185 protein-coding genes, 6 tRNA genes and 5 pseudogenes (2 of these 196 only partly in view) are annotated in these 230,686 nt (G+C 62.3%); 109 read left to right on the top strand and 87 right to left on the bottom strand.

What is annotated here, in order from left to right; genetic code table 11:
* On the top strand, positions 1-1,260 hold the 3' portion of the coding sequence (locus N4T19_RS11315; protein ID WP_260720231.1) for an MFS transporter. 24 nt of this gene lie to the left of the window's left edge; 1,260 of the gene's 1,284 nt are visible here — the last part of the coding sequence; its start codon lies beyond the left edge, outside the window; it ends in the stop codon at positions 1,258-1,260.
* Positions 1,261-1,285: 25 nt separating this feature from the next.
* Here the strand turns inward: N4T19_RS11315 and N4T19_RS11310 are convergent, their stop codons facing one another.
* From N4T19_RS11310 to N4T19_RS11300, 3 genes are read right to left on the bottom strand one after another with little or no spacing between them, the layout of a single operon-like run.
* The gene (locus N4T19_RS11310; RefSeq protein WP_260720230.1) at positions 1,286-2,299 is read right to left on the bottom strand and encodes a Bug family tripartite tricarboxylate transporter substrate binding protein; all 1,014 of its coding nucleotides are present in this window, start codon (positions 2,297-2,299) and stop codon (positions 1,286-1,288) included.
* Positions 2,296-3,312, bottom strand: coding sequence for an NADPH:quinone oxidoreductase family protein (locus N4T19_RS11305; RefSeq protein ID WP_260720229.1), 1,017 nt, complete (start codon positions 3,310-3,312; stop codon positions 2,296-2,298). Before N4T19_RS11305 ends, N4T19_RS11310 begins: the two co-directional genes overlap by 4 nt.
* A 14-nt stretch (positions 3,313-3,326) precedes the next feature.
* Positions 3,327-4,511, bottom strand: coding sequence for a CaiB/BaiF CoA transferase family protein (locus tag N4T19_RS11300; RefSeq protein ID WP_260720228.1), 1,185 nt, complete (start codon positions 4,509-4,511; stop codon positions 3,327-3,329).
* A gap of 150 nt (positions 4,512-4,661) precedes the next feature.
* Here N4T19_RS11300 and N4T19_RS11295 point away from each other — a divergent pair, with 150 nt between their 5' ends.
* Complete coding sequence (locus N4T19_RS11295; RefSeq protein WP_260720227.1) at positions 4,662-5,585, top strand: LysR family transcriptional regulator; 924 nt, start codon at positions 4,662-4,664, stop codon at positions 5,583-5,585.
* Between the two features lie 34 nt (positions 5,586-5,619).
* On the opposite strand, the gene N4T19_RS11290 is transcribed toward N4T19_RS11295, so the two are convergent.
* Both N4T19_RS11290 and N4T19_RS11285 read right to left on the bottom strand, forming a co-directional pair.
* Positions 5,620-5,925 (bottom strand): hypothetical protein, encoded by a 306-nt coding sequence (locus N4T19_RS11290; RefSeq protein ID WP_133248193.1) that lies wholly within the window; start codon positions 5,923-5,925, stop codon positions 5,620-5,622.
* Between the two features lie 159 nt (positions 5,926-6,084).
* Positions 6,085-8,592 (bottom strand): IPTL-CTERM sorting domain-containing protein, encoded by a 2,508-nt coding sequence (locus tag N4T19_RS11285; protein ID WP_260720226.1) that lies wholly within the window; start codon positions 8,590-8,592, stop codon positions 6,085-6,087.
* 349 nt (positions 8,593-8,941) lie between these two features.
* On the opposite strand from N4T19_RS11285, the gene N4T19_RS11280 reads away from it, so the two are divergent.
* The 3 genes from N4T19_RS11280 to N4T19_RS11270 all read left to right on the top strand — a co-directional run bounded on the left by N4T19_RS11280 (position 8,942) and on the right by N4T19_RS11270 (position 13,085).
* A complete protein-coding gene (locus N4T19_RS11280) occupies positions 8,942-9,430 on the top strand; it encodes a sigma-70 family RNA polymerase sigma factor (protein WP_260720225.1) in 489 nt (162 codons plus the stop codon).
* Positions 9,427-10,401, top strand: a complete 975-nt coding sequence (locus tag N4T19_RS11275; protein ID WP_182343390.1) for a FecR domain-containing protein — start codon at positions 9,427-9,429, stop codon at positions 10,399-10,401. Before N4T19_RS11280 ends, N4T19_RS11275 begins: the two co-directional genes overlap by 4 nt.
* A gap of 116 nt (positions 10,402-10,517) precedes the next feature.
* Positions 10,518-13,085 (top strand): TonB-dependent siderophore receptor, encoded by a 2,568-nt coding sequence (locus tag N4T19_RS11270; RefSeq protein ID WP_260720224.1) that lies wholly within the window; start codon positions 10,518-10,520, stop codon positions 13,083-13,085.
* Positions 13,086-13,147: 62 nt separating this feature from the next.
* Here the strand turns inward: N4T19_RS11270 and N4T19_RS11265 are convergent.
* The 5 genes from N4T19_RS11265 to N4T19_RS11245 all read right to left on the bottom strand — a co-directional run bounded on the left by N4T19_RS11265 (position 13,148) and on the right by N4T19_RS11245 (position 19,729).
* Positions 13,148-13,235: transfer RNA gene (locus N4T19_RS11265), tRNA-Ser, on the bottom strand.
* A gap of 68 nt (positions 13,236-13,303) precedes the next feature.
* Positions 13,304-14,962: a Na/Pi cotransporter family protein gene (locus N4T19_RS11260; protein WP_116927008.1), complete on the bottom strand. Its 1,659-nt coding sequence runs from the start codon at positions 14,960-14,962 to the stop codon at positions 13,304-13,306.
* A gap of 203 nt (positions 14,963-15,165) precedes the next feature.
* Positions 15,166-15,684, bottom strand: a complete 519-nt coding sequence (gene lspA, locus N4T19_RS11255) for a signal peptidase II (protein ID WP_116927007.1) — start codon at positions 15,682-15,684, stop codon at positions 15,166-15,168.
* Positions 15,684-18,539, bottom strand: a complete 2,856-nt coding sequence (gene ileS, locus N4T19_RS11250) for an isoleucine--tRNA ligase (RefSeq protein ID WP_260720223.1) — start codon at positions 18,537-18,539, stop codon at positions 15,684-15,686. Before ileS ends, lspA begins: the two co-directional genes overlap by 1 nt.
* A 149-nt stretch (positions 18,540-18,688) precedes the next feature.
* A complete protein-coding gene (locus tag N4T19_RS11245) occupies positions 18,689-19,729 on the bottom strand; it encodes a bifunctional riboflavin kinase/FAD synthetase (RefSeq protein WP_116927005.1) in 1,041 nt (346 codons plus the stop codon).
* Positions 19,730-19,931: 202 nt separating this feature from the next.
* On the opposite strand from N4T19_RS11245, the gene N4T19_RS11240 reads away from it, so the two are divergent.
* Positions 19,932-20,489, top strand: a complete 558-nt coding sequence (locus N4T19_RS11240; RefSeq protein WP_260720222.1) for an HNH endonuclease — start codon at positions 19,932-19,934, stop codon at positions 20,487-20,489.
* A gap of 84 nt (positions 20,490-20,573) precedes the next feature.
* On the opposite strand, the gene N4T19_RS11235 is transcribed toward N4T19_RS11240, so the two are convergent.
* On the bottom strand, positions 20,574-21,893 hold the full coding sequence (locus N4T19_RS11235; protein WP_116927004.1) for a methyltransferase: 1,320 nt from the start codon (positions 21,891-21,893) through the stop codon (positions 20,574-20,576).
* A gap of 120 nt (positions 21,894-22,013) precedes the next feature.
* On the opposite strand from N4T19_RS11235, the gene purN reads away from it, so the two are divergent.
* Positions 22,014-22,595, top strand: coding sequence for a phosphoribosylglycinamide formyltransferase (gene purN / locus N4T19_RS11230; protein ID WP_116927003.1), 582 nt, complete (start codon positions 22,014-22,016; stop codon positions 22,593-22,595).
* A gap of 16 nt (positions 22,596-22,611) precedes the next feature.
* Here purN and N4T19_RS11225 read toward each other — a convergent pair whose 3' ends face one another.
* Positions 22,612-22,857, bottom strand: a complete 246-nt coding sequence (locus tag N4T19_RS11225) for a DUF1653 domain-containing protein (protein WP_260720221.1) — start codon at positions 22,855-22,857, stop codon at positions 22,612-22,614.
* A gap of 125 nt (positions 22,858-22,982) precedes the next feature.
* On the opposite strand from N4T19_RS11225, the gene N4T19_RS11220 reads away from it, so the two are divergent.
* On the top strand, positions 22,983-24,947 hold the full coding sequence (locus N4T19_RS11220) for a M48 family metallopeptidase (protein WP_182343285.1): 1,965 nt from the start codon (positions 22,983-22,985) through the stop codon (positions 24,945-24,947).
* 45 nt (positions 24,948-24,992) lie between these two features.
* Positions 24,993-26,264 (top strand): RsmB/NOP family class I SAM-dependent RNA methyltransferase, encoded by a 1,272-nt coding sequence (locus tag N4T19_RS11215; RefSeq protein WP_182343283.1) that lies wholly within the window; start codon positions 24,993-24,995, stop codon positions 26,262-26,264.
* 64 nt (positions 26,265-26,328) lie between these two features.
* Here N4T19_RS11215 and N4T19_RS11210 read toward each other — a convergent pair whose 3' ends face one another.
* Positions 26,329-26,709, bottom strand: coding sequence for a hypothetical protein (locus tag N4T19_RS11210; RefSeq protein ID WP_260720220.1), 381 nt, complete (start codon positions 26,707-26,709; stop codon positions 26,329-26,331).
* A gap of 258 nt (positions 26,710-26,967) precedes the next feature.
* Here N4T19_RS11210 and N4T19_RS11205 point away from each other — a divergent pair, with 258 nt between their 5' ends.
* Positions 26,968-28,503: an aminotransferase-like domain-containing protein gene (locus N4T19_RS11205; RefSeq protein WP_409935188.1), complete on the top strand. Its 1,536-nt coding sequence runs from the start codon at positions 26,968-26,970 to the stop codon at positions 28,501-28,503.
* Positions 28,504-28,621: 118 nt separating this feature from the next.
* On the opposite strand, the gene rpmG is transcribed toward N4T19_RS11205, so the two are convergent.
* The 3 genes from rpmG to trxB form a co-directional block, all read right to left on the bottom strand.
* Positions 28,622-28,792, bottom strand: a complete 171-nt coding sequence (gene rpmG / locus N4T19_RS11200; RefSeq protein WP_021026858.1) for a 50S ribosomal protein L33 — start codon at positions 28,790-28,792, stop codon at positions 28,622-28,624.
* An 11-nt stretch (positions 28,793-28,803) separates the two neighbouring features.
* A complete protein-coding gene (gene rpmB, locus N4T19_RS11195) occupies positions 28,804-29,037 on the bottom strand; it encodes a 50S ribosomal protein L28 (protein ID WP_021026859.1) in 234 nt (77 codons plus the stop codon).
* 265 nt (positions 29,038-29,302) lie between these two features.
* Positions 29,303-30,256 carry a thioredoxin-disulfide reductase gene (trxB, locus tag N4T19_RS11190; protein WP_021026860.1) on the bottom strand — a complete coding sequence of 318 codons (954 nt, stop codon included), beginning with the start codon at positions 30,254-30,256 and terminating at the stop codon, positions 29,303-29,305.
* Positions 30,257-30,771: 515 nt separating this feature from the next.
* Here trxB and N4T19_RS11180 point away from each other — a divergent pair.
* Together N4T19_RS11180 and N4T19_RS11175 are read left to right on the top strand one after the other, a co-directional pair.
* Positions 30,772-33,180 carry a DNA translocase FtsK gene (locus tag N4T19_RS11180; protein WP_409935187.1) on the top strand — a complete coding sequence of 803 codons (2,409 nt, stop codon included), beginning with the start codon at positions 30,772-30,774 and terminating at the stop codon, positions 33,178-33,180.
* A gap of 145 nt (positions 33,181-33,325) precedes the next feature.
* Positions 33,326-33,958 carry a LolA family protein gene (locus N4T19_RS11175; RefSeq protein WP_260720219.1) on the top strand — a complete coding sequence of 211 codons (633 nt, stop codon included), beginning with the start codon at positions 33,326-33,328 and terminating at the stop codon, positions 33,956-33,958.
* A 113-nt stretch (positions 33,959-34,071) separates the two neighbouring features.
* Here N4T19_RS11175 and mqo read toward each other — a convergent pair whose 3' ends face one another.
* Both mqo and brnQ read right to left on the bottom strand, forming a co-directional pair.
* Positions 34,072-35,799: a malate dehydrogenase (quinone) gene (gene mqo, locus N4T19_RS11170; protein WP_260720218.1), complete on the bottom strand. Its 1,728-nt coding sequence runs from the start codon at positions 35,797-35,799 to the stop codon at positions 34,072-34,074.
* A 225-nt stretch (positions 35,800-36,024) separates the two neighbouring features.
* On the bottom strand, positions 36,025-37,344 hold the full coding sequence (gene brnQ, locus N4T19_RS11165) for a branched-chain amino acid transport system II carrier protein (protein WP_260720217.1): 1,320 nt from the start codon (positions 37,342-37,344) through the stop codon (positions 36,025-36,027).
* A 392-nt stretch (positions 37,345-37,736) separates the two neighbouring features.
* Between brnQ and N4T19_RS11160 the strand changes: the two genes are divergently transcribed.
* The 5 genes from N4T19_RS11160 (at position 37,737) to N4T19_RS11140 (ending at position 44,070) form a co-directional block, all read left to right on the top strand.
* On the top strand, positions 37,737-39,044 hold the full coding sequence (locus N4T19_RS11160; protein ID WP_116927777.1) for a replication-associated recombination protein A: 1,308 nt from the start codon (positions 37,737-37,739) through the stop codon (positions 39,042-39,044).
* Between the two features lie 359 nt (positions 39,045-39,403).
* A complete protein-coding gene (locus tag N4T19_RS11155) occupies positions 39,404-40,843 on the top strand; it encodes a cytochrome c (RefSeq protein WP_260720289.1) in 1,440 nt (479 codons plus the stop codon).
* 5 nt (positions 40,844-40,848) lie between these two features.
* Complete coding sequence (locus N4T19_RS11150) at positions 40,849-41,442, top strand: sorbitol dehydrogenase family protein (protein WP_260720216.1); 594 nt, start codon at positions 40,849-40,851, stop codon at positions 41,440-41,442.
* Complete coding sequence (locus N4T19_RS11145; RefSeq protein ID WP_260720215.1) at positions 41,439-43,079, top strand: GMC family oxidoreductase; 1,641 nt, start codon at positions 41,439-41,441, stop codon at positions 43,077-43,079. Before N4T19_RS11150 ends, N4T19_RS11145 begins: the two co-directional genes overlap by 4 nt.
* 79 nt (positions 43,080-43,158) lie before the next feature.
* On the top strand, positions 43,159-44,070 hold the full coding sequence (locus N4T19_RS11140; RefSeq protein WP_116927780.1) for a bestrophin family protein: 912 nt from the start codon (positions 43,159-43,161) through the stop codon (positions 44,068-44,070).
* Here the strand turns inward: N4T19_RS11140 and N4T19_RS11135 are convergent.
* The 5 genes from N4T19_RS11135 to N4T19_RS11115 form a co-directional block, all read right to left on the bottom strand.
* A complete protein-coding gene (locus tag N4T19_RS11135) occupies positions 44,033-45,463 on the bottom strand; it encodes a sensor histidine kinase (RefSeq protein ID WP_116927781.1) in 1,431 nt (476 codons plus the stop codon). The genes N4T19_RS11140 and N4T19_RS11135 overlap by 38 nt on opposite strands.
* Positions 45,460-46,161 carry a response regulator transcription factor gene (locus N4T19_RS11130; RefSeq protein WP_116927782.1) on the bottom strand — a complete coding sequence of 234 codons (702 nt, stop codon included), beginning with the start codon at positions 46,159-46,161 and terminating at the stop codon, positions 45,460-45,462. Before N4T19_RS11130 ends, N4T19_RS11135 begins: the two co-directional genes overlap by 4 nt.
* A 92-nt stretch (positions 46,162-46,253) precedes the next feature.
* Positions 46,254-47,798, bottom strand: a complete 1,545-nt coding sequence (locus tag N4T19_RS11125; RefSeq protein ID WP_260720214.1) for a tripartite tricarboxylate transporter permease — start codon at positions 47,796-47,798, stop codon at positions 46,254-46,256.
* 24 nt (positions 47,799-47,822) lie between these two features.
* Complete coding sequence (locus N4T19_RS11120) at positions 47,823-48,260, bottom strand: tripartite tricarboxylate transporter TctB family protein (RefSeq protein WP_116927784.1); 438 nt, start codon at positions 48,258-48,260, stop codon at positions 47,823-47,825.
* A 188-nt stretch (positions 48,261-48,448) separates the two neighbouring features.
* Positions 48,449-49,360, bottom strand: coding sequence for a LysR family transcriptional regulator (locus N4T19_RS11115; protein WP_116927785.1), 912 nt, complete (start codon positions 49,358-49,360; stop codon positions 48,449-48,451).
* A gap of 121 nt (positions 49,361-49,481) precedes the next feature.
* On the opposite strand from N4T19_RS11115, the gene N4T19_RS11110 reads away from it, so the two are divergent.
* From N4T19_RS11110 to N4T19_RS11040, 15 genes are all read left to right on the top strand, one after another.
* Positions 49,482-51,602, top strand: coding sequence for a 3-hydroxyacyl-CoA dehydrogenase NAD-binding domain-containing protein (locus N4T19_RS11110; protein ID WP_116927786.1), 2,121 nt, complete (start codon positions 49,482-49,484; stop codon positions 51,600-51,602).
* A gap of 166 nt (positions 51,603-51,768) precedes the next feature.
* Positions 51,769-52,965 carry an acetyl-CoA C-acyltransferase gene (locus tag N4T19_RS11105; RefSeq protein WP_260720213.1) on the top strand — a complete coding sequence of 399 codons (1,197 nt, stop codon included), beginning with the start codon at positions 51,769-51,771 and terminating at the stop codon, positions 52,963-52,965.
* A 140-nt stretch (positions 52,966-53,105) separates the two neighbouring features.
* Positions 53,106-54,302, top strand: coding sequence for an acyl-CoA dehydrogenase family protein (locus N4T19_RS11100; protein WP_116927788.1), 1,197 nt, complete (start codon positions 53,106-53,108; stop codon positions 54,300-54,302).
* Between the two features lie 156 nt (positions 54,303-54,458).
* The gene (locus N4T19_RS11095; protein WP_116927789.1) at positions 54,459-55,616 is read left to right on the top strand and encodes an acyl-CoA dehydrogenase family protein; all 1,158 of its coding nucleotides are present in this window, start codon (positions 54,459-54,461) and stop codon (positions 55,614-55,616) included.
* Positions 55,616-56,425: an oxepin-CoA hydrolase, alternative type gene (locus tag N4T19_RS11090; protein ID WP_116927790.1), complete on the top strand. Its 810-nt coding sequence runs from the start codon at positions 55,616-55,618 to the stop codon at positions 56,423-56,425. The genes N4T19_RS11095 and N4T19_RS11090 overlap by 1 nt, the downstream gene beginning before the upstream one ends.
* Before the next feature lie 69 nt (positions 56,426-56,494).
* Positions 56,495-57,721 carry a CaiB/BaiF CoA transferase family protein gene (locus N4T19_RS11085; protein ID WP_116927791.1) on the top strand — a complete coding sequence of 409 codons (1,227 nt, stop codon included), beginning with the start codon at positions 56,495-56,497 and terminating at the stop codon, positions 57,719-57,721.
* Positions 57,722-57,789: 68 nt separating this feature from the next.
* Positions 57,790-58,539, top strand: coding sequence for an electron transfer flavoprotein subunit beta/FixA family protein (locus N4T19_RS11080; protein WP_116927872.1), 750 nt, complete (start codon positions 57,790-57,792; stop codon positions 58,537-58,539).
* A gap of 43 nt (positions 58,540-58,582) precedes the next feature.
* Positions 58,583-59,515 (top strand): electron transfer flavoprotein subunit alpha/FixB family protein, encoded by a 933-nt coding sequence (locus tag N4T19_RS11075; RefSeq protein WP_260720212.1) that lies wholly within the window; start codon positions 58,583-58,585, stop codon positions 59,513-59,515.
* A 435-nt stretch (positions 59,516-59,950) separates the two neighbouring features.
* Entirely contained in the window at positions 59,951-60,880 is a 930-nt protein-coding gene (locus tag N4T19_RS11070; protein WP_021027913.1) for a branched-chain amino acid ABC transporter permease, read from the top strand.
* Positions 60,881-60,890: 10 nt separating this feature from the next.
* On the top strand, positions 60,891-61,967 hold the full coding sequence (locus N4T19_RS11065) for a branched-chain amino acid ABC transporter permease (protein WP_021027914.1): 1,077 nt from the start codon (positions 60,891-60,893) through the stop codon (positions 61,965-61,967).
* A gap of 15 nt (positions 61,968-61,982) precedes the next feature.
* Entirely contained in the window at positions 61,983-62,762 is a 780-nt protein-coding gene (locus tag N4T19_RS11060) for an ABC transporter ATP-binding protein (protein WP_239810913.1), read from the top strand.
* 2 nt (positions 62,763-62,764) lie between these two features.
* Positions 62,765-63,496: an ABC transporter ATP-binding protein gene (locus N4T19_RS11055; protein WP_116927504.1), complete on the top strand. Its 732-nt coding sequence runs from the start codon at positions 62,765-62,767 to the stop codon at positions 63,494-63,496.
* Between the two features lie 452 nt (positions 63,497-63,948).
* The gene (locus tag N4T19_RS11050; protein ID WP_021027917.1) at positions 63,949-64,596 is read left to right on the top strand and encodes a DUF47 domain-containing protein; all 648 of its coding nucleotides are present in this window, start codon (positions 63,949-63,951) and stop codon (positions 64,594-64,596) included.
* Positions 64,597-64,627: 31 nt separating this feature from the next.
* The gene (locus tag N4T19_RS11045; protein WP_116927506.1) at positions 64,628-65,638 is read left to right on the top strand and encodes an inorganic phosphate transporter; all 1,011 of its coding nucleotides are present in this window, start codon (positions 64,628-64,630) and stop codon (positions 65,636-65,638) included.
* A gap of 72 nt (positions 65,639-65,710) precedes the next feature.
* Complete coding sequence (locus N4T19_RS11040) at positions 65,711-66,646, top strand: alpha/beta hydrolase (RefSeq protein ID WP_260720211.1); 936 nt, start codon at positions 65,711-65,713, stop codon at positions 66,644-66,646.
* 18 nt (positions 66,647-66,664) lie between these two features.
* Here N4T19_RS11040 and N4T19_RS11035 read toward each other — a convergent pair whose 3' ends face one another.
* Together N4T19_RS11035 and N4T19_RS11030 are read right to left on the bottom strand one after the other, a co-directional pair.
* Complete coding sequence (locus tag N4T19_RS11035; RefSeq protein WP_232539424.1) at positions 66,665-67,144, bottom strand: TM2 domain-containing protein; 480 nt, start codon at positions 67,142-67,144, stop codon at positions 66,665-66,667.
* A 16-nt stretch (positions 67,145-67,160) separates the two neighbouring features.
* Positions 67,161-67,688 (bottom strand): GNAT family N-acetyltransferase, encoded by a 528-nt coding sequence (locus N4T19_RS11030; protein WP_116927507.1) that lies wholly within the window; start codon positions 67,686-67,688, stop codon positions 67,161-67,163.
* Between the two features lie 107 nt (positions 67,689-67,795).
* On the opposite strand from N4T19_RS11030, the gene rpsP reads away from it, so the two are divergent.
* The 6 genes from rpsP (at position 67,796) to N4T19_RS11000 (ending at position 71,918) form a co-directional block, all read left to right on the top strand.
* Positions 67,796-68,047 (top strand): 30S ribosomal protein S16, encoded by a 252-nt coding sequence (gene rpsP / locus N4T19_RS11025; RefSeq protein ID WP_116927508.1) that lies wholly within the window; start codon positions 67,796-67,798, stop codon positions 68,045-68,047.
* Between the two features lie 103 nt (positions 68,048-68,150).
* The gene (gene rimM / locus N4T19_RS11020) at positions 68,151-68,723 is read left to right on the top strand and encodes a ribosome maturation factor RimM (protein WP_116927509.1); all 573 of its coding nucleotides are present in this window, start codon (positions 68,151-68,153) and stop codon (positions 68,721-68,723) included.
* A 39-nt stretch (positions 68,724-68,762) separates the two neighbouring features.
* Positions 68,763-69,539: a tRNA (guanosine(37)-N1)-methyltransferase TrmD gene (trmD, locus tag N4T19_RS11015; protein ID WP_260720210.1), complete on the top strand. Its 777-nt coding sequence runs from the start codon at positions 68,763-68,765 to the stop codon at positions 69,537-69,539.
* Between the two features lie 133 nt (positions 69,540-69,672).
* Entirely contained in the window at positions 69,673-70,056 is a 384-nt protein-coding gene (gene rplS, locus N4T19_RS11010) for a 50S ribosomal protein L19 (RefSeq protein ID WP_027011119.1), read from the top strand.
* A 93-nt stretch (positions 70,057-70,149) separates the two neighbouring features.
* Complete coding sequence (locus tag N4T19_RS11005; RefSeq protein WP_116927511.1) at positions 70,150-70,893, top strand: CoA pyrophosphatase; 744 nt, start codon at positions 70,150-70,152, stop codon at positions 70,891-70,893.
* A 47-nt stretch (positions 70,894-70,940) separates the two neighbouring features.
* Positions 70,941-71,918 (top strand): CobD/CbiB family protein, encoded by a 978-nt coding sequence (locus N4T19_RS11000; protein WP_116927512.1) that lies wholly within the window; start codon positions 70,941-70,943, stop codon positions 71,916-71,918.
* Between the two features lie 4 nt (positions 71,919-71,922).
* Here the strand turns inward: N4T19_RS11000 and N4T19_RS10995 are convergent, their stop codons facing one another.
* On the bottom strand, positions 71,923-73,089 hold the full coding sequence (locus N4T19_RS10995) for an MFS transporter (protein ID WP_182343240.1): 1,167 nt from the start codon (positions 73,087-73,089) through the stop codon (positions 71,923-71,925).
* A 171-nt stretch (positions 73,090-73,260) separates the two neighbouring features.
* On the opposite strand from N4T19_RS10995, the gene N4T19_RS10990 reads away from it, so the two are divergent.
* A complete protein-coding gene (locus tag N4T19_RS10990; protein WP_116927514.1) occupies positions 73,261-74,226 on the top strand; it encodes a LysR family transcriptional regulator in 966 nt (321 codons plus the stop codon).
* 17 nt (positions 74,227-74,243) lie between these two features.
* Here N4T19_RS10990 and rsgA read toward each other — a convergent pair whose 3' ends face one another.
* From rsgA to N4T19_RS10975, 3 genes are read right to left on the bottom strand one after another with little or no spacing between them, the layout of a single operon-like run.
* Positions 74,244-75,227: a ribosome small subunit-dependent GTPase A gene (rsgA, locus tag N4T19_RS10985; RefSeq protein ID WP_260720209.1), complete on the bottom strand. Its 984-nt coding sequence runs from the start codon at positions 75,225-75,227 to the stop codon at positions 74,244-74,246.
* 5 nt (positions 75,228-75,232) lie between these two features.
* Entirely contained in the window at positions 75,233-75,577 is a 345-nt protein-coding gene (locus N4T19_RS10980) for a 4a-hydroxytetrahydrobiopterin dehydratase (RefSeq protein ID WP_021027931.1), read from the bottom strand.
* Complete coding sequence (locus tag N4T19_RS10975; protein ID WP_409935186.1) at positions 75,570-76,859, bottom strand: M48 family metallopeptidase; 1,290 nt, start codon at positions 76,857-76,859, stop codon at positions 75,570-75,572. Before N4T19_RS10975 ends, N4T19_RS10980 begins: the two co-directional genes overlap by 8 nt.
* 60 nt (positions 76,860-76,919) lie before the next feature.
* Here N4T19_RS10975 and orn point away from each other — a divergent pair, with 60 nt between their 5' ends.
* A complete protein-coding gene (orn, locus tag N4T19_RS10970) occupies positions 76,920-77,534 on the top strand; it encodes an oligoribonuclease (RefSeq protein ID WP_116927515.1) in 615 nt (204 codons plus the stop codon).
* Here orn and N4T19_RS10965 read toward each other — a convergent pair.
* Positions 77,527-78,252 carry a hypothetical protein gene (locus N4T19_RS10965; protein ID WP_260720208.1) on the bottom strand — a complete coding sequence of 242 codons (726 nt, stop codon included), beginning with the start codon at positions 78,250-78,252 and terminating at the stop codon, positions 77,527-77,529. The genes orn and N4T19_RS10965 overlap by 8 nt on opposite strands.
* Positions 78,253-78,658: 406 nt before the next feature.
* On the opposite strand from N4T19_RS10965, the gene N4T19_RS10960 reads away from it, so the two are divergent.
* Positions 78,659-80,731 (top strand): DEAD/DEAH box helicase, encoded by a 2,073-nt coding sequence (locus N4T19_RS10960; protein WP_260720207.1) that lies wholly within the window; start codon positions 78,659-78,661, stop codon positions 80,729-80,731.
* 111 nt (positions 80,732-80,842) lie between these two features.
* On the opposite strand, the gene N4T19_RS10955 is transcribed toward N4T19_RS10960, so the two are convergent.
* The 7 genes from N4T19_RS10955 to N4T19_RS10925 all read right to left on the bottom strand — a co-directional run bounded on the left by N4T19_RS10955 (position 80,843) and on the right by N4T19_RS10925 (position 86,075).
* Entirely contained in the window at positions 80,843-82,081 is a 1,239-nt protein-coding gene (locus N4T19_RS10955; RefSeq protein ID WP_116927517.1) for a multidrug effflux MFS transporter, read from the bottom strand.
* A gap of 172 nt (positions 82,082-82,253) precedes the next feature.
* On the bottom strand, positions 82,254-82,796 hold the full coding sequence (locus tag N4T19_RS10950) for a GTP-binding protein (protein ID WP_232539423.1): 543 nt from the start codon (positions 82,794-82,796) through the stop codon (positions 82,254-82,256).
* A 20-nt stretch (positions 82,797-82,816) separates the two neighbouring features.
* The gene (locus N4T19_RS10945; RefSeq protein ID WP_116927518.1) at positions 82,817-83,716 is read right to left on the bottom strand and encodes a hypothetical protein; all 900 of its coding nucleotides are present in this window, start codon (positions 83,714-83,716) and stop codon (positions 82,817-82,819) included.
* Positions 83,717-84,037: 321 nt separating this feature from the next.
* Positions 84,038-84,526 carry a copper chaperone PCu(A)C gene (locus N4T19_RS10940; protein ID WP_116927519.1) on the bottom strand — a complete coding sequence of 163 codons (489 nt, stop codon included), beginning with the start codon at positions 84,524-84,526 and terminating at the stop codon, positions 84,038-84,040.
* Between the two features lie 157 nt (positions 84,527-84,683).
* Positions 84,684-84,759 (bottom strand) — tRNA-Lys (locus N4T19_RS10935).
* 67 nt (positions 84,760-84,826) lie between these two features.
* A tRNA-Lys gene (locus N4T19_RS10930) sits at positions 84,827-84,902 on the bottom strand.
* A gap of 195 nt (positions 84,903-85,097) precedes the next feature.
* The gene (locus N4T19_RS10925) at positions 85,098-86,075 is read right to left on the bottom strand and encodes a GMP reductase (RefSeq protein ID WP_021027940.1); all 978 of its coding nucleotides are present in this window, start codon (positions 86,073-86,075) and stop codon (positions 85,098-85,100) included.
* Between the two features lie 294 nt (positions 86,076-86,369).
* On the opposite strand from N4T19_RS10925, the gene N4T19_RS10920 reads away from it, so the two are divergent.
* Positions 86,370-88,820 (top strand): UvrD-helicase domain-containing protein, encoded by a 2,451-nt coding sequence (locus N4T19_RS10920; protein WP_260720206.1) that lies wholly within the window; start codon positions 86,370-86,372, stop codon positions 88,818-88,820.
* A 296-nt stretch (positions 88,821-89,116) separates the two neighbouring features.
* On the top strand, positions 89,117-90,250 hold the full coding sequence (locus tag N4T19_RS10915) for an FUSC family protein (protein WP_260720205.1): 1,134 nt from the start codon (positions 89,117-89,119) through the stop codon (positions 90,248-90,250).
* A 51-nt stretch (positions 90,251-90,301) separates the two neighbouring features.
* On the opposite strand, the gene N4T19_RS10910 is transcribed toward N4T19_RS10915, so the two are convergent.
* From N4T19_RS10910 to N4T19_RS10900, 3 genes are all read right to left on the bottom strand, one after another.
* Positions 90,302-91,099 (bottom strand): BPSS1780 family membrane protein, encoded by a 798-nt coding sequence (locus tag N4T19_RS10910; RefSeq protein ID WP_116927521.1) that lies wholly within the window; start codon positions 91,097-91,099, stop codon positions 90,302-90,304.
* A gap of 139 nt (positions 91,100-91,238) precedes the next feature.
* Positions 91,239-92,195: a homoserine kinase gene (locus tag N4T19_RS10905; RefSeq protein WP_182343230.1), complete on the bottom strand. Its 957-nt coding sequence runs from the start codon at positions 92,193-92,195 to the stop codon at positions 91,239-91,241.
* 127 nt (positions 92,196-92,322) lie between these two features.
* Positions 92,323-92,697, bottom strand: a complete 375-nt coding sequence (locus N4T19_RS10900) for a hypothetical protein (RefSeq protein WP_260720204.1) — start codon at positions 92,695-92,697, stop codon at positions 92,323-92,325.
* A 52-nt stretch (positions 92,698-92,749) separates the two neighbouring features.
* On the opposite strand from N4T19_RS10900, the gene polA reads away from it, so the two are divergent.
* Entirely contained in the window at positions 92,750-95,554 is a 2,805-nt protein-coding gene (gene polA / locus N4T19_RS10895) for a DNA polymerase I (protein ID WP_260720203.1), read from the top strand.
* A gap of 238 nt (positions 95,555-95,792) precedes the next feature.
* Complete coding sequence (locus N4T19_RS10890) at positions 95,793-96,743, top strand: ZIP family metal transporter (RefSeq protein WP_116927525.1); 951 nt, start codon at positions 95,793-95,795, stop codon at positions 96,741-96,743.
* Positions 96,744-96,761: 18 nt separating this feature from the next.
* On the opposite strand, the gene N4T19_RS10885 is transcribed toward N4T19_RS10890, so the two are convergent.
* Together N4T19_RS10885 and N4T19_RS10880 are read right to left on the bottom strand one after the other, a co-directional pair.
* Positions 96,762-97,553 (bottom strand): LytR/AlgR family response regulator transcription factor, encoded by a 792-nt coding sequence (locus N4T19_RS10885; protein WP_116927526.1) that lies wholly within the window; start codon positions 97,551-97,553, stop codon positions 96,762-96,764.
* A gap of 64 nt (positions 97,554-97,617) precedes the next feature.
* On the bottom strand, positions 97,618-98,652 hold the full coding sequence (locus N4T19_RS10880; protein WP_182343224.1) for a sensor histidine kinase: 1,035 nt from the start codon (positions 98,650-98,652) through the stop codon (positions 97,618-97,620).
* Positions 98,653-98,774: 122 nt separating this feature from the next.
* Here N4T19_RS10880 and argH point away from each other — a divergent pair, with 122 nt between their 5' ends.
* From argH to pbpC, 4 genes are all read left to right on the top strand, one after another.
* The gene (gene argH, locus N4T19_RS10875; protein ID WP_116927565.1) at positions 98,775-100,232 is read left to right on the top strand and encodes an argininosuccinate lyase; all 1,458 of its coding nucleotides are present in this window, start codon (positions 98,775-98,777) and stop codon (positions 100,230-100,232) included.
* Between the two features lie 41 nt (positions 100,233-100,273).
* Positions 100,274-101,260, top strand: coding sequence for a Bug family tripartite tricarboxylate transporter substrate binding protein (locus N4T19_RS10870; RefSeq protein ID WP_260720202.1), 987 nt, complete (start codon positions 100,274-100,276; stop codon positions 101,258-101,260).
* A gap of 174 nt (positions 101,261-101,434) precedes the next feature.
* Positions 101,435-107,404, top strand: coding sequence for an alpha-2-macroglobulin family protein (locus N4T19_RS10865; RefSeq protein WP_260720201.1), 5,970 nt, complete (start codon positions 101,435-101,437; stop codon positions 107,402-107,404).
* Positions 107,401-109,668 (top strand): penicillin-binding protein 1C, encoded by a 2,268-nt coding sequence (pbpC, locus tag N4T19_RS10860; RefSeq protein ID WP_116927529.1) that lies wholly within the window; start codon positions 107,401-107,403, stop codon positions 109,666-109,668. The genes N4T19_RS10865 and pbpC overlap by 4 nt, the downstream gene beginning before the upstream one ends.
* Before the next feature lie 49 nt (positions 109,669-109,717).
* Here pbpC and N4T19_RS10855 read toward each other — a convergent pair whose 3' ends face one another.
* Positions 109,718-110,038, bottom strand: coding sequence for a heavy metal-binding domain-containing protein (locus N4T19_RS10855; RefSeq protein WP_182343220.1), 321 nt, complete (start codon positions 110,036-110,038; stop codon positions 109,718-109,720).
* Between the two features lie 18 nt (positions 110,039-110,056).
* Positions 110,057-111,331, bottom strand: coding sequence for a lytic murein transglycosylase (locus tag N4T19_RS10850; RefSeq protein WP_260720200.1), 1,275 nt, complete (start codon positions 111,329-111,331; stop codon positions 110,057-110,059).
* Positions 111,332-111,528: 197 nt separating this feature from the next.
* Between N4T19_RS10850 and xdhA the strand changes: the two genes are divergently transcribed.
* From xdhA to N4T19_RS10830, 4 genes are all read left to right on the top strand, one after another.
* The gene (xdhA, locus tag N4T19_RS10845; RefSeq protein ID WP_260720199.1) at positions 111,529-113,130 is read left to right on the top strand and encodes a xanthine dehydrogenase small subunit; all 1,602 of its coding nucleotides are present in this window, start codon (positions 111,529-111,531) and stop codon (positions 113,128-113,130) included.
* A gap of 1 nt (position 113,131) precedes the next feature.
* Positions 113,132-115,555, top strand: a complete 2,424-nt coding sequence (gene xdhB, locus N4T19_RS10840) for a xanthine dehydrogenase molybdopterin binding subunit (protein ID WP_116927532.1) — start codon at positions 113,132-113,134, stop codon at positions 115,553-115,555.
* Positions 115,556-115,652: 97 nt separating this feature from the next.
* Positions 115,653-116,954, top strand: coding sequence for an NCS2 family permease (locus N4T19_RS10835; protein ID WP_260720198.1), 1,302 nt, complete (start codon positions 115,653-115,655; stop codon positions 116,952-116,954).
* 223 nt (positions 116,955-117,177) lie between these two features.
* The gene (locus tag N4T19_RS10830) at positions 117,178-117,813 is read left to right on the top strand and encodes a YbhB/YbcL family Raf kinase inhibitor-like protein (protein WP_260720197.1); all 636 of its coding nucleotides are present in this window, start codon (positions 117,178-117,180) and stop codon (positions 117,811-117,813) included.
* Between the two features lie 46 nt (positions 117,814-117,859).
* Here the strand turns inward: N4T19_RS10830 and N4T19_RS10825 are convergent, their stop codons facing one another.
* Positions 117,860-119,521 (bottom strand): L-lactate permease, encoded by a 1,662-nt coding sequence (locus N4T19_RS10825; RefSeq protein ID WP_260720196.1) that lies wholly within the window; start codon positions 119,519-119,521, stop codon positions 117,860-117,862.
* Between the two features lie 275 nt (positions 119,522-119,796).
* Here N4T19_RS10825 and N4T19_RS10820 point away from each other — a divergent pair, with 275 nt between their 5' ends.
* The 4 genes from N4T19_RS10820 to N4T19_RS10805 all read left to right on the top strand — a co-directional run bounded on the left by N4T19_RS10820 (position 119,797) and on the right by N4T19_RS10805 (position 124,866).
* Positions 119,797-120,966, top strand: a complete 1,170-nt coding sequence (locus N4T19_RS10820) for an alpha-hydroxy acid oxidase (RefSeq protein WP_116927535.1) — start codon at positions 119,797-119,799, stop codon at positions 120,964-120,966.
* 143 nt (positions 120,967-121,109) lie between these two features.
* Positions 121,110-122,021, top strand: a complete 912-nt coding sequence (locus N4T19_RS10815) for a DMT family transporter (RefSeq protein WP_260720195.1) — start codon at positions 121,110-121,112, stop codon at positions 122,019-122,021.
* Positions 122,022-122,124: 103 nt separating this feature from the next.
* Entirely contained in the window at positions 122,125-123,468 is a 1,344-nt protein-coding gene (locus N4T19_RS10810) for an MFS family transporter (protein ID WP_116927537.1), read from the top strand.
* A 156-nt stretch (positions 123,469-123,624) separates the two neighbouring features.
* Positions 123,625-124,866 (top strand): Y-family DNA polymerase, encoded by a 1,242-nt coding sequence (locus N4T19_RS10805; RefSeq protein ID WP_260720287.1) that lies wholly within the window; start codon positions 123,625-123,627, stop codon positions 124,864-124,866.
* Here N4T19_RS10805 and queF read toward each other — a convergent pair whose 3' ends face one another.
* The 4 genes from queF to N4T19_RS10785 form a co-directional block, all read right to left on the bottom strand.
* On the bottom strand, positions 124,867-125,724 hold the full coding sequence (gene queF / locus N4T19_RS10800; RefSeq protein ID WP_182343205.1) for an NADPH-dependent 7-cyano-7-deazaguanine reductase QueF: 858 nt from the start codon (positions 125,722-125,724) through the stop codon (positions 124,867-124,869).
* A gap of 55 nt (positions 125,725-125,779) precedes the next feature.
* Entirely contained in the window at positions 125,780-126,661 is an 882-nt protein-coding gene (locus tag N4T19_RS10795) for a 2OG-Fe(II) oxygenase (RefSeq protein WP_232539419.1), read from the bottom strand.
* 38 nt (positions 126,662-126,699) lie between these two features.
* Positions 126,700-127,476, bottom strand: a complete 777-nt coding sequence (gene yaaA / locus N4T19_RS10790) for a peroxide stress protein YaaA (RefSeq protein WP_182343201.1) — start codon at positions 127,474-127,476, stop codon at positions 126,700-126,702.
* A 64-nt stretch (positions 127,477-127,540) separates the two neighbouring features.
* Entirely contained in the window at positions 127,541-130,621 is a 3,081-nt protein-coding gene (locus N4T19_RS10785) for an Rne/Rng family ribonuclease (RefSeq protein ID WP_260720194.1), read from the bottom strand.
* Positions 130,622-131,209: 588 nt separating this feature from the next.
* Here N4T19_RS10785 and N4T19_RS10780 point away from each other — a divergent pair.
* The 4 genes from N4T19_RS10780 to N4T19_RS10765 are packed head-to-tail and all read left to right on the top strand — an operon-like array spanning position 131,210 to position 134,393.
* Positions 131,210-132,241: an RluA family pseudouridine synthase gene (locus N4T19_RS10780; RefSeq protein WP_116927542.1), complete on the top strand. Its 1,032-nt coding sequence runs from the start codon at positions 131,210-131,212 to the stop codon at positions 132,239-132,241.
* Positions 132,242-132,262: 21 nt separating this feature from the next.
* Positions 132,263-132,919, top strand: a complete 657-nt coding sequence (locus tag N4T19_RS10775; protein ID WP_116927543.1) for an HAD-IA family hydrolase — start codon at positions 132,263-132,265, stop codon at positions 132,917-132,919.
* A 60-nt stretch (positions 132,920-132,979) separates the two neighbouring features.
* A complete protein-coding gene (locus N4T19_RS10770) occupies positions 132,980-133,357 on the top strand; it encodes a Rieske (2Fe-2S) protein (protein ID WP_021027944.1) in 378 nt (125 codons plus the stop codon).
* 1 nt (position 133,358) lies between these two features.
* Positions 133,359-134,393 carry a S49 family peptidase gene (locus N4T19_RS10765; protein ID WP_116927544.1) on the top strand — a complete coding sequence of 345 codons (1,035 nt, stop codon included), beginning with the start codon at positions 133,359-133,361 and terminating at the stop codon, positions 134,391-134,393.
* Between the two features lie 87 nt (positions 134,394-134,480).
* On the opposite strand, the gene N4T19_RS10760 is transcribed toward N4T19_RS10765, so the two are convergent.
* Together N4T19_RS10760 and N4T19_RS10755 are read right to left on the bottom strand one after the other, a co-directional pair.
* On the bottom strand, positions 134,481-135,263 hold the full coding sequence (locus N4T19_RS10760; protein ID WP_260720193.1) for an SAM-dependent methyltransferase: 783 nt from the start codon (positions 135,261-135,263) through the stop codon (positions 134,481-134,483).
* Positions 135,260-135,856, bottom strand: a complete 597-nt coding sequence (locus N4T19_RS10755; protein WP_116927546.1) for a Maf family nucleotide pyrophosphatase — start codon at positions 135,854-135,856, stop codon at positions 135,260-135,262. Before N4T19_RS10755 ends, N4T19_RS10760 begins: the two co-directional genes overlap by 4 nt.
* Positions 135,857-135,882: 26 nt before the next feature.
* Between N4T19_RS10755 and N4T19_RS10750 the strand changes: the two genes are divergently transcribed.
* The 12 genes from N4T19_RS10750 to N4T19_RS10695 all read left to right on the top strand — a co-directional run bounded on the left by N4T19_RS10750 (position 135,883) and on the right by N4T19_RS10695 (position 146,252).
* A complete protein-coding gene (locus tag N4T19_RS10750) occupies positions 135,883-136,440 on the top strand; it encodes a YceD family protein (RefSeq protein WP_116927547.1) in 558 nt (185 codons plus the stop codon).
* A 155-nt stretch (positions 136,441-136,595) separates the two neighbouring features.
* Positions 136,596-136,778: a 50S ribosomal protein L32 gene (gene rpmF / locus N4T19_RS10745; protein WP_021027949.1), complete on the top strand. Its 183-nt coding sequence runs from the start codon at positions 136,596-136,598 to the stop codon at positions 136,776-136,778.
* Between the two features lie 129 nt (positions 136,779-136,907).
* Positions 136,908-137,960, top strand: coding sequence for a phosphate acyltransferase PlsX (gene plsX / locus N4T19_RS10740; protein ID WP_260720192.1), 1,053 nt, complete (start codon positions 136,908-136,910; stop codon positions 137,958-137,960).
* Between the two features lie 5 nt (positions 137,961-137,965).
* Positions 137,966-138,946: a beta-ketoacyl-ACP synthase III gene (locus tag N4T19_RS10735; protein ID WP_116927549.1), complete on the top strand. Its 981-nt coding sequence runs from the start codon at positions 137,966-137,968 to the stop codon at positions 138,944-138,946.
* A gap of 64 nt (positions 138,947-139,010) precedes the next feature.
* Complete coding sequence (gene fabD / locus N4T19_RS10730; protein ID WP_260720191.1) at positions 139,011-139,955, top strand: ACP S-malonyltransferase; 945 nt, start codon at positions 139,011-139,013, stop codon at positions 139,953-139,955.
* Positions 139,952-140,698, top strand: a complete 747-nt coding sequence (gene fabG / locus N4T19_RS10725; RefSeq protein WP_116927551.1) for a 3-oxoacyl-ACP reductase FabG — start codon at positions 139,952-139,954, stop codon at positions 140,696-140,698. The genes fabD and fabG overlap by 4 nt, the downstream gene beginning before the upstream one ends.
* 105 nt (positions 140,699-140,803) lie before the next feature.
* The gene (gene acpP, locus N4T19_RS10720) at positions 140,804-141,043 is read left to right on the top strand and encodes an acyl carrier protein (protein WP_021027954.1); all 240 of its coding nucleotides are present in this window, start codon (positions 140,804-140,806) and stop codon (positions 141,041-141,043) included.
* Positions 141,044-141,127: 84 nt separating this feature from the next.
* The gene (gene fabF, locus N4T19_RS10715; protein WP_021027955.1) at positions 141,128-142,372 is read left to right on the top strand and encodes a beta-ketoacyl-ACP synthase II; all 1,245 of its coding nucleotides are present in this window, start codon (positions 141,128-141,130) and stop codon (positions 142,370-142,372) included.
* 214 nt (positions 142,373-142,586) lie between these two features.
* A complete protein-coding gene (locus N4T19_RS10710; protein ID WP_182343193.1) occupies positions 142,587-143,045 on the top strand; it encodes a hypothetical protein in 459 nt (152 codons plus the stop codon).
* 61 nt (positions 143,046-143,106) lie between these two features.
* Positions 143,107-143,742 (top strand): RNA polymerase sigma factor RpoE, encoded by a 636-nt coding sequence (gene rpoE, locus N4T19_RS10705; RefSeq protein WP_182343191.1) that lies wholly within the window; start codon positions 143,107-143,109, stop codon positions 143,740-143,742.
* Positions 143,743-143,798: 56 nt separating this feature from the next.
* Positions 143,799-144,560, top strand: a complete 762-nt coding sequence (locus N4T19_RS10700) for a sigma-E factor negative regulatory protein (protein ID WP_116927554.1) — start codon at positions 143,799-143,801, stop codon at positions 144,558-144,560.
* Positions 144,561-144,779: 219 nt separating this feature from the next.
* The gene (locus N4T19_RS10695) at positions 144,780-146,252 is read left to right on the top strand and encodes a DegQ family serine endoprotease (RefSeq protein ID WP_116927555.1); all 1,473 of its coding nucleotides are present in this window, start codon (positions 144,780-144,782) and stop codon (positions 146,250-146,252) included.
* Between the two features lie 172 nt (positions 146,253-146,424).
* Here the strand turns inward: N4T19_RS10695 and N4T19_RS10690 are convergent.
* Positions 146,425-146,501, bottom strand: a tRNA-Arg gene (locus N4T19_RS10690).
* 532 nt (positions 146,502-147,033) lie between these two features.
* On the opposite strand from N4T19_RS10690, the gene N4T19_RS10685 reads away from it, so the two are divergent.
* The 4 genes from N4T19_RS10685 (at position 147,034) to N4T19_RS10670 (ending at position 152,157) form a co-directional block, all read left to right on the top strand.
* A complete protein-coding gene (locus N4T19_RS10685) occupies positions 147,034-147,177 on the top strand; it encodes a hypothetical protein (protein ID WP_165841243.1) in 144 nt (47 codons plus the stop codon).
* A 221-nt stretch (positions 147,178-147,398) separates the two neighbouring features.
* The gene (locus N4T19_RS10680; protein ID WP_260720190.1) at positions 147,399-148,346 is read left to right on the top strand and encodes a hypothetical protein; all 948 of its coding nucleotides are present in this window, start codon (positions 147,399-147,401) and stop codon (positions 148,344-148,346) included.
* Between the two features lie 431 nt (positions 148,347-148,777).
* On the top strand, positions 148,778-149,299 hold the full coding sequence (locus tag N4T19_RS10675; protein WP_182343184.1) for a hypothetical protein: 522 nt from the start codon (positions 148,778-148,780) through the stop codon (positions 149,297-149,299).
* Positions 149,300-150,036: 737 nt separating this feature from the next.
* Positions 150,037-152,157 (top strand): NHL repeat-containing protein, encoded by a 2,121-nt coding sequence (locus N4T19_RS10670; RefSeq protein WP_260720189.1) that lies wholly within the window; start codon positions 150,037-150,039, stop codon positions 152,155-152,157.
* A gap of 195 nt (positions 152,158-152,352) precedes the next feature.
* On the opposite strand, the gene N4T19_RS10665 is transcribed toward N4T19_RS10670, so the two are convergent.
* Positions 152,353-152,871, bottom strand: a complete 519-nt coding sequence (locus N4T19_RS10665; protein WP_116927119.1) for a MarR family winged helix-turn-helix transcriptional regulator — start codon at positions 152,869-152,871, stop codon at positions 152,353-152,355.
* Between the two features lie 81 nt (positions 152,872-152,952).
* Here N4T19_RS10665 and N4T19_RS10660 point away from each other — a divergent pair, with 81 nt between their 5' ends.
* Genes N4T19_RS10660 through aliA form a run of 4 tightly spaced genes read left to right on the top strand, consistent with a single transcriptional unit; the run spans position 152,953 to position 157,399 of the window.
* Complete coding sequence (locus tag N4T19_RS10660; RefSeq protein ID WP_260720188.1) at positions 152,953-153,717, top strand: glucose 1-dehydrogenase; 765 nt, start codon at positions 152,953-152,955, stop codon at positions 153,715-153,717.
* Positions 153,718-153,745: 28 nt separating this feature from the next.
* Positions 153,746-154,528 (top strand): 2-ketocyclohexanecarboxyl-CoA hydrolase, encoded by a 783-nt coding sequence (badI, locus tag N4T19_RS10655; protein ID WP_182343179.1) that lies wholly within the window; start codon positions 153,746-153,748, stop codon positions 154,526-154,528.
* 24 nt (positions 154,529-154,552) lie between these two features.
* Positions 154,553-155,704: a cyclohexanecarboxyl-CoA dehydrogenase gene (gene aliB / locus N4T19_RS10650; protein ID WP_260720187.1), complete on the top strand. Its 1,152-nt coding sequence runs from the start codon at positions 154,553-154,555 to the stop codon at positions 155,702-155,704.
* 60 nt (positions 155,705-155,764) lie between these two features.
* Positions 155,765-157,399 (top strand): cyclohexanecarboxylate-CoA ligase, encoded by a 1,635-nt coding sequence (gene aliA, locus N4T19_RS10645; protein ID WP_260720186.1) that lies wholly within the window; start codon positions 155,765-155,767, stop codon positions 157,397-157,399.
* On the opposite strand, the gene N4T19_RS10640 is transcribed toward aliA, so the two are convergent.
* The 3 genes from N4T19_RS10640 to N4T19_RS10630 form a co-directional block, all read right to left on the bottom strand.
* Positions 157,396-157,893, bottom strand: a complete 498-nt coding sequence (locus N4T19_RS10640; protein WP_116927123.1) for a DUF421 domain-containing protein — start codon at positions 157,891-157,893, stop codon at positions 157,396-157,398. The two genes, aliA and N4T19_RS10640, sit on opposite strands and share 4 nt — an antisense overlap.
* 250 nt (positions 157,894-158,143) lie before the next feature.
* On the bottom strand, positions 158,144-159,409 hold the full coding sequence (locus N4T19_RS10635; protein WP_232539418.1) for a glutamate carboxypeptidase: 1,266 nt from the start codon (positions 159,407-159,409) through the stop codon (positions 158,144-158,146).
* A gap of 515 nt (positions 159,410-159,924) precedes the next feature.
* Positions 159,925-160,731, bottom strand: a complete 807-nt coding sequence (locus N4T19_RS10630; RefSeq protein ID WP_260720185.1) for a hypothetical protein — start codon at positions 160,729-160,731, stop codon at positions 159,925-159,927.
* A gap of 165 nt (positions 160,732-160,896) precedes the next feature.
* Here N4T19_RS10630 and N4T19_RS10625 point away from each other — a divergent pair.
* Together N4T19_RS10625 and N4T19_RS10620 are read left to right on the top strand one after the other, a co-directional pair.
* Positions 160,897-161,163 (top strand): annotated as a pseudogene (locus N4T19_RS10625) (integrase core domain-containing protein); the annotation flags it as partial.
* Positions 161,164-161,532: 369 nt separating this feature from the next.
* Positions 161,533-162,138: a mechanosensitive ion channel family protein gene (locus tag N4T19_RS10620; protein WP_260720184.1), complete on the top strand. Its 606-nt coding sequence runs from the start codon at positions 161,533-161,535 to the stop codon at positions 162,136-162,138.
* A gap of 1,221 nt (positions 162,139-163,359) precedes the next feature.
* Here N4T19_RS10620 and N4T19_RS10615 read toward each other — a convergent pair.
* From N4T19_RS10615 to N4T19_RS10600, 4 genes are all read right to left on the bottom strand, one after another.
* Positions 163,360-165,501, bottom strand: coding sequence for an IPTL-CTERM sorting domain-containing protein (locus N4T19_RS10615; protein WP_260720183.1), 2,142 nt, complete (start codon positions 165,499-165,501; stop codon positions 163,360-163,362).
* A 1,081-nt stretch (positions 165,502-166,582) separates the two neighbouring features.
* Positions 166,583-167,494: an AAA family ATPase gene (locus N4T19_RS10610; RefSeq protein WP_260720182.1), complete on the bottom strand. Its 912-nt coding sequence runs from the start codon at positions 167,492-167,494 to the stop codon at positions 166,583-166,585.
* Positions 167,495-167,516: 22 nt separating this feature from the next.
* The gene (locus N4T19_RS10605; RefSeq protein ID WP_260720181.1) at positions 167,517-168,131 is read right to left on the bottom strand and encodes a hypothetical protein; all 615 of its coding nucleotides are present in this window, start codon (positions 168,129-168,131) and stop codon (positions 167,517-167,519) included.
* Between the two features lie 97 nt (positions 168,132-168,228).
* A complete protein-coding gene (locus tag N4T19_RS10600) occupies positions 168,229-168,585 on the bottom strand; it encodes a hypothetical protein (protein ID WP_260720180.1) in 357 nt (118 codons plus the stop codon).
* A gap of 760 nt (positions 168,586-169,345) precedes the next feature.
* Between N4T19_RS10600 and N4T19_RS10595 the strand changes: the two genes are divergently transcribed.
* The 4 genes from N4T19_RS10595 (at position 169,346) to N4T19_RS10580 (ending at position 173,418) form a co-directional block, all read left to right on the top strand.
* Positions 169,346-171,592: an IPTL-CTERM sorting domain-containing protein gene (locus tag N4T19_RS10595; protein WP_260720179.1), complete on the top strand. Its 2,247-nt coding sequence runs from the start codon at positions 169,346-169,348 to the stop codon at positions 171,590-171,592.
* 311 nt (positions 171,593-171,903) lie between these two features.
* Positions 171,904-171,993: transfer RNA gene (locus N4T19_RS10590), tRNA-Ser, on the top strand.
* Between the two features lie 170 nt (positions 171,994-172,163).
* Positions 172,164-172,240 (top strand) — tRNA-Arg (locus tag N4T19_RS10585).
* A gap of 776 nt (positions 172,241-173,016) precedes the next feature.
* Positions 173,017-173,418, top strand: coding sequence for a BLUF domain-containing protein (locus tag N4T19_RS10580; protein WP_260720178.1), 402 nt, complete (start codon positions 173,017-173,019; stop codon positions 173,416-173,418).
* Positions 173,419-173,446: 28 nt separating this feature from the next.
* Here N4T19_RS10580 and N4T19_RS10575 read toward each other — a convergent pair whose 3' ends face one another.
* From N4T19_RS10575 to N4T19_RS23385, 3 genes and pseudogenes are all read right to left on the bottom strand, one after another.
* On the bottom strand, positions 173,447-173,764 hold the full coding sequence (locus tag N4T19_RS10575; RefSeq protein ID WP_260720177.1) for a hypothetical protein: 318 nt from the start codon (positions 173,762-173,764) through the stop codon (positions 173,447-173,449).
* 349 nt (positions 173,765-174,113) lie between these two features.
* Positions 174,114-174,323 carry an IPTL-CTERM sorting domain-containing protein gene (locus N4T19_RS10570; RefSeq protein ID WP_260720176.1) on the bottom strand — a complete coding sequence of 70 codons (210 nt, stop codon included), beginning with the start codon at positions 174,321-174,323 and terminating at the stop codon, positions 174,114-174,116.
* 369 nt (positions 174,324-174,692) lie between these two features.
* Positions 174,693-174,992: pseudogene (locus tag N4T19_RS23385) on the bottom strand (DUF7933 domain-containing protein); the annotation flags it as partial.
* Positions 174,993-177,085: 2,093 nt separating this feature from the next.
* Between N4T19_RS23385 and N4T19_RS10565 the strand changes: the two are divergent.
* A complete protein-coding gene (locus N4T19_RS10565; protein WP_260720175.1) occupies positions 177,086-178,471 on the top strand; it encodes an IPTL-CTERM sorting domain-containing protein in 1,386 nt (461 codons plus the stop codon).
* 645 nt (positions 178,472-179,116) lie between these two features.
* On the opposite strand, the pseudogene N4T19_RS23380 reads toward N4T19_RS10565, so the two are convergent.
* The 3 genes and pseudogenes from N4T19_RS23380 to N4T19_RS10555 all read right to left on the bottom strand — a co-directional run.
* Positions 179,117-179,720: pseudogene (locus N4T19_RS23380) on the bottom strand (IS3 family transposase); the annotation flags it as partial.
* Between the two features lie 389 nt (positions 179,721-180,109).
* Positions 180,110-180,298: a helix-turn-helix domain-containing protein gene (locus tag N4T19_RS23355; RefSeq protein WP_409935179.1), complete on the bottom strand. Its 189-nt coding sequence runs from the start codon at positions 180,296-180,298 to the stop codon at positions 180,110-180,112.
* 423 nt (positions 180,299-180,721) lie between these two features.
* Positions 180,722-181,684, bottom strand: a complete 963-nt coding sequence (locus tag N4T19_RS10555; RefSeq protein WP_260720174.1) for an aromatic alcohol reductase — start codon at positions 181,682-181,684, stop codon at positions 180,722-180,724.
* Between the two features lie 93 nt (positions 181,685-181,777).
* Between N4T19_RS10555 and N4T19_RS10550 the strand changes: the two genes are divergently transcribed.
* Positions 181,778-182,191, top strand: a complete 414-nt coding sequence (locus N4T19_RS10550) for a winged helix-turn-helix transcriptional regulator (protein WP_239810999.1) — start codon at positions 181,778-181,780, stop codon at positions 182,189-182,191.
* 668 nt (positions 182,192-182,859) lie between these two features.
* Here the strand turns inward: N4T19_RS10550 and N4T19_RS10545 are convergent.
* A complete protein-coding gene (locus N4T19_RS10545) occupies positions 182,860-183,339 on the bottom strand; it encodes a hypothetical protein (RefSeq protein ID WP_260720173.1) in 480 nt (159 codons plus the stop codon).
* Between the two features lie 574 nt (positions 183,340-183,913).
* Positions 183,914-184,333: a hypothetical protein gene (locus N4T19_RS10540; RefSeq protein WP_260720172.1), complete on the bottom strand. Its 420-nt coding sequence runs from the start codon at positions 184,331-184,333 to the stop codon at positions 183,914-183,916.
* 277 nt (positions 184,334-184,610) lie between these two features.
* Between N4T19_RS10540 and N4T19_RS10535 the strand changes: the two genes are divergently transcribed.
* Positions 184,611-185,558 carry an IS481 family transposase gene (locus tag N4T19_RS10535; RefSeq protein ID WP_260720171.1) on the top strand — a complete coding sequence of 316 codons (948 nt, stop codon included), beginning with the start codon at positions 184,611-184,613 and terminating at the stop codon, positions 185,556-185,558.
* A gap of 126 nt (positions 185,559-185,684) precedes the next feature.
* Here the strand turns inward: N4T19_RS10535 and N4T19_RS10530 are convergent, their stop codons facing one another.
* The 6 genes from N4T19_RS10530 to N4T19_RS10505 all read right to left on the bottom strand — a co-directional run bounded on the left by N4T19_RS10530 (position 185,685) and on the right by N4T19_RS10505 (position 192,651).
* A complete protein-coding gene (locus N4T19_RS10530; protein WP_260720170.1) occupies positions 185,685-186,938 on the bottom strand; it encodes an MFS transporter in 1,254 nt (417 codons plus the stop codon).
* A gap of 9 nt (positions 186,939-186,947) precedes the next feature.
* Complete coding sequence (locus N4T19_RS10525; protein WP_260720169.1) at positions 186,948-187,490, bottom strand: hypothetical protein; 543 nt, start codon at positions 187,488-187,490, stop codon at positions 186,948-186,950.
* A 47-nt stretch (positions 187,491-187,537) separates the two neighbouring features.
* On the bottom strand, positions 187,538-188,299 hold the full coding sequence (locus N4T19_RS10520) for a hypothetical protein (protein ID WP_260720168.1): 762 nt from the start codon (positions 188,297-188,299) through the stop codon (positions 187,538-187,540).
* 145 nt (positions 188,300-188,444) lie between these two features.
* Positions 188,445-189,569: an SLC13 family permease gene (locus tag N4T19_RS10515; RefSeq protein ID WP_260720167.1), complete on the bottom strand. Its 1,125-nt coding sequence runs from the start codon at positions 189,567-189,569 to the stop codon at positions 188,445-188,447.
* Between the two features lie 173 nt (positions 189,570-189,742).
* Positions 189,743-191,119, bottom strand: coding sequence for a sigma-54-dependent transcriptional regulator (locus N4T19_RS10510; protein ID WP_260720166.1), 1,377 nt, complete (start codon positions 191,117-191,119; stop codon positions 189,743-189,745).
* Complete coding sequence (locus N4T19_RS10505; RefSeq protein ID WP_260720165.1) at positions 191,104-192,651, bottom strand: sensor histidine kinase; 1,548 nt, start codon at positions 192,649-192,651, stop codon at positions 191,104-191,106. The genes N4T19_RS10510 and N4T19_RS10505 overlap by 16 nt, the downstream gene beginning before the upstream one ends.
* A 243-nt stretch (positions 192,652-192,894) precedes the next feature.
* On the opposite strand from N4T19_RS10505, the gene N4T19_RS10500 reads away from it, so the two are divergent.
* From N4T19_RS10500 to N4T19_RS10455, 11 genes are all read left to right on the top strand, one after another.
* Positions 192,895-193,254, top strand: a complete 360-nt coding sequence (locus N4T19_RS10500; protein ID WP_260720164.1) for a DUF2946 family protein — start codon at positions 192,895-192,897, stop codon at positions 193,252-193,254.
* 296 nt (positions 193,255-193,550) lie between these two features.
* Positions 193,551-194,390, top strand: a complete 840-nt coding sequence (locus tag N4T19_RS10495; RefSeq protein WP_260720163.1) for a DJ-1/PfpI family protein — start codon at positions 193,551-193,553, stop codon at positions 194,388-194,390.
* The gene (locus N4T19_RS10490; protein WP_409935178.1) at positions 194,387-195,004 is read left to right on the top strand and encodes an SCO family protein; all 618 of its coding nucleotides are present in this window, start codon (positions 194,387-194,389) and stop codon (positions 195,002-195,004) included. The genes N4T19_RS10495 and N4T19_RS10490 overlap by 4 nt, the downstream gene beginning before the upstream one ends.
* A gap of 41 nt (positions 195,005-195,045) precedes the next feature.
* Entirely contained in the window at positions 195,046-195,534 is a 489-nt protein-coding gene (locus N4T19_RS10485; protein ID WP_260720162.1) for a copper chaperone PCu(A)C, read from the top strand.
* A 25-nt stretch (positions 195,535-195,559) separates the two neighbouring features.
* Complete coding sequence (locus N4T19_RS23350) at positions 195,560-195,955, top strand: DUF2946 family protein (RefSeq protein ID WP_409935177.1); 396 nt, start codon at positions 195,560-195,562, stop codon at positions 195,953-195,955.
* 305 nt (positions 195,956-196,260) lie between these two features.
* Positions 196,261-198,024 (top strand): TonB-dependent receptor domain-containing protein, encoded by a 1,764-nt coding sequence (locus N4T19_RS10480; RefSeq protein WP_409935176.1) that lies wholly within the window; start codon positions 196,261-196,263, stop codon positions 198,022-198,024.
* 21 nt (positions 198,025-198,045) lie between these two features.
* Positions 198,046-198,516, top strand: a complete 471-nt coding sequence (locus tag N4T19_RS10475; protein WP_260720161.1) for a copper uptake system-associated protein — start codon at positions 198,046-198,048, stop codon at positions 198,514-198,516.
* Positions 198,517-198,710: 194 nt separating this feature from the next.
* The gene (locus N4T19_RS10470; protein WP_260720160.1) at positions 198,711-200,783 is read left to right on the top strand and encodes a TonB-dependent receptor; all 2,073 of its coding nucleotides are present in this window, start codon (positions 198,711-198,713) and stop codon (positions 200,781-200,783) included.
* Between the two features lie 11 nt (positions 200,784-200,794).
* Positions 200,795-202,294 (top strand): PepSY domain-containing protein, encoded by a 1,500-nt coding sequence (locus N4T19_RS10465; protein ID WP_260720159.1) that lies wholly within the window; start codon positions 200,795-200,797, stop codon positions 202,292-202,294.
* 104 nt (positions 202,295-202,398) lie between these two features.
* Entirely contained in the window at positions 202,399-204,558 is a 2,160-nt protein-coding gene (locus tag N4T19_RS10460) for a TonB-dependent siderophore receptor (RefSeq protein WP_260720158.1), read from the top strand.
* 291 nt (positions 204,559-204,849) lie between these two features.
* Complete coding sequence (locus tag N4T19_RS10455; RefSeq protein WP_260720157.1) at positions 204,850-204,984, top strand: hypothetical protein; 135 nt, start codon at positions 204,850-204,852, stop codon at positions 204,982-204,984.
* A 390-nt stretch (positions 204,985-205,374) separates the two neighbouring features.
* On the opposite strand, the gene N4T19_RS10450 is transcribed toward N4T19_RS10455, so the two are convergent.
* The 4 genes from N4T19_RS10450 to N4T19_RS10435 form a co-directional block, all read right to left on the bottom strand.
* Positions 205,375-206,190: a carbon-nitrogen hydrolase family protein gene (locus tag N4T19_RS10450; protein WP_260720156.1), complete on the bottom strand. Its 816-nt coding sequence runs from the start codon at positions 206,188-206,190 to the stop codon at positions 205,375-205,377.
* 16 nt (positions 206,191-206,206) lie between these two features.
* Positions 206,207-207,037 carry a serine hydrolase gene (locus N4T19_RS10445; protein WP_260720155.1) on the bottom strand — a complete coding sequence of 277 codons (831 nt, stop codon included), beginning with the start codon at positions 207,035-207,037 and terminating at the stop codon, positions 206,207-206,209.
* A gap of 8 nt (positions 207,038-207,045) precedes the next feature.
* Entirely contained in the window at positions 207,046-208,455 is a 1,410-nt protein-coding gene (locus tag N4T19_RS10440; RefSeq protein ID WP_260720154.1) for a gluconate:proton symporter, read from the bottom strand.
* A gap of 76 nt (positions 208,456-208,531) precedes the next feature.
* Entirely contained in the window at positions 208,532-210,064 is a 1,533-nt protein-coding gene (locus tag N4T19_RS10435; protein ID WP_260720153.1) for an N-acyl-D-amino-acid deacylase family protein, read from the bottom strand.
* A 71-nt stretch (positions 210,065-210,135) separates the two neighbouring features.
* On the opposite strand from N4T19_RS10435, the gene N4T19_RS10430 reads away from it, so the two are divergent.
* Positions 210,136-211,089, top strand: a complete 954-nt coding sequence (locus N4T19_RS10430; RefSeq protein ID WP_260720152.1) for a LysR family transcriptional regulator — start codon at positions 210,136-210,138, stop codon at positions 211,087-211,089.
* 116 nt (positions 211,090-211,205) lie between these two features.
* On the opposite strand, the pseudogene N4T19_RS10425 reads toward N4T19_RS10430, so the two are convergent.
* Positions 211,206-212,125: pseudogene (locus N4T19_RS10425) on the bottom strand (IS5 family transposase).
* A gap of 283 nt (positions 212,126-212,408) precedes the next feature.
* On the opposite strand from N4T19_RS10425, the gene N4T19_RS10420 reads away from it, so the two are divergent.
* A complete protein-coding gene (locus N4T19_RS10420) occupies positions 212,409-213,461 on the top strand; it encodes an MFS transporter (protein WP_260720151.1) in 1,053 nt (350 codons plus the stop codon).
* 255 nt (positions 213,462-213,716) lie between these two features.
* Here the strand turns inward: N4T19_RS10420 and soxR are convergent, their stop codons facing one another.
* Positions 213,717-214,265: a redox-sensitive transcriptional activator SoxR gene (soxR, locus tag N4T19_RS10415; protein ID WP_260720150.1), complete on the bottom strand. Its 549-nt coding sequence runs from the start codon at positions 214,263-214,265 to the stop codon at positions 213,717-213,719.
* A 218-nt stretch (positions 214,266-214,483) separates the two neighbouring features.
* On the opposite strand from soxR, the gene N4T19_RS10410 reads away from it, so the two are divergent.
* The 3 genes from N4T19_RS10410 to N4T19_RS10400 are packed head-to-tail and all read left to right on the top strand — an operon-like array spanning position 214,484 to position 220,358.
* The gene (locus N4T19_RS10410) at positions 214,484-215,704 is read left to right on the top strand and encodes an efflux RND transporter periplasmic adaptor subunit (RefSeq protein WP_260720149.1); all 1,221 of its coding nucleotides are present in this window, start codon (positions 214,484-214,486) and stop codon (positions 215,702-215,704) included.
* 12 nt (positions 215,705-215,716) lie between these two features.
* A complete protein-coding gene (locus N4T19_RS10405) occupies positions 215,717-218,902 on the top strand; it encodes an efflux RND transporter permease subunit (protein ID WP_260720148.1) in 3,186 nt (1,061 codons plus the stop codon).
* On the top strand, positions 218,895-220,358 hold the full coding sequence (locus N4T19_RS10400) for an efflux transporter outer membrane subunit (RefSeq protein WP_409935175.1): 1,464 nt from the start codon (positions 218,895-218,897) through the stop codon (positions 220,356-220,358). Before N4T19_RS10405 ends, N4T19_RS10400 begins: the two co-directional genes overlap by 8 nt.
* Before the next feature lie 196 nt (positions 220,359-220,554).
* Here the strand turns inward: N4T19_RS10400 and N4T19_RS10395 are convergent, their stop codons facing one another.
* The 3 genes from N4T19_RS10395 to N4T19_RS10385 form a co-directional block, all read right to left on the bottom strand.
* Positions 220,555-220,890, bottom strand: coding sequence for a TetR/AcrR family transcriptional regulator (locus N4T19_RS10395; protein WP_409935174.1), 336 nt, complete (start codon positions 220,888-220,890; stop codon positions 220,555-220,557).
* An 81-nt stretch (positions 220,891-220,971) separates the two neighbouring features.
* Positions 220,972-222,078 (bottom strand): extracellular catalytic domain type 1 short-chain-length polyhydroxyalkanoate depolymerase, encoded by a 1,107-nt coding sequence (locus N4T19_RS10390; protein WP_260720146.1) that lies wholly within the window; start codon positions 222,076-222,078, stop codon positions 220,972-220,974.
* Between the two features lie 10 nt (positions 222,079-222,088).
* Positions 222,089-222,502 (bottom strand): CopG family transcriptional regulator, encoded by a 414-nt coding sequence (locus N4T19_RS10385; RefSeq protein WP_013801892.1) that lies wholly within the window; start codon positions 222,500-222,502, stop codon positions 222,089-222,091.
* Positions 222,503-222,708: 206 nt separating this feature from the next.
* On the opposite strand from N4T19_RS10385, the gene trhA reads away from it, so the two are divergent.
* Positions 222,709-223,362 carry a PAQR family membrane homeostasis protein TrhA gene (trhA, locus tag N4T19_RS10380; RefSeq protein ID WP_260720145.1) on the top strand — a complete coding sequence of 218 codons (654 nt, stop codon included), beginning with the start codon at positions 222,709-222,711 and terminating at the stop codon, positions 223,360-223,362.
* A 909-nt stretch (positions 223,363-224,271) separates the two neighbouring features.
* Here the strand turns inward: trhA and N4T19_RS10375 are convergent.
* Positions 224,272-225,510, bottom strand: a complete 1,239-nt coding sequence (locus N4T19_RS10375) for an MFS transporter (RefSeq protein ID WP_260720144.1) — start codon at positions 225,508-225,510, stop codon at positions 224,272-224,274.
* A gap of 54 nt (positions 225,511-225,564) precedes the next feature.
* Here N4T19_RS10375 and N4T19_RS10370 point away from each other — a divergent pair, with 54 nt between their 5' ends.
* Positions 225,565-226,584: an AraC family transcriptional regulator gene (locus N4T19_RS10370; RefSeq protein ID WP_260720143.1), complete on the top strand. Its 1,020-nt coding sequence runs from the start codon at positions 225,565-225,567 to the stop codon at positions 226,582-226,584.
* 340 nt (positions 226,585-226,924) lie between these two features.
* On the opposite strand, the pseudogene N4T19_RS10360 reads toward N4T19_RS10370, so the two are convergent.
* Positions 226,925-227,289: pseudogene (locus N4T19_RS10360) on the bottom strand (IS3 family transposase); the annotation flags it as partial.
* A gap of 500 nt (positions 227,290-227,789) precedes the next feature.
* On the opposite strand from N4T19_RS10360, the gene N4T19_RS10355 reads away from it, so the two are divergent.
* Positions 227,790-228,161, top strand: coding sequence for a response regulator (locus N4T19_RS10355; RefSeq protein ID WP_182343134.1), 372 nt, complete (start codon positions 227,790-227,792; stop codon positions 228,159-228,161).
* Between the two features lie 3 nt (positions 228,162-228,164).
* Here the strand turns inward: N4T19_RS10355 and N4T19_RS10350 are convergent, their stop codons facing one another.
* Positions 228,165-230,144: a response regulator gene (locus N4T19_RS10350; protein WP_260720142.1), complete on the bottom strand. Its 1,980-nt coding sequence runs from the start codon at positions 230,142-230,144 to the stop codon at positions 228,165-228,167.
* 5 nt (positions 230,145-230,149) lie between these two features.
* On the bottom strand, positions 230,150-230,686 hold the 3' portion of the coding sequence (locus N4T19_RS10345; protein ID WP_243419420.1) for a sensor histidine kinase. Its footprint extends 312 nt past the window's final position; the window shows 537 of its 849 coding nt (coding positions 313-849); its start codon lies beyond the right edge, outside the window — the gene reads right to left on this strand; its stop codon occupies positions 230,150-230,152.

The following is a 230,686-nucleotide window of genomic DNA, read 5'->3' as shown; positions in this document are numbered from 1 at the left end:
CTGCTCCAGCGCCATGGCGTCCATTACGCCTGGGTGATTGCCGCCATCACCTTTTTGGCCATGCTGGTCACCTCGGCGGCGTTGGGCCTACCGGGGGTGCTGATGCAGCCGCTGGCCGTCGAGTTTGGCTGGAGCGTGCGTGACCTGTCCTCGGTGTTTGCGACCCGCTTTGCACTGTATGGCCTGCTCGGGCCCTTTGCCGCGGTCATTTTGCTGCGCTATGGCGTATCGCGCGTGGTGGCGCTGGCCGCAGCGGTGATTGCCGGCGCCTTGCTGCTGGGCCTCATCATGCGCAACCTGGGCCAGGCCTTTGTGCTCTGGGGCATTGTGCTGGGCATGGGCACGGGCCTGACGGCCATGGTGCTGGGCGCGACGGTGGCCAACCGCTGGTTTGTGCAGCGCAAGGGCCTGGTCATGGGTTTGCTGGCGGGCAGCAGTGCCACCGGCCAGCTGCTGTTCTTGCCCGCCGCCGCCTGGCTGATTGCGCAGTACGGCTGGCGCTGGGCGCTGCTGCCAGTCGTCGCGGCATCGGCCGTGTTGCTGGTGCTGGTGCTGCTGTTCATGCGCGACAGCCCGGCGCAAATGCAGCTGAGCGCCTATGGCGCAGACCCCGCTGCCGCGCCCGTGGCCCCCGCGCCCCGCGCCAGCTGGAGCCTGCCGTTCAGCACCTTGGTTGCAGCTTCCAAAGTGCCGGCGTTCTGGATACTGGCGGGCACTTTCTTCATCTGCGGGCTCAGCACCAATGGGCTGATCCAGACCCACTTTGTCTCGCTCTGCGGTGACTATGGCCTGGGTCCGGTGCCAGCCGCCTCGGTGCTGGCGATGATGGGCATTTTTGACCTGGTGGGCACGACCTTGTCGGGCTATCTGTCGGACCGCTATGACAGCCGCAAGCTGCTGTTCTGGTACTACGGGCTGCGCGGGCTGTCGCTGTTCTGGCTGCCGTACTCCGAGTTCACGATCGCCGGCCTGTCGCTGTTTGCGGTGTTCTATGGCCTGGACTGGATTGCGACGGTACCGCCCACCGTCAAGCTGGTGGCCAGCGAGTTTGGCCCCGAGCGCGCAGCCCTGGTGTTTGGCTGGGTGTTTGCCGCCCACCAGCTGGGCGCGGCCGTTGCTGCCTATGGCGCGGGCCTGGCACGCTCGGTGCTGTCGTCGTACTCGCCCGCGTTGTTTGTCGCAGGCGCCGCTTGCCTGGTGGCGGCAGCGGCGGTGTTGTGGGTGCGCAAGCCGGTGGTGGCCATGCGCGCCGTGGGCTGACCGGTCCAGCGCCGGGCGCCCTGGCTCAATCGGCCCTTGCGCCCGAGCGTTTCACAATCTCGGCCCATTTCTTTTCTTCGCTGCGCATATAGGCCAGAAACTCTTGCGGGCTCGAGCCCACCGGCTCGGCGCCCATGCGCTGGTACTGCGCGGCCACTTCGGGCTTGCGCAAGGCCTGCTGCGCGGCCTGGGCCAGTTTATTGACGATCTCGGGCGGCGTGTTCTTCGGGGCCCAGAGGCCATACCAGGTGCTGGTGGCGTAGTCGGCAATGCCCGATTCCTGCATGGTCGGGATCTGCGGCAGCGAGCTCGAGCGCTTGGCGGTGGTGACCGCCAGCGCCTTGAGCTTGCCCGAGGTGATAAAGGGCATGGCCGAGGGCATGGAGTCAAACATCAGCTGGATCTGGCCGCCCATCAAATCGGTGAGCGCCGGCGAGCTGCCCTTGTAGGGCACATGCTGCATCGCAATGCCTGTCTTGAGCTTGAACAGCTCGCCCGACAGGTGCTGTGACGAGGCATTGCCGGCCGAGCCAAAATTGATGCTGCCCTTGCTCTTTTTCAGGTAGGCCACCAGCTCCTGCACGTTCGACACCGGCAGCTCGCTGTTGACCACCAGCACCAGCGGCACATCGACGATCTGCGTGATCGGTGCGAAGTCGTTGAACGAGTCATACGGCACCTTGTCGTAGACCGAGGGGTTGATCACCTGCAGCGAGGCGTTCGCCAGCAAGGTGTAGCCATCGGGCTGGGCCTTGGCGACCTGGGCTGCGCCCACCATGCCGCTGGCGCCGGGCTTGTTGTCGACAAAGATGGTCTGCTTGAGGCTCTCGCCCATCGAGATGGCGACGAGGCGCCCGACCAGGTCGGTGGGGCCGCCGGGCGGGTAGGGGATCACCAGCTTGATGGTTGAGGCCGGGTAATCGGCCGCCGATGCCGCGTGGGCGGCGGGCAAGCCGCTGCCCAGCAGGGCCAGCCCTAAGCCGGTATGCAGCAGCGATTGCAGGGCCTGGCGGCGCTGCGCGGAGTGGCGTTGTGTCATGTCTTGTCTCCTTGTATTTGTAGGGCGACCTTGCCCAGCACCTCGCGGCTGTGCAGCGCGTCCAGCGCCTCGCACAGCTCGTCCATGGCATAGACCCGCGAGATGTCGGGATGGATGGCGTCGCGCTGGGCCATCTCCAACAGCGCGGCCATCATGGCCTGCATGGCTGCGGCATGGCGCTGGCGCTCGTTGGCGGGCGTCCAGCCGATGTACTGGCCATAGAAGAAGCCGTGGATCGTCAGGTTCTTGACCAGTGCGATATTCATCGGCACCTTGGGGATCGTGCCGCTGGCAAAGCCGATGATGACGATGCGCCCGTTCTGGGCCGTGCAGCGCAGCGCCTGCAGCAGCAGGTCACCGCCTACCGGGTCAAACACCAGGGTTGCGCCTTTGCCGCCCGTCACCGCCTTGACCTGCTCGATCAGGTGCTGCGGATCGACCGCATGCTGCGCGCCATGGCGCAAGGCGGCCTGGCGTTTGTCTTCGCTGCTGGCGCAGGCAATCACCTGCACACCGGGTACCTGGGCGGCCAGCTCCACGGCGGCCGCGCCCACGCCCGAGCCCGCGCCCAGCACCAGCAGGCTGTCGCCCGACCGCAGCGCGGCGCGCCAGTGCAAGGCCGTGTACGCCGTGCCGTAGGAGATCGGCAGCGCCAGCGCGCGCAGTGGATCGAGCGCCGCCGGCACCGCATACACGGTGCTGGCCTGCACCTTGGCCTGCTGCGCATAGGCGCCCCAGTCGCAGATAAACACGACCTGGTCGCCCACCTTTACATGGGCCACGGCGCTGCCGCATTGCAGCACCTGGCCCACGCCCTCGGTGCCCGGCACAAAGGGCAGCGGCGGGGTCTTTTGGTACTTGCCCTCGATCAAGAGGCCGGTGGCGTGGCTGACGGTGGCATGGTGCACGTCGATCAGCACTTCGTCAGGAGCCAAGGCGGTGGGGGGCGCGGTGGTCTGGACGGCGGTCACATCGCGGGGCAGGCCGAAGCTGCGGCAGACAATGGCTTTCATGGCTGCAGCTCCTTTCACAGGCCCACGACCTGGCGGGCCGCCAGCGCGTCGATCTCATCTTGCGTCAGTCCCAGGCTGCGCAGAATCTGCTGGCTGTCGGCACCAATGCGCGGCGCGGGCAGCGGTGCATCGGGCCTGGCCGGCCAGGGGGTGGCTGCCATCAACACCTCGCCAAAATCGGGCTGCTGCACGGTCTTGAACGTGGCCAGGTGCCGGGCCTGCGGGTGCTGCACCACATCGGCCGCGTTATGCACCACCGCATGCAGCACGCTGTGCTGGTTGAACAGCGCGCGCAGCTCTGCCAGCGGGCGGCTGGCGACAGCGCAGGCCAGGTCGGCATGCAGCATCGCCTTGTGCTGCAGGCGCAGCGCATTGCTGGCAAAGCGCGGGTCGCGGTCCCAGTCGGCCAGCTCCAGCGCCTTGCCAATGCGCAGGAACTGCTCGTTGTTCAGCGCCAGAATCGTCAGGCGGCCATCGGCCGCATCAAAGATGCCATTGGGCGCGCTGACGGCGGCCTTGACGGTCTGGCCGCCCAGCACTTCTTCCGACAGCGCGGTTGATTGCAGCGCGCAGCAGACATTGAACAGGTTCAGCTCCACATGCTGGCCCTTGCCGGTCTTCAGGCGCTGCAGCAGCGCCGCCGTGCAGGCCTGCGCGGCATAAACGCCAGTGGCAATGTCGGCCAGCAAAAAGCCGATGCGCTGCGGCGCGCCCTGCGCATCGCGGTTGCTGTTCATCAGCCCGGTGTCGGCCTGCATCACCGAGTCAGTCGCCGGGTTGTCGGCAAAGGGGCCGTCCGCGCCATAGCCGCTGATCGACACATAGACCGGCTCCAGGCCCAGCGCCTGGAGCGCGGCAAAGTCCAGCCCCAGGCGCTCCACCACCTGCGGGCGAAAGTTCTGCACCACCACATCGGCGCTGCGCGCCAGCTGCAGGATCAGCGCCTTGCCCTCGGGGTGCTTGGCATCGACTGCCAGGCTGTGCTTGCCGGCGTTGTAAGTGCTGGACAAGGTGCTGTGGCCATTGCGGGCTACGCCCACATGGCGGCCCCAGTCGCCCTGGGCGGGCTCGACCTTGATGACCTCGGCCCCCTGGTGGGCTAGCAGCTGGGCGCAGTAGGGGCCGGCCACGCCCTGGCTCAAATCCAGGACCTTGAAACCGGCGAGCGGGGTAAACCCCAGTGTTGACTCTGGCGTCACGTATTGTCTCCTTGCATGGCCCGGGCTATGCGACAGCAGCCCGGACGTTTGTTGTGAGACCCATGGTAGAAACAGGAGGCCGCTTTGGGAACTGCCAAAGCACAGCCATCAGTGGTGATTCAGAATCAACAATCAAAAGGGAGGCCGGCCATGGACCTGAACCTAGTGCGTTTGTTTGTGGCGATTGCCGAGTCGCGCAACCTGAGCGATGCGGCCCAGCGCTCGGGCGTGACGCGCTCGAATGTGTCGCGCCGGCTGGCGCTGCTGGAGCGGCAGTTTGGCGCGCAGCTGCTGCGCCGTACCACGCGGCATATGGAGCTGACCCAGGCTGGCCGCATCCTGCATGGCCAGTGCCTGCAGGCGCTCAATGCGCTGCAAAGCGCCCAGCTGCAGATCGACCAGATCCACCAGACCATCAGTGGCGAGATCCGCGTGCGCATCCCCACCGGCCTGGGACATTTCCACCTCAAGCCGCTGATCCTGGACTTTTGCCAGGCGCACCCCGATCTGCTGCTGCGTCTCGTTATCAACGACCAGATCCATGACCTGGTGGCCTCCAAGGTGGACCTGGCGATCCACATCACCTCGGCGCCGCTGGAAGACCATGTGGCCACGCGCGTCTGCGGCATCGAGTGGGGGCTGTTTGCCACCCCGGCGTATCTGCGGGCCCTGGGCCTGGCGCTGCAAACCCCGCAGGACATCAAGCACGCCCGGCTGCTGGCGCCCCTCAATATCCACCACCGGCTGGAGTTTTGGCGGCACAGCGATGGCCTGCATGAACAGGTGCAGAGCACGCCGTCGATCCAGTCGGGCGACTACCAGTTCCTGTTCAACGCCGCGATGGCAGACCTGGGCGTGGTGCTGCTGCCCTACTATGCTGTGCGGGATGCCATCGCCCAAGGCAGCCTGGTGCAGGTGCTGGGCGGCTTTGGCGTCAAAGGCGTGGGCGATGCGCTCTACATCGTGCGTGCACCCAACCGCCAGCCATCGGCAGCGACCTTGGCGCTGATTGAGCTGCTGGTCTCATCGATCCAGCAGATGGCGCCTGGCTGGCGCCTGGGCACGGTGGCTTAAATCCGTTGAACTGCCCATTGCTTGGGGCGGACCACTACACGCCAGCGGCCAGGCTGTAGACCGTCAAGCCGCCGTCTTCGCGGTCACGCATCAGCAGGCCAGCCTGGGCCATTTCCTTGGCAACGCAGTAGATCGTCGCTGCGGGCAGTGGAGCCCCACTTTGCGCCAGGTGCAAGGAGATGTCTGCGCATTTGACCTTGGAGCGGCCCAGCTGGACGATGGCCTCCAGCACCCGCAGCCGCGCGGGCGTGGGCCGTATGCGCACAAGGCGGCTGCGCTTGAACCAGTGGGCAGCGGGCAGGGCGGGCGCTGCCTTGCGGAGTGCGTGGTCATTATTCATCTGCGCATGCTGGCATGGAAACATGGAGCCGGTTTGTCGGACTATGGCAGTTTGTGTCAATGCCGGTAGGCCGCCGGGCCACTGCCGGTCGCAGCACAAGTCGGACACCCAGGGGCGCTGCGCCTGCGCCCCCTGGGTCTGGCTCCAGCGATCAAGCGCTTAGCCGATGCGCTGGCCGCGTGAGCGCATGCGCCAGGCGCCGATGACTGCGGTCAAGAGCGTCAGCAGTACGACGCTCCATTGCTGCAGGCTGGGGACGGATTTGACGCCGGCAGGCACTTCGGCGGCCGTCGTGGTGACGGTGGCGCTGGCCGTGCAGGGCTGTGCGGTGCCGCCGGTGCATTGGGCGGCAGGCTCGGCACTGCGCAGGCTAGCCTGGTTGGTCAGGCTGCTGCTGCCCGGCGCCGTGGCTGCAACCTGGGCTTGGAGCACATAGGTCAAGCTGGCGCCTACCGGCAGGCTGGCAATGGTCTCATTGAGCGGGCCGCTGCCCGCTGCAGCTGGGCAGGCCACGCCGCTGGCCGTGCAGGTCCAGGCGCCCAGCACCACGTTGGCAGGGGCTGGGTCGGCCAGCACTGCTTGGGTGATGGCTACCGGGCCGGCATTGCTGGCGGTGATGGTGTAGACCAGGCTGTCACCGGGCCGCACCGCGTTGGTGGCATTGACGGTCTTGCTCAGGCCCAGGATGGGCAGATCGGAGGCCGCCACGGTGCTCTGCGCCTGGCAGGGTGCAGCGGTCGGCGCGCTGGCAGGGGCGCACTGGGCTGTTGGCTCGCCCACCGCCAAGGAGGCGGTATTGACCAGGCTGGCGGGGGGCTGCGCGCTGACGGTGGTGCTCAGCTGGATCACCACACTGTCACCGGCGGCGAGTGAGGCGACAGTCACATCCACTGCGCCGGTGCCGCTGGCGGGCACGCAGGGCGCAGCGCCGCTGTTGCTACAGGTCCAGCTGGCATTTTCCAGGCCGGCAGGCAAGGGGTCGGTGATATGGGCCTGGGTGACGGGCACCTGGCCGGCGTTGTGCGCGGTGATGGTGTAGTTCATCGGCTGGCCGGCATAGACCGTGCCGGTCGCCTGTGCCGTCTTGCTCAGTTGCAGCAAGGGGTTGGGCCACAGATCGACCGTCACCGAGGCATTGCAGGGCTTGGCCTGGGTCTGGGCCGTGGCCGGGTTGTAGCACAGCCATTCGGCATTGCTGGCCGCCACGCTGGCGGTGTTGCTGACCTGGTCCATGCGGGTGGCGATGCTGTCCACTGTGGCGACCACGGTGTAGACCAGGCTGGCATTGGCGCGCATGCTGGCGATGGTCTGGCTCAGCACCCCGCCCGCGGCGAGGCTGCCACTGGCTTGAGGGCAGACTGCGAGACTGCCGACGGGCGACTGGCAGCTCCAGGTGGCTGAGGCAAAGCCGGCGGGCAAGCTGTCTGACAGGGCAACGCCCGTCAGCTCGGCCGCGCCTTCGTTCTTGACGGTCACCGTGTAGGTGGCGGTTTGCCCGGCATAGAGCGGGCCGGTCGCGTCCACGGTCTTGGTCACGCTGAGCAGCGGGCTGGTGGCCACCGATGCCGATGCGCTGCAAGGCGTGGGAAAGCCATCGCGGGCAGCGCAGCTGAGGGTGCTGGTGGCAGGCGGCTCGATGGTGGCCGTGTTGGTGATGACCGTGGCACCTGCGGGCAGCGGGTTGCTGAAGCGCGTATTGACGCGGAACACCAGGGCGCTGCCAGCGGGCAGGGTTGGCAAGACGCTATCGAGCGGAAAGCCGCCCGTGGCGGGCACCGGGCAGACGGCTGCGCTGCCGGCGGGGCGGCTGCAGCTCCAGGTGCTGCCGGCCGTTTGCAGGCCATCGGGCAGGGTATCACGCAGGCGCGTGCCGCTGGCGTCGCGCGTGCTGGCATTGGTGACCGTGATGTTGTAGAACACGGGGGCGTTGGCGCTGGCCAGACCGGTGTAGGCACTGCCATCGTTGTTGACCGCTTGCTTGGCCACCGACAGCGGCGGCGAGCACGAGGCCGTGCCACTCGACTGCACCAGCAGGCCCGAGGGGTCGCCCTGGTTGCCGACGACGACATAGATCGTATTGGCGCCGGTTCTAAAACCATGGTTGAGCACCACCGGTACATTGCCGCCGGCACCAAAGCCGCCAACGCCTAAACTGCTGCCGTTGTTGGTGTAATCAAATACTGCATCATTGACCAGAATGCGCTTGACCTGGTTATCCACATACAGGCTCAGGCTCAGATTGAAACTGTCGGGGTCAACGGACGGGTCCAGGCTGAATTGGTATTGGTAGACGTAATAGCTTCTGCCGTATTGCACGCCGATCCATTGGGCATTGCCAAACGGCGACTGCACCCAGGCGCCATTGCCGGCGCCGGGGCGGTCTACCGGGCCTTGGGCATAGCTCAAGGCGGCAGCGGCGGCCGGCGTGGTGATATCGCCCAAGGCTGAGGCAATGGACCAATGCGCATCGAGGCTGCCCAGCGCCAGCTTGGGGCTGTTGATGCTGTAGCCATTGCTGCCGTCAATGCCGGTATTGAAGATGGCCGGGTCCGTGCTGCATGAAATAACAGGCGCAGTTTGGGCCTGGCCCACCAGGGGATGCAGAAGTGCTGCCACCGCACATCCCAGGCCCACATAATGGGCCATCGCTATTCTGAAGCCTTTCATTGCATTCCTTTGTAAATAAGTTTATTCAATCCTGTTATGCATGGTAGTAGGATGAACAAGCGGCAGGAATGCGGCAATGTCAAACATCTTCAGGCTGGAGATTGTTTGACAATCTTTACGAATGCGGGCGATGCAGTTGATGCAGTGCAATGCTTGAGGTGCATCAAGGCAGCTGGTGGCTAAAGGGGGTGATGCGGGGGAGGCCGGTCGGTGCAGGGCGCTCGCCGCAGACCGTCGCACAAGGGTCTCAGACCTTTGTGAAAAAAGAATCATTATCAATTATGATCTTGCGGTTGTTTGTGTTTCCTCAACGGCCCCGCCCATGCCACAGCACCCGCTCCATCCTGAGGTGGAGACTATTTTTCGCCAGCACCACGCATGGCTGCGTGGGCGCCTGATGCTGCGCGCATCCAGCCACAGCGAGGCGGAAGATGTGGCATCGGAGACCTTTTTGCAGTTGACCGAAAAGGGCACTTCTACAGAAGGCGAGCAGCTGGATATCCGGCACCCGCGCGCTTTTTTGTCGACGGTGGCCAAACGCATCCTCATCAAGCTCTGGCAGCGCCAGGATCTGGAGGTGGCCTACCAGGACACGCTGCGCCATATGCCCGAGGCGGTGGCGCTGTCGCCCGAGACGCATGCCATGCTGGTCGAAGCCATCTGCCAGATCGACCGGGCGCTGGCCGCGCTGCCGCTGCCGGTCAAGACGGTGTTTCTGCTGTCGCGGCTGGAAGGCATGCGCTACCCGCAGATTGCAGCGCACATGGGCATCTCGCAGGCCACCGTCGAGCGCCATATGCGGCGCGCGCTGCTGCAGTGCCTCAGCTGCGCGCCATGAGTGGTGCATCCCTGCCCAGCGCCGCGTTGCGCGCCGCCGTGGATTGGCTGGTGCGCCATGAGGCGGAAACGATGAGCGCGGCCGACCACCAGGCTTTTGCGCACTGGCTGCAGCAGGATGCGCAGCACCAGGCGGCCTGGGCGCGCGTGGGCTCGGCGCTGGCCGAGCCGCTGACGGCGGTGCGCAGCCTGCAGGCCCATACCGACGGCCTGCATGCCCAGGCCGCCATGCAGGCGCTGTTCCAGACCCGCCGCCGCCGCGTGCTGCGCGGCGCGTTAGCGCTGGGCGGTATCGGTGTGGCCACCGCGCTGGTCGCAGACCGGCTGACGCCGCTGGGCCAGTTGATGGCCGATTGGCACACCGGCACCGGCGAGCGGCGCGAGTTCACGCTGGCTGATGGCACCACCGTGCTGCTCGATGCCCGCTCTGCGGTGGATGTGCGCGATGCCGCGGGCAGGCCCGCGCTGCAGCTGCGCGCCGGGGCCTTGATCGCCACGCGGCGCTATGCCGGAGCCGCTCCATTGCAGATCCAGACCCGCGATGGGATGGCGCTCTTCGACGCCGGCCGCATGATGGCCCGGGTACATGCGGAGCGCACGGACATGGTGGCGCTGGAGCAGCGCCTGACGCTGCAGCCCCGCGAGGCGGCGCAGACCTTGCTGCATGCAGGGCAAGGCGCGCGCTTCAGCGCCCGGCAGCTCCAGCCCCTGGCGGGCAACGCGGTGCAGCGCGCGGCATGGCAGCAAGGCATGCTCGCCGTCGATGACTGGCCGCTGGCCGATGTGGCCCAGGCGCTGCAGGCCTATTTTTCTGGCTATATCCGCGTGGCCCCTTCGGTGGCGGATCTGCGTGTGTTTGGCATCTTCAGGCTGGAGGTGGAGGAGCTGCTGGGCACGCTGGGCCAGATGCTGCCGCTGCAGATCCAGCGTTGGGGGCCGTTGATCACGATTGGCGCGCAAGGTGGGCGCTGAAGGCAAAACCCCCTCTGTTGCGCGACCACATGCGCGCGACCCTATGCAAATAGATGAGGGGTTTTTCGGTTTCGGCGCACTGGTTAAGTAGTACCCAACGAAAAGGAACTTCTGCCGTGACCACTTCCCGCCTCCAGCGCCGCCATGCCGGTGCTCCATCGACCGTGCGCAGCTGTGCTGAACGCTCGCCCCTCCATGTGCTGGCCTTGGCTGCCTTGCTGACCTCTGCGCTGGCCCCTGCCGCCAGCCGGGCTGCCGATGCGCCCCCAGCCGCTGCCGTGCAGCTCAACATTCCTGCGGGCAGCCTGGCAGATATCCTGACCCGCATTGGCCAGCAGACCGGGCGCAGCATCGTTGCCGACCCCGCTGTGCTGCAAGGCCAGCGCAGTGCCGCGATCCAGGGCCACTGGACGGCAGAGCAGGCGGTGCGCAAGGCGCTGGAGGGATCGGCGCTGCAGGTGCAGACCTTGAACGGTGGCGCGCTGCAGATCCGTAAGCCAACAACTCCGCAGCAACCGGTGGCAGAGGCCGCGCCCGCAGCAGCCGCTGCCACGCCTGCCGAGGCAGCGGCGGCACCTGCGTCACCTGCAGATGCCAGCCACCAGCTGCCCACCGTGGTGGTGACCGACCAGCGCTCCGACAGCTCATTGATGCAGCCCACCCGCCAGGTCACGGTGATCGAGGGTGAGGAGCTCGATGACCTGCGCGCCACCTCGGTCAATCTGAACAGCCTGCTGGCCAAGAGCGTGCCGGGCATGTCCGATTCGAGCCGCAATATGAGCGATTTCGGCATGACCTTGCGCGGCCGAAATGTGTTGGTGCTGGTCGATGGCATTCCGCTCAATACCAACCGCGACACGGCGCGCAATCTGGTCAATGTGGAGATGAGCCGCATTGAGCGGGTCGAGGTGCTGCGCGGCAGCAATGCGATATACGGCAGTGGTGCAACAGGTGGCGTGATCTCGGTCACCACCCGCCCGGTCGGCGGCCAGCCGGTGGCGCGTACCACGGTGGGGTTCGATAGTTCGCTATCGCACCTGAGCGGCGACGGCCTGGGCGGCCAGGTGCAGCACTACCTGTCGGGCGCGGGCGAGGTGGTCGACTACGAGGTCGATATTTCGGCACGCCGCATGGGCGGCGCTTTTGATGGCCATGGCGATCGTATTGCGCCCGATGCCAGCCAGGGCGATCTGTTCGATTCAAACACCTACAGCCTGGGCGGCAAGATCGGCTTTCGCATCGATGGCAACCAGCGCATCCAGCTGGCGGCCAGCCATTTGCGTGCGCACCAGAAGACCGACTACGCCAACGACCCCAGCGTCAACCAGGCGCCGCTGGGTTCGTTGGCGGCCCGCGCGATCCGGGGCCTGAAGCTGGCCGAGCAGAACCAGGTCGAGAACAGCCTGCTGAGCGCCAGTTACGAACACAAAGACCTGGGCGGCAGCCTGCTGAGCGCGATGGTCTACGGCCGTGACAATTTCGTGCGCTTTGCGCCCTTTGATGCGCGCAGCAACAGCAACCGGGGCAACTTTGTCGACCAGGTGATGCAGAACAACAAGGTGTTTGGCGGGCGCCTGACCATCACCACGCCGATTGGCGACGACAAGCGCACCAAGCTGGTCTGGGGCGCAGACTACATCCAGGAGCGCAGCAATATGCCGCTGGACACCTTTGATGCCGCCACCTATGACGCGAGCGGCGGCCTGGTGTTCCAGCCCACCGGGCAGCGCATCTACATGCCCTGGGTCACCGTCAAAAGCGCGGGCGCCTTTGGCCAGCTGCAGCACAGGTTCAACGACCAGTGGTCGGCCGAAGGCGGCTTGCGCTATGAGAAATCGCAGGCCAGCTTTGCAGATTTTCAGCCGCTGTCGCAGTCGCGCCTGCCCAACCCGGCCACCGTGGCCGGTGGCAAGGTCTCGTATGACGCGGTGCTCTACAACCTGGGCCTGGCCTTCAAACCCTGGAAGGACCATGAGTTCTACACCTCGTTCAGCCAGGGCTTTGACCTGCCCGATGTGGGCCTGCAGCTGCGCAATGCCGGTGCCAAGTTCGACATCAATGCGTCCGATCTGGAGCCGGTCAAGACCGACAACTATGAAATCGGCTGGCGCGGCACGTTCGGCAACACCATGGCGACCCTGGCGCTGTTCCAGTCACGCTCGGACCTGGGCGCTGTCCAATCTTTCAACAACGGCCTGCACCTGACCCGCACGCGCGAGCGCATCCGCGGCGTGGAGCTGACCGCCGACCACTATGCCGACCACTGGTCCACCGGAGGCACCATCACCTGGATGCAGGGGCGCGAGACGCCGCCCGGCGCCAGCAGCGACCAGCCGATGACGGGCTACCGCATCCCGCCGCTCAAGATCACTGGCTATCTGCAGTACAACCCCAGCAGCCGCTGGAGCCTGCGCAGCCAGTTCAACTGGTTTGGCGCACGCGACTACCGCCTGGCCGATGGCAAGACCCAGTTCGCCCGCGCGGATGTGAAAAGCTACTACAGCGTCGATGTCGTCGGCCGCTACCAGTTCGACAACAAGAACCAGGTCACTATCGGTGTGCAGAACCTGTTCAACCGCTACTACCTGCCGCTTTACAGCCAGCTGATGCGCAGCGGCAAGAACGACAGCCGCCTGCCAGCGGCGGGGGCGACCTTGACGGCGAGCTATACGCATAACTGGTGATCTTGGGGCGTGGCAGAAGCCGCCAACGAAAAAGCACCCTCGGTGGGGTGCTTTTGCTGTTCTGGCGGAAGCTCAGGGATTCGAACCCTGGAACCCTTTCGGGTTGCCGGTTTTCAAGACCGGTGCAATCGACCACTCTGCCAAACTTCCTGGAGGCTGCTGGGCGGAGTGGTCGCCTCGCAGCATCAGGGATTGTATGCGAATTCCGGCCCGCTGCCTCAGTGGCGGGCGGGCTCCGGGTCGTCTTTGAGGCGGCTGTGGGCCAGCGCGCCAGCGGCTTCCAGGATCGGGTAGGCGACCGAGCACAGCAGCGAGTTGATGCGCTTGAGGTCGCTGATCAGGTCGATGTGCAGCGAGCTGGTCTCGATGCTGGGGACGGTGTTGTGCGACAGGCGCTCCAGGTGCGAGGCGGAATAGGCGAGCTCCAGGTCGCGGAAGCGCGCTTTTTCTTCGAGCAGCTTTTGCGCATCGCGCACATTGCCCGAGAGGAACACGCTCATCGCCAGGCGCAGGTTGTCCAGCAGGTGGGCGTGCAGCTCGTTGATCTCTTCCATGCCCTGCTTGCTGAACTGGCGGCGCTTCTTGATCTTCTTGTTTTCGACGTCGGTCAGCACGCGCTCGATGATGTCGCCGATCTGCTCCATGTTGATCGTGAAGTTGATCACTTCGGTCCAGCGCTGGCTCTCGCGTTCGTCCAGTTCGGCGCGCGAGATCTTGGTCATGTAGTACTTGATGGCCGAGTACAGCTCATCGACCGTGTCATCGAGCTTGCGCAGGTCTTGCGACAGCTGCTGGTTGTCGGTCTGTACGACGTTGTGCAGGCCGATCAGCATGGATTCGACCACATCGGCCTGGTGCAGCGCTTCACGCGCGGCGCAGGAGATGGCCAGCGACGGGGTGGACAGGGCCGATGCGTCGAGGTGGCGTGGGCGCTGGGGGCCCTTGTTGGCTTCTTCCTTGGGCAGCAGCTTGCGCATCCAATCGCCGATCACGCCGGTAAACCAGATAAAGCCCAGGGTGTTGAGGATGTTGAAGGCCAGGTGGAACAGCACCGCCGAGCGGCCCGCATCATTGATGTAGGGCATCGCATAGGTAGACCACAGACCGACGAAGGGCGCGACGATGGCCACGCCCATGATCTTGAAGACCAGGTTGCCAATGGTGACCTGGCGCACTTCGATGCTGGATTTGGCCGTTTGCAGCACGGCCAGCACACCGCTGCCCAGGTTGGCACCCAGCACCAGGCCCAGGGCCATATCGCCGGTGATGGCGCCCGACGCGGCCATGGCCGCGATCAGCAGCACGATGGCGAGGCTCGAGTAGGCGATGACAGCCAGGATCGCGCCCAGCAGCAGCTCCATGAAGAAGTCGCTCTTGACGCTGACCAGCAGGGTGCGCACGGCCTCGGACGCAAGCAGCGGCTCGGTGGCCTCGACGATCAGGCGCAGCGCCAGCAGCATCAGGCCCAGGCCGATAAAGACGCGGCCCACCCGTCCGGGCGTGGAATCCTGCTTGGAGATGAACAGCACGACGCCCGAGAAAATCAGCAGCGGCGAGAGCCAGGACAGGTCGGTGGAGAACAGCACCGCCATCAAGGCGGTGCCCACGTCGGCGCCGCGCATGACCGACAAGGCGGCGGTGAGCGGTATCAGGCCCTGGCCGACGAAGGACGCGGTCATCAGGGAGGTGGCACTGCTGGACTGGACGAGGGCCGTGACCCCGATGCCCGAGAGCATCGCGGTAAAACGGTTGCTCATACTGCGCGCCAGCAGGTTGCGGAGGTTGGCGCCAAAGACGCGCAGCACCCCTGTGCGCACCATATGAGAGCCCCACACCAGCAGCGCAATGGCGGCAAGAAGATTGAGCAAGTGTTTCATAAGGCGAACCGGACACTATACCCCTGATAAGCGCGCTGCGCTGTAGGGCGAATGCCAATGTGTCTCTTTTTATGCAGGCCAGGCGGTGATGGGCGCCTGGCAGCGGCTGTTGCGGAGGCGGGTAGGCCCCCGATAAAAAACACCGCCGTCGCATGGCGAGGGCGGTGCCTGGGTATTGACTATAGATGCGGCGGAAAGCCTGATCAGCCCTTTTCGCCCCGGCGCATGCGCAGCAGCTCGTCCAGAATCAGCAAGAAGGCGCCCAGGCAAATGGCCGAATCGGCCAGGTTGAAGGCTGGGAAATGGCTGCCCATCCAGTGGAAGTCCAGCATGTCAACCACATAGCCGTGGCGCATGCGGTCGACCACATTGCCGATGGCTCCGCCCATGATGCAACTGAGCGCCAGGCAAAACAGGGCCTTGTGGCTGTGGCGGTAGAGCTGCCAGACGATGACGGCCGTCACCACCACCCCAATGCCGGTGAACAGCCAGCGCTGCCAGCCGCCGGCGCTGGCCAGGAACGAGAAGGCCGCGCCAGGGTTGTGCGCCCGCACGATGTTGAAAAAGCCAGTGATCGTGGTGTAGTCGCCCAGCTGGTAGTGGGCCAGGATCCATTCCTTGCTCCACTGGTCCAGCCAGAAAATCACCGCAGCAATCACCAGCCACAGCACAAACCGGCCTTTGCCGGCGCTGCCCACAGCAGGGGTGGCGGCGGCGTTCATCAGGCCATCAGGCGGGTTTCACCCGCGCCATGGAGGTTGCTGTCGCAGCGGCCGCACAGGGTGGGGTGGGCCGGGTTCTGGCCCACATCGTCGCGGTAGTGCCAGCAGCGCTCGCACTTGGCCTTGTCCGATGGGTTGACGGCCACGCTCAGCGCATCACCGGCGGCCACCGTGGCGGCCGACGTGATCAGCACAAACTTCAGGTCGTCGGCCAGGGTCTGCAGCAGCGCCAGGTCTTCGGGCTGGGCGCTGATGGCCACTTCGGCCTGCAGCGATGCGCCCACCTTGCCATCGGCACGCAGGGTTTCGATGTCCTTGTTGACCACGTCGCGGATCTCGCGGATGCGCGCCCACTTGGCCAGCAGGGCTGCGTCGCCGGCGGGCAGGTCGCAGAAGGTCTCCAGGAAGATGGTCTCGCTGCTGCCGACGATTTTCCAGGCCTCTTCGGCGGTGAAGGACAGGAAGGGCGCCATCCAGCGCAGCATGGCCTGGGTGATCTGGTGCAGCGCGGTCTGGGCCGAGCGGCGCGCCAGGCTGCCTTCGGCGCTGGTGTAGAGGCGGTCCTTGAGGACATCCAGGTAGAAGCCGCCCAGATCCTCGGAGCAGAACAGCTGCAGCTTGGCCACCACCGGGTGGAACTCATAGACCTTGTAGTGTGCCAGCAGCTCGACCTGGAACTGCGCCGAGCGGGCCAGCGCCCAGCGATCGATCTCCAGCATGTCCTCGTAGGCCACCGCATCCTTGGCGGCGTCGAAGTCGCTGATGTTGGCCATCAGGAAGCGCAAGGTGTTGCGGATGCGGCGGTAGGCATCGACCACGCGGGCGAGGATCTTGTCGTCGATACCCAGGTCACCCGAGTAGTCGGTCGAGGCCACCCACAGGCGGATGATCTCGGCGCCCATCTTGTTGCTCACATCCTGCGGTGCCACGGTGTTGCCGACCGACTTGGACATCTTCTTGCCCTGGCCGTCAACAGTGAAACCGTGGGTGAGCAGGCCCTTGTAGGGCGCGCGGCCAAAGATGGCCGAGGCCAGCAGCAAGGAGCTGTGGAACCAGCCGCGGTGCTGGTCATGGCCTTCGAGGTACAGGTCGGCCTCGGGGCCGCTGTCATGGTGGTGCTCGGCGTGGGTGCCGCGCAGCACATGCCAGAAGGTCGAGCCCGAGTCGAACCAGACTTCGAGGATGTCGGTGCTCTTGGTGTAGAGCTTGGCCTCGTTAGCGCCCAGGATCTCTTCACCGGTCACGCGGCTCCAGGCCTCGATGCCGCCCTTGGCAACGATTTCGACGGCCTGGTCGAGGATCTCCATCGTGCGCGGGTGCAGCGCGCCGGTGTCCACATGCAGGAAGAAGGGGATGGGCACACCCCAGCTGCGCTGGCGCGAGATGCACCAGTCGGGGCGCCCGGCGATCATCGCGCGCAGGCGTTCCTGGCCGTTTTCCGGGTAGAAGCTGGTGTGCTCGATGGCGTCCAGCGCGATCTGGCGCAAGGTCTGTGCGGGCTTTTGGGCCGGGTCGGTGAACACGCCTTCGCCTTCGTCCATGCGGATGAACCACTGGGCGGCGGCGCGGTAGATCACCGGCGTCTTGTGGCGCCAGCAATGCGGGTAGCTGTGGGTGATGGTCTTGGTGTCCATCAGGCGGCCGGCAACCTTGAGCGCGTCCAGGATGACGGGCACAGCCTTCCAGATGTGCTGGCCACCGAACAGCGGCAGCTCGGGCTCATAGACACCATTGCCCTGCACTGGGTTGAGGATGTCCTTGTAGTCCATGCCGTTGTTCACGCAGGAGTTGAAGTCATCCAGGCCGTAGGCGGGCGCCGAGTGCACGATACCGGTACCGTCGTCGGCCGTGGCATAGTCGGCCAGGTAGACGGGCGAGATGCGGTCATAGCCCTTGTCCACATGGGCCAGCGGGTGCTTGAAGGGCATGTGGTCCAGCATCTTGCCGGGGGCCGATGCGATCACGTGGCCTTCGATGCCCCAGCGCTCCATGCACTTGTCGACCAGCGCGCTGGCCAGGATCAGCAGGCCGCGCTCGGTATCGACCAGGCTGTATTCCAGATCGGGGTTGACGTTCAGGGCCTGGTTGGCCGGGATGGTCCAGGCCGTGGTCGTCCAGATGACGATGAAGGCCTCCTTGTCCAGCTTGGCCAGGCCAAAGGCGGCTGCCAGCCGGGCCGGGTCGGCCGCCGGGAACATCACATCCAGCGTCTGGCTTTGCTTGTCGGCGTATTCGATCTCGAACTCGGCCAGCGACGAGGCGCAGTCAAAGCACCAGTAGACGGGCTTGAGGCCCCGGTAGACAAAGCCCCGCTCCATGACCTTCTTGAGTGCGCGCAGCTCGCCCGCCTCATTGGCATAGTTCATGGTCTTGTAGGGGTGGTCCCAGTCGCCCAGCACGCCCAGGCGCTTGAAATCCGCCATCTGCTGGCCGATCTGCTCGGTCGCAAACGCGCGGCTCTTGGCCTGCATCTCGTCACGGGGCAGATTGCGGCCATGGAGCTTTTCGATCGCGTTCTCGATCGGCAGGCCGTGGCAGTCCCAGCCTGGCGCGTACAGCGCGTCATAGCCTTCCAGTTGGCGGCTCTTGACGATCATGTCCTTCAGGATCTTGTTGACGGCGTGGCCGATGTGGATCTTGCCGTTGGCGTAGGGCGGGCCGTCGTGCAGGATGAACTTGGGCGCACCGCTGCGCGCATCCCGCAGGCGCTTGTAGATGCCTTGGTCCTCCCAGTCCTTGACCCAGCCGGGCTCGCGCTTGGGCAGATCGCCGCGCATCGGAAACGGGGTGTCGGGCATGTTCAAGGTGGCGCGGTACGCAGAGGCCTTTTCTGCGGGGGACGATTTGTCGGACATAAATACCTTCAAAGCAAAACATGGTCCTGATCCGGGCGGGGTGATCATGCCGGTCAGTGGAAAAATGTATAGCGCAGAAGCGTTGTCTGACGTGCACGTGGTGCAGGCGAGTGCGGACTTCTGCGCGGCACGGCGCAGTCAAGTCAGCGTCAAATTCGGTCGCGCGTGGTCTGGCGACGGGTTTCGGCGTGGCTCGCCGTATGGAAGAAGGCACGGGCATCCGCGCAGTCCTTGGCAATCCCTGTGGTCAGGGCGTCCAGACTGTCGTATTTAAGCTCGTCGTGCAGTTTGTGTAGAAGTTCCACTCGGATGATTTTACCGTATGCCCCGTCTCCACCCAGTTCCGCGGGCCATTGCAGGCAATGCGTCTCCAGCAGCACGCGGCCGCCGTTGACATCGTTGGGGTCTAGCGAGGGGCGCACGCCCAGGTTGGCGACGCCGGGCAGCGGCTGGGCCGACAGGCCGTGCACCAGCACCACAAAGATACCGCTGGCAGCGGGTTTCCAATGGTCAAAGCGCAGGTTCAAGGTGCGAAAACCGTCGCCCGCGCCCGCGCGGCTTTCGGCTAGCTGCCGGCCCAGCTTGCGGCCATGCACCACATGGCCCGATATCGCATAGGGGTAGCCCAGCAGCTTGGCCGCCGCCGTCATCTCGCCCTGGCCCAGCGCCTGGCGCACTGCCGTGCTGGACACGCGCAGGCCATCGGACTCGTAGCTGTTCATGCGCGCCACATCAAAGCCCTGTTTGCGGCCGGCCTCGACCAGCATCGCGTAGTCGCCCGCGCGCTGGTGGCCAAAGCGGAAATCATCGCCCACCAGCAGGTAGCCGGTGCCCAGCCCCTTGAGCAGCACATCGCCGATAAAGGCCTGCGGGGCCTGCGCAGCCAGCCGCGCATTGAAGGGCAGCACAATCGCCTGGTCAATGCCGCATTGGGCGAGCTGGTCGAGCTTATCGCGCAAGGTGGAGATGCGGGCGGGCGCCAGGTCGGGCTTGTTCAGCACTTGGGCAAAGTAGTCGCGCGGGTGGGGCTCGAAGGTGAGCGCGCAGCTGGCCAGACCCCGGCGCTGCGCTTCGCTGCGCAGCAGCGCCAGCATGGCCTGGTGGCCCCGGTGCACCCCATCAAAATTGCCAATGGTCAGGGCGCAGTGCCGGGTGACCTCGGGGTGGTCAAGTCCTCTGAAGATTTTCATCTTTGCTTTGTTTTTTGTAGCGGCTTGCGCTTTCGAGCCGCGCGCTGGTGTGCAATTTCACAATAAAAGTGTATATTGACCATTATGACTTGGTGCCCGGGTCTGCGTGCAGCATGTGCGTGGGTCGCGGCATTTTTCGTGGCCAGGCGCCGCGCGGGTCAACGGTATTTCGGTTCAATTCCCAATGCGCAGGAGGCCCATTGTGAAGGTGTTGAAGTTATCGGCAAGTGGCGTTCCGCAATCCTGGATCACGTTGCAGGAGGCGGTGACGCACTACGCAGCAGGTGATGTGCGCTGGGAGGCGGGCTCGAGTGTGGCCTGCTTCCGCGGCGGGCATAACGCCATCACCGGCCTGCAGTCACGCATCGAGGTGGCCAGCATCATCGGCACCCGTGGCAAGCCTGGTATCGACCCCTTTGCGATGCGCATGACGCTCACCAACAGCAAGCTGTTTGGCCGTGACCGCCATATCTGCGCTTACTGCGGCGACCATTTTGACGAAGAACACCTGACCCGTGAACACGTCATTCCGGTGTCCCAAAAGGGGCCCGATACCTGGATGAATGTGGTGACGGCCTGCGCCTCCTGCAACCACCACAAGGCCGGCCGCACGCCCGAGCAGGCGCATATGCCGCTGCTCTATGCGCCCTACACCCCCAGCCTCTGGGAAGACTTCATCCTGCGCAACCGCCGCATCCTGACCGACCAGATGGAGTTCTTGATGGCCCATGTGCCCAAGAGCTCACGTCTGACGGCTTGAGTGCTGTCTTCGCCACCCCCAGCAAAAAGGCCTTGTCGCAAGACAAGGCCTTTTCCTTTGGCGGACTCTCAGAGCGGTGGGCTATCAGGCCTCCTTGGGCTTGTAGGCGGTGACCACAAAGCCGTCGACGGCCTGGCCCGCTTCCATGCGCAGCTCCACATCGCGCGTGTCGACACGGTCAAAGCCGGCAGCTTTGGCCAGGCGCACGGTGCTGCTCAAGGTGTGGGTGTAACGGCCAAAGGGCTGCAGCTGGCTGTCCGGGCCGGTGACATCACCGTGCTCGCACGAAAAGATCAGCACGCCGCCGGGGGTCAGCACGCGGTAGGCATCGGCCAGGGTTTGCTGCAGGTCGCCGACATAGATCAGCACATCCAGCGCGGTGATGGCCTCGAAGGTGTTGGCCGGGGTGGCCGCCAGCGCTTCGAGCAGGTTGACCTGGTGGAACTTGTAGTAGACCTTGTGCTTGGCCGCTTGCTCGAGCATCTTGGCCGACATGTCCACACCCAGGATGTAGCCGTCGATCGCGCCCAGCGTCGCACCCAGCAGGCCGGTGCCGCAGCCCAGGTCCAGCAGGTTGAAGCGGCGGTCCGGGAAGATCTGCAACAGCTGGTCGGCCACCTGCTTGGGCAGGCTATAGGCCAGATGGCGCACCATATGCATGTCATAGACCGAGGCCATGCCATCGAACATGTGGGTGGTCAGCTCGACCGGCACATGCGCGGGCACCTGGCCCTGGGCCAACTGGTGGTAGTACTGGTAGATCTTGTCATCGGGCTGCAGCGCCAGCAGTGCCGTGGTATCGGGCAGGGCGTCCTGCATGGTGCCACGCGCTTGCAGCATCTGCACCCGGCCGATACGGGCCAGGTGGTCTTTCGGATCTTCGTCGATCAGCGGGCCAAACACGGCCAGCGCATCGTCGTACTGGCGCACGGTGCCCAGGTCAACCGCCAGATGGCGGCGCAAGGTGCGGTCACCAGGAATCAGCTGCAGTGCGCGTCGCAGGTGGCGGATGGCCATCTCGGTATTGCCAATGCGATGTGCAATGTCGACGACGCCGGCAATCACCTGGGCATTGTTGGGCTCCAGCGCAATCACTTTCTCAGCGGCAGCCATGGCCTCGTGCTCGCGGTTATGGCGTGCATACAGCAGCGCTTGCTCCAGCAGGCCAGGCGCCCAGTCGGGAGCCAAGGTCACACTGCGCTGCATTGCATCAAAGGCACCTTGGAGGTTGCCCGATTTCTCTGCCATCAAACTGGCGAGCACAAAAAGGCGTGCATCGCGTGGCGCACGCTGGCGTGCGTCGTTAAGGGTTTGGGCTGCACCCGTGAGGTTGCCCACAGAAATCTGGTGGCGGGCGGTTTCGAGGAATTTGCGAATCGGATCGACAGGTGCTTTTGCGCTCATGGAGTAACTGCGGGCGAGCCCGTAAACGTGGCTGTGAATTCAGTAAAGCCTTTGATTATCCGCCATTTGAGCCCGCGGCGTGTTTCGGGACGTTCGCCGCCCTGCGATAATGCCGCCTCCATGAAAAACATCGTCATCCTGATCTCCGGCAGCGGCTCCAATATGGCAGCCATCGTGCGAACCGCGCAGCAAGAGCGCTGGCAGGAGACCCTGGGGGCGAGGGTGGCGGCGGTGGTCAGCAACAAGGCGCAGGCCGGCGGCCTGCAGTTTGCCCAGCAGCAGGGCATTGCCACTGCCGTGGTAGACCACCAGGCCTATGACAGCCGCGAGAGCTTTGACGCAGCGCTGATGCAGTGCATCGATGCCCATGCCCCTTCGCTGGTGGTACTGGCCGGTTTCATGCGCATTCTGACCCCCGGTTTTGTTGCGCATTACAGCGGCCGGCTCATCAACATCCACCCCTCGCTGCTACCAGCCTTTGCCGGGCTGCACACCCACCAGCGCGCGATCGATGCGGGTTGCAAGTTTGCCGGCTGCTCGGTGCACCAGGTGACCGCCGATCTGGATGCCGGCCCCATCCTGGAGCAGGGCCTGGTGCCCGTGCTGCCGGGCGACACGGCCGAGCTGCTGGCCGCGCGCGTGCTGGTGCAAGAGCACCAGATCTACCCCAAGGCGGTGCGCGCGCTGTTGCAGGCGCGCTGAGCGCTGCGCAACGCGGTCACACCTGGTCAGGCGTCTCGGTCTGTGGCGTATAAGCCGCAAACCGGGGCTGGCGCTGGCCGCCTAGTTCGACCTCTTCGCTGAACATGGCCGCTGGCCGCACCCACCAGCCGTAATCGCCATACAGCGCCTGGTAGACCACCAGCCACTCGCGTGTCTCGCTTTGCCGGGCCAGCTGCCAGACCTGGTAGAGCCGGCCTTTGTAGTGGCGGTAGAGTCCGGGCGAAATAGCTGGTGCTGGCATCGGGTGCTGTTCCATAATCTGAAAAAATAACCAAGCCTAGCAGATGCGCCCGCCTGCACATGCCGACATGGCCCGTGCGCGCCAGGTGCCAGCGCTGCGCGGCCAGAACCTGTTCGGAGGGTGGGGTGGAGCAGATAGATTTTGTGCAGCGGGTCGATGCCTATACGCGCGCCGCTGCATCAGAGCCGGCGGTCTTCCGCCGCCATGTCTTTGGCATGCTGCTGCTAGCGGGGCTGTGGATCTGGGGCGGTCTGCTGCTGGGCCTGGTCTTGCTGGCCTGGTCAGTGCTGTCCTTTGTCTACCTTGGATTCCATGGATTGCAGATCTTTGGGCTGTTTGCCGGCTTGGCACTGCTGCTGAGCGTATTGCGGTTGACGCGCTCCGACTGGGTCGCGCCCGAGGGCATCGCCGTGCCCGCTGCTGAATGCCCGCGCCTCTTTGAGGCGCTCGAGCGCGTGCGCCAGAAGGTGCGCGGCCCCCGTATCTCCCAGCTGGTGATCACCGAAGACTATGGCCTGCGCATTGCGCAGCAGATGCGGCTGGGCGGCTTGCTGCCGGCGCGCTACCACCTGCTGCTGGGCCTGCCGCTGGCGATGGCGATTGACCGGCCGCGCCTGGTGGCCCTGATTGCGCAGGAATACAGCCATCTGCGCCGCCGCCAGGGCTGGCTGCAGGCTGCGGTCTACCGCGCCCGCCGCCGCCTGCAGGGGCTGCATGAGCGCCTCGCCGATGCGCGCCAGATGACGCACCTGGGCTGGGCCAATGAGCGCTTCATGCGCTGGTATTTGCCGCGCTGGTGGGCGGCCAGCTTTGTGGTGGCGCGGCAGGACGAGGCTGTTGCCGACCGCATGGCGGCCCGCTGGGTCAGCAAGCCGCTGATGGGCGAGGCGCTGTCCGAGGTGGCGGTGCGCGGGCGCTGGTTCCGCGAGCAGTTCTGGACCATGCACTGGCTGCGCGCGCGCGAGCTGGCCTCGCCGATCGGGCCCTTCAGCCTGATGGCCGGGGTGATGAACCACAGCATGGATGTCAACTGGGTCTACCAGGGCTGGAAGCAGGAATACCATGCGCCCGCCAGCTACCAGGACACGCCCCCCAGCCTGCGCGAGCGCCTGCGGGGCCTGGATGTGCCCCCGGGCCTCACGCCCATGTCCAGCAGCAACTGCCTGGCCTGGCTGGGCAAGCGCTCGGAGCGCTGGATCGAGCTGCTCGACCAGCGCTGGTGTGTGCGCCATGGCCATGACTGGGTGGCCTACCGCCAGATCCTGAGCGCCTCGGCCGCACGCGTGGCCGCGCTGATGCCGCGCGAGCCTTACCTGGATGCCGACCAGCTGGTGGAGCTGGGCTGGCAGCTGCAAAGCACCGCCTTGCAGCACCAGGATGCCCCCTTGCCGATCTACCAGCGCGCGCTGGAGCTGGAGCCGGGCAATGCCCGTGCGCTGGCCGCCTGCGCCAGCCTGCACATGGGCATGGACTGGGAGGCGCAGCTGCAGTACCTGGCGCAGGCTTTTGCGCAGCTGCCGGCCATGGGTGCGGCCTGGTGCCAGCTGGCTTCGGGCGTGCTCGATGTGCTGGAAGACGAGGACTTTGACGAGGCCTCGGTACGCCAGCTGCGCAGCGACTGGCGCGCACGCGAGGCGCTGGCCCGCACGCAGCTGCAGGCGCTGCGCGATGAGCGCCTGGCGCAGGGCAGCCTGCTGGGCGCGCGCGCCTGCACCGCGCTGCCGCATCCGCTGTGGGCCTCGGAGCTCGCGGCACTGCAGCTGCATCTGCAGCACTGCCCGCGCTTGCGCCGTGCCTGGTTGCTGGCGCGGCCGCTGCGCAGCTTGCCGGGGGCCTATGCGCTGGTGCTGGTGCTCGACCGGCCCGGCGTGCACTACCAGGACAACAAGCGTCTGGAGCTGCAGTGGCGCGGCTACTTGGAGCGCGAGCTGCTGCTGTGCAAGCTAGTGCCGCTATGGATCACGCATGTCGAGGAGCTGGGCCCCACCGCGCTGCGCCAGCTGGCGGCCATGCCCTGGGGGCTGGTCTATGACCGCACCGAGCAGCCCGGTGGCGCGCCCAGCAGCGGCACAGCGCCGCTCACCGGTTAGCCGGGCCTGGCGCCCGGATACTGGCGCAATGGGACAATAGCGGCTATGCACCCCAAAGCCCTTTTAGATGCCTGCGCCGAGCTGGTCGCGCAGGCCCTCACCTTTGAACACCCGGCAGACGCCGTGGTGTCGCGTTATTTCCGTGAACACCGCAACCTGGGCCCGCGCGAGCGTGGCACGCTGGCCGAGACGGTGTACACCGTGCTGCGCAAGAAAACGTTGTTTGAATCGCTGGCCCGCTCGGGCAGCGGCGCGCGCGCGCGCCGCCTGGCCATCCTGGGCTTTGCCGGCCCGCGCAGCTTTGTCAAAAGCGCGCTCAGCGACCAGGAAGTGCAATGGCTCGACGACTGCGACGCGATTGCGCCGGCCAGCCTCATGCCCCAGCACCGCCACAACCTGCCCGAGTGGCTGGTCGAGCCGCTGCAGGCCCAGGTGGGTGAGCAGTTCGAGCAGCTGGCCGCCAGCATGCTGGAGACGGCCCCGCTGGATCTGCGCGCCAATGCGCTGCTGACCAAGCGCAGCGAGCTGCAAAAAGAACTCAAGGAAGCGGGCATCAAGGCCGAGCCCACCCCTTATTCGCCCTGGGGCCTGCGCGTGGCCGACAAGCCTGCGCTCTCGCGCCTGGAGGCCTTTGTCAAAGGCCGGGTCGAGGTGCAGGACGAGGGCTCGCAGCTGCTGGCCCTGCTGCTGGACGCCAAGCGCGGCGAGATGGTGACCGATTTTTGTGCCGGCGCCGGCGGCAAGACCCTGGCCATTGGCGCGACCATGCGCAGCACCGGCCGTCTCTACGCCTTTGATGTGTCGGCCCACCGCCTGGAGGCGCTCAAGCCGCGCCTGGCCCGCTCGGGCCTGTCGAATGTGCACCCGGCTGCGATTGCGCATGAGCGCGATGAGCGGGTCAAACGCCTGGCCGGCAAGATGGACCGCGTGCTGGTCGATGCCCCCTGCTCGGGCCTGGGCACCTTGCGCCGCAATCCCGATCTGAAATGGCGCCAAAGCCCCAAGGCGATTGAAGAGCTGACGGCCAAGCAAACCGCCATTCTGGCCAGCAGTGCCCGCATGGTGAAGTCCGGCGGCCGCCTGGTCTATGCCACCTGCAGCATCCTTCCCGCAGAGAACGAGGCGATTGCCGAGGCCTTTGCCGCCGCCCACCCGGACTTTGTGCCGATGGATGCCGGCGAGCTGCTGGCAGGTCTGAAGGTCGAGCACGCCGCCAGCCTGTGCAGCGGCGGCGACAGCGGCAGCCTCTACCTGCGCCTGTGGCCCCACCTGCACCAGACCGACGGCTTCTTTGCCGCCGTCTGGCAGCGCAAGTAAGGCAGTCAGTCCAATAAGGCATAGGCCACCAAGGCGATTGCGCCTTGGCAGGCTGCCTCAGCTGTCAGCCTTTCCAGCCCAGCCAGTCGGCCACACTGCGCCAACCGGCGCGCCAGCCCGCATAGGCCTGCACCTGCACCAGCAATTGGGCGGGCTGCAGGCCTTGTGCTTGCAGCCAGTACCAGCCCGCATGGGCGCCATTGCAGTGCGGGGCGTCTTCGGCCACCAGGCGCAGCGCGCTGTGCCAGGGCGAGCTGATCTGCAGCTGCCCGGCGCGGCAGTACAGGCTGCTGCCCGCCTCCAGATACAACCATTGGCCCTGGCCTGCACGCAAGGCCAGGCTGCTGCTGTGGATGCCTGGCTGCGCGGGGGCGCTGGTCTGGGCCTGGGAGGCGGCGCTGCCTGGCAGGGCGGAGGTGAGGCGGGCGGTGGTGCTGGTGGTCATTTTTGCGCTTTCCTGAGCGTGGCAGAACAGGGCTCTAGCGTAAAAAAATGCAGTGCAACGCAACAGACACAGTCTGCACCAGGGTCGGGCGGAACAGCGCAAGCACAAAGGGTCTGTTCTGGTTCAAAATCGCAGTTTCTGTATCTGTTCTGTCAGGGTTGAACCTGAGACCATAGCGCTGCGAATGGGAATCTGGCCCTGGCCACTGCGGTGGCGCACAAGGGTGATGGACAGGTTCCCGGAACCAGGAGTCCTGCTGTGCCGCTGTTAGATGAGAGTCTGTGTGACATCCCCGAGAGCCATTCCGTAGACGCGGCAGGCAGCCCGCCCGCCGACGATGCGTTTTTGTACGAGCGCATCGCCGCGCATTTTGAGCAGGCGATTGCCCAGCAGACCCTGGGTGTGGGGGCGCGCATGCCCTCGGTACGCGATATCCGGCGCCAGCACCATGTCAGCCACAGCACGGCGCTGCAGGTGCTGCGCGTGCTGGAGTCGCGCGGGTTGATCGAGGCGCGGCCGCGTGTGGGCTACTTTGTCAGCGACGGGGCTTTGCAGATGCCCGCCGCGCGCGAGCCGCTGCAGCTGGGCCCTTTTCCGATGCAGGACCACCGCTTTGAAGGCATTGGCGAGCGCGCGGCCGAGTACCTGAACAAGGCGCGCCTCAAAGGGCCGCTCAAGGTAGACCTGGGCAGCGCCATGCCCGCGCCCGAGCTGTTCGATGCCAAACTGCTCAATCAGCTGGCCGTGGCCTTGCTGCGCGAGCAGCCCCAGATCCTGGTCCATGGCCCTTCGGCGCCTTTCACCCATCCGGATTTTCAGGCCTCGATGGCGCGCTACGCGCTGGGCTTTGGCGTGCGCCTGGCGCCGATGGACATTGCGGCGACCTTTGGCAATTCCGAGGCGGTGAACTTGGCGCTCGATGCGCTGACCCAGCCGGGCGATATGGTGGCGATTGAGTCGCCCACCTTCTACGGCATCCTGCAGGCGATCGAGGCCAAGAAGCTGCAGGCGCTGGAGATCCCGTCGAGCCCGCACACGGGCATGTCGATCGAGGCGCTGGAGCTGGCCTTGCGCACCCACCCCAACCTCAAGGCCGTTGTTGTCGTGCCCCATCTGCAGATGCCCCAGGGCGCCACCATGCCTGACAGCCACAAGCGGCGCCTGGTGGCCCTGTGCCGCGAGTACCGGGTCGCGCTGATCGAGGACGATATCTACCGCGAATTTGTCGAATCCGACGAGGTGCTCAAGCCCTGTAAGGCCTGGGACACCGATGGCTCGGTGATCTATTGCTCCTCGCTGTCCAAAAGCTATGCGCCGGGCCTGCGCCTGGGCTGGATGAATGCCGGGCGCTGGCAGGAGCGGGTGCAGATGATCAAGTTTGCACGCTCGCGCAACCTGCCGGTCTGGCCCCAGCTGCTGGGCGCACGCACGGTGGGGTCACCGTCGTACATGCGGCACCTGGTGCGCCTGCGCCAGCAGCTGCGCGTGCAGCGCCAGGCCGCGGCGCAGGCGGTGGCGCGCTATTTTCCGATTGGCACGCGCCTGAGCCTGCCCGCGGGCGGCCTGAGCATCTGGCTGGAGCTGCCCGAGCAAATCTCGTCCAGCCGCCTGTACGACGAGGCGCTGGCCGTGGGCATCCGCGTGGCGCCTGGCGACATGTTCAGCAACACTGGCCATTACGACCACTTTCTGCGGCTGAGCTGCGGCATGCCGTTTACCGACGCAGTGGACGAGGCCTACCGCAGCCTGGGGCGCATGATGCATGCGCAGCTGGGGCTGCCGCCCAGGGCTTGATGCCGAGGCGCCGTGGGCGTGCTGCCTAGAAAAACCGGACGCAAAAAAACACAAAGGACACCGAGGTGTCCTTTGTGGTGTTTGCATGCCACCAAGTCAATGGCGGCGTACAGGCTGATTACTTCAGCTTCACTTCCTTGTAATCCACATGCTTGCGAGCCTTGGGATCGAACTTCGTGATCAACATCTTTTCAGGCATTGTCTTCTTGTTCTTGGTGGTCGTGTAGAAGTGACCGGTGCCGGCTGTCGATTCCAGCTTGATTTTTTCGCGTCCGCCTTTGGATGCCATGGTGATACTCCTTAAGCTTGGCCACGTGCGCGCAGGTCTGCGAGCACAGAATCAATACCGTTCTTGTCGATCAGACGCAGAGCGGCGCTGGAAACACGCAGGCGAACCCAGCGGTTTTCAGTTTCCACCCAGAAACGGCGATATTGCAGGTTCGGCAGGAACCGGCGCTTGGTTTTGTTGTTGGCGTGGGAAACGTTGTTTCCCACCATGGGCTTCTTGCCCGTTACTTCGCAAACGCGTGCCATCAGGACACTCCGAAAGTTTTAACAGCTGCTTGCCCTGTCCGCCTCGTTAAAAGCAGCGCGGCTTGCAGCCTCACCTCGCCAATCAAAGGGTGGCGGTAGCCCATGTTCACAGCCGGGTCGGCTCAGTGGTGCAAGACCGCTGGCAAACCTGCCGTAGTTTCCTGTTCACGCGCCGAAGATTGCGAATTAGCAAAAGGCGGCAAGCAGCAAAGCCAAGGATTATAGCCTGAAAGCAAAATTCGGGCTATGCCCCTGGCTTGCGGGCTTATTCCTGTTCCAGGAAGCGCTGGGCATCCAGCGCAGCCATGCAGCCCGTGCCCGCGCTGGTAATGGCCTGGCGGTAGACATGGTCTTGCACGTCGCCAGCCGCGAAGATGCCGGGCACGCTGGTTTGTGTGGCAAAACCGCCACGGCCCATCTGGGTCACCAGGTAGCCGTTTTCCATCTCCAGCTGGCCTTGGAAGATGTCGGTATTGGGGTGGTGGCCAATGGCGATAAAGCAGCCTTGCAGCGCGATGTCCTCGGTGTGGCCGTCTTGCGTGCTCTTGATGCGGATGCCGTTGACGCCCGATTGGTCGCCCAGCACTTCATCGAGCGTGAAATGGGTCTTGAGCTCGATCTTGCCTTCCTGGACTTTCTCCATCAGCTTGTCGACCAGGATGGGCTCGGCCTTGAACTTGTCGCGGCGGTGCACCAGCGTCACCTTGCTGGCGATGTTGGACAGGTAGAGCGCTTCTTCCACGGCGGTGTTGCCGCCGCCGATCACGCAGACGGGCTGCTCGCGGTAGAAGAATCCGTCACAGGTCGCGCAGGCCGACACGCCACGGCCCATGAAGGCCTCTTCGGTGGGCAGGCCCAGGTACTTGGCCGATGCGCCGGTGGCGATGATCAGGCTGTCGCAGGTGTAGGTGCCGCTGTCGCCCTTCAAGGTGAAGGGGCGCTTGCTGAAGTCGACCTGGTTGATGTGGTCAAAGATGATCTGGGTCTTGAAACGCTCGGCATGCTCCAAAAAACGCTGCATCAACGCCGGGCCTTGCACGCCCATCACATCGGCGGGCCAGTTGTCCACTTCGGTGGTGGTCGTCAGCTGACCGCCCTGGGCCATGCCGGTGATCAAGACGGGATCGAGGTTGGCACGCGCCGCATAGATGGCGGCGGTATAGCCCGCAGGGCCCGAGCCCAGGATCAGAACTTTGGCATGTTGGTGGATGGCAGACATAGAACTCCTATCGCATTCAGGGGGCAGCTGCGGGGCAGCCGCGAATCAGTGAGCAGGCTGGCGCATGGCGCTCAGCAAAACATGAAAGAGTATCAAACACTGGCCACCCTCTGTGGATGGCTTGTGTCAATGTCCTTGATTGTCGCAAGCCATCACAGCACCTGAGGACGCCCGGCGCTGCATTTGCGCGCCAATGACAACAATCGTTGCGGCGTGCTGGCGCAAGGGGTGGGATTGTAGGAAGATAGGTAGATTACAAAATGTTGCGTATTGCCAGGTGACAGGGGCCTAGCACCGGTAGCTAGCCATGCTTTTCGTGCATCAGACTTATGTTTTTATTGGGTATTTGTGCTGATGGCCAGCGCCTGTCGGGGCCTTGGCGGCCCGCTCTGTGCGGCAGGGCCGCCCGCACTTTGCCTGAAGCACCGCGTCGCACCAAGGCATCACCCGGCCCCAGGCGCCTGGCCTGCTATCGAATTTGCAATCCGCTTAGGGTAAGCTCTGGCTCCTAGGTTATGGCTTACTCATCAAAGAAATCAAAGACAGCACCCCAGACCGGCCATTCGCTGGTGATGGGGGTTCGCCGTTTTGGGCACGAGCTGGTGCTCATCGTCAGTTTTGTGCTGATGGCGTTTTGCGTGGCGGCCATGGTCAGCTACTCGCCCAAGGACCCGGCCTGGTCCACCTCGGGCACGCAGATGGCTGGCCATGTCAGCAACTGGATGGGTCGCCTGGGCGCGATGGTGTCTGACGGCGGCTATTTCATGGTGGGTTTTTCCGTCTGGTGGCTGGTGGTGGCCGCCGTGCTGGCCTGGTTCTCGTCGCTGGCGCGCTGGCTGCGCGCCGGTGAGGCGCCACCCAACGATCCGCGCCCGCTGTGGCTGCGCCGCATGGTGTTCTGGGGGGGGCTGGTGGTGCTGCTGCTGGCCAGCGCTGCGCTGGAATGGTCGCGCCTCTACCGTTTTGAGGCCAGCCTGCCCGGCGCTGCCGGCGGTGTGCTGGGCTTTTTGCTCGGCCCGATGGCCGAGCGTTGGATGGGCTTTACCGGCTCGGGCATTGTCGGCGTGATGCTGCTGCTGCTGGGCCTTTCCTGGATTCTGGGCTTCTCCTGGGGCCAGATCGCCGAGAAGGTCGGCGCCGGGATCGAGCGTACTTTGCAAAAGCTGATGCTGCGCCGCGAAGCCGCTGCCGACAAGGCCGTGGGCAAGAAGGCAGCGCTGGCGCGTGAGGCCGAGGTCAGCAGTGCAGCCCCTGTGCCGATGGCCTCACGCCTGGATCCAACCGGTGATGGCCTGGACAGCATGCTGCCCGCTGCGCCGCGCAGCGCAGCGGTCGATTCGGGCCTGCATATCGCCCAGCCGCTCAAGCCCCAGGCGCAGCCCAGCGCCCGCGTGGTCAAGGAGCGGCAAAAGCCGCTGTTCAACGAGCTGCGTGACACGCGCCTGCCCCAGGTGGACCTGCTCGATGCGGCGCCCAAGACGCAGGAGAGCGTCTCCTACGAAACCCTGGAGATGACCAGCCGCCTGATCGAGAAAAAGCTCAAGGACTTTGGCGTCGAGGTGCGCGTGGTCGAGGCCGCACCCGGCCCGGTGATCACCCGCTACGAGATCGAGCCGGCCACCGGCGTCAAGGGCTCTCAGATCGTCAACCTGGCCAAGGACCTGGCCCGTTCGCTGTCGCTGGTGTCGATCCGCGTGGTCGAGACCATCCCCGGCAAGACCTATATGGCGCTGGAGCTGCCCAATGCCAAGCGCCAGACCATTCGGCTGACCGAAATCCTGGGCTCACACGAGTACCACGACGCCAAGAGCCTGCTGACCATGGGTCTGGGCAAGGACATCATCGGCAAGCCCGTGGTGGCCGACCTGGCCAAGATGCCCCATGTGCTGGTGGCCGGTACCACCGGCTCGGGCAAGTCGGTGGGTATCAATGCGATGATCTTGTCCGTGCTCTACAAGGCCGAAGCCAAGGATGTGCGGCTGATGATGATCGACCCCAAGATGCTGGAAATGTCGGTCTACGAAGGCATTCCGCACCTGCTGTGCCCGGTGGTCACCGACATGAAGCAGGCGGCCAACGGCCTGAACTGGTGCGTGGCCGAGATGGAGCGCCGCTACAAGCTGATGAGCAAGCTGGGCGTGCGCAACCTGGCGGGCTACAACACCAAGATCGACGAGGCCAAGGCGCGCGAGGAGAGCATTCCCAACCCCTTCAGCCTGACGCCCGAGTCGCCTGAGCCCCTGCAGCGCCTGCCGCATATCGTCGTGGTGATCGACGAGCTGGCCGACCTGATGATGGTTGTCGGCAAGAAGATCGAAGAGCTGATTGCACGCTTGGCGCAAAAGGCGCGCGCTGCCGGTATCCACCTGATCCTGGCCACTCAGCGCCCCAGCGTCGATGTGATCACTGGCCTCATCAAGGCCAATATCCCTTCGCGGATCGCGTTCTCGGTGGGCTCCAAGATCGACAGCCGCACTATCTTGGACCAGATGGGCGCCGAGGCGCTGCTGGGCATGGGTGACATGCTCTACATGGCCAGCGGCACGGGCTTCCCGGTGCGGGTGCATGGCGCCTTTGTGTCTGATGAGGAAGTGCACCGCGTCGTCAGCTACCTCAAGGAGCAGGGCGAGCCCGACTATATCGACGGTGTGCTCGAAGGCGGCACCGGCGAGGGCGATTCCGGCTTTGGCGATGAAGAGGGCGGCGGCAGCGGTGAGAAGGACCCGATGTACGACCAGGCGGTCGAGATCGTGCTCAAGGACCGCAAGGCCAGCATCTCCTACGTGCAGCGCAAGCTGCGCATCGGCTACAACCGCTCGGCCAACCTGCTCGAAGAGATGGAGCGCGCCGGCCTGGTGAGCGCCTTGACCGGCAGCGGCCAGCGCGAAGTGCTGGTGGCCCACCGTCCCGGCGGTGAAGAATAGCGCAGCGGCGGGTAAACATTCGCAAAGCCAGCGCCTTGGCGGCCCACAGCGGGCACTTGTGGCCCGCTGCCGCACTCCAAACCCCTTGTTGGCCCGAAAGTGGCCCATGCATTGGCTTTGTTCGCAAAGCACGAAAGGATTCACGATGAGACAATGGATCGCAGCAGCCGCCCTGGTCAGCCTGACCGGTTGGGCACAGGCCGATGGCCTGCAAAGCCTGGAAAAGTTCATGACCAGCTCGCAGGCCGGTGAAGCCCAGTTCACGCAGACGGTCACCTCGCCCGCCAAGCAGGGCCAGGCAGGCAGGGTCAAGACCTCCAGCGGCAGCTTTGCTTTCCAGCGGCCGGGCAAGTTCAAGTTCATCTACCAAAAGCCGTTTGACCAGACCATCGTCGCCGATGGCGCGGTGCTGACCGTCTATGACGCCGACCTGAACCAGGTTACCCAGCGCCAGCAGAGCAAGGCCCTGGGCCAGACGCCTGCCGCGCTGCTCGCGTCCGCTTCAAGCTTGCAGGCGCTGAAGGCCGAGTTCGACGTGAGCAGCTTGCCCGAGGCCGATGGCCAGCAATGGGCCCAGGCCATTCCGAAGAACAAGGACGGCCAGATCAAGCAGGTCAAGGTCGGCTTCAAGGGCGATGAGCTGCAGACCTTGGAGATCGAGGACGGTTTTGGCCAGCGCTCGGTGCTGCGCTTTGTCGGCTTCAAGGCCCTGCCTTCGCTGCCAGGCTCGGCGTTCGAGTTTGCGATTCCTTCTGGCGCGGAAGTGATTCGCCAGTAAGCAGCATTCCAGCGGTGATGCCAACCGCGCGGACATAAAAAAAAGGTGCTCACGCATAGGTGAACACCTTTTTTGCTGTGCAGCCACCGTGGACGGCTGCAGCTAGCTAGGGCTTACAGCGCCATGTCCGGCACCTTCTTGACAGCGCCCTTGTCTTCCTGGGGCTGCACACCGGCTTCCACGCCGTGCAGGCTGGGCGAGGCAATCGCCAGGTTCAGCGCCTGCTCGGTGGCCTGCCATTCCTGCTGCAGCATGGCGGGGTTTTCGTTGAGCTTGACGCCGTAGCTCGGCACGATCTTGCGGATCTTCTCTTGCCAGTCGGCGCTCTTGACCTTCTCGGGGAAGGCCTTTTCCAGCAGGGTCAGCATGATCGCTGGCGAGGTCGAGCCCCCGGGCGACGCGCCCAGCAGCGCGGTCAGCGAACGGTCCTGGGCCACGACGACCTCGGTGCCGAGCTTGAGAATGCCGCCCTTTTCGGGGTCGTTCTTGATGATCTGCACGCGCTGGCCCGCTTCCCACAGGCGCCAGTCAGCATCCTTGGCCTCGGGCATGTAATGGCGCAGCGCGTCCATCTTCTGCTCCTTGTTCAGGCTCAGCTGCTGGGCCAGGTACTTGACCAGCGCAAACTCGTTGACGCCGACCTGCAGCTGCGGAATCACGTTGGCAAAGGTCGTGGCCTTGGCCAGGTCAAAGTAGGAGCCGTTCTTGAGGAACTTGCTCGACCAGGTCGCGAACGGCCCGAACAGCAGCACACGCTTGCCGTCCAGCACGCGGGTGTCCAGGTGGGGCACCGACATCGGAGGCGAGCCGGTATCGGCCAGGCCATAGACCTTGGCCAGGTGGCGCTCAGTGATCTCGGGCTTTTCGGTGACCAGGAACTCGCCGCCGACTGGGAAGCCGCCATAGACCTTGGACTCGGGAATGCCCGACAGCTGCAGCAGCGGCAGCGCCGCGCCACCGGCGCCGATAAAGATAAAGCGCGCATCCACGGTCTGGATCTTGCTGCTGTCCTTCATGTCGAAGGCCGACACGCGCCAGGAGCCATCGCTGTTGCGCGTGATGGAGCGCACTTCCTGGCCGGTGCTGAGCTTGAAGTTGGGCTTGGACGACAGGTTCTTGTAGAACTGGCGGGTGATCTCACCCAGGTTCACGTCGGTGCCCAACGGCGAGCGGGTGGCGGTCACCACTTCGGCCGGGTCGCGGCCTTCCATCATCAGCGGGATCCATTCCTTGATCTGTGCTGGGTCGGTGGACGACTCCATGCCGGTGAACAGCGGCGAGGCTTCCAAGGCCTTCAGGCGCTTTTGGATGAAGGAGCGGTTTTCCTCGCCGAACACCAGGTTCATGTGCGGCGTGGAGTTGATGAACTCGCGCGGATTGCCGAGTACTCCAGCGCGCACCTGGTGCGACCAGAACTGGCGCGAGACCTGGAAGTTTTCATTAATGTTAATGGCAGAGGAAATCTGCACATTGCCATTTTTATCCATCGGCGTGTAATTGAGCTCGCACAGCGCCGAGTGGCCGGTGCCGGCATTATTCCAGCCATTGGAGCTTTCTTCGGCAACCTGGTCGAGGCGCTCGAACAATTCATAGCTCCAGCCGGGTTCGAGCTCCTGCAGATAAACGCCCAAGGTGGCACTCATGATGCCGCCGCCAATCAGCAGCACATCGACCTGGCGGTCTGCTTTTTCTGCGCGGTATTGGCTACCGAAGAAATATTGGTAACCGACCACGCCCGCACCGACGGCCGCTGCCGAGGCGACGAACTTGCGGCGGGTGAAGCCCTTCTTGGGCGCTTTGGCAGCGGAGGCCGCTTGGGGATTTTCTGTTGGATTCGTCATTGCTGAAACTCCACAAATTTTTGGATTTTGACGGTGTTGTCGTAAAAGACCATGAGTAACCATGGTTTAAGCAGGCTCAATGTCTCTCCGATTCTGGGGTGCCTGTTCTGACGGTATTGAGCTGCTTGGCGTAGGCGGTTCTGAATGAGGGTGTCAATGAATATCCGAGGCCGATATTAAGGGTGGCTCTGCATATCCATTAAGCAGGAAGTGGTTAATCAGCCATCAAGGACGCACCGGTATTTGGCGGCGTGCAAAAAACCAGTCGGCCAGCCCCGCGCAGACCACGGTGGCGGCCACTGGCGTAACCCAGCCCAGGCCCAGCGCGGCGCCGGGCAGGTGGTCCAGCCAGGTGGGCAGGGCAGCAGTCCATTGCAGCGCCTTGGCGCCGTCGACCAGGCCAAACACCAGCGCCACCAGCATGACGGGGATGTAGACCCGAGCGGGCTGCTGCCAGCGCTGCAGCAGGCTGAGCGAGACCAGCGCAATCGCGGGGGGGTAGAGGGCGACCAGCACCGGGCCGGCGATCTCGATCAGCTGCGCCAGGCCCTGGTTGGCCACGGCGGCACTGAAGATGCACAAGGACAGCGCGACACTGCGGTAGGAGAAACCGGTGAGCTGGCTGAAAAAGCTGCTGCAGGCGCTCACCAGGCCTACGCCGGTTGTGAGGCATGCCAGCAGGATCACGGCGGCGATCAGCCAGATGCCGGCGCTGCCAAAGCGGTGCTGCACAAAGGCGCTGAGGATCTGCACGCCAGTCACGGTGTTCTGTGCCAGCTCGCCACTGGTGGCGCCCAGGTAGCACAGTGAGATGTAGACCAGGCTAAGGCACACCGCAGCAATCAGCCCGGCATAGATGGCGTAGCGGGTGTGCAGGCGCGCATCGGTCACGCCCGCATCCTTGATCGCGTTGACGATGACAATGCCGAACACCAGCGAGGCGAGGGCGTCCATGGTCTGGTAGCCCTGCACAAAGCCCTGGGCAAAGGCGGCCAGCTGCGTGCCATAGTCGGGGTTGGCCGTGCTGTAGCCGCCCACAGGGGCCAGCACCGCCATGCCGCCCAAAGCCAGCAACGCGGCAATCAGCAGCGGGGTGATGAGCTTGCCCAGGGTGTCCATCAGCTTGCCGGGGAACAGCGACAGCAGCAGCACCAGCGAGAAATAGACAATGCTGAACACCAGCAGCGCAATCGAGGTATTGCCGACAAAGGGGGCAATACCCATCTCGAAAGAGACCGTGGCGGTGCGTGGCGTGGCAAAGAAGGGGCCAATGGTCAGATAGATCGTGGTGGCCAGCACCAGGCCGGCAATGCGGCCAATCGGATGGGTCAGCTGGTCCAGGCCGCCACCGACGCGCGCGAGTGCAACGACGCCCAATAGCGGCAGGCCCACGCCGGTCAGCAGGAAGCCGGTGGTGGCGCCCACCAGGTTCTCGCCAGCGGCCAGGCCAACCAGCGGCGGGAAAATGATATTGCCCGCGCCCAGGAACAGGGCAAAGGTCATGAAGCCGAGGGCGATAATGTCCCTGGTTTTCAGTGATTTCATAATGGCTCTTGGTTCTTGCTGGTTAGCGCCCACTTGTAGTGGATGCCGTCAGCGAATGGATTCGCGCAGACGCGCATCAGAAAAATCGCCCCATGGGGGACATGCGCTGTGCAAAGCGTTGGCTGCGGGCTCGGCGCAAAGGCCTGGAGCGCGTGGCGTCCATGTCGGGCTGGTGTTATAGGCTGGGCCAATAAGAGCCCTGTCATCTGAAGCGGCGCAAATCCGTATAAACCCTTATTTTCTGCGAAAAATCGTGACCCATATCAGCAAAGGCATATGTACCCCAGGGATTAGTGGGGTGGCAGCGCACAAACGTAGTAAGCACCTGCCCCGCCCCGAGGCGCAGCGGCTGGCGCCTGGCCAGGCACCAGGCCGTGGTTCCGGAGCCCTGCATGGCTGATTTGTTCAGCCAGGAACCGGCCGCGCCGCTGGCCGAAGCGCTGCGCCCCAAGACCCTGGACGAGGTGGTGGGTCAGTCCCATTTGCTGGGAGAAGGCAAGCCGCTGCGCTTGGCCTTCCAGTCCGGCAAACCGCATTCGATGATCTTCTGGGGCCCACCCGGCGTGGGCAAGACCACGTTGGCGCGGCTGACGGCGACGGCGTTCCAGTGCGAGTTCATCGCCCTGTCTGCGGTCTTGTCGGGTGTGAAGGACATCCGCGAGGCCATGGAGCAGGCCAGGCAATATCTTGCGCAGGGCAAAAACACCATCTTGTTCGTAGACGAAATCCACCGGTTCAATAAGTCGCAACAAGATGCCCTGTTGCCGCATGTGGAATCAGGGCTGTTCACCTTTATCGGTGCTACCACCGAGAACCCCTCCTTTGAGGTCAACTCGGCGCTGCTGTCGCGGGCCCAGGTCTATGTCCTCAAGTCGCTGACAGAGGCGGAGCTGAAGCGCTTGCTCCAGCGGGCCCAGGAAGAACATGCGCTTGACGATCTGGCGTTTGACGACCTGGCCGTCGATACCCTCGTGGGGTATGCGGATGGTGACGCCAGAAGATTTTTGAACCTGCTTGAACAAACGAGCACAGCAGCCAAGGCTTCAGGCGTTGCGGAGATCACGGCCGAGTTCTTGCAGAACGCGCTGACCTTGAACAGCCGCCGTTTTGACAAGGGCGGCGACAATTTCTACGACCAGATCTCGGCCTTGCACAAGTCGGTCCGCGGCTCGCACCCCGATGCCGCGCTCTACTGGCTCACGCGCATGCTCGATGGTGGCGCCGATGCGCGCTACCTGTCCCGGCGCATTGTGCGCATGGCCTGGGAAGACATTGGCCTGGCTGACCCACGCGCGATGCAGATTGCCAACGATGCTGCGCTGACCTATGAGCGCCTGGGCAGCCCCGAAGGCGAGCTGGCGCTGGGCCAGGCCGTCATCTACCTGGCCATGGCCGCCAAGAGCAATGCCGGCTACAACGCCTACAACCAGGCCAAGGCCTTTGTGAAGCAGGACAAGAGCCGCGAAGTGCCGGTGCATTTGCGCAACGCCCCGACCAAGCTGATGAAGGAGCTGGGCTATGGGCATGAATACCGCTACGCCCATGACGAGCCCAATGCCTATGCAGCGGGAGAAACCTATCTGCCAGATGGGATAGACCCGCCCGGCTGGTACCAGCCCGTGCCCCGGGGGCTGGAGCTCAAGATTGGCGAGAAGCTGGCGCAGCTCAAGCGCTGGGATGAGGAAGCCGGGCAGGACTGAGGCCCGGTTTTTCCAGCGCAGTCATTGGCTTGCTGGCGGTTTGAGCGGCGTGGTAGGGCACCCGCTGCCAAGGCCTTGCCTCCTGTGCGCAGCACGCGCTGATAGTTGCGCATGAAACCGGTACCACATCTTCGCGCAACGCATATTGCGCTGGATGAAGTGTGAGTAAAACACCGGGGTACACCCGGGGACCTCGGCAGAGGTCGTACAAGTTGTCGAAAATTTGCCGTAGATACGACAAAAGACTCTAGCGAGCATGGCGGGCATGCGCGGGAGTCGTATGACAACAAAGGTCTCTCACGATGCGGTTTTGCAAGTCAAAGTCGGGCGTCTCCTGGTCCAGGACTGCCTTCGGCTTGGTGTTTTCTGTGTGGGCGGGGATGCATGCGGCTCAGGCCCAGACGGCTGCGCCCGCGCAGCCAGCAGCCGCGTCGGCCGCCACGGCGCCTGTAGCGGCCACGGCCTCTAGCGATGCGCTGCTGGTGGAAAAGGGCCGCAAGCTGGCGGTAGCTGCGGATTGCGCAGCCTGCCACACGGCGCCCAAGGGTGGCGCCAGTTTTGCCGGTGGCTACCCCATCGCCTCACCGCTGGGCAGCATCTATGCCACCAATATCACCCCGTCCAAGACGGCCGGCATTGGCAGCTACAGTCTCGAAGACTTCAGCCGCGCGCTGCGCCAAGGGCTGCGCAAGGACGGGGCCCATCTGTACCCGGCCATGCCGTACACGGCCTATGCCCAGATCAGCGACGAAGACACCGAGGCGCTCTACGCCTACTTCATGCATGGCGTCGAGCCGGTGGACCAGGCCGCGCCGCAAACGGCCCTGCCTTTCCCCTTCAACATCCGCCTGTCGATGGCCGTGTGGAATGCGCTCTACCTGAAGGACCAGCGCTTCAAACCCGATGCCAGCAAGCCGCCGGAGTGGAACCATGGCGCCTACCTGGTCGATGCGCTGGCCCACTGCAGCACCTGCCACACACCGCGCAATGCGCTGATGGCTGAAGACAGCAGCCGCTACCTGGGGGGCGGCTCGCTGGGCGCCTGGTACGCGCCCAATATCACGTCGGACGCGGTCAATGGCATCGGCGGCTGGACCGAGGCCGAGCTGGTGCAGTACCTCAAGACCGGCCGCGTGCCCGGCAAGGCCCAGGCCGCCGGCCCGATGGCCGAAGCCATCGAGCACAGCCTGCAGCACCTGCCTGACAGCGATATTCAGGCTATGGCGTCCTACCTCAAGCAAACCAAGGCGGTGGCAGGCGGCGAGACCCAGCCGCGCTACCGCTATGGCCAGGCCAGCCTGCAGTCCGAAGACACGCAGCGCGGGCTGGTCGACGGCGCCGATGCCGGCTGGAAGGTGTTCAGCGGCAGCTGCGCCCACTGCCACCAGGCCAATGCCAGCGGCACGGCCAATGGCGAATACCCTTCGCTGTTCCACAACAGCGTGACCGGTGCCGACCGCGCCGACAACCTCATCGCCACCATCCTGCACGGCGTGGACCGCAGGGTGCAGGGGCGTGCCCATTTCATGCCTGCGTTTGGCGATGCCGCATCCTTCACCGACCGGCTCAGCGACCAGGAGATCGCCGATGTCAGCAACTATGTGCTCACGCAGTACGGCAACCCGGCCGTCAAGGTGCAGGCCGCCGATGTGGCTGCCGCACGCGCCGGAGGCAAGCCGCCGCTGATCGCCCAGCTGCCCGCCCTCATCGTGCCGGCCGCTGTGCTGCTGCTGGTGTTGGTGCTGGCCTTCATCGTGATCCGTCAGCGCCGCAAGGCCGCTGCCTCGTCTGGAGTCTGACCCGCATGACCTCGTCCTCTTTCCCCCCATCCGCCGTGCTCTGCGCCAAGCCCCTGGTGCCTGCGATGCCTGCGGGCATCTCGCGCCGCCGCCTGCTGGGCGCTGCGGCTGCCACCGGTGTGGCGCTTGCCGCCGGCGGCTTTGCCGTGCTGGGCTCCAGCAATGCCTTTGCCGCCAGCGAGGCAGCCGATGATTTCCTGCGCCTGTCGGAGTTCGTCACCGGCGGCAGCCCGCTGTCGGCAGCCCTGGCCACGCGCTACCTGGCGGCACTGACCAAGAGCGATGCGGCCTTTGCCGCCGCAGCGCAGGCGCTGCACCAGCATGTGGCCAGCCAGAAGATCAGCCATGTCGACGACCTGCTCGCTGCGCCCGATCTGGACCCGGCGCTGCGCGCCACCGCCACCCAGATCGTCTCGGCCTGGTACCTGGGCGTTGTCGGCGAAGACGCAGACGCCGTGCTGATCAGCTATGCCAATGCGCTGATGTACCGCCCCACGGCCGGCATCCTCGATATTCCTACCTACGGCAGTGGCCCCGATTCCTGGGGCGAAAAGCCCGTCGTGCCTGTCAGCCCCAACAAAAAGAGCCCACAAGCATGAGCAGCAACCAAACGCAATACGACGCCGACCTGATCGTTATCGGCTCCGGGGTCATGGGCGGCATCATCGGTGCCAAGCTGGCGCAGGCCGGCAAGTCCGTCATCATTCTGGAAGCGGGACCGCGCGTGCGCCGAGCCGACATCGTCGAGACCTTCCGCAATGCGCCGATCAAGCTCTCGCTGGCCAATATGAAGCTGCAGGGTGCGGGCTCGCCGTTCCCCAATCCGCCGCATATCCCCTCCACCTATGGCGACTACCTGCAGCAGACCGGCCCGGTGAAATACCCCACCAAGTACCTGCGCGTGGTGGGCGGCACCACCTGGCACTTTGGCTCGGCGCTGTGGCGCATGATCCCCAATGACTTCAAGCTGCAGACGCTGTACGGCCGCGGCCGCGACTGGCCGATTGGCTATGACGAGCTCGAACCCTATTACTGCGAGGCCGAGGCCGAGCTGGGCGTGACAGGCTACGACGGCCAGGACGAGAGCGGCCACGGCGGCGAGGCGCATCCGCCGCGCTCCAAGCCCTTCCCGATGAAGGGCTTCAACGTGCCCTACTTCATGCAACGCATGGACGAGATGCTCAAGCCCGGTGGCTACCACCCAGTGCTGGAGCCCCATGGCCGCGCCAGCCGCCCCTACGGCAACCGCCCGGTCTGCGCCGGCAACAACAACTGCAACCCGGTCTGCCCGATCGGCGCCAAGTACGACGGCTCCATGCACATCGATGTGGCCGAGCGCGCTGGCGCCAAGCTGCTCGACAACGCCGTGGTCTACAAGATCGAGGCGGGTGACGACGGCAAGATCACGGCCGTGCACTACAAGAAGCCCGATGGCACATCGCAGCGCCTCACCGCACGCCACTTTGTGCTGGCCGCCTATGGCATCGAAAGCCCCAAGCTACTGTTGATGTCGACCTCGGAGAAATACCCGAACGGCATTGCCAATTCGTCCGACCAGGTGGGCCGCAACCTGATGGGCCACACCGGCATCAGCATGAACATCATGATGAACGAGGACGTGTGGCCGGGCCAGGGCCCGACCGAGCTGCTGGTCTACCTGAACTACCGCGATGGCGCCTTCCGCAAGGACATCCCGAGCTACAAGACCAAGTTCCGCAATACGGTGACGACCTCGCAGATTACCTCCAGCCTGATCGCCAAGGGCGTGCTGGGCAGCAAGCTGGACGAGGAAATTCGCCGCCAGTCGGCCCGCTCGCTCAACGTGGCAGTGGACTTCGAGACCGAGGCGCTGCCGCAAAACCGCGTGGTCCCCAGCAAGACCAAGATGGACGCGATCGGCATCCCCGTGCCCGAGATCTACTACAGCGTCAACGACTACTGGAACGCCGGCCGCGACTTTGCGGTGAAGGACCTGCAGCGCATGGCTGGCCTGTTGCAAGCCGACATCCTGAAGATGGACACCAACCACCAGGACCGCCAGCACATCATGGGCACCACCATCATGGGCGACGACCCGAGCAACTCGGTCGTGGACCGCGACTGCCGCACCCATGACCATCCCAACCTGTTCATCGCCGGTACCAGCGTGATGCCCTCGGCATCGTGCATGAACCCGACCTTGACGGGGGCCGCCTTGAGCGTGCGTATTGCGCACCAACTGCTGAAAGAAATCTAAGCAGCCCGGCCTCAGCCGCTGCCCGGCGCTGAGGCCAGCCATTCCCCTCGGATAAGCCCCGAGCAGGACAATACCGGCCATGATCGTCCGTCCTCCCTTGCATTGGCTGCGCATGCTGTTTGTGTGGCGCGGCTCCATCCTGCCGGCGATCACGCCGCAGCTGATCCTCATCACCATCCTCGCGGTGGTGGCCACGCTGCTGCATGGCTCCATCCTGAGCTGGAAGGTGCCGCTCAACTTTGTGCCGTTCTCGCTGATCGGCCTGACCCTGGCGATCTTTCTGGGCTTCAGAAACAGCACCTCGTATGCGCGCTTTTGGGAGGCGCGCACGCTCTGGGGGGTGCTCCTGGTCGAGAGCCGGCACCTGGCCGCCCAGGCGCTGAGCCTGACCCAGGACCGCGCACAGGCGCGCGTGCTGGTGCTGCGCCTGTGCGCCTTTGCCTATGCGCTCAAGCACCAGCTGCGCGCCAGCGATGCGCGTGCCGATCTGGCGCTCTTCCTGCCACCGGGCGAGGTGCAGCAGATCAGCGAAGCGCGCTTTCCGGGCGCGATGGCCATGCTGCTGGTGCAGCGCTGGGTGGGTGAGCAATGCCAGCAGGGCCGCATTGCGCCGGCAGTGGTGCCCGTGTTCGAGCAGGCGCTGGCGCGCCTGGGCAGTGCGCTGGGCGGCTGCGAGCGCATTGCCAGCACGCCCATTCCGTTCACCTATTCGGTGATCCTGCACCGCAGCATCTACATCTACTGCTTTTTGCTGCCCTTTGGCTTGCTCGATTCCATCGGCACGATGACGCCGGTGATCGTCTGCTTTGTCGCCTACACCTTCTTTGCACTGGAGGCGCTGGGCGCCGAGCTGGAGCACCCCTTTGGCATGGAAGCCAATGACCTGGCGCTCGATGCGATGGTCTACGGCATTGAGTCCTCGGTGCTGGAGATGCTGGGCGAGGCGCCGTTGGCTAAAGCTCCCCAGGTGCGCGATTTTGTACTGCACTGAACACCAGGCTGGCGCGCAGTCCTGCGCCCTCTGAGCGCGGCGCCAGCTGAAACCGTGCCTGCTGCAAATGGGCCAATTTGGCCACAATCGCCAGGCCCAGGCCTGCGCCTTGGCCGAGCGACTGGCCGCTGGGCCCTTGCTGCCAGCGCTGCATGGCGGCCTGGCATTGCGCCTCGCTCATGCCCGGGCCGTCGTCAATGACGGCCAGCTCGACGCTGCGGCCATCGTCAGCAGCCTGCAAGGCCACGGTGACCGACTGGCCGCCATAGCGCAGCGCATTGAGGATCAGGTTGTCGAGCATGGCTGCGAGCAGGTTGGCATCGGCGGCAATGCGCAGCTGTTCGGACTCGGGCCTGTCCAGGCCCTCGGCACCCAGGTCGATCCGGGCGCGGCTGGCGGCATCCCAGTGGCGCAACACCGCCTGCTGCACCAGGTCAGCGGGGGCGACGGGCAGCAACTGCACGGCGCTGGCCTCGTCGCTCAGCGCCAGCAGCAATAACTGATCGACCAGGTGACTGGCACGCGCCACGCTGTCGGAGATGCGCTGCAGTTGCTGCTGCTGCACCGCAGGGTCAGCATGGCCCAGCCCATAGTCGGCCAGCGCCTTGATGCCGGCCAGCGGCGTGCGCACCTCATGGGCCACATTGCCGGCAAACTCGCGCTGGGCCTCGACGTTGTCGGCAATGCGGGCGAGCAGCGCATTGGTGGTCTGGCGCAGCTGCTCGATCTCGCGCGTGGTGGCCGGCGCGCTGGGGGGGATGGGCGCCAGATCCTGGGCATCGCGCCGCGACAGCGACCGTTGTAGCGCCGCGAGCGGCGCCATGTCTTGGCCAATGCGGTGGTGCAGCCACCACAGCAGCAGCACCAGCAAGCTCAGCTGCGGGATCGCGGCATAGAGGAACAGGTGCTGGATCAGGCTGTCGCGCACCCGCGTGGTGTGCATCATCACGATGCTGAGCTGCTGCTCGCCCACGGCGCTGCGCAGCGCCACGGCCCGTACCAGCTGGCCGTTGTACAGGGTCTCGCGGTAGCTCACCGGCTCGCTCTCGTCCCAGGGCAAGAGCGGCAGCGGCTCGCCGGCCAGCTGGCTGCCGTCGGCGCGGTAGACCGCGTAGTACACATACTCGGCTTGGTCAAACAGGGCAGCCTTGAGTTCGCTGTCGGTCAGCTGCAGGGCCACGTCGCCTGCGTCATCGGCGCGCAGGTGCGAGGCAATCGCATAGGCATCGTCGAGCAGCGCGCGGTCAAACGCACTTTGGGTGAAATGGTTGGCCAGGCCCATCATGAACACGGTGCCCAGCAGCCAGGTCCAGACCAGCGGCCAGCGCACATGGCGCAGCACGCGCATGCGCAGCGATGGCAGCGCGGCGGGATGGGGGGCCGCGGCGCTCATGGGGCATCGCCGCTGTCGGCCTCGATCAGGTAGCCAATGCCGCGCAGGGTGCGGATGGCCGCGCCGCTGTGCTGCAGCTTCTTGCGCAGGCGCGAGATAAAGGCTTCGAGCGCGTTGTCGCCCAGCGCCTCATCAAAGTCCGAGAGCTTGTCCGACAGGCTGCGCTTGCTCACCGCGCGGCCGGGCGGGCTCATCAGCTCCCAGAGCACTTCGAACTCGCGCGCGGGCAGGTCCAGCGGCAGCGCACCCACGCGAAAGCGGCGGTTGTTTCGCTCCAGGCTGAGCTGGCCCACGGTCGATACATCCTGCGTGCCAATGGCGCGGCGCACCAGGGCGCGCAGCCGGGCCTCGACCTCGGCCAGCTCAAAGGGCTTGCCCAGGTAGTCGTCGGCGCCGCTGTCCAGGCCGGCAATGCGCTCGGGGGTCTGGTTGCGGGCGGTGAGCACCAGCACGGGGGTGTTGTCGCCGCGCCTGCGCACCTGCTGCAGCAGCGCCAGGCCGCTGCCCATCGCACTGCCGCGCACGGCGCTGCAGGGCAGGTTCAGGTCGAGCAAGATGGCATCAAAGCGCTGCACCCGCCACCAGTGCTCGGCCGCGCCCAGGTCGGCCGCCTGGTCCACATGGTGGCCTGCATCGCGCAGGCTGCTGACCACCACATCGCGCAGCACCGCGTCGTCTTCAATCACAAGAATTCGCATGGTCCAAGCCTAGCAAAAGCAAAGCACCGCAGCCAGAAAAAAGCCTGTTCAGGCCGGATGGCCAGAACAGGCGCACACTGGAGTGCAAACGGTCAAGACGATGCTGCAGCGGGCACAGCGCTGTCTTGCGCCTGGGCAAAGGCCCGGGCTTCCTTGCGCGATTTGCGCACGCCCGACCAGATGGCCCACAGCAAGATTGCGCCAGTCAGCGCCAGCAAGGAGGCGCTGATCGGGCGATTGAAGAACACCGAGGCATCGCCACGCGAGAGCAGCATCGCACGGCGCAGGTTTTCTTCGAGCATCGGTCCCAGGATATAGCCCAGCAGCAGCGGCGCCGCTTCAAAGCGCAGCACCATCAGCACATATCCGATGATGCCCAGCACGGCCACCATGTAGATGTCGAACAGGTTGTTGTTGACGCTGTAGACGCCCAGCGCGACAAAGACCAGGATGGCCGGGTACATCCAGGCAAACGGAATGCGCAGCAGCGCCACCCACAGCCCGATGGTGGGCAGGTTCAGGATCACCAGGAAAATATTGCCGATCGCAAAGCTGACGATCAGCCCCCAGAACAGCTCGGGCTGCTCGGTCATCAACATCGGGCCGGGCTGGATACCGTGGATGATCAGCGCGCCCAGCATCACGGCCATCACCGCGTCACCCGGAATACCGATGGACAGCGAAGGCACAAACGCGGTTTGCGCAGCGGCATTGTTGGCCGACTCGGGCGCAGTGATGCCTTCGATGGCGCCATGGCCAAAGCGGCTCGGGTCCTTGGCCACGCGCTTTTCGATCGCATACGACATGAAGGACGCAATCGACGGGCCCACGCCCGGCAGCGCCCCCAGGAACGAGCCCAGCGCCGAGCCGCGCAGCATCGGCTTGACGGTGGCGCGGAACTCCTCGCGCTCAGGCACCATCGAGCGCAGGGTGACCTTGTCGGGCTTTTGGTTGGCATCGGCCAGGTTGATGCATCGGATCACTTCGGCCACGCCAAACAGGCCCATCGCCAGCGCCACCAGGTTGACGCCATCCATCAGCTCGGGAATGTCAAACGAGTAGCGCGCCACGCCCGAGTTCACATCGGTACCGATCATGCCCAGCAGCAGGCCAAACACCACCATGCACAGGCCCTTGGTGGCCGAGCCGGCGCTCATCGACGAGGCGGCGACGAGGCCCAGCAGCATCATCGAGAAGAACTCGGTGGGGCCAAACTGCAGGCCGATCTTGGAGATCGCCGGCGAGAACAACACGAGCAGGATGAGGCCCGACATCGCGCCGACCAGCGAGGCAATGGTGGTGACAAAGAGCGCCACCCCGGCCTTGCCCTTGCGCGCCATCGGGTAGCCGTCCAGACAGGTCACCGCCGAGGACGGTGACCCGGGCAGGTTCAGCAAGATGGAGGCGGTGGAGCCGCCATACTGCGCGCCATAGTAGACGCCGGCCAGCATGATGATGGCCGCCGTGGGCGACATATGGTAGGTAAAGGGCAACAGCAGCGAGATGGCAGCGAGCGCACCGATGCCGGGCAGCACGCCGACGACGGTGCCCAAAAAGACGCCCAAAAAGCAGTACCACAGCGTCGAGGGATCGGCCACCACATTGAGGCCCATCCAGAGGTTTCCAAGCAAATCCATACAGATCCTTCGTCAGTGCCGGGCTCAGGGCCAGATGGGCAGCGTCATGCGCAGGCCAATGGGAAAAATCACGGTGGTCAGGGCCGCGACGGCCAGGCTCACCAGCAAGCGGGTGCGGATGCGCATCTTGGTGGCCAGCAGTGCGACCAGGCTGGCCACCAGCGCGGCCAGCGCCACGCCCAGCGGATAGAGCAGCAGCGCAAAGGCCAGCAGACTGGCCACGGACCAGAACAGGTTGCCCCACTGCAGCGTGATGGGGCTGCCCTGGCGCCAGAAGGCGGGCAGGGCCAGCAGCAGGCCCAGGCCAAACAGCAGCCAGCCCAGCACGACCGGGAAGTAGCCCGGCCCCATGCGATCGGCGCTGCCAAAGTTGTATTCGCGCCCGTACAGCGCAAAGAACAGGCCTGCTGCTGACATCAGCAGGCCGCCGACGATGTCATGGATGTCTCTTGTCATTTTCATTCGGTTCAATCCTGTGTGGTTCCATGCCTGCGCGCAGTGGAGCCAGGATGGGCACACACGCAGGCGCCGCCACCTTAAAGGCGCTTACCTGACGGGAACCTGATTGAAGGGCGCAAGTCGCGCTGGCAGGCGTGCTGCGGGCGACTCGGCGCTGAGCCTTGAAGGGCCGCTGAAACGGGGCCCGACGCTTAGCCCAACGCAGCCAAGCTGCCGGCCTGCTGCGACTGCTCGAGCAAAAAGCTGATCATCGTGCGCACGGCCTTGGTCTGGTGGCGGTTGGGCATCCACAGCAGGTACATGTGGTTGCCAAAAATGCTCAGCCGCCAGTCGCGCAAGGTGGTGACGACCTCGCCGCGCTCGACCTCGGCGCGGATCACATAGTCGGGCACGATGCCCACGCCCAGGCCGGCCATGATGCCCTGGCGCAGAAACGGAAAATGCTCGGAGATGAGGCTGGGCTCGAGCCGGATCTCCTTGCGCAGCTCGCCCTGGTAGGCGCGCACCAGCAGCTGCTGGCCGACTACACCGCTGGTGATCAGCGGCACATGGCGCAGGTCCTCGGGCTGCTGGGGCAGCATGTTCTGGCCGGCATAGTCGATGCTGGCGCAGGCCACATAGTTCATCTCGCCCATGTGGCGGGCCACCAGGTTGTCCGGTGGCGTGGGCAGCACGCGCACTGCAATGTCCACCTCGTCGCGCACCAGGTTGTCGACCCGGTTCTCAAAGATCACATCGAGCACGATGTCGGGGTAGAGGCGCTTGAAGGCGATCAGCCAGTCGCTCATCACCAGCTGGCCATAGCCGCTGGGCACCGCCAGCCCGACCCGGCCTTGCAGGCCCTTGCCCAGGCTGCGGATGGTCTCGGCGGCGGCGGCCAGCTCGTTGCGGATGCTGCGGCCATGCTCATACAGGCGCAGGCCCACCTCGGTGGGCTCGACCCGGCGCGTGGTGCGGCGCACCAGCTGCACGCCCACCGATTTCTCCAGCTGGCCCAGGTGGTAGCTGACATTGGCGCGGCTCATCTTGAGCTTGGCGGCAGCCCGGCTGAGATTGCCGGAGTCGATGATTTCCACCAGCAGGGTGAGGGCGTTGTGGTCCATGGGGTGTGATTGTCCAAATTCTTTTGACAGTCTGTCAATCCTCTATGTGATTGTCAAATAAGCCTAGTTGCATTGACAATGGTTCGCAACCCGTTTTCGATTGAACAACCAGGAGACATGCATGAGCGCAGAGAACGCTGCGGTGGTGGACATTGCCCGCGAAGGGCAGGTATTGGTCGTCACCATCCAGAACCCCCCCGTCAACGCCTTGAGCCAGGCCGTGCGCCAGGGCCTGGCCGATGCCGTGGCCCAGGCGCGCAGCGATGCGCAGGTCCAGGCCATCTTGCTGGTGGGCAGTGGCAAGGCCTTTATCGCCGGTGCCGATATCCGTGAGTTCGGCAAGCCTGCGATGCCGCCCAGCCTGCCCGATGTGCTGGTGCAGCTGGAAAACAGCGACAAGCTGGTCGTGGCTGCCATCCATGGCCCGGCCCTGGGCGGCGGCCTGGAAGTGGCGCTGTCTTGCCACTACCGCCTGGCGGTCTCCGGCGCCAAGCTGGGCCTGCCCGAAGTGCAGCTGGGCCTGCTGCCCGGCGCCGGTGGCACGCAGCGCACGCCGCGCCTCATTGGCGTCAAGGCTGCGCTCGATCTGATGCTCTCGGGCCGCCACGCCAGTGCCGAAGAAGCGCTGACCATGGGCCTGGTCGACAAGGTCGAGCCCGCAGGCAGCGATGCCCGCACGGCAGGCCTGGCCTACGCCAACGCGCTGCTGGCGCAAAACGCCCCGGTGCGCCGCACCCGCGAAGCGACGGCGCTGGCCGACAAGGCCACCTCGCAGGCCGAGCTCGATGCCGCCAAGGCCGAGTCGGCCAAGAAAAGTCGGGGCCTGTTCTCGCCCGGCAAGATCATCGAATGCGTGCAAGGCGCGCTCGATCTGCCGTTTGAGCAGGGCATGCAAAACGAGCGCAAGCTGTTTGTGCAGTGCCTGGAGAGCCCGCAGCGTGCCGGCCTGATCCACGCGTTCTTTGCCGAGCGTGAAACCGCCAAGATCCCCGAAGCCAAGGCCGCTGCACCGCGCGCCCTGAACAGCATCGGCGTGGTGGGTGGCGGCACGATGGGTGCCGGCATCACCGTGGCGGCACTCGATGCCGGCCTGCCGGTGGTGATGGTCGAGCGCGATGAGGAATCCATCGCCCGGGGCCGCGCCAATGTCGAAAAGGTCTACGACGGCCTGATCGCCAAGGGCCGCATGACCGCTGAGAAAAAGGCCGCCATCATGGCGCGCTACAGCGGCAGCACCGACTACGCCGCGCTCGCCCAGGTGGACCTGGTGATCGAGGCGGTGTTTGAAGAGATGGGCGTCAAGAAGGCGGTGTTTGCCGAGCTGGACAAGGTCTGCAAGAGCGGCGCCGTGATTGCCACCAACACCTCCTACCTGGATATCGATGCGATTGCCGCGAGCATCTCGCGCCCGCAGGATGTCATCGGTCTGCACTTCTTCAGCCCCGCCAACATCATGAAGCTGCTGGAGATCGTCGTGCCCGCCAAGGTGAGCGCCGATGTGGTGGCCACCGCTTTCGAGCTGGCCCGCCGCATGAAGAAGGTGCCCGTGCGCGCCGGTGTCTGCGATGGCTTTATTGGCAACCGCATTCTGGCCGTGTACCGCGAGGCGGCCAACTACCTGCTCGAAGATGGCGCCTCGCCCTACCAGATCGATGAGGCGGTGCGCGAGTTTGGCTACCCCATGGGCCCCTTCCAGGTCGCCGACCTGGCCGGTGGCGACATTGGCTGGGCCACGCGCAAGCGCAAGGCCGCCACGCGCAACCCCCAGGCCCGCTATGTGCAGATTGCCGACCGCATTGCCGAAAAGGGCTGGTTTGGCCAGAAGACCCAGCGCGGCTACTACCTGTACCCGCAAGGCGCACGCGTGGGCGAGCAAGACCCCGAAGTGCTGGCCATTGTGGATGCCGAGCGCCAGCGCGCTGGCGTGACGCCGCGCAGCTTCAGCAATGCCGAGATCATGCGCCGCTACATGGCCGCGATGGTCAACGAAGGCGCCAATGTGGTGCGCGAAGGCATTGCGCTGCGCCCGCTGGATGTGGATGTGACCTTCCTCTACGGCTATGGCTTTCCGCGCTTCCGGGGCGGCCCGATGAAGTGGGCCGACATGGTGGGCCTGGACAAGATCCTCGCCGACATCCGCGAGTTTGCCAAGGAAGACGCGCTGTTCTGGACGCCGTCGCCCCTCTTGGTGGAGTTGGTGGACAAGGGCGAGAACTTCGAGAGCCTGAACAAGGCGGCCTGAGCGCCATCGCGCCCATCCGGCCCTCGGGGCCGGCAGTGCAGCCCGGGGCTTTCGCACAGCCAAACCCCGGGTTGCTACATAAAAAATAGCTGTTAGCGCTTGGGTGACAAGCGCTGGCGGCCGCAAAAATCACAATCAACGGTCGCTCAGACCCAAGGAGACATGCATGCGTGAAGCCGTCATCGTTTCGACAGCGCGTACGCCGCTGGCCAAATCCCACCGTGGGGAGTTCAATGTCACGCCCGGTGCGCAGCTGGCCGCCTTTTCCATCAGCGCAGCGGTGCAGCGCGCCGGCATCGACCCGGCCTTGATCGAAGATGTGGTGCTGGGCTGCGGCTACCCCGAGGGGACGACCGGCCGCAATATCGGCCGCCAGGCGGCGGTGCGTGCCGGCCTGCCCATCAGCGTGGGCGGCACCGTGGTCAACCGCTTTTGCGCCTCGGGCCTGCAGGCGATTGCCTTTGCGGCAGGCCGCATCATCGTTGACGGCGCACCGGCGATGGTGGCCGGCGGTGCCGAGAGCATCTCGCTGATCCGCTCGAGCAACACCAACCCCTCGGATGCCGACCCCTGGCTCGTCGAGCACAAGCCCGACCTCTTCATGGCGATGATCGACACCGCTGATGTGGTCGCCAAGCGCTACGGCATCAGCCGCGAAGACCAGGACGCCTTCTCGCTGCAGAGCCAGCAGCGCACCGCAGCGGCCCAGGCCAATGGCACCTTCGACAACGAGATCGTGCCCTGCGCCACGCGCATGGCCGAGAAGAACAAGGAAACCGGTGAAGTCAGCTACAAGGACGTCACCGCGACCATGGACAACTGCAACCGCCCCACGACCACGCTCGCGGGTCTGGCCAAGCTCGAACCCGTCAAGGGCGCGGGCAACTTTGTCACCGCCGGCAATGCCTCGCAGCTGTCCGATGGCTCGGCCGCCTGCGTGCTGATGGAAGCCAAGGAAGCGGCCAAGCTGGGCCTGGCGCCGCTGGGCGCCTTCCGCGGCCTGGCCATTGCCGGTTGCGAGCCCGACGAGATGGGCATTGGCCCGGTGTTTGCCGTGCCCAAGCTGCTGGCGCGCCACGGCCTGACGGTGCAGGACATCGACCTCTGGGAGCTGAACGAGGCCTTTGCCTCGCAGGCACTGTACTGCCAGCGCAAGCTGGGCATCCCGATGGAGCGCCTCAACGTCAACGGCGGCGCGATCTCCATCGGCCACCCCTTTGGCATGACCGGCGCGCGTTTGACCGGCCACATCCTGCTCGAAGGCCAGCGCCGCAAGGCCCGGGGCGAGAAAGTGAAGTGGGGCGTGGTGACCATGTGTGTGGGCGGCGGCATGGGTGCTGCAGGCCTCTTTGAGATTTTCTGACCCCCTGAGGCGCTGCGCGCCTTTCCCCCGGGGACGCCGCCGCCGCTACGGGGCGGCCCTGGCTGGGCGTCACCCAGATCGCGCAGCGCAGAGTTTGAGATGTGCGGGCCTTGCCCGCCCACGTTAATGAGGAGATAGCCATGGACTTGCAATTCAGTCCCGAAGAAGAAGCGTTCCGCGCCGAAGTGCGTGCGTTTCTGAAAGACAACCTGCCCCAGGACCTTGCCGCCAAGGTCAAGGCCGGCCAGCGCCTGACGCGCTTTGACCAGGAAAACTGGCATGCCATCCTGAACAAAAAGGGCTGGCTGGCCTACCACTGGCCGCAAGAGTTTGGTGGCACGGGCTGGTCGCCGGTGCAGAAGTTCATTTTTGACGACGAGTGCGCACTGGCCGGTGGCCCGCGCCTGGTGCCCTTTGGTTTGTCCATGCTCGGCCCGGTGCTGATCAAGTATGGCAACGAGGCGCAAAAAAGCCACTGGCTGCCACGCATTCTGAATGGCGATGACTGGTGGTGCCAGGGTTACTCCGAGCCCGGCGCTGGCTCCGACCTGGCCTCGCTCAAGACCACGGCCGTGCGCCAGGGTGACCACTACATCGTCAACGGCCAAAAGACCTGGACCACCCAGGGCCAGCACGCCAACATGATGTTCTGCCTGGTGCGCACCAACAAGGAGGTGAAGTCGCAGCAGGGCATCAGCTTCGTGCTGATCGACATGAACCAGCCTGGCGTCGAAGTGCGCCCCATCCGCACCCTGGACGGTGACAAGGAAGTCAACGAAGTCTTTCTGACCGATGTGAAGGTGCCGCTGGACAACCTGGTGGGCGAGGAAAACAAGGGCTGGACCTATGCCAAGTACCTGCTGACCTATGAGCGCACCGGCATTGCCGGCGTGGGTTTTTCGATGGCCGGGCTGGAAAAGCTCAAGGTGATTGCCCAGCGCGTGCAGCGCAACGGCAAGCCGCTGATCGAAGACCCGCAGTTTGCCACCCGCATGGCCAAGGTCGAAATCGAACTGCTGAACATGGCCACCACCAACCTGCGCGTGATCGCCTCGGTCGCGGGCGGCGGTGTGCCGGGCGCCGAGAGCTCGATGCTCAAGATCAAGGGCACTGTCGTGCGCCAGGAGCTGCTGTCGCTGATCCGCCGTGCGATGGGGCCGTACGCGCTGCCCTTTATCGAAGAGGCGCAGTTTGCCGAATACGCCGACGCGCCCGTGGGCCCCAAGGAAGCGGCCACCGCTGCTGCGGCCTATTTCAACTACCGCAAGCTGTCGATCTTCGGCGGCTCGAACGAGATCCAGCGCAACATCATCTCCAAGATGATTCTCGGCCTATGAAATAAGCCACCCCCTGAGGCGCTGCGCGCCTTCCCCCTGGAAGGGGGACGACGCCTATGCTGCGGGGCGGCCCTTGCTGGCGTCTCGCAGCTGTGCCCTGCAGGTTCCAGGCGCTGCGATCTCAGCAAGCGCCATGGTTAGATAAGGAGATTTTTTATGAACTTTCAACTGGATGAAGACCGCCGCATGCTGGCTGATGCGCTGGGCCGCTACCTGAGCGAGCAGTACAGCACCGAGTACCGCAACAAGGCCGCCTATGGCGACCAGGGCTTCAGCGCCGAGACCTATGCCAAGCTGGCCGAACTGGGCGCGATTGGCGCGCTGTTCAAGGAGGCCGATGGCGGCTTTGGCGGCGATGGCGTCGATATCAGCGTGGTGTTCGAGGCACTGGGCACGCACCTGGTGGCAGAGCCGCTGCTGGGCGCCTTGCTGGTGGGCCGCGCGCTGACCGAGGCCGGCAGCGAGGCGCAAAAGGCGCAGCTCGAAGGCATCATCGGCGGCGAGACGATTGCCGCGCTGGCGCATGACGAGCCCGCGAACCACTATGAGCTGAGCCGCGTGGCCACCACTGCCCAAACCCAGGGCGATGGCTGGGTGATCAACGGCAGCAAGGCGGTGGTGCTGTTTGGCGACCAGGCGCAGCTGCTGCTGGTCTCCGCCCGCACGGCAGGCGCCGTGGGCGATGAGGCCGGCATCTCGCTGTTCCTGGTGCCGGGCGATGCCGCAGGCATCAGCAGCCGGGGCTATGGCCGCATCGATGGCGGCCATGCCGCCGAGCTGGTGCTGGCCAACGTCAAGGTCGGTGCCGATGCCTTGCTGGGCACGCTGGGTGAAGGCCATGCGCTGCTCGAACGCATCTGCGGCTTTGGCCTGCTGGCGCTGGCGGCTGAATCGCTGGGCGCGATGGATGTGGCCAAGAACCACACGCTGGAATACCTGCGCACGCGCAAGCAGTTTGGCGTGCCCATTGGCAGCTTTCAGGCGCTGCAGCACCGCATGGCCGATCTGCTGCTCGAAGCCGAGCAGGCGCGCTCGGCCGTCATCAACGCGGCAGCGGCGATTGACAACCCCGACTACCTTGAGCGCGAGAAAGCGCTGTCGGCTGCCAAGTACAGCGTGGGCCAGATTGGCACCTTGATGGCCGAAGAGGCGATCCAGATGCACGGCGGCATTGGCGTGACCTGGGAGCTGCCGCTGGCGCACTACGCCAAGCGCATCATCATGATCGACCACCAGCTGGGCGACATGGACCACCACCTGGCGCGCTACATGGCGTTGCAGGCCCAGGAACGCGCCGCAGCCAAGGCCGCCTGATGACGACCGCCAGCACCGCCACCCCCGCGCTGCTGGCGCGCCGCGAAGGCGGCGTGCTGGTGCTGACCAACAACAACGAGGCGGCGCGCAATGCGCTCTCGCCCGACTTCTACCTGGGCCTGACCGCAGCGCTCAAGGAGGCTGCGACCGACCCGGCCGTGGGCGCGATGGTGCTCACCGGTGCCGGCGGGCATTTTTGCTCGGGCGGTGACCTGCGCCGCATTGCAACGCGCCGGGACCAGCCCGTGGAAAAGCGCCGCGAGCTGCTCGAAGGCCTGCATGACCTGGTGCGTGCACTGCGCGACTGCCCCAAGCCCGTAGTGGCAGCGGTGGAGGGCGCAGCCGCCGGTGCCGGCCTGTCGCTGGCCTTGGCCTGCGACATGCTGGTCGCTGCGCGCAATGCGGCGTTCTCTGTGGCCTATGTGAAGGTGGGGCTGTCGCCCGACGGCGGCGCCACGGCCTTTTTGGCCGAGCACCTGTCGCGCCAGCTGCTGACCGAGCTGTGCCTGACGGGCGACCGGGTCAGCGGCGAGCGCATGCAGCAGCTGGGCCTGGTCAACCGTCTGGCCGAGCCGGGCGACGCGCTGGCGCAGGCCATCGCGCTGGCCGCGCAACTGGCCGATGGCCCCTTGCAAGCCATGGCCAGCATCAAGTCGCTGTGCCGCGCCGCCTATGACAACAGCCTGGAAGCGCAGCTGGACATGGAGGCCGAGCTGATGGTGCAGGCGCAGGCTACACCGGAATCGGCCGAGGGCATTGCCGCGTTTTTGGAAAAGCGCCCCGCCAACTACCTGGCGCTGCGCCGCTGAGATGGATCGAAAAAAGTGACGCCAGGCGGGCCCGTGTTGCGGCCGCCTTGGTGATCCGAGGAGACAAGTATGCGTGAGCAAGAGAACGCCGCGGCCCTGCCGCTGGCGGGTGTCAAGGTCCTGGACCTGTCCCGTGTTTTTGCCGGCCCGCTGTGCGGCCAGGTGCTGGGCGATCTGGGGGCCGAGGTGATCAAGGTCGAGCACCCCAAGCGGGGTGACGACACGCGGGACTGGGGCTTGCGCATTGGCAAGACCGAGACGACTTACTACAACAGCATGAACCGCAACAAGCGGTCCATCACGGTGGACCTGCAAAAGCCCGAAGGCCTGGCGCTGATCCTGGCGCTGCTGCCGCAGTTCGATGTGGTGATCCACAACTTCAAGCATGGTGGCGCCGACAAGCTGGGCCTGGGCTACGAGGCACTGAAGGCCTTGAAGCAGGACATCATCTACTGCAGCGTGACGGGCTATGCCACCGACACCGAGGAGGCGGCCCGCCCGGGCTACGACATTTTGGTGCAGGGCGAGGCCGGCTTGATGGCGATGAACGGCGAGGCCTCGCAGCCGCCGCTGAAGTTTGGCGTGGCCGTCGTGGACCTGATGACCGGCATGAGCGCCGCCCAGGCCGTGCTGGCCGCGCTGTTTGCCCGCGAGCGCACCGGCCAGGGCCGCAAGATCGACATGGCGCTGTTTGACAACGGCGTCAGCATCACCGGCTACTACGGGCTCGATGCGCTGTTCATGGGCAAGGACCCGGAGCGTTTTGGCAATGCCCACCCCTCGATCGTGCCCTATGGCATGTTCGAGGCGGCCGATGGCCCGCTGATCATTGCGGTGGGCAACAATTCGCAGTTCGAGCGCTTCTGCCGCGATGTCATCGAGCGCCCCGACCTGGCCGACAACCCCAAGTACGCGACCAATGTGGAGCGTGCCAAGGACCGCAAGCTCTTGCTGCCGCTGATGATCGAGACGATCCGCAGCTTCCCGCGTGCGCTGCTGATCGAGCGGCTCAATGCCTGTGGCGTGCCATGTGGCGAGGTGCTGGGCCTGCATGAGGCGCTGACCTCCGAGCGCGTGCAGCAAGCCGGCCTGGTGCAGAACATGCCCCATCCGGTGGCCGGCCACACCGCCGTGCTGGCGCCGCCCATCCGCATGGATGGCGAGCGCCTGCCGATTCGCCGCGCGCCGCCCACACTGGGTGAAGGTACACGCGAAGTGCTGCAAAATCTGCTGCGTTTGAGTGATTCGCAACTGCAAGCACTCCAGACGCAAGGCGTGCTGACCTTGCCCGATTGATACCGTGGCCTGCAGGCGGCAAGCGACGCCGCAGCGGGCCCAGAGTTTATTGTTAGAAAGCTGAGACTATGAAAGTACTGGTACCCGTCAAACGCGTGGTGGACTACAACGTCAAGGTGCGCGTCAAGAGCGATGGCTCGGGAGTGGACATTGCGAACGTGAAGATGTCGATGAACCCCTTTGATGAAATCGCGGTGGAAGAGGCCGTGCGTTTGAAGGAAAAGGGCGTGGTCACCGAGATCATCGCAGTGAGCTGCGGCGTGACCCAGTGCCAGGAGACGCTGCGCACGGCGATGGCCATTGGTGCAGACCGCGCCATCCTGGTCGAAACGGCCGAAGAGCTGCAGCCGCTGGCGGTTGCCAAGCTCCTGAAGGCGCTGGTGGACAAGGAGCAGCCGGGCCTCGTGATCTGCGGCAAGCAAGCGATTGACGACGACGCCAACCAGACCGGCCAGATGCTGGCAGCGCTCGCTGATCTGCCCCAGGCCACGTTCGCCTCCAAGGTCGAGGTCGCTGGCGACAAGGTGAGCGTCACGCGCGAAGTGGACGGCGGTCTGGAGACCCTGTCTCTGTCCATGCCCGCTGTCATCACCACCGACCTGCGTCTGAACGAGCCGCGCTACGTCACCTTGCCCAACATCATGAAGGCCAAGAAAAAGCAGCTCGACACCGTCAAGCCCGAAGACCTGGGTGTGGACGTGAGCCCGCGCCTGAAGACCTTGAAGGTGCAGGAACCTGCCAAGCGCGGCGCCGGCGTGAAGGTGCCCGATGTGGCGACCTTGATCGACAAGCTCAAGAACGAAGCCAAAGTCATCTGACCTTGACCCGACACCTGACACATTGAATGGAAAGACGATAGACATGACCGCTCTCGTTATTGCAGAACACGACAACCAAACGATCAAGACCGCCACGCTCAACACCGTCACCGCAGCCCTGGCTTGCGGCGGCGATGTGCATGTGCTGGTAGCGGGCGAAGGCGCAGCAGCTGCAGCCCAGGCCGCAGCCCAGATCGCAGGCGTTGCCAAAGTCATCCTGGCCGATGGCCCGGCGCTGAAAGACGGCCTGGCCGAAAACCTGGCCGCGCAAGTGCTGGCCATTGCCGGCAACTACAGCCACATCCTGGCGCCAGCCACCGCCTCGGGCAAGAACGTGGCGCCACGCGTGGCAGCCAAGCTGGACGTGGCCCAGATCAGCGACATCACCAAGGTGGTGAGCGCCGACACCTTCGAGCGCCCCATCTACGCGGGCAATGCCATTGCCACCGTGCAATCGATCGATGCCACCAAGGTCATCACCGTGCGCGGCACCGGCTTTGACGCCGCAGCGGCCACCGGCGGCTCGGCCGCGGTCGGGAACGCAGCAGCCGCCGCTGACAGCGGCAAGAGCAGCTTTGTGGGCCGCGAAGTGACCAAGAACGACCGCCCGGAACTCACGGCAGCGAAGATCATCGTCTCCGGTGGCCGGGCGCTGGGCAGCGCCGAGAAGTTCAACGAAGTGATGACCCCGCTGGCCGACAAGCTGGGCGCGGCCATTGGCGCGAGCCGCGCAGCGGTGGATGCGGGCTACGCGCCCAACGACCTGCAAGTGGGCCAGACCGGCAAGATCGTCGCGCCCCAGCTGTACATTGCAGCGGGCATCTCGGGCGCGATCCAGCATCTGGCCGGCATGAAGGACTCCAAGGTGATCGTGGCGATCAACAAGGACGAAGAAGCGCCGATCTTCAGCGTGGCCGACTATGGCCTGGTGGCCGATCTGTTTGAGGCTGTGCCCGAGATGGCGGGCAAGCTCTAAACGCGGATCGACCTCTTCCTAGAACGCGGCCCAGGCCGCGTTTTTTTATGCCTGTTCGCAAGCCTGTGTATTTGGTTGTTTATGCAACTGAAGCTGATATAGGTATTTACACCAGTGTCCCAGCCGCGAGACGCAGCCACTTATTTGATTATTGTGTTTGCGGCATCAATTGTAAAAAGTGTGTGGCGATTCGTTGAATCGATACCTAGTAAATTCCCTAGGTGGTCGCTGCGGTCTCACCTGTATTCATGCAGTTTGCGCATGGGTCACTAGGGAAAGCGCTAGCGGGCTAGTCGCCGAAAAACTGAGGGCGCGTCTATAGAATTGTTTCGATCCGCATAAAACTGTTATCGCGGTTAGAGGCGGCTGCATCGCGGGAGACCCCCGTTTCATGCAGTTTTCGCTGTTGTGGTTCCAAGCTGAAGGGTTGGTTGTATGGATATTTTGCTGCAGCAGATCATTAATGGTCTGGTATTGGGCAGCATGTACGCTTTGATAGCCTTGGGCTACACCATGGTGTACGGCATTATTCAATTGATTAACTTCGCGCACGGCGAAGTGCTGATGATCGGGGTGCTGACCAGCTGGAGCATCATCGGCGTGATGCAGGAGGCCATGCCGGGAACGCCGGGCTGGGTCATCTTGCTGATAGCGACGCTCATTGCCTGTGTGGTGGCGGCGGTGCTCAATTTCACCATCGAGAAGCTGGCCTACCGGCCGCTGCGCAACAGCCCGCGCCTGGCGCCGCTGATCACCGCGATCGGCATGTCTATCCTGCTGCAGACGCTGGCGATGATCATCTGGAAACCCAACTACAAGCCCTATCCAACCTTGCTGCCGATGGAGCCCTTTGACCTGGCCGGCGCGGTGATCACGCCGACCCAGATCCTGGTGCTGGGCGTGACGGCCGTGGTGCTGGCGGTATTGATGTACCTGGTGAACTACACCCGCCTGGGCCGCGCGATGCGGGCCACGGCAGAGAACCCCCGCGTGGCGGCGCTGATGGGCATCAAGCCCGACATGGTGATCTCGGCCACCTTTGTGATCGGTGCGGTGCTGGCGGCGATCGCCGGCGTGCTCTGGGCCTCGAACTACGGCACGGCGCAGCACACCATGGGCTTTTTGCCCGGCCTCAAGGCCTTTATTGCGGCCGTATTTGGCGGTATCGGCAACCTGGCCGGCGCCGTGGTGGGTGCGATGATCCTGGGCCTGGTCGAAGCCATTGGCGCGGGCTACATCGGCCAGCTCACCGGAGGCGTGCTGGGCAGCCAGTATGTCGATATCTTCTCGTTTATCGTGCTGATCATCGTGCTGACCTTGCGCCCCTCGGGTCTGCTGGGTGAGCGGGTGGCCGATCGGGCTTAAGGGGAACAGCATGAAGAACAACAAAGCACAGTTCATTGTGGGCGCGATTGCGCTGCTGGTATTGCCGCTGATCCTGCAGTCCTTTGGCAACGCCTGGGTGCGCATTGCCGACCTGGCACTGCTCTATGTCCTGCTGGCCCTGGGCCTGAACATCGTCGTGGGCTTTGCCGGCCTGCTGGACCTGGGCTATGTGGCCTTCTACGCGGTGGGGGCCTATATGCTGGGCCTGATGGCCTCGCCCCACCTGGCCGAGACCTTTGAAGGCTTCAAGGCCATGTTCCCCAATGGCCTGCACACCTCCATCTGGCTGGTGATACCGCTGGCCGCGTTGCTGGCGGCGATAGCGGGAATGATCTTGGGCTTTCCGGTGCTCAAGCTGCGCGGGGACTACCTGGCCATCGTGACCCTGGGTTTTGGCGAGATCATCCGCATCTTCATGCTGAACCTGGACCAGCCCGTCAACATCACCAATGGGCCCAAGGGCCTGGGCCAGATCGACTCGATCAAGATCTTTGGCTTTGACTTTGCCAAGCCGCTGGAGATCGGCAGCTACACGGTCTCGTCGGTCACCTTGTACTACTACCTGTTCCTGCTGCTGGTCGTGGCCAGTGTGGTGATCTGCTACCGCCTGCAGGACTCGCGCATCGGCCGCGCCTGGATGGCCATCCGCGAGGACGAGATTGCCGCCAAGGCCATGGGCATCAACACCCGCAACCTCAAGCTGATGGCCTTTGGCATGGGTGCCACGTTCGGTGGCGTGTCCGGCGCGATGTTTGCCGGCTTCCAGGGTTTTGTCTCGCCCGAGTCCTTCAGCCTGATGGAGTCGATCATGATCGTCGCCATGGTGGTGCTCGGCGGCCTGGGCCATATCCCCGGTGTGATTCTGGGTGCCGTGCTGCTGTCGGCGCTGCCTGAGGTGCTGCGCTATGTGGCCGGCCCGCTGCAGCAGATGACCGATGGCCGTCTGGATGCCTCCATCCTGCGCCAGCTCTTGATTGCGGTGGCGATGATCGTGGTGATGCTGCTGCGCCCACGCGGCCTGTGGCCGGCACCCGAGCATGGCAAGAGCGCGATCCAGAAAGACTGAGCAGGAGAGACGAGCATGACGAACACACAAGCTCCTGCACTCAAGGTGGCAGGTATTTCCAAGCGCTTTGGCGGCTTGCAGGCCCTCTCGGATGTGGGTCTGACCATCGAGCGCGGCCAGGTCTATGGCCTGATCGGCCCCAACGGTGCGGGCAAGACCACGTTCTTCAATGTGATCACCGGCCTGTACACGCCCGACAGCGGCAGCTTTGAGCTCGCTGGCAAGCCCTACGAGCCCAAGGCCGTGCACCTGGTGGCCAAGGCCGGCATTGCGCGCACGTTCCAGAACATCCGTCTGTTCTCCGACATGACGGCGCTGGAGAACGTGATGGTGGGCCGCCATGTGCGCAGCCATTCGGGCCTCCTGGGCGCGATCTTTCGCACACCGGGCTTCAAGGCCGAGGAGCGGGCCATTGCCGAGCGTGCCCGCGAGCTTCTCGCCTATGTGGGCATTGAGCGCTATGCCGATTACAAGGCGCGCACCTTGTCTTACGGCGACCAGCGCCGCCTGGAGATTGCGCGCGCGCTGGCCACCGACCCGCAACTGATTGCGCTCGACGAGCCCGCCGCCGGCATGAATGCGACCGAGAAGGTGCAGCTGCGCGAGCTGATCGACCGCATCCGCAACGACAACCGCACGATCTTGCTGATCGAGCATGATGTGAAGCTGGTGATGGGACTGTGCGACCGGGTGACCGTGCTCGACTACGGCAAGCGGCTGGCCGAGGGGTCGCCCGCCGAGGTGCAGAAAGACGAAAAAGTGATTGAGGCCTATCTGGGCACCGGAGGACACTGAGCATGGTTGACAAGACATCCAACCCCGTACTGCTGAAGGTGCGAGGGCTGAAAGTGGCCTATGGGGGCATTCAGGCCGTCAAGGGCGTCGATTTCGAGGTGCATGAGGGCGAGCTGGTATCGCTGATCGGCTCCAACGGTGCGGGCAAGACCACGACGATGAAGGCGGTGACGGCCACGCAGGCCATCAATGACGGGCAGATCGAGTTTCTGGGCGAGAACCTCAAGGGCCGGGGCGCCTGGGACCTGGTGGCCAAGGGCCTGGTGATGGTGCCAGAAGGGCGGGGCGTCTTCACGCGCCAGACCATCACCGACAACCTGATGCTGGGCGCCTACCTGCGCAAGGACAAGGCCGGCATCCAGGCCGATATCGAGAAGATGTTTAACATCTTCCCGCGCCTGCGCGAACGCAAGGACCAGCTGGCGGGCACCATGTCCGGCGGCGAGCAGCAGATGCTGGCGATGGCGCGCGCGCTGATGGCGCAGCCCAAGCTGCTGCTGCTCGATGAGCCATCGATGGGCCTGTCGCCGATCATGGTGGACAAGATCTTCGAGGTGGTGCGCAATGTCTATGCGATGGGCGTGACCATCGTGCTGGTGGAACAGAACGCCAGCCGCGCGCTGGCCATTGCCGACCGGGGCTATGTAATGGAGTCGGGCATCATCACGATGACCGGCCCGGGCCAGCAGCTGCTGGCCGACCCCAAGGTGCGCGCCGCCTATCTGGGTGAATAGCGGCAGCGCGCATGCACTCCCCAAGCACTGCCCGGCAGTGCTTTTTTTATCGCTGCCGGTTGGCGCGCGCATTGGGCCATCGCCCCGCAAAAACACGGTGGGAGCTGATGGCGGCAAGCGCAAGGTAGCGCGCTTTGGGAGACAGCGCCAGCGCTGCCGTTCTCCCTCTGTACCAGGCGCGGCGGGCAGGGCGCGGGCTGCGCTGTTTTCGGCGTGGCGGCCTCAAATGCGACAAAGAAATGACAATTGCATTTAAAATTGGTGAATTTTGCAGTGCAGCAATGCGCCGTGAATGACAGATTTTGCGCACTGCAAACCGCTGACACCGCTGGCAATTCAAGGAGTTGCAGGGTGGCGGCAGGGCCAGGGAGCCGGGGCTGACAAGCCAGATTCCGGCCGGGTGTGCGCAGGTTTTTCCCTTTTTTTTGCATTGAAACCGAATAGGTGCACCCATGCTCTTTGGCAAACTCTTGCCGCGCGAAGGCAATTTCTTCGAACTGTTCAACCAGCACGCCGACCGCATTGTTGAAGCGGCCCACGCGTTCTCCCAACTGGTGGCCAATTACAACGACCCCCATCTGCGCGAAAAATACAACCAGGACGTGGACAATGCCGAGCGCGCTGCCGACCGCGTGACCCACGAGGTCAACCGCACCTTGCACAAGACCTTCATCACCCCCATCGACCGTGAACAGATCCACTCGCTGATCAACACCATGGACGATGTGGCCGACCTGATCCAGGACTCGGCCGAGACCATGGCGCTCTACGATGTGCGCCACATGACCGAAGAAATCACCCGCCTGACGGACCTGAGCGTCAAGTGCTGCGAGCGCGTGCGTGATGCCGTCAAGATGCTCGACCGCATTGCCGATCCCTCGACCACCGAAGCGGCCATCAAGACCTGCGAAGAGATCGACCGCCTCGAGAGCGATGCCGACCGCGTGATGCGCTCGGCGATGAGCAAGCTGTTCCGCGAGGAGCCCGATGTGCGCGAGGTGATCAAGCTCAAGGCCATCTACGAGCTGCTCGAGACCATCACCGACAAGTGCGAGGATGTGGCCAACCACATCGAAGGCATCATCCTGGAAAACTCCTGATCCGTTGCAGCAAGCAGGAGACTGAACTTCCATGGAACCGATGCAAACAGCCCTGTGGGTGATTGTCGTGCTGGTGGCGCTGGCCATCTTGTTCGACTTCATGAACGGGTTTCATGACGCGGCCAATTCGATTGCGACCGTTGTCTCTACTGGCGTGCTCAAGCCCACCCAAGCGGTGGTGTTTGCGGCATTTTTCAACTTTGTCGCGATCTTTGTCTTCCACCTGAGCGTGGCGGCGACCATCGGCAAAGGCATTGTTCACCCGGGCATTGTCGACACCCATGTGATCTTTGGCGCCCTCGTGGGCGCCATCGCCTGGAACCTGATCACCTGGTACTACGGCATCCCGTCGAGCTCCTCGCATGCGCTGATCGGCGGCATCGTGGGCGCGGTGATTGCGAAGGCGGGCTCGGGCGCGCTGGTCGCCAGCGGCATCTGGAAGACGGTGGCCTTCATCTTTGTCTCTCCGGTGCTGGGCTTTTTGCTCGGCTCGATCATGATGGTGATCGTGGCCTGGCTGTTCCGCCGCACCACGCCGGGCCGGGTCGACAAGTGGTTCCGCCGCCTGCAGCTGGTCTCTGCCGGAGCCTACAGCCTGGGCCACGGCGGCAATGATGCGCAAAAGACCATCGGCATCATCTGGCTGCTGCTGCTGTCCACCGGCTACGCATCGCCCAACGATGCCGATCCTCCTGCCTGGGCCATCATCTCGTGCTATGCGGCCATTGGACTGGGCACGATGTTTGGTGGCTGGCGCATTGTCAAGACCATGGGCCAGAAGATCACCAAGCTCAAGCCCGTCGGCGGCTTCTGCGCCGAAACCGGTGGCGCGATGACCTTGTTCATCGCCACTGCGCTGGGTATCCCCGTTTCGACCACGCACACCATCACCGGCGCCATCGTCGGCGTGGGCTCGACCCAGCGCATGAGCGCAGTGCGCTGGGGTGTGGCCGGCAATATCGTCTGGGCCTGGGTGCTGACCATCCCGGCCAGCGCCTTTGTGGCGGCCTTTGCCTACTGGGTGAGCCTGCAACTCTATTGATGGTCGCAGTGCGATAGCCAAAAGGCGGCTGGCGGATATGATCTGCCAGCCGTTTTGTTTTTTGTCCAAGGCATGACCGACCCCGCACTGACCCCTTCGATCTTTTCGCTGCATCCGCTGGCCTGGTTTGCGGCTGCACTGGCCGCATTGATGCTGGTGGTACTGGCGCTGGCCTGGTGGGCGGCAGGCTGGCTTTCGCAGCCCTACCGCCAGCAGATCGCTGAGCCCCCGGCGGCGCTGGGTGCCAACGCCGTCGAGATCGCCACGGCGCAAGGCATGGTGCGGGGCTGGTATGCAGCGGGCACGCCCGGGCAGGGTGCCGTGCTGCTGCTGCACGGTGTGCGCGCTGACCGGCGTGCGATGCTGCCCCGGGCGCTGGCGCTGCATGCGCGCGGCCATGGGGTGCTGCTGATCGATTTGCCGGCCCATGGCCAAAGCGATGGGGAGATACTGTCCTTCGGGCCCCGGGAGGGCCTGGGCATTGCCGCTGCGCTGGCCTGGTTGCAGGCGCAGCAGCCGACGGAGAGGGTGGCAGTGATCGGCGCATCGCTCGGCGGCGCCGGGCTATTGATGGCGGAGCTGGCGCGGCTGCCCGCTGCGGTGGTGCTCGAAGCCGTGTTCCCGAGCATGGTGGCCGCCGTGGACAACCGGGTGCGTGCGGTGCTGGGCTCCTTGGCCCCGTTGGCGCCGATTGCCACGCCGTTGTTGCTCTGGCAGATGCCGCTGCGCCTGGGCCTGGATCCCCACCAGCTGCGGCCTATCGACCGCCTGGCCGGTTGGACCCGGCCAGTGATGGTACTGGGCGGCACGCAAGACCGCTACACCCCGCCCGCTGAAACCCAGCAGATGGCGGAGGCCGCAAGCCAGGCGCAGCAGTCGCCGCAACCGCTATGGCTGGTGCCGGGCGCGGCGCATGTGGATCTGCATCAGTTTGCGCCGCAGGCCTATGAGGCGCAGGTGTTTGGCTTTCTCCGCACGCATCTGCAGGTGAATGAGCAATCGCGCTGACCTTGCACAGTTATCCCTTTACTGCGAAATCTTGCGCGCTTCCTCGATCTGGTACTGGAAGTAATGCTCAAAGCTGTAGGCCAGGCTGGCCATCAGGATCGTGGTGCCGATCAAGAGCGAGGCCACGATGCCGAAGATCGTCATCCAGCGGGTGCGGCCGGGCAGCGCGTCCTCGGGCAGGCCGGGGTTGTGGCGGGCGTTCCACTTCTCGGGCGCCATCAACCCGTAGACGATGGCCGTCAGTGCGCAGGCCGCAATGGTAAAGCCCAGCAGCGGCACCAGAACCCAGCTGACCTGGTCGTCAATGCCATGGCTGGCAATGCGCTCCATGCCATACAGGCCCAGCGCTGTGGGGATGGGCAGCATCCAGCCGACCATGTCACCCAGGCCATGCAGGTAGAAGCGGTGCAGGCCCAAAGGCCCGCCCAGAAAGGCCAGCCAGGTGGCGAGGGTCTTGCTCTTGCTGCGCGGCATCGCGTGGGTGATGGGGTGGCTCATAGGGTGGGGGGGGTGTTTAGGTGGTGGGGGCGCTGTTGTCGCCATCGCCCAGGGTTTTTTCCATCATCACGATATCCAACCAGCGGCCAAATTTCCAGCCCACCGAGCGCATCACGCCCACCTGGGTAAAACCGGCTGCGCGGTGCACACCGACCGAGCCGGCGTTGTTGGAGTCCCCGATCACGGCGATGAGCTTGCGCACGCCAGCTGCCTCGCAGTGGTCGATCAAGGCGTTCATCAAGAGGCGCCCCAGGCCCCGGCCATGTTGCCCATCGGCCACATAGATCGAGTCCTCGGCCGAGAAGCGGTAGGCCGGCCGGGCCTTGAACCAGTTCGCATAGGCAAAGCCCAGGATCTGGCCGTCGGCGTCCTCGGCGACCAGGTAGGGCAGCTGGCGCGACAATACCTCGTCACGGCGCCGGGACATTTCTGCTTCGCTGGGGGCTTCGGTCTCGAAGCTGCCCGTGCCATGCAGCACATGGTGGGCATAAATGCGGGTGATGGCGGGGAGATCCTGAGGGATGCTGGCACGAACACTTGGCATGGTTGAAATAAGTTTGTATAATTTGCGGCTTTACTGCGTGTCGCTGGCCGGGTGGCTAGTTGCGTGTCTCAAACGTGGTAAGAAAACTAACCACCCGAAGGATTATTATGGTCGTTATTCGACTCTCCCGCGGCGGCTCCAAGGCCCGTCCGTTCTACAACATCGTCGTTGCTGACAAGCGCGTGCGCCGTGACGGCTCGTTCATCGAGCGCGTGGGTTTCTACAACCCACTGGCCAAGGAAGGCGTTGAAGGCCTGCGCGTTGCTCTGGACCGCGTGGCTTACTGGAAGAGCGTTGGTGCTCAGGCTTCCACCACCGTGGACCGTCTGGTCAAGCAAGCTGCTGCCAAGGCTGCTTAATTTGCCTCTCTCATCACGGGTGGTGCTCCGGTACCATTCGTGCATGCGGGCCGCTGCTGCGATGAGCACTGCGGCCCGTTTTTTATTGCCCTGTTGAACTGCCATGCCCGCTACCGAGTTGTTGTTAAGCCCTGCCACCTTGCCCGATGACGCCATTGAAGTGGCGCGCATTGCCGATGCCTGGGGCGTCAAGGGCTGGTTCAAGGTGATTGCCCTCAGCCCCGACCCGCAGGCGCTGCTCAAATCCAAGCTGTGGTTCATCCAGCCGCCCGAGAAGGGCGCACGCCACTTCCAGGGCGTTGCTCAGCTCGAGATGCGCCAAGCGCGTTTCCATGGCGATGGCATGGTGGGCTGGGCCCAGGGCGTGGACGACCGCGACCAGGCCGAAAAACTCAAAGGTGCGCGGGTGTTCATCTCGCGCGCCGATTTCCCCAAGACCGATGACGGCGAGTACTACTGGGTGGACCTGCTGGGTCTGGCCGTGGTCAACCGTGAAGGCGTGGCGCTGGGCACCGTGAGCGACCTGATGGCCTCGGGCCCCCAGACCGTGCTGGTGCTGAACTACGAAGAAGACGGCAAGACGCAGGAGCGCCTGATTCCGTTTGTCGGCGCCTTTGTCGACGAGGTCTCGCTGCCCACCAAGCGCATCACGGTCGACTGGCAGCCGGACTACTGATCGTGCCGGACACGCAGGCCGCCAGCGGGGAGAATTTCTATGCGCTTTGACATCATCACCTTGTTCCCCGAGCTGTTCGGCCCCTTTGTCGAGGTGGGCGTGACGCGCCGTGCCTACAGCAGCGGCCAGGTGGCGGTGCAGTGCTGGAACCCGCGCGATTACGCCCCAGGCAACTACCGCCGCGTCGATGACCGCCCCTTTGGCGGCGGCCCCGGCATGGTGATGATGGCCCAGCCGCTGGCCGACTGCCTGGCCGCCATCCGCGAAGCGCGTGCCGAGGCGCAGCCCGCGCCGCTGGTGCTGTTCTCGCCGATTGGCGAGCGTATCGACCATGCCCAGGTGCAGCGCTGGTCTGATTCGCAGGGTGCCATCTTGCTGTGCGGCCGCTACGAGGGCGTGGACCAGCGCTTTATTGACCGCCATGTCGATGTGCAGCTGAGCCTGGGCGATTTTGTGCTCTCGGGCGGCGAGATTGCCGCGATGGCCTTGCTTGACGCCGTGGCCCGCCTGCAACCCGGTGTGCTGCATGACGAGGGCAGCCACCAGTTCGACAGCTTCAACCCCGCGCTCGACGGTCTGTTGGATTGCCCCCACTACACCCGGCCCGAGGTCTGGGATGGCGAGCCGGTGCCCGCAGCCCTGCTGTCGGGCCACCATGCCAATATCGAGCGCTGGCGCCGCGAGCAAAGCCTGCGCAACACGGCCATCCACCGCCCTGAGCTGCTGGACCAGGCGCGCAGCCGCAAGCAGCTCAGCCGCAAGGATGAGCAGCTGCTGGCCAGTGCCGATTTGGTAAATTTGGCAAAACCGCTATAATTGCCGGTTTTACGATCCTCTACACGGCCGCTTTTTTCAATGGTGAGAGAAGCAACACGCCGCAGATGCCCAGCACACCGTGCCGGGCGCGGCTGCCAAATTCATGGCGCGCGTATGATCGTTGGATGAAACCATGAACCTGATCCAGATTCTCGAGCAAGAAGAAATTGCTCGCCTGAACAAGACCATTCCTGAATTTGCCCCTGGCGACACCGTGATCGTGAGCGTGAACGTTGTTGAAGGTACGCGCAAGCGCGTGCAGGCTTACGAAGGCGTGGTGATTGCCAAGCGCAATCGCGGTCTGAACAGCGGCTTCACCGTGCGCAAGATCTCCAGCGGCGAAGGCGTGGAACGTACGTTCCAAACCTACAGCCCTATGATCGCCGGTATCGAAGTCAAGCGCCGCGGCGATGTGCGCCGTGCCAAGCTGTACTACCTGCGTGAACGCAGCGGCAAGTCGGCTCGTATCAAGGAAAAGCTGCCAGCACGCAAGGCAGCACCTGTGGCAGCTGCGTAATCACGCTGCGACAGAGCCCAGTGCTGAAAGCCGCTACAGTGCAAGCTGTGGCGGCTTTTTTACATGGGCCACCGTGCTTGCTGCCTGTTGTCTATGTCTAACGCCTCCTCCCTCTCGCCTTCATCACCGCCCGCCGCCGCTGCGCGGGTGTCGTCCATCATGGACCCGCGCCGCGCGCCGGTCGTGCAGATCGACTCGGCCCTGCCGGCGGTCGCTCCGCGCCTGTTGCGGGCCGATTCGCTGCGCCAGGCTTTTGTCGCCCATCCCCATGGCGGTGAGCCGGAAATCTTCCGCGAGCGCAGCTGGACGGACCGGCCCCCGGCCAAGGCCGCCGTGCTGGTAGCACTGGTGCAGCGCCAGGAGATGCATGTGCTGCTGACCCAGCGTAGCGCCGGCCTGACGAACCATTCGGGGCAGATTGCCTTTCCTGGCGGCCGCCAGGACCCGGAGGACCGTGATATCAACGACACCGCGCTGCGCGAGGCCTGGGAAGAGGTGGGACTGGCGCGCGAGCGGGTTGAAATCATTGGCCGCCTGCCCGAGTACGCGACCGGCTCGGGCTTTGAGGTGACGCCCATCGTCGGGCTGGTGCAGCCACCGCTTAGCCTGCAGGCCAACCCGGGCGAGGTGGACGAGGTGTTCGAGGTGCCGCTGTCCTTCTTGATGAACCCTGCGCACCACCGCTGGCAGCAGCTCGATACACCCGAGTTCAGCCGGCGCTGGCTGTCGATGCCCTATGACGATCCCGCATCGGGCCAGCAGCGCTTTATCTGGGGGGCAACGGCCAGCATGCTGCGCAATTTGTACCGGTTTTTGGCCTTTCCACCCGCTTCCTAGTTTGTAACGGCTTGTGTGATACATCACAGCCGGTATGATCACTGTCCATGAGTTTTTTCGCCACGCTGATGGCCCTGCTGCTGGAGCAGGCCAAATCCCTGTCTCGCGACAATCCGGTTTATGCCGGTGTGCGGGCCTGGGTGCAATGGCTCAGCCGCAACCTCGATGCCGGCGAGCAGCGCCACGGCTGGCTGGCCTGGAGCGTGGCGGTACTGCTGCCCACGGCCCTGGCCATGGGCATGCACTGGCTGCTGGTGGCCCTGGTGGGCTGGCCCCTGGCGATGGCCTGGCATGTGCTGGTGCTGTATGTGACCTTGGGCTTTCGCCAGTTCAGCCACCATTTCACGCGCATCCGCCATGCGCTGGAGTCCGGCGATGAGGACCAGGCGCGCCAGTACCTGGCCGACTGGCAGCAGGTCAACGCCGATGATCTGCCGCGCCGCGAGATCGTGCGCCATGTGATCGAGTACTCGGTGCTGGCCGCGCACCGCCATGTGTTTGGCGTGCTGGCCTGCTACTCCATCGGCTCGGCACTGGGCCTGGGGCCTGCCGGCGCGGTGTTTTTCCGCATGGCTGAATACGCCTCGCGCTTTGCGCGCCCATCGGTGCAGCCCGCGGTCATGGTGCAAGGCGCTTTCGAGACGGTTGCGGCCAAGGCCTGGACCATCGTGGACTGGCTGCCTTCCCGGCTCACGGCGCTGAGCTTTGCCGTGGTGGGCAATTTTGAAGAGGCCATCGACGGCTGGCGCTTTCAGACCCAGCATTTCCCCAATGACAACGATGGCGTGATCCTGGCCGCGACCGCCGGTGCCATCGACATCCGCCTGGGCGGGGTGGCCTTGCGCGCCCGCAGCGTCGATATCGATGCCGCCGCGCCCCTGCAGATCCAGGGCGATGGCGCCACCACCCCCGGCCGTGACCCGGAAGTGGCCCACCTGCGCAGCGTGGTGGGCCTGGTGTGGCGCTCCGTCGTGGTCTGGATGCTGCTCTTGGCGCTGCTCACCTTGGCGCGCCTGCTGGGGTAATAGCTCAGGCCGTTTGCAGTGCAGCGGCAGGGCTACGGCGCTGGCCCATTGCCACCAGCACCAGGCCGATGGCCGACAGCGCTGCAGCGCCCCAGATGATCGACAGCAGGCCTGCGCCGGCAATCAGGCTGCCGCCCACCCAGGCACCCAGCGCATTGCCCAGATTGAAGGCCGCAATGTTCAGGCTGGAGGCCAGCGTCGCACCCTGGCTGCCCACGCCTTGCATCACCCGCATCTGCATGGGGGCGACGGTGGCAAAGGCGACAACACCCAGCACGGTCACATAGGCCATGGCCACGGCTGCCGAGATGCCAAAGGCCCAGCGGCCCGCCAACAACACGGCCACCAGGGCGCCCAGGGTGATCCATAGCGCGCGCACCACGCCCCGGTCGGCCAGCTTGCCGCCGGCAATATTGCCCACGGCCGAGCCGGCGCCAAACAGCAGCAGGCTCAGCGCCACGCCGGTGTTTCCCATCTGGGTGATCTGCGAGAGCAGCGGCTCCACATAGGTGTAGAGCGCAAACACACCACCAAAGCCAAACACCGTCATGCCCAGGCCCAGCCACAGGGGCGTGCTCGCCAGGATGGACAGCTCATCGCGCAGCGCAGCAGGTGCGGCCTGCTGGAGCTTGCTGGGCACGAAGGCGGCCAGAATGCCCAGCGCGACCACGCCGATCACGGCCACGGCGGCAAAGGCCATGCGCCAGCCAAAATGCTGGCCGATCCAGGTGCCGGCCGGCACGCCCAGCAAGGTGGCCAGGGTCAGGCCCGAGAACATCAGCGCAATGGCCGAGGCCTGCTTGTCCTTGGCGACCAGGCCGGTAGCCACCACGGCCCCCACGCCAAAGAAGGTGCCATGGGTGAGCGAGGTGAGCATGCGCGCGCCCATCAGCCAGCCATAGCTGGGGGCCATGGCCGCAGTGATGTTGCCCGCGATAAAGATCAGCATCAGGCCCAGCAGCAGCCATTTGCGCGGCCAGTGGCGCGTGGCCAGGGTGAGCACGGGCGCGCCGATGGCCACGCCAAAGGCGTAGCCGGAAATCAGGGTGCCGGCCGTGGGGATGCTGATGCCCAGGTCCTGGCTGACCTGGGTGAGCAGGCCCATGATGATGAATTCGGTGGTGCCGATGCCAAAGGCACCGGCGGCGAGTGCCAGCAATGAGACAGGCATGGGAGGATTCCTTGTGTGTTGGGGCGAAGGCCGGATGGCCGCTGAGGAATGGGATTGTGAAGCGCGGCCTGATTCTTGTGTAGCCGGAACAGTGGAAAGGTATTTGTTCCCAAACGGAATAAATAAAGGCAGAATTTGCCACCACCATCTGGCGCTATGACGCTTTTGACCATGCGCAACCCTGCTTTTCCCGCCAGCCCGACCTTCGAGACCAACCGCTCCGGCGAGCTGGAGGTGTTTGTGCAGGTGGCCGAACACGGCAGCTTCTCGGCAGCGGCCCGCCACCTGGGTGTGTCGCCGTCGGCCACCAGCAAGATCGTCGCGCGCATGGAGGCACGCCTGGGCGCGCAGCTGCTGCTGCGCAGCACGCGCCGCGTGCAGCTGACGCCCGAGGGCCGCCAGCTCTACGAGCGTGGCCAGCGCGTGCTGGCCGATCTGCAGGAGGCCGAAGCGGCTGCATCTTTGCGCAGCACGCCCAAGGGCGTCGTGCGCATCAACTCCAGCTCATCGACCGGGCAGGCCATCCTGGTGCCGCTGGTGGGCCGGCTGATGCAGCAGTACCCCGGCCTGGTGCTGGACCTGAGCTTTACCGACGAGGTGGTGGACCTGATGGAGGCACGGGCCGATATCGCGATCCGCTGGGGCAAGCTGCCCGCCTCGGACATGGTGGCCCGCCTCTTGGGCCATACCCGCCAGGTCATTGTGGCAGCACCCGCGTATCTGGATGCCCATGGTGTGCCCACGCACCCCGATATGCTGGGCGGCCATGTGCGCATTGGCTGGAACTACCAGCGCACGGTGCCGCACTGGCCGTTCCGGCTGGCGGGCCAGGATGTGGAGGTCGCCATTGGCGAGCTGCTGCGCGTCAACGATGGCGATGTGATGCGTAACCTGGCTGTCGAAGGCGTGGGCCTGGCGCGGCTGTCGCTGTTCCACGCCTGGCACGATATCGCTGCGGGCCGGTTGCAGGTGGTGCTGGAGGCCTTCAACACCGGTGTGCTGGAACCCATCCATGCGGTCTACCTCGGCAAGCCCGAGCGCCTGCCGTCGCGCACCCGGGCCGTGCTTGATTTTCTGAAGGCCCATGTGGACCTGGGCCATGCCGAGACCTTGCCCAAGCAGTGGTGCCGGGGCTGAGGTCTGTCGTAACAGGCTCAGTAAGCGCTCAGATTGAGCTCGTCAAACAGCTCGCTGTAGATGCGGTAGCGGTTGTCGCTGATCGGCAGCTCGGCATGGCCGTTTTGCACCGCATGGATGACGCCACAGCCGGGCTCGTGCAAATGCGTGCAGTTGTAGAACTTGCACTCCTTGGCATGGGCGCCGATGTCGGGCATGCAGGCGGCCAGCTGCGTGGGCGCGATGTGGTAGAGGCCAAACTCCTGGAAACCGGGCGAGTCGATCAGCGCGGTCTTGCGCGCCTCGTCCACCCAGTACAGGGTCGTGCTGGTGGTTGTGTGCTTGCCGGTGTTCAGCGCCTGCGAGATCTCGTTGGTCGCCACATTGGCGCCCGGTATCAGCAGGTTGATGAGCGTGCTCTTGCCCACGCCCGAGGGGCCGAGCACCAAGGTGGTCTTGCCTTCGAGCAGGCCGTAGATGGCATCACGGTCTTCCTCGTCGGCGCCTTCCAGCGCAAAGGGCAGCACCATGTAGTGCGGCGGGTCCTCGGCCTGGTCGCGCATCGTGCGGTAGGGCTCCAGCCGCTCCCAGGCGCGCAAAAAGGGCTCTTCCAGGTCCATCTTGTTGAGCGCAATGATGGGCGTGATGTGCGCCGCTTCTGCCGCAATCAGCGCGCGTGCCAGCTGCACCTCGCTGAAGACCGGCTCGGCCGCGATCAGGATCAGCAGCTGGTCCAGGTTGGCGGCAAAGGTCTTGGTGCGGATGTCGTCCTGGCGGTAGAAGACATTGCGCCGCTCCAGCACTTTCTCTATCGTGCCTTCCTCGCCCTGGCCGGGCGGCGGGGCCAGCCAGCGCACCTGGTCGCCGACCACGGCCTGGCTCTTCTTGCCCCGGGGGTGGCAGATGCGGCGCACGCCGTCCGGGGTTTCGACCACACAGTGGCGGCCATAGCTGGCCACGACCAGGCCCGTCTGCATCCCCGTCTGGCTGGGCGCGCTGGCGCGTCTTGCAGGTTTTGCCATGTCTCTCAGGCCAGCTGCAGCATGGCTTCGATGCGGCGCGCGCATTCGAAGTCGGTGACCGACAGCCCATGCACATCATGGGTGTTGAAGCGCACCACGCAGCGGTTGTAGTGCACCGACAGGTCTGGATGGTGGTCCTGCGTATGGGCCACCAGCGCGACCCCATTCACAAAGGCCATGGTCTCGTAGTAGTTGGCAAAGCGGAAGGTCTTCTCGATGGCCACCTCGGCGCCATCACCGCTCAGCACCCAACCGGTCAGTGGGCTCAGCTGGGTCACCACCTCGGAGGCGGACAGCGCGCGGCGGCTTTGGGTGGACCAGTCTTGTTGGGGCAGGTGGGATTCAGTCATGGGCCAATTGTTGCATGTGGCGGATACGCTCTACGGCGGGCGGGTGCGAATAGTAATAGCGCACATAGACCGGGTCGGGCGTCAGGGTCGAGGCATTGTCCTCGTAGAGCTTGAGCAGGGCCGACTGCAAATCGGCCGCGCGCGTCTGCTGGACGGCATAGGCATCGGCCTCGAACTCGTGCTTGCGCGACGAGTGCGCCATCAGCGGCGAGACAAAGCTGCTGAACACCGGCACGGCCAGCATGAACAGCAGCAGCGCCAGTGCATCGTTGGGGCTGGCGCCGGGCACGCCCGGGATGTTCAGGTTGGGCGTCACGCCCAGCCCGGTGTAGAACCAGCCCTGCTGCGACAGCCAGCCCAGCAACGCAAAGCCCAGCAAAGTCAGGCCAAACAGGCCCAGCATGCGCTTGAGGATGTGCCTGTGCTTGAAGTGGCCCAGCTCATGGGCGAGCACCGCTTCGACCTCGTCGCCATTGAGCTTGTGCAGCAAGGTGTCGAAAAACACCACGCGCTTGCTGGCACCAAAGCCGGTGAAATAGGCATTGGCATGCGCACTGCGGCGGCTGCCATCCATCACAAACAGGCCCTTGGCCGCAAAGCCGCAGCGCTGCATCAGCGCCTGCACGCGGGCCTTGAGGCTCTCGTCCTCCAGTGGCTGAAACTTGTTGAACAGCGGCGCGATGAAAGCCGGGTAGATGACCATCAGCAGCAGGTTGAAGCCCACCCAGAAGGCCCAGGCCCAGAGCCACCACCACTGGCCGGCCGATCCCATCAGCCACAGGATGACGGCCAGAATGGGCAGGCCCACCAGCGCGCCCATGACCGTGCCCTTGACCAGGTCGGCGAGCCACAGGCCGGGCGTCATCTTGTTGAAGCCAAAACGCTGCTCCAGCACAAAGGTCTGGTAGTAGCTGGCCGGCAGATCGATGAGGCCGCTGATCAGCGCAAAGGCGGCGACCAGGGCCAGCTGCTGCCACATGCCGCCACCCAGCGCTTTCAGCAGACTGGCGTTGAGCAGATCCAGGCCCCCCAGCAGCGTCCAGCCCAGCAGTGCAGCCGTGCCGATGGCCAGCCCCAGCAGCCCAAAGCGGGTCTTGGCGATCGTGTAGTCAGCCGCCTTGTGGTGCGCTGCCAGGCTGATGCGGTCGGCAAAGAGGGCAGGGACCGCATCGCGGTGGGCGGCCACATGGCGCATCTGGCGGCTGGCCAGCCAGAGTTTGGTCAGCACACTGGCAGCCAGTGCGATCGCGAATAGCAGGGTGAACAGCAGCGATAGAGTCACAAGTGGGGGTGTTGGTTGGCGAATACCGGACAGTGTAGGGCATAGGCGACAATCGCCTCCATGCAAAACAAGAACACCCTGGATACGCCGCTGGCACCCGTGCCCGAGCTGGCCAAGTCCGATCTGAACCTGGTCTGGCTCGACTGTGAAATGACCGGTTTAAACCCGCAAGAGCACCGCGTGATCGAGATCGCGCTGGTGGTCACCAATGCCGATCTGAGCGTGCGCGTCGAAGGGCCGGTGATTGCGATCCACCAAAGCGATGAGGAGCTGGCCAAGATGGATGCCTGGAACCGCGGCACCCATGGCCGCAGCGGCCTGACAGAGCGGGTCAAGGCCTCGCAGATCGACGAGGCCGCTGCGCAGGCCGAGGTGCTGCGCTTCATGAAACGCTACGTGCCCAAGGCCAAGGTGCCCATGTGCGGCAACAGCATTGGCCAGGACCGCCGTTTTCTGGCGCGCTACATGCCCGATCTGGAGGCCTACTTCCACTACCGCAATGTCGATGTGAGCACGCTCAAGGAGCTGGCACGGCGCTGGCGCCCCGAGCTGGTCACCGGCTTCAAGAAGGCGCAAAAGCACACCGCGCTGGCCGATGTGCATGAGTCGATCGACGAATTACGGTACTACCGGACGCATTTTCTGCAGCTGGCGCCCGTAGCCGCGGCTACTTGATGTCGAAGCGGTTGACCTGGCTGGTCTCCGTCACCAAGGTGTCGGTTTTTCCGGCTTTGCGGGTGCTGGCGCTCTCCTTGAGCGTGAGCCCGCGATAAGGGCCCGCTGATGCCACCCAGGTGGTGGCCTGCGTCTCTCGGGTCTCGTCTGGTTTGCCTTCCTGGCTGGCCGCAACCGTGCTGAGGAAGCGGCAGGCCTCCACCGTACCGAGCGCCGTGGTGATGGTTTCTCTGCCTTCGTAGGTTCGGGTCTCGGCCAGCGTGGTCACGGTCTTTGTTTCTCCGGCAGAGGTCGAGAGGCTATCCGTTTGTACGATGGTTTGGGAGGTGGTCTGGCCGGGCGCCATCGCCATCAGCGACTGGCGGGGCGGGGCCAGGCTTTGGCGGCTGGTGGCGCCAATATTGAAGGCGTTGTAGCCGTGGTAGAGCAGCGCACCGCCCTCGATGCTGTAGTGCAGGCTGGCGCGCCCGTTGTCTGGCGCGGGACTGATGTAAATATGGTTGATGCCGTTCTCTACCGCCTGGCTGGTCACCCAGTGGTAGACAAGGTTGGTCGAGGCCGGCGCACCATTCAAGCGGCTGCTCTGGCTGGTGTAGATCTGCGTGTCCTGGCGGTAAAAGCCGGCGTTGAAGCAGTCGCTGGAGTCCTTGGCTGCTTCTGGACTGTCGCTTCCGCCGCCGCAAGCGGCCAGCAGGGCGGCGCTGAGAAGGCCAGTCATGGTGGTGCAGGTGCGTGAATAGCGGGTCATGCGGTCTCCTTTTATGATGTCGGGCCCATCCTAGGGCAAGCATGTCCCCGGTCAACCCCCGTGACCCGGGTCCTTGCGTTTCCCCAAGGCTCTGCGCTGGCTCGTGGCGCATGGGACACAGAAGTCCTTCCATTGATGCGGGAAAACCCGAAATGTGCGATAATTTTCGCTTCCCCGCCAAACAGGCGGTTGATACGCACATCTCCCTTCATTCTCTGGGCGTCCAGGCCATGCGATTCGCAGCATGGCCGATTTGAACAAGCCCGCGGCAATTTGTACGGCCGTTACCGTTTGATGGTTGATGTATTTAAAACCATGAACGGTACGGAACTGCGTCGCGAAACGCGCAGGAGCCGACCTATTGCTATTGTTCAAAATGACGCAAGACCTCCATCTGCAGGGCGAAGCCGCGCCTGCGCAAAACACTGTTGACGCTACCCAAGATATCGTCAATACCTCTCCCCTGTCGGCCCTGGCCGAAGACGCTTTGCAAGAAGACAGCACCGAGCTGGTGGCTGAGGCCGAAGCCGAAATGCTGCCTGAAGAGCCCAATGGCTTTGTCGAACTGGGCCTGGCGCCCGAGCTGGTGCAGGCCGTCAAGGACCTGGGCTACACCCAACCGACCGCTGTGCAATTGCGCGCCATCCCGCTGGCGATGATCAACGACGGTGAAGCGTCGCAGCACTTTGCTGACCTGATGGTCTCCAGCCAGACCGGCTCGGGCAAGACCGCCGCCTTCCTGCTGCCGGTGCTGCACACCTTGATCCAGCAGCAAGGCCAGGCCGAAGCGGCCGAACGCGCCGAGCACGAGCGTCTGGTGGCCGAAGCCCTGGCCCGTGGCGAACAAGCCCCCAAGCGCGCCAAGCGCAAGAACCCGCTGAGCCCGCGCAATTTCAAGGCTGCCCAACCGGGTGCCCTGATTCTGTGCCCCACCCGTGAGCTGGCCCAGCAAGTGGCCCATGACGCGATCGAGCTGGTGCGCCATTGCCGTGGTCTGCGCGTGGCCAATATCGTCGGCGGCATGCCCTACCAGCTGCAAATCGCCAAGCTGCAAAATGCCGATCTGGTCGTGGCAACGCCTGGCCGTCTGCTCGACCTGCAGCGCTCGATGCAGATCAAGCTCGACAAGGTGCAGTTCCTGGTCGTCGACGAAGCCGACCGCATGCTCGACCTGGGCTTCTCGGACGACCTGGCCGAAGTCAACCAACTGACGGTGCAGCGCAAGCAAACCATGATGTTCAGCGCGACCTTCGCGCCGCGCATCCAGCAGTTGGCCATGCGCGTGATGCATGACAACGGCGCCAGTGTGCAGAAGATCACCATCGATTCGCCCCAGGAAAAGCATGCCAACATCAAGCAGGTGCTGTTCTGGGCCGACAACTCCCAGCACAAGCGCAAGCTGCTGGACCACTGGCTGCGTGATGCCTCGATCAACCAGGCCATCGTCTTTGCATCCACCCAGGTGGAATGTGATGGCCTGGCCAACGACCTGCAGCAAGAAGGCTTCTCTGCGGTGGCACTGCACGGCGCGCTGAGCCAGGGCCTGCGTAACCGCCGCCTGATGGCGCTGCGCAATGGCCAGGTACAGATCCTGGTAGCCACCGATGTGGCTGCGCGCGGTATCGACGTGCCCACCATCACCCACGTCTTCAACTACGGCCTGCCGATGAAGGCCGAAGACTACACCCACCGCATTGGCCGTACCGGCCGTGCTGGCCGCTCGGGTCTGGCGATCACTTTCGCCGAGTTCCGCGACCGCCGCCGTGTGTTCGATATCGAGGCCTACACCAAGCAGCAGTTCAAGCCGGAAGTGATTCCAGGCATGGAGCCGCAGCAACGCTTCCCCGCCCGCAGCGAAGGCGGCCCTCGCGGCGCAGGTCGCGGTGGTGACCGTGGCCGTCCAGGTGCTGGCCGTGGTGGCGAGCGCCGTGGCGGTGGCGGCTTTGGTGCCGACCGTGGTTTTGGTGGCCGCCGTGATGGCGAAGGCTATGGCCGCAAGCCAGGTTTTGGCGAAAGCGCTGGCTTCGGTGGTGGCCCACGTGGTGGCGACAGCCGTCCCCGTTTCGAGCAGCGCGATGACCGCGCGCCGCGCTTTGAGCCGCGTGCTGACCGTGGTGGCGACCGCTTCCAGGACCGTGCCCCGGACCGTTTTCAGGAGCGCGGCGCCGATCGCGTCCAGGACCGTGGTGCAGACCGCTTCCAGGACCGCGCACCCCGCCCCGAAGGCCGCAGCTTTGACCGTGCGCCTGAGCGCCGTGCCGACCGCTTTGGTGGCGACAGCCGTGGTGCTGACAGCCGGGGCCCGCGCAGTGCAGCCCCACGCCACGCCGGTGGTGGTGACTTTGCCCAGCGCCGTCCAGGCGGTGACAGCCGCTTTGGTGGCGAGCGCGGTGGCCGTCCCTACAGCCCCGCTGGTGGTGACCGCAAGCGCACCGAGCGCAGCCGCTAAGCAGCGCATCGCACGATGAACAAGAGCTTCCCACGGGAAGCTCTTTTTTTATGCCTGGTTCAGGCCGCTGGGTGGATGACGGCGCCTGCGAAGCGCCGTTGGAGGCATTGCTCAGACCGCGTTATGGCGGCCGATATCGGGCCAGCGGTGGTGAAAATAGATCCAGCTGAGCAGGCCGGTCAGCATCAAACCCATCGATGCGATGGCGAGCGCCACCGTCGAATGCATGACCAGCGGGGCAAGCACGCCCGCGACGATGCCATTGGCCACCGAGGTGACAACCGCCTGCAGCGAAGAGGCCAGGCCCCGGCGCTCAGGGTGCAGGTCCAGCACCAGCAGGGTGACCACCGGGGTCATCAAGGCCCAGCCAAATGAATAGATGCCCAGTGGCAGCAAGGCCCAGGCCGGGTGCGGCGGCAGCACCAGGTTCAGCGCCAGGTAGATGCAGGAGGTCAGGAACATGATCAGAAAGCCATGCCGTACCTGGCGCTTGGGCGGAATCTTGCCCGCCAGCCGGCCGCTGACCCAGGCGCCCAGCATGATGCCGCCAATGGTGCAGATGAAGAACCAGAAGAACTGGGTGGGCCGCATGTGCATGTGGGTGCCCAGGAAGGTGGGGGCCGACAGGATATAGATGAACATGCCGTTGAAGGGCACGCCGCTGGCGGCGGCCAGCAGCAAAAAGCGCGGGCTGCTGCACAGCTGCCAGTAGCCGCGCATCAGGTTGCGCACATCAAAGGCCTGGCGCTTCTCGGGCGGCAGGCTCTCGGGCAGCAGGCGCCAGTTGTAGGCCCACAGCAGCGCGCCAATGGCGGTGAGCAGCCAGAAGATCGATTGCCAGCTGGCGTAGGCGATAAAGACGCCGCCAATCATCGGCGCGACCGCCGGCGCGATGCCAAAGTAGATGGTGATCTGGCTCATCACCCGCTGGGCCTGGGCGGGGGGGAACAGGTCGCGCACCACCGCGCGCGAGACCACAATGCCTGCGCCCGTGGTGCAGCCTTGCAGTGCGCGGAACACGATCAGTTGCTCGGGCGTCTGGGCCAGTGCGCAGCCGGCCGATGTCAGCGCAAAGGTGGCCAGCCCCCACAGCACGACGGGGCGGCGGCCAAAGCTGTCCGACAGCGCGCCGTGGAACAGGTTCATGAACGCAAAGCCAAACAGATAGGCCGACAGCGTCTGCTGCATCTGCAGCGGCGAAGCCTGGAGCGAGGCGGCAATCCCGTCAAAGGCGGGCAGGTAGGTGTCGATCGAGAAGGGCCCCAGCATGCCCAGCAGGGCCAGCATGACCGCCAGAATCCATTGCGGTGTGGGCTGGGCGGATGCGTCTGCGGGGCGTGGTGGGTTCATGGCCTGCGCGCCACCGGCCGTGGGCAGGGAGCGTCGTCAAAAAAAGGGGAAAGAGCGTGGGCTGCTGCAGCCTGGGGTCTGCCCGGTGCGCTAGCAGCAGGCGCCGAGCTTACCTCAAGCGCCAGCGCGCTGCAGTCGCTGCGGTATGGGCGGCAGCGCAGTGTGGAGCGGTCTAGCGGGGCTGTACTTCGTCGGGCAGCATCGCGGCGATGATGTCCAGGGTGTCGAGCATTTGCGAGGGGTTGCGCGGGTCGGCGCTGAGCACGGGCACGGCGCATTCGGCATGGGCCGAGAGGCGCACCGTGAACATCTCCTGCTGCGCGGCCGATGCAGGCCGGGCAATCAGCACCACGACAGCCTGGATATTGGGCGCCGCATGGCACTGCTGGATCAGATCGATGGTTTGCTCCATCGCCTGGGGCTCATGGATATCGACCATCACGATGGCACCAAAGGCCAGCGACAGCGCCCATTCGCGCACAAAGTCGTAGCGCTCCTGGCCGGGGCAGCCGTAGACCTGCAAGGTATCCTCATCGTCGAGCTTGATTTCGCCAAAATCCAGGCCCACCGTGGTGGTCTCTTTGGCGTGAGCCTGCTTGTCCAGGTTGGGGACATCGCACTCGATGGCCAGACTGCCGCAGAGGCTGCGGATCGCCGTGGTCTTGCCGATGCCCATGGGGCCCAGCAGCACGATGCGTTTGATGGGGTGGTGCATGCGGTCCTCCCGTCAGGTGGTCAATGCGGGTCGCTGGCCCGGTTCTGGTGGATCCAGCGGCTCAGTTGTCGGAAAAGGCCCAGCTTGGCCGCTGCCGGGCCGGGCTCGGCGGTGTGGGTTGCCGGGGGTGCAAGGGTGGCCAGGGCCACCGGTTCAGCAGCTGCCGGTGCTGCCGTCTCTACCAGCACGCCTTTGCCGCGCAAGACCTGCAGCACGCGCAGGATCTCGCCGCGCTCGAGCTGGGTGCGTTCGGCCAGTTCGTCCAGACCGCGGTCACCGGAGATCATCGCGGCCAGCAGCTGCCGGTGCGCCTGGCCTGCCATGCTGCCGGTCAGCTGGGTCCAGCGCTTGATGCGAAAACGCGTGCCCGGAGCGGGCAGGTTGCCCAGGGCGGCAGCGGGGGCTGTGGCAGTTGTGGCGGGCGCCTCCAGCACGGGCTCGGGTGCAGGCTCGGCCACCACCAGCGTGGGCTGGTTCAGGTCGGTGGCCTTGAGGAAGGCGGCATCGGCATTCTTGACCTGCACATCATGCGACAGGGTCATGCTGTGCTGGCGGCGGGTCTTGAGGGTCTCACGCAGCCGTTTGCCATGCGCTTGCACGCTGATATGTTCGAGCAGCTGGGTCAGGCGCCCCACGCTGTAGTCGGGCGGCAGTTGGGCATCGATCTGGTCGGGCCACTGCGCGCGCGCAGCCTGGGCCTGGTCATCGGTGGCGATCAGCAGCACGAAGGAGCTGTTGGAGCGGTTCTGGATGGCGTCGGGCGCGCTGTGGGCGTCGATCACCCACAACTCAGTGGCGGTCTTGGCGGTCTGAGAAGGCTGTTTGTCGCGCCAGTGCTTGGCTGCGACTTCAAACAAATAGCTAAAGCGCAGTTGATGGGCTTCACTCAAATGGGCGGCATGCAGGATCAACTCGGACATAACAACTCTCCCTGGCACATTCACCTTCAAGCGTTGCGGAAACAGCAGCTCGTGCAAGACATGCCTTGCATGGACGCCGTTCCATTTTCAAAGCTTGTAATAATATGTCAATATCTCGGATATATTAATAATGAACAATTGATGGAGCGCAACTATAGTACGCTCTCTGAGCCAGATTATTCGCGGGCATGCTTGAAAAGTGTAACTAGCTTTCTTGGCAGCTATGTGGCGAAGCCCCGGGTACACCCTTGAGTTGTATACAAAGGCTTATTTAGTGCTCAAATAAACAACAGGCCTGATCAGGCCTGCTGCTGTAATCCATCAGTGCTGGTGCTGGTGGCCGCCTGATGCCGGTGGGTGCGCGCTGGCTGCCGGAGCCAGGGCTCGCACCGGGGCGCTGACGGCAATGCTCTCCTTGGCGCCGTCGGCGTGCAGCACTTCGAGCGTCAGGTCGACGTTTTCGCCAGCGGTCAGCGGTTTTTTCAGGCCCATCAGCATGATGTGGTAGCCGCCCGGCTTGAGGCTTACGGTCTGGCCGCTGGGCAGGCTGACGCTGGGCACAGCCCGCATCTTCATCACGTTGTCTTCCATGCGCATCTCGTGCACTTCGGCGCTGCTGGCCGCGTCGGTCTTCACGCCCACGAGCTGGGCATTGTCATGCGCCGAGCGCAGCTCCATGAACACGCCCGAGGCCTGTTGCTGCGCGACCGTGGCGCGTGCCCAGGGATTGCTGACCGTGACATGGGCAAAAGCGCTGGAGGCGGTTGCAAACGCAAAGGCGGCGAGCAAGGAGGGGAACAGGGGACGCATGGTAGGGGCTGAGGAGAAATAGCGATGGGATAGGACGGATTCCTGCATTCTACAAGCGCAGGGTGATCACGCACCGCACGCGCTGGTGCGTTGCTTGAGGGACGGGCGGGCGAGGAAATAAAAAACGGCCTAGGCGATAAGCCTAGGCCGTTGAACTTGGTGGGCCCTGAGTGATTCGAACACTCGACCAACGGATTAAGAGTCCGCTGCTCTACCAACTGAGCTAAGAGCCCGAAACTGTCGCACCTTGGAAATGCTTTGTTTCGTTGGCCTGCGCGGTCAATCGCAAGCCTAAAAATGTGGTGGGCCCTGAGTGATTCGAACACTCGACCAACGGATTAAGAGTCCGCTGCTCTACCAACTGAGCTAAGAGCCCACATTTTTTGCTGTCAGCAGTGTGCTGCAGCAAGCCTTGTATTATGCACTAATTTTTACGCCTGCTCGGAAAAATACCGTTATCAACTCCGGTTTTTTCAGGCAGGCCCGTTGCCGCAGAGGCAAAAATGGCCCGCAAGCTGCCGGGCCGTGCCCGTTCGAGCCAGTCCGGGCCTGGCTCGCGCGAGGAAGGCGCTTACATCAGCAGATGTTCGCCGGCGTTGTCGCCGCCCAAGATCACATAGTTCACCTTGCGGATGTCCATCAGGTGCTTGCCGCCTGCGTAGCTGATCGAGGACTGCACGTCCTGCTCCATCTCGATCAGCGTGTCCTGCAGCTTGCCCTTGATGGGCTCGAGGATGCGCTTGCCTTCGACGTGCTTGTACTCGCCCTTGTTGAAGTCGCTGGCCGAGCCGTAGTACTCCTTGAACAGCTCGCCGTCGAGCTCAACGGTCTTGCCGGGTGATTCTTCATGGCCAGCGAACAGCGAGCCGATCATCACCATGGTGGCGCCAAAGCGGATGCTCTTGGCGATGTCGCCATGGCTGCGGATGCCGCCGTCGGCAATGATGGGCTTGGTCGCCACGCGTGCGCACCATTTGAGCGCCGACAGCTGCCAGCCGCCCGTGCCAAAACCGGTCTTGAGCTTGGTGATGCAGACCTTGCCCGGGCCCACGCCCACCTTGGTGGCATCGGCGCCCCAGTTTTCCAGGTCGATCACGGCCTCGGGCGTGGCCACGTTGCCGGCAATCACAAAGGCCTCGGGCAGCTTTGCCTTCAGGTAGCCGATCATGTTCTTCACGCTGTCGGCATGGCCATGGGCGATGTCGATGGTGATGTATTCGGGGCAGATGTCGTCGGCGACAAAGCGGTCGACCACGTCGTAGTCCGCTTGCTTGACGCCCAGCGAGATCGAGGCGAACAGGCCTTGCGACTGCATGGCCTTGGTGAAGGCCACATTGTCGATGTCAAAGCGGTGCATCACATAGAAGTAGCCGTGTTGCGCCAAAAACTTGCAGATCTTCTCGTCCAGCACGGTCTTCATGTTGGCAGGCACCACCGGCAGGCGGAAGGTGCGGTTGCCCAGGACAACGCTGGCGTCACATTCGGAGCGGCTCTCCACGCGGCACTTGCGGGGCAGCAAAAGAATGTTGTCGTAGTCGAAGATTTCCATTTGATTCCAAGCTCCATAAAAGGTCGCAGCGAACTATTTCGCAGCGATGGGGCGCTTGGCTTGGAGACCGGTCGGAGCAGGGCGCTTCGCGTCGGAAGCCCCCTTTTTGCGCTGTTGCGGGCACAAAAAAACCGGGTCACAAGAAACTTGGGCCCGGTGACTGATTCTAGCAGCATGCACCGGCTTTGCAAAAGCCTTGCCGGCCGCTGCAGTATGCGCAGGCGGTGAGCAAGACCACCAAGCGCTTGCCGGGCGGGTGCCTCGCCGGCCTGCCGATCTCCCTACAATGCTGGCATGGATTCGAATGATTTGTTTGCGCTGCCGCCCGATGCCGGTGGTTCTGGCCATTTGCCACTGCTCAATGGCCTCAACGACGAGCAGCTCGCCGCTGCCACCTTGGAGGGCGGCCATGCGCTGATTCTGGCCGGCGCCGGCTCGGGCAAGACTCGGGTGCTGACCACGCGCATCGCCTGGCTGCTGCAGACGGGCCGTGCCACGCCCGGCGGCATTCTGGCGGTGACCTTTACGAACAAGGCCGCCAAGGAGATGCTCACCCGCCTGTCGGCGATGCTGCCCATCAATGTGCGCGGCATGTGGATCGGCACCTTCCACGGGCTGTGCAACCGCATGCTGCGCGCGCATTACAAATCGGCCAACCTGCCCCAGACCTTCCAGATCCTGGACACGCAAGACCAGCTCTCGGCCATCAAGCGCCTGTGCAAGCAGTTCCAGGTCGATGAGGAGGCGCTGCCACCCAAGCAGCTGCAGTACTTCATCAGCGGCTGCAAGGAAGAGGGGCTGCGCCCGTCGGATGTGCAGGCCCGCGACATGGCCGAGCGCAAGAAGGTCGAGCTCTACCAGCTCTACGAAGAGCAATGTCTGCGCGAAGGCGTGGTCGATTTTGGCGAGCTGATGCTGCGCTCCTACGAGCTGCTGCGCGACAACCTGCCGATCCGCCAGCACTACCAGCACCGTTTTCGCCATATGCTGGTCGACGAGTTCCAGGACACCAACCGCCTGCAGTACCTCTGGCTCAAGCAGCTGGCCGGCGACATGGTGGGCGGCAAGTTCCAGTCCCACAGCAGCGTGATTGCCGTGGGCGACGACGACCAGAGCATCTATGCCTTCCGCGGAGCGCGCGTGGGCAATATGCAGGATTTTGTGCGTGAGTTCGAGGTGCGCCAGCAGATCAAGCTCGAGCAGAACTACCGCAGCTACAGCAACATCCTCGACAGCGCCAATGCGCTGATCAGCCACAACAGCAACCGCCTGGGTAAGAACCTGCGCACCGACCAGGGCCCGGGCGAGCCGGTGCGGGTGTCCGAGAGCGCCACCGACATGGCCGAGGCGCAGTGGATGGTCGAGGAGATCAAGTCGCTGATCAAGAGCGATGGCTTTGCGCGCAGCGAGATTGCCGTGCTCTACCGCAGCAATGCCCAAAGCCGGATTCTGGAAACCAGCCTGTTCAATGCCGGTGTGCCCTACCGCGTGTATGGCGGCCTGCGCTTTTTCGAGCGTGCGGAAATCAAGCATGCGCTGGCCTATCTGCGCCTGCTCGAGAACCCGCATGACGACACCAGCTTCATGCGGGTGGTGAACTTTCCGCCACGCGGCATTGGTGCGCGCACCACCGAGCAACTGCAGGAAGGCGCGCAGGCCGCTGGTTGCTCCTTGTACGACGCGGTCACCGCCGTCGCCGGCAAGGCGGGCACCAAGCTGCAGTCCTTTGTCGCGATGATCGATGTGCTGCGCGAGGAAACCCAGGGCAAGACCTTGCGCGAGACCATCGAGCGCATGCTGGTGGTGAGCGGCCTGATCGAGCACTACCAGAGCGAAAAGGAAGGCGCCGACCGCATCGACAACCTGGGCGAGTTGGTGACCGCCGCCGAGAGCTTTGTCACGCAGGAAGGCTTTGGCAAGGATGCCATAGCGATACCGCTTGATGAGCAGCAGGCCATGGGCGTGCCAGGCAGTGGCCAAAGCCCCGTGAGCCAAGGGCTGGACCCGGATGCCCCGCTGCTCGATACCCCGCTGCCCGATGCCGCCAATCCGGCGATGGTGAACCCCGACACCGGCGAGACCTTGTCGCCGCTCGTGGCATTCCTCACGCATGCCGCACTGGAGGCCGGTGACAACCAGGCCCAGGCGGGCCAGGATGCCGTGCAGATGATGACCGTGCATGCCAGCAAGGGCCTGGAGTTTGATGTGGTCTTTATCGGCGGGCTCGAAGAGGGCCTGTTCCCGCACGAGAATGCGATGACCGACACCGGCGGGCTCGAAGAAGAGCGCCGCCTGATGTATGTGGCCATCACCCGGGCGCGCAAGCGCCTGTACCTGAGCACCTCGCAGACGCGCATGCTCCACGGCACGACGCGCTACAACGTGAGGAGCCGCTTTCTCGATGAGCTGCCCGAAGGCGCGCTCAAATGGCTCACGCCCAAGCATTCGGGCTTTGGCAGTGGCATGGGCAGCCTGGCTTACGGCGGGGGAGGCGGCGGCCGCTCATCGGGCGGTGGTTACGGCGATGCCGCGCCCAGCATGTGGGGCAAAACCCCCGTGCCAGCGCAAAAGGCCGAGCCCGCGCATGGCATCAAAAAGGGCGCCCATGTGTTCCACAACAAGTTTGGCGAAGGCAAGGTGCTGGCGGTGGAAGGCACGGGTGACGATGCGCGCGCCCAGGTGAATTTTCCGCGCCATGGCACCAAGTGGCTGGCGCTGTCGGTGGCCAAGCTGACGGTGGTGTAAACCTCCATTGCAAGCCTGGCAGGTGGCTTTGGGATAGTGGGCACCAACCTCAGGCTTGCCATAAATAGTTGCATAGGATACTATATAGGTTGCTCATCGGCATGCGCAGCCTTGCCGCGTCCCGGTCCGGCATCCCTGCCAGGACCTGCGCGAGCCATCCTTGTACGCGCACAGGGATGGCGCCCATGCTGCTTTTTTAGCGGGTGAGTCTCCACTTTCCTATCCCAGCCAGACTGCCTGGCCGCTGCGCCGGCCGGTTTGCGCGTTGGTCAGTCGCTGGGTAGACGAGGATGTCCATGACCCCAGTCCGCAAGATCGATATGTCCACCCCCGCCATTGGCCGCCACCAGGCGCTGCGCCACCTGCTGTCGCTGCGCCAGCTGCGTGACAGCGTCCGCCTGCAACCGCTTCCCTCCCTGCACATTGCGCTGGTCGCGGCCATGCAGGCAGCACTTGCAGTGCTGCTGGCCCTGGTGGTGGCGCGCCTGTCGCCCTGGCCACAGCTGGTGGGGCCCTTGGGGCTAGGTGCGTTGGCCGCCTTGTTTGGCCGTTTTGCCGCACCCGGTCGGCGCATGCGCATCGTTGGTATTTGCGCGGTCATGCTGTGCGCGGCGGTGTTTGTGCCATCGCTTGCCTCCTGGGCCGGGATGCCCGCCCAGGGCATGGTCGCGGTGCTGGCGCTGGTGGCGGGAGCGGCCACCTTGGCCGTCAGCCACTGGCGCCTGGGTGGGCCGGGCGCGGTGATTGTGGTGTTCGCAGCTGGTGCGTCACTGGCGCCAGTGCACAGCGGGCAGCAGCTGCTGGAGCGGCCCTTGGGCACCTTGGCCGGTGGCCTGCTGGCCGCGCTGGTCTGCTGGGCCACCGATGGCCTGCGCCATAACGCGGTGCAGCGCGTGCAGCTGCCTGCGCAGCCGCAGCAGCCCTGGCCCGCCGAGCTGGCCGCTGCCGGCCGCATTGTGCTCGGTGCCGGTCTGGCCGCCTGGGTGGCCCAGGCCGCTGGCTGGCAGCATCCGGCCTGGGCGGCGATTGGTGCCACCGCGGTGATGCAGGGCAGCCATCTGCACATCACGATGAACCGGGCGCTGCAGCGCATGGTGGGCACGATGCTGGGCGCGTTGGTCGCTGGTCTGATTCTGGCGTTGGATCCATCGTTTTGGTGGATTGCCGCTGCCATCGTCGCGCTGCAGTTCATCACCGAGGTGAGCATTGGCTACAACTACGCCTTGGGCCAGATCACCGTCACGCCGATGGCCTTGCTGATGACGCACCTGGCTTCTTCGTCCCAGGCCCCCTTGGCCATGCCGCTGGAGCGGGTGCTCGACACGGTACTGGGCGCGGCGCTGGGCATTGTGTTTGCGCTGGCGCTGTCCAGCCTGGAAGACCGCACGAACCTGCACCGCCTGCACCACGGCGAAGGCTCCCAGCGATGAAAAAAGCCCGGGCTGTGGGGCACAGGCCGGGCTGGGATATGCGGGTGGGATTCAGAGTGCGATGCTGTCGGTCTGCTCCGGCGCTTCAAAGCAGTCGCGAAAGCTAAACACCACCGAGGTCAGAAACATGGCGGCCAGCATCAGCGAGCCGGCAATGGCAATGGCGGCGGCGGCCCAGGCGCCCAGCAAAGTGCCCAGCAAGGCTGACAGCAGCGCCATCGCGATGCCAAAGCCGATGCCTACAGCCATCCAGGCCAGGCCAAACATCGTGAAGGCGCCGATATTGCGGCTGCAGGCGATCAGGCTGAAGAACACGGCCTTGATGGCAGGCACGCGGTGCCAGTAAATGAGGCCAGGCGCATGCCAGAACAGCAGCGACAGCGGGATGTACAGCAGCATCGTGGCGAACATGGCCTGCTGGAAAGCGGGCTGCTCGACGATCTCGCGCGTGATCTCGCCGCCCATCAGGTTCAGGCGCGCGAACTGGCCGCCATCAAACAGCGCAGAAAACCCCAACACCAGCAGGAACGACAGCGCATAAAAGACGCCCAGCACGACAAAAGCGTTGCGCCGCTCCTTGTCGACACGCAGCGCAGCCAGCACCACCGGCAAGGTCGGGCGCGTGCCCTGCGTGCTCAACGCGGCGCCAATCATCATGCACAGCGTGGAAACCGGCAGCAGCGCCAGCGCGATAAAGGTGCCGGCAATCGGGATGGCGCCGATCAGGGACATCACCATCATCGACAGAAAGAACAGCGAGGTCAGGGCCAGGGCCTGTGTCTTGAAGGTTTTGAAGCCGTCTTGCACCCAGGCAACACCCTGGCGGGCAGTGGCGATACGAAGTTTCATGCACCAGCGCGCTGCAGCGTGGGCTGCAGCGATAAAAAATCAAAGGGGATGGCGCACTGTAACCCATGCGCCCAAGGGGCAGGCGCCTATATGGGCATGGTGCGCGCGGGCGCGCCCTGCGTGGCTTTGAGCAGGTCGCTTATTTCAGCTGGTAAGGCGTGGCCAGGCGCTCGCGCAGCACCCGCTCGAAATGGGTCGGGTCGTGCGGCTTGAGCAGCGAGGCTTCGCGCGGCAGGTAGAAGTCCCAGAGGCGCGAGATCCAAAAACGCAGCGCGCCTGCGCGCAGCATGGCGTTGAGCAGTTCGCGCTCGCAGGCCTGCAGCGGGCGCACGGCCTGGTAGGCGGCCAGCAGCGCATCAGCACGTGTCAGGTCGATGGCGCCGGTGGCCAGGTCGATGCACCAGTCGTTGATGACGACGGCGATGTCGAACAGCCAGGTGTCGACGCCGGCGAAATAGAAATCAAAGATGCCGGTCAAGGTCTCGCCCTCGAACATGGCGTTGTCGCGGAACAGGTCGGCATGCACCGGGCCGCGCGGCAGCGCGGTATAGGCCGAGCTTTGCGCCACATGGTTCTGGTAGGCCAGCTCGCTGCGCAGCAGCTCGGCGGTCGCGCTGTCCAGGTAGGGCAGCACGACGGGCACGGTCTCGTTCCACCAGGGCAGGCCACGCAGATTGGGCTGCTGGCGCGGGTAGTCGAGGGCGGCCTGGTGCATTTTGGCCAGCACCTCGCCCAGCGACTGGCAATGCGCCGCTTGCGGCGCCAGCTGGCTCTTGCCGGGCAGCTTGCCAACGATGGCCGCGGGCTTGCCCTCAACCTGCAGCAGGATGTCGCCGGTCTTGCCATCGGCCTGGGGCTCGGGCACGGGTACGCCGGCCTTGGCCAGGTGCTTCATCAGGTACAGATAAAACGGCAGCTGGTCGGCGCGCAGGCGCTCAAACAGGGTCAAGACATACTCGCCCTGGCTGGTGGTCAGAAAGTAGTTGGTGTTTTCAATACCGCCTTCAATACCGCGCAACGAGACGAAATCGCCCAGCGGGACGCGCTTGAGCAAGGCCTTGGCAGCCTTGTCGGATACTTCGGTGAAAACAGCCATGGATGTATATCGTCACTACAAAAACAAGGCCAGCCTCTGTGGCTGGCCTGGCCCGCAAAGCGGCGGGTGCAAAGGGGCGATTATCGCAAGCCTGCGCGGCGCTGGGCTATTCGCTCTGGTATCGCGCTCAGAAATTGCCGATGTTCCAGACGCGCTTCTTGCTTGGGGTGTCGCCAAAACCGTCAGGGCGGGCGCGGGCGCCGTCGGTGGGCTTGACCTCGTAGGCGGGCATATTGCCCACCTTGGGCTGCACATGGATGCTCTGGGTCTGGCCACCAATGCGCACCTCGTCGATGCGGCTGCCCGCGTCTTCCACCCGGATGTACTCGGCCTTCTGGTTGTACTTGTCGTTGGCGGGCGCCGCGTCGGCAGGGGCGGCAGGCTGTGCAGCGGGTTGCGCCGCAGGCGCGGGGGCAGGAACTGCGGGTTGCTGGGCCAGCGCAGGGGCTGCCAGCACCAGTGCCAGGGCCTGGGCGATGAAAGAAGTGGTAATTGCGCGCATGGCCCAATTGTAAGTTGTCACCCGGTGTTTGCGTACCGGGCACAATGTCAATATGCGTAATCCTCCTACTTTAGTGCTGGTGGACGGTTCCAGCTATCTGTACCGTGCCTACCATGCCATGCCCGATCTTCGGGCGGTTCCCGGCGATCCTGCCAGCCCGGCCACCGGCGCCATCCGCGGCATGGTCAACATGATGCAGGCGTTGCGTAAAGACATACAGGCCGACTACGCGGTCTGTGTTTTCGATGCCAGTGGCCCGACCTTCCGCGACACGCTCTACACCGAGTACAAGGCTACGCGCTCGCCGATGCCCGATGATCTGCGCTCGCAGATCGCCCCGATCCACGAGGTGGTGCAGCTGCTGGGCTGGAAGATTCTGGCCGTGCCCGGTGTCGAGGCCGATGATGTGATCGCCACCTTGGCGCAGATGGCCTCGCAGCAAGGCATCCAGGTGATCGTCTCCAGCGGCGACAAGGACTTGAGCCAGCTGGTCAATGAGCATGTGACCATCATCGACACGATGAATGGCAAGCGCCGCGATGTTGCCGGCGTCACCGCCGAGTTTGGCGTGCCGCCCACGCAGATGGTCGACTACCAAGCCCTGGTAGGCGATACGGTCGACAACGTGCCCGGCGTCAGCAAGGTGGGCCCCAAGACCGCTGCCAAATGGCTGGAGGAGCACGGCTCACTCGACGAGCTGATTGCCAAGGCCGACACGATCAAGGGCGTTGCCGGCCAGAACCTGCGCGATGCCATCGCCAGCGGCCAGCTGGCGCTCAGCCGCCAGCTGGTGACGATGAAGACCGACTGCGCGCTGGACGACTATATCCAGGGCCTGCCTGCGTTCGATGGCATCACCTTGGGCGAGCCCGATGCCGTGGCCTTGGTGCCGTTCTACGAGCAATATGGCTTCAAGGGCCTGGCGCGTGCGCTGGGCTCTGCCGCTGCCACGGTGTCGGCCAAGGCGGCGGGCGACAGCGCTTCCGGCCAGGCGGGCCTGTTCGACAGCGCCGATGCCGCCGTGACCGAGGTGGCCATCGAGGCCCAGCAGCGCGATGTGGTCTACCACACCATCCTGACCGAGGCCGATCTGGATGCCTGGCTGCGCAAGCTGCAGGCAGCCGAGCTGACCGCGCTGGATACCGAAACCGATTCGCTCGACGAAATGCAGGCCCGCATTGTCGGCATCTCGTTCAGCGTGCAGGTGGGTGAGGCCGCCTACGTGCCGCTGCGCCATGAAGGCCTGGATGTGCCCGAGCAGTTGCCCATCGACCTGGTGCTGGCCAAGCTCAAGCCCTGGCTGGAAGACGCCAGCAAAAAGAAGCTGGGCCAGCATGTCAAATACGACCAGCATGTGCTGGCCAACCATGGCATCCGCGTGCAGGGCTATGCGCATGACACCATGCTGCAGTCCTATGTGCTCGAAGCCGACCGCCCCCACAACCTGGGCAGCCTGGCGCTGCGCCACACGGGCCGCACCGGCATCAGCTACGAAGACCTCTGCGGCAAGGGCAAGGGCCAGATCCCATTTGCCCAGGTGCCGGTGGACAAGGCCGCAGCCTACAGCTGCGAAGACTCGGACCAGACCCTGGATGTACACCGCGTGCTGTGGCCGCGCATTGAGGCCAATGCCGGCCTCGCGCACATCTACGCGCTGGAGATGCAGACCAGCGAGGCGCTGTTCCGCATCGAGCGCAATGGCGTGCGCATCGATGCGCCCGAGCTGGCGCGTCAGAGCAATGACCTGGGCCGGCGCATTCTGGCGCTGGAGGCCGAGGCCTATGAGATCGCCGGCCAGCAGTTCAACCTGAGCAGCCCCAAGCAGCTGGGCGAGATCTTTTTTGACAAGCTGGGCCTGCCGGTGGTGAAGAAAACCGCCACCGGCGCGCGCAGCACCGACGAAGAAGTGCTGGAAAAGCTGGCCGAGGACTACCCGCTGCCGGCCAAGATCCTGGAGCACCGCTCGCTGTCCAAGCTCAAGGGCACCTATACCGACAAGCTCGCGCAGATGGCGCTGCCCAGCGATGGCCGCGTGCACACGCACTATGCGCAGGCGGTGGCCGTCACCGGACGCCTGTCCAGCAACGACCCCAACCTGCAGAACATCCCCGTGCGCACGGCCGAAGGCCGGCGCATTCGCGAAGCCTTTGTTGCGCCCGAGGGCAAGCTGATTGCCAGCGCCGACTACTCGCAGATCGAGCTGCGCATCATGGCGCATCTGTCGGGTGACGAGGCCTTGCTCAACGCCTTCCGCGATGGGCTGGATGTGCACCGCGCCACCGCCGCCGAGGTGTTTGGTGTGGCGCTGGACCAGGTCAGCAGCGAGCAGCGCCGCTATGCCAAGGTCATCAACTTTGGCCTGATCTACGGCATGAGCAGTTTTGGCCTGGCCAAGAACCTGGGCATCGAGACCAAGGCCGCTGCTGCCTATATCGACAAGTATTTCCAGCGCTACCCCGGCGTCAAGCGCTACATGGACCAGACCGTCGAGCTGGCCCATGCGCAGGGCTATGTCGAGACCGTGTTCGGCCGGCGCCTGGTGCTGCCCGAGATCAATGGCGGCAATGGCCCGCGCAAGAAAGCGGCCGAGCGCGCTGCGATCAATGCCCCCATGCAGGGCACGGCGGCCGATTTGATCAAGAAGGCCATGGTCGCTGTGCAGGCCAAGCTCGATGCAGACAAGCCCGAGGTGCTGGTCATCATGCAGGTGCACGATGAACTGGTGTTCGAGCTGCCCGCTGCCGAGCAGGAATGGCTGCGCACGGAGATCCCGGCCATCATGGCCAGCGTGGCCGACCTGAAGGTGCCGTTGATCGCCGAGATCGGCTTTGGCCCGAACTGGGAAAAAGCGCACTGACCCTGATGCCTGTAGCGCTGCCTGATGCGGGCAGTCGCTCAGGTGCCAGACCCACCGCCCCAAGCCCTGTCACTCGCACAGGATTTGGGGCGGTTAATGCAACTGCGTTGCAACAAAGTGCTACCATGCGCGGCATGTTGGAGGGGGCACGGGTGCCCGGGGGCTGCGCGGGTGAGCGATGGGCCGGCCCGGGTTGGCGGCGTTTTTGCCAAGCCCGGCCCCGCTGAAGGATGGTTTCATGACTTTGATCGCAATCGTGCTGGCGACCCTTGCTGCCGGTTTGGGCAGCGTGTGGGTGGCCGCAGCGCTGATGCGCACGGGCATTGGCAGCCAGGGCAGCCGCTTTGGTGCCCAGCACCTGCTGAGCCTGGCCGCAGGCGCCTTGCTCGCTACCGCCTTTGTGCATTTGCTGCCCGAGGCTTTCGAGAGCCAGATCAACCCCAAGGCGCTGTTTGTGGTGCTGCTGCTGGGGCTGGTGTTTTTCTTTTTGCTGGACAAGGCGGAGCTCTGGCACCACGGCCATGAGCACCGCCATGCGCTGCCCGAAGAGCGCGGCCATGCCCATGGCGAGCATGCGGACGGCGAGCACGCCGATGGCCAGCATGGCCATGCACACCACCACCACGGCCACACGCACAACAACAGCGCGGGCGGCTGGTCGCTGCTGACCGGCGACAGCGTGCACTGCTTTGGCGATGGCATTCTGATTGCCTCGGCCTTCATGGCCGATATGTGGCTGGGCATTGTGGCGGCCATCTCGGTGCTGGCCCATGAGGTGCCCCACCACATGGGTGACCTGGTCGTGCTGTCGGGCAACGGCAGCCGCAGCCAGAGCAAGGTGGCGCTGCTCAAGCTATCGCTCGCCGGCGCGGTGACGGCGCTGGGCGGCGTCGTCGGCTATTTCCTGGTCAGCTCACTGGCGGACTTTCTACCGTACTTTCTGGCCATTGCGTCGAGCAGCTTTATCTATGTGGCCCTCGCCGATCTGATCCCGCAGCTGCAGCGCCAGCTGACGGCCAAGCAGACGGTGCAGCAGGTGGTCTGGCTGGCCATCGGCATGGTGGTGGTGAGCGCGGTCAGCACCTGGGCGCATGGCGACCATGACCACCATGGGCATGGCCCGGCCGCGCAGCATGAGGCCCATGGCGCGAATGACGCGCATGGGGACCACGACGGGCACAAACACTGAGGCATAAGAGGGCGGGTATCAGGCGCCTGCGCGCAGGCCGCTGCCCTTGTTGGCCAGCAAGGCCCGCACCACCGGCAGCTGGCGCCGCGAGACCAGCAGCACATCCTCGATGCCAAACAGGCGCAGCTGCCAGCCGTCGCTGTCGTCCCCACCCCAGGCTTTTTCCAGGCAGCGTATCGCAGACGGCGCCACCAGCGCATTGCGGTGCACGCGCAAATAGCGCTTGGCAAAGCGCGTCTCCAGATCATTGAGGCTGCCCGACCACAGGTAGGCATGGGTGGCGGTGCGCACGGTCACATATTTCAGCTCGGATTTGAAATACAGCACATCGGCCAGGCGCACCCGTTCGGTGCGGCCCCGGTCGGTGATCAGCAAGGTGTCGGTCTCGGCATCCGGCTCGGTCTGGGCCGGCGCCTGGCGCAGCGCATGGGCCTGGGCGACCAGGGCCACCTTGTGCAGCGCAGCGGCCAGGCGCTCGCGCCGCACCGGCTTGGTCAGGTAGTCGGCGGCATTGACCTCGAAGGCGCTCAGCGCATGCTCCGGGTGGGCGGTGACAAAGACCACGGCGGGGGCTGTGGGCTGCTGCTGCAGCTGGCGCGCCAGGTCCATGCCGCTGTGGCCCGGCATATGGATGTCCAGCAGCAGCACATCAAAGGGCAGGCTCTGCGCCGAGGCGCTGGCCAGCGCCTGCAGTGCCTCTGCGGCGTTGGCGGCCTCGTGCACGGCGCTGGGCGCTGGTGTTATCTCGACCAGCAGGCGCCGCAGCCGGCTTCGGGCCAGCGCTTCATCATCCACAATCAATACTCGCATGGCCGCTATGCTAGCGGAGCCCGGTGCCGCCTGCCAACACCGGCCGTCGTGTATTTGCCCCCGCTCAGGCGGGGATGCTGATGCGCACCATGTAGATGCCGTCCTTGCTCGTCGCCTTGAAGTCGTATTCGAGGTCGTAGAGCAGGCGCAGGCGCTTTTTCACATTCAGGATGGCCGTGCCGGTGCCGGCGCGCCGCTCGGGCTGGGGGGCGCTAAAAGGGCGTGGCGTGGTGTTGATGATCTGGATCTGCACCATATTGCCCCGCCGGCGCGTGGCAATGCTGATGCGGCCATGGCCATGGCTGGGCTCGATGCCGTGCTTGACGGCGTTCTCCACCAGCGGCTGCAAAAACAGCGGCGGCACGGTGGCGTCATCGGCGCGCGAGTCCAGGTTCCAGCGCACGGCCATGCGGTCGTCAAAGCGGATTTGCTCGATCGACAGGTAGCGGCGCGCCAGCATCACCTCCTCGGCCAGGGTCGAGGCCTCGCGCTTTTCGGTCAGCGCATGGCGGAACAGGTCGCTCAGGTCTTCGAGCATGGCCTCGGCTTTTTGCGGGTGGTCCTGCACCAGCGCAATGGCGCTGTTGAGCGCATTGAAGAGGAAGTGCGGGCGGATGCGCGCCTGCAGCTCGGCCAGGCGCGCGGTGGTGGCCGCCGGCGTGCGGGCCTGGGCGCGCCACTGCAGGCCCACCACCACCATCGCTGCCAAGAAGCCCCCGGCCGCTGCGCTGGCCAGCCAGGCCGTTTGCGCCGACAAGGTGGTCCACTGGTAGAGCAGAGCTGCCAAGAGCCCGCAGACCACGCCCAGCGCGGCGCCCGCCAGGTACTGCACGCGCGTGCTGCAGCGCTGCAGCAGCTTTTTTTGCTGGCAGGCCAGCACCAGCCACAGCAGGCTGGCGGGCAGAACCACGGCGGTAAGCAGGGCGAGTTGAAAGAACCAGTCGGCCAGGCCGCTGGCACCAAAGGCGGCGGCAATGGCCACCACGGTCTCGACCAGGGCCACGGTGCGGCCGATCACGCTGGCGGTGCAGGCATCAAACACATAGGCGGTGCCGACGATGGCTTCGCGCGGTGCTGGATTAGTTGATGTTGCTGGCATGGTCGTGCAGGGTCGATAAAATCCTGGTTTTTCGCCCAGGGCTTTGGCGGGCCTCAGGCACAGCACCGCGGGCTGTGTTTCCGCAGCGCAACTGGCAGCTTAACCCGAATATTGCGACCTTCATGTCTACACCACAAGCTTCGTCTCCTTCGCACAACCAGCTCGATTCCAAGTCCGAAGCCTGGTCGGCGCTGTTCTCCGAACCCATGAGCGATCTGGTCAAGCGCTACACCTCCAGTGTGTTTTTCGACAAGCGCCTGTGGCAGGCAGACATCCAGGGCAGCCTGGCCCACGCGCAGATGCTCTGCGCCCAGAAGATCATCGGCGAGCAGGACTTGGCCTCCATCGAGCAGGGCATGGCGCAGATCACCTCGGAGATCGAAGCGGGCAGCTTTGAGTGGAAGCTGGACCTCGAAGACGTGCACCTGAACATCGAGGCGCGCCTGACCCAGCTGGTGGGCGACGCGGGCAAGCGCCTGCACACGGGCCGCAGCCGCAATGACCAGGTCGCCACCGACGTGCGCCTGTGGCTGCGCGGTGAGATCGACCTGATCGAAGGCCTGCTGGGCGAGCTGCAGCTGTCACTGGTCGAAGTGGCCGAGAAGAATGTCGACGTGATCCTGCCGGGCTTTACCCACCTGCAGGTGGCCCAGCCGGTGAGCTTTGCCCACCATCTGCTGGCCTATGTGGAAATGTTCAAGCGCGATGCCGAGCGCATGCTGGATGTGCGCAAGCGCGTCAATGTGCTGCCGCTGGGCAGCGCCGCGCTGGCCGGCACCACCTACCCTCTGGACCGCGAGCGCGTGGCCCAGACGCTGGGCATGGAAGGCGTGTCCCAGAACTCGCTGGACGGCGTCAGCGACCGCGATTTCGCGATTGAGTTCACCGCAGCTGCCTCGCTGTGCATGGTGCACATCAGCCGCCTGTCGGAAGAGCTGATCATCTGGATGAGCCAGAACTTTGGCTTTGTGCGCATTGCCGACCGCTTCACCACCGGCTCGTCGATCATGCCGCAAAAGAAGAACCCTGATGTGCCCGAGCTGGCACGCGGCAAGACCGGCCGCGTGGTCGGCCACCTGATGGGCCTGATCACCTTGATGAAGGGCCAGCCGCTGGCCTACAACAAGGACAACCAGGAAGACAAGGAGCCGCTGTTCGACACCGTGGACACCCTGAAGGACACCTTGCGCATCTTCGCCGAGATGATCGGCGGCCAGGTCAACCCAGCGACTGGCGCCAAGGAAGGCGGCATCACCGTGAACGCCGACAATATGCGCGCCGCTGCGCTCAAGGGCTATGCCACTGCCACCGACCTGGCCGATTACCTGGTCAAGAAGGGCCTGCCTTTCCGCGATGCCCACGAGACCGTGGCCCATGCCGTCAAGCTGGCCTCGCAAAAGGGCGTGGACCTGACCGAGCTGCCACTGGCCGAGCTGCAGGCCTTCAACCCCAACATCGAAGCCAATGTGTTCGAGGCGCTGAGCCTCGAAGGCTCGCTCAATGCCCGCAACACGCTGGGGGGCACCGCGCCCGTGCAGGTGCGTGCCCAACTGGCCAAGCACCGCACGCGCCTGGCATAAGCCTTGCTTGATTGGCTTGTCCTTCTTCTTGAAAGCTACGCATGTCCTTGAGCCGCCGCCATGTCTCCCTGCAACTGCTGGCCGCTGCTGCGGCCGGGTGGCTGACTGGCCCCAGCTGGGCAGCGGGCTACAACAAGGGCAAGCCGGTGCGGCTGCTGGTGGGCTTTCCACCGGGCGGCGGCACCGATGTGATCGCGCGCCTGCTGGCCGAGAAGATGAAGGACAGCCTGGGTACCTCGGTGGTGGTGGAGAACAAGCCCGGCGCCGGCGGCCAGATTGCGGCCCAGATCCTCAAGGCCTCACCAGCCGATGGCGCGACCTTCTTCGTCACCCACGACCACACGATCTCCATCCTGCCCCAGGTCATCAAGAACCCGGGGTTTGACCCGCATGCGGACTTTGTGCCGGTGGCGGGCTTTGCCAGCTTTGTCAATGCGATTGCGGTCTCCGACGGCCTGGGCGTGCGCAGCTTCGAGGCCTATCTGCAGTGGCTCAAAAAGCAGGGCGGCAAGAGTGCGGTGGGCATTCCAGCGCCGGCATCGACGCCGGAGTTCCTGGTGCGGGTGCTGAACCAGCGCTTCAAGACCGACCTGGTGTCCGTGCCCTACCGGGGCAGCGCGCCGATGCTGGCCGACATGATGGGCAACCAGATCCCTGCGGGCATCGGCTCGGTGCAGGATTTCATCGAAAGCCACAAGGCCGGCAAGATCCGCGTGCTGGCCGTGCTGGGCGGCAAGCGCCAGCAGGCCTTGCCCGATGTGCCGACCTTGAGCGAACTGGGCCTGCCGGGCCTGGAAGACATGCCCTACTACGGCATATACGCCGCCGCCGGCACGCCCCCCGAGATGGTGCAGGCCGTATCGCAGGCGGTTGCCAAGGCCGTGGCCGCCCCCGATGTGCATGAGCAGCTGGTGGGCATGGGGCTGAGCGTGGGCTATATGACACCCGAGCAGCTGCTGGCCCGCGAGCGCGCCTATTCGGCCGTCTGGGCCCGCATCATCCGCGACAGCGGCTTCCAGCCCCAGTGACCTTGGCTTGCGCAGCTCGCACCATGGCATCCATCGGCAGAGCCCCGGCAAGCCATTGGCCTAATCCATAGCGTCATCTTGTTGCCAAATGAAACACCTGGCTGCCCTGGGCGGCCAGCCAACACTGGCGCAGGCTAATTTTGGTACGCTCTCACCATCCTAGGGGAGAGCTCCGTGAATACAACATTACAACGCTGGCTGGCGGGCGCCGGCTGGGCCGCGCTGGGCCTGTCCGCCCATGCCACAAGCATCACATCGGTGTCACCGCAGGGCGAGGTGGCCCGGGTCCGGCAAATAGTCGTCAAGTTCGATGCGGCGGTGGTGCCGATGGGCGATCTGCGTGCGGCAGCGCCCGTCAAACTCGACTGCGACAACAAACAGGCCCAGAGCCAGGGGACGGGACGCTGGACGGGCCCGCGCGAATGGGTGTTTGACCTGGCCGATGACCTGCCGCCCGGTGTGCGTTGCACGGTCGAAAAGGTCGCCAACCTCAAGGATGTTGCCGGCGAGCCGGTCAAGGGCGCGGCCCAGTACCGCTTTGCCACCGGAGGGCCGTCGGTGACGCGCGTGGTGCCCAGCAGCTACCAGCCGCTCGACAGCCGCCAGTTCTTTGGCCTGCAGTTCAATGCCGATGTCGTGACCAGCTCGGTGCAGGACAACACCTGGTGCACGGTCAAGGGCATTGGGGAGCGCATTCCAGTGCGCATCCTCTCCGCCTCGGAGTCCGATGACTTCATGCAAAGCCAGTTTGGCCGCGATAGCTTGCAGCAGCGGCCACGCCGCCATGTCGCCTTGCAATGCCAGCGGGCCTTGCCCGAGGGCGCCCAGATGAGCCTGGTGGTGGGCGCGGGGGTGAGCACCGACAACGGCGTCAAGCAGACGCGTGAGCGCCGCTTCGACTACCAGGTGCGCCCGCCGTTCACGGCCGAGTTCAGCTGCGAGCGCGCCAATGCGCAGGCCGGCTGCCTGCCGATCCGCCCGCTCAACCTGCTTTTCAGCGCTTCGGTGGACCGCAAGCTCGCCGAAGGCATCTTCCTGGAGACTTCCAAGGGCCGGGTCAAGGCGAGCTTTCCCGATGACGGCGAAGAGGGCGAGGTCAACCGCCTGCAGTTTGCGCCGCCCTTTGGCGAGAAGGAGACGATGCGTATCGTGCTGCCCCAGGGCTTCAAGGACGAATCGGACCGGCCGCTGGCCAATGCCAACCTGTTCCCGCTGCAGGTGCAAAGCGGGCTGATGCCGCCGCTGGCCAAGTTTGCCGCCTCGCCGTTTGGCGTGGTCGAGCGCTTTGCCGAAGGCGACAAGGGCCCGGCGATGTTCCCGGTAACCCTGCGCAATGTGGAGCAGGACCTGCAGATCCAGGGCCTGTCGATCGAGGACAAGGGCACTGTCTCGACCCTGCAGCTGCAAAGCGATGCCGACATCATCCGCTGGTACCGCAAACTGCAGCGCTATGACAACTGGCAGGTCAGCCGCAAGCAGGCGGCGCAGGACAGCAAGATCCCGCTGCCCAATGTGCTGCCCGATGGCGACAAGAACTATGTCGAGACCCGCATGCTCTCGCTGCTCGAAGGCCAGGCCACCAGCAAGAAGCTGGCGCTGCCCAAGACAGACAGCAAGGACCCGCGCCCCTTCGAGGTCGTGGGCATTCCGCTGGAGACCGGTTTCCATGTGGTCGAGATCGCCTCGCCAATGCTGGGTGACGCGCTGCTCAACACCGACTACGACAGCGCCCGCCGCGTGATGTTTGTGCGCAGCTCGGCATTGGTGACCAACCTGGGCGTGCACTTCAAGCTGGGCCGTGAAAACGCGATGGCCTGGGTGACCAGCCTGGACAAGGGCAAGCCGGTGGCCAATGCGCAGGTGCGCATCTCCAGCTGCGACGGCAAGACGCTGGTGCAGGGCACGACCGACAAGGATGGCGTTGCCCGTTTTGACAAGCTCGACACCCAGGCGCAGGTGCGCTGCGAGGCCGGCTCCAACAGCGACACCAGCGCTGCCTACTTTGTGAGCGCGCGCGCCACGGTCGACGGCAAGCAGGACATGGCCTTTGTCTGGAGCGACTGGCAGCGCGGCATCGAGAGCTGGCGCTTCAACCTCGAGACCGACAGCAGCCCGGTGCAGGATGTGATCGCCCACACGGTGCTGGACCGCAGCCTGCTGCGCGCTGGCGAGACGGTGTCGATGAAGCACCTGATCCGCAGCCAGACCATGGGCGGCCTGGGGCTGCCCGGCAAGGAGCAGTTGCCCAACCAGGTGGTCATCACCCATGTGGGCAGCAATGATGAGTTTGAGCTGCCCATCAGCTGGGAGCGTCCGGGCCAGGGCCTGTCGGCCGTGTCCGAGTTCAAGATTCCCAAAGCCGCCAAGCTGGGCACCTACCGCATCACGCTCAAGGGCGGCAAGGGCAAATGGGGCTCGATGGAGATGCAGACCAGCTCGTTCCGGGTGGAAGAGTACCGACTGCCGGTGTTCAAGGGCAGCGTGACGCCGGACCAGCCTGCACCCATCGTGCAGCCGGGCAAGCTCGGCGCCCAGGTGCAGCTGTCCTACCTCTCGGGCGGCGCAGCGGCCAAGGAGGCGGTCAAGGTCTCGGCCGCGATCCAGTCGCATGCGGTGAGCTTTGAGGACTATGACACGTTCTCGTTTGGCCGACCTTATCTGAGCCGCAAGCTGCCCGGCGCGGGCAACGATGGCGAGGACTACAGCAATGACCGCCGCGTGATTGCCGACAAGCTGGCGCTGACCCTGGATGCCAATGGCGCGGGCAAGGCCGAGATCGAGCAGGTGCCCAGCTCGGTGGCGCCGCAGGATCTGCTGCTGGAGGCGAGTTTTTCCGACCCCAATGGCGAGGTGCAGACCATCAGCCACCACAGCGTGATCTGGCCTGCATCGGTGGTTGCTGGCATCAAGGCCGAGAACTGGGCCTCCACCGACAAGAAGCTGAGCTTCCAGGCGCTGTCGCTGACGCCGTCGGGCAAGCCCGTCTCGGGCGTCAAGCTGCAGGTGCGGGCGGTGGCGCGCATCGTCACCTCCACGCGCAAGCGCATGGTCGGGGGCTTTTACAGCTACGAGAACCATGAGAGCTACAAGGACCTGGGCGTCGTCTGCAGTGGCAAGAGTGATGCCAAGGGCCTGCTCGACTGCAGCACCCAGCTGAGCGAAGGCGGCGAGACCGAGCTGATCGCCGAGGCGACGGATGACAAGAGCCGCAGCTCCAAGGCTGCGACCTCGGTCTGGGTGACCAAGCAGGGCGAGCTGTGGTTTGGCGGTGAAGACACCGACCGCATGGACCTGCTGCCAGAGAAGAAATCCTACAAGGTGGGGGACACTGCGCGCTTTCAGGTGCGCATGCCCTTCCGCGAAGCGACGGCGCTGGTGACGGTGGAGCGCGAAGGCGTGCTCTCCAGCCAGGTGGTCACCCTGCGCGGCGATGACCCCACGGTCAACCTGAAGGTGCAAGAGGGCTGGGGCCCGAATGTCTACGTCAGCGTGATGGCGCTGCGTGGCCGCCTGCGCGAAGTGCCTTGGTACAGCTTCTTCACCTGGGGCTTCAAGTCGCCGCGTGAATGGTGGACCTCGTTCTGGTACGAGGGCAAGGAATATGTGGCGCCCACCGCCCTGGTGGACCTGTCCAAGCCCGCCTACCGCCTGGGCGCGGCCGAGATCCGTGTCGGCATTGCCGACCGCCAGCTGGCCGTGACCGTCAAGAGCGACAAGGAAAGCTACCGCATCCGCAATACCGCCAAGGTCACGATCGAAGCCAAGCTGCCCAATGGCAAGCCAGCTGCGGGCGCGGCCGTGTCGGTGGCGGCTGTGGACCAGGCCTTGCTCGAACTCAAGAGCAATGACACCTGGGCACTGCTCGAAGCCATGTACCAAAAGCGATCCTGGGGCGTGGAGACCTCCACCGCCCAGATGGAAATCATTGGCCGGCGCCACTATGGCCGCAAGGCCGTGGCAGCGGGCGGTGGTGGTGGCAATGGCCAGACCCGCGAGCTGCTCGACACCCTGCTGCTGTGGCAGCCCAATGTGGTGCTGGATGCGAATGGCCGCGCCGAGGTCGATGTGCCGCTCAACGACGCACTGACCAGCTTCAAGATCGTGGCCGTGGCCGAGAGCGGTCTGGAGCTGTTTGGCACAGGCACCACCCAGATCCGCACCACGCAGGAGCTGCAGATCATCAGCGGCCTGCCGCCTTTGGTGCGCGATGGTGACCGCTATGACGCCCAGGTCACCTTGCGCAATACCACCAGCAAGCCCATGCAGGTGCTGGTCACCCCCAAGGCCACCTTGCTGCAGCTCGAGCCGCAGACAGTGGACGTGGCCGCGAACGAGGCCCGCACCGTGAGCTGGAGCGTGACGGCGCCTGCCGACATGTCGCAAAGCCGCCAGGGCGAGCTGCTCTGGGAGATCAGCGCCAAGGACAAGCAGGGCGATGCCGCCGATGCGCTCAAGGTCAGCCAGCGCGTGGTGCCCGCTGTGGCGGTGGAGACACTGCAGGCCACCCTGGTGCAGCTCGACGGCAGCCTGGAGATGCCCGTCAGCGCACCGGCCGATGCCTTGCCGGGCCGCGGCGGTTTGAAGCTGTCGCTGGTGCCGCGCCTGGCAGAAGGCCTGCCGGGTGTGCGTGACTGGTGGCGTGCCTACCCGTATGCCTGCCTGGAGCAGACCACGAGCAAATCCATCGGCACGCAGGATGCTGCGCTGTGGAAGAGCACGATGGAACGCCTGCCCACCTACCTCGATGGCGATGGCCTGGCCAACTACTTCCCGCCGCAAGCGGGCAGCAGCAACACCGGCAGCGATGCGCTGACCGCCCACCTGCTGCAGGCCGCTTTCGAGATGAAGCGCATCGACCCCGCCTTTGCGATCCCAGCCGCGCCGCTGGGCCGCATGCAGGACGCGCTGTCCCGCTTCATCGATGGCCGCATCGAGCGCAAGTTCTGGAGCCCGCGCTCCGACCTGGAAGTGCGTAAGCTCGCTGCCATCAATGCGTTGGCGCTGTATGGCAAGGCGCAACCGCGCATGCTGACCAGCATCCAGATTGCACCCAACGACTGGCCCACCCAGACCGTGGTGGACTGGCTGTCGATTCTGGGCCATATGAAGGATGTGCCCAACCGCAGCAAGCTGCTCGAAGAGGCCAACCAGATCCTGCGTGCGCGCCTGAGCTACCAGGGCACCAAGGTACTGTTCGCCAACGAGAACAATGACTACTGGTGGTGGCTGATGCAAAACGGGGACACCACCCTGGCGCGCTTCCTGCTGGTGGTGATGGATGACCCGGCCTGGAAGGACGACATGCCGCGCCTGGCCAGCAGCTTCATCAGCCGCCAAAAGAGCGGTGCCTGGACGACGACCACGGCCAACCTCTGGGGCGCGCTGGCGCTGGAGCGCTTCTCGCGCACTTATGAGTCCACACCCGTGACCGGCACGACCGAGGCCAGCATGGCCGGCAAGTCCGGTACGGTGGACTGGAGTCGCGTAACCAAGGCGCAGGACGCGATTGAGCTGCTGGCGCAGGGCGGCAAGCGCACGCCCGGCCCGACCGAGCAGGTCGCGCAGTGGCTCAACAACACCATTGACCTGCCGTGGGCCGCTGGCAACCAGAGCCTGAAGGTACAGCAAAAAGGCACCGGCAAGCCCTGGTTGACCGTGCAGTCGCAGGCGGCCGTGCCGCTCAAGCAGCCGCTGTCGGCCGGCTACACCATCAGCAAGACCGTGGTGGCCGTCGAGCAGGCCAACAAGAACCTGCCCGCCGGCCAGTACACCCGGGGCGATGTGCTGCGCGTGACCCTGGAGGTCAACGCCAGCGCCAACATGACCTGGGTGGCGATCACCGATCCGATCCCGGGCGGCGCCACCATCCTGGGCAGCGGCCTGGGCCGGGACTCGGCACTGTCCACGGCGGGCGAGAAATCGACCGGCTGGGGCTGGAAGGCCTTTGAGGAGCGGTCCTTTGAGAGCTACCGCGCCTACTACGGCTACCTGCCCCAGGGCAAGCTCAGCCTGCAGTACAGCTACCGCGTCAACAACACCGGTGAGTTTGCGCTGCCATCGACCCGCGTCGAGGCGCTGTATGCGCCCGAAATGTTCGGCATGGCGCCCAACCCCAAGGTGACGGTTGTGCCCGTGGCGCCATGAGGCTGCGCGCTATAGCCCGCTGGCGGCTGCTGGCCCTGGCCTGCCTGGTGCATGCACCACTGGCCCAGGCCGTGCCCAGCTTTGGCGAGGTGCGGCAGGACTTCAGCTCGTCGGAGACGCGCGTGCTGTCGCGCGAAGGCGAACTGCTGCAGAGGGTGCGCACCGACAGCACGGTGCGCCGGGGCGATTGGGTGGCACTGGGCGATGTGTCGGCTGCGCTGCGCACCGCCATGCTGTTGAGCGAGGACAAGCGCTTTTACGAGCACAGTGGCGTGGACTGGGCTGCCGTCACATCGGCTGCCTGGGGCAACCTCTGGAACCAGCGCACACGCGGGGCCAGCACCATCAGCATGCAGCTGGCCGGCCTGCTTGACGGCGACTGGCGGCGCAGCAATGGTGGCCGCTCGGTGGTGCAAAAGGTCGGCCAGACGGTCGCTGCCCAGGTGCTGGATAGGCGCTGGCAGAAAACCCAGATCCTGGAGGCCTACCTGAACCTGGTGCCTTTCAGGGGCGAGCTGGTGGGCATTGATGCGCTGTCGCGCACCTTGTTTGACAAGGCTCCCCATGGCTTGGATGACCGCGAGGCGGCGGTGGCCGCCGCGCTGGTGCGCGCGCCCAATGCGCGGCCCAGCCAGGTGGGCCAGCGCGCCTGCGGGGTGCTCAAGGAGATGCGGCGCGATCCCAAGCTCGACTGCGAAGCGATCGTGTTCTTCACCGAGATCGCGCTGAAAAAGCGTGCCTTTGATGCCAGCGAAGGCATTGCGCCGCACTTCAGCCGCATTGCGCTGCGCGAGGCACGGCAAGGCGCGGATGGCAAAACCCAGCAGGCGGCCATGGCCAGCCTGCGCACCACCTTGAGCGCGCCGCTGCAGCGCTATGCGGTCGATATGCTGGGCCAGCACCTGCAGGCCTTGCAGGGCAGCAATGTGCAGGACGGCGCGGTGCTGGTGCTGGACAATGCCAGCGGCGAGGTGCTGGCCTGGGTCGGGTCCTCTGGCGCACTGAGCCAGGCACATGCTGTGGATGCGGTGCTGGCGCCGCGCCAGCCGGGCTCGACCTTGAAGCCCTTTCTCTATGGCCAGGCGATTGCCGAGCACAAGCTGACGGCTGCGTCCTTGATCGAGGACTCGCCCGCGCGCATTCCGACGGCCAGCGGCCTCTATATTCCACAGAACTACGACCGCAGCTTCAAAGGCTGGGTGTCGGTGCGCACGGCGCTGGGCGCCTCGCTCAATGTGCCGGCGGTGCGCACCCTGGTGATGGTGGGTGTCGACGATTTCTTTGACCAGCTGGTGCGCCTGGGCATGCCGATGCGCGAGAGCGGCAGCTATTTTGGCTACAGCCTGGCGCTGGGCAGCCCCGATATTCCGCTGGTGCAGCTGACCAATGCCTACCGCGCGCTGGCCAACGGCGGGCGCTACAGCCCGGTGGCCTATACGCGTGGCGGCAAGCCGCAGTTCCGCCAGGCCATGGATGCGGGCGCCGCCTATGTGGTGGGCGATATGCTGGCCGACGGCAATGCCCGCGTGCGCACCTTTGGCCTCGATAGTGTGCTGGGCACGCGCAGCTGGGCGGCGGTGAAAACCGGCACCAGCAAGGACATGCGCGACAACTGGGCCGTCGGCTGGTCAGACCGCTACACGGTGGGCGTCTGGGTCGGCAATGCCAGTGGTGAAGCCATGCATTCGGTCAGCGGCACCAGCGGCGCGGCACCCGTCTGGGCCAGCATCATGGCCTTTTTGCACCAGGGCCAGCCCAGCCGCGCGCCCAAGGCGCCGGCCGGTTTGCAGGCGCAATGGGTGGATTTTGGCCCCGCGCCTGCTGGGCAATCGGGCGCCGGTTTTGCGCTGGAGGCGCGGCGTGAGGAGTGGTTTCTGGCCGGCACCGCGCAGCCGCGCTTTGCGCTCGATGGCCAGGCGACCGGGGTCGATGAGATGGTCGGCGGCCGCAGCGTTGCCGGGCGATCGGCTGACGGCAACGGCGCAGCAGCCCCGCCTGCAGTGCGCATTCTGGCCCCGGCCAACGGCACGATTGTCGCGGTGGACCCGGACATTCCACCCGAGCGCCAGCGCCTGCAGTTTGTCGCCGATTCGGCCGCTGCCCGCTGGCGCATCGATGGCAAGGATGTTGCGCGCGGCGCGCGCTGGGCCTGGCTGCCCTGGCCGGGCCGCCACCAGGTGGAGCTGGTCAATGCACAGGGCGAGGTGCTGGACAGCATCCGCCTGGAAGTGCGCGGCGCGGGCGTCAAACAGGCCAAGCGCTAACGATATGCGGCAGCCACCAAGGGGGCTGCTGCAGCGATGACAGCCGCTCTTAATCGACCACCACGGCCGTGCCGCTGGCCGATACCATCAGCATGCCGTTGTCCTTGCCCAGCACTTCGTAGTCGAGGTCGATGCCGACGACGGCATTGGCGCCCAGCGCCTTGGCGCGCTCCTGCAGCTCATTGAGTGCAATGTCTCTGGCCTTTTGCAGCTCTTTTTCGTAGGTGCCCGAGCGGCCGCCGACGATATCGCGGATGCCGGCAAACCAGTCCTTGAAAAAGTTGGCGCCCAAAATGGCTTCGCCGTTGACGATGCCGCAGTAGCGGCTGATGCGCTTGCCTTCAATGCTGGGGGTGGTGGTGACGATCATGGTGTGGCTCCAGCGGTATCAGTTGGCGAGCGCGCGCAGCAGCTTTTGGCCGGCGCGGCCATCGGCCTTCATGCCCAGGCGGTTTTGTTCGGCCTTGATGGCTTCGCGTGTCTTGGCGCCAATCATTCCATCGGGCTCGCCAATCGCATAGCCCCGGGTCAGCAGCGCCTGCTGCAGCTCCTTGTTCTGCGCGCGCGACAGGCCCAGGTCGTCGGTGGGCCAGGGGGTGACAAAGCTGATCTGGCGCTGCTGGGTGTCGGCCACCAGGTTGGACAGCTGCGCAATGGCCAGGCCATAGTTTTCCGAGGCGTTGTAGCTGTAGAGCGCATCAAAATTGCGTCCTACCAGAAAGGCGGGGCCGCCGGCGGCCGGGATCATCAGGCCGGCCGATGGCAGCGAATCGGGCAGTGGATCGCCATTGGCCAGGGTGACGCCGGACGAGCGCCAGAAGTCCAGCGGCTTCTTGTTCTTGCGGCCGGCATCGGCGGTGCTGAAGCCACTGGGCAGCTTGACTTCAAATCCCCAGGGCTGGCCCGGGCGGTAGCCGGCGTTCTTCAGGAACATGGCGGTCGAGGCCAGCGCATCGGGCACGCTGTCGACGATGTCGCGGCGGCCATCGCCGTCAAAGTCCACGGCGCTGCGGAAAAAGGTGGAGGGCATGAACTGGGTCTGGCCAAAGGCGCCCGCCCAGGAGCCCACCAGCTTGGACTCGGCAATATGTCCTTCTTGCAGAATGCGCAGCGCGCTGGCGAACTCGCCCCGGAAATAGGCCTGGCGGCGGCCAAAGCAGGACAGGGTGCCCAGCGACTGCACCAGCGAGCGCCCGCCCAGGTTCTGGCCGAAGTTGCTCTCCACACCCCAGACGCCGATGACGATCTGCGGGGCAACGCCGGTGCTCTGTTCGATCTGGTCCAGGGTGTCCTTCCACTTGGCATAGGCGGCGCGGCCCTCGGCCACGCGCTGCTCGTCGACCAGCACGGCGATGTAGTCCCAGACGGGCATCGTGAACTCGGGCTGGCGGTTGAGCAGAGGCAGCACCGTGGCATCGGGCTGGAGCTGGGCGGTGTACTGGCTGAAGGTGGCCGGCGTGATCGCGGCAAAGGCCTTGCTGCTGCGCAGCTCGCTCAGACAGGACTGGAACTCGGCCTGGCTCAGATTCGGCGGCTCTTGCGGCGCGCTGGTCTGGGCAAATACGGCGCAGGCGGCAAGGCCCAGGCTGACGGCGGTGGCGAGCTGGCGCATCGCAGGGTGGGGGCGGCGGAACATCATCCAGGCAATATACCTGCTTGCCATGGCCGCAGCCCTGGTAAACCCGCAAGGCGCGACCATTGCTTACGTTTTTGCGGGCCAGAAAGATACGGGTTAACCCAAAAATATACGCGCTGCACCATAGCGCCTATCGCTGGCTTGTTATGCCTGGCGCTGCGCGGCACACTACGCTTGTACACAGTTTTGCAGACCGGCGCGGCAATGCGCGACCGAGCCCCACCATGAGCCCCATGACCGCCCCACAAGCCATCCGTTTCTACCACCAAGGCCGTATCACTGAAGTTGAAGGCCTGGCCCCCACGCGCAGTGTGCTGGACTGGCTGCGCGAGGATGCGCGCTGCACCGGCACCAAGGAGGGCTGCAATGAAGGCGATTGCGGAGCCTGCACGGTGATGCTCGCTGAGCTGGCCGAACCGGGCGATCCGCAGGCCGTGCAAGGCCTCAAGCTGCAGACCGTCAATGCCTGCATCCAGCTGCTGCCCAGCCTGCATGGCAAGGCGCTCTTTACGGTGGAAGACATGAAGACCAGCTGCCGCCCCAAAGATGCCGGCAAGGCTTGCGGCGATCTGCACCCGGTGCAGCAGGCCATGGTGGACTGCCATGGCTCGCAATGCGGCTTTTGCACGCCCGGTTTTGTCATGTCGCTGTGGTCCGTGTATGAGCGGCAGCAGGCCAGCCAGGGCGCGGCGCCCACGCGCCAGCAGCTGGCCGATGCGCTGAGCGGCAACCTCTGCCGCTGCACCGGCTACCGGCCGATTCTGGATGCCGGCCAGCAGATGCTGGACCTGCCCGCCCGCCAGCTGGATGCGGCGCCCGTGGTGACGGCCCTGCAGGCGCTGCGCAGCGATGCTGACTGGAGCTATGCCTACAGCCCCAGCGGCGGCCAGCCCCAACATTTCCACGCGCCGGCCTGCGTTGAGAGCCTGGCCCAGCTGCGCGCCGCGCTGCCCGATGCCCGCCTGATCGGCGGCACCACCGATGTGGCCTTGTGGATCAACAAGCAGTTCCGGCCGCTGGGCGATTTGATTGCCGTGGGGCGCGTGGCGGAGCTGCGCCGCATCGAAGAGCGCGATGGCATGCTCTGCATTGGTGCGGGTGCTTCGCTGGAATCGGCCTGGGCCGCACTAGCCCAGCGTTTTCCCTCGCTCACCGAGGTCTGGCTGCGCTTTGCATCGCCCCCTGTGCGCCATGCCGGCACCATGGGCGGCAATGTGGCCAATGGCTCGCCGATTGGCGATGCCCCGCCGGTGCTGATGGCGCTGGATGCCGAGATCGAGCTGCGCCTGGGCGAGCGCCTGCGGCGCATGCCGCTGACCGAGTTTTACCTGGACTACATGAAAAACCAGCTGGAGCCCGGCGAGTGGGTGCAGGGCCTGCGCGTGCCGCTGGCGGTGCAGGCGCGCCAGGTGCGGGCCTACAAGATCAGCAAGCGCTTTGACTGCGACATCTCGGCGCTGTGCGCGGGCTTTTCGCTGCAACTGGATGCCCAGGGCCAGGTGGAGACCGTGCGCCTGGCCTTTGGCGGCATGGCCGCCACGGTGCGGCGCGCCGCCAAGGCAGAAGCCGCACTGCTGGGCCAGGCCTGGACGGCGCAGGCCGTGCAGCGCGCCCAGGCCGCGCTGGCCGAGGATTTTCAGCCGATGACCGATATGCGGGCGAGCGCCGCCTACCGCCTCAAGGTAGCGCAGAACCTGCTGCAGCGCCTGTGGCTGGAGACCCGGGCCGATGCCCCCTTGCCAGCCGATGCCACCACCGTCTGGGCCGCGATGCCGCATTGGGTCAGCAGCGCCCAGGCCCCGCAGGCCGCAGCCACCGGAGCCTGATATGAACACCTCGATCCCCAAGCATGTGTTGGCAGGCGCCGAAGCCTTTGCCGATTACCGCGACAACCAAAAGGCACGCATCGACGTGGCGCAGGAAGCGCGGGCGCGCCAGCAGGGCCACCAGGTCGGCATCAGCCGCAGCCATGAGTCTGCCGCCTGGCATGTGGCCGGTGAGGCCGCCTATATCGACGATATGCCTGAGCTGGCTGGCAGCCTGCATTGCGCGCTGGGCCTGTCGCCCATTGCCCATGGCCGCCTGCTCTCCATGGATGTGGACGCGCTGCGCGCCCAGCCCGGTGTGGTGGCGGTGCTGACGGCGGCCGATATTCCCGGCGTCAATGACTGCGGCTCCATCATCCATGACGACCCCATCCTCTGCGATGGCGAGATCCGTTACCTGGGCCAGCCGATGTTTGCGGTGCTGGCCCGCGACCGGCAAACCGCGCGGCGTGTGGCCGCGATGGCGCGCAAGCTGGTCACGGTAGAGGAGGCCGAGCCGGTGCTGACGCCGCAGCAGGCCCATGCGCTGGGCCAGTATGTGATGCCACCGATGCAGCTGGTGCGCGAGACCGATGCCGGCGGCGCCCCCCAGGCCATCGCCCAGGCCCCGCACCGGCTGCAGGGAACCTGGGAGGTGGGCGGCCAGGAGCAGTTCTACCTCGAAGGCCAGATCAGCTACGCCATCCCCAAGGAGGGCGGCGCGATGCATGTGCTGTGCTCCACCCAGCATCCCAGCGAGATGCAGCACCTGGTCGCGCATGCGCTGGGTGTGCAGTCGCATGCGGTGCATGTGGAATGCCGGCGCATGGGCGGCGGCTTTGGCGGCAAGGAATCGCAATCGGCGCTGTTTGCCTGCGTGGCGGCGGTGGCGGCGCGCAAGCTGGGCCGGCCCGTCAAGCTGCGGCTGGACCGCGACGATGACTTCATGATCACCGGCCGGCGCCATTGCTTCTGGTACGAGTACGACATTGGCTATGACGATGCTGGCCGCATTCTGGGCGCCGAGGTGACCATGGTCTCGCGCGCCGGCCACTCGGCCGATCTGTCGGCGCCGGTGATGACCCGCGCGCTCTGCCATTTCGACAATGCCTACTGGCTGCCCAATGTGCGCATGCGCGGCTTCATGGGCAAGACCAATACCCAGAGCAATACCGCGTTTCGCGGCTTTGGCGGGCCGCAGGGCGCGATCGTGATGGAGAACATCATGGACTCGATCGCGCGGCAGCTGGGCAAGGATGCGCTCGATGTGCGCCGCGCCAATTTCTATGCCAAGGACAGCGGGCAGTGCACGCCCTATGGCCAGGAGGTGGACGACAACATCATCGACGAGCTGGTGGCGCAGCTGGAGGCGCGCAGCGACTACCGGGCGCGGCGCGCGCAGGTCGATGCCTTCAATGCCACGAGCCCCGTGCTCAAGCGTGGCCTGGCGCTGACACCGGTCAAGTTCGGCATCTCCTTCAACGTCAAGCACTTCAACCAGGCCGGCGCCCTGGTCCATGTCTACAACGATGGCTCCATCCTGGTCAATCATGGTGGCACCGAGATGGGCCAGGGCCTGAACACCAAGGTGGCCCAGGTGGTCGCGCATGAGCTGGGCGTGGCCTTTGAGCGGGTGCGGGTGACGGCTACCGACACGACCAAGGTGGCCAACACCTCGGCGACGGCGGCATCGACCGGTACCGACCTGAACGGCAAGGCCGCGCAGGATGCGGCGCGCCAGATCCGCGAACGCCTGGCGGCCTGCCTGGCGGCGCAGCACGGAGCCGACCCGGCATCGGTGCGCTTTGTCAATGACGAGGTGCATTGCGCGGGCCAGAGCCTGCGTTTTGAAGCCCTGGTCAAGCAGGCCTATCTGGAGCGGGTGCAGCTGTGGTCCGATGGCTTTTATGCGACGCCTGGCCTGTCCTGGGATGGGGCGGCAATGCGCGGCCGGCCCTTCTTCTACTTTGCCTACGGCGCGGCTGTGAGCGAAGTGGTGGTGGACACCTTGACCGGCGAGAGCAAGCTGCTGCGCGCCGATGTGATCCATGATGTGGGCCAGTCGCTGAACCCGGCCGTGGACATTGGCCAGGTCGAGGGCGCGTTTATCCAGGGCATGGGCTGGCTCACGATGGAGCAGCTGGTCTGGCACCCCAAGACCGGTGCCTTGATGACCCATGCCCCCAGCACCTACAAGATCCCGACCGCCAACGACTGCCCGCCCGTGCTGAACGTGCAGCTGTTTGACGGCGCCAACCCGCACGAGACCATCCACCGCAGCAAGGCGGTGGGCGAGCCGCCGCTGCTGCTGCCGTTCTCGGTGCTGTTTGCGATACGCGATGCGGTGGCTGCAACCGGCGCGCCCGGTTGCTGCCCACCGCTGCGCGCACCGGCCACGGCCGAGGCGGTGCTCGACGCCATCGCGGCCGTGCAGACAGGGCTTTGACGGCGCAGCCCGGCAGCCTGCGCGGGCAGCTGCGATACTCGCCGCCTTCGATACGAATCAGCTTCCCATTAACGATGCATAACCACGAGGAGCAGCCATGAGCGCGCTGGACAATTATTTCAAGCTGGGAGAGCACGGCACGACGGTGCGGACCGAGGTGCTCGCGGGGATCACCACCTTTTTGACGATGGCCTACATCATGTTCGTCAACCCCTCCATCCTGGGGGACGCGGGCATGCCCAAGGGCGCGGTGTTTGTCGCCACCTGCCTGATTGCGGCGCTGGGCTCGGTGCTGATGGGGCTGTATGCGAACTACCCGATTGCGGTGGCGCCCGGCATGGGGCTGAACGCCTACTTTGCCTATGTGGTGGTGCTGGGCATGGGCTACACCTGGCAGGCGGCGCTGGGGGCGGTGTTTGTCTCGGGGTGCCTGTTCTTGCTGGTGACCATCTTTCGCATACGCGACCAGATCATCAACGGCATACCGGCTTCGATCCGCGTGGCCATCACCGTCGGTATCGGGCTCTTTCTGGCGCTGATTGCGCTCAAGAGTGCCGGGGTGGTGGTCGAATCCAAGGCCACCTTGGTGACCTTGGGTGATCTGCATTCGCCGTCGGCGATCCTGTTCACGCTGGGCTTTTTCCTGATCGTGGTGCTCGACCGGCTGCGCGTGCCCGGCGCCATCCTGATCGGCATTCTGGCCGTCACCGTGGCCTCTTTCATCTTTGGCGGCAACCAGTTCCAGGGCGTGTTCTCGGCACCGCCATCGATCGCGCCCACTTTCCTGCAGCTCGATATCAAGACCGCGCTGTCCAGCGGCTTTCTGAATGTGGTGCTGGTGTTTTTTCTGGTCGAGCTGTTTGATGCCACCGGCACCCTGATGGGCGTGGCCAAGCGCGCCGGCCTCCTGGTGCCCGGCAAGATGGAGCGCTTTCACCGCTCGCTGCTGGCCGACAGTGGTGCGATCTTTGCCGGCTCGCTGCTGGGCACGTCCAGCGCCACCGCCTATGTCGAGAGCGCCTCGGGTGTGCAGGCCGGTGGCCGCACAGGCCTGACCGCTGTCACCGTGGCGGTGCTGTTCCTGGCCTGCTTGTTCATTGCGCCTTTGGCTGGCTCGGTACCCGCTTATGCCACTGCTCCTGCGCTGCTGTTCGTCGCCTGCCTGATGCTCAAAGAGCTGACCGAGGTGGACTGGGCCGATACGACCGAGGCCATTCCCGCTGCCATCACTGCAGTGATGATGCCCTTCACCTACTCGATCGCCAACGGCCTGGCCTTTGGCTTTATCTCCTATGCGGCCATCAAGCTGTTCACCGGCCGCGCCCGCGAGGTGCACTGGATGGTCTGGATCATTGCGGCGCTGTTCCTGTTCAAGTTTGCCTATATCGGCGGGCATTGAGGCCTGGCCCTATCGGTTTGCGGGAGGGGGATGACTGACAGCTGCGCAGCAGCCCGCGGGGATCCTCTGCAAAACTCCCTGCCGTGGTCTGAACGCGGTCTCGGGCGATCCGCATCCATCCCGCTTGGCGAGGGTTTTACAGAAGATCCCTAGAATTTGCCAAAGTGCCCTGACCCCGGTCGAGGCCCTTTGGCTTTTTTCATACCCGCAAAGGATTTATCAGATGCAGCTCAGCAGCCATAGCTTTCAAGACGGCCAGGCCATTCCTGGCGAGTTCGCTTTTGCCGTGCCCGATGCGACAGCCCATGTCTTGCTGTCGTCCAACCGCAATCCGCACCTGGCCTGGCGCGATGTGCCCGCCGGCACGCAGTCCTTTGTCATCGTCTGCCATGATCCCGATGTGCCCAGCGGGGGCGATGATGTGAACCAGGAAGGCCGCACGGTGCCGGCCGATCTGCCCCGGGTCGATTTCTTCCACTGGTTGCTGCTGGACATTCCAGTGGGCACCACCGAGATCGCCGCCGGTGCACAGTCAGACGGCATCACCGCCCATGGCAAGCCGGGCCCCGCTGCGCCCCAGGGCCTGCGCCATGGCATCAACGACTACACCGGCTGGTTTGCCGCCGATGCGCAGATGCAAGGCGAGTACTATGGCTATGACGGCCCCTGCCCACCCTGGAACGACAGCCTGGTGCACCACTATGTGTTCACGGTCTATGCGCTGGCCACGCCCAGCTTGTCAGTCGACGGTGCACTGACGGGTGCCAATGTGCGCGCCGCGCTGGCCAGGGCCCCGGTGCTGGGCCAAGCCAGCATTACCGGCTTGTACAGCCTGAACCCTGCGGTCCCTGCTGTTTAACAACTGGGATGCGATGAACGGGGCTCCTCTGGGAGCCCCGTGGTGCTTACTTCACCACCATCAAGGTGAAGGGGTAGACATAGGCCTGCAAGGTGACAAAGATGCCCACCAAGGTGGCGAGCGCCACCGAGTGGAAGAACACATAGCGCAGGATGTCGCCCTCATGGTTGAACCAGCGCGTGGCAGTGGAAGCCACGACGATGGACTGCGCATCGATCATCTTGCCCATCACGCCGCCCGAGCTGTTGGCCGCGCCCATCAGGTTGGGTGACAGGCCCAGCTGCTCGGCAGCGACCTTCTGCATGCCGCCAAACAGCACGTTGGATGCCGTGTCCGAACCCGTCAGCGCCACGCCCAGCCAGCCCATCATCGTGCCAAAGAAGGGGTAGAACACGCCGGTGTTGGCAAAGGCCAGGCCCAAGGTGGTGTCGGTGCCGGAGTAGCGGGTGAGGGTGCCCAGCGCCAGCATCAGCACAATGGTCAGCAGCGAAAAGCGTACCAGCCAGATCGTCTTGAAGAACTGCTTGATGAGTGCCAGCGGGCTGTACCTCATCACCAGGCCGCCGACGATGGCCGACAGCAGAATGCCGGTGCCGGTGGCTGACAGCAGGTTGAGTACATAGACCGCGCCTTCCTTGGTGGGCTGAGGCACGACGGGTGGCACCTTCTCGATCATGTTGTGCAGCCCCGTCATCGGGAAGGATGGCGCAAACAGGCCGTTGAGCGCGGCCTTGACCGAGGGCACGCCCCAGATGAACACAAACACCGTCAGGATGGCCCAGGGCGTCCAGGCGCGGATCACATCGGCGCGGGCATGGGCCACCACGGCGCGCGGCTTGGCCGTGCTGTCTTCGCTGGTGTCGCGGCTCTTGAGCGAGGTGCTGCGCCAGATGTTCTTGGGCTGCCACACGCGCAGAAAGCCGATCAGGCAGCCCATGGAGACGATGGCGGCAATGATGTCAACCAACTCCGGGCCGATAAAGTTGGACACGAGATACTGCGGAATCGCAAACGACAGGCCGGTGACGAGGATGGCCGGCCAGATCTCCACCATGGCCTTGCGGCCGGCAAAGGCCCAGATCAGCCAGAACGGAACCAGCACCGAGAAGAAGGGCAACTGGCGGCCGACCATCGCGGTGACCTCCATCAGGTCATAGCCATGGACCTTGGCCAAGGTGATCACCGGCGTGCCCAGCGCGCCAAAGGCGACGGGCGCGGTATTGGCAATCAGCGACAGGCCCGAGGCGGCCAGCGGCGAAAAACCCAGGCCGATCAGAATCGCCGCCGTGACTGCGACTGGCGTGCCAAAGCCTGCCGCACCTTCAAAAAAGGCGCCAAAGGCAAAGGCGATCAGCAGCAGCTGGATGCGGCGGTCCTCGGTGATTCCGGCAATCGAGTCCTGCAGGATCTTGAAGCTGCCGTTGTGCTCCGTCAGCTGGTGCAAAAAGATGATGTTCAGCACGATCCAGCCAATGGGCAGCAGTCCGGTCAAACCGCCGAAGACCGCTGCGCGGCCCGCCATATCGGCCGGCATGCCATAGACGACGATCGCTATGAGCAGTGCGCAGACCAGGCCGGCGCCGGCCGCAATATGTGCCTTGAGGTGGAGAAAACCCAGCCCTACGAGCATCACCACCACCGGCAGCGCCGCCAGCAAGGTGGAGAGCACCATATTGCCCACCGGGTTGTAGATCTGTTGCCAAACCATGCCTGACTCCTCGTTGTAGCGCAGCGCAAGCGCGCGGCCGGAGGCCATGCACCACCAGGATGGCTATGCACTGCTGTTATGCCAAAAACACCTGGATGGATAGAACATCGACATAATGTCGGCCTAGCTGTCTGCCCGTAGTCCTGTAAAACCCCTAGCTCTTGTAACGAAGGTGTGGGGTTTGCCGCCTGCGTGACAAGGACGCCGGGCACAGCGGGTTACACAGGGGCCTGGCCACCAGCGCCGCTACAGTGGCTTGATAACAAGGAAGATTTGTGGCTGATTTATCCAAGATCACATGTATTGAAGATTTGCGCGTCCTGGCTGAAAAGCGTGTGCCGCGGATGTTTTACGACTATGCGGACTCGGGCTCCTACACCCAGGGCACCTACCGCGACAACGAGGCAGCCTTCCACAAGATCAAGTTGCGCCAGCGCGTGGCAGTCAATATGGAAGGGCGCAGCACGCGCAGCACCATGGTGGGGCAAGAGGTCAGCATGCCCGTGGCCATTGCGCCCACGGGCCTCACGGGCATGCAGCATGCCGATGGCGAAATCCTGGCGGCCCGCGCGGCCAAGGCCTTTGGCATCCCGTTCACCTTGTCGACGATGAGCATCTGCTCGCTCGAAGATGTGGCCGAGCACACGGGCCGCCACCCCTTCTGGTTCCAGCTCTATGTGATGCGCGACCGGGGCTTTATGGAGCGCCTGATCGACCGCGCCAAGGCGGCCAATTGCTCGGCGCTGCAGCTAACGCTGGACCTGCAGATCCTGGGCCAGCGCCACAAGGACATCAAGAACGGCCTGTCCACACCGCCCAAGCCGACGATCAAGAACCTCATCAACCTGGCGACCAAGCCGCGCTGGTGCATGGGCATGCTGGGCACCAAGCGCCGCACTTTTGGCAATATCGTCGGCCATGTCGATGGCGTGGCCGATGTGAGCTCGCTGTCGTCGTGGACGGCCGACCAGTTCGACCCCTGCCTGAACTGGGGCGATGTAGAGTGGATCAAGAAGCGCTGGGGTGGCAAGCTGATCCTCAAGGGCATCATGGAGGCCGAGGATGCGCGGCTGGCTGCCGAGACCGGGGCCGATGCACTGATCGTCAGCAACCATGGCGGCCGCCAGCTCGATGGCGCGCCTGCGACGATTGATGCGCTGCCGTCCATCGTGCAGGCTGCCGGCAAGGACATCGAGGTCTGGCTGGACAGTGGCATCCGCAGTGGCCAGGATGTCCTCAAGGCCCGCGCACTGGGCGCCCAGGGTACCTTGATCGGCCGCAGCTTTCTCTACGGCCTGGGTGCTTATGGCCAAGAGGGCGTGACGCGCGCGCTGCAGATCATCCACAAGGAGCTCGATGTGTCGATGGCCTTTTGCGGCCACACCAACATCAACAATGTGGACCCGCGCATTCTGGTGCCCGGCACCTATCCCCAGCCTTATTGAGCGGAGCAGGGGGCCGGCAGCGTGCTGGCCCCTCTTGATGCCGCAGGCTCGCATCGCCAAATGCAGGCGCACGGGTAGCGCCGATGGCCTACCATCGGTGGCCTTGTGATGAAGTGGATGCGGTAATGGCTGACGGAGCGGGAATGCAATGGGGTGGTTGGTGGATGGCGCTGGTGGTGTTTGCCGCCATCGCGCAGACGGCGCGCAATGCGGCGCAGCGCTCGCTGACCCGCGATCTGGGCACCTGGCCCGCCACCTTGGTGCGTTTTCTCTACGGCCTGCCGCTGGCTGCGCTGGCGCTGGTGCTGCTCTACACCTTGCCCGCCAAGGCGCCTGAGATTGCGCATTGGACTGGCGCCTATTTTGGCTGGCTGGCGCTGGGCGCGTTCTTCCAGATCGCCGCCACTGGCGCCTTGCTGCTGGCGATGCAGCAGCGCAATTTTGCCGTCGCCGTCACGCTGTCCAAGACCGAGGTGCTGCAGGTGGCGCTGTTTGGCGCGGTCTTTCTGGGCGAGCTGCCCACCTACTGGGCGCTGGCAGCGATGGCCATTGCCACCATTGGCGTGGCGCTGCTGTCCTTGCCGCCGCGCCAGATCGGCGCCAAGCTCGACTGGCGCAGCAAGGCTGCGATGTATGGCCTGATCTGCGGCGCCTGCTTTGCGATTGCGACAGTGGGCTTTCGCGGTGCGGCGCTGGCGCTCAATGCGCCCAGCGCGCTGCTGTCGGGCGCCTGGGGCGTGTTCATTGCGCAGTGCATGCAGACCTTGGCGATGGGCGCCTGGTTTGTCTGGCGTGACCGCAGCGTGCTGGTCCGCATTGCCCAGGCCTGGCGCGTGTCGCTGTTGGCGGGCTGCATGGGCAGTGCAGCATCGCTCGCCTGGTTCAGCGCGTACGCGCTGCAAAGCGCCGCGTCGGTACGCACCCTGGGCATGGTCGAGGTGGTGTTCAGCTACCTGGTCTCGCGCCGGGTGCTCAAGGAGCAGCTGCGCCGCAATGAGAAATGGGGCATTGCGCTGATGCTGGTCGGTATTGTGGTGATCTGCACCCAGCTTTAGCCAATGGGGTGGGTGCGGGCGGTGGAAATTCAGCGCCCGTCTGACATCAGAGGGTCTCGCAGGCGGCGCATCATGGTCTGCATTGCTACACGGGACCATTCCAATGACAACACCCTCCGTGCCAGGATCTGGGCCATCGGCCGCCCAGACTTCGGCCAATACCCCTCCCCATTACAGCCCTGAAGAAAAGCGCCACCGCATTTTCTCTATCATGGCGGCCTCGTCGGGCAACCTGGTCGAATGGTTTGACTTCTATGTCTATGCGTTCTCGGCCATCTACTTTGCCGCCGCCTTCTTCCCTAAGGGTGATCCCACCGTACAGCTGCTCAACACCGCCGGGGTGTTTGCCGCCGGCTTTTTGATGCGCCCCATCGGCGGCTGGCTGTTTGGCCGCATTGCCGACAAGTACGGCCGCAAGAAGTCGATGCTGATCTCGGTGACCATGATGTGCGCCGGCTCCCTGGTGATTGCCTGCCTGCCCACCTATGCGCAGATTGGGGCATGGGCGCCGTTTTTGCTGCTGATGTGCCGCTTGTTCCAGGGCCTGTCGGTGGGCGGTGAATATGGCACGACAGCCACCTATATGAGCGAAGTGGCGCTCAAGGGCCAGCGCGGCTTTTTCTCGTCGTTCCAGTATGTGACCCTGATCGGCGGCCAGCTGCTGGCCGTGCTGCTGATTGTGATTTTGGAAGCGGTACTGACGGACGCCGAGCTGCGTGCCTGGGGCTGGCGCATTCCATTTGTAGTGGGCGCTGCGGCGGCCGTTGTGGCCATGCTGCTGCGCCGGACTCTGCATGAAACCCAGTCCACCGAGGCGATGCAGAACAAGGAAACCGGCACCCTGGCCAACTTGTTCAAGCACCACTGGCGCGCCTTTGTCACCGTGCTGGGCTATACGGCCGGCGGCTCGCTGATCTTCTACACCTTCACCACCTATATGCAGAAGTACCTGGTCAACAGCGTGGGCCTGCCGATCAAGACCGCCAGTTACGTGATGACCGTGTGCCTGTTTGTGTACATGTGCATGCAGCCGCTGTTTGGCGCGCTGTCCGACCGCATTGGCCGGCGCACCAGCATGATGCTGTTTGGTGCGCTGGGTGCGCTGGGCACCGTGCCGATTCTGACCACCATGCACCAGGCCTCGTCGCCGGTCACGGCTGGCCTGCTGATCCTGGTGGCGCTGGCGATTGTGAGCTTCTACACCTCGATCTCGGGCATCGTCAAAGCGGAGATGTTTCCGCCCGAGGTGCGCGCGCTGGGCGTGGGCCTGGCCTATGCGGTGGCCAATGCCATTTTTGGTGGCTCGGCCGAGTTTGTCGCGCTGGCGCTGAAGAACGCCGGCCATGAAAATGCCTTCTTCTGGTATGTGTCGGTGATGATGGTGATTGCCTTTTTGTTCAGCCTGCGCCTGCCCAAGCAGGCCGCCTATTTGCACCACGACCACTGACCGCCCGCAGCAGCCGGCTCGGCAGCCTCCGCTGCCGGTTTTGCGCGACTGGCGGCTGCAAGCCGCGCCGCGCTGGGAGACAATAGCCGGGTGTGCTCCTCCCCCTCGCCATCGCCTGTTGTTCTGCCGCCGCGCCGCCGCATTGCGCATCTGGACATGGATGCCTTCTATGCCTCGGCCGAGCTGCTGCGCTACCCGCAGCTCAAGGGGCTGCCCGTCATCATCGGCGGGGGCCGCCGGGCAGAAGATGAGGCGCTGAAAGCGCGCTATGGCGAGCGCCTGGACGAGATCCCGCCCGAGGCCTTTCCTCAGCTCAAAGACTATGTGGGCCGGGGCGTGATCACGACGGCCACCTACCCGGCGCGCGCCTTTGGCGTGGGCTCGGCCATGGGCATGATGAAGGCGGCCAAGCTCTGCCCGCAGGCTATTCTGCTGCCGGTGGACTTTGCGCGCTACCGGCATTTCTCGCGCCAGTTCAAGGCCATCATCACCGCGATGGCGCCTCAGATGGAGGACCGGGGCGTGGACGAGGTCTATATCGACTTCACCCATGTCGAAGGCGGCCAGGAAGACCATGGCCGCAGCCTGGCGTTGCGCATGCAGGCGGCCATTCATGCGGCCACCGGGCTGACCTGCTCGGTCGGGGTGGCCCCCAACAAGCAGCTGGCCAAGATGGCCAGCGAATTCAACAAGCCCAATGGCGTGTCCATTGTGCTCGAGAGCGATCTGCAAACGATGATCTGGCCGCTGGCCTGCCGCAAGATCAATGGCGTGGGCCCCAAGGCCGATGCCAAGCTGCAGGCACTGGGCATTAACACATTGGGCGATCTGGCCGCCAAGGACCTGCCCTGGTTGGTGGCACACTTTGGCCGCAGCTACGGCCCCTGGCTGCATGCATCGAGCTGGGGGCGGGACAGCCGGCCCGTGGTGACCGAGAGCGAGCCGGTATCGATGAGCCGCGAGACCACGTTTGACCGCGACCTGCATGCGGTGCGCGACAAGGCCGAGCTCGGCGCGATCTTTACCGAGCTGTGCCAGATGGTGGCGGCTGACCTGCAGCGCAAAGGCTATGTGGGGCGCACGATTGGCATCAAGCTGCGCTACCCGGACTTTCGCATCGCCACGCGCGACCACAGCCTGCCGCTCTACACCCAGGATGCCGCTGCCATCCGGCATGCGGCGGGCCAGTGCTTGAAGCGCGCGCCATTGGACCAGCGCCTGCGGCTCCTGGGGGTGCGGGTGGGTGGGCTGCTGCCGCTGGAGCAGGCCTTGGCGCAAGGCTTGGTGGGCGACTGGCAGGCCATGCGCCAGGCATTGCGCCAGGCCCAAAGCCGCCCGGCCATAGCCGAGCACAAGGCCGACCCCTACACCTTGCCGCTGTTCGGCGATCTGGACTGATTACTGGCGTGCGGTGCGGATATTGGCCGGCAGGGCCATCGGCTGGCTGGTGCGCAGCGGGTTGATGTCCAGGCCTCCCCGGCGCGTGTAACGGGCATAGACCGTCAGGCGGATCGGCTTGCAGTGCTTCCAGATATCGACAAACATGCGCTCGACACACTGCTCATGGAATTCGTTGTGGTTGCGAAAGCTCACGATGTACTGCAGCAGGCGTTCCTGGTCGATCGCCGGGCCGGTATAGCTGATGCGCACGCTGCCCCAGTCGGGCTGGCCGGTGACCAGGCAGTTGCTCTTGAGCAGGCGGCTGCTGAGCGTCTCGGTGACAGGCGCCTCATCAAAGGCGGCGCGCAGCAGCTGGGGTTGGGGCTGGTAGTGCTCGCAGTCGATGTCCAGCCGGTCCAGGTTCAGGCCGTCGAGCTCTTGCAGCGGCAGGGTGTCGAACACCTCCGGGTCGATCATCTGCACGCCGACGGAGGCCTGGTAGGGCGCGCCGCGCCATACGGCTTCGCTGATATCGGCGAGCAGCTTGGCGCGTACCTCATCGACTGAGCCAAAGCGGCTGTTGTTGAAGCTGTTGAGGTAGAGCTTGAAGGACTTGCTCTCGACGATATTGGGCGTCTCGCAAGGGATGGTGAAGCTCACCAGGGCCACCTGGGGCTTGCCGCGCAGGTTGAGCCAGGAGACCTCATAGGCCGTCCACAGGTCGGCGCCAAAAAAGGGCAGCTTGTCGGCTTGCAGGCCAATCTCGTCGCGCTTGGCCTGGCGCGGCAGCGGAAAGAGCAGGGTGGGGTCGTACTGGTCGATGTATGCGGAGCGCTGGCCCAGGGGCGATTGCTCGGGCGAAGGGGAGACGGTCATGCTGTGGAACAAAAAGCGGCCGCTGCCGGCGCGGGGGCCCGGCGGCGGCAGCGGTTTACTTGAATTCGCCCTCGCGCAACCACTTGGTGGCGATCCATTTCTCGCCGGCAATCACCGGTGAGCCGCCATGCAGGCTTTTGGTTGCGGGGTCGGGCGCGGGGTAGCTGAAGAACACCGCATTGCCGCGGCGCGGCGCCACTTCCAGCCCCACATCGGGGAAGCTGGTGCCGCCGCCGGCTTGCGGGTTGTTCAGGTAGATCACCAAGGTGGCCAGGCGCTGGCCGCCACGCTTCAAAATCGTCGGCGTGCCCGGCTGGGTCGGGTCGAAATAGTCGTAGTGCGGCTTGTACTCGGCGCCAGGCCGGTAGTGCAGCACCTGCAGGCCCTCGCCATGGTTTTCCGGCCAGTTGACCAGCTTGGCGATGCGGCGCTCCAGCGCGGCGACGGCGGGCGTCTCCTCGCGCTGGAAGAACATGCCGTCGCTGGTGCGGTCGGCATTGACTTCTTCGCCACCGGTCTGGGTCTCAACGGTCAGCGAGCGCTGCATGCGCGGCTCGGCCGCAGCGATGATGGCGTCGCACTCCTCGTCGGACAGCAGATTGCCGAATACGACGACGCGCGGGTGCTGCAGGGCCAGCAACACGCTGACCTCGCGGTCACCGACATCGATGGTGGAGGGCGATTGGCCCAGGTTGGGCTCGGGCAGGGGACGGGACAGGGCAGCTGGCAGGGAGGCCGCCGCAGCGGCGGTGTCCTTGCTCGCCTGCAACTGCGCGAGGTGCTCGGTCAGCACCGATTCCATCGCGGACTCGGCGACATCGGCGTTCCAGCCGGCATCGCACATGGCTTTGAAGACGCGGTCGGCGCTGACGCCGGCGCTGGCCTGATCAATGATCCAGGCGCGCAGTTCCGGGGTGAGGGGTTGCGAGGCTGTCATCAGATTCCTTTCGCGGCCCATTGTGCATCAAAGTCGCATCAATCGACTTTGCGCCTGAACACGAAATGGTCTTCACTCGAGGCCTCGGGCGCGAAGGCATAACCGGCGGTGCTGAACTTCTTCAAGGCCGCCGGCGTCTTGGTCTGGTGCTCGATGGCGTAGCGCGCCATCAGGCCGCGTGCCTTCTTGGCAAAGAAGCTGATGATCTTGTACTGGCCGTTCTTGTAGTCTTCAAAGCTGCAGTCGATGACGCGGGCGCGCAGCACCTTGCGGTCGACCGATTTGAAGTACTCCTGCGAGGCCAGGTTGACGACCACGGGCTTGTCTTCGTCCGCCTGCTGCGCATTGAGGTAGTCGGCGATCTGCGTGCCCCAGAAGTGGTAGAGGTTGCTGCCCTGGTCGGTCGCCAGGCGCGTGCCCATCTCCAGCCGGTAGGGCTGCATCAGGTCGAGCGGGCGCAGCACGCCGTAGAGGCCGCTGAGCATGCACAGGTGGGACTGCGCCCAGTCGAGCTGCTTGGCGCTCAAGGTGGGGGCCTGCAGGCCGTCGTAGACATCGCCGTTGAAAGCCATGATGGCCTGGCGCGCGTTCTTGCTGCTGAATTTGGGCGACCAGGCCTCATAGCGGGCCACATTCAGCGCAGCGAGCTTGTCGCTGATGTCCATCAGGCTGGCAATCTGCTGGGGCGACTGCGTGCGCAGCACTGCGATCAAGGCCTTGGACTGGGGAATGAACTGGGGCTGCGTGCTGGCGAGGCCCGCAGGCAGCGGGGTTTCATAGTCCAGAGATTTGGCGGGCGAGAGCAGAAACAGCATCAGGGGCTCCATCAATGAAACAGGCCGGATCGCTCCGGCCTGAGGGTTGCGGGGTCAGCGCTTTTTAAGCGGATTCGCGCTCAAAAGGCAGCACCAGGTCGGTCAGATCCTTGCGCGTCTCGACAAGGATCAGCGGGCCCTGGTCGATCTGCACCACGGGCTGGCGCTCACGCGGGACATGCACGGGCTTGGGCTCGGCCGCAATGGCCGCTTGCACGGCTGCGATCTTGTCGGCATCGGAGTTGATCCATTGCAGACCTGCGGTGCTGGCGATCTGGTGCAGTGCATCCAGGGGCAGCGCGTAGCTGGCAATCGCTGGCAGACCGGCCTTGGCAGGCGCTGCAGCGGCAGGCGCAGGGGCTGGGGCTGGGGCGGCGACCGGTGCTGCTGCGACAGGCGCCACAGGTGCAGCAGGCGCATCAGACACTGCGGGGGCTGCTGGAGCCACTGCGGGAGCAGCTTGCTGAGCGGCAACCGGTACCTCGCCCTGGGCCACAGGCGCAGGAGCTGCTGCCCCATCGGCCACCGCAGGCGCCGGGGTATCTGCCGATGCCGCGGCAGGCGCTGCGTTGAAGTAGCTGCGGCGGGGTGCCTCGTCGCCATCTTGCGACACGCTGGAGGAGGCCGGGACGACATCGGCGCCAAAGCCCGAGTCGGCGGCGGCGTTGTCGCCTTCGGCCTGCTCGTCGCGGCCATTGCGCTCGCGCTCACCACGGTTGCGGCGGTCGCGGCCATAGCGGTCACGCGAGCGGCGCTCACGGCGCTCAGGCGTTGCGCCATCTGCATCGGCGGCTGGGGCCGTCTGGTTGCCGGTCTCCAGGTCCAGCGATGGCAGCGAGGCAATCACCGCATCGGCGTTGATCGGCGCCGGTGCCACGGCGTTGAGGGGCTGGGCCGCCTCGTCACCGTTGTTGCGGCGGTCCTGGCGCTCACCACGTTCAGCACCACGGTCACGGCGGCCTTCACGCGGCTCGCGGGGAGCGCGCTCGGGGCGGGGTGCGCGTTCCTGGCGCTCGCCATTGGCTGCGGCGTTGTCGCCGGCTTGCGGGTTCAGCGGGGCGTCGTCACGGCGGTTGCGCTCCTGGCGGTCACCGCGCTCACCACGGCGGTTGCGGCCTTCCTGGTCGCCACCACGGGGGCTGCGGCTGCCATCGGCTGCGCCGTTGTTGCCGCGGCCATTGCGCTCGCCGCGTTGTTCGCCTTCGGCGCGCTCGCCACGGGCGGGGCGGTTGCCATCCTTGCGCTCACCGCGGTCGCCGCGCTCTGCACGGTCACCCCGGCCGCCACGGTTGTTGGCGTTGCGGCCATCGCGGTTTTCACGGCGGGCCTCGCCAGCAGGTGCTGCTGCGGGTGCTGGCACGGGCGCTGGTGCGGGCTCAGGGGCCATACCGAAGAAGCGCTTGAGCCAGGCGAAGAAGCCCTTTTGCGGGGCAGCCACTGGAGCGGCAGCAGGCACTGCGGCGGGGCTGCCAGCGGGCTTGCCGTTGTGCGGGCTGGCCGTACGGGCAGCGGGCGCCGGGCGTGGCTCGGCAATCGGTGCCGGTGCATCGGGCAGCACGCCCTTGATGACAGGGGTCTGCTTGTTGGTCGGCTCTTGCGAGCGGCGGGTAAAGCCCAGGCTTTCCTCTTCGGGGTCGGCCAGCTTGTAGCTCGCTTCCATCGAGTCCAGACGCGGGTCGTCGTGCTTCATGCGCTCGAGCTTGTAGTGCGGGGTCTCCAGCGCCTTGTTGGGCACCATGGTGACGGACACGCGCTGCTTGAGCTCGATCTTCTGGATTTCGGTGCGCTTTTCGTTGAGCAGGAAGGAGGCAACTTCGACAGGCACCTGGCAGTTCACCGCTGCCGTGTTGTCCTTCATCGACTCTTCCTGGATGATGCGCAGGATCTGCAGCGCCGAGCTTTCCGCATCGCGGATGTGGCCGGAGCCGCCGCAGCGTGGGCAGTTGATGTGGGCGCCTTCGCTCAGCGCTGGCTTGAGGCGCTGGCGGCTCATCTCCATCAGGCCGAACTTGCTGATGGTGCCGAACTGCACCCGGGCGCGGTCCTGGCGTAGCGCGTCACGCAGGCGGCTTTCCACATCGCGGCGGTTCTTCGACTCTTCCATGTCGATGAAGTCGATCACGATCAGGCCACCCAGGTCGCGCAGGCGCATCTGGCGGGCCACTTCGTCAGCGGCTTCCAGGTTGGTGCGGGTGGCGGTTTCCTCGATATCACCGCCCTTGATGGCGCGGGCCGAGTTCACGTCGATGGAGACCAGCGCTTCGGTGTGGTCGATCACGATGGCGCCGCCCGATGGCAGCGTCACGGTGCGCGAGTAGGCCGACTCGATCTGGTGCTCGATCTGGAAGCGGCTGAACAGCGGCGCGTCATCGCGGTAGCGCTTGACGCGGGCAGCGTGCTCAGGCATCACATGGGCCATGAACTGCTGGGCTTGTTCATAAATGTCATCGGTGTCGATCAGGATGTCGCCGATGTCATTGTGGAAATAGTCGCGGATCGCACGGATCACCAGGCTCGATTCCTGGTAGATCAGGAAGGCGCCCTTGCCCGACTTGGCAGCGCCGTCGATGGCGCCCCAGAGCTTGAGCAGGTAGTTCAGGTCCCATTGCAGCTCAGGCGCGCTGCGGCCAATGCCGGCCGTGCGCGCGATGATGGACATGCCCTTGGGGTATTCGAGCTGGTCCATGGCCTCCTTGAGCTCGGCGCGCTCGTCGCCCTCGATGCGGCGCGAGACACCACCACCCCGGGGGTTGTTGGGCATCAGCACCACATAGCGACCTGCCAGCGAGATGAAGGTGGTCAGGGCCGCGCCCTTGTTGCCACGCTCTTCCTTCTCGACCTGAACGATCAGTTCCTGGCCTTCCTTGATCACATCGTTGATGCGGGCCTGGCTGGGGGAGACGCCTTCGGCGAAATACTGCTTGGAGATTTCCTTGAAGGGCAGAAAGCCGTGGCGGTCTTCGCCGTAGTCGACAAAGCAGGCTTCCAGGGAGGGCTCGACCCGGGTAACAACGGCTTTGTAGATATTGCCTTTGCGTTGTTCGCGGCCTTCGATTTCAATTTCGTAGTCCAGCAGCTTTTGGCCATCAACAATGGCGAGGCGGCGCTCTTCAGCTTGCGTGGCGTTGATCAGCATCCGTTTCATGATGCGCGTCCTTCGTAATGCGGGACAGGCTGCCTTTGTCAGTCAGGCACCTGTCTCCAATCCCAACAATAAACAGGCTCTTACTGGAGCCACAGATGCCGGGACAGACGCAGAGAAACGAAAGAATTCACAGAGCGTGTCATGTTTGCTGGTAATACTTATGTCAGCACAGGGGATCTAGGCACGCGGGAGAGGGCATGTAAATAAGCAGCCAGCCAGCGCTGGGCTGCCTCCGGCTGGGATATTTGCCCTGAGAACATGCGCACAGCGGGCACAGCAAGACGCACTGGCGCACAGCTGCTGCTGTGCCAGAGAGTTGCCATCCAAGCCCACAAAATCAACATGTTTGGTGTGAAGACGATCAGCTGGGCGGGGCCTGGTTGCAGGCCTTTGCGACAGCTGTCGCCAAAAATCTGTTTTTTCGTTGTTTCAATGTGTCTGTCCGCCTGATTCACTTGGCGTCCCCTGCGCAATCTTTTGGTATGCAGGTGGGGCGGCAAGGCGATCAGCCAGACATCGACCGGCCTGTGCGGGTACTGGTGGGTGAATTAAACTGCTCACCGGTAAACCAATAACTCTATCGCGCAGGTGAAACATATTATAGGGGGCAAACCGGGCGAGCCCCGTAGTCCACAAGCACCCCCAGTGGCTGTAAGGCTGGTCGAGGTCCACCCCGACGACGCAGGCCAGCGCCTGGACAATTTTCTGATGCGCCACCTCAAGGGCGTACCCAAGACCCATGTCTACCGCATCATCCGCCAGGGTGAAGTCCGTATCAACAAGGGCCGCGCGACAGCGGACACTCGCGTCCAGCCCGGCGATGTGGTGCGGATTCCGCCGGTGCGCGTCGCAGCAAAACCGGACGAAGCCGAGCGCGCGGTGCCAGCTAGGGAGTTTCCCTTGTTGCTCGATGACGATGTCATGCTGGCGATCAACAAACCCGCAGGCGTGGCCGTGCATGGGGGCTCGGGCGTCAGCTTTGGCGTGATCGAGCAGCTGCGCCGCGCCCACCCCGATGCCCGCTTTCTGGAGCTGGTGCACCGGCTCGACCGCGAAACCTCGGGCATCCTGCTGGTGGCCAAGAAGCGCTCGGCGCTGACCCATCTGCAGGACCAGTTCCGCGAGCGGGAGACCGGCAAGACCTACCTGGCGCTGGTCATCGGCGAATGGACGGCCAACAAGAAGGTGATCGACACCCCCCTGCGCAAATACCTGCTGCCCGATGGCGAGCGCCGCGTGCGCGCCACCACGGCCGATGACCCCGAGGGCATGCGCTCGGTCTCGCTGGTCAAGGTGCAACAGGTGTTTGCGGCCCGGCACCAGCTGGGCCTGCCAGCGATGAGCCTGCTGGAGGTGACCATCAAGACCGGCCGCACCCACCAGATCCGCGTGCACCTGGCCAGCAGCGGCCATGCGATTGCCGGCGATGAGAAATATGGCGACTTCGATCTGAACAAGCGCCTGGCCAAACATGGCCTCAAGCGCATGTTCCTGCACGCCTGGCGCCTGCAGTTCAACCACCCGCAGACGGCAGAGCGCGTGCAACTGGGCGCCGAGCTGCCGCTGGAGCTGGCAGACTTTGTGGCGGCGGCCTCGGCGGCCGATGGATCAGTTTTGTGACAGATATAGAAAGAGAACCCCATGGCCCGCCAATTTGACCTGATTGCCTTTGACTGGGATGGCACCCTGTTTGACTCGACCGCGGCCATTGCGCTATCGATCCAGGATGCGGTGCGGGATGTGGGTGGCACGGTGCCCAGCCTGGCGGATGCCAAGTATGTGATCGGCATGAGCCTGCAAAGCGCGCTGCGCCATGCCGCGCCCGATGTGCCGGAGGACCAGATGGTGGCGCTGACCAACCGCTACCGGCTGCATTTCCTCAAGCGCCAGGAGCAGGTGACCTTGTTTGACGGCGTGCTGGAGCTGCTCGACCAGCTGACCGCCAGCGGCCACCTGCTGGCCATTGCCACCGGCAAGAACCGCCGGGGGCTGGACCGTGTGCTGGATACGACCTTGCTCAAGGGGCGCTTCCATGCGACGCGCACCTCGGACGAGACGGCTGGCAAGCCCCATCCGCTGATGCTGCAGGAGCTGATGGCCGAGCTGGATGTGGCGCCCGAGCGTCTGCTGATGGTGGGCGACACCACGCATGACCTGCAAATGGCCGTCAATGCCGGCTGCGCCAGCGTGGGAGTGAGCTACGGCGCCCACCACCATGTGGGTTTTGAGGCCTTCAACCCCTTGTATGTGGCCCATACCGTTGCTGAACTGCAACAGTGGATGGCGGATCATGCCTAGCTATGGTGCAATTACTGTCTGTATGTACAGTCAGATGAACCTCGGTGAACAGGTGCGGTGATGGCGGAAGTACCGGCGCAGATGATTGCCTTGTGCCAGAGCGATGCGCTGCTGCACGGTGGGCGCGCGGTGGCCTTTGATGTGGTCTATGCCGGTCAGACCTGCCAGGCCTTTGCCATCCGCTACCACGCGGGAGTCCATGCCTATCTGAACCGATGCACCCATGTGGCGATGGAGATGGACTACCAGCCGGGGCGGTTTTTCGACGACACAGGTAATTGGTTGCTCTGCGCCACCCATGGCGCCGCCTATGTGCCCGATACTGGAGCCTGTGCCGGCGGTCCCTGTCGTGGCGGTTTGGTCAAGGTTGCGCTGAGTGAGAGTGATGGCGTGGTCTATTGGCACACGGATAACCGTCTCCAACCTCTTGATTTTTAAGATGAACCCCATGGACAACAACCCTCAGCACAATCCGCCGCCGGCGCCCGACCTGTGGGGGCAGACGGCCGCAGCGGCGCCTGCCGCTGCCGCAGCACCCAGCCCGGGCTGGGAGCGCTCGGTGCTGGAGCGCCTGGCCTTTGACACGCTCAAGGAGCAGCGCGCAGCGCGCCGCTGGAAGATTTTCTTTCGCCTGGTCTGGCTGGGCTTGGTGGTTGCGTTTGTCAGCTACCTGTTTGGCTCGGACGGATCGGCCGCCAAGACCTCGACCGAGCACACGGCTGTGGTCGAGCTCAAGGGGGAGATCGCCTCCGGCGCGGACGCCAGTGCCGAATTTGTGATTGCGGCCCTGCGCACCGCTTTTGAGGATGACGGCGCCAAGGCCGTGGTGCTGCTGATCAACTCGCCCGGTGGCAGCCCCGTGCAGGCGGGCATGATCAATGACGAGATCGTGCGCCTCAAGGCCCAGTACAAGAAGCCGATGTATGCGGTGGTCGAGGAGTCCTGCGCCTCTGCCGCGTATTACATTGCCTCTGCGGCTGACAGCATCTATGTCGACAAGGCCAGCATCGTCGGCAGCATTGGCGTGCTGATGGATGGTTTTGGTTTTACCGGCACGATGGAAAAGCTGGGCGTGGAGCGCCGCTTGCTCACCGCTGGCGCCAACAAGGGCATGCTCGATCCATTCAGCCCCATGAATGACAAGCAAAAGGCCTATGCGCAGCAGATGCTGAGCCAGATTCACCAGCAGTTCATCCAGGTCGTGCGCCAGGGCCGGGGTGACCGTTTGAAGGAAACCGAGGACACCTTCAGCGGCCTGTTCTGGACGGGCCAGGAGGCCGTGAAGCTGGGCCTGGCCGATGGCCTGGGCAGCCTCGACCAGGTGGCCCGCGATGTCGTGGGTGCCGAAGAGGTGGTGGACTACACGCGCCGCGACAATGTGGCCGAGCGCTTTGCCAAGCGTTTTGGTGCCTCGGTCGGCGCGGGCGCGGTCGGCACCCTGCGCTCGATGTCGCTGCTGCCCAGCGTGCGCTGACAGCCTTCAAGGCTTGAATGACAAAGCGGTGCCGAGGCACCGCTTTTTTCATGGGCGTGCCGCAACGGCTGCAGCCATTAACGGGGCTTAGCGGCCAATGGCAAACACCATGGGCGTGCGGTTGTCCAGGCTGGTGTTGAGTGGCTTCCACTGCTTGACCAGGCGGCTTTGCGTATTGGCGCTCTCCAGGGTCAGTCCGCTGGAGATGGACAGGCGCGTGTTGGGCTGCAGGGTTTGCAGCAGCGCACCCAGCAGCGCCTGGTTGCGGTAGGGCGTCTCGATGAAGATCTGGGTCTGGCCCTGGCGCAGCGCCAGTTGCTCGAGCTCACGCAGGCGGGCGCTGCGATCGGAGGCGTCGCTGGGCACATAGCCGACAAACGCAAAGTTCTGGCCATTGAGGCCGCTGGCGGCCAGTGCCAGCAGCAGCGAGGTGGGGCCAACCAGCGGAACCACGTCGATGCCTGCGTCATGGGCGGCGCGCACCACCGAGCTGCCGGGGTCGGCAATCGCGGGCATGCCCGCTTCGCTCACCAGTCCCATATCATGGCCTTGCAGCGCAGCGGCAATCAGGCTGCTGCTATCGCTCCCAGCGCTGGTCTGCGGGTGGTGGTCGCCTTTTTTATGGGCTTCGCGCGGCAGCTCGGCAATGTTTTGCTGCTGCAGCGGCAGCGCCAGGGGCGCCACCGCATCCACACGCTTGAGAAAGGCGCGGCAGCTTTTGGCGTTCTCGCAGACCCAGTGGGTGATGCGGGCGGCGGCTTGCACGGTGTGCAGCGGCAGCACATCGGTCAGCGGCGCCTCGGTGGCGCAGCCAAAATCGAGGGGGGTCGGCACCAGGAACAGGCGCCCTTTGGTTGTTTGTTGGTTCATGGCAACACCAATCCGGCAGCGCGCAGCAAACGGGCTGTGCGGATCAGGGGCAGGCCGATCAAGGCGGTGGGGTCGTCGCTCTCGATGGCGTCGAGCAGAGTGATGCCCAGGCCTTCGCTCTTGGCGCTGCCGGCGCAGTCATAGGGTGTTTCTGCCACCAGATAACGCTCGATCTCAGCGTCTTCGAGCGGGCGGAACACCGTGCGCACCACGGCGGTATCGGCCTGCGCAAAGCCAGTGGCCTGGCAGACCACGGCCACGGCGGTGTGGAACTGCATGCTTTGCCCGCTCATCGCGCGCAACTGCTCCACGGCTTTGTCATGCACCATCGGCTTGCCCAGCGGCTGGCCGTGCAGGTCGGCCACCTGGTCCGAGCCAATCACGATGGCATCGGGGTACTGGGCGGCCACCGCATGGGCCTTGGCCAGCGCCAGGCGCAGCGCCAGCGCGGCGGGGCTTTCGCCGGGCTGTGGGGTTTCATCCACATCGGGCGAGGCGGTCTCGAAGGGCAGGCGAAAGCGCGACAGAAGCTCTCGCCGGTAGCGGGAGGTGGAGCCCAGTACAAGGGCGCGGGGCATCAGGGATTCAGACATGCCCAGATTCTCTTACACTGGCGCGCATGACAAAGGAATTTTCAGTCAATCGCCTTGAGATCAAGGCTTTTGCCCACCAAAACGCGGCGCTGGAAGGCGAGCTGCCCCTGGGGCAGCTGGCCCGCTTGCTGGCCGAAGACCAGCGCGGCGAGGCCGCTGCCGCCGAGCCCGTGCGCTGGGTGCTCGATGGTGAATGGGTGGAATCGACCGGCGGCCCTGGCCAGGCCTGGCTGCATCTGCATGCCGAAACCCAGGTGCAGCTGCAGTGCCAGCGCTGCATGCGCCCGGTGGATGTGGCGGTGGAAAGCAGCCGCTCCTTTCGCTTTGTGAAGGACGAGGCCACGGCGGCAGCGCTCGATGACGAGAGCGAAGAAGATGTGCTGGTGCTGGCGCCCCAGATCGATGCGCTGGAGCTGATCGAGGATGAGTTGCTGATGGCACTGCCCATGGTGCCCATGCACGAGGTCTGCCCGGTGGATGTAAAGCTGGAGTCCGCCACCCAGGATTTTGACGACCGCCCTGCGGAAAAAGCCAATCCCTTCGCGGCGCTGGCATCGCTGCGCATTGATAAAACCCAATCCTAGTTCGGGTGGCTTGAAGCCTGCTTGCGATCTTTGCTATAATTTGAGGCTTCGCGCGAATCCCTCGTGTCTTTAATGGGCTAGTCGCGTAAATTTCGGGCATGCGTTTGTGATTGCGCAGGCCATGTCACCAACCCTTTCAAGACTCAGGAGCCATCATGGCTGTTCAACAAAACAAGAAATCCCCTTCCAAGCGCGGCATGCACCGTTCGCACAACGCACTGAACGTGCCTGGCATCGCTGTGGAACCCACCACCGGTGAAACCCATATGCGTCACCACATCAGCCCCAACGGTTTCTACCGTGGCCGCCAAGTGCTGAAGAACAAGTCGGAAGCCTAAGCCATAGCTGTATAAAAAAGGCCCGCAGCTACATAGTAGCGCGGGCCTTTTTTATTTCTTGCCAGTTTGCGGCGCGCTGCGCGCCGAGCTGGAACTCGGTGCGAACAACGTCAAAGAATTACCGAACGAATGATCACACTGGCCGTGGATTGCATGGGTGGGGACGCAGGTATCCGTGTCACGCTACCCGCATGCAAGAAGTTTTTGGATAGCCACCCTGATGCCCATCTGTTGATGGTCGGGCAGCCTGAGGCATTGCAGTCTTTTCAGCACGAGCGTGCCACCATCGTGCCTGCAAGCGAAGTGGTCACTATGGATGACCCGGTGGAAGTGGCGCTGCGCAAGAAGAAGGATTCTTCGATGCGGGTTGCCATCAGCCAGGTGAAGTCGGGCGCCGCACTGGCAGCCGTGTCGGCGGGCAATACCGGGGCGCTGATGGCCATTGCCCGTTATGTGCTCAAGACGCTGGAGGGCATTGACCGCCCGGCTATCGCCACCCAACTTCCCCACGCCAAGGGCGGCGCCACCACGGTGCTGGACCTGGGCGCCAATGTGGATTGCAGTGCAGAGCATCTGCTGCAGTTCGCCGTCATGGGCTCGGCCTTGGTCAGCGCCCTGGAAAACAAAGAAAACCCCACCGTTGGCCTGCTCAATATTGGTGAAGAAGCCATCAAGGGCAGCGAGGTCATTAAGCGCGCCGGCGAGCTGCTGCGCACCGCTGGCCAGTCGGGTTACCTCAATTTTTACGGCAATGTCGAAGGCAATGACATCTTCAAGGGCACGGTCGATATCGTGACCTGTGATGGCTTTGTCGGCAATGTCGCGCTCAAGGCCAGCGAAGGCGTGGCCAGCATGATCAGCAACGGGCTCAAACAAGAGTTCAAACGCAACCTGCTCACGAAGATCGCCGCAGTGATCGCTTACCCGGTGCTGGCGCGCTTGATGAAGCGGGTGGACCACCGCCGCTACAATGGGGCTGCATTGCTCGGATTGCGCGGCCTGGTTTTCAAAAGCCATGGCTCGGCCGACGCGGTGGCGTATGAGCATGCCTTGCGGCGCGCCTATGATGCCGCCCGCAATGATTTGCTGGGGCGTGTGCAGACCAAGATTCAGACGGCAGCGCCCCTGCTGATGTCGGCAGACAGCAATGCTGCTGCCAAAACCGTGACGTCTCCTACCTGAATTCGATGAGTATTTATTCCCGCATTATCGGCACTGGCAGCTATTTGCCGCCACGTCGTGTCACCAATGATGAGTTGGCCGCTGAGATGGCCACGCGCGGTCTGGAAACCTCCGACGAGTGGATTGTGGAGCGCACCGGTATCAAGGCGCGCCATTTTGCAGCGCCCGATGTCGTAGCCAGCGATCTGGCGCTGGAGGCGTCGAAGAACGCGCTCCAGGCCGCCAATATCCAGGCCAGCGATATCGACCTGATCATTGTCGCGACCTCGACGCCGGACATGGTGTTCCCCTCGACCGCCGCGATCCTGCAGCACAAGCTGGGCATTGCCAATGGCTGCCCGGTGTTTGACATGCAGGCGGTGTGCAGCGGTTTTGTCTACGCACTGACGGTGGCGGACTCGATGATCAAGTCCGGCAGCGCCAAGCGCGTGCTGGTGGTGGGTGCCGAGGTGTTCAGCCGCATTCTCGACTTCAATGACCGCACGACCTGCGTGCTGTTTGGCGATGGCGCCGGCGCTGTGGTGCTGGAAGCGTCTGACAAGCCCGGCATCCTGGCCACCGAGCTGCATGCCGATGGCAGCCATGTCGACATTCTGTGCGTGCCGGGCAATGTCTCGGGTGGCCAGGTGATTGGCTCGCCGCTGCTGCGCATGGATGGCCAGGCGGTGTTCAAGCTCGCCGTCGGTGTGCTGGACAAGGCCGCACGCGCCGCGCTCGAAAAGGCCAAGATGCAGGAAGCCGATATCGATTGGCTGATTCCGCACCAGGCCAACCTGCGCATCATGATGAGCACGGCGCGCAAGCTCAAGCTCGCGCCGGAGAAGGTGGTCGTTACCGTCGACCAGCATGGCAACACCTCGGCGGCCTCGATCCCGCTGGCGCTGGACCACGCCGTGCGCAGCGGCCAGGTCAAGCCCGGGCAGAATGTGATGCTCGAAGGCGTGGGCGGTGGCTTCACCTGGGGTGCCGTGCTGCTGACGATGTAGCATGGCTCGGCGTTGCCGAGACCGCTGTCATCCGCTGATTGATAAAAACTGATTGAACCGAGACATGAGCGCTTTTGCATTTGTATTTCCGGGCCAAGGCTCGCAGTCTGTGGGCATGCTCGATGCCTGGGGTGGCCACCCCGCAGTGGTTCAGGCGCTGCAAGAGGCCTCGGATGCGCTGGGTGAAGACCTGGGCGCGCTGATCCAGAACGGCCCCAAAGAAACGCTGGCGCTGACCGCCAATACCCAACCGGTGATGCTGGTCGCTGGCGTGGCCGCATGGCGTGTCTGGCAAGCCGAAGGCGGCCCCATGCCGATAGCGGTTGCAGGCCACTCGCTGGGCGAGTATTCCGCGCTGGTGGCTGCCGGTGTGCTGACCCTGAGCCAGGCCGCGCCGCTGGTGCGCCTGCGGGGTGCTGCCATGCAAGAGGCCGTGCCTGTGGGTGCTGGCGCCATGGCGGCAGTGCTGGGCCTGGATGCGGACAAGGTCAAGGCCGTGTGCGCCCAGGTGACGGCCCAGCTGGGCGGCGCCGAAGTGGTCGAGGCAGTGAACTTCAACGACCCTGGCCAGACGGTTATCGCCGGCTCCAAGGCTGCGGTGGAAGCGGCCAGCCTGGCCGTGAAGGAAGCCGGTGCCAAGCGCGCGCTGCCGCTGCCCGTGTCTGCGCCTTTCCATTCCAGCCTGATGAAGCCCGCCGCTGAAAAGCTCAAGCTGGCACTGGCAGAGCTGCAACTGGCCGCGCCCCAGATTCCGGTGCTCAACAACATCGATGTGGCGATGCCTACCGATGCCGATGCGATCCGTGATGCGCTCTACCGCCAGGCCTTTGGCCCCGTGCGCTGGGTGGAGTGCGTGCAGCGCCTGCGTGCGCTGGGCGCGACCCACCTGGTCGAGTGCGGCCCGGGCAAGGTGCTCACCGGCATGACCAAGCGCATCGACCCTGAACTCGTCGGTGTGGCTCTGTATGACCCCGCCACTTTGCAAGAAACCAGAGAAGCCATCGCATGACTGAAACCACTTCAACAGCCAAAGTCGCCCTGGTTACCGGCGCATCGCGCGGTATTGGCGCAGCCATTGCCCAGGCGCTCGGCGCTGCCGGCTACCAAGTGATCGGCACGGCAACGACCGAAGACGGCGCTGCCAAGATCTCGCAAGCGCTGTCGGCCTTTGCCGGCTCGCGTGGTGTGGCGCTGGATGTGAACAATGGCGCCGCCGTCGAAGCGCTGATCGACAGCCTGGTCAAGACCCAGGGCGGCTTGCATGTGCTGGTCAACAACGCCGGCATCACCCGCGACACGCTGGCCATGCGCATGAAGGACGAGGACTGGGATGCCGTGCTGGGCACCAACCTGAAGGCCGTGTTCGGCGCCAGCCGCGCTGCCATCCGTCCGATGATGAAGCAGCGTTTTGGCCGTATCATCAGCATCACCAGTGTGGTGGGTGCATCGGGCAATGCCGGTCAGGCCAACTACGCGGCCGCCAAGGCGGGTGTGGCAGGTATGACGCGCTCGCTGGCCAAGGAGTTGGGCAGCCGTGGCATCACGGTCAACTGCGTGGCGCCTGGTTTTATCGAGACCGATATGACGGCCCAGTTGCCCGAAGAGCAGAAGAAAGCACTGCAGTCGCAGATTGCCTTGGGCAAGCTGGGACAGCCGCAAGACATTGCCAACGCTGTGGTCTATTTGGCCTCAGATGGCGCCGGTTATGTGACCGGGCAGGAGTTGCATGTCAATGGCGGCATGTATATGTAGATTTGACGAAAGTTGAATGCCGTTTCCTCGCGACGGCAAGTTGCACTCAGGTATTGCTGAAGCAGCTAGAATCGCGGGTTCATTCACAACCCCCAGAGGGAAACCATGAGCGATATCGAAGCACGTGTCAAGAAAATCATCGCCGAGCAACTCGGCGTGGAAGAGTCTCAAGTAACGAACGAAAAGGCTTTTGTAGCCGACCTGGGCGCTGACTCGCTGGACACCGTGGAACTGGTGATGGCTTTGGAAGATGAGTTCGAGATCGAGATCCCTGACGAAGACGCAGAGAAGATCACGACGGTGCAGAACGCCATCGACTACGCCAACAGCCACCAAAAGGCTTAATTGATTGCGCATGCACTTGGCGCCCTTGTGGCGCAAGTGTCTTGCTGCCAATCTTCCGAGAGATCAACAAGAAAGTTGTAACGCATGAGTCGCCGTCGCGTCGTCGTGACTGGTCTGGGTTGCATCAGCCCCGTGGGTAACACGGTTGCTGAAGCCTGGTCCAACATTTTGGCCGGTCAATCCGGCATTGACCTCATTACCAAGTTCGACACCACGGATTTCAGCTGCAAGATTGCAGGTGAGGTCAAGGGCTTCGACCTTGAGTCCTATATGAGTGCCAAGGAAGCACGCACGATGGACTCCTTCATTCATTACGGCATTGCCGCTGCCCAAGAGGCAGTGAAAGACGCCGGCCTGCCTTTGGGCGAGGCACTGGATGAAGAGCTCGCAACTCGTATTGGCTGTGTGATTGGTTCGGGTATCGGTGGTCTGCCACTGATTGAGAACACGCACGGTGAATATGAGCGCCGTGGTGCGCGTCGCATCACGCCTTTCTTTGTTCCCGCGTCCATCATCAATATGGTCGCAGGTCATGTATCGATGCGTTTTGGCTTCAAGGGCCCGAACCTGTCGGTGGTGACTGCTTGCACGACAGGTTTGCACTGCATTGGTGAAGCCGGTCGCATGATCGAGTACGGCGATGCCGACGTCATGATTGCAGGTGGTACCGAAGCAACTGTTTCTCCATTGGGTGTGGGGGGGTTCGCAGCGATGCGCGCGCTGTCCACACGCAATGACGATCCCAAGGCGGCATCGCGCCCCTGGGACAAGGGCCGTGACGGCTTTGTGCTGGGTGAGGGTGCCGGTATCGTGGTGCTCGAAGAGTACGAACACGCCAAGGCCCGTGGTGCCAAGATCTATGCCGAGTTGCTGGGTTACGGCATGAGCGCTGACGCCGGTCACATGACCGCGCCCAATATGGACGGCCCGCGCCGCGCCATGCTGGCTGCTCTGCGCAATGCAGGTGTCAACGCCGACCAGGTGGACTACCTCAATGCCCACGGCACCTCCACGCCGCTGGGTGACCTCAATGAGACCAATGCCATCAAGGCAGCCATGGGCGAGCATGCCAAGAAGCTGGTGGTCAGCTCGACCAAGTCCATGACCGGCCATTTGCTCGGTGGTGCTGGCGGTCTGGAGAGCGTCTTTACCGTGATGGCCTTGAAGGACCAGAAGATTCCTCCGACCATCAATCTGGTGGACCAGGATCCGGAATGCGATCTGGACTACTGCGCCAACACCGCGCGCGATGCCAAGCTGGACATCGCCGTCAAGAACAACTTTGGTTTTGGCGGTACCAACGGCACCCTGGTGTTCAAACGCGTTTGATGGTGGTTGGCGCCTGGTGCGTCACACCAGCCACGCTGGGATAAGGCCTCTGTGACAGAGGCCTTTGTTGTTTTTGCGCTGCTTCGGTCAGCACGGTGTTGGCGCTTCAACACGGGGTTTGCCCTGCGGGATCGCTGATGGGTGCACTGCAGAATGGGGTGATGCCTCTGTCAATAGCCGCCCAGCCATGCCCCACCATCGCCCAACTGCCTTGATGGCCTTGCAGTCCTTTGCGCTGGTGAGCCCAAGCCGCGTCCGCCTGCTGTTGGCCGGCTGGGTCTGCCTGGTCGCGCTGCTGTGCCTGGCCTGGATGCATGCAGCAGCTCCTACGGCCTTGCCGCGCGCCTTGGCAGTGGCGGTAATGGCATTGGCGGTAGGGCTGGTCTGGCGCATGCCGCTGTGGCCGCAGGGAACTTGTTTGCACTGGACTGGCTCTCAGTGGTGCCTTGGGCCAGCCCCGTTGGCGCTGGAGCAGCGCCAGGAACTGGGGCCACTGACCGTGCTGATGGATGGGCAATCCTGGATATTGCTGCAGGCCCAGGGGTTGCCAAGCCGGTGCCCCAGTCAGTGGCTGCTTGTGGCGAGAGCCGCTAATCCAGAGCGCTGGCCGGATATTCGTCGGGTTTTATACTCGTCGCTTGCCGCTGAACCGCAGAACATCCATCAGGTGTAAGCCTACAGCTGAACAACCACAACAATAGCTGCAAGCTTGTAGCGCCAAGAGGGCCTCTTTTATGACGGGAACGCCAACGGCCAGTACCCCGAATGCAAATGACAGCGATCTGCACCTGGTGCAGCGCACGGTGGCAGGAGATCAAAAAGCCTATGGCCTGCTGGTGCTCAAGTACCAGCGCCGCATCGAGCGCCTGATCGGGCGCATGGTGCGCGATGTGGATCTGGTGCCCGATCTGGCCCAGGAAACCTTTTTGCGCGCCTACCGCGCGCTGCCGCAGTTCCGGGGTGATGCGCAGTTCTACACCTGGCTGTACCGAATTGCCGTCAATACCGCCAAGAAGGCGATGGTCGAGCTCAGCCGCAACCCGGTGATGACCGAGAGCGCGCTGCGCGGAAAAGACGATGACGATGAAACTTATGTGCCCGGGCGCGAACTAACGACCGATGAGACGCCTGAAACGGTGATTGCCGCCCAGGAAATTGCCCAGGCGGTGAACACGGCGATGGACGCGTTGCCCGAGGACCTGCGACAGGCCATCGTGCTGCGTGAGATTGAAGGCATGTCTTATGAAGACATTGCCGCTGCGATGGATTGCCCCATCGGTACGGTACGGTCGCGTATTTTCCGCGCCCGCGAGGCGATTTCCGCCAAGGTAAAGCCCATGCTTGAACGCCAGTCTGGCAAGCGTTGGTAGCTGATATGAGTGTGATGACTGGCTGCAAGGGCCTGGGGCCCGCTAGGAATATGGCTATGAATCTCGAAAACCAAGCATCGAACATGAGCATGCAGGCGGCCTGTGAGCAGTTGTCCGCCTGGGTCGATGGTGAGCTGGACGACCAGGCGCTCGGCCAGCTGCTGGCCGAGCTGCCGGAGTTGGCCCAGGACGAGGCCTGCTACGCCTCGGTGCAGTCCTACCAGGTCATTGGCGATCTGATGCGCTCGGCGCACACACCGTGCTCCGACAGCCTGGCATTCCTGGATGCGCTCAATGCCAAGATTGCACTGGAGCCGCCGTTGGCCGACCAGGGCCAGCCCGTGCCTGGTGCTGTCGCCGTGCCGGCGGTGGCCGCTGCCGCTGTGCAGACCGTCCAGCCAGCCGCGCAGGATGCTGCGAACCATTCGGTCTTCCGCTGGAAGATGGTGGCTGGCTTTGCTACCGTGGCCGCTGTGGCGATGGTCGGCTGGAACAGCATCGGTTTGCTCTCGGGTGGCGCAGGCAATGAGGCTCGCCAGCAGATGGCAGCAGCTGCTGCGCCGCAGGTGGTTGCCTCGGCTGCGTCACCAAGGTCTGCCGCGTCCAATGCCCAAGGCCTGGTGCAGCAGCAGGTCACGGTGGGCCAGAACTCCAGCATCATGCTGCGCGATCCGCGCCTGGATGAGCTGCTGGCGGCACGCGGGCAGATTGGCGGCACCGCCAACCTGCAAATGCCAGCGGGCTTCTTGCGCAATGCCACTTTCAATGCCGAAAAGCGCAGCGATGGCTGCGCCGACAAGGCTTCACGTTTGTGCTGATGATGCGCTGAACCCCTCAAATAACACCTGCATGGCAGGTGTTTTTTTATGCCTTTCGCGCGCAAAGGCTTGAAACCTGGGTTTTGCTGCCTATCTGATGGTGATGCACGCTTGGAACCTTGAGGCCTATTGCCCCTCCAATTGCGGCAGGGCACCACGAGCGACGCGATTGAATCACTGCGTATACGGTGCCGCCATATTGTCAAATTGAGGAGTGATATGTCTCTAAAGCGTTGGAAGCCTTTTCAGATCAGTGCACTGGCGGCCATCCTGTCCGTCAGCAGCGCGATGATGCTGCCGGCAGCGGCCCAGACCCCTGCACCTGCTGTGGTGCGTGGCCTGCCCGATTTCACCGACCTGGTCGACCAGGTGGGCCCATCGGTGGTCAATATCCGCACGATGGAGAAGGTGTCCAACCGCCAAAGCCAAAGCGGCCTCGATCCGGAGATGCTGGAGTTCTTCAAGCGCTTTGGCTTGCCGGTGCCCAGCATCCCCAAGCAGCAACGCCCCCAGCGCCCCGGCGCCGATGGCGATGAGGTGCCCAGCGGCCTGGGTTCGGGTTTTATCCTGACGGCCGACGGCTATGTGATGACCAACGCGCATGTGGTCGATGGTGCCGATGAAGTGATCGTGACGCTGACCGACAAGCGCGAGTTCAAGGCCAAGATCGTGGGCGCCGACAAGCGCACCGATGTGGCTGTGGTGAAGATCGATGCCACCGGCTTGCCCGCCGTCAAGATTGGCGACGTGAACCGCCTGCGCGTGGGCGAGTGGGTGATGGCGATCGGCTCGCCCTTTGGCCTGGAAAACTCGGTGACCGCCGGCATTGTCTCTGCCAAGCAGCGCGACACGGGCGACTACCTGCCCTTTATCCAGACCGATGTGGCCATCAATCCCGGCAACTCGGGCGGCCCGCTGTTGAACATGCGAGGCGAGGTGGTGGGCATCAACAGCCAGATCTACTCGCGCTCGGGTGGCTTCATGGGCATCTCGTTCTCGATCCCTATCGATGAAGCGGTGCGCGTGAGCGACCAGCTGCGCGCCACCGGCCGTGTGGTGCGTGGCAAGATTGGTGTGCAAATCTCCACCGTGAGCAAGGATGTGGCTGAATCCATCGGTCTGGGCAAGGCCCAGGGCGCGATGGTAACGGGTGTGGAAAGCGGCTCGCCCGCCGAGAAGGCGGGCGTCGAAGCGGGTGACATCATCACCAAGTTCGATGGCAAGCCGCTGGAGAAGCTGGCGGATCTGCCGCGCTGGGTGGGCAACACCAAGCCAGGCTCGAAGAGCACCGTCACGGTGTTCCGCCGTGGCAAGACCTTGGACCTGCCGATCACCATCATCGAAATTCCGTCGGATGCTGCTGCAGACGCTGCTGCCACCAGCAAGGAGCCAGAGAAGTCCAAGCCTTCCACTGCTGCCCAGCAACTGGGTCTGGTGGTCACGGATCTGACCGATGCGCAGCGCAAGTCCATGCACCTCAAGGGTGGAGTGCAGATTGTGTCGGCCGATGAAGCCGCTGCCCGTGCTGGTCTCAAGCAAGGTGATGTGATCCTGGGCATTGCCAACACCGAGATCAATGACGTCAAGCAGTTCGACGCTGCCGTGGCCAAGGCCGACAAGTCCAAGCCCGTCAACGTGCTGTTCCGCCGCGGTGAGTGGACGCAATATGTGCTGATCCGCCCGACCAAGTAAGTCACTGCGCGCTTTGTCGCTGTGCTGACCACAAGCCGGTTTCCGCCATGGAAATCGGCTTTTTTCATGGATGGGTGTGAAAGAGCCAGGCACTGCCCAATACCCAATACCCAATACCCAATACCCAGCAACGAAAAAGCCTCAGAGCATTGCTACTCTGAGGCTTTACGTTTGGTGCGGCTGGCAGGAATCGAACCCACGACCCCTTGGTTCGTAGCCAAGTACTCTATCCAGCTGAGCTACAGCCGCTAAGCTGTCGATTATAGCACGCAATTTTTGATCACTGCCATCTTTCTGATGTGCTGGCAGCAAGCACGGTGGTCAAGAGGCACTTGCTGCATCCGGATCTGGAGGTGCTGCGCCCATTATTGCGGCACCAGAGGTGAGGCCAGCAGCCTGCAGCGCCCAGGGCAGCCGTAGTAGATATTCACTAATTTTGGGGATTGACCGTTGGCAAGCACAGTCCGATAGTTAGCGACATTGTTAATTTCTGTATATGGCTGCTGATATGAGGTGGTGCAGGTGTTTGGTTCTAGGCTGGTGGATGGCATCGGGCTGCATGCTCACGCATGCCGTGCCCACGGCTGCCTCATCCGGAGACCTGTCGGCAGCCCACAACCTGGGGTCACAGCACACAGGGGCAGATAGCCAAGGGCTCTACGCAGGACGGCGGGCCAGCGCATGGGCACAAGGGGTGGCGGTGCCCAGCCCTGACATGCAGGCTGCCGCCACGGCGCTTGCGCCAGACGATGGCACGGTTTTCCACCGTGTGCGACACAGCATGGAGGCCGTGACCGAGCAGGCGTCTGGTGTCCTGTCTCGGCCCGCTCCCAAGCTGGGTGGGCTGCTACTGGTGTTGTTGACGGTCTTCGCACTGGTGCTGGGATTTTTAAGCCTGCGCTGGCACCGTGAAACGGCGGAATGACCGCATGCTCCGTGCTGACACCGTCGCCTCTGGCCCCTCCACGCATTCCCAAAAAACATCATTGCGATAGAAATAAATAATAAAACGCTGGGCTTGTTTACATCTAGAAGCAACAATGCGTTCCAACGTTTGAAGTGACTATGAAGCTGTTGTTTCGCATTTTTTCAGTAGGCGCGGTCTGGTTTTGGGCATGCTTATGGGCACCGGGCGCGAGCGCTGCCGTGGTTGCCGCAGCGGATGTGGTGCCGGAGGCGACATTCCAATGGGGCAGCAGCGGCCCCGACCAGTGGGGGCAGGTGGGGCAGACCAGTGCAGGCCTGGCCTGGGTCACCACCGACTTTCCCAACAGCGGCAATGGCTCGCTGCGCCTTGACTTGCCTGTCACCTCGTCCAAGGCCGGGCTCGCTTACTACCCTGCTGCCACCTTCGGCAAGCTGTCGGAGCTGACCACCGTCTCCTACCAATGGCTGGTGCACAGCACCGATGTGGTCGACCAGGCGCCCGTGCTGCGGCTGTACCTGCGCAATGCGCAAGGGGTGCATACGCAGACCCTGGTCTACACCCCGGACATCGCCGGCGTGCACGGTGTGGGCCTCAACCAGTGGACCACCGCCGATATGCTCCACGGCATCGTTTGGCAAGGGCGCAGTGCGGCGCAAGGTGGCTTTGATCCCAACATACGACGGCCATTTTCGGACTTCCAGGCCGACCCGCGCTTTGCCGACATGGTGGTCTTTGCCGTGGAGGGTGGCGCCGGCAATGGATCCAGCGGCTTTGTTGGCGCCATCGACAATATCGAAGTGGTCGGGCCGCTGGCCTCGGTATCGGCCAACTTCGAAGTGGTGCCGCCTACGGCCTCCATACTGTGCGACAAGACGCAGCTGTTGGATTCCGACGGGCAAACTGCTAGCTGCACCCTGAGATTGAGCCGGCCTGCGCAGGCTGCGCTGACCGTGGGGCTGAGCACCTCCGGGGACACGGCGCGCTACAGTGGTTGCGCCGGTCCGCTGGAGATTGCAGAGGGCGCCAGCACGGCGAGCTGCACGGTCACGGCCACCGCCAATACCGTGAGAGGCGATGGCCAGGTCAGCGTGTCGGTCGCCATCGTGCCAGCGGCCAACCCTGGCGGCTACAGCTTGCTGGCGGGCACATCGGTGGCTTCCATTTAGATTGCCGATGAAGACGGGGAGGCTGCTGCGCCGGTCGGCGCAACCTCAATACCTGTTCCAGTGCTCTCGCACGGAATGTTTGCGACGCTATCGCTTGGCTTGTTGGCTTGCGGTGCCATGCTCATTCGACGCACTGGCAAGCCTTGACGAGAGGTGGGGTATCTTGTTCTCGTCAGATTTCTCGTTTTTGGCTGACGACCAATTCCACCGTAATAGGACACTTGTGCTGTATTGCCAAGGGAGCTTTCTTTCTCTGATTAGCCCCCCCTCATTGCTTAAGCGAAAGGCTGTGTTTACATTCGTTTGCCCAGTCAAGGGCCGGTGTACTCTTTCAATAGGGCTCAGGCGGTTATGCTATCGGCTTTATTTTTCCGATAGAAGAGGTCGCCGTGCAGAGGCTTTCAAAAATAAAGAGCGCCCATGTCGCACACATGGCGTTGATCTTGGGTTTGGCAGCATGCCTCGGTGCATGCGTGACGCGGCCCAAACCGCAATATAACTATGCTGGTGCAGCAGACGACCCGGTTTTTTTTCTGGAGTCTGACTTCGGGATAGATACCGGCTTTACCGCGCAGATCAATCCTGTCAGAAACGCCAATCTGTGCAAGAGCCGGCAGGGGGTTGCATATATGCAATCAATGGATTCTTACTACCGCGATTCAAGCCTGAAAGGTCCTTGGAAGATTGTTGCGCCTGCCGGGCAACCTGTGGTGATATCCGGTGGCTGGTTTCAGTACGCGACAACATCCACGAACACGACTTTCGGTACCAAATCGATCTCGCCGGGCAGAGGTTGTAGTGCTGAGAACAAGCTCGTTGTTGGCGAAAGGGGCAAGCAATACCGGGTTCACCTGCGCAAGAGCCCAGATGGAAGTGGCTGCACGATGGACATCACGAACCTAGATGGCTCGGTAGTGGAAGCGGAAGCCTATCCGAGATGCCGAATCCGTTGAATGCATGGCGCTCGCGCACATGCTCGGGCCCTTTGCAATGCGCTCGCCCAATAGGATGGGCTCGGATCGCTCGAACCCTTGCTGAGACCGAGGCTGGGCGTATTGCGGTGTGCCCTTGAGTGGCAAGAAAACGTGAATTGATTTTCTTGGCTCGCTCTTGGGTTTGCATCACTGCTTTTCCGATCTTCGTGGTAGTCGAAACTGGCCATTGAGGGCTGGTTTTTGCTGTGCATTGGTTGCAAGCAACGCCCTGTACGAGGTCTTATGAATACTGAATACTTTTTCAGAACGTCAGCAAAGATTCGCACCGTGGGAGCAAGTTGGGGTGGTTGCAGTTTGTTGCATAAGCGTGATTCATTCTCTTCCTCAGCACGGCCTGATTCTGGTATGTCAACCGGATTTCTACGTAGAGAAACCGTCCATCCATGTTATTTGGAGGTGCTTCGACTATCGTTGGCGGCGCTGTTTGATGCGCGGGTTCTGGACGATGGAAAACCGCGGTAGCCAATGTCTGCGTGGCTTCAAGTCCTCGGTTGGATTGAATGCAACTTTAATCCACAGCAGTCAATGGACGCAGTCAAATGCTCCCCGAGCATTGTTGGCGGAGTAAATGGATTGCTCAGTATGGGCATCAGAATTTCCGGGTCCCAGTGCCAAATGCTGGATGGGTTGAAAGTATTTCATCTATAGTGTTTTGTGGAATCGCTATTTGATAGATGAATTACAAGGAGAGTGGCTTGAAATTTACCCAGAATGAATCACAGAAAAGTGGCTTGGTGCGCCTGGACGGGCTTAGTCGGCGGGTATTTCTTTCTGCACTCGGTGGGGGGGCATTGGTATTGACAGGCTGCGGCGGAGGTTCTGACTCAGAGGGCGGTGAAGTGGTGCCAGCACCTCCACCCGCTGTGCAGAAGCCCGGCATTTTTCTTCTGGCTGGTCAACTGGGCGGAGCCGGTTTGCTGGAGGGCAAAGGCGCAGAGGCGCGGTTGCCAATTCGTAATTACTTGAGTATTGCTCCCGGTGGCACTGTCTACATCCCGATCAATGGTGGTCGTCTTGCGAAGGTCGACCAGGATGCGCAGCTCAGTCTCGTTCCAGGTCCCCCTGCAGGTTCAGAATACCAAATAGCTGCAGATGCCCAAGGGCGGCTTCATGCCTTTGCTTTGGCCTGCGTTTACCGCCAAAGCGACACCGGCTGGATACCCATTGCCGGAAATCCTTCGGAGGCTGGCTACGCCGATGGCGATGGCGCGTCCGCACGGATGGGTTATGTGGCATCCCCGGTGTTGGGTGCGGACGGTAGTTTGTACTTTATCGACAAAGGAACCGTGTTTGGAATGCCGGAAGACATGATGGTTCGTAAGCTGACGAGCGGTGGTCAGATTGTTACTGTTGCGGGGCGGCAAGGTCTTCCGCTAGAGCGCAGGGATGGTCAAGGCAGCGAAGCAGGCTTTGTCGATCTCATCCAACTGCTCGGGCAACCGGACGGCAGCCTTCTGGCGCTGGATAGGAGGCATTTCCGCAGCATCACACTGGACGGTCAGGTCCGCACTATGTCCAATGCCAACGAGTTGCGTACAAATGTCAGTAATCTGGTGCAGACCAGCGCCACGTCGTTCTATGCCTTGGAGGGCAGCCGCGTTGTCCAGCTGGGTTTGGACGGCTCCTTCACGCCGTTCGTGGGAATTCCGGATGCGCATCTGGACCTCTGGCACGTGAACGATGGTGTGGGCGAGGATGCGCGTTTGCAGCGCCCGTCCTCTATGGTGCAATTGCCTGATGGTGATCTGCTCATTGGCGAGGATTCCAACGCACTGCGCAGGATCAATCTGCAAACCAGAAAGGTCAGCTCCTGGGTGGGCGCCAACGTTGATAGTATTTCGGTGGATGGCCTGGGGTCCAATGCGCGCTTCACGGGCGTCATGAACGGCATGGCGGTCAATGCCAAAGGCGACATTTTCGTGCTTGAGGGCTATTGGGGCATGTACTCCAATGCTGATGCATATCGCCAAGTTGTCAGAAAAATAAGGCCCGATGGCGCTGTTACTACATTGCCCGGCAAATTATCTGACCGCGTGACGGAGATTGCCGCCGATGGGAACGACAACATCTTCTATGCCTCAGGCTGCGCCATCATGCAACTGAAGGCCGATGGCAGTCTGGCGGTATTTGCGGGCAACGTCGAAGAGAAGGGCTATGCAGACGGTTCTGCTTTGCAAGCGCGGTTTGCATCGCCTAGAGGTCTGTCGTTCGACCAGGCTGGCAACCTCTGGGTCATCGATGCACCGGCGTATGAATATGAGCGAGGCGGTGTCGCGCTTCCTAGCCCTCGAGTGCTGCGACTGTGGTATGGACAGACCTTGCGCCGTATCACCCCAGATGGCAGCGTGACCACCTATGCTGGCACGCCAGGCCAGGTATTGGAGCGGCCTTTCCCGGACTACTCGCCGGCATGGCAGCTATGGAATAGCAAGGTCGACTCGCAAGGCCGCGTCTACCTGTACAGCAGCAGCGGGCGTGCTGCGGTGTACCGCGTTGATGGGCAGGGCGCAGAACCCAGCAAGCTATGGCGAAGTGAAAGCGACGTTTCCACCTTTGACCAGATGGCCGTTTCGCCTTCCGGCCAGATCTTTGTGTCGTCAACGCAGCCGGATTTTGTCGGGGGAAGTAGTGCTATCTATGCCATGGAGCCCGGCGGTGGTCTTCGCTTGGTGGCTGGCAGCGAAGCGCTGGGTAACCTGGGTGTCCGTCTTGGAGCGCTGCCCGGAAGTCTTAACTGGGTATACGGTCTGACTGCGCTGGATGACCGCACCCTGGTTCTAGCGAGTGAGAGTGCAGTTTTGCGCGTTAATTTGTAGCAGAGTTGACGCGGTGGAGACGGGGTAAAGACCGCAAGCCAGGTATGCGCAGGCCGTGTATCGCCAACCAGGGCAACGTAGATGTATTGATTGATTTCGGCCCTGGCCTGCGTAACCGTTCTTAAGCCACTTGGTGCCGGTCAATCCTTGCAGCCATTGCCCGGCTCTGCCGGCATGCGCGGAAAAGAGCTGCGCTCAACTCTCCTCCTTGCCCGCATTCTGCTGCGCATCGATCGCCTTCATGTTGTCCAGCAGCTTGAGCAGGTAGTGCAGGGTGTGAACCATGTCATTGCTCGAGAACCCCTCGAGCGCCTGCTCGTAATAGCGGCCAATCGACTCGGCTGCATCGTGCTGCCACACCTGCTGCCCGGCTGGCGTCAATTGCACCAGACGGGAGCGTTTGTCTGCCGGGTCGGGCACGCTGTGCACATAGCCGGCGGCCTCCATGCGTGACAGCAGGCCGGTGAGGTTCTGGCGGCTCACCAACAGGTAGCGGGCCAGGTCGCCCATGCCCATGCCCTGCTCTGATTCGGGCCGCGACAGCGCGCCCATCACCGCCCACTGTTGTGTGGTCAGGCCCTGGGCTTCAACGGCCTTGGTCCCAGTTTTATGCAACATGTTGGCGCATTGGTAGAGCTTGAAATACAGACGATTGGCCAGGTCGGTGCGCAGTTGCTGCGGGTTTTCTCTAGGGTCTTTGGCGAGTTTGCTCATGATTCCGATATTGCCATGGCATGGCATTTGTGTAAATATATTGTCTAATTAAACGATGCAATGCAAAAGAAAGGTGGGATCATGGCACGTTTTGATGGGCAACATGTTGTAATAACCGGTGGGGGTGGCGGCATTGGTGGGGCTACCTGCAAACGCTTTGCCGCTGAAGGCGCCCGGGTGACCGTGCTCGACAAGCAGCTGGGCGCCGCACAGGCGGTGGCCGATGCGATTGCAGCGGCGGGCGGCTTGGCGCAAGCGGTGGCCTGTGATATCACCGACCGGGCGAGTGTCGATGCGGCCGTGCAGCAGGCCGAGCAATGGGCTGCGATTGATGTGCTCGTCAACAACGCGGGCTGGGATGTGTTCAAGCCCTTCACCAAGACCCATGAGGGCGAATGGCAGCAGCTCATTGCCATCAACCTGGTGGGTGCCCTGCACATGCACCACGCGGTGCTGCCGCACATGGCAGAGCGCAAGGCGGGGCGCATCGTCAACATCGCGTCTGACGCGGCGCGCGTGGGCTCCTCAGGCGAGGCGGTGTATGCCGCCTGCAAGGGCGGGCTGGTGGCGCTGTCCAAAACCCTGGCACGCGAGCATGCCCGCCACAACATCACCGTGAACGTGGTTTGCCCCGGCCCCACCGATACCGCCTTGTTTGCCAGCTACAAGGAGGGCGCGGGCAACCCCGACAGGCTGCTCGAGGCCTTTACCCGTGCGATCCCGCTGGGCCGCATCGGCCAGCCCGAGGACCTGCCCGGCGCAATCCTGTTCTTTGCCTCGGGCGACGCCGCCTATGTGACCGGCCAGGTCATCAGCGTATCGGGCGGCTTGACGATGGTCGGCTGAAGGCCCCCCAATAAATAAGGAGACTGGTATGGAATTTGAAGACATCCTCTACGACGTGCGCAACCATGTGGCCTGGATCACCATCAACCGGCCCGAGAAGATGAACGCCTTTCGCGGCACCACCTGCGACGAGCTGATCCGCGCGCTGAACAAGGCGGGCTATGACAAAAGCGTGGGTTGCATCGTGCTGGCGGGCGCGGGCGACAAGGCTTTTTGTACCGGCGGCGACCAGTCGGCGCACGATGGCAACTACGATGGCCGTGGCACCATCGGCCTGCCGATGGAAGAGCTGCACGACGCCATCCGCAATGTGCCCAAGCCGGTGATCGCGCGCGTGCAGGGCTATGCGATTGGCGGCGGCAATGTGCTGTGCACCATCTGTGATCTGACGATCTGCTCGGACAAGGCCATCTTTGGCCAGGTGGGCCCCAAGATGGGCTCGGTGGACCCGGGCTATGGCACGGCATTTCTGGCGCGTGTGGTGGGCGAGAAAAAGGCCCGCGAGATCTGGTACCTGAACAAGCGCTACTCCGGCGAAGAGGCGGTCGCCATGGGGCTGGCCAATATCTGCGTGGCGCCAGAGCAGCTCGATGCCACCGTGCAGGAATGGGCCGAGACTATCTGCGAGCGCAGCCCCACCGCGATTGCGATTGCCAAGCGCAGCTTCAACATGGACACCGCGCACCAGGCGGGCATTGCCGGCATGGGCATGTACGCGCTCAAGCTGTATTACGACACCGACGAGTCGCGCGAAGGCGTGGCTGCACTCAAGGAAAAGCGCAAGCCCGATTTCCGCAAACACGCCAAGTAACGCAGCCTGCCGCGAGAGGTGTCCATGAATCCGTACTTGAACGATGACTTGATGAGCCTGGCTGCATCGGTGCGCCGGTTTGCCGATGCGCGCGTGGCGCCGGGCTTTTTGGAGCGCGACCGGAGCCGCGTGCTGGACCGTGCGCTGATGCGTGAGATGGGCGCCATGGGCCTGATCGCCCCTGAGCTGCCCGAGCAGCTGGGCGGGCAGGGCCTGGGTTGCCTGGCCGCTGGCGTGGTGCATGAGGAGCTGGCGCGCGCCGATCTGAGCATGTCCTATGTGCCGCTGCTGGCCTCGCTCAATGCGCAGATTCTGGCCGCCCACGGCCAGCCGGAGGTGGCGGAGCGCTGGTTGCAAAAAATGGTGGCGGGCGAGGCGCTGTGTGCCATTGCGCTGACCGAGCCGCGCGGTGGCTCGGACGCGGCCAACCTGCGCCTGCGCGTAGAGCGCGATGCACAAGGCTATGTGATCAACGGCGAGAAGACCTCGATCTCTGCCGCAGACCAGTGCGATATCGCCGTGGTGTTTGGCCGCACCGGCACGGTAGAATCGGGCGCGCATGGCGTGACGGCGTTGCTGGTGCCGATGGACTTGCCTGGCATCACGCGCAGCCGCTTGGATTGCCATGGCCAGCGCGCCATTGGCAGGGGCTCGCTGTTTTTTGACCATGTGCGTGTGCCGCTCTCGCATCGCCTGGGTGAGGAGAACCAGGGCTTTGTGCAGGTGATGCAGGGCTTTGACTATTCACGCGCGCTGATCGGCTTGCAGGTTCTGGCCGTGGCGCGTGCGGCGCTCGACGATGCCTGGCAGTACGTCACCCAGCGCCAGGCCTTTGGCAAGCCCTTGTCGGCGTTCCAGGGCGTGTCGCACCCTTTGGCGGATTTGGATACGCAGGTCAGCGCCGCACGCCTTTTGTGTCTGCAGGCGCTGTGGCTCAAGGACCAGCGCAAGCCCCACAGCGCCGAAGCGGCCATGTGCAAATGGTGGGCCCCCAAGCTGGCCTATGACTGCATCCACCAGTGCCTCTTGATGTTGGGACATGGCGGCTATGACCGGGGCGTGATGGAGCAGCGCCTGCGCGATGTGCTGGGCTTTCAGATTGGTGACGGCACCGCCCAGATCATGAAGACCATCATTGCCCGCGACCGGGCGGGCAGGCAGGCCGTGCCGGCATAGCCGTGATTTGCTCCCAAGCGCGGCCCACCAGCGCGGAGCCTCAACCCACAGGAGACAAGCATGCAATTTGATGCCGTATTGCTGGCGCCGCGCCGTGCGCAGATGCGCAGCCAGGGCTGGTGGCGCGACACTACCATCAACGATGCGCTGGACCAGGCGGCGCAGCACTGGCCCGACCGGCTGGCACTGGTGGCGCAGCGCACGGGCGAGGACACTGCGCAGTCCTTCAACTATGCGCAGTTGGCGCGCATGGCCGACCGCGTGGCCATCGGTTTGTGGCGACTGGGTGTGCGGCCTGCCGATGTGGTGGCCTGCCAGTTGCCCAATGTCTGGCAGTTCACGGTGCTGTACCTGGCATGCGCACGCATCGGCGCGGTGCTCAACCCCCTGATGCCCATTTTTCGGGAGCGCGAGTTGCTCTTCATGCTGGGCCACGGGGAGGCCAAGCTGGTCGTGGTGCTGAAGGACTTTCGCAATGTCGATTACGAGGCGATGCTCAAAGGCATTCAGCCACAGTTGCCGCAGCTCCAGCATGTGGTCGCCATCGGTGGTGCCGGTGTAGACAGTTTTGAGGCGCTGCTGACCCAGCCCGCCTGGGAGCGCGATGCCGATGCCGCGCAGGTCCTGAGCTCACACCGGGTCCCGCCCGATGCCATCACCCAGCTCATCTACACCAGCGGCACCACGGGTGAGCCCAAGGGCGTGATGCACTCCTCCAATACCTTGATGGCCAACATCAACGCCTATGCCGAGCGCCTGGCGCTGGGGCGTGACGATGTGGTGCTGATGGCGTCGCCCATGGCGCACCAGACCGGCTTTATGTACGGGCTGATGATGCCGGTGATGCTGGGCGCCACGGCGGTGCTGCTGGATGTGTGGAACGCCGCCACGGCGGCGCAACTGATACGGCAATGGCACTGTACGTTCACGATGGCGTCGACGCCGTTTCTGGCCGATCTGTCACGCGAAGTGGCTGCCAGTGGGACGGTGCCCAGCCTGCGCACTTTTTTGTGTGCCGGCGCGCCCATCCCCGGCCCCTTGGTGGAGCAGGCGCAAACGGCCTTGGGCGCGCAGATCATCTCGGCCTGGGGCATGTCGGAGAACGGCGCTGTTACCACCACCTTGCCCGGCGATGGCGCGCAGCGCGCGGTGGAGACCGACGGTCTGCCCTTGCCCGGCGCCGAGGTCAAGGTGCTGGACGACCTGGGCCAGGAGCGCCCGCGCGGCGAGATTGGCCAGTTGTGGGTACGGGCCAACTCCAACTTTGGTGGCTATCTGAAACGCCCGCATCTCAATGCCACCACCGATGACGGCTGGTTCGATACCGGCGACCAGGCGCGCATGGATGCGCAAGGCTATATCCGTATCACCGGCCGCAGCAAGGATGTGATCATCCGAGGTGGCGAGAACATTCCGGTGGTGGAGGTGGAGTCTCTGCTCTACAAGCACCCGGCCGTGGCGCAGGCCGCGGTGGTGGCTTATGCGGACGAGCGCCTGGGTGAGCGGGCTTGCGCGGTGATCGTGCTCAAGCCCGGCGCAGCCGAGCCGGCGCTGGCCGATGTGACCGCGTTCTTGCGGACGCAGAAGCTGGCGCCGCACTACCTGCCCGAACGCCTGGTGGTGCTCGCAGACATGCCGGCCACGCCATCGGGCAAGATCCAGAAGTTCAAGCTGCGCGAGCAGCTCAAGGCCTAGACCGCGTCCGACGCGCCCGAGGAGCTGTCGCGGTTGCGCAGCACAATCGTTATCTGCCCGTTGGTCTCAATCGTCGCCTGCTCCACCTCGTAGGTGTGCAGGCAGCCTGCGCCGCGCAGCGCCGCTTTCAGGTCATCACTGGTGAGGAGTTCGGCATCCATCACCTGGCGGTTGACCTGGCCGTTGGATATCAATCGCTTGGGAATGCCATCGACCCAGCGCGACACCCGCCTGCTGCGGTAGCTCAGCTGCGCCACGATGGAGTGGCAGGCGATCAAAGTCGTGGCTGAGATCAGCCCGCCGATCAGCGAGTTGTCGCCTGCATTCATCGAGTTCTGCACGGCGTTGGACAGGATCAGCAGCAGGATGAGATCGAAGGGGTCGTATTGCCCAATCTGGCGCCGGCCGGTCAGCCGCAGAAACACCAGCAGGAATGCGTAGACGACAAAGCCGCGAACGACAAATTCCCACCAAGGAACACTCATAGAGAACATGGCATGACTCCTCAAGCTGGGGGCGGGCAGCGCCTGCATGAACCCTCGGGCTGCCCACTGACCCGGCCATCATAGTCCGCAGTGGCCGCCGGGCGCGATACTGCCGCGTACGCTGGCAGGCCCCGGCATCGTCGTCTTTTTTCGCCAGTTCCGCTGCCGCATCAGTGCCGCGCGTGCATGGGGCGGGCCCCATAAATAAAAAGGCGCCAGTGTTGGCTGGCGCCTGCACAGGGGAGGTGGGCTGGGTGGATTACATGCCCTGTCCCAGATCGGAGATCAGCTGTGCCGACAGGTAGAGGCGCCGCGCTATGGGCTCGGTCAGCACATACTCGGCCAGGTTGGAGTGGTAGTTGGCGCCGGGCAGACCCAGACCCTCAATGACTGGCTTGCCCGACAGCGCGGCATAGGCAGCGTCCGAGCCGCCACCGCCGCGCGTGGTGTACATCTGCGATTTACCGCCCACATCGGCATAGATGGTGATCGCCTTCTGGATCAGCTTGACGCCCTCGTCGTTGGCGTTGAAAGCGGGGCGGCCCCGGGTCAGGTTGATGTCGATGGTGGCGCCGTGCACATGGGGCGTCGATGCGGCTTTGTCGAGCATGCCCTTCATCAGGTCCAGATCCTCGTTCTTGCCATAGCGCACGTCGGCATTGACCACGGCCTTGTCCGGGATGATGTTGGTGGCGCTGCCGCCAGCGGTCATCGTGGTCCAGTTAAAGCCGCGTTCCTTGGATTTGTCCTGGATGTCCTGCGTGCGCAGCACCAGGGCCGAGGCCTCGGTCAGCGCATTGATGCCCGCCTCCGGTGCCACACCTGCGTGCGATGCCTTGCCATGCACCACCGCCTGTACATAGGCAATGCCGGAGGTCGCAGTGCCAAAGCCTTCTTCCAGGCCGGAAGGCTCGTAGGACAGCACATAGTCGTGCGAGGCGGCCAGCTTCTGGATCAGGTCGCGCGAACCGAAGGAGCCCTTTTCCTCATCGGTGTTGAACATCACCGTGATGGTCTTGAACTTGCTGAAATTCTGCGCCTTGAGCAGGCCCAGGCTGTGCAAGATGACGGCGATGCCGCCCTTGGCATCGGCAATGCCGGCGCCATAGGCCTTGTCGCCTTCGACCTTGAAAGGCGCCGTAGCCAGGATACCGCTCGCATACACGGTATCCATGTGGGCCATCAGCAGCAGGCTCTTGGTGCCGCTGCCCTGGAAAGTGCCGACAATGTTGTCGCCCACCACACCCGCCTCTGCCTTATGGCGCACCACATTGGCGCCGAGTGCCTGTAGGCGGGCTTCGAGGTAGTTGCCCATCTGCGGAATGCCAACGGGGTCATTGGTACCTGTCTCAATGTTGACCAGCTCCTGCAGTGTTTGGAGGACGGCCGCCTTCTCGGCCTGCGAAGCCTGGTCCAGCGTGGCGTTGTAGCGCAGCGAGGAGGCGCTGCTGTCGGAGCAGCCCGATACGCTCAAAGAAAGGGCCGCAGCAGCGGCGATGGCCAGCAAGGTTTTTTTCATGTTCATTTTGGGTGTGGGAGGAGACCGCGGAAAGGGTCACGGGATTGTCATGCGACGGATGCAAGGATAAGAACGGCACCCCGTCAACGCGGTCACGGCTGAGACAAGCGCTGTGGCCATTGCCCCTGTCATCGCGTTGGCCCATTCCGGGCTGCTACGGCGCGATGCCGGCGCTGACGACGCGGATGCAGCGATATGGCCATACCCATGGTCCTGCGTGACCACGGCCAAGCAATGGGTTTCGTTGTCTCCATCGTTGATCGTGTAGCCGTCCGCGTCTGCGGCACGACCTTCCCCTGGGACCGAATCAGAGCGCTCAGGTCGACGCAAAGAGGACACTCCTTGCCTGCGTTTGTGCAGCCATCGCCCTAGGGTGTCGCCCCAGGGAGAGGCTGGCGAATGCCGCCTAGGCTTCCCGTTCTGGTGCGTGCAGCAGATTGCGCCCCTTATGGCGATTAAGCCATCCCGCACAGCCCCCACATGGCCTGCACCGCTGCTGCACCAGACACAGCCATGCGGACTTACTGGCGGTCGCGGCGTTCGCCATGTTGGCCTTCACGAAGCTGCGGGTGGGCGCTTGACTGCGCTTGCTGGTGCATCTGTTGCTGGCGCATTTGCGCTGCTTGTGCATGCTGTTGGGCTCTTATTTGTTGTTGCATCTGTTCATGTTGGGCGCGTTGCTGCGCCATCTGCTGTTGGTGTATCTGGTCTTGCTGTGCGCGCTGCTGTGCCATTTGCTGCTGGCGCGCTTGCGCTTGCTGTGTGTGCTGTGCTTCCAGGGGTTGGCCGTGTGCTGGCGGCTGTGCCATCGGTTGTGGCATGGTCAACCCGCCGGGCCGTTGATGGGCAGGTGCCGGGGTTGTCTGGGCATGGGAGTCTGGAAGCAGCTGCATGGGTGCCACGGCACTGGGGCGGACCATAGGCTGCACGCCCGGGCTGATTAGCATCTTAGCCGGGTCGATGGTCTGGCGTTGGCTGAGTGCGTAGCCGCCTGCCGCTGCTACGCCGGCTGCCAGCGCGGCCCCGTGGCCGTCGGGGAGCTCGCCAGTGGTCATTGCAGGTCGGGCTGACTCTGCCACTGGAGCCGTGTTGACTACATGCACATGGGTGCTGTTGTGGATGTTTTCCACAACGGTGCGGGAGTTGGATATGTAGGTCTGGTCGTTGTAGACAACGGCTGGACGAGCCAGAGGTGGGTGGGCGCTTATCCCTGATCCACTAGCCAGACTGACCCGGCTCTCCCCAATGCAAATGCAATGCGTCTTCCTTTTAACTTTACGTTGTCTGCGCTGGAGGAAGGCAGCCTCGAAGAGGACGATGACCTCCACGATCTCTGGGTCCGGCTGACGTCACGGATGCAGGGGTGGGTGATTCTCCGAGGCTTGCCTACATGTGATGTTTCAATAGCTTGTTCAGCTGGACAAGTCTGGCAAACTGGTGTGACCACGCTTCAGCAACTCCGAGGAATTCTGCCGGATGAGCAGCCTTAAGAATTCGCGCGTATCTGCCAAGCCATGGGTATCAAATACACCTTCAAACGGCCCTATGGCCCGCAAACCAATGACAAGGCCGAGCGTTTCATCCAGACGTGCCTGCGTGAATGGACTTACGGGTGCATATGGGAGAACAGCCAAGAGCGCACTGCGTGGTTCCCCGCCTTCTGGTCTCACTACATCGCCCGAAAACCGCACTCAGCCTTCGGCCGCAAGCCTCCAGCCTCCCGACGTGGATTGAACAACCTATTACAGATCAACAGCTAGTTTGCGCGCTGTACTTCGGTACCTCACCATGCAACTTCGTGGCTATCGCGGGTTGATGGCTCGCTGGCTTGAACTCCAATGTCGGCACTTGGGCGTGTTCGCTGGCTATAAATTGTGTCCTGCAGTCGGTTAGCCTTGCGAGATGCATGCGCGCTACCCTTGTAGCCACTTCCCCACTCGTTTCCCCCCGGCCACGCCTTTCAGGGGTGGAGGGTGGGGGGTACCGGATGCAGGAGGTATGAGTGCGCTGCGATCGTGGGAGCTAGGAGGAGGAGATAGTGGCTGGATTGCACTGTATGCGACCTGTGTGCTCGCTCCGGCTTCACTTATGTATGTTCAGCATTTCTTTAAGTTCGGGACATGGTAGCTATGACTATCTTCGTGTCAATAGCTGTTATGCAAGGTACACTTCATGTATCGAACACTGAGTTGATTTGTATGAGTGCTTACTTAGAGTTATTCGGTACCGCTTTATCTCCCAGATCTCCTGTTGGGGCACTGTTAATTGGTGCTTTGATTCTGGGATTGATACTTGTCGTCGTCTTGTTGATACGTAGAAGTGTCCGACACGTAGCACTACACCTATCAGACACTACGGCATTGCAATTTGTGAGCGAGTTTGCACAGCTATTAACTTGCGTCTTTGGGTTTGTTCTCTACGCGCATTTAATACCGGAGTTGAGAGCTTTGGGTACAGCGCTACTTGCAGGAGTAAGCGTTGTGTCTGTAGTTGTCGGGATGGCAGCTCAGAGTACACTGGGCAACGTAATTGCTGGCTTTTCATTGGTGCTATATAGACAAATTCGTGTTGGGGATACTATTCAAATTAATTCCCCTCTTGGGGTAGTGACCGCTAAGGTTGAAGTCATCTCTCTAGGGTTTACGCAGTTGATTAATGCTGACGGGCATGAATTAATTGTGCCCAACAGCGTAATGATGGGTAATTCTATTATAAGATTGAGCCGCGGTCTCTGATCATTAGTATTTGTTTGTTAGCTCCCTCCCTGTAGGCTATTTATGATTTATCGGCACCCGAGGAGGTCTAGGCGATTTTTTTGGATGCGTAGACTTTGGAAGTGCCGCCTAGGTTTTTCGTGCTGCGCTGTGGTAACTCTGCATGCAACCTCGTAACAAGTGCAGTTTGATAGCTCTCTGGCTTGACTTTCGACTCCGCACTGGGCATGTTCACAAGTTACCTACCGTGTACTGCAGCCGTTTAGCCTTCCGGGGTGCAGGAGGTTCGAGTGCGCTACCAGGGTTAGTCATGGCACACTTGTTATGCTAAGGTGAATCCGCGTCTCCCTTGGATGGGGGCTGTCTGGCTCAGCGCTCTGTGATTCACTTGCACCATGATGCTAGCCTGGGGGATGGACGCTTGTTTCCGTCATTCAATGATCGAGACGGTCGGAGACAGACAGCTGCCAGTAATGCTTTGGCTGCTTTCGGGCTTGAGCCAACTATTTTGCAACTCATGCATGCGCTTCGTAAGGGGAGCGCTTCCATCGACGCAGGAAGCAATAGCCATAACAATACACAACATGCCAGCAGCAACCACCGAGAACCCGATACTTGGCACTACTGCCCAGCTTCTCGATCCTTGCTCATGCACGGCGGTTGATTTCGTGCACCAATAAATGATGGTTGTTATAGTGAGCAGGGCCGGACAGCCTATGTTCTTCATGGAGGAGGGCAAGCATGCACTCATGGGTCATCGCCCGTATTTCCTGGATCATAAGCATGGACGATAGGTCTTGCGCTACGAGGTTGTGGTTGTTTCTGACTATTTTTTCGAGCTTGGGCACTTTGATGCCATGTTTCGAATCTTCTATATGGACTCCAGAAAAAAGAGCATAATTTTATACAGCCTTCGGAGAGTCAAGCTCTAAGAATTGCTGCCCTGATTTAATCGAACCTGAAATTTCCCATGCTACACATCTTGAGCAAATGATGCTGGTAGTCATCGCGACCTGCATCTACCGTGTGAATTCCATCCCCCCTAATTAAAGGCTTCATTTGGAGGGCCAATAGATCGTGCAGCGACGTATCAGTTTGTGGATCTTCCAGCATACTGAGCATCATGGGAGGTGCCGTAATAAAACGCGATAAGGGAATGCTTAGGCTTGCACCCGAAAATAGAAAAAGCCTCCCCTGCGCCACTACGGCACTGGTGAGGCTTATTGTTTATTAACTAACCTGTCAGGCGCGGCGACGGAAGCCCACCAAGCCCAGCATCGCAGCCAACATGGCCAGTGACCAGGTTCCCAGCGTCGGCACAGGGGTTGCAGCAGGCAGCGCAGTGACAGTGATGGACTGAGTCACAGGCTCAGCCACCGTGAAATAGTCGTTGCCTTCCTGGTTGGCTTCAATGGTGCAGGTACCCGTTGTCAGCACGCGCACAGAGCTTCCAGCCACTGTGCATACGGTAGGCGTCAGACTGGTGTAGCTCACCGCCAGGCCAGAGCTAGCCGTTGCAGCAGGTTCCAGCGTAAAGCTGTTGCCCGTCACCACGCTGTGGGCAGACTGGGACGGGAAGGTGATGGTCTGCGCGCTTTGCACGGTCACGCTCTGAGTCACCTGCGCGGCAGCGTTGAAAGCCACTATGCCCACAGTGCCCCCCGGCTGGTCGGCAGCGATGGTGCACAGACCACCAGCCAGTGGCGTCACCGTGGTACCTGATACGGTGCAGATGGATGGGGTTAGGCTTGTGTAGCTCACCGCCAGGGTTGAGCTGGCCGTCGCTGCCGGGTCAATGCTGAACGCCCCATCGGCCACATTGCGCTTCAAGGTCTGTGCTGGGAAGGTGATGCTTTGGTCCGGTGGCGCGTCGATCTGCATGCTTTGGCGCACCGCAGGTGCGGGGTCGACGTCGTAGGTCAGACCACCTATCGTTTGGGTACCCGCTGCGGCGTTGGCCTCGATCGTGCACAGCCCGGTCACTGCCGGTGTGACCAATGTAGCAGCGCCTGTGGTGGAGTCCACCGTGCACACGGAGGGGGTCACGCTGCTGTAAGTCACTGGCAAATTGGCACTGCTGGTGGTTGGCGGCGTCGGGTTCCAGGAAACCGAAGCGCCATTCATCGCCGAATAGGTACCAGGCTCAGGTGCCAGAAAGTTGATGACCTGCTTAGTAGGATCGAGCTCGGCCAGACGTGCAATTCCACGGCGAGCCATGCCGGCAACGCTGGTGAACTTCCCGCCCAGATAGACGGTTCCATCATTGTTGGGCAGCACTGCCCATACCCAGCTATTGGCGCTAAAGGAAGTATCGAACTCGGTATCTAACGAGCCATCCGCATTGAAGCGCGCAATACGCTGGCGCGGAGCGTCGGTCAGGACAGCACCATTGACAGGGTTGGTCACACCGGCCCGGCCATAATCGCCACCGACCACAATCTTCTGCTCGCCACCCACGTTCTGCAGGGCCACCGATGAGGCCCACCAGTTCACATAGGACTGGAAGCTGCTATCCACCGTGCCATCGGTATTCAAGCGCGCAATGCGCCAGTGTATTTCATCGGCATAGCGATGCGTGCCGCCAGCATATACGATCTTGCCGTCATCCTGCAACGCCAGCTGATATACGGGCCAGGAGCCGTCCCAAGCGCCATTGCGCCCTGCAATGGCCTGACCAGCGTCAAAGCTGGTATCCACGGAACCATCGGTATTCAGGCGCGCCACGCTCATACGATTGACGCCATTGACTTGCGAGAAAGTTCCCGAGATCAGAATCTTGCCGTCTGCCTGCAGCTTGACATCTTCAATGCCATTGTTCGGGCCGGTGCCGACGTTGAAGCTGGCATCGAGCGTGCCGTCCGCATTCAGACGGGCCACCCGGTTGGCGACCGTGCCATCGACACGGTTGAAATAACCACCAATAATGATCTTACCATCTGGCTGCAGCGCAATGCCACGCACATTGCCATTGGCCTTGACCGAGCCGGCTGGTGCATTCTGGAAGGCCGCATCCAAAGTGCCATCGGCATTGAGGCGCGCAATGCCCCAGAAGGTGGTGAAGCTGGCAGCGCCTTTGGGCTTGACTGACGTGAATTCGCCGCCAATCAGCAGCTTGCCGTCTGGCTGCACCGCAATGGCCTTGACGAAGTCATTGGTCGCCACCTTGAAGCCGGTATCAAGCGAATCGTCGGTATTGAAACGTGCCACGCCCTGGTAGCCAGCTTGGCCTTCCACGGTGTTGAACAAGCCACCAATAACCACCCGACCACTGCCGTCCTTGACCATCACCATGGTCTCCAGATTGGTGCCTCCTCCAGAAGCGAACGTATCTGGAGCGTATACCGCCCCATAGGCCATGCCGAGCGCGCCAGCGAGAGCGGTCACTACAATACTTTTGAGTAGTGTTTTAATTGGGGCTGAATGATTAAAGTTAGTAGGCATGTCGTTGTTCCATTTGGCATTAGCAGTAAAACTCAGTTGAAATTTTGTCTATGTTTGCTATTTTGCTTTTTTGTTTTTCTTGATATTCATTTGCTTTTTGTTATTGTCTCAAGATTAAATAAATTCTTGATGAAAATGGCTGTTGTGATAGAAAAAATAACATGCAAATCTCTGCATCAAGAAGTGGGCGGCTCCCCACTGACATGCCTGCCTTTGACCACTTCTACCGCCAGTTTTAAGTCGCAAATGTGGATTTTGATTCGCTCAGGTTATTCACAGGCGTACTTATCCTTCCACCCCCTTAATTGATCGCGTGCAAACCGTAGATTGGCTCAGGCAAAAATCGTCTGCACCTTGTTGTCGTTCTTCGACATGCCACAGCCAAGCACCTTGTTGAATCCGGCGTGCTAAAGCAGGCGGATGAGGGGCATGGGTTGATTTCCAACACAGAAGTGATCCACCAACTTGATAGGGTCAGATTACGTGGTAATCAACAGTGTGGGGCTGGTGCAGCACCCACATCCGCGTGCGTCGGCAGTTACCCAATAGGACGCTGATCAGTGTGCTTAACGCCGGGTGTCACCCATTTCCGAGTTTCAATTTTTTCGCTTTAACGCGTTCGCAGATGCCGGCCGCTTGCGCCTAGCTTCGGCATGCGAGGTGGTACCTAGGCATATTTCTCAGGTACTTGGACTATGGGGGTAGCGGCTAGGCCTCTCGTGCATCGCCTCGATACCTCTCCGTGCAACTTCGGCACTATCGTGGGTCTATGGATCGCCATTTCGGTTTCGATCTTGCAAGCCGGGTCGGTCCTTAGAATGCCTAGCCTCCAGATCTGAACCGCGAGAGATGCATCTGCCCAGGCTGACACTTGACTCCCCGACTCCCCGTCCCCCTCTCCCCCTTTAGGGGAGGGGGACTGGGGGGGGGCAATTCAGCGAGGCCGCCTCTCATAGGGTCTAGGATGGAGCCCATTAGGCCGCCTACGAGTGAGTTGCCGTCACCGCGACACGCGTACCTTGCCTCATTCCCGGAGTAGCTGTCCAGCTGAGACGAGGGATTGAATTGCTTCGCGGACATTCTCTGCGCGATGGTTACTGCCATAGCCCTCTGCCCCACTATCGTGCATCTCCTTGAAAGCTCGTGCAACGATCTTGCGGATTGTCTCCTCGGTCGCCTCGCCAGGATTCCGCTGCTCATTGCCATTCAGATCGAGTTGGCTCAGATGCTGACGAATTGCCTGCAGTGCTACATCCGTCCGCTCCTGGGTCTTGGGCTTGGGGCCTGCGAATACCATGGCATCGTTCGCCTGCGTGTCGTCGGAGTCTTGCACATGCCGGATGACGATGGATTGGAGGGGCTCCGTCTCATGCGCCGGTTGAAACTCGATGGGCTCGATCCGAAACCAGCCCTTCGTATGGCTGCCGTCGCGGCCCTTATCGAGGCGCCAGTAGCGCTCGTTGCCACTGCGGCCAACCTCGATAGACACATCAGGGTTCGCATTCAGGGCATATGCTCCTCGCGCACCACGACGAGGATCGTTTCCCGAATGATGAACGAGCAATACCGCGGCACCAGTCATCCTAGTCAGGCGCTGAACGTTAGCGATCATTCCGGCCATCGCTGAGTTGCTGTTTTCCTCCGCAGTTCCGGCAAGTGAGGCTGACAGGGTATCAATCACAATGAACTTGGCTTGGTGCTTCAAGGCCGTCACTGCCAATGAGTCGACATCTTCCGTGCTGGCAACATTGCAGGCATCAAAGACGTAGCGAATACCCTTCTGATAGACGCCACCCCGGTCATGCTCAAGAGCTTGGACGCGTGTGCGCAGCCCCAGTTGCCCCTCCAATGCAACATAGATCACGTTGGTCTGGGTGACCGGGTGGTCAGCCCAGTCAGAGCCGCTGGCTACCGCCGCTACCATGTCCAGCAGCAATGCAGTCTTGCCTGCTTGAGACTCACCCCCACAAGATAATGACCTCCCCGCCGTGGAAGACGTCACTCACCAGCCATCCCAGACGCGGCATGTGCTCAAAGTCTTCAGAGGTATGCGTTGGCAGCGTTCGCAACACCTCTACTGGAGGTGGAAGCGTGGGGTCGGGCAGGCGCTGCTCTTGCTTGGCGGCGAGACCTACGTCATCCAGGCTGTCGGTGGACGACGCGAGGACTTCAGGCACCATACGGATGGTGTCTGCCGCATCATCTGCCAGCCCGCTACGTGTCGGCCCCTGGTAGGCCATATGGATCACTGGAAATGGGGCAACCTCTTGCTCTTTGCCAAGTCGCTGCCAATGAACGTGCGAGGTTTGGGCCTGCGCTGCTCCGGAGATGGCTGAGACGTCGCAGTTAGCAGTGATCCTGGTTTTGCCTGGCTCTGTCTCAGTTTGGTTGAACATTTCTGCCGCCGTTGAGGGCGTGCTCGGGTCGCCTGGGTGGGTAGGGGACTTGTGAGTGGGCGCACGCTCATTTGCCTCCTCTTCTTGGCGCATAGCAAGGAACTTCAAGGCTGCAGCCTGGAGGCGATCCACTTCCGGAGATTTGGGGATGTTGGAGTGAGTATTCGAGGTAGTCATTTGAGGTATCTGCATTGGTTCGGTTTATGCGTCGCAGGGTACGAGGCATACGCGCTGTCGCACGCACAGGAGACGGGGCGAACCCCGTCCTTGTTGATCAGGCTTGCAGCTTGCGCGGGCGCTTGATGGCAGAGGCCATCTTGGCAAGAGAGCGATTGCGCTTTTGAGGCTGGCTCTTGGCCTTATTGATTGCATCAAGGATCAAGTAGCGGGACTTCCAGGTGCGATCGGCAACCATGTCGACACGGTCGTCAACGGTGGCGATTGCGTCCAGGACTTCGCGCAACATGGCACCAATTTGTGCAATGGACTGTTGCTGCGTGGCGACGTGACCCGCCAGGAGTGCAAGGGCGATTTGCTCGGGCTTGAGCTTGCACACAGATACAAATTCGTGCTGTCCGAAGCCTTGAGAAAAATCGTTTGCGGCAGCGATGTTGGCTGGATTGCGTTTCATAGGTAGTAACTCCGATAGGTAAACATTGGTTTTGTGCGATCTCGAAACGATTCCGAGGCCACACTATCTAGACGGCGTTTCTGGAGCGCGCTACCTCTAGGGCATCTAGCCAAATCGAAACTATATGTAACTAACTGCTGGCGCAATTTGGCCTATTCCGATGACTGCGGATAGGGCTATGGGTAGGGGTTTTTGAGGGGGGAGTGCTATGCCTACCGAGGCTGCTGAGCGGCGATGGCTGCTTGACTAACTCGGGACTGTTCTGCCGCAGGCGTAGTTGCGTTTGTGGGGAGGTCACATAGGGATCGCTATGGTGCCAATGCCTTAGTGGCTTTGGGAACGCTGTAAGCCGAATGCATGGCTTCGCGGAGGCGTCTAGTATTTGAGCCTGCTTCTCCGGGGTCTATCCATGTATGGAAGTGCAGTCCCGGTCTCCCCTAACAGCGGTTGAGGGTAGAAACTCAACTTGCGCACTGATTTCAGCTGCCGCGCAATCCTCAATCAAATTGCAGCGCTTGGCACGTCCCAGATGGTGACCTTGGCATAAATCCGCCTGGTGCTTGGGGTTAGCTCGGCCACAGGTTGAGTTATGCAGCAACGCACAAATGCAGCACTGTCAACGGAAGAAAAATTGATACTGTAGGCAGTAGCGTACATCGTTGCCCTCAAAGGGTCAATCATTGTTATCTTGTTGAAATATTTGATAAATATCGAGGATGCTATGGCATAGTAACAATACGTACCACCGCAAGGATTTCTAATGAGCCAGTCACTCACTCATCCTGTTCGTAACGCCATCGCTCTAGCTGTTCTATCGCTCTCTTGTACGGCTTACTCTTGGGCCGCCTGCTCTGATGCAGCATCAGGCAATCCTGCTCTAACGGCCTCCGCAGGCAGCACGTGTAGTGCCGGTCTCACAGCCTACACTGGCAACAATGTGGCAGGTGCATATCAGGATGGTTCAGTACTGAATCTACAGGCAGGCACCAGCATCACGACCACCAGCAACTCCGGTACCTACACCTTGAGTTCAGGAGGGATGAATATCGGAGGTATCGGTGCGCAACCGGCTGCTGCCTTGGTTCATGCGCTAGGTAACTTGAATGTCACATCCCGTGGAGCTAATAGTCGAGGCGTATACATCTATGGCGGTGCAAATGCTGCCAGCCAACGATCCAAGTTGCAGGTGGATGGAAATCTCGTAGTGATGCGCTCACTGGGTGCTGGTGGGGCTGTAGTACAGAACGTCGGTGGCGTAATAGATGTCGCAGGCAGCGTGCGAATTGGTGCGGATGCGTCAACCACAACCCCGGCGCCGGTGGATGGAATTCGTAACAGCGGCTCAAGTGGTACCGTTGGAACTAATCTGTTCAACAATGGGCTTACGCTTTATACCTCTGCCACTGGCATTTCGAACAGTGCCGGGTTGGTTCAGGTGCTAGGGTCATCCGCCAGCGTCAATAGCACTGCAGGCACGGCCATCAATATTTCTGCCGGGACTATCGATATGCCAATACCGGCATCAATCGTTAGTGGAGCCGGTACTTCAATCATTGCCAGTGGTGGGCAAGTTGCGCTGGGCAATAGCTCGCTCACATTAGCTAATCCAGCAGCAGGAACGAGCCTTATCACCATTGGTACGCAGCCGGTGACGGTACAGGGTGCCAATGGGATCCAGGCTGTGGCTGCTGCGGGTAACACGGTTGAAGTGTATGGAGGCAGCGTAGTCGCCACTACTGGCGACGCGATCGCAGTGAACTCTACGGCTGCGACCAACAGCATCAACATCCTTGCAGGTCAGCTGACTGCTACCGCAGGCCGAGCGATTTTTGATGGCCCGGGCAATGGCAATACCAGCGTCACTTTGGCCAGTGGTGCGGTTGTCAGCGGCAACATCGTTCTGGGTGACGGCTCCGACAGCCTCACGATCAACGGCACGGATATCAGTCAGATAGCGCTAATTGACGGAGGAGACGATGTCTCCCTTGCGGATGGATACATAGATCGCCTGACCTTGGTAGGTATCAATGGTCCGCAGCCCGGCTCCAAATTTCTTAACTGGGAACGTATCAGTTTGACAGGCAATAGTGACCTATCCTTGACTGGCAGCACATTAGTTACCGGCGGTGGCTCTGTGGCGGGCGAGGCTATGGGCCTTGTGGTGGACGCAGGCAGTAGCTTACGTGTGCAAGAAACGGCCTTTACCGTTAGCGGTGATTTAAGCAATCAAGGCCAGTTGGTTCTGACCAATGGCCAGGCAGGAGAGACCTTGACGGTCACAGGTAACTACACTGGTGGTGGCAGCTTGGCTTTGGACACCGTGCTGGGAGACAGCAGCTCTGCTTCGGATGTTCTGCACGTCTCGGGAGGCACGACGGGTACAACCATTTTGCAGGTTAATAATCTGGGTGGAACGGGCGCGCTTACTACCGGCGATGGCATCCTGGTTGTGCAGGTTGACGGAAGCTCTTCGGGTACGTTTGCCTTGCCCGGTGGGTCACTGATAGCCGGTCAGTTTATCTATTCTCTCCAGAAGATCGGTAACAACTGGTACCTGCAATCCCAGGCTAATACGGGCACGGTACAGGTGTCCAAGACGGTCGTGGGCCCAGAGGGTGCTCCAGCATTTAGTGGCAGCATTCCGTTCACACTCACCTGTGTCTCGCCCGACCTCAGCCAGCAAGGCAGCATCGCCGTCGTGAACAATGCAGGCGCAGCCGATCCGATCACGGTTACTGCTGGCAGCTCCTGCTCGGTAGCAGAGGGTGCGTTGCCTGCTGCGCCAAGTGGTTATGGGTGGGGAGCTGCCACGCTGCCCGCAGCGACTGGGCCTGTGCCATTGGGAGGCAACTTGACTCTGGTCATCACAAACACGCTCGTCAAGCAGAATACCCCGACTGCAACCCCCACACCAGTGCCTTCGCTCAGCCAATGGGCACTTGCACTGCTGTCCTTGGTCGTGGCTGGCTTCACCGCGATGGGCTTGCGCCGCTCCAGAATGCGCTGACCTGTTGAGGGTGGAGACTGCTCGTTGCCCCAGGCGGTACTCGTCAGCTCCACCCCTTCAACTCACCCATCCCTGGTCTAGCCAGGGTAGTAGCTACAGAGACGCAGGCACCGGAGAGCATCTTCGCAGTGCTTGCCCGTCACCAGCCGCCATGGCCCCCCTTGCCCGCTGTTCCAGGTTGGTCCGTCCGTAGCAGGCGAGGTGCTCACCCCGCTCAATCACCACCCTCCTGCACATCACAATTTCCAAGAAATCTGCGTTTCTTCCCGAGACCCTCAAATTGCCTGCTACAATTGCAGCTTCGGCGCTGCGGAGAGGTGGCAGAGTGGTCGAATGTACCTGACTCGAAATCAGGCGTACGTGCAAACGTACCGAGGGTTCGAATCCCTCCCTCTCCGCCAAGTTCCATTGAAAATCAATGGGTTGCAGAAGAAATAAAATTCTGTACCACATAAAATCCCACAAAAAACATCTTTGGATTGTTTGGAGATGGGGTGGAGGTGGTCGAATTTAAGTCTTCTTGAACTGTTGAAATGCAACCGTCATCTGTGCTGATGGAATGCAAAAACTAGCGGCTGTAGCTCAGCTGGATAGAGTACTTGGCTACGAACCAAGGGGTCGTGGGTTCGATTCCTGCCAGCCGCACCAAACGTCAAGCCTCAGAGTAGAAATACTCTGAGGCTTTTTCGTTTTTACCAAGCCACCGATTTTGATTTGGGATCTGGCAACAAGACCACCCTTGCGCATCAGTTCAGAAGAGCTGGGCTTCTCTAAATGGATGAGCTAGTGGATCGATTGGCAGAAGATTACTGCACGATTACTCTGCAGAAGTTAGGGTGGCGGCTTACGACCCCCGCAGCTGTCGTCCACAACTGTGATGCCAACGTCAGCTGCGCAGCGGCTGCAGTCTTTCGTGATCGGAGGATGGATGGCCGCTCAGAAACAGAAACCAGTCATAAACAACAATGTTGAGGTCGCTAGAACTAGTGCGACTGAACCTAAGAATTGCACCATGCACAAGCCTTAAGCTCAACAGACCTATCAGAGGCTGTTTTTGTTGAGGCGTGCCGGCGATCCCCGTTCACTGAAAAAACAGCACCTCCATGTCACGGATCGCGTTGGGTGCTGCACGGACAACGCTGTGCCTTGCATGAAGCCGCGTTGCATGTGCTCATCCAACATGTAGGCGCAGCGCAGCCATGCCGGCAACCGGCGCAGATGGTTTACCTAAGCCTCGATCATGGGTAATGCTGGAATATTTTTATCGCCAATCAGCATCAGTTTCTTGGTCAAGGTTCTTGAGCCTCTTGCAGAATAGTTGGGTGCCACTTATTGCCAATTTGATATAGAAGTAGGCTGCAAATCACCAAAAACACTTTCAGAAATGAGGTACAGTCACTCGATAGCAAATGAAAGGTGCTGCTATGCCGACTCCCCTGAGTTTTTTTCTTTATTCGAGTCGGCTGGCACCTGACTATCCGCCTTCTGGCGTGGGCACCCTTGTCAAGATCGCAAGAGAGCAAAACCCTTCCCGATCTATCACAGGCGTAATGATGTTTGATGGTGAGAGGTTCACTCAGTACATCGAGGGTCCTGCTGAGGCAGTGGCCGCGCTGACTAAAAATCTTTCCAAAGACCAGCGTCACACTGCGTTCCTGCCTCTGAATGCGGGCAATGACCTGCAAGAACGCCGCTACGGCACTTGGTCGATGGGATACAGCGACGTTAGCCTTGATGAGTTGGACATTGATCTGATGGCTACCATTGATGGCGATGCCGCCTTGAGCCTGTTTACTAAGGCTGTGGCCGGCTTGGATCGTCTGTAGTCGACTAAGCTCTTTGTTGACACCAATTTCATTCCAGCACTCCCTCGTCACCATCGACGATTCTTTTTGCGCTCATCATCAAGTAGTTGACGCCATGCAGGATCTGGTCGCTGCGTTCGTCTTGGTTGACCGAGTGGAACAGGCTCATGATCTTGCTCAAGTCAGCATAGGTGCCAGCGACTGGCCCATCACCACTCCCCGCAGGCTTAATTGGTTTGTCAGTGCTTTCGTAATACGTATCCAACAAATCGCGTAGTGCAAACACCTCCTCGGAGTTGGCGTGCTCCGCATGCTGGCTGATAACGGTGCTGGCGCATTCCATGTATGTGTAGCCGGTGCAACTCATCGCGCTGATCTTGGGTGAACTGCTTGTGCTTGGTTTCTACTGCTGGCGCAAGTGTACGCGTTGGACGCGGCATGTCGGTAAAGATGATTTGATGAATAGCACTTCCTTTTATGGCTGCTAAACTCCGGGATGCACGCGACGATCTTGCAGATAAAGCCGCAGCGCTCGAACGCCAGCTTGCAGAAAGGCTCGGCGTGGTCGCAATTCTCAGTGGCGACCTTAAGCGGCGAGACGCAGAACTAGCCGCGCTGTGCGACTAAGTGACCATCTAGCGCCGGCTGAGCGGTGACGACAGCGACCAGGTCTATTTAGGGCGTTAAAAAACCGCCTGGAGGCGGTTGGAAGGGATTTAGATTTCGCGTCTGCGAACGCGCGTTGCCCCCAGCATTGCAACCACTGAGGCCAACATGACCAGTGGCCATTCGCCAAGCGTCGGCACAGCTTGCGGGGGAGTGACGACAGCCTCGTCGTCATTTTTAATAACAACCTGAGCAGGTGTCACACCAATTGTGTAGTCATTGACATTGCTTGCAGCTGCAATGGCGAGAGTTGCTGTCACATCGCCGTCTCCAGGGACAGTGTTAGCCGTGGCAGTGATCGTGCACTGTGCTGATGTCTGTGCTGCAGGTATCGTGATGGATGCGAGACAGTCAGAGGTGTAACGGGGGTTCGCACCAGGCGCTGTGAGGTTCACATTTAATCCAGAGGAACCGGCAGGTGTACTGGATGTAATCGTGCAAACCGACTGTTGGTTCGGCGAATCGAACAACTCGGACGTGGTGCATGCGACATTCACGACCGGAGGGGTGTAGGAGCAGCTCAGATCTGCTACTGCTTCCGTATTGAGTTGACCGATCGCGGTGCTGAATTGCGCTGGCGGCGTTATGCGATTAGTGACTGTGGGGCTGGTGACGCAGGCGGCAATGCCAGCGGTATCGCTAGGCCATTCAAGAACTGCGGTTATTGCACAACCGTCAGTGGGCAGGGTGGCGCCCGACAACGAGATGGTGGTTGAGCCGGCCGCTGAAGCCAATGTTCCGCCGGCGCACGAGTGAGTCGCGCTGACAACGCGCAGTGGAGCGGGAAGAACATCAGTCAAATTTACACCTGGTACGGGCGCACCTAGATCTGGGTTCTTCAAATTTATAGTCAGTGTGGTCTGTCCGCCTGGTTGTATCGAGGTAGACGAGAGTCCTTTCGACACGCTCGGAGCGTCAGCTACGGCCATGAAGCCGAATATCGAGTCCACGCCCGCAAAATTAGTAGCTCTAAAAGTGACTTCCCTAACGTATGGCGGTAGGTCAATGAAGAATCCATTGCTTTGGATGTTTAGATTGGACGGGCCTGGCGTTGTGACTACGAGGCGTTGGTTAGGACTGTCCCACTGCACATTCGCCGTTTCGAAGTACGCTCCCCCTGATGGGGGATTGAAAGTGCGGGGGTAGAGAGCGACATCGCTCAGATCGCATGTGTCGAGCGCCTGTGTTGAGGGATTCAAACATTTGGCGCTGATGAATTGCGTCGATGATGTTCTTTGATCACTTACTCCAATACGATGAGGTACTGCGGAAGAGCTGGGAGTAATCGTGAATGTTGTTCCAGTGGGACTTCCGGGAGCGTTCAGCCCGTAAGACTGGACGGCTGGGAAGTTCAAGCCATTCCCCGCAACCATCGGAGAGATCGACATCGCTCCATCAGCGCTCGTAACCACTGCTGTTGAGGCGGGCGCAGGGATGGTCTGTCCGTTAAATTGAACGAGACGACTGTTCTCCACCGCGTGAGCGGACGCGACAAAGTGAGCACCTGCCCACAGTATAAAAGCCCCACGAAACGCGTGATTGGGCCGTAAAGTCTTGAGCATAGATGTCACCGGAATGTATGAATTTGTAATACTATTACATTCGGTTGCTTATGAATGAAAACAAATGTTAACTGGTTGTAATTGTAATTGTTAATTGTTTACGAGGACTCTTCCACTTGACGCACGCCCTCTTGAACACCGCGAAGAGTGTCTAGGATGTCTTGGCCCCGGGGGTTCTGAACTGGATGATGCACAGGTTCGCAGGGAGGAACCTAATGAGGCGTGCACACGGTCTAGCTTTAGGGACTTCCCATGCTGGGGCAAAAAAAATGCCACCTGAACGGGTGGCAAACGCTAGGAATAAAAAAGGCCGATCCTGGTTCACCAGGCATGCGTGCAATTGTCATGAGGGAGGGAGGAGGGTGCGCACGACATCGGCATGAAATCTATGGATACATCTTAGGCCAATTCTTTTGGTCAATTGGTCGTCGATGTCGTGTTGGCACAACTTTAAACGAGATACACGCACTAGGCGGGCTCTGGGATATATCCCGGAAGAACTCCTCCCCGCAGAGAAGTTAGTTAAATATAGCAAATACATAGATATCTATTATTTGATTGGTGTCAACTAGTTTTACATCGTTGAACAAGGCTCGATCAATGTGAAGTAATCCTGGCTGTGACCAGCGACCGGACGAAAGAAAAGCCACCCGGAGGTGACTTGCTCGTAGAGCCTAGGGCCAGATTTTTCCACTCTTTTTTGTATCTCCGAAAAGACGGGTTTACTTCTTGACGCTGCCCCTTCGCAATTCTGCCAGCATCGGCGCCGGCCGCCTGCTCCGCGGCACCTCGTATTGTTGGCCTAAAAGAACACGCTCTCAATCTCCCTGAGCTTTGCAACGCCTAGACCTCTGATGTTCAACAGTTGCTTCCGCTCAGGCCCAAGCAGCTGCTCAAGCGTCAGGATCCCCCACAGGCCAAGGCTCGCACAACGGCTGGGGATAGGGAGCCATTGAGAGAGGAGCCATTGATATGGCGAATTGGCATGTAGACCCGGGCTGGGGTGAACAACTTGCCCGCCATTGGGACGATTTATGTCACTCAATGATCTTCAACTCGAACCTGCTGAGCATTCCTTTAGAACGCTGTAACACGTTTCCATGTCTCTCAGGGTGTTGCAAGTCGTATTCCACGTCACCCGCGATAGGTCCATAAAAGTAGCAAGGGACGAACGTTTTTTTAATCTGATCGAGCCTATCTTTTTAAGAATACCTTATGAGCAAAAATTCCAGTCCAAATGATCTGTCTCTTATCCTGCCTGAACCTGATTAAAGAGGCTTTGGTGCAACCGCTTCAGTCATCTGTCATCCATACTTTCGCTCATTTCAAGCATGGAAAATGTAAATTTAAGTCAACACAGGTTGGGGCTTTCGACTTTTGATAATTAATAACACTTTATAAATGGTCGGCCTGTGTAAGATCAGATAGTTTTTTAATCTCCTTCGGAGGATTATCCGACTATGAATTTTCTTAAAAATATATGCATTTTTAGAGTGTCGATGTTAGGGATCGCAATTACAGCAGCGTTACCAGCATTCGCAGCACCCCAGGTGTTTGATACACCGGGCGTACATACCTATTCTGTGCCAGCAGGCACAGGTAGTTTGCAGGTCATCATCAAGGGGGCTGCTGGCGGCGCTGGGGGATGGGACGACGCTAAAGGTGGCGATGGCGTGGGTGGCACCGTAGTTACTGCCACCATTGCCGTGAGGGGTGGTGAGACGGTGAACCTTCTCGTCGGTGAAGGCGGGGAGGGGGCACTGGGAACGCCAAAGGCATCTTATGGCGTTGGTGCGGCTGGAGGCGGCGACGGTACACGCCAAGACGCTGGCTCTGTGACGTCCCCTCTACCTGGTTCAGGTGGCCGCGGTGGCAACATGGGCACACTAAATATTAGTCCGGGGGGAGCTGGCGGAGGAGGTGCTTCACAATTAGTAGTCGCCGGAGCAGCCATTACGGCGGGAGGCGGCGGCGGTGGTGGGTCTAATTCGCGTATTCGCGGCACCAGCGGCACTTGGAACGTGCCCGGCTCGCCTGCTGTGAACAATTTGGTATTGAACGCTCAGGATGCACAATGTGCGACGGCAGCTGTAGGCGGCAATGGCGAAGATGGCGGGAATGTTGATGGCGCCGGTGGCAGCGGGGGCGGTGGTAGCTACGCCGGCCATGGTGGCGCAGGCGGCGTGCATGGGGTCGATCGTAGTGTCGATACGAATGGCGCTCCAGGAGTCAGTGGCGATTCCTGTTTTCTTGATGCAGGAAGCTACAAAATAACGGAGGCTAGCACTTCGCTCGGCAATCCTTCGGTTGCCGCCAATGTTAAGGGCGTAGCCAACCCTTCTGGTGAGAACGGCAGTATCAGCATCACCGCAGTACCTGCACCGCCCAACAATGCCCCAAGCGCAGTTCCTGTTCTCAGCGGCGATGCAACAGTGGGTCAGGTGCTGACAGGCAGCTACAGTTACTCTGATAGCGAATCTGACCCGGAGGATGTCTCACCAACAGGTACGCAATATGTTTGGGTGCGCAGCGACACGCCAGGGCTGACGGCTTCGTCTCAGGGCACTTCATTGAAATCTGGGGTTACATCTGGTGTCCCCTCGACCTACACCCTTGTAGCGGCAGACATCAGCCAATACTTGTCTTATTGCGTCACCCCTGCGGCTCAGTCTGGTGTATCCCTTGGAACTGAAGTGTGTTCGGATGCTCTGGGTCCCATTACTGATGCAACCCCTCTGCCTTCTAAGCCAACAAGTGTCCCTTCATTGGGTGAATGGAGTTTGATTGGACTTTCATCGATCGTCGCAATGATTGGGTTGATGCGAACCCGCAGGCGTCAAGGCTAAACACCAGACACTTCAGGGGGAGTTCATTCGCTCAGCCAATAGGTGCTCGCACTGTTGTCGCTCGGTTGGGCTGGTTCGATGTATTGGTTGCACGCCGTACGAGAATGCATTGAAGGCCGTATGGCTCAAATGAAAATGGGGCTCGCGTTTGTATACAAGTAGCATCCGCAGCCCCACCTTTTTGCCTGTTATTTAGAATGGTACCGGCTCTTTGCATACATTTCAGACCAAAACTTAGTCAATGATAACGGCATCTATGGAAAACGCCATCATTTCACAAAGAATGTGCTCATCATTTTCACTATGTAGGATAGGTTGAAATTAATTTTGCACTCCATTAAAGGTTACTTTAAATATATAAATTATACTGTTTTATCTAAATTTATAGATTTTTATGTCATTCGGAATAATTCGACTTGTTTCCTCACCAGGCGTTGAAGCTGTTGTTAAATAGTTGTTTCGATAAAAGAGCCCACATCATCTTTGGCTTAGCAAGGTTACGAAAGAGTGTTCTGGGGCTATTTGCTGCCAGACGGAGCATAGGTCTCTCTGAACTGACCCCAAGAAGTTGGACATTTGAATGTTTGCGGTTAAAGGCCTGAGTTCGGTACTCCACCGGGCTCAGGCATTTTAGTTTCAGCTTTTTCCAGAGAAACTCTCCATCGCAGCGTTGTCTAGGCAGTTATCTTTGAAGGAAATGCTTTGGGTCAAGCCACGCTTGGCCAGCTGCTGGCGGTAGGGCTGCATATGGTACTGCCAGCCCTGGTCCGAGTGCAGTAACGGGGCCTGCTTGTCGCGAGCCTCGCCGGGGGCTTCTTGAGCATATTGCCAATCAGCGGGAAGAACGCGCGCGGCTGCACCTCGTAGGCCGCGATTTCTCTATTGAACAGGTCCAAGACAGGCGAGAGATAAAGCTTCTCGTCTTTTACGTTGAACTCGGTCACCCATTTCTCATTGGGACGTTTGGCCTTGACTGGCGGTTGAGCAGGTTGGGCGTTGTGCTCAGCTCGCCCCGATAGGAGCGGTAGTTTTTTAGGCGTACGAGCGACTTTAGCGGCATATCGTTCATGAGGCGCTGCACGGTTTTGTGCTTGACCTGCTGGCCACAGCGGACCAGCTCCGCCGTAATGCGTCGATAGCCGTAGCGGCCTTGGCACTCATACATGACCTGGATGCTGGCTTTGAGCTGGGCATATTTATCACCCGCCTGCATCGCCTTGGCCTGGTAGTAAAAGGTGCTGCGCGACAGCCCAAATGCCAACAGCAGCCCGCTCAATGAGTGATAAGTCCTTAGCTCGAGGACGGAATGCGCCCTTTGGGCGCAGCTTGCCGGCTGGCTTGAATTAAGGGCCGCGAGTGTGTTTGATAGGCCACCTCCGCACGCAGCGCCTCGTTTTTTGCGCAAAGACTCAACGGTTTGCGAGTCGTTAGTTTGACCCGGTGTGGTGGAAGTAGGTTTGGATGTTGGCATCTGTGGAGGGCGGCCTCTGGGCTTGGGCTGAAGTGCTTGCGCACCGCCCTGATCGTACAGCCGTCGCCACTAAGCAACAACGCCACCTCCACCTCGAAGTCCAAAGATCACAGCAGTCTGCTTATCGGAGAGTTCTTGGTGCTTGGCATGCGCGAGCACGCGCAGCTTCAACTCACACTGTAACGGATGAACTTCTTGCGCAGCCCCTCAATACCATGTCCTTGGTAGCTATTTGTCCACTGACGCAGGAGTGAAGCATGCAAGCCTGCCTGCTCGGCCAAGGCCTTGTTACTTATCTCTCCGCCCAGATACTTCTGGACCATAGCGAGCTTAAAGCTCTCATCGCATTTCGCCATGAAAACCACCCCGAAAGTTGGACTGGTGTCTAACTTTCGGGTGCAGTTAAAGAGTTGGTTGGTGTGGGAAGTTATTTGGGATTGCAGTCTCGTACTACCTGAGTCTAGGATCTCATTGATCTCGCAAATTCGGGTCCATGTAGATCAAGGACATTTGCAGAATCAGTGAGAACGATTGATCCAGCCATTCTCACACTCTTGCAAAGATCCTACAGGCCAATCCAAGCGTGCTCTGCGAACGAGCTGCTCGATGCCAGCTTGCGCAAAGATCTACGCCCCTGGCCAGCTGGCCGAGCTCGCTCCGATGGCGGCTTGCGACCCATAGCTGACACTCATCTCCAATTAGCATGCGTTGGCTTCGGAGCAATTGCCGCAGATCCAGGTAAGCCACTAGAGCTCCCTGCTATTCCAGAAACATGTGCCTCAAAGCCCATCGTTCGAGCTACGAGATGCGAGGTTTGCATTAATCCAAGAAGACACATCCATCACCGGAATGCCGTGGATCTGGTTGAAGGTACCACTCTTGTCCCACGCCATGCCTCGGCCCTGGGCAAAGGCAGCACGGTACTTGCTCATCATGTTTTGTGGATCGCGCGCCAACTCATCCAGTAGGTACTGCACAGTCCATATCGACCTGGTGAAAGAGCGGTTAAGACCTGCTTCTAATTTGTCCGCTACCTCGCCATAAGTAACCGTGTCACCTGCCAGGTACACGATCTCGTTGCGGATACGCGGTTGTGCGAACATCACTTCCGCTGTCAGTGCGCCGATATCATCGGGTGTGGTCAAAGTTACAGCGGTGTCGAGGCTGCCCAGCGCGTGAACTACATCTTTTTGCAAGTCAACCACGCCGAACTCGGGCTCGAACAGATAACTCATGAACATGCCAGTGGAGATAATGACCCACTCCATTTGGTTCTGGCTACGCAGCAGCTCGCGCACGTCGAGCTGAGCGTCAAAAATATCCTGTGGACCACCGCGACCGATCACGTCGAAATCGACCCCGAATTGCCAGGGGAAGTATCGAGGAATGCCAGACTGTAACGCTGCTCGCGCCAGTTTCATCGGTGTGTTGATACCGGCGGCATAGCCCACGCAGCCGATCACTGTGTCGTAGCGCGCGAATACCAAGGCAAGCTCATCGATGGAGCTATTCACAAGATCTCCCAGGACGATTTCGATGCCAAGACTTCGAATTTCCGCGATATCTCGCTGCTTGGCAGGCTCAGAGGATTCCACGGCACTGTTGCGCAGCAGCACGCTGATCTTGGCACCAGCCACGCTCTTTGCGCGGCGCGCGAGGTTGCGGAGCACCGGCATGCCGAGTTCACCGGCACCGAGGACGAGGATGTTTTTAGAATTGGCGTTAGGATCTGCTTGGTTCATCGTGTACCCAAAAAGCTGTTAGTTGGGCCAGTCTAGCCACACACCGCAGACAATGTAAGAAGGCACACGCGTGATACCGGGAGCAAAACCACAGTGAATAGAGACGAAATTCTGCAACACGCGCAAGCCGTTTGCGACGGTCTACGGGACGATGACGATGGAGTACGACGCGAGCTGCTAGCACACGCCGGAAACCGCTGGTCACTTGGCATCCTTCACACGCTGGGCGTGTATGGCAAATTGCGCCACGCGGAGATCGGCAGACGTATGCACGGAGTCACCCAACGCATGCTGACGCTGACACTGCGATTACTGGAACGTGATGGCTTGGTGCTCCGCCATGACTTTCAGGAGGTGCCACCGAGAGTGGAGTACGAGTTGTCGGAAACCGGCATGGAGCTTCTCTTGCGCATGGTGCCGCTGTGGACATGGATCGTCGAAAATGCAGACCACTTTCGAGAAGCTAGGCAAACGTTTGACACCCTTCACGGCGATGCAGATGCATAGAATGCTAGGCTGCTATTCCAATGTCTGCTCCTGGCCGATAGCCGTCATCCTACCTTCGAATTGACCAGGCGCACCAGCAGCCTCACGGACAGGCGACAGGTTGGAAGCAGCCCCTGGCACCCCCTCGGTCTGAGCTTAAAGCGCCCCTAGTTCAAACTTCAGTGAGAAAAATTCAAAACTCACGGAGAACCGACAACAGTGTCGATTCGCACTGAGTTTTGAACTCAGCATCACGCCACAACAAGCACTTGCGCGTAGATGGATCATCAAGTTTTGAACTCGCTGATCACTGAGTTTTGAATTTTCAGGTCCACCGATCACTGAGTTTTGAACTTCGCGATCCCCGCATACGGCAGGGAGCTCAAAACAACTGTCTCACAAGGTCGGTCTCAGTTAAAGCTTGACAGCGCTGCTGTAGACCTAAACAATGCGGCGTAGCAGACTCAATTTGCTTGCACGTCAAAACGCCCCGCCACCGCTCTAACGGTTTCGGGGCGTTGTGCTTTCCCAGCCGGCGAATCAAGCACTTACGCGAAGATAGATCATCAAGCTTTGAACTCGATGATCACTGAGTTTTAAATTTTTTCAGGTTCACGCATCACTGAGTCTCGATCCGGGGATAGCGCCCTCAGTGGAGCCTTAATATATTCATCTGAAAAAACACATAACTAGCCGATGAATTTCATTAAAAATCTTTGAAATTCAAACCCCAAAATTTCTCCGGAAATTTCTTTTGATACTGATGTGATATTTTCACCAAAGGTAAATCGATCTGATGCAGGCACCCCGATAAAATACGGAGTATGCTCATCATCTTTAGTCCATAGAGTGAATGGGGAATACAAAGTGATGAAATTCGCCTCAGATTTAGATCCGGATAAGGCTATTCGGTCAAGCATTCCAAGTTGAATTTCTTGGAGTATTTTGTCACTAGAAGAAATTACATTTTTAGTCAATTCTAGCTGCTGCAATAAAGAACAGCCGATGTCCTCATAGGAGATTAATGGCAAGAAGCTACATACCATCGCGTCTAGAATTGGTCCTGCAGGCCCAACACGCCTAGCCCCAAACATCAGGTGCTGCTTTTTTACCGAAAAGTATCCATCTAGACATGGATCTCGTCGCTCGTAGACTGGGTTATCGTTCATTTTCACTCTACTGTTCATTAAATGAACAATTAAAACTGTGACGCAACACAGTTTTAGCTAAAAGAATTGTCAGCCAACTCTTTTGCGCTCGTCCTGGTCAAAGAGGAAAGGGTGATGATTAAGCCAATTGTGCCTCACGGGTGAACGGCTGCTTCTGGCCGATAGCCGCCATCCTACCTTCGAATTGACCAGGCGCACCAGCAGCCTCACGGGCCGGAGACAGGCTGGAAGCCGCCCCGGCCCCCCTAGGGCTCAGCTCAAAGCGCCCCGAGTTCAAAACTCAGTGAGAAAAATTTAAAACTCGTCTAGGATCTCATTGATCTTGCAAATTCGTGTCCTTGCAGATCAAGGACATTTGCAGAATCATTGAGAACGGTCGATCCAGCCATTCTCACACTCTTGCAAAGATCCTACGCACCTGGCCAGCTGGCCGAGCTCGTTCCGATGGCCGCTTGCGACCCATTGCAGTCCTTGGCCGCAGACAAGAGGGGATGCTCAAGACTGTATGAAAGACGTCGTCCAGTTGTCCAGGCCTTATCTCGCTTTTCTCCCAAATGTAAGTCGAAATGCTGGCTTAACGTCTCAAATGGGCTTGCAGCAATTCGTCTACTTCAGGATCACCAGTTAGCTGAATTTTCTCAGTGAAGGCTCTTAGATATGACTCCCAGTGCTCGGATGGTTCGTCCCACTGCATTTCACTAAGTGTCCACCATCGGTCAAAAACTTTAGTAGAAATCGCATCAGATCCGAGGATTCGAACAGCATCTTCGCTAGCGGTTAAAAAAATGTATTCACGGAGGCGTGCGAGATAAAGTAGCTTGACTAGAGTGGTTAAATACTTTGACCTACACAAAGGAAACCCAACCCCACCCCCGTACCTGCTGGTTAACACGGGCTCCAAGAGAAGTTCAGCATCGCCTTTATCCAAAAGCTTAGGGAACGCATCTAACGCAGCATTGGTGGCCTCAATATTGAAGTAGTAGATCTGTCTCATTTTTCGCTCTCTTACAGTAGAACTTGGCTCAGGTTATAAGATCTTGTTTCTAGTCAATTGTTTTTTGTAGCGAGCGGCTGCTCCTGGCCGATAGCCGTCATCCTACCTTCGAATTGACCAGGCGCACCAGCAGCCTCACGGGCCGGCGACAGGCTGGAAGCAGCCCTGGCACCCTCTAGGTGTGAAGGTTCAATAGGTTGTATCCGGTGTTCATCCGGGTTGGATTTGAGAGACTGGAAGTCGCCAAACACCCAACCCTCTCAGGACAGCCAACCGGATGAACACTCATAAGCATGCCCGACTTAACTTTGCCCGGCGACTGGAGATGGTCAAACAGATGACCTTGCAAGGCCTGAATGCCTCTCAGGCCGGAGCCCTTCAAGGCGTCACCGCGCAGACCGCTCGCAAGTGGCTGGGCCGCTACCTCTGGGGCGGCGAAGCGGCCCTGGCCGATGCTTCCTCCAGGCCCATTTGCTCTCCAAAAGCCATCTGCGAGTCCAAGGCCTTACTCATTGTTGAGCTACGCAAACGCCGCATGTTGCAGTCGCGCATTGCTAGCTACGCAGGCGTCTCGGCGTCCACCGTGAGCCGGGTATTGGCCCGTGCGGGCCTGTCTCGACTCAGCGATCTGCAGCCGACCGAGCCCGTGGTTCGCTATGAGCACGATGCGCCTGGAGACATGCTGCACATCGATACCAAGAAGCTCGGGCGCATCGTTCGGCCCAGCCACCGCGTCACAGGCAATCGGCGCGATTCGGTCGATGGTGCGGGATGGGAGACACTGTTCGTGGCCATTGACGACCACGCACGCATTGCCTTTACAGCTATGCATCCAGACGAGAAAACGCCGCAAGCCGTCGCCTTCCTGCGCAACGCCGTGGCGTACTACGCGGGGCTTGGAGTGAGCATCAAACGCCTGCTGACCGACAACGGAGCGGCATTCCGCTCGAAGGAGTTCGCTGCGGCCTGCAACGCCTTGGGCGTGCAGCACAAGTTCACCAGGCCGTACCGGCCACAGACCAACGGCAAGGCCGAGCGATTCATCCAATCGGCGCTGCGCGAGTGGGCCTATGGTTGGACATACCAGAATTCAGCTGAGCGAACACAAGCCTTACATAGCTGGCAGCATTACTACAACTGGCACAGGCCTCACAGCGGCATTGGTCGAATTACCCCGATGGCCAGGCTCAAATCTGCAAACAACCTTTTGGGAGTTCAGAACTAGGCATTAGGGCCATTCCCGGAACTAGGGGGGTGGCCCTTGTCGTTTTCAGCGTCAGCCACTGTGGCCAGGATTTCTGCAACAACGCCCTGTTCCCCTCAGAAGTAAAGCGCTTTGAGTTGCTGTTCTTCAGCTAACCAAGAGTGGCTGACTGGTATTTTTAAATGTGGATCTGGCTCGCTCTGCCGCCCAATATAAAGGCAATGCAATCAATCCAGCACCGGCCAGCACGACGAAGGCTGGGCCAAAGTGCAACTCCTTGCCAACCACCCAGTTCGCTATGCTGGGGCTGAGCGCTGCACCGACCCCTTGCAGTGTCATCACCCATCCCAGCGCGGTGTTGAAGCGCCCACTGCCTTGGGTGTATTGCTGTACCAGCAGCGGTGTTGCAACGCCCAGTGCTCCAGCTGCCAGGCCGTCGAGGATTTGCACTGGAATGTTGTTCCAAGCGCTGGTAAACGCATAGGCCAGCAGGCCGCGCAGCGGTAGCACCAAGATGGCGGCATAGACAAACCATGAGATATCAAAACGCCGACTGCGTGAGACCCATAGCGCCACGGGCACCATGGTCGCCTGGGCGATCACGATAGCGATCCCGGTCCAGAGCATGGCAGAAGAATCGGCCACGGTCGCGGCCAGCCGTTGATTGAGCAGCGGCAGCATAGCTGCATTGCCCAGGTGAAATAGCGCCAGGGCCAGTGCCAGCAGTATCAGCGGACGATGAGTGCCAAAGCCATGGGGCGCACCTGCTGAAACCGGGATGGCCTCCGCGCCCGCCTGTGCAGGCGTGTCAGACAAGGTATTCATACCGCGCGCAGCGGCATGGTCAATGTCTTTAGCGCGAATGCGCACCACGCTGAGCAGCATGCCCAATGCCATCGCGCCCATGATCGCCAGGATCCACGGCGCTCCCCACCAGTGCGCAACCAGACCTGCGCCAATGGCTGACAGCATATTGCCTGCATGGCTGAAGGCTTCGTTGCGGCCCATCTGCTGCTTGAACCCTTGCGCGTGGGCCAGGCCCAACGTCAGGGCCGCCATGGTCGCTGCCAGCACTGCACCGGCCAGCCCGGTGATGACTTGTGAAGCCACCAGCCAGCGGGCGGAACGCGTGCTAAACGCAAGGGCGCTTGCGAGCAAAATGGCCAACGCAGCGATCACGGTCATCGCTCGCTTGGCCTGGCTACGGTCCACCCAGGCGCCCGCCAAAGGCGCCATCGCCACGGCAGCCAGGCCACCGGCGGTCATCGTGGTGCCGATGAGTTCTTGGCGCAGGCCAATTTGCTGAAGGTAGGTGGCAAGAAACGGCCCTAGGCCGTCTCGCACATCAGCCATGAAGAATGCCAGCCAGCCCAACGCCAGCACAGACGATCGCTGAGTCATAGCAGGCCGTCAAAGAGGGTGGCCGTTGACCTGGCGTGCCTCGATGGCTAGGCCTTTTCCTGTGGCCAAAGGTTGGGCTGGCCCTTCGGCACGGATACGGTCACCGATCTGCAATTGCAAACTGGCCATAGCGCCTGGTTTGGTGTGGACGAAGTCACCGTTGTCAAGCACAACCCCATTGGGCACGCCATGCTTGGCGAAGTTGAAGTGCTGCACCCGACCCTCGGTCTTGGTCGCCTGCTTCGGTGGTGGTGGGGCCTGGCCATCAATGCTGGCCAGGCGCTCGAAGCGGTACACCACGTGCTCGGATTCTCCCTTGGGCGATGGCCGGGCCTTGCGGCCTTCTACCACCAGGTCCTGGTGCTCCTGCAAGCCCAGCAAGGCGGCGACGGCCTCCATGTCGTGGGGATCATTGGTGAATTGGGTGTCGATTCCATCGGTGGTGATCATCAGGCCTTCGATACCGCCGTTGGGGCTGAAAACCAGGTGCTTGAACTGGCCCTCTACAGACCAGACATCGCTGTCGATATCGTCATGTGGATGGTGTGCCATGGCAATGTTCCTGAGGTTGGAAAAATGGGAGTGATCTGCGGTCTGGTTTATGGACGGGGTGGCGCCGTAACGGGGCCGGGCCCGTGCGCAAGCCCAGGCGTTTCACCATCGCGCTGTAAAGGATCTTCCGGTTTGGCAAAGAGCGCTTGCATGGCTTGCGCATTGGGACCGATGGCAGTGGCTTCGATCGACTGCCCATAGTCATTGCGCAATCCCCAACCCCGCACAAACAGAGGCTGGCCTACTTGCAGATAAGCCATGATGTCGGGCGCTTGGTGAGGCGCAAAGCGCACGATGTCGCCTCCATCGAGCACTACGCCATGGGCTTCGCCACGGCGGCTGTAGAGCAGACGTTTGATCTGTCCGCTGGTCTCCATCGCGCTCAGTGCGGCAGCTGCGACCGGGCCTGGACCGGAGTGCTCGCCAAGTTCAGGTGGTGTGTCCACTACGCTGCGGCCGGTGCGCATACCAGTGACCCGGCTGGCGCTGAACAGCGGCAACCCAGGTGCAGGCCAACCACTGACCCGCACCGTCTCCCCGATGGCGGCAGCCTGCAACAGTGCGGCCGACAGGTGCGGCGCAAACACGACCTGGGTCAGCATCTGGCCATCAGCCAACAAGAAGCCATCGACATCGCCGTTGGGGTTCAACAGCCATTGCTGCACAGTGCCTTGGAGGTTGCTTGCCTCTTGCTGTACGGCAGCCGAAGGTGGTGCTGGCCGTGATGGCGGCTGGGCGGTATGGGAGACGGCTGCTGCACTGGCAGACAGCAGGCCGGCGATGAGAAGGGACGTATAGATGGGACGCATGGCAGGTCTCCGAATCGGGATGCCCTGTGTCTTTCAAAAGACGTGCCAACTTGGTCTCATTCAAAATCAATGGCTTGCAACTGCGTATCGGGGCAGTATGGATGCAGGCGAGACAAAAACTGTCCGCTTAGAAGACAGCTGGGTCTCAGCCCAGCCGGAGCAACGCCGCGCTTGCAGCGCAGACCAGCAGAAAGGGGATGCTGATGCGATGAAACTCCCACATGCCGTTGGGCAGGCGGGCCAGTCGCAGCGCAATCAAGTTGGCGAGCGACCCGAGCACACAACCAAATCCGCCCACACTGACCCCTGCGGCCAGTGCAGGCAGATCACGCACCGTGCCATCGAGCAAAATCGTGGCTGGTACATTGCTGATTACCTGTGAGGCGAAGATGGCCGCGAGATAGGCCCGCCAGCCCTCTGCAATCGGCCAATGCTGTAACAGCGCCTGTATGGCGGGTAGTTCTGCCACCTGGTGCAGCACCACAAACATCAGCGCGATTGTGGCCAACAAAGCCCAATCCACACCGCGCAAGACCCGAGGCGCTGCCAGCGCAAAAACACCGAACACCAGACCGAGCCCGGCCCAGGTCCAGTGGCGCTCCAGTGCAAACACAAAGCCCACAAACAGCAGCACGGCCATGGTGAGCAAACGCGGATGCACTTGTGCAGGCGCTGCCTCTGGTTTGAGCGTGATGGCGGTGCGTGGCACAAGCCACCACACGGCCACGAACAGCCAGGCCAGCATGATGGCCACGGTCGGACCCATCATGCCCATGAAGCCGAGAAAGCTCTCGCCAGAACGGTGCCAGAGGTAAAGGTTTTGCGGATTGCCGATAGGGGTGAGCGCAGAGCCAGCGTTTACCGCCAGTGCTTGCAGCACCACGAGGCGAGCCAGTGGTAAATGGGCCTGTGCAGCCAAAACACGGGTGAGCGGAACCAGCAAGAAAAGGCTTACATCATTGGTCACCAGGGCCGACAGCAATGCCGCTGCTGCCGTCAGTAGCATTGCCAAACCGCGCAAGCTCGATACGTGCGTGAGCAACCGTTGGGCGGTGGATTGCAACATGCCGCTGCGCTCGACTGCCTGGGTAATCGCCAACAGGCCCGCCAGTGCGCCGATGGTCTGCCAGTCCACCAGAGCCCATGTGGCCTGCGGGCTGTGTGGCTGCCAGGCGGCAAATCCGATGGCCAGCGCCAATAAAACCCATAACAGGGTATTGCCGCTCGGGGTATCTGGCTGTTCGCCCGAGGAGGGGGTCGAGGTCGTCATGGTGGAGGGCGCGGGAGAGGATGGAGGCATGCTGGAGGGCGGCGTGGATGGTCGTGCCAGCGAACATTCAATTCGCATGCTAGATTGGCTGATTTACAAATCATGCACTTGCATGCCTTGCGGCCATGCGCTGTCCGGAAAACGGACAGCAGGCTGTCCGCTAGAAGAACGCACTAGCCAAGTCCGTACTGGGCCACCTTGCGGTACAACAGCTGCCGGTGAATGCCCAGAGAGCGGGCCGCCTCAGCACGGTTGCCCTGGCTTTGCGCAAGCGCTTGGACAATCATTAAGCGTTCCAGCCGCTCCACCGCCTCGGGCAATGTGCCCGCCAGCCAATCCGCTGCCAGCGCTGGCTCACCGCGCACGGCGGCGCTGGAGCTACCATCTTCCAGACCCAGATCCTTGGCTTCAATCAGGCCGTGGCGCAGCAGCACCTGGCAGCGCTCCATCAGATTGCGCAGCTCCCGCACATTGCCTGGCCATGGGTGGCGCAGCAACGCCTGGGCCGCATCGGCGGACAGGCGCTTGGGCGCTGCGGCGTCCTGCCGGGCTGCAGCACGGCGCAAAAAGAGTTCGGCCAGCGGAATGATATCGGCCAGGCGCTCACGCAGTGCAGGCAGACGCACTGTCAGCACGTTCAGGCGGTAGAGCAGGTCTTCACGAAAGCTGCCTTCCTGCACGGCCTGCACCAAGTCGCGGTGGGTGGCCGCCACCACCCGCACATCGACCTTGATGCTGCGGCTTGCGCCCACGGGTGTCACTTCCTGCTCCTGCAGCACGCGCAGAATCTTGGCCTGCACCCCCAGGCCCATATCCCCAATCTCGTCCAGGAGTAAGACGCCGCCATCGGCCGCACGAAAGCAGCCGGGCCTGTCCAGCGTGGCACCGGTAAAAGCGCCTCGCACATGGCCAAACAGCTCACTCTCGAGCAATTCCTGGGGAATGGCGGCGCAATTGATCGCCACAAACGGGCCTTGCGCACGCGCGGAATGGCGATGCAAAGCCCTGGCCACCATTTCCTTGCCGCTGCCAGTCTCGCCCCACACCAGGGCCGGTGCCGAACTCGCCGCGGCCATGCCTATGCGTTTGTGCACCTCGCGCATCGTCTCGCTGGGCCCCACCAACTCGTCCTGGTTGTCCGGCTCGGTGGCGCTGGCGGGTGGGGCGTTGGAGGTCCCGGCGCTGGTATCGCTGCGCAGTGCGCGCACCAGCACCTCAGCGAGTTCCTGGCGTTTGATGGGCTTGGTCAAATGGTCGAACGCACCCAGCCGCATGGCCTCAATGGTGTTGCTGCTGCTGGCATAGGCGGTGAGCACGATCACCGGGGGCAGCCGCAGCACCTGCGCACGCAGCGCGGTCAGGGTCTGCAAGCCATCCATGCCGGGCATTCGGTGGTCCAGAAAAACTGCAGCGAAACGGTTCTGAGCTACCAGTTTCAGCGCTTGCTGGCCGTCCTCGGCCTGCACTGCCTCGTGGCCCAGACTCTCAACGGTCTCCACCAGGGTTTCACGAAAAACCCTGTCATCGTCTACGATCAGCAGTCTTGCCATGGGATCTCCAGCTCAAAACAGGCGCCGGCGCCGCGCGCCACATAGCGCAATTCTCCGCCATGGGCCAGGGCCACTTCGCGTGCGAGTGCCAGACCCAGACCGGTGCCGTCGGTCCGTCCGGTGGCGAAAGGTTCAAACAACCGGGGCTGTAGGCTGGTGGGCACTCCAGGTCCATCGTCCTCCACAGAAAGCAGCAAGGTATTGGCTGGTGTGCGCTGGGCAGATAGCCGCACCGGGCTGCCCGAGGGGGCATGGCGCAGCGCATTGTCCAGCAGGTTGTCCATGGCTCGGGCCATGTGAATGGGATCGAGGCGCAACGTGGCCGCCGTCCCCTCGTTGCGCAAGGTGAGGGCCACGTTTCGCAAAGCCGCTGCCTGGCTCGCGCTCGCCAGCCGTTCCTCGAGCCAGGCGTTCAACGCCACACAACTGGGCGACAGGCTCAGCGGTTGCACCAGCGCCAACAGGCTTTGCACCAAGCCGTCGAGCCGGTCGATTTGGTTCACGATGGTACGCAGGGCTTGCCCATAGCGCTCCGGCTCAGCCGCCAGCGCGTTTTCGGCTTTGAGGCGCATCGCCGCAATAGGGTTGCGGATTTCATGCGCAATGCTACCTGTCATGCGACCGAGTGCAGCCAGCCGCTGGTCGCGGTTGCGCTGCTGCACCGCCTGCAGCAATTGTTTGCTGGCCAGCGCATAGCGCTCGCGGTGGTGGTTAAAGCTGTCAACAATCCGGTCCAACTCCCGCAGGCCGGTACGGTCCAGTTCAGGGACCTCATCATCCTGAGCGTGAAGGAGTTGCGTCTCCAGCCGAGCCACATGACGCAAACCACGCCGCAGTATCCATCTCAGCCAAGCTGCAGACACCAGCACCAGCGCCAGCAGCATCGCAAAACCGATATACAGACTCCGCTGGGCAGCCAATGCACCGACGTGGGTACGCGTCATGGTCCAGGCAGCCAAATCCTGGTTGCGCCCTCTGAGCGGGCAGGCGGCAACCACCAGCGCCTCACGGCTACCGCGAACCACATCCACCTGTATCTGCTGGGTGCGGGTGGCGCGTTGGGCGATGTCCACAATCAGGGGCTGCTCGGCAGGTGGAACATCGCGTTTGATGCCGCTGCCCTCGTAGCTTGGGTAGGCATAGGCCAACAATCCCTGCTGGCTCTGCCAGATACCACCTTCCACATGGGGTGCCTCCCGCAGCACCAACTGCAGCAGCACCTGAAGCAGATCGAGCTGCGGTGCAAAAGTTGGAGGGGAAAGTGGTGCTGCCGACACTGACTGCGCGTAGCGCGCAGCGATTGCGTTGCACGACTGCTGGGTGGCATTGCGGGCCGTGTCAACCTGCGCGCCGGCGCTGCTGCGGTAAAGCGTAGCCATGACCACACCCAAGGCGATACAGAGCGCTATGAGCAAGGCGCCAAAAAGGCTGAGCTGAGTGCGTAGGGAATTCATGGGAGGGCACAGTGCGCAATTTGATGAATCATCGCACGCGCATTGTCCTGGCATGGGCTCATGGCTCAAATTGGGCATTGGCCGACGCGTCTTAGCTTCTGGCGCAGTGATGCACTCAGCGCGACCGATGCGCTGGCTATGCAGGCTGGGCGAACAATGGTGGCAGTCCATGCGCAAGTTACTTCATTTCTGAACTGGTTGGTGCAGAGGGTTTGTTAATTAAGGACTCCATGGCATCACCGATTTCACTGGATTTCGGAAATCTATAAATTAAGAAATAAAACTGAAGAATTAAGAGATCGGCTGTCATAATCCATGACCATGCACATCTTGCGCACCTCTTCAATGCTCACTCGCCTGGTTCTGGCGTGGTTTGTGTTGACGCTGGGTGTTGCAGTTGCATCCCCGGTGATTCAGCCTCAGTCTATGCAGATGGTGTGCTCTTCCGGTGGAAGCATGAAGCTCATCGTTTTGGACCGAGACGGCAACGAAGTCGTTGCAGGACACCATACCTTGGACTGTCCGATGTGCTTGGCCGCGACACTTCCGCCGCCGCAGGCACACGTTAGCCTGGAAATGCCACAGCCGCTTTCCTACGCGCTACAACCCATTTACGTTGCACACATCGCAGCGATGGTGGGTGCACCGCTACCTCCTCGCGGTCCTCCCTCACTCTCCTGATCCGCCGCTTTTGCGTATTGCCGAAGGCTGCGTGCTTGCGCACTCAGCCGTGCTTGTTCGTGTCTAGCGCAGTCAGCGCTGGGTCATGGCGTTCGGCCATTCGTCATCGCTCAGCCGTCTGATTAACGTAGTCGGCTGGGGCGGCCACGCATGCCATGAGCCCTCGCATCTGCCTGCACCTATCCTGAAAGGGATGTGCGGGTGTATGGATTCGTGTTGACCGCGAACAGAAACGCTATGCCTACCCCCATGCGCTGCCAAGTGCACATGGTCTGTTGGGCGATTGAGAGTTTTTTATGACGCCATCTGAAAGACGCAGCTTTCTGCGTGTCGCTGCTGCCGCATTGGCTGCCTCCCCCTGGTTAGCATCCGCTGCTGAAGACATGTCTAAAGAACACGACATGCATGCCATGCCGGCATCCTGGAAGGGAGCTGAGCAAATCGGCATGCTGATGTATCCCGGCATGACTGCCCTGGATTTTGTCGGCCCTCAACACATGTTGGCAGGCCTGGTAGGTGCCAAGGTGCACCATGTTGCCAAGACCATGTCTGCTGTGGTGAGCGACACCCAACTCGCGTTTATGCCAACGGTCACCTTGGACGAAGCCCCTCGTGATCTGGACATCCTCTTCGTACCGGGCGGAGGCGACGGGACCCTTGCCGCCATGCAAGACCCACACATTCTTGCGTTTCTCGCCGACCGTGGCCGCCGAGCCAAATGGGTTAGCAGCGTGTGCACGGGCTCGCTGCTGCTGGGCGCGGCAGGATTGCTGAAAGGCTACCAAGCCACCACCCATTGGGCAACACATGAGCTACTGACAGTGGTTGGTGCTGCTCCCGTGCAGGCCCGAGTCGTAAGGGATCGCAACCGCATCACCGGTGCAGGCGTCAGCGCAGGCCTGGATTTGGGTCTCAGCATCGTCGGCATGCTGCGTGACCCCGCGTACGCACAGACCATGCAGCTGCTCGCGGAATACGCCCCCGATCCGCCATACAGCGCAGGCACCCCACTCAGTGCTCCACCAGAGGTCACCAAGATGGTCGCGGAGATGTTCAAGGATTTCAATCCGAAGATGCGCGCTGCGCTGGTCTCTCAGGGCTTTTACGACTCGGCGTCCAAAGGACCTCAACAATGACACTGGAGAACACGGAAATGGCGAGCATCAAAATGAGGCCATCGCGCAGAGCACTGCTGACCATGGGCGGATTGGCGCTGATGGGCCTTTCCGGCTGTCAACGAAAAATGGTCTTCAACGGCATCGATGTCAGCGGGGCGCAGCAGGGGCGCGACTTCGAACTCAAAGACCCAGAGGGCAAGACACGCACTTTGGCTGATTTCAAAGGCAAGGCCGTGATGGTGTTTTTCGGCTTCACGCAGTGCCCGGATGTTTGTCCCACGGCCTTGGTGCGGGCCGCAGAGGTCAAGCAACTCCTGGGCAAAGATGGTGAGCGCTTGCAGGTGCTGTTTGTCACCGTCGATCCCGAGCGCGACACCCCAGAGGTCCTCAAAGCCTACACCGCCGCTTTCGATCCCACCTTTATTGGTTTATACGGCGATCTGCAGCGGACGGCAGAAACGGCCAAGGAATTCAAAGTCCATTATGAGAAGGTCCCCACCGGTAGCTCGTACACGATGGACCACACAGCATTGACCTTTGTCTACGACCCGAGCGGCAAGCTGCGCCTGGTGCTGCGCCATCAGCAAAGTGCCCAGGAGTTTGCCCAAGACCTGCGCAAGCTCTTGCTCTGACCATCATCTATCCATCACCCATCCCAACTTCAGGAGAAAACATGACTTCCATCTTCCGCTTTGCTGCTGTGGCTGTAGCTTTCATCGCCACTGCCGCGCATGCACAAATCACCGTCAAGGACGCCTGGGTACGTGCCACCGTTCCGCAACAAAAGGCGACCGGAGCCTTCATGCAGCTGCAATCTGCAAAGGACACCCGACTGGTATCTGCCAGCTCTCCCATCTCTCCAAATGTGGAAGTGCATGAGATGAGCATGCAAGACAACACGATGAAGATGCGACAAGTTCCCGCAGTGGAGCTGCCTGCTGGCAAAACCGTAGAGCTCAAGCCCGGTGGCTATCACGTGATGCTGTTGAATTTGCCTCGCCCCATCAAAGAAGGTGAGACCGTCCCATTGACCCTGACCTTTGAGAGCAAAGCGGGTGAGCGTGAGACGGTTGAGGTGCAAGCGCCTGTACGACCTCTCAACAGCAGCAGCGCTCCTGCGGAGCATGGAAGCCATGGCGACAAAGCTGGCCATGCCCATTAATCGCAGCTGACAAGCAACAGCTAGCATGCGCGCAAAAACCCAACTTGCTCGACTCGACCCGGGGCGCCGCCGTAGCGTTCTGCTGGTCATTTTCGTGCTGGTCTGGGGAGCGCTATGGTCATCCCACGCTCGTTCTTTCCAATCGGAGAAGGGCGGATCATGGATAGAAGTTTGTACAAGTCAGGGACCGCAGCTCGTTCAGCTTGAGGGTGATGCTGCCAGCTCTGAAGAGCATGCAAGCAAACCCACGCAGGCATGTACATATTGCCGACTTCCTGCGTGCCTGTCCTTGCCGCCGCCCGAACCACAGCCCGGGGCGCTTTCCCAGGCAGTGCTACCACATGCGCCACTATGGCTCGGCGAAGCTAGCTTCAACGATGGTGTTTGGCAACCGGGCTTGCCGCGCGCACCGCCGCAATGACTTCAGTTTGAGTGACACCGCAGTGCCTGCAGGCAGGCACTGCCCGTTCTCGCCTTCCCGGGGCATCTTTTTCTGAAATCAAAATGCATCGAATCTTCTATACCTCTGTTCCTGCAGGGGTTGCGTACGCCATCGCCTGCGTTATGCCAACAGCCTTTGCGCAGTCCGTGCCCACGCCAGACTCTGCGCAGGCCATCGCTTCCTCTTCCAGCAGCACCCACTCGGGTGTTCCAGTTCTCCCGACCGTCGTAGTCCGCTCAGTGGTGGAAGAGGTCAAGCTAGACGCTGATTCCGCGAATTCGGCAGTGATCACGCAGGACCAACTGCGCGAACAAAATGCGCTGGATCTCGGTGCGGCACTGCGGCGGACACCAGGCGTACAGATCTCTCGCTACAACCCAGTTGGTGCATTTGGTGGTGACCAGGGTGGAGCCGTCTATATCCGAGGAATGGGCGCGAGCCGCCCTGGCAGCGAGATCAAGACTTATGTGGATGGCGTCCCCTTTTATATGGGCTTGTGGAGCCATCCGCTTCTGGATCTATTGCCCATAAATGGGATGCAATCCATCACCGTCCACAAGAGTCCGCAGCCATTGGTCAATGGGAACAATTTTGCATCCATTGATTTGGTACCACGGAAAGCCACCGAAGAGGGCTTGCAAGGTGACGCCAGAGTTTCCGCTGGAACTTACGGCACCCTCACCGAGCAACTCAACCTGACGGGCAAGGATGGAGACCTCGATTGGGGCCTGTCACAAGGATTCGCACGGTCGGATGGCCACAGAAAAAATGCGGATGGCAAGCTGAGCAATCTGATGGGGCGCGTGGGATACCGGCTTGATGGCAACTGGTCTGTCGCTGCCAGCTTATTGCATGTCGACAATAAGGCCAAGGATCCGGGAGACCAACGAATCGCAGCGCCTGACCTGGCTCCCCAGTACAACACCAAGGCCAGTCTTTTCACCACCTCTTTCTCCCATGTGCATGACAACTGGCGTGGTGAACTCAAGCTCTATACCAGCCATGGCCGGGGTGACTGGCTGGATCAGCCTGCGCCTGATGGCAACAGCATTAACAAATTTCGAATGTCTGGCTTGCGTTGGCGTGAGCAATTCTCTGCCTGGCAAGGGGGCGTTATCACGGCAGGCTTAGACCACGACCGAATCGCTGGTGATGCCACGTTTGAGCGGATACCACCCGCACTTGCCGGCTATTTCGATGGCCCCACTTTCAAGATTACCTCACCTTACGTGGGGCTTCGGCAGGAGGTTCCGTTATCGGCCGCGTGGAGCCTGGTTCCATCTGTGGGCATCAGGCTGTACGACCATAGCCAATTTGGTTCTGAGACTGCGCCATACCTGGGGGTGTCCTTGGTGTCTGACGTACTCACCGTGTATGCCAACCTGTCGCGGGGCATCAACTACCCTGGCCTCGAAACTCCGCTTTTGTCTTCACTGATTCCCGCACTGGGATCCACCTGGAAGAGCCTGTCTGCCGAAAAAATGGACCACGCAGAAGTCGGCTTTAAATGGAGCGTTTCAGACGCCACCCAAATCGACGTGAGCTGGTTTCAGGACAAGGTGAAAAACCGCTATGTCTTCGGCTTCCCACCTGATGTGCCTCCGCCTCCCCAGTTCCTGAACCTGGGCGGGTACACCATGCGAGGCATGGAGTTGTCGTTGAGGCAGGCAATAGGAGCGGGATGGTCTGGCTTTGTCGGGCTCACCTTGCTTGATCCGAGTATGGACAACCTTCCCTACAGCCCCCGAAAAGCGCTGACGATGGGCGCCAGTGGAAACGCTGGACCTGTTCGCGTCTCGTTTGATGCGCAGTACCAGTCGGCCGTTTGGGCGTTGAGCAGAGCGCGAGGCTCCGACGCGAGCAACACCGAGCGTGTACCTGGCTTTGCAATCGCAAACCTGCGTGCAGCCTACCCGTTACCTGCGCTGGGTAACAAGGGGGAAATATTTATAGCGGTTGAGAATTTATTCGATCGTGATTATGCATATCGCCCTGGCTACCCCATGGCTGGCAGATCCGCGCAAGTGGGAATTTCTGCGAGTTTTTAATATCCCAAAGAAATTTATCTCATGAAATACTTCATTGCGACTAGCTTTCTGCTGCTCCACGCTTTCACCTTTATGCCCCATGCTTTTGCAAAAGAGGCATCTCATGCAGCGCTGACGACTAGCCAAGAACCATCTGCCATAAATTCTATAAAGCATGTGATGCTATCAACTTGGGACAGGCCCGAAACCAAATTGAACATTAATCCAGTTGTTATTGAGGGGCAGTATGCCATCGCAGGCTGGACCCAAGGCGAGCGAGGGGGGAGAGCACTGCTGATTAGAAAACCTGACGGACATTGGTTTGTTTCTGTATGCGGTGGTGATGGTCTTAAGGAAGAAAAAACTTTAATTATGACGGGAATGGAGCCTGTCGTAGCTCGCCGACTCACCAATAAAGTGATTCGAGCAGAATCTTCCTTAACTCCCGAGTTACGAGTTCAGCTTGCCTCATTCGAAGGGATAGTAAAAGTTAATGCGCCAGGCAAACACTAATTATCTTCTGAAAAATAGTCAGCCATTTAATACAACACAACTGTCTTAAAAATCAGTTGATCGCTATCTCGCATTCAGTTATGAAAAGAAAACATTCTGCATCTAAAAATGGGGACATCCACCCTGTGGGTTCTACTCTGTCACGGCCTCGGCTACACAGTGCTGCTCCGCTAGCATGGCTCCCTTGGGTGGTTATGCTGAGTGTTAACCATACCCATAGCATCGCGCAAACGGGCACGACGCTAGAGACAGTGACGGTGCGTTCGTCGGGAAACACCAGCATTGATCGCGCATCCAGTACCGGCAGCCGACTGGACATTGGAGTTCGCGACACGCCTGCCAGCGTTGAAGTGACCACGCGCGAGCAGCTGGAAGCCAAAGGCGATACGTCGGTGATTGAGGCGATCAACAGATCCACGGGCATCACGAGCCTTGGCCACCCCGGCAACAGCGGCAGTTCGTTGCAGGCACGGGGATTCACGGACACCACATCGGTGATGCGCCTGTACGATGGCACGCGCCAATACGGCGGGGTGGGCGTCAGCTTTCCTTTCGATACCTGGTCGATAGACCACATCGAAGTGTTGCGGGGCCCAGCCTCCGTCATCTATGGCGATGGTGCCATTGGCGGCGTGGTGAATGTGGTGCCCAAGAAGCCGAGCAGAGGTCCGGTCAGCAGCGAAGTGCAGGCCACAGTGGGCACCGATGGCAAGCGTGCCTTGGCGTTCGGCAGTGGAGGCGCCATCAACGACCAGTGGTCCTATCGCCTGGACATGAGCGGTGACCGTGCGGACGGTTGGGTCGATCGTGGCGAATTCAGCAACCAAACCATCTCCGGCGCCTTGCGCTGGGATCTGAGCCAGGACTTCTCTTTGCAGTTGTCGCATGCCTATGGCAAGCAAAAACCAATGCGCTATTTCGGCACACCTTTGATCAATGGCGTGCAGGATCCTGCCATTCGGGAGCGCAACTACAACGTAGCTGACAGCCGCATTCAATACCAGGATCGATGGACCGAGTTGCAGGCACAGTGGGTGCCCAACAGCCATGTCGTCGTACGCAGCAAGCTCTACCACATCGGAAGTGAGCGCTACTGGCGCAATGCCGAGACTTATGTCTACAACCCTGCTTCAGGTTTGGTCGACCGTTCGGGTAACACCGAGATTGGCCATGACCAGACGCAGACGGGCAATACGACGGATGTTGCTATCAGCGGCCACTTGTTTGGGCTGGCAAACCAAGTGTCGTTGGGGTTTGATGTCAATCGGGCTTCTTTCCAGCACAGCAACAACACATACACGGGTAGCTCTGGCTCGGTCGATCCTTACCACCCAATTCCTGGAAATTACAGCAGCGCGGTGCCCTACATCCCCCGCTACCGCAACAAGGTTGAGCAATACGCACTGTTTGCAGAAAACCGCTTGGAACTGACGGACAGATTGTCCTTTGTCGCAGGTGCGCGGTTTGACCATTCAGACCTCGAGCGCCAAGACCTGGTCACAGGTGGTCAGGCTTTTGAGCGCCGCTATTCCAATGCGGGTTGGCGTCTGGGCGCAGTCTATAAAGTGAACCCCGAGCTGTCTTTGTATGCCCAGTTCTCAAAGGCTGCGGACCCGGTTGGTGGCCTGCTCATGTTGTCCGCAGCCAATTCAGCTTTTAATCTCTCGACAGGAAAGCAAGTCGAAATTGGACTCAAGCAGTCGTTTTGGGAAGGAAAGGGGGACTGGACGCTCGCAGCCTATTCCATTACCAAGAACAATCTGTTGACCCGAGACCCCAGCAATCCTGCACTTCGCATTCAGGTGGGTGAGCGCTCGTCCAAAGGCGTCGAAGGCACGCTTCATCTGCAAGTCACCAGCGCCCTGCAGATTGACGCCAACGCTGCGCTGCTCAGGGCTCGATACGATGATTTCAATGAGTCGGTCGGGGGAGTGGCGGTATCGCGCAATGGCAATGTCCCGACGGATGTTCCTGAGCGGGTGGGCAACATCTGGCTGGGCTGGAAATTCTTTCCAGACTGGACCTTGTCAGGCGGCCTGCGCCATGTAGGCAAGCGCTACGCGGACAATGCCAACACCCTCAAGCTCCCCAGCTACACCACCGCAGACCTGGCATTGCAGTGGAAAGCCACCCCTGCTATGTCCTTGACGCTGCGCGGGTTCAACGTGTTTGACAAGCAGTACTTCTCGACGGCTTACTACACCACCAGCCAGTGGTTGGTGGGTGAAGGCCGCAGGGTTGAGCTGACCGTCAACCACCGCTTCTAGGTTGCCACCTCATGGGAGCTGCGGCCAAAGCAAAGAGATTGGTATACCTGGTTCACCGGTGGACAGGGGTGTTTGCCTGCGTGCTTATCGCGCTGTGGGTCGTCAGCGGCGTGGTGATGCTGTTCATCGGATATCCGAAGCTGCTCCCTCAAGAGCGGCTGGAGCGGCTGCCACCACTGTCACTGGCCCCTAGCTGCTTGTCCGTGGCGACGGCATTGCAGCACAGCACTTCACCAGACGAGGTGCTGCAAATAGTGCTGACCAGCATTGATGGGAAACCTGTGTACCGCATCAAGGAGCGTGGTGGCAGTTTCAAAGTCGTGGACGCTTTGCAAGGGAACGTTGCTGGGGCCGTCAGCAGTGCCTTCGCCTTGCGCAGCGCCCAGGCATTTTTACCAGCGTCATCGGGCACGCTGCTGGGCAAGACACAGGACGACCGCTGGACCCACTCGGGCGCGCTCGATCCCCACAGGCCTTTGATAAAGGTCCAGATGGACGACGCGCAAGCGCAGCTGCTGTACATCTCATCGACGACTGGCGAAGTGGTGATGGCTGCGCCCAGGTCACAGCGGTATTGGAACTATGTGGGCGCATGGCTGCACTGGGTATACATGTTCCGTGATGGCTCCAAAGATGCGGTTTGGAGCTGGATCGTCATCGTGCTTTCTGCCATTGGCTCGGTCTCTGCGCTAGCCGGTGCCTTGGTCGGAATATGGCGCTGGCGATTCAGAGGCCGCTACAAGTCGGGCTCCAAGACTCCGTATCGCGAATGTCAGATGCGGTGGCACCACATTACGGGCCTGCTGTTTGGACTGGTGATGGTGCTGTGGATTTTCAGCGGCCTGATGTCGATGAATCCACTGGGCATCTTCAGCGCTCGTGCGCAGTTAGACAAGGCCGGCTATCAAAAATCTGCCATAGGGCAAGTGGCGCAAAGCATTGACACACGCCAAGCGCTAGCTGCATTACAGGCTGCTGATTTTGAGACCGTCGAGGTCGAATGGCTTGTACTGGACGGTAGACCCTATTTGCTCTCCCAGGCCAGGAGCGGCGATACGCGGGTGGTCCAAGTTGTCAATGGAACGTATGAGGTGCGAGAAGGCTTCAGCTTGAAGGAGCTGGAAAAAACCGCCAGGGCTCTGTCACCCTATGCGATTCAGGACACCAAACTCCTCCATCAATTCGATGCCTACTACTACCAGCGCGGCGAATCATCGATGTATGCGGGGGCTTCGCGCAGCCTGCCTGTCTTGAAAATCCAGTTCTCTGACCCAGGGCAGACGATTGCCTATCTGGACATCAGGACTGGGAAGCTGTTACTGAGCCTTGATCGAGCGCAGCGTACGGGCCGCTGGCTGTTCAACCTGTTCCACAGCTGGGATTTGCACTGGATGCTCAGGTACGCGGGGCTGCGGGACTTTGCCCTGGTTCTGTTGAGCATAGGTGCGCTTGCTTTGTCGTTGACCGGCGTGGTTATCGGTTTCAGAAGGCTCGTGCTTTCAACCAAGTAGCACCTCCGCCCCATCCTGAGCAACCCCATTTTCACAAGTGCTGTGGCCCACAAGCGCCAACCCATTTTTGCGATTTACATCCCAAACATTCAATAGGCAAACTCATGAAAAAAACATCCATCGCTGTATCTCTTGCGCTGATCTATCCCATCTCGCAACTCGCATTCGCGCAGTCTATGCCGCCAGCTTCAACTGCAAGCCCCGCGATCACGTCGCCGTCGGCTGGGGTCTCTGGAGCAAACTCCGCCGCTCAAGACCTCGCGACCGTCGTCGTTACTGAGGAGGGGCCAAGCTATGTTGCCGCATCCTCCAACTCGGCCACAAGAACCGACACACCGCTTATCCAGACCCCGCAATCCATCTCGGTCCTCAAACGATCACTGCTGGAGGACCAGGACGTGCACACACTGGCAGGCGCCCTTGTCAATGTCTCTGGTGTAGTGCCTACCAAGCCAGAAGAAGCGCTGCTGATCGCGCCCATTATCCGAGGCTTTCCGGCAGAGACCTACCTCGATGGCTTGTCAATCTTCGGTGGTAATCAGCAGGCTTTCAACCCAGCGGGACTCGTAGGGGTAGAGCGCATCGACGTGCTCAAGGGGCCGAGCGCAAGCTTGTACGGCGGTGGCCTTGGCTCACCATTGGGGGGTCTCATCAACCTGCAATCGACGCGTCCCGAAATCGGCAGAAGCGGCGGCTATGTGGGTATCCGTGCCGGGAGCTTTTCCACGAAGAACCCTTATGGCGACTACAACATAGCATTGAGCGACCAGCTTGCCCTGCGCCTAGCAGGTGAATACCAGGACAACAACAGCTGGATCGATAAGGTGCATGGCAAGCGGGCGTTTCTCCAACCGAGCATTCTTTTCAAGCCTAGCGCGCAGACCGAATTGTTGGTGTCTGGCCAGTACAACCGCACCCGACAGCTGGAATACTCCGGGTTGCCGGCGCAGCAGGCTCTGGCAGGACAGATTGACCGCAATGCCTTTGCAGGAGCACCCATTGGCCAGCCGCTGACCGACATCAACAATCGCCTCGGCAAGATTGAGCTGCGTCATGCGTTCGATGGCGGCGCGCGCCTGAATGCCACCGCACAGTTCTACCGAAGCACCATTGGCCAGTACGGAAGCTTCGTGTATCCGGCCATCGCAGCCCCCGATCCTTCGACGCCAACAAGCTACCCGATCTTTCCAATGACAATGGAAGGCACGACACGGGAAACTGCGCTGGATGTCAACCTCAGCGCGCCTGTCGACATGCTAGGAGGCCGCCATGAGTGGGTCGTTGGCATCGGCTACGACTTGACGAAGTTCTATTCAGGTATGGGTTTCGATGGCACGAGTGTCGGCTCGATCGACATTGCGAACCCGCAGTACAACCTTGGCTTTGGCGACAAGAGCCCGATTACCTTGACCCAGACCGATCGCTACCACACGCTCGCAGCATATGTGCAAGACCAGGCACATTACGGCCGTTGGCACTTGACAGGCTCGCTTCGTTTCACCCAGCTGCAGTTCCAGGAGGCTGAACAGGGAACTGACAAGACCTACCACCATGTCTCACCCCGCGCGGGGGTAACCTTCGACTTGGCGCCTGGCGTAGCGCTATACGGCGGCTACGCGACCGCGTTTCGTGCTCCTTTCGGCTTCATCGGGTCGTCGACGCCCGAGCCAGAGACCTCGAAGAACGTGGAGATCGGCATGAAGCTCGCAGATAAGGCACGCGGGCTTTCTGGCACGCTCGCCTTGTTTCAGCAAACCAGAAACAACGTCACGACCCCCGACCTGAGCAATCCCTTGTTCTCCATTCAGACGGGCCAGCAACGTGCGCGAGGTTTCGAAACCGATTTGACCTGGGAGCCTACGCCAGCGTTCTCTCTGCTGGCCAACTACGCCTATACCGATGCGAATGTGACGCGTGACAACACCCTTCCCGTCGGGGACAAGCTGACACGAGTTCCAAAGCACAGTGGACGTATTGCTTTCCGCTACCGCGTGCGGGATGGCATGGCGCAGGGCTTGGCATTTGGCGCCGGCATCTCCGCCGTCAGTGCACGGCAACTCACGTTGCCGAACACCGTTGCTGCGCCTGGAATGGCAACAGTGGATGCTCAGGCTGCATACGATTTCGGTCGCTACACCATGCAAGCATCGGTCTATAACTTGACCGGGCGTCGTACTTTCGAGCCCTACCAATACTTCGGCTTTCCTGTGGTGATGCCAAATCAGACCAGGTCGTTTTATCTCACTCTGAAAGTCCGAATCTAGGAGTCTAACCTGGGCAACCACAGCAAAACTGCGCGACCAGGTTCTTAGAGCCTAGCTGATAGCGATTCTCAGATATCTGCGCAGTTTTGCAGTTAGAGGTTGAAAGAAATAAGCGGTCGTTGTGCGGGGCTGCGCGAGCGGCAGCTACTGGCCGATCTGCGACCGTCGCAGGCCGACCCAGAGGGGACAGGCATAACCAATCTAAAATTAGGCAAAGGTACACGAAACGGCATATCGGTAGGAGCCTACTATGAACAATGAAAAATTGGCTTTTTCGGGAGACTTCACCGCATGAAAGCTGCGCAACTCGTCGCTTTAGTGATTGTCGTTGGCGCGATTTTTCTTGTAGTGAACGGATTTTTTTCCGCGTGGGCTTTGCTTGAGCTGGCCTGGTCGGCGACTCTGAGCTTTGTAAATCTCTTTTGATGTAGGCCTGCAATAATGCATTCCACCTAATGCGCAACGGAGCCGCTATCACGGCCTTGGGCATAGTGGCCTGGCGTTTCGCCCGCTCAGTTGGTACGTGGAGCGTCTGCTTTCATGTGCCGAGACCGACTGTTACTGACCGTTTGCAGCCTGATGTTGATTTCTTTGACATCTAGTGTAGGCGGGGGAAACTAACATGGGGGCCCAAATGGTGGGAATAGTTTTTCCACCCTTTGGGTGAGCTTACTTAGCAACAGGCGGGGCAACTATCTCACCTGTTTGCCTTCGGGGTGCATATCATTGTGAACTGACCCCCAGAGGCTGGACAGGTGAATGTTAAAGGCTCAAGACCTGGGTTCGCCGAACGCTTACGCAGCGGCCGTACGGACGTCAGGTGCTATAGACATCCGTGCGGCGGTGGCTCCAGGCAGGGAGCGACTCGCGGACGCTGGCAATGCGCCCCAGGTCGATGTCTGCGCAGAGATGCCCGGTGGTATCAGGCATGCAGGCCATCACAATGCCCCAGGGGTCGATCACCATGCTACGCCCCAGGCATGGCAGTGCAGGGCCGGGTCCGTCGATCTGGGCGGCGGCGATAACGTAGCACTGGTTTTCTACCGCGCGTGCACGCAGCAGCAGCTCCCAATGGTCGTGGCCGGTGCGTACGTTGAAGGCGGCTGGTACCACGATGACATGGGCGCCTTGCGCACGCAGGCTGCGAAATAGCTCTGGAAAGCGCAGGTCGTAGCAAATGCTCATGCCGGCACGCATGCCCAGTATGTCCACCAGGGTCAGTGCGTCACCGTGCACAAAGTCGTCTGACTCCTTGTACTGCTGGCCACCTACCACCGCATCGTACAGATGCAGCTTGCGGTAGGTGGCCAGCAACCGGCCGTCAGGGCCAAAGGTCAACCCGGTGTTGCCCAGCTTGTTTTGTGCGGTAACTTTCTCGTGTACTGAGCCCACATGCAGATAAATGCCGTGGCGGCTGGCTAGCTGCGCCAGTCGCGGCAACAGGGCACCATCCAGCGGCAAGGCGTGGCGGGCGATGGTGGCTGCATCGCCCCGGATGTCGGTGTACTCCGGGCTCACGACCAGTTGCGCGCCATCCTGGGCGGCTGCAGCTACGCCTTGCTCCAAGGCATCGATATTGGCCTCCCAGTCGGTGCCGCTGTTCATCTGCAATACAGCGATTCGAATACGCATGAAAGTCTCCCCGAGGTTATGGTTTTAGACATGTACGGCAGACCAGCGCGCCGATTTCTGCCAGCAGCAACTCTCCTTGGCCGCCATAGATGCTGGTGCTGGTGACCGTGTCCTGAAAACCAGTAGCCATTACGGCCAGGATCAGCGAGCGCTCGCCGTATGTAAAAACAACAGCATCGTTGCGGAGATCGGGCAATTGCCCGGTCTTGTTACTGGCCTGCACGCCTGCAGGCAACGCCGCGCAGAGCAGGGGCTGGTGCCGCTCGGTAGCCATCAGATGCAGCGCAAAGCTCTGCATGGCGGTGCTGAGCGAATCTGCGCGTTGCAAGCGGGCCATCAGCAGACACAGATCGCGGGCGCAGGTGGTGTTGTCGCGGCCAGCTTTTTGCGCTTCGCTGTCCATCATCTTTCGGCACAGCGCGCTGTGCCCTAGGCCTGCGACCTGCAGATACTGGTTAATAGCTCCAAAGCCCAGCAAGTCGATGAGCTGGTTGGTGGCGGTGTTGTCGCTCACCACCATCATCAGCCTGCACAGCTCGGAGAGTGTGAGCTGCGCCACGCTGGGCAGGCCGTGCAGCACACCGGTACCGCCCACGCGGTTAGCGGGCGTGATGGCGATACGTTCGTGCAACTGGTGGCGGCCTGCATCGACTTGCTCGAGCAAGGCCAACAGGATGGCAAGCTTGATGGTGCTGGCCGAGGGCTTGGTCTGGCCAGCGCCAATGCTGAGCAGTTCGTTTCCGCAGGGCTCCATCAGGCACAGCGACAGGCCGACACCATCGGCCTTGAGCCGCTGGCGGGCGAGGGCAAGTATCTGGCCCTCGAGATGGGCGTTGGTGGGCTCCATGGGCATCCTTACACAATCACGTAGAGCACGGTTGAGAGCACGAGGATGTTCACGATCATCACCGCCCAGCCGTTATAGAGCATGTACTTAAGCTGGTTCGAACGTGCCAGGCCCATCTGGCCGAACATATCGGAGCTGGGGAAGGGGCCGAACCAGTCGATCTGCGAGCTGCCCAGAATCACTACCGTCGTGGCAGCTGGGCCCACGCCTGCGGCTGCGAGCAAGGGGCCGAAGATCTTGGCGGTGAAAGTCATCTGCGCCACGGCTGCGCCGGGGATATGGCCGATCACATTGAACAGCAAGATGATCACGCACAGCGCCGCGCCGCTCACTCCCAGCAGGTAGGGCTGAACCGTATCGAGCAGGGCGTGATAGGCGTTAAGTTTGTCGACCAGTACCAGCACCGGGTTGAACAGCCAGAACAGGAAGAAAATCCAGATCAGTTTGCCTGCGCCGGCATACATGGCTTGCAGAATCTGATTGGGACGCATGCCACTGGCCAGGCCGGTTACAGCGCCTAGCGCCACCATCACCACGATTGCAAATGCAAAGCCCGCCTTGGCCAGTACACCGACAATCGCCAGGCTGACGATGGTGATGCAAAAGCCCCAAGCGGCGCGCACGGCCGACGGTTCGGCCTTCTTGTTCATGTCAAAAGCGGCTTGCCCCAGGCTGGCTTCTTCGTACTGGAAATCGGCTTCGCTCATCTTCTGGATGCGCCCGGCCATGAACCATCCTGCCAGCAGCGTTGCCGCTGCCATAGGCAGCCCTGCCACAAGCAGGTACTCGCCATAGCTGAGGCCGGTGAGGCCAGTCACGGTCACCACATTGGGGGTAAAGGGGCCAAGCACCAGGCCTGCAGAGCCTGCGGTTTGGAACAGGGCGGCCACGGTAGGGCGCGAGAGGCGCACGGCCGCTGCGATGGGAATCACCACCGCTGCAATGATGGCGTTACCGCCAGCCAAAGTGCCCAGGGCACCGCAGATCAACACGGATGTGACCATGATGCCCAGGCGCACGCGCAGTTGGTTGGACAGGCCGATCTTGCGCACGATGGCGCGCACCATCTGCTCAGCAGCACCGGTGCGCGCTGCCACCTCGCCAACACCCGCGCCCAGAACGATGATGAGGCCTACTACTGCAATGAACGAGCCCAGCGACTCGGCCAGCAGCTTGCCCATGCCTATCGGCGTGGTTCCTGTCATGATGGCGCCGAGCACGATGGCGCCTATCGTTGAAAGCACAATGTCCACACCCAGTAAGGCGATGATGGCGAACACCACCACTGGTGTCAGCCCCCAAAGACTGGTTTGCCCCGGTATGGTGAAGTGTGTGGTGATGGCGATAGCCAGCCCAAGCAGGAAGACGGCGATGGCCGCGTAGCCTTTGCCTGGTGAGGCATCAATGGTGGCAGACATGGTGGTTGTTTCTCCTTGTAATCTATCGATGGCCCGTGGAATCGGGTCTTATGGGATTGGTATGCCGCCCGGCACTTCAGGCTGGTGGCTGGCGTCTCAGCACCTGGCCTGGCCTGGTACTTGGCGTTTGGGCAGGGTCGGGGGGGGGAAAGACGATCTGGCCGTTGACTGCCACCATTTCAATGCCTTCGGAAGGCAGCGTCGGCTCATCCCAGGTGGCACGGTCGATGATGGTGTCGGGGTCGAACACCACGAGGTCCGCCCAATAGCCCGGGCGTATCTGGCCGCGCTTGACTAATCCGTAGACGGAAGCTGGCAGGCTGGTGATCTTGCGCACTGCTTGCTCGACGCTGAGGAGGCGATCCTCGCGCACATAGCGCCCAAGGATGCGGGTGAAGGTGCCCCACAGACGCGGGTGTGGGTTGGAGTCGTTGGGCAAACCGTCCGAGCCCACCATGCAGCAAGGGTGCTGGAAGATGCGCTGAACCTCCTGCTCGTCCATCGCAAAGTAGATGGCGCCGGCGGGCAGCAGACGGCGGGCGGCCTCCTCTTTGTCGCAACCCCATTGCACGGCAATATCGGCCAGGTACATGCCATTGCACTCGGGGTGCGGTGTGCTCCAGGTGATCTTGATGCGCTCTATCAGATGGGCGCGCTCAGGAATCAGGATGGTGGAGCTGCCCGAGTAGGGGTAGATGTCCATGGACACCTGCGTGCCTTGCGCGCGCGCGGCATCGATATTGGCAATTGTGCGCTCGCTCTTGCCCCAGTTGGCGTTCATCATGCATTTGTGGTGTGAGATCACCATGGCGCAGCCGCTGTTGCGACTGACGCTGAGTACCTCTTCCACCGCCTGTTCGACCTCATTGCCTTCGTTGCGGATGTGGCTGGTGTGCAGTGCTTCGAATTCCTTGGCTACGCGGGCCAGTGCTTCCAACTCGGCTTGCGATGCGTAGCAGCCGGGCTCGTAGGCCAGCCCGGTGCTGAAGCCCACCGCGCCTGCTGCCAGCGACTGGCGCAGCAGCGCTTGCATGGCCTGCAGCTCTTGCGGCGTGGGCTCGGCCGCGGGGTCTCGCATGATGGCAAGCCGCAGGTTGGCGTGGCCTACCAGGGCGGCTACATTGATCTGCGGCTGCAATGACTCGAGTGTGGCGAGGTAGCGTTCCATATCGGCATACAGCGGAATGTCGCCCAGCAGCGCCAGCGATGCGGCTGTGTTGTGGGGCAGTGGAGCGGGAGATGCGCTAACGCCACAGTTGCCCACCACCACCGTGGTTACTCCCTGGGTGGTCTTCCAGGGCAGGCCGGGCTTCTGGATGAACATCAGGTCATCATGGCCATGCACATCGATGAAGCCTGGTGCCACCAGCTTGTTGCGGGCATCAATACGTCGCACGGCTGTGTGCTGATGCAGCTCTCCGATCGCCACAATGCGGCCGTCCAGTACGCCAACGTCGGCGCGATAACGCCGCTCACCGCTACCATCGACCACCCAGCCGCCTTCGATGATCAGATCCAGCTTGGCACTGCTTGGCGCGCCGACGGGCTGCGCAGCATCGGCCAGCTTGCAGGGGGTCGTTGTCTCGTTGTTTGCAATATTCACGTTCATGGGAGGCGATTATCAAATCGCAGAATTCATTACAATAATTTTTTAAAGTAATTGATCTATCTGATTTTGAAATGAATCGACTGCCCAAGCACATCACCCTCAAGCATCTCCATGCCTTTGCCATGGTGGCGCAGGAGAGCAGCTTTACCCAGGCGGCAGCTCGCCTGTTCCAGACCCAGTCCTCGGTCACCACCTTGGTTCACCAGTTGGAGACGGCGCTTGGCACCCGGTTGTTCGAGCGCAGCAGCCGCAAGGTGGGGTTGAGCACGGTGGGGCGCGATCTGCTGCCCCGGGTGATGCGCCTGTTGACTGATTTCGACGGAGTGCTGGAAGACGTGCTGCGCTATGGCGGCCAGTCGTTTGGCAAGGTGCGTATTTCGGCAGCACCGTCGGCGATTACCGAGCTGGTGGCGCCTGCTGCAGCGGAGTTCTCCCGCCTCTATCCAGCGGTGAGGCTGTACCTTCGCGACGACAACTCTGGCCGCATTCAGCGCCAGGTGCTGGCCAGTGAGGTGGATTTCGGCATCACCAGCCGCTGGGCCGATTCGCAGGGACTGCAATTTGATCCTCTCGTAGACGATGCGTTTGGCGTGCTTTATCGCTTTGATGATCCGCAAATAGTTCCTTGCGCTGAAGGCTATGTGCGCTGGGAGAGCCTGGCCGCTTGCAAGTCGGTGGGGGTGGTGGATGAAACCGGCATCCTGGCCCTGCTGCGAGCGCGCACCGACTTGCCGGCCAATGCATCCACTCCGTTCTATGAGGCCTCAAGCACGACTTCCCAGGCTGCGTTGGTGGCACAGGGCATGGGGATCGCCTTCATGCCTGCCTTGGCTGCCCACCGGGTGCTGGAGCCACGCCTGCGCTTTGCCTTGCTCAAGTCGCCAACGGTGGTTCGCAATATTTGTACGGTCAGACGCAATGACGTTCCATTGACCGAAATCGCAAAAATTTTCGAAGCCATGGTGCGTACGACTACTGCAGCGCTGGCCCTGCCGCCTGGTTGCATGCCGCGTAGCAATAGCTGAAAGCTGAGGGTTGTGATGGGGTGTCGCTCGGGTTTGCCGCAATGGCCGACGCTGGGTGCAGTGGACGCTGTTGCATAACTCGAATTGAGGCCGAGTCTCCCCCACACCAGACGGAGTTATGCCACGCGCACAGTCTGGGGCGTACCCAGGCAGGTGAACCTGTTGAGGATCGATGCCCGAATCTGCAGCTCAGTCACCTGCCGCTCGAAGTCCCGAGCCATCACGCGTTCGCCCAATCTCTTGAAGCATCCCATCTTGGTCTCTACAAGGCTGCGGCGGTGATAGCCGCTCCATTTCTTCCAGATGGAGCGGCCTAGCCTGCGCGTTGCCCTCCACATTTCGTTTCTCGCCCGCGCCCCAGCCTTGTCATCTGCCCAGGGCTTGGCATTCTTGCGTGTGGGGATGATCGCCGCGGCCTGACGACTGGCGATGGCCTCGTGGCAAGCCTTGGTGTCATAGGCACCATCGGCGCTCACCGAATGCAGCGGCTCGTCCTCAGGAATCTGCGCCAGCAACTCGTGCAGCATCGGTGCATCGCCAATGGCGTTGTCCGTGATCTCGATGGTACGGATCTCCAAGGTCTTAGCATCGATGCCCAGGTGCACCTTGCGCCACTGCCGGCGATAGTCGGCCCCGTGCTTCTTCGTGTTCCACTCGCCTTCGCCCAGCATTTTCACGCCGGTGCAGTCGATCAGCAGGTGCAGCCCCGCGCTGCGATGGCCACACTCAGCGTCTTCTGGCGCCACCACAGGGTGCTGTAGTCGGGCACGCCAGAGTCCAGCCGGGCCAGCTTGATCAGGCTCTCGGCCAGGCCCATTGCTTGACGAAGGCCCAGCCCAAACATGCACTTCAATGTCAGGCAGAACTGGACCGCAGCATCGCCGAACACAGCAGGGCGACCTGGCCGACCACTGGCAGGAGCTTGTCATTGGAGGTCGGCATCGAGCCAGACCATCAACGATCCTCTGCGCTTGAGCGCCTCGTCGTACTCACTCCAGTTCGTCGTGCGGTACTTTGCCCGCGGTGGCTTGCTTATCCCCCGAGCCTACCTAAGTTCACCCCTCGAACTCGGCCCAGCGAGGGAGTTTGGCAACAACGCCTGCATTGCCCACAAAGGCAGGAGCAGATACAAGGGGTAAGGGCAGATACAAGGCCGCAAGCACTCGGTCAGTTGCCACACCGTCGGTGTCTGTGTCTGTGTCTGTGTGGTTGTGCATAGCTGAAGGCTTTTGGTGTCCTAGCCAGAATTGACATTGACTTCAAGTGCGCTTCAATTTTTAGACTGCAGGCCATTTCCTGTTCTTCTTGATCTGGCGGATATGCAAGCACAACCCCATCACACCTCCTGGCGCAACATCGCACTGGCCATCTTTGCCGCGCTGAACGCCGCTTTTCAGATTGGCAAGGCCATCATCGCGCTGCCGCTCCTGCAGGGCGCGCCGTTGTATCTGAGCCTGCGGGAGACCGGGCTCGTCATCTCCTCCCTGGCGATTGTGGGCGCCTTGCTGGCCATGCAGCTGGGCTTGCTGGTTTCGCGCTTCGACGCGCGCAAGGTGCTGTGCGCCGGTGTGGCGGTGCTGGCATTGACCAACTTTGCCGGGGGCTTTACCACGGGGCTTGGGCTGTTGCTCGCCTCGCGCGTCGTAGAAGGCATTGCAGTGGTGGTGCTGCTGATCTGCGCATCAAGCGTGGTGGGGCGCCAGGCAGCGCCCCGCGAGCGCGACCTGGCCATGGCGCTATCGAGCACGGCGGTGCCCAGCGGCATTGCCCTCATGATGCTGGGCGCCACCGTGGCGGCGTCGCTGGGTTACCCCGTGTCCTGGCAGCTGCTGTGGCAGCTCAATGGCTGGCTGGCCGTGACCAGTGGCGTGGTGCTGTGGCTGTGCCTGCCTGCCATGCCAGCGCTGGCGTCAACGGCTCCAGGCAGCGGCGCATGGAACGCCATCCGCCGTGTGGCCCAGGCGCAGGGGGCGCAGCTCATCGCCCTCTGTTTTGCGACGTACGCGATGATCTATTTCGCGTTCTCAGGCTTTCTGCCCCTGCTGCTGCGCGATCTGCTGGGCCTGTCGGCACGGCAGGCGGGTTATTTGAGCGCGGCCATCGTGGCGGTCAATGTGCAGGGCAATATCAGTGCCGGTGCGCTGATGCGGCGTGGCGCCGCGCTGGGTGGTGGGGGCGGGCTTCACCATCGGTGCGGTTTGCATTTCGCTGCTGTTTTGGGTGCCACTGCCCATGCAGGCGTCCGTGGCCGTTGCCATGCTGATGACCGGGTGCATGGGCTCCATCCCCGGAGCCCTGACAGCAGGCGCGCCCAAGGCCGCGCCCAGCGCGGCGCTGGTGCCGCCCACCATCGGCTTCATGCTGCAGGGTAGCTATGTGGGACAGTTGCTCGGGCCGCTGGCGGCCGGCGTGCTGGCCCAGGCAGGAGGTTGGACGACGGTGGCCTGAATGCTGCTGGCTCTGGCCGCCTGCGGCGTGTGGCTGGCCCGCAAACTGTGAGGAGGGCTGCGCGGTGCGGGAGCAAGCAGCACGCCTGTCCACGATCTGAGCGCAGTCTGAACACCGTCTGGCGCGAGCTGCTGCGTTGTCTTCGTCGTCAATGGCGACAGCGATTACAGCGATTGCCTTCAACAGGCGCCTTGCGGTGCATCCCGATCCACGTCCAGCCCATGCAGTGAGTGCTCTGCAGCGCATCCCTGGCAGCTTTCGTTCTGCGCTGGCACCAAGCGGTCGCCCAGCCAGACCCGGGGGCCGGCGCCTTTTTCTGCAATGCAGTCGGCGTGGTTGAAGACATTGCACACCTTCATCGACAGGCAGCCGCAGCCAATGCAGTTATCCAGGCTTCTGCGCAGGTGCATCAGCTCCTGAATGCGTTCATCGACGCGGTTGACCCAGGTTTTCGAGATGCTGCTCCACTCATCGCCCGTAGGCGCATGGTGCTTGGGCAGTCCGTCAAGCTGCGCAGCAATTTCTTCAAGCTGAAAGCCCAGGCGCTGGGCAAACACGATGTAGGCCACCCGCCGCAGGCTGGAGCGCCGGTAGCGGCGGTGGCCCGCGCCGCTGCGCACGGATTCGATCAGGCCCAGTGATTCGTAGTACCGCAATGCGGAGGCGTTGACCCCGCTGCGCTGCGCAATCATGCCGATGGGCAGCAGTTCATCATCCCCAGGATTCATGGTGGTAATCCATTTTTCAATTGACTTAAAGTTCACTTTAACTTGAAAAATGCGATCGAGCAACGGGCAAAAGCAGGGTTTGTCTTTGTGGGGTCATTGCGGCCACGCTCGTGCTTTGCCTTTATGCCTGCCAAGGCTCTGGTCTGGCGGGCCCACGGATAGGGCTCCTGAATCGCATATGCGTTCAGGAGCCTGCCGTCCATTCATGGAATTGAACAATGACATCAGCAATCAGCACGCACTGGTTTGTGCGTACCGGCCTGGCAACTGCGGCCAGCATGGCGCTTGTCGGTTTGGCCGCCTGCAAGCAAGCCAGCGGGGGGAGTGAATCCGCAGCCGCAGGCGAGCCGCCGCCAGCGCAGGTCAGCACGGCACAGGTGCAATTGCACCCGGTGCAGCAGTGGGACAGCTTCAATGGCCGCATTGCCGCCAAGGAGAGTGTGGACATCCGCCCCCGTGTGGGCGGCTACATCGACAGCGTGAGCTTCAGCGAAGGGCAGGCCGTGCGCAAGGGGCAGGTGCTGTTCACCATTGATGCAAGGCCCTACAAGGCAACGCTGGCGAGCGCCCAGGCCCAGCTGCAGCGTGCCAAGGCGGCGCAGGCCCTGGCCAGAACGCAGGACCGGCGCGCCCGCGACCTGCTGGCAGACCTCGCCATCTCCGCCGAAGAAGCCGACAACCGCGCAGGCACCCTGGCGCAGACATCGGCAGAAGTGATGGCGGCCGAGGCCGCCATGGCCGCCGCGCAGCTGGATCTGGGCTTTACCGAGGTGCGCTCGCCCATCAGCGGTGTGGCGGGGCGCGCTGTGCTGACGGCGGGCAACCTGGCCCAGGCCAACCAGAGCGTGCTGTCCACCGTGGTGTCGCAAAACCCCGTGTATGTGTACTTTGATGCCGACGAGCAAAGCCTGCTGCGCAGCAGGCAGCAAAAGGCAACGAATGGGAGCGGAGGAGCAGGAGCCGCGCAGGTGCGCATCGGCCTGGCCAACGAAGACGGTTTTCCGCACACCGGCCAGGTGGGCTTCACCGACAACCGGCTCGATCCGCAGACGGGCACGCTCACCGTGCGCGCCACGCTCAGCAACGACCAGGGCCTGTTCACGCCCGGCATGTTTGCCCGCGTGCAGATGCAGGGGCGAAGCGATTTTCAGGCCGTGTTGATTGACGACAAGGCGGTGCTGACCGATCAGGACCGCAAGTACGCCTATGTGGTAGGTGAGGGCGGCCGCGCAGAGCGGCGCGAGCTGAAGCTGGGCCGCATGTTCGAGGGCAGGCGGATTGTGGAGTCGGGTCTGCAGGCGGGCGACCAGCTGGTGGTGGCGGGCATGCAGCGCATCTACTACCCAGGCATGCCGCTGGCCCCCAAGCCACAGGCCGAGGCGGGCCAGCCCGTAGCGGCTATTTCAGAAGAAAAACCGGCCGCAGCGCCCGGCCAATAAGCGGAGGCTGCTATGGATTTTTCAAAATTCTTTATTGACAGGCCGATCTTTGCCATCGTGCTGTCGGTGATCATGTTCGCCGTTGGTCTGATCGCCATTCCGCAACTGCCATCGGGCGAATACCCTGAAGTGGTGCCCCCGAGCGTGGTGGTGCGCGCCACCTACCCGGGCGCCAACCCCAAGGAGATTGCCGAATCGGTAGCCGTGCCGCTGGAAGAGGCCATCAATGGCGTTGAAGGGCTGATGTACATGAAATCGGTCGCCGCGTCGGATGGCAGCCTGCAGGTCGTCTCCACCTTCCGCCCCGGCACCGACCCCGACGCTGCCGCCGTGCGCGTACAGAACCGCGTAAGCCAGGCGCAAAGCCGTCTGCCCGAGGAGGTGCGGCAGTACGGCATCACCACGCAAAAACAATCGGCAACGCCGCTGATGTACGTGGGCCTTGCGTCGAACGACGGCAAGCTCGACACGCTCTACCTGCGCAACTACGTCACCTTGAAGGTCAAGGACGAGCTTGCGCGCCTGCCCGGCATTGGCGATGTGGGCGTGTACGGCTCGGGCGACTATGCCATGCGCATCTGGCTTGACCCGGACAAGGTGGCGGCCCGGCAGCTGACGGCCAACCAGGTGATTGCCGCCATCCGCGAGCAGAACGTGCAGGTCTCCGCAGGCCAGTTGGGCGCCGAGCCCAGCACCAAGGGCACGGAGAAATTGCTGTCGATCAATGTGCAAGGGCGCCTCAAGACCGAGCAGGAGTTTGGCGACATTGTTCTGAAAACCGGCGCCGACGGCCAGATCGTTCGCCTTGCCGATGTGGCCCGTATTGAGCTGGGCGCTAGCGACTACACCCTGCGCGCCGCGCTGGACAACCAGAATATGGCGGCCATCGGCATCTTTCTGACGCCCGGCGCCAATGCGCTAGGCGTGGCCGACGACGTGTACAAGACGCTCGACCGCCTCTCGGCCACCCTGCCGCAGGGCGCATCGTTCGAATACCTGTGGGACCCGACGGTGTTCGTGCGCGACTCCATCCAGGCGGTGCAGCGCACCCTGATCGAGGCGGTGATTCTGGTGGTGCTGGTCGTCATCGTCTTTTTGCAGACTTGGCGCGCCTCCATCATCCCGCTGCTGGCCGTGCCCGTGTCCATCGTCGGCACCTTCGCCTGGCTCTACCTGCTGGGTTACTCCATCAACACCCTGACCCTGTTCGGACTGGTACTGGCCATCGGTATTGTGGTGGACGACGCCATCGTGGTGGTGGAGAACGTGGAGCGCTTCATCGAAAAAGGCCACAGCCCGCGTGAGGCTGCGCACCTGGCGATGAAGGAAGTGTCCGGCCCCATCATCGCCATTGCACTGGTGCTATGCGCAGTGTTCGTGCCCATGGCGTTTCTCGACGGCATCACCGGCCAGTTCTACAAGCAGTTTGCGGTAACGATTGCGATCTCCACCGTCATCTCGGCGATCAATTCCCTGACGCTCTCGCCAGCGCTGGCTGCCAAGCTGCTGCAAGGCCACGGCGCGCGCAAGGATTGGCTGGCACGCGGCATGGATGCGGGCCTGGGCTGGTTCTTCCAGCGGTTCAACCGCATGTTCAACCGCAGCGCAAGCGGCTATGAAAACGTTGTGGGGCGCTCGTTCAAGATGCGCGGGGTGGTATTTGTGGTGTACGTGGCGCTGCTGGGCGGCACGGCCTGGCTGTTCAACACCGTGCCCGGTGGCTTCATCCCCATGCAAGACAAGCTCTACCTCTTTGCCGGCGCCAAGCTGCCTGAGGGCGCATCGCTCAGCCGCACCGACGAGGTGACGCGGGAGCTCACCAAACATGCGCTTTCGGTGGAGGGCGTGCATTCCGTGCCTGCGTTCGCTGGCCTCAACGCCTTGCAGGGCACCAACACGCCCAACCTGACGAGCGCTTACGTCATCCTCAAACCCTTTGGCGAGCGCCAGTGCAGCGCCGCCGACATCAGCGCAGAGCTGAACGGCAAGCTCTCGGGCATGGAGGGCGGCTTTGGCTACGCGCTCATGCCTCCGCCCATCCAGGGGTTGGGCAATGGCTCGGGCTACTCGCTGTTTCTGGAAGACCGGGCAGGCCTGGGTTATGCTGCGCTGCAGCAGGCGCTGGGCGCCTTCCAGGCCGAAATCGCCAAGACGCCGGGCATGCATTACCCGGTGAGCGCCTACCAGTCGAACATTCCGCAGCTGGAGGTGAAGGTGGACCGCACCAAGGCCAAGGCACAAGGTGTGGCGCTGAACGACCTGTTCCAGACGCTGCAGGCCTACCTGGGCTCGGTGTATGTCAATGACTTCAACGCCTTTGGCCGCGTGTACCGCGTCATGCTGCAGGCCGATGCCGACTACCGCCAGACTGCAGAAGACATTGGCAAGCTACAAACCCGCAACAGCCGGGGCGATATGGTGCCGTTCGCCTCCCTGGTGAGCGTGGAGCCCAGCTATGGGCCTGACCCGGTGCTGCGCTACAACGGCTTTCCGGCAGCCGACCTGATTGGCGACGCCGACCCGCATGTGCTCTCGTCCGCCGAAACGCTGGTCAAGTTGCGCGAAATTGCCGATCGGGTGCTGCCCCCGGGCATCGAACTGGCCTGGACGGAAATGAGCTATCAGCAGGTGGAGCAAAGCCATGCGGCAGCCATCGTCTTCGCGCTGGCCGTGATGCTCGTGTTCCTGGTGCTGGCGGCGCTATATGAAAGCTGGACGATGCCGCTCGCCGTCATCCTGATCGTTCCCGTGTGTATCTGCGCGGCGCTATTTGGCGTGTGGCTCTCGGGCGGAGACAACAACGTCTTCGTGCAGGTGGGGCTGGTGGTGTTGATGGGCCTGGCCTGCAAGAACGCGATCCTGATCGTCGAATTTGCCCGCGAGCTGGAAATGCAGGGCGCCAGCATCTGGGACGCCGCGCGCGAGGCCTGCCGCCTGCGCCTGCGCCCCATCGTGATGACCTCGATTGCCTTCATCGCCGGGGCCGTGCCGCTGCTTGTTGGCCACGGCGCAGGCGCCGAGGTGCGCGCCGCCACCGGCATCACCGTGTTCTCGGGCATGTTGGGCGTCACCATCTTCGGCCTGTTCCTTACGCCCGTGTTCTACGTCACGCTGCGCAAGCTCAGCGGCACGCAACTGCGGCAGCATCCGCAAACCCCTTCTTCCGCTATTCCTCCCTCGGAGCATGTCCATGGTTAAACCCCTTCTGTTGAGCAGCATGACCCTGGCATGCAGCATGGCGCTGTCCGGCTGCGCCGTGGGGCCAGATTTCAAAAGCGCAGTACCGGCCGTGCAGACCCCCGCGCAGTTTGCCCGCCAGGATGCGAGGGCGGATGCACCGCCACTGCCTTCTGTTGACGTGCGCGATGCCGCCTTCTGGCGCGAATTTGGCGACGACACCCTCACAACTCTGGTGCGCCAAGCACTGGGCGGCAACCACGACCTGGGTGCAGCCCTGGCGCGCCTGCAGGCCGCCGATGCGGTGCTGAACGAGGCGCAGATGGATCGCTACCCCACCGTCACCATGAATGCGGGCGCCACCCAGCAAAAGCAAAGCCAGGATCAACTCAACCCTGGCCAGCCGCGCTCCACCCGCAGCTACAACGCAGGCATTGCCGCGCAGTGGGAGGTAGACCTGTTTGGCGGCGTGCGCCGCGCCGTGGAAGCGCAGCAGGCGCAGAGGCTGGCCACGCACGCCGACCTGGCTGCGCTGCAGGTAGTGATTGCCGCGCAGGTGGCCGACAGCTACGCGCAGTTGCGCGGAACCCAGTTGCGGCTGCAGATTGCCCAGGCCAACGCCCGCAACCAGCGCGACACCCTGCAACTGGTAGAGCGGCGCCTACAGGCAGGCATGGCGACAGACCTGGACGCCAGCCGCGCCCGCGCCTTGCTGCTGGGCTCCGAGGCCCGCATTCCCAACCTGCAGGCGCAGGCTGCCGTGCTGCAGCACCGCCTGGCCGTGCTGGCGGGCCTGCCGCCGGGTGATCTGATCGACATGCTGGGTAGCGCCCAGGAGCTGCCCCGCTTGCCTGCAGTCCCGCGCGCCGACACGCCCGGCGAGCTACTGCGCCGCCGCCCCGACATTGCGGCTGCCGAGGCACGCCTGCACGCCGCCACCGCGCGCGTGGGCGTGGCCACGGCAGACCTGTTTCCGCGCCTGTCCATCGGCGGTCTCCTGGGCAGCTTTGCGCTCGGCGGCAACGACCTTTTCAAAGGCAGCACGACCACCAGCAGCGTCTTTCTGGGCGTGGACTGGTCGTTTCTGGACGTGGGCCGTGTGCGCGCCCGCATTGCGGCCAGCGAGGCGGGCGCCGCCGAATCCCTGGCGCAGTACCAGCAGAGTGTGCTGCAGGCCCTGGAAGAAACCGAAAACGCCCTGGTACGCGCCAACCGCAGCCGCGAAGAGCTGCAGGTATTGACCTCCGCCACGCAGCAGCGCGACAAGGCATCCAAACTCGCACAGCGCATGTACCAGGGGGGCACCATCGGCCTGTACGAAGTGCTCGACGCCCAACGCGAGCAACTCGCCGCCCAGGACGCCAGCTCACAAAGCCAGGTAGAAGCCCTGCGCAACAGCATTGCGGTCTACAAGGCGCTGGCGGGAGGGTGGTTGGCTGGGGGCGAGATGCGCGGGGTAGGGTATAGCGAAGGCTAAACGGCGCTTGTGCATGAAACTAAAAGCCGCCCGAGTGAATGACTCTAGGAGGCTTTTTGAATTGATTGGGTTTCGCTGGGAAGGTGGTTGCTTGTTGAAATCTTCTGCTCAACGTCTTGTGTGAGGGGCGTAATCAGTCAGAGATTGCTGATCGTCGCGCCCGTTTGATCGGCCTCTCTAGGCTGGTAGCCGTCATTCACACGCCCTCCATAAACGACCGCTTCACTCCACAGCGGACGCGGAGCGCCTGCAACGCCTGTTCGAGCGCGGCCGCTGCAATGACACGGGCCGCGAAGGCATTGGAATCGGCTCCCGCACGATCCGCAGTCTCGGCCAGCAGGGCTTCACGGGACTTGAAGTGGGCATGGAACGCGCCGTGCGTCAGACCCGCCTCTTTCATGATGAAGGGGGCTCCCGTTCCGTCGTAGCCGCTGTGCCGGATGGCGCGGACTGCTGCCTGCGCGATGCGCTCGCGCGAAGCCTCTTTGTTGGCTGCTCTGATGTTGGGTTGCGCATTTTGCATGACGGCCATCACGCAAAATACAGAACAATAGTGCAACGGACGCGTAGATGCGGAAGGGAAAAAGCGGTTCGCTGCCGGTGCCGCGCGTTATCAGACGTGAGCACGCTTGTGCAAAAGGAAGAAGCGCAGCATCTCGGCGCTGGCGTCGATTCCTCCTGGCGTGGTGTAGCTGCCCTCTGAGCTGCCGCCGGACCATGCGTGGCCTGCGCCATGCAGTTGCCAGTGTTCAATGGCGGTACTTCCGTCGGCCGCGACATAGGCCAAGCGGGTGAATCGCTGGCGGTTCGGCGCATGGCCTTGGATGACGCGAGGTGCGCCTTGGGGACTTTGCGCGCTGCGTGCAGCATTCACCACGGCCGCGCCGTTGTCGTGGTGCACCGTCTTGTCGGCATCGCCGTGAAACACGATCACTGGACACACGCTGGGACCGCTGGCCGAGCCTGATGCTGCGCCTCTTCGCATCGCCTCGAGGGCTGATGGCAGATTGGACGCAGCACCGGCGGGCAAGCCCGAATGCACACCCACGGCGGCGAACAGCTCAGGATAGGTGCGTCCCAATATGTCCGCCATTGCACCTCCAGCCGATAGTCCGGCGACATAGACACGCGATGCGTCCGCGCCATGGTCAGCCACCATCTGGCGTGTAAGGCCCGCCAGCAGTGCTGGCTCGCCCCGGCCTCGCTGCTGATGCTGGGCCTTGAACCAGTTCCAGCATTTTTGCGAGTTCGCAAGCTGTGTTTGTTCAGGATAGAGCACCAATACACCAGCCCTGCGTGCCTGGTCGTTCATGCGCGTGCCAGCGGCGAAGTCTTCCGGCCCTTGGGTGCAACCGTGCAGCATGAGGACGAGCGGCCGAGGCCCCGCTTCAAGTGCACTGCCTGGCGGCACATACAGCCGATAGGCCAGCTGCCGGCCTCCGTGCGAGTAGCTGCCGCGCAGCCATTGCTCGTCGCCGGAGGTGTCTGCCTGCGATGGGCCCGCAGGAACTGCGAGCTCGGGAGCATCGTCGATGAAACGGGCTTCGGCATCGATGATCCCGCCTTCTTCCCTAGGACTGGTTGCGGCTGTCTTGCCGTGGGGCGCGGGCGCGCTTTCGCCTCGCAACGTGCGCTGAATCAGCTCGGTTGCTTCCAGCAAATTGCCAGTGCGCGTCAGGCGTGTAGCCTCGCCCAGCATGTCGTGAAAAAGCTGTTTCATGGAATGGTTCTCAGGTAATGCGGCCGGCCAGAGCGGCACGAACGGCGGGGCTGGCCTGGAGCGCTCCCAGCACCGTGATGGATTCGATGGTTTCTGCGGCCAGCTGCGCAGGCACGTCCTGAGCGATGCTGGCCAAGCCCAGCACCCGGATCTGCAGCTTTTCCCCGGCAGCCTGCACCCGCATGAGATCGGCCTGGGAGAAATGCTGCATACCCAGGACCAGCATCTTGCGGGCGACGACCTGTTGCAACGCGTCCGCGTGGCTGCGCAGGTGATTGCGTATCGCTGTACGGATGAAATCACTGCGGTTTGCGTAGAAGCCTTCGGCGACCAGCAGGTCGATTTGGCCCAGGTCGACATAGCCCAGATTGATGGTGAGCTTCTCGGATTCGCTTACGCGAGGGGTGGAGGTAGTTGTGGCCATGGAGCATCCTTATGCCATCTATATGGATGGTTTATGGATGGTTTCAAGGCCTGATGTCTCAATTTAGCGCTGCACGTCGTGTGGTGTCCGGTAGACGGGGCTCTCCGGCGTGTCCGTTGCCATCATTGCCTTGTCACGCCTAGGCCGTAAGGTGTCCGAGTCGGGCCACCGCTCCCGGCGTTGCTCAGCCATGCGCTAGGAGGTCCATGCAAGATTTGCAGGCAGGCTCGCCGCACGGCCCTTCCGTTTGGGGCCAGCCCGGCGAACGGTTCAATACCTGGAGTCATCTGGCAGCCCTGCCCGTATGCCTGGCGGCCAGTGTGGTTCTCATCTGTGAAACGGTGGCCGGCGGCGATATGCGCAAGATTGTGGGCGCTGTGGTGTTTGGCCTGTCTCTGGCCGCGCTGTTTGGCGCATCGGCCCTCTTTCATGGCTGTACTGGGGTGCGCAAGCGTTTCTGGCAGCGCGTCGACCACGCCTGCATTTACCTGCTGATTGCCGGCAGCCACACGCCCTTTGCCTTGATGGCGCTCCCTAGCTTGTGGGCTTGGCTGCTGCTTGGCGGCGTATGGGGGCTCGCATTTCAGGGTGCGATACGTGCACTGGGTTTCGATTCTCCGCCGCGCCTGTCCCTGTACATCAGCCTTGGCTGGCTCAGCTTGGGGGGCGCGGTGCCGGTGGCCTTTCGCCATGGTACGCAGACCCTGGCCTGGCTGCTCGCCGGCGGACTGCTCTATTCGGCAGGAACGGTGTTCTACCGTCGCCTGGCGAGCATGCGCCACGCGCACGGCATCTGGCATCTGTTCGTGGTTGCCGGCAGCGCCTGCCATACCGTCGCGGTAGCCGGTTTGCTCGCCTGACCTCCTGCCATTCATGGCTTCGACACTCCGCTGGCCGTTTTCTTGCACATTCAATAGCAGAAAGATCAAGGAGCGGAAGGTGAAGGCGCGGTTGCTCAAGGATTGAGGGATTTCAGGCGCATCAGTCGGTGTTGGAGCGCGTGATGCCTTCATCGTGGCGTCCCGAAGGGGGTGGCCCGCCTCGGTGCAATGCCGGGTGCTCGATGCCAGCATCAGCGGGTTCACAAGCACTTTGTGTGAGCAGCCATCCTCGATCCACTTTGGCCGCAATGCCCTTTGCTCGATTGGCGAAGGAGTTTTGCACGAAGACCAAGGTCATTCCCTCTTGAGTCGACCGGGCTGGCTACAGATACCGACTGAAAGTTGTCGGCGGCGAGGGGAATCGCTTTGCACGAGGAAGGTCAATGACCGGTTCCGGCAGCCGCTGACATGCGCTTTGGAACGGCGAACGACCGTACCCAGCCTGAAACGGTCACCTGTTTGAACGTCTCCCACGACTGCTTATGGCAGGAATCTCCCATTCGTCCTAGTGCTTGAGAGCTGTCTTAAGCTGTGCCGAACCACGCTTGCGCTGTTGCGGTCATTCGCTCGATGTAGCAAGTGAACACCTGGAATGTCTGCGCAGGCTCGTTGTAAAGCTCGAGCGAAACTCCAACGGCATGGCATCGCGCTCAGATGTCGATCTCCGCTGCGCGGGGATGGATGACGGGCGGCCCCGCCGGCCCCGCAGTCTGCTTAGACATGATCACCTCCAAAAGGTTGGCGCAGGCACTCTTGTGAACGGCTATATGCATGACAGGCTCCCGGTGGAATGCATTGACTGTGCAAGCTCGCGCAGAATTTCGCGAGCCATCAAAAGCGGATAGCAATGTTCATCTATGCAATCAACCGGGATGCGACAGAAAGTATTTAAATATGCATCGCCATGGCTGTAGAGGCACCATTCTGAGAAAGAACAAAGCGAACCCGAAAGCCAATAAAAAGAGCCGCCAGCAGCATCACACTACCTGCTGCGATGAACACGCCAGTCACTCCACCCAGTCCAAACACAACACCCCCCAAAGCAGCACCAGCAGCGATGGAGCACTGCACGGATGCGACAACCATGCCGCCAGCTGTTTCAGCCTGGTCTGGGACAGCGCGAGCTACCCAGTTCGACCACGCGACCGGGACACCGCCGAATGCCAATCCCCAAAGTGCGACCAACATCGTCAGCCCTGTTGCTTGAACAGGCAGCCAGATCATGCTGAGAGCTGCTATGCCTACCAGTGCCGGCATGATAGTTAAAGTGGCACGCAGACTACGCTCCATAAGCCAACCGGCCAAAAGAGTCCCAATGAAATTGGCAACACCAAATCCGAGCAGCATGAGAGACAAACCATCCACGTCAATATGTGAAACACTTTCCAAAGCTGGTCGAATGTAGGTGAACAATGCGTATTGGCCGGTGTGGGCTAACACGCATCCCATCATTCCCATCGCAATACCGGGGCGTCGCAGCAGATCGAGCACGGATGCAGTCTGTACCGTTATTCGGGCGGCCATGCGCGGAAGAGTGAACAGCTGGAAGACCAGTGTCAGTGTGCCAACAGCAGCAGCGGCGACGAAGGCACTACGCCAACCATAGAGGCCCCCCAAATAACTGCCCAGGGGTACTGAAACCACAGTTCCTACTGCGATACCGCTGAAAATTATGGAAAGTGCTCTGGGGACGAACCTGGCAGAAACGAGGCGCATCGCCACGGCTGCAGCCATGCTCCAGAAGCCGCCTAAAGCGATGCCCAGCAGAATTCGCATTACTAACACAACCGTCAAGCTAGATGACATAGCTACTAGCAGGTTTGAGGCAATCATTAACGCAGAAAACACCAGTAGCACCACGCGCCGGTCCCACTTGCGGGTTAAGCCGGGCACTAATAGTCCGGCGAATAGGGCGACAACGGCAGTCACCGTCACCGCTTGCCCAGCAAGCGCCTCGGACACCTCTAGATCCGAAGCCATCGGCGTAAGCAGGCTGGCGGGAAGGTACTCTGCTGTCAGCAACCCAAAGACCCCCATCGCCAGGGAGAACACCGCCATCCACGCCGAACTTGTCGGCGCGATGTCTGCAGCAACACTCGGTGCAGCTTCCGTCACATCATTGCTCATCTCAAAAAATCCTAGATAACGATTACAGCCGAAAGTCTAGGTCTCCAAGTTAGGATGATCTATGATGATTCGTCCTGTTATTTTGATCAAAAAGCCGAAATGACCCAAAGCAAGCCGTTTGCCTTGTCGTCCGACCTCATCAGCGAACTGCTGACAGGCATGCGTTTGCGAGGGGTGCAGTACCGACGCATTCAAACCGGCCCAACGTTTGGTCTGGGCTTTGAAGACAAGCCTGGGCATGCGTACTTCCATTACTTGGCTGTCGGAACAGCCATACTGCGGATGAAAGACGGGACGTTGCATGAGCTGACACCAGGCAGTGCCCTCTTTATTCCGCAAGCACGGGCACATCAACTCCTGTCGGATGCTCAGATCTCTTTCCAAGAAATCGACAAGTTCGACTCGACGCTGTTGGGCGAAGCGGTTAGCGGTGTGGATACATGTCCCAGTACGCATCCGACACCCAGTGCCGTTCTTTTCTATGGTTGCATGGAGTTCGATCTGGGTGGTATGCAGGCGCTGGCAACACTGATGCCGGAAGTGATGGTGGCGGACACACATGGGCAGCGATATCCCGGCCTGGCACCGATTTTGGATGCCATGAAGCGTGAGATCTGCTCTGGGCGAATCGGCTTTGCTGGAATTCTGGCGCGTTTGGCGGAGGTGGCAGCCGGAATGATCGTTCGTGGGTGGATTGAAAACGGCTGTGAGGAAGCCTCCGGTCTCGTCGCGGCATTGCGCGATCCACGTCTGGCGCGTGCTATTTTTGCGCTACATCGCCAGCCGGGTAAAGAATGGACTGTTGCTGACTTGGCGGCAGAATCGCATGTTTCGAGGTCAGTCTTTGCGCAACGCTTTCAGGCCACAATTGGTATCCCTCCACTTCGCTATGCGACAGAGTTACGGATGCGTCTTGCGAGCCAATGGCTGGCAAGCGAAAGAATTTCAATTGATGCTGTAGCTCAACGTTTGGGTTATACCTCCCAAGCCGCTTTTAGCAGGGCGTTCAAACGAGTTAACGGCCAGGCGCCAGGCGCCAGCCGACAGGTGTCGCAATCAGATATGTCCACATGAGCGCTCGTTATGCCTGCACGCGTAACTAGTTTGCATAAGGTAAAGCATCGCTGATGGAATAACACAGTTGAGTGACAAGCAATCCTCCCATTGAATATCCCAAGGCACGCCACCACCGCGCATCGTCGCGGCAATCTGTTGCTCCAGCCGTTGCTCGAACAAGCCTTCAAGGCACGAAGCTGAATCCCATGCCGTCATCGAGCATCGCGTAGCCCCTGTTGGCGCGCATGACCGACCGTCGGTTGATGTCGGATACATACTCACCGTCGGCGACGGGCCTATGCTCCATTCGGGTATAGGTGGCAATATCGTTGGTGGCTTACGCGGTTTCCCAACTGCAGTTCGGCTCGCGCAGCAGCGCATGGCGCTGACATCCCCACAGGCCTACCTGGAATACTTTGCAGGTCGGCTCGACCACCAAAGTTGGGGCGATGCTTGACGACGAACTTCCTCCGGACCGACGCGACGGCCCGGCTCCGGTTGGGCACAAAAAAGCGCTCGCTAGCTTCAGGATCTCGTTGGCCCGCCGCAACTCCTTGACTTCTCGCTCCAGATGCTTAGTGTGTTGCGCCTCGCCGGTAGTTGCGCTTTCACGCACTCCGGCGTCGACCTCCGCGCGCTTGATCAGTCCAGCAGCGGTTGGGGCATCCAGCAGATCTTGAGCGTAGTCGATTGCACGGCTGCACACAGCGAAGGGTATTGCCCACCGACCACCGCCGGGCAAGCAGCTTCGCGCCACCTTCACCAGCCAGAAAGCTCTGCACGATCTTGGGCTTGAACCCAGTCTTGTACTTCTTGATGGAACCCCTTAAGGTTTGTCCAACTTCTGGGGGCAGTTCACATGGGTTCGATCCCTGCCAGCCGCACCAAAACGTCAAGCCTCAGAGTAGCAATGCTCTGAGGCTTTTTCGTTGAGATATTCGCGTTGCCTGAATGCCGTTGCGGCCCATGGCTGGCCGAGTTCGCCGTCGTCTGGCGCGGGCAGGGCAGGGGCCGGCGCTTTGCATTCCATCAGCTCCCGTGATGCAGGGGCGTTCCTCACCGACCTTTGTCCAGGTCACCAGTGCTTTGAACGTTCAACTCACAACACCAGGGCATGGGTATCGCTTCTGTCCCACACGCATATAGGCACAGGAGCGCCAATAATCAACAAGGCCTCTCCAGCGCCGCGGGCGCCGAGTGTATCTCCTTCATATTCTTCATAAATGATTGCATATCTGTACGTCGAGGATGACGAGGACATCCGCGAGGGCTTTATGGCGGTGATGGACGCACCGCATCGCCAGATTGTTGGCGCCGAGAGCGCAGAAGCGGCGCTGGACCTCGGCAACCAAGGGCGCTTTGATGTCTTGGTGACGGATGTGAGTTTGCCGGGCATGTCCGGTACGGATCTGGCAAGGCAGTGGCTCGCTCAGGACCAACAGCGCCATGTGCTGCTGATATCAGGCTATGCGTTCAACCACGGCCTGGCCAGCATCGGTCCCAACGTGCGGGCGCTGCTCAAAAGCTGCGAGCCCGAAGAGCTGGAGGCGATGCTTGAGAGCATCGAGGCGCAGCTGCTGGCGCGCCCCTCCTGAAGGTCAAGCGTCTTTTCCGCGCGGGCTGATCAGGGTCTTGATCAAGTCCAGCAGTTTTTGCGGCTGCAGCGGTTTGGCCAGGTGGAAGTTAAATCCGGCAGCGAGAGCGGCTTGGCGGTCTGCCTCGCGTCCAAAGGCGGTGAGTGCGATGGCTGGCACTTGGCAAAAATAGGCGGGTGCTGCGCGCACCTGGCGCATCAGCGCATAGCCATCCTTGCCAGGCAGGCCAATGTCACTGACCAACAGGTCTGCGCCTAGCGAATGCAGCGACGCCATCGCGCTGTCCATATCCGCTGCTCTGGCTACCGTGGCGCCGCGCTCCTGGAGAATCAGCACCAGTAGATGGGCGACTTCTTCGTCGTCTTCCACCACCAAGATCCGGGTTCCACGCAGCTCATCGTGGCCGGCATCCTGGCTCAGCCCTGCTTGCTCACCTTTGGACGCGTCTTCGGGTGCGCCACTGCCCAAAGGCAGGCGAACGGTGACCGTCGTGCCCTTACCCAAGCCTTCACTGGCCACGTCGATATCGCCGGCGTGCAGGTCAACCAGGTGTTTGACAATCGACATCCCCAAGCCCAGGCCACCGGAAGAGCGGCTGCCTGGGCTGGCTGCCTGGGTGAATTTTTCGAAAATGCGCTCCAGAAAGCTGGCCTCGATGCCCTTGCCATGGTCGCGCAGCTGCATTATCAGATTGGTGCCCTCCACCGCCAGATGCACTTGCAGCAGGCCCGCGTCGTGTGAGAACTTCACCGCATTGCTCAGAATGTTCCAGAAGATCTGTTGGAACCGCGCGGGATCGACCAGCGCTTTGCGGCCCTGCGTCTGCAACTGCACCTCCAGCACCAGGTGCTTGGCGTCGATAGCCGACTTGAGTGAATCCAGCGAGGAGGTGATCAGCGTAGCCGGGTCCACCCATTCGCGCTCCAAGGTGAGCTTGCCGGAATTGATGCGTGAGACATCGAGGATGTCGCTGATGATGCGCGCTTGCGTGCTGGCATTGCGTTTGATCGCGTCCAGGTTCTTGGCAAACTCGGGCGGCGGGGATTTGCGCAGCACTTGGTGCACGTTCATCATGATGGCGCTCAGGGGATTGCGCAGCTCATGGGAGAGCACCGCGACAAAGTCGTCCTTGGAGCGGCTGTAGCGCTCTGCGGTTGCGCGTGCGGCCTGCTCCCGCTCCAGCAGCTGTTTGCGTTCGAGCTCCAGCTGGATGCGGTTGGAGACGTTGGCCACTGCGGCCACGCGCAGCTCGCCCTTGACGCTGGCGGCCATGCTCCATTCCACATGCAGCAGCTGGCCATGGGCGTCCAGCAAGGCCACTTCTTCGCGCCAGACAGCATCCTTGCTGTGCGGCGAGCACAGGGACCCGATGCGCTCTTCGTGGCCTGTTGCGGCGAATGCCGATACCGCCTGCCCCAGCACCTCGGAGGCGGGGCGGCCCAGCATTTCCAGCATGGCGGGGTTGGCATCCACAAAGCGGCCCTGGTCGTCGATCAGCGCAATACCGCTTTGGGCCTGCTCATAGATCGAGCGGAACTTCGCCTCGCTCTGGTGTACACGCACTTCTGCCATACGCGCGCGCACCAGCGCCTGGATGGTCGCCACCAGCATCGCCGGCTCGGCCGGGTGCGTCAGGTAGGCATCGGCGCCCGCGTTGAGGCCTGCGACCTTGTCGGTGTCGGCTACAAACGCCGCCGACAAATGCACAATCGGCAGTGAGGTGGTCAGCGTGCGCTCGCGGATCATGCGGCACACCTCGAAGCCACCAATGTCGGGCAAATGCACATCCAGCACGACCGCGGAGATATCGCCCAGCGACAGGTCCAGGGCATCCTGCCCGGTGCCCGCTTCCACGGTTTTGAAGCCAGCGGCGCGCAGCGCACGGGCCGTGGCATAGCAGGTGGCAGGGTTGTCATCGACCACCAGGACCGTGTGCTGGGATCGGTCGATGCTGACATTGAGTCTGGCAGTGACGGAGGGCATGGTGTTTACCGGGATGAACGCTCAGCGGCCGCTGGGCTGGGGGCGGCCACCACACTGATCGGAATGGTGACGAAGAACGTGGAGCCTTTTTGCGGCTCACTCTCCATGGCCACGTCGCCTCCCAGAATCTCTGCCAGGCGCTTGCTGAGCGACAAGCCCAGACCGGTGCCCCGCAGACGTTTCTGGATGGGAGAGTCGATTTGCGAATAGTCCTGAAAGATGGCGTGGTGGAACTCTGGTGCAATGCCGATGCCCGTGTCGGCTACGGCAAACTGCACGGCCGTGTCCGAGATGCGCCTGGCGCTCACGCGGATCTCTCCGTGCTGGGTGAACTTCAAGGCATTGCTGATGAAGTTGCGCAGAATCTGCGCCAGCTTGCGGTCGTCGGAGAACAGCTTGGGCACGTTCTGCGGCTCTTCAAAGATCAGCATCACATCCGGGTTGGTGATCACCGGCTTGAACATGCCGCGCAGCGCCGAAAACAGATCCACCATTTCGAACCAGGCGGGCGATACATCAATGCGACCGGCCTCGACCTTGGC

Source organism: Comamonas squillarum, assembly GCF_025309455.1.
GTDB classification, from domain to species: Bacteria; Pseudomonadota; Gammaproteobacteria; order Burkholderiales; family Burkholderiaceae_C; genus Comamonas; species Comamonas squillarum.
Note: the sequence above shows the minus strand (reverse complement) of the source record. Positions and strands in the feature narration are given on the sequence as shown.

Bases quoted from the DNA above. Each gene is read 5' to 3' on its own strand.
- N4T19_RS11310 (WP_260720230.1), bottom strand. From the start codon at position 2,299: ATGACACAACGCCACTCCGCGCAGCGCCGCCAGGCCCTGCAATCGCTG.
- N4T19_RS11305 (WP_260720229.1), bottom strand. From the start codon at position 3,312: ATGAAAGCCATTGTCTGCCGCAGCTTCGGCCTGCCCCGCGATGTGACC.
- N4T19_RS11295 (WP_260720227.1), top strand. From the start codon at position 4,662: ATGGACCTGAACCTAGTGCGTTTGTTTGTGGCGATTGCCGAGTCGCGC.
- N4T19_RS11290 (WP_133248193.1), bottom strand. From the start codon at position 5,925: ATGAATAATGACCACGCACTCCGCAAGGCAGCGCCCGCCCTGCCCGCT.
- N4T19_RS11285 (WP_260720226.1), bottom strand. From the start codon at position 8,592: ATGAAAGGCTTCAGAATAGCGATGGCCCATTATGTGGGCCTGGGATGT.
- N4T19_RS11275 (WP_182343390.1), top strand. From the start codon at position 9,427: ATGAGTGGTGCATCCCTGCCCAGCGCCGCGTTGCGCGCCGCCGTGGAT.
- N4T19_RS11260 (WP_116927008.1), bottom strand. From the start codon at position 14,962: ATGAAACACTTGCTCAATCTTCTTGCCGCCATTGCGCTGCTGGTGTGG.
- lspA (WP_116927007.1), bottom strand. From the start codon at position 15,684: ATGAACGCCGCCGCCACCCCTGCTGTGGGCAGCGCCGGCAAAGGCCGG.
- ileS (WP_260720223.1), bottom strand. From the start codon at position 18,539: ATGTCCGACAAATCGTCCCCCGCAGAAAAGGCCTCTGCGTACCGCGCC.
- N4T19_RS11245 (WP_116927005.1), bottom strand. From the start codon at position 19,729: ATGAAAATCTTCAGAGGACTTGACCACCCCGAGGTCACCCGGCACTGC.
- N4T19_RS11235 (WP_116927004.1), bottom strand. From the start codon at position 21,893: ATGAGCGCAAAAGCACCTGTCGATCCGATTCGCAAATTCCTCGAAACC.
- purN (WP_116927003.1), top strand. From the start codon at position 22,014: ATGAAAAACATCGTCATCCTGATCTCCGGCAGCGGCTCCAATATGGCA.
- N4T19_RS11225 (WP_260720221.1), bottom strand. From the start codon at position 22,857: ATGCCAGCACCAGCTATTTCGCCCGGACTCTACCGCCACTACAAAGGC.
- N4T19_RS11215 (WP_182343283.1), top strand. From the start codon at position 24,993: ATGCACCCCAAAGCCCTTTTAGATGCCTGCGCCGAGCTGGTCGCGCAG.
- N4T19_RS11210 (WP_260720220.1), bottom strand. From the start codon at position 26,709: ATGACCACCAGCACCACCGCCCGCCTCACCTCCGCCCTGCCAGGCAGC.
- rpmG (WP_021026858.1), bottom strand. From the start codon at position 28,792: ATGGCATCCAAAGGCGGACGCGAAAAAATCAAGCTGGAATCGACAGCC.
- rpmB (WP_021026859.1), bottom strand. From the start codon at position 29,037: ATGGCACGCGTTTGCGAAGTAACGGGCAAGAAGCCCATGGTGGGAAAC.
- trxB (WP_021026860.1), bottom strand. From the start codon at position 30,256: ATGTCTGCCATCCACCAACATGCCAAAGTTCTGATCCTGGGCTCGGGC.
- N4T19_RS11180 (WP_409935187.1), top strand. From the start codon at position 30,772: ATGGCTTACTCATCAAAGAAATCAAAGACAGCACCCCAGACCGGCCAT.
- N4T19_RS11175 (WP_260720219.1), top strand. From the start codon at position 33,326: ATGAGACAATGGATCGCAGCAGCCGCCCTGGTCAGCCTGACCGGTTGG.
- mqo (WP_260720218.1), bottom strand. From the start codon at position 35,799: ATGACGAATCCAACAGAAAATCCCCAAGCGGCCTCCGCTGCCAAAGCG.
- brnQ (WP_260720217.1), bottom strand. From the start codon at position 37,344: ATGAAATCACTGAAAACCAGGGACATTATCGCCCTCGGCTTCATGACC.
- N4T19_RS11160 (WP_116927777.1), top strand. From the start codon at position 37,737: ATGGCTGATTTGTTCAGCCAGGAACCGGCCGCGCCGCTGGCCGAAGCG.
- N4T19_RS11150 (WP_260720216.1), top strand. From the start codon at position 40,849: ATGACCTCGTCCTCTTTCCCCCCATCCGCCGTGCTCTGCGCCAAGCCC.
- N4T19_RS11145 (WP_260720215.1), top strand. From the start codon at position 41,439: ATGAGCAGCAACCAAACGCAATACGACGCCGACCTGATCGTTATCGGC.
- N4T19_RS11140 (WP_116927780.1), top strand. From the start codon at position 43,159: ATGATCGTCCGTCCTCCCTTGCATTGGCTGCGCATGCTGTTTGTGTGG.
- N4T19_RS11135 (WP_116927781.1), bottom strand. From the start codon at position 45,463: ATGAGCGCCGCGGCCCCCCATCCCGCCGCGCTGCCATCGCTGCGCATG.
- N4T19_RS11130 (WP_116927782.1), bottom strand. From the start codon at position 46,161: ATGCGAATTCTTGTGATTGAAGACGACGCGGTGCTGCGCGATGTGGTG.
- N4T19_RS11125 (WP_260720214.1), bottom strand. From the start codon at position 47,798: ATGGATTTGCTTGGAAACCTCTGGATGGGCCTCAATGTGGTGGCCGAT.
- N4T19_RS11120 (WP_116927784.1), bottom strand. From the start codon at position 48,260: ATGAAAATGACAAGAGACATCCATGACATCGTCGGCGGCCTGCTGATG.
- N4T19_RS11115 (WP_116927785.1), bottom strand. From the start codon at position 49,360: ATGGACCACAACGCCCTCACCCTGCTGGTGGAAATCATCGACTCCGGC.
- N4T19_RS11110 (WP_116927786.1), top strand. From the start codon at position 49,482: ATGAGCGCAGAGAACGCTGCGGTGGTGGACATTGCCCGCGAAGGGCAG.
- N4T19_RS11105 (WP_260720213.1), top strand. From the start codon at position 51,769: ATGCGTGAAGCCGTCATCGTTTCGACAGCGCGTACGCCGCTGGCCAAA.
- N4T19_RS11100 (WP_116927788.1), top strand. From the start codon at position 53,106: ATGGACTTGCAATTCAGTCCCGAAGAAGAAGCGTTCCGCGCCGAAGTG.
- N4T19_RS11095 (WP_116927789.1), top strand. From the start codon at position 54,459: ATGAACTTTCAACTGGATGAAGACCGCCGCATGCTGGCTGATGCGCTG.
- N4T19_RS11090 (WP_116927790.1), top strand. From the start codon at position 55,616: ATGACGACCGCCAGCACCGCCACCCCCGCGCTGCTGGCGCGCCGCGAA.
- N4T19_RS11085 (WP_116927791.1), top strand. From the start codon at position 56,495: ATGCGTGAGCAAGAGAACGCCGCGGCCCTGCCGCTGGCGGGTGTCAAG.
- N4T19_RS11080 (WP_116927872.1), top strand. From the start codon at position 57,790: ATGAAAGTACTGGTACCCGTCAAACGCGTGGTGGACTACAACGTCAAG.
- N4T19_RS11075 (WP_260720212.1), top strand. From the start codon at position 58,583: ATGACCGCTCTCGTTATTGCAGAACACGACAACCAAACGATCAAGACC.
- N4T19_RS11070 (WP_021027913.1), top strand. From the start codon at position 59,951: ATGGATATTTTGCTGCAGCAGATCATTAATGGTCTGGTATTGGGCAGC.
- N4T19_RS11065 (WP_021027914.1), top strand. From the start codon at position 60,891: ATGAAGAACAACAAAGCACAGTTCATTGTGGGCGCGATTGCGCTGCTG.
- N4T19_RS11060 (WP_239810913.1), top strand. From the start codon at position 61,983: ATGACGAACACACAAGCTCCTGCACTCAAGGTGGCAGGTATTTCCAAG.
- N4T19_RS11055 (WP_116927504.1), top strand. From the start codon at position 62,765: ATGGTTGACAAGACATCCAACCCCGTACTGCTGAAGGTGCGAGGGCTG.
- N4T19_RS11050 (WP_021027917.1), top strand. From the start codon at position 63,949: ATGCTCTTTGGCAAACTCTTGCCGCGCGAAGGCAATTTCTTCGAACTG.
- N4T19_RS11045 (WP_116927506.1), top strand. From the start codon at position 64,628: ATGGAACCGATGCAAACAGCCCTGTGGGTGATTGTCGTGCTGGTGGCG.
- N4T19_RS11040 (WP_260720211.1), top strand. From the start codon at position 65,711: ATGACCGACCCCGCACTGACCCCTTCGATCTTTTCGCTGCATCCGCTG.
- N4T19_RS11035 (WP_232539424.1), bottom strand. From the start codon at position 67,144: ATGAGCCACCCCATCACCCACGCGATGCCGCGCAGCAAGAGCAAGACC.
- N4T19_RS11030 (WP_116927507.1), bottom strand. From the start codon at position 67,688: ATGCCAAGTGTTCGTGCCAGCATCCCTCAGGATCTCCCCGCCATCACC.
- rpsP (WP_116927508.1), top strand. From the start codon at position 67,796: ATGGTCGTTATTCGACTCTCCCGCGGCGGCTCCAAGGCCCGTCCGTTC.
- rimM (WP_116927509.1), top strand. From the start codon at position 68,151: ATGCCCGCTACCGAGTTGTTGTTAAGCCCTGCCACCTTGCCCGATGAC.
- trmD (WP_260720210.1), top strand. From the start codon at position 68,763: ATGCGCTTTGACATCATCACCTTGTTCCCCGAGCTGTTCGGCCCCTTT.
- rplS (WP_027011119.1), top strand. From the start codon at position 69,673: ATGAACCTGATCCAGATTCTCGAGCAAGAAGAAATTGCTCGCCTGAAC.
- N4T19_RS11005 (WP_116927511.1), top strand. From the start codon at position 70,150: ATGTCTAACGCCTCCTCCCTCTCGCCTTCATCACCGCCCGCCGCCGCT.
- N4T19_RS11000 (WP_116927512.1), top strand. From the start codon at position 70,941: ATGAGTTTTTTCGCCACGCTGATGGCCCTGCTGCTGGAGCAGGCCAAA.
- N4T19_RS10995 (WP_182343240.1), bottom strand. From the start codon at position 73,089: ATGCCTGTCTCATTGCTGGCACTCGCCGCCGGTGCCTTTGGCATCGGC.
- N4T19_RS10990 (WP_116927514.1), top strand. From the start codon at position 73,261: ATGCGCAACCCTGCTTTTCCCGCCAGCCCGACCTTCGAGACCAACCGC.
- rsgA (WP_260720209.1), bottom strand. From the start codon at position 75,227: ATGGCAAAACCTGCAAGACGCGCCAGCGCGCCCAGCCAGACGGGGATG.
- N4T19_RS10980 (WP_021027931.1), bottom strand. From the start codon at position 75,577: ATGACTGAATCCCACCTGCCCCAACAAGACTGGTCCACCCAAAGCCGC.
- orn (WP_116927515.1), top strand. From the start codon at position 76,920: ATGCAAAACAAGAACACCCTGGATACGCCGCTGGCACCCGTGCCCGAG.
- N4T19_RS10965 (WP_260720208.1), bottom strand. From the start codon at position 78,252: ATGACTGGCCTTCTCAGCGCCGCCCTGCTGGCCGCTTGCGGCGGCGGA.
- N4T19_RS10960 (WP_260720207.1), top strand. From the start codon at position 78,659: ATGACGCAAGACCTCCATCTGCAGGGCGAAGCCGCGCCTGCGCAAAAC.
- N4T19_RS10955 (WP_116927517.1), bottom strand. From the start codon at position 82,081: ATGAACCCACCACGCCCCGCAGACGCATCCGCCCAGCCCACACCGCAA.
- N4T19_RS10950 (WP_232539423.1), bottom strand. From the start codon at position 82,796: ATGCACCACCCCATCAAACGCATCGTGCTGCTGGGCCCCATGGGCATC.
- N4T19_RS10945 (WP_116927518.1), bottom strand. From the start codon at position 83,716: ATGTCCGAGTTGATCCTGCATGCCGCCCATTTGAGTGAAGCCCATCAA.
- N4T19_RS10940 (WP_116927519.1), bottom strand. From the start codon at position 84,526: ATGCGTCCCCTGTTCCCCTCCTTGCTCGCCGCCTTTGCGTTTGCAACC.
- N4T19_RS10925 (WP_021027940.1), bottom strand. From the start codon at position 86,075: ATGGAAATCTTCGACTACGACAACATTCTTTTGCTGCCCCGCAAGTGC.
- N4T19_RS10920 (WP_260720206.1), top strand. From the start codon at position 86,370: ATGGATTCGAATGATTTGTTTGCGCTGCCGCCCGATGCCGGTGGTTCT.
- N4T19_RS10915 (WP_260720205.1), top strand. From the start codon at position 89,117: ATGACCCCAGTCCGCAAGATCGATATGTCCACCCCCGCCATTGGCCGC.
- N4T19_RS10910 (WP_116927521.1), bottom strand. From the start codon at position 91,099: ATGAAACTTCGTATCGCCACTGCCCGCCAGGGTGTTGCCTGGGTGCAA.
- N4T19_RS10905 (WP_182343230.1), bottom strand. From the start codon at position 92,195: ATGGCTGTTTTCACCGAAGTATCCGACAAGGCTGCCAAGGCCTTGCTC.
- N4T19_RS10900 (WP_260720204.1), bottom strand. From the start codon at position 92,697: ATGCGCGCAATTACCACTTCTTTCATCGCCCAGGCCCTGGCACTGGTG.
- polA (WP_260720203.1), top strand. From the start codon at position 92,750: ATGCGTAATCCTCCTACTTTAGTGCTGGTGGACGGTTCCAGCTATCTG.
- N4T19_RS10890 (WP_116927525.1), top strand. From the start codon at position 95,793: ATGACTTTGATCGCAATCGTGCTGGCGACCCTTGCTGCCGGTTTGGGC.
- N4T19_RS10885 (WP_116927526.1), bottom strand. From the start codon at position 97,553: ATGCGAGTATTGATTGTGGATGATGAAGCGCTGGCCCGAAGCCGGCTG.
- N4T19_RS10880 (WP_182343224.1), bottom strand. From the start codon at position 98,652: ATGCCAGCAACATCAACTAATCCAGCACCGCGCGAAGCCATCGTCGGC.
- argH (WP_116927565.1), top strand. From the start codon at position 98,775: ATGTCTACACCACAAGCTTCGTCTCCTTCGCACAACCAGCTCGATTCC.
- N4T19_RS10870 (WP_260720202.1), top strand. From the start codon at position 100,274: ATGTCCTTGAGCCGCCGCCATGTCTCCCTGCAACTGCTGGCCGCTGCT.
- pbpC (WP_116927529.1), top strand. From the start codon at position 107,401: ATGAGGCTGCGCGCTATAGCCCGCTGGCGGCTGCTGGCCCTGGCCTGC.
- N4T19_RS10855 (WP_182343220.1), bottom strand. From the start codon at position 110,038: ATGATCGTCACCACCACCCCCAGCATTGAAGGCAAGCGCATCAGCCGC.
- N4T19_RS10850 (WP_260720200.1), bottom strand. From the start codon at position 111,331: ATGGCAAGCAGGTATATTGCCTGGATGATGTTCCGCCGCCCCCACCCT.
- xdhA (WP_260720199.1), top strand. From the start codon at position 111,529: ATGAGCCCCATGACCGCCCCACAAGCCATCCGTTTCTACCACCAAGGC.
- xdhB (WP_116927532.1), top strand. From the start codon at position 113,132: ATGAACACCTCGATCCCCAAGCATGTGTTGGCAGGCGCCGAAGCCTTT.
- N4T19_RS10835 (WP_260720198.1), top strand. From the start codon at position 115,653: ATGAGCGCGCTGGACAATTATTTCAAGCTGGGAGAGCACGGCACGACG.
- N4T19_RS10830 (WP_260720197.1), top strand. From the start codon at position 117,178: ATGCAGCTCAGCAGCCATAGCTTTCAAGACGGCCAGGCCATTCCTGGC.
- N4T19_RS10825 (WP_260720196.1), bottom strand. From the start codon at position 119,521: ATGGTTTGGCAACAGATCTACAACCCGGTGGGCAATATGGTGCTCTCC.
- N4T19_RS10815 (WP_260720195.1), top strand. From the start codon at position 121,110: ATGCAATGGGGTGGTTGGTGGATGGCGCTGGTGGTGTTTGCCGCCATC.
- N4T19_RS10810 (WP_116927537.1), top strand. From the start codon at position 122,125: ATGACAACACCCTCCGTGCCAGGATCTGGGCCATCGGCCGCCCAGACT.
- N4T19_RS10805 (WP_260720287.1), top strand. From the start codon at position 123,625: ATGGATGCCTTCTATGCCTCGGCCGAGCTGCTGCGCTACCCGCAGCTC.
- queF (WP_182343205.1), bottom strand. From the start codon at position 125,724: ATGACCGTCTCCCCTTCGCCCGAGCAATCGCCCCTGGGCCAGCGCTCC.
- N4T19_RS10795 (WP_232539419.1), bottom strand. From the start codon at position 126,661: ATGACAGCCTCGCAACCCCTCACCCCGGAACTGCGCGCCTGGATCATT.
- yaaA (WP_182343201.1), bottom strand. From the start codon at position 127,476: ATGCTGTTTCTGCTCTCGCCCGCCAAATCTCTGGACTATGAAACCCCG.
- N4T19_RS10785 (WP_260720194.1), bottom strand. From the start codon at position 130,621: ATGAAACGGATGCTGATCAACGCCACGCAAGCTGAAGAGCGCCGCCTC.
- N4T19_RS10775 (WP_116927543.1), top strand. From the start codon at position 132,263: ATGGCCCGCCAATTTGACCTGATTGCCTTTGACTGGGATGGCACCCTG.
- N4T19_RS10770 (WP_021027944.1), top strand. From the start codon at position 132,980: ATGGCGGAAGTACCGGCGCAGATGATTGCCTTGTGCCAGAGCGATGCG.
- N4T19_RS10765 (WP_116927544.1), top strand. From the start codon at position 133,359: ATGAACCCCATGGACAACAACCCTCAGCACAATCCGCCGCCGGCGCCC.
- N4T19_RS10760 (WP_260720193.1), bottom strand. From the start codon at position 135,263: ATGAACCAACAAACAACCAAAGGGCGCCTGTTCCTGGTGCCGACCCCC.
- N4T19_RS10755 (WP_116927546.1), bottom strand. From the start codon at position 135,856: ATGTCTGAATCCCTGATGCCCCGCGCCCTTGTACTGGGCTCCACCTCC.
- N4T19_RS10750 (WP_116927547.1), top strand. From the start codon at position 135,883: ATGACAAAGGAATTTTCAGTCAATCGCCTTGAGATCAAGGCTTTTGCC.
- rpmF (WP_021027949.1), top strand. From the start codon at position 136,596: ATGGCTGTTCAACAAAACAAGAAATCCCCTTCCAAGCGCGGCATGCAC.
- plsX (WP_260720192.1), top strand. From the start codon at position 136,908: ATGATCACACTGGCCGTGGATTGCATGGGTGGGGACGCAGGTATCCGT.
- N4T19_RS10735 (WP_116927549.1), top strand. From the start codon at position 137,966: ATGAGTATTTATTCCCGCATTATCGGCACTGGCAGCTATTTGCCGCCA.
- fabD (WP_260720191.1), top strand. From the start codon at position 139,011: ATGAGCGCTTTTGCATTTGTATTTCCGGGCCAAGGCTCGCAGTCTGTG.
- fabG (WP_116927551.1), top strand. From the start codon at position 139,952: ATGACTGAAACCACTTCAACAGCCAAAGTCGCCCTGGTTACCGGCGCA.
- acpP (WP_021027954.1), top strand. From the start codon at position 140,804: ATGAGCGATATCGAAGCACGTGTCAAGAAAATCATCGCCGAGCAACTC.
- fabF (WP_021027955.1), top strand. From the start codon at position 141,128: ATGAGTCGCCGTCGCGTCGTCGTGACTGGTCTGGGTTGCATCAGCCCC.
- N4T19_RS10710 (WP_182343193.1), top strand. From the start codon at position 142,587: ATGGCCTTGCAGTCCTTTGCGCTGGTGAGCCCAAGCCGCGTCCGCCTG.
- rpoE (WP_182343191.1), top strand. From the start codon at position 143,107: ATGACGGGAACGCCAACGGCCAGTACCCCGAATGCAAATGACAGCGAT.
- N4T19_RS10700 (WP_116927554.1), top strand. From the start codon at position 143,799: ATGAATCTCGAAAACCAAGCATCGAACATGAGCATGCAGGCGGCCTGT.
- N4T19_RS10695 (WP_116927555.1), top strand. From the start codon at position 144,780: ATGTCTCTAAAGCGTTGGAAGCCTTTTCAGATCAGTGCACTGGCGGCC.
- N4T19_RS10685 (WP_165841243.1), top strand. From the start codon at position 147,034: ATGGAGGCCGTGACCGAGCAGGCGTCTGGTGTCCTGTCTCGGCCCGCT.
- N4T19_RS10675 (WP_182343184.1), top strand. From the start codon at position 148,778: ATGGCGTTGATCTTGGGTTTGGCAGCATGCCTCGGTGCATGCGTGACG.
- N4T19_RS10665 (WP_116927119.1), bottom strand. From the start codon at position 152,871: ATGAGCAAACTCGCCAAAGACCCTAGAGAAAACCCGCAGCAACTGCGC.
- N4T19_RS10660 (WP_260720188.1), top strand. From the start codon at position 152,953: ATGGCACGTTTTGATGGGCAACATGTTGTAATAACCGGTGGGGGTGGC.
- badI (WP_182343179.1), top strand. From the start codon at position 153,746: ATGGAATTTGAAGACATCCTCTACGACGTGCGCAACCATGTGGCCTGG.
- aliB (WP_260720187.1), top strand. From the start codon at position 154,553: ATGAATCCGTACTTGAACGATGACTTGATGAGCCTGGCTGCATCGGTG.
- aliA (WP_260720186.1), top strand. From the start codon at position 155,765: ATGCAATTTGATGCCGTATTGCTGGCGCCGCGCCGTGCGCAGATGCGC.
- N4T19_RS10640 (WP_116927123.1), bottom strand. From the start codon at position 157,893: ATGTTCTCTATGAGTGTTCCTTGGTGGGAATTTGTCGTTCGCGGCTTT.
- N4T19_RS10635 (WP_232539418.1), bottom strand. From the start codon at position 159,409: ATGAACATGAAAAAAACCTTGCTGGCCATCGCCGCTGCTGCGGCCCTT.
- N4T19_RS10620 (WP_260720184.1), top strand. From the start codon at position 161,533: ATGACTATCTTCGTGTCAATAGCTGTTATGCAAGGTACACTTCATGTA.
- N4T19_RS10605 (WP_260720181.1), bottom strand. From the start codon at position 168,131: ATGACTACCTCGAATACTCACTCCAACATCCCCAAATCTCCGGAAGTG.
- N4T19_RS10600 (WP_260720180.1), bottom strand. From the start codon at position 168,585: ATGAAACGCAATCCAGCCAACATCGCTGCCGCAAACGATTTTTCTCAA.
- N4T19_RS10595 (WP_260720179.1), top strand. From the start codon at position 169,346: ATGAGCCAGTCACTCACTCATCCTGTTCGTAACGCCATCGCTCTAGCT.
- N4T19_RS10580 (WP_260720178.1), top strand. From the start codon at position 173,017: ATGCCGACTCCCCTGAGTTTTTTTCTTTATTCGAGTCGGCTGGCACCT.
- N4T19_RS10575 (WP_260720177.1), bottom strand. From the start codon at position 173,764: ATGAGTTGCACCGGCTACACATACATGGAATGCGCCAGCACCGTTATC.
- N4T19_RS10565 (WP_260720175.1), top strand. From the start codon at position 177,086: ATGAATTTTCTTAAAAATATATGCATTTTTAGAGTGTCGATGTTAGGG.
- N4T19_RS23355 (WP_409935179.1), bottom strand. From the start codon at position 180,298: ATGGCGAAATGCGATGAGAGCTTTAAGCTCGCTATGGTCCAGAAGTAT.
- N4T19_RS10555 (WP_260720174.1), bottom strand. From the start codon at position 181,684: ATGAACCAAGCAGATCCTAACGCCAATTCTAAAAACATCCTCGTCCTC.
- N4T19_RS10545 (WP_260720173.1), bottom strand. From the start codon at position 183,339: ATGAACGATAACCCAGTCTACGAGCGACGAGATCCATGTCTAGATGGA.
- N4T19_RS10540 (WP_260720172.1), bottom strand. From the start codon at position 184,333: ATGAGACAGATCTACTACTTCAATATTGAGGCCACCAATGCTGCGTTA.
- N4T19_RS10535 (WP_260720171.1), top strand. From the start codon at position 184,611: ATGAACACTCATAAGCATGCCCGACTTAACTTTGCCCGGCGACTGGAG.
- N4T19_RS10530 (WP_260720170.1), bottom strand. From the start codon at position 186,938: ATGACTCAGCGATCGTCTGTGCTGGCGTTGGGCTGGCTGGCATTCTTC.
- N4T19_RS10525 (WP_260720169.1), bottom strand. From the start codon at position 187,490: ATGGCACACCATCCACATGACGATATCGACAGCGATGTCTGGTCTGTA.
- N4T19_RS10520 (WP_260720168.1), bottom strand. From the start codon at position 188,299: ATGCGTCCCATCTATACGTCCCTTCTCATCGCCGGCCTGCTGTCTGCC.
- N4T19_RS10515 (WP_260720167.1), bottom strand. From the start codon at position 189,569: ATGACGACCTCGACCCCCTCCTCGGGCGAACAGCCAGATACCCCGAGC.
- N4T19_RS10510 (WP_260720166.1), bottom strand. From the start codon at position 191,119: ATGGCAAGACTGCTGATCGTAGACGATGACAGGGTTTTTCGTGAAACC.
- N4T19_RS10505 (WP_260720165.1), bottom strand. From the start codon at position 192,651: ATGCCCAATTTGAGCCATGAGCCCATGCCAGGACAATGCGCGTGCGAT.
- N4T19_RS10500 (WP_260720164.1), top strand. From the start codon at position 192,895: ATGCACATCTTGCGCACCTCTTCAATGCTCACTCGCCTGGTTCTGGCG.
- N4T19_RS10495 (WP_260720163.1), top strand. From the start codon at position 193,551: ATGACGCCATCTGAAAGACGCAGCTTTCTGCGTGTCGCTGCTGCCGCA.
- N4T19_RS10490 (WP_409935178.1), top strand. From the start codon at position 194,387: ATGACACTGGAGAACACGGAAATGGCGAGCATCAAAATGAGGCCATCG.
- N4T19_RS10485 (WP_260720162.1), top strand. From the start codon at position 195,046: ATGACTTCCATCTTCCGCTTTGCTGCTGTGGCTGTAGCTTTCATCGCC.
- N4T19_RS23350 (WP_409935177.1), top strand. From the start codon at position 195,560: ATGCGCGCAAAAACCCAACTTGCTCGACTCGACCCGGGGCGCCGCCGT.
- N4T19_RS10475 (WP_260720161.1), top strand. From the start codon at position 198,046: ATGAAATACTTCATTGCGACTAGCTTTCTGCTGCTCCACGCTTTCACC.
- N4T19_RS10470 (WP_260720160.1), top strand. From the start codon at position 198,711: ATGCTGAGTGTTAACCATACCCATAGCATCGCGCAAACGGGCACGACG.
- N4T19_RS10465 (WP_260720159.1), top strand. From the start codon at position 200,795: ATGGGAGCTGCGGCCAAAGCAAAGAGATTGGTATACCTGGTTCACCGG.
- N4T19_RS10460 (WP_260720158.1), top strand. From the start codon at position 202,399: ATGAAAAAAACATCCATCGCTGTATCTCTTGCGCTGATCTATCCCATC.
- N4T19_RS10455 (WP_260720157.1), top strand. From the start codon at position 204,850: ATGAAAGCTGCGCAACTCGTCGCTTTAGTGATTGTCGTTGGCGCGATT.
- N4T19_RS10450 (WP_260720156.1), bottom strand. From the start codon at position 206,190: ATGCGTATTCGAATCGCTGTATTGCAGATGAACAGCGGCACCGACTGG.
- N4T19_RS10445 (WP_260720155.1), bottom strand. From the start codon at position 207,037: ATGGAGCCCACCAACGCCCATCTCGAGGGCCAGATACTTGCCCTCGCC.
- N4T19_RS10440 (WP_260720154.1), bottom strand. From the start codon at position 208,455: ATGTCTGCCACCATTGATGCCTCACCAGGCAAAGGCTACGCGGCCATC.
- N4T19_RS10435 (WP_260720153.1), bottom strand. From the start codon at position 210,064: ATGAACGTGAATATTGCAAACAACGAGACAACGACCCCCTGCAAGCTG.
- N4T19_RS10430 (WP_260720152.1), top strand. From the start codon at position 210,136: ATGAATCGACTGCCCAAGCACATCACCCTCAAGCATCTCCATGCCTTT.
- N4T19_RS10420 (WP_260720151.1), top strand. From the start codon at position 212,409: ATGCAAGCACAACCCCATCACACCTCCTGGCGCAACATCGCACTGGCC.
- soxR (WP_260720150.1), bottom strand. From the start codon at position 214,265: ATGAATCCTGGGGATGATGAACTGCTGCCCATCGGCATGATTGCGCAG.
- N4T19_RS10410 (WP_260720149.1), top strand. From the start codon at position 214,484: ATGACATCAGCAATCAGCACGCACTGGTTTGTGCGTACCGGCCTGGCA.
- N4T19_RS10405 (WP_260720148.1), top strand. From the start codon at position 215,717: ATGGATTTTTCAAAATTCTTTATTGACAGGCCGATCTTTGCCATCGTG.
- N4T19_RS10400 (WP_409935175.1), top strand. From the start codon at position 218,895: ATGGTTAAACCCCTTCTGTTGAGCAGCATGACCCTGGCATGCAGCATG.
- N4T19_RS10395 (WP_409935174.1), bottom strand. From the start codon at position 220,890: ATGGCCGTCATGCAAAATGCGCAACCCAACATCAGAGCAGCCAACAAA.
- N4T19_RS10390 (WP_260720146.1), bottom strand. From the start codon at position 222,078: ATGAAACAGCTTTTTCACGACATGCTGGGCGAGGCTACACGCCTGACG.
- N4T19_RS10385 (WP_013801892.1), bottom strand. From the start codon at position 222,502: ATGGCCACAACTACCTCCACCCCTCGCGTAAGCGAATCCGAGAAGCTC.
- trhA (WP_260720145.1), top strand. From the start codon at position 222,709: ATGCAAGATTTGCAGGCAGGCTCGCCGCACGGCCCTTCCGTTTGGGGC.
- N4T19_RS10375 (WP_260720144.1), bottom strand. From the start codon at position 225,510: ATGAGCAATGATGTGACGGAAGCTGCACCGAGTGTTGCTGCAGACATC.
- N4T19_RS10370 (WP_260720143.1), top strand. From the start codon at position 225,565: ATGATCTATGATGATTCGTCCTGTTATTTTGATCAAAAAGCCGAAATG.
- N4T19_RS10355 (WP_182343134.1), top strand. From the start codon at position 227,790: ATGATTGCATATCTGTACGTCGAGGATGACGAGGACATCCGCGAGGGC.
- N4T19_RS10350 (WP_260720142.1), bottom strand. From the start codon at position 230,144: ATGCCCTCCGTCACTGCCAGACTCAATGTCAGCATCGACCGATCCCAG.